The organism is Bacillus sp. FSL K6-0993 (genome assembly GCF_037977205.1).
In the GTDB taxonomy this organism is placed as follows: domain Bacteria; phylum Bacillota; class Bacilli; order Bacillales; family Bacillaceae; genus Bacillus; species Bacillus subtilis.
Window position 1 is genome coordinate 1,727,717 of record NZ_CP150275.1, and the last position, 230,686, is coordinate 1,958,402.

General features: G+C 43.0%; 171 protein-coding genes and 8 pseudogenes (2 of these 179 cut by a window edge). 125 read left to right on the forward strand and 54 right to left on the reverse strand.

Annotation, left to right across the window (positions count from 1 at the left end):
• The 25 genes and pseudogenes from MHH79_RS09025 to MHH79_RS09145 form a co-directional block, all read left to right on the forward strand.
• A protein-coding gene (locus tag MHH79_RS09025) for a GntR family transcriptional regulator (RefSeq protein WP_003245732.1) crosses the window boundary here: on the forward strand, positions 1-449 show its 3' portion. The gene continues 277 nt to the left of window position 1, outside the view; only the last 449 of its 726 coding nucleotides appear in the window; the start codon falls outside the window, past its left edge; its stop codon occupies positions 447-449.
• Positions 450-587: 138 nt separating this feature from the next.
• The gene (gene bcbE / locus MHH79_RS09030) at positions 588-1,799 is read left to right on the forward strand and encodes a bacillibactin exporter BcbE (RefSeq protein WP_031600514.1); all 1,212 of its coding nucleotides are present in this window, start codon (positions 588-590) and stop codon (positions 1,797-1,799) included.
• 179 nt (positions 1,800-1,978) lie between these two features.
• The gene (locus MHH79_RS09035) at positions 1,979-3,259 is read left to right on the forward strand and encodes a pitrilysin family protein (RefSeq protein WP_015383689.1); all 1,281 of its coding nucleotides are present in this window, start codon (positions 1,979-1,981) and stop codon (positions 3,257-3,259) included.
• Complete coding sequence (locus MHH79_RS09040; RefSeq protein WP_015383690.1) at positions 3,256-4,542, forward strand: pitrilysin family protein; 1,287 nt, start codon at positions 3,256-3,258, stop codon at positions 4,540-4,542. The genes MHH79_RS09035 and MHH79_RS09040 overlap by 4 nt, the downstream gene beginning before the upstream one ends.
• Positions 4,543-4,596: 54 nt before the next feature.
• A complete protein-coding gene (gene efpI / locus MHH79_RS09045) occupies positions 4,597-5,325 on the forward strand; it encodes an EF-P-5 aminopentanone reductase (RefSeq protein WP_063335369.1) in 729 nt (242 codons plus the stop codon).
• An 80-nt stretch (positions 5,326-5,405) separates the two neighbouring features.
• Positions 5,406-5,663: a DUF3243 domain-containing protein gene (locus tag MHH79_RS09050; RefSeq protein WP_003245199.1), complete on the forward strand. Its 258-nt coding sequence runs from the start codon at positions 5,406-5,408 to the stop codon at positions 5,661-5,663.
• 129 nt (positions 5,664-5,792) lie between these two features.
• Positions 5,793-6,584, forward strand: a complete 792-nt coding sequence (locus tag MHH79_RS09055) for a YmfK family protein (protein WP_003220998.1) — start codon at positions 5,793-5,795, stop codon at positions 6,582-6,584.
• Between the two features lie 66 nt (positions 6,585-6,650).
• On the forward strand, positions 6,651-7,517 hold the full coding sequence (gene rodZ, locus MHH79_RS09060; protein ID WP_010886511.1) for a cell shape determination protein RodZ: 867 nt from the start codon (positions 6,651-6,653) through the stop codon (positions 7,515-7,517).
• A gap of 50 nt (positions 7,518-7,567) precedes the next feature.
• Complete coding sequence (gene pgsA, locus MHH79_RS09065; protein WP_003244753.1) at positions 7,568-8,149, forward strand: CDP-diacylglycerol--glycerol-3-phosphate 3-phosphatidyltransferase; 582 nt, start codon at positions 7,568-7,570, stop codon at positions 8,147-8,149.
• A gap of 17 nt (positions 8,150-8,166) precedes the next feature.
• Positions 8,167-9,417 (forward strand): competence/damage-inducible protein A, encoded by a 1,251-nt coding sequence (locus MHH79_RS09070; RefSeq protein ID WP_003231847.1) that lies wholly within the window; start codon positions 8,167-8,169, stop codon positions 9,415-9,417.
• A 172-nt stretch (positions 9,418-9,589) separates the two neighbouring features.
• Positions 9,590-10,636, forward strand: coding sequence for a recombinase RecA (gene recA / locus MHH79_RS09075; RefSeq protein ID WP_003245789.1), 1,047 nt, complete (start codon positions 9,590-9,592; stop codon positions 10,634-10,636).
• Between the two features lie 167 nt (positions 10,637-10,803).
• Positions 10,804-11,979 (forward strand): serine hydrolase domain-containing protein, encoded by a 1,176-nt coding sequence (locus tag MHH79_RS09080; RefSeq protein ID WP_063335370.1) that lies wholly within the window; start codon positions 10,804-10,806, stop codon positions 11,977-11,979.
• A gap of 275 nt (positions 11,980-12,254) precedes the next feature.
• Positions 12,255-13,817, forward strand: coding sequence for a ribonuclease Y (gene rny / locus MHH79_RS09085; RefSeq protein ID WP_003221010.1), 1,563 nt, complete (start codon positions 12,255-12,257; stop codon positions 13,815-13,817).
• 68 nt (positions 13,818-13,885) lie between these two features.
• Entirely contained in the window at positions 13,886-14,680 is a 795-nt protein-coding gene (ymdB, locus tag MHH79_RS09090) for a 2',3'-cyclic-nucleotide 2'-phosphodiesterase (RefSeq protein WP_003245138.1), read from the forward strand.
• Positions 14,681-14,879: 199 nt separating this feature from the next.
• Complete coding sequence (gene spoVS / locus MHH79_RS09095) at positions 14,880-15,140, forward strand: stage V sporulation protein SpoVS (RefSeq protein WP_003154135.1); 261 nt, start codon at positions 14,880-14,882, stop codon at positions 15,138-15,140.
• A 265-nt stretch (positions 15,141-15,405) separates the two neighbouring features.
• Positions 15,406-16,449 carry an L-threonine 3-dehydrogenase gene (gene tdh, locus MHH79_RS09100; RefSeq protein ID WP_015483237.1) on the forward strand — a complete coding sequence of 348 codons (1,044 nt, stop codon included), beginning with the start codon at positions 15,406-15,408 and terminating at the stop codon, positions 16,447-16,449.
• Positions 16,450-16,461: 12 nt separating this feature from the next.
• Positions 16,462-17,640 (forward strand): glycine C-acetyltransferase, encoded by a 1,179-nt coding sequence (locus tag MHH79_RS09105; RefSeq protein WP_015383694.1) that lies wholly within the window; start codon positions 16,462-16,464, stop codon positions 17,638-17,640.
• Positions 17,641-17,787: 147 nt separating this feature from the next.
• Positions 17,788-19,317: a tRNA (N6-isopentenyl adenosine(37)-C2)-methylthiotransferase MiaB gene (gene miaB / locus MHH79_RS09110; RefSeq protein ID WP_015483238.1), complete on the forward strand. Its 1,530-nt coding sequence runs from the start codon at positions 17,788-17,790 to the stop codon at positions 19,315-19,317.
• A gap of 1 nt (position 19,318) precedes the next feature.
• Positions 19,319-19,750, forward strand: coding sequence for a regulatory iron-sulfur-containing complex subunit RicA (gene ricA / locus MHH79_RS09115; RefSeq protein ID WP_003231834.1), 432 nt, complete (start codon positions 19,319-19,321; stop codon positions 19,748-19,750).
• A 261-nt stretch (positions 19,751-20,011) separates the two neighbouring features.
• On the forward strand, positions 20,012-20,557 hold the full coding sequence (gene cotE, locus MHH79_RS09120) for an outer spore coat protein CotE (RefSeq protein ID WP_003231833.1): 546 nt from the start codon (positions 20,012-20,014) through the stop codon (positions 20,555-20,557).
• Positions 20,558-20,689: 132 nt separating this feature from the next.
• A complete protein-coding gene (mutS, locus tag MHH79_RS09125; protein WP_033883742.1) occupies positions 20,690-23,266 on the forward strand; it encodes a DNA mismatch repair protein MutS in 2,577 nt (858 codons plus the stop codon).
• A gap of 15 nt (positions 23,267-23,281) precedes the next feature.
• A complete protein-coding gene (gene mutL / locus MHH79_RS09130) occupies positions 23,282-25,165 on the forward strand; it encodes a DNA mismatch repair endonuclease MutL (protein ID WP_100506572.1) in 1,884 nt (627 codons plus the stop codon).
• 405 nt (positions 25,166-25,570) lie between these two features.
• A complete protein-coding gene (locus MHH79_RS09135; RefSeq protein ID WP_285840569.1) occupies positions 25,571-25,741 on the forward strand; it encodes an XtrA/YqaO family protein in 171 nt (56 codons plus the stop codon).
• A gap of 42 nt (positions 25,742-25,783) precedes the next feature.
• Positions 25,784-26,109 (forward strand): annotated as a pseudogene (locus tag MHH79_RS09140) (VWA domain-containing protein).
• A 183-nt stretch (positions 26,110-26,292) separates the two neighbouring features.
• Positions 26,293-26,580 (forward strand): YrzE family protein, encoded by a 288-nt coding sequence (locus MHH79_RS09145; protein ID WP_100506575.1) that lies wholly within the window; start codon positions 26,293-26,295, stop codon positions 26,578-26,580.
• Between the two features lie 43 nt (positions 26,581-26,623).
• Here the strand turns inward: MHH79_RS09145 and MHH79_RS09150 are convergent, their stop codons facing one another.
• Positions 26,624-26,986: an Ig-like domain-containing protein gene (locus tag MHH79_RS09150; protein WP_100506576.1), complete on the reverse strand. Its 363-nt coding sequence runs from the start codon at positions 26,984-26,986 to the stop codon at positions 26,624-26,626.
• 271 nt (positions 26,987-27,257) lie between these two features.
• On the opposite strand from MHH79_RS09150, the gene MHH79_RS09155 reads away from it, so the two are divergent.
• The 10 genes from MHH79_RS09155 (at position 27,258) to MHH79_RS09200 (ending at position 33,089) form a co-directional block, all read left to right on the forward strand.
• Complete coding sequence (locus MHH79_RS09155; protein WP_157799635.1) at positions 27,258-28,007, forward strand: hypothetical protein; 750 nt, start codon at positions 27,258-27,260, stop codon at positions 28,005-28,007.
• 301 nt (positions 28,008-28,308) lie between these two features.
• Entirely contained in the window at positions 28,309-28,689 is a 381-nt protein-coding gene (locus MHH79_RS09160) for an ArpU family phage packaging/lysis transcriptional regulator (RefSeq protein ID WP_340035091.1), read from the forward strand.
• A complete protein-coding gene (locus tag MHH79_RS09165) occupies positions 28,689-29,231 on the forward strand; it encodes a tyrosine-type recombinase/integrase (protein WP_340035092.1) in 543 nt (180 codons plus the stop codon). Before MHH79_RS09160 ends, MHH79_RS09165 begins: the two co-directional genes overlap by 1 nt.
• A 233-nt stretch (positions 29,232-29,464) precedes the next feature.
• A complete protein-coding gene (locus MHH79_RS09170) occupies positions 29,465-30,202 on the forward strand; it encodes a hypothetical protein (RefSeq protein WP_326205448.1) in 738 nt (245 codons plus the stop codon).
• Between the two features lie 235 nt (positions 30,203-30,437).
• Positions 30,438-31,142 carry a hypothetical protein gene (locus MHH79_RS09175; protein WP_340035093.1) on the forward strand — a complete coding sequence of 235 codons (705 nt, stop codon included), beginning with the start codon at positions 30,438-30,440 and terminating at the stop codon, positions 31,140-31,142.
• A 113-nt stretch (positions 31,143-31,255) separates the two neighbouring features.
• Entirely contained in the window at positions 31,256-31,636 is a 381-nt protein-coding gene (locus MHH79_RS09180) for a hypothetical protein (RefSeq protein ID WP_276735221.1), read from the forward strand.
• The gene (locus MHH79_RS09185) at positions 31,633-32,007 is read left to right on the forward strand and encodes an HNH endonuclease signature motif containing protein (protein WP_276735224.1); all 375 of its coding nucleotides are present in this window, start codon (positions 31,633-31,635) and stop codon (positions 32,005-32,007) included. The genes MHH79_RS09180 and MHH79_RS09185 overlap by 4 nt, the downstream gene beginning before the upstream one ends.
• The gene (locus tag MHH79_RS09190) at positions 31,967-32,317 is read left to right on the forward strand and encodes a transglycosylase (protein ID WP_268462900.1); all 351 of its coding nucleotides are present in this window, start codon (positions 31,967-31,969) and stop codon (positions 32,315-32,317) included. Before MHH79_RS09185 ends, MHH79_RS09190 begins: the two co-directional genes overlap by 41 nt.
• Positions 32,318-32,388: 71 nt before the next feature.
• The gene (locus tag MHH79_RS09195) at positions 32,389-32,922 is read left to right on the forward strand and encodes a phage terminase small subunit P27 family (protein WP_340035094.1); all 534 of its coding nucleotides are present in this window, start codon (positions 32,389-32,391) and stop codon (positions 32,920-32,922) included.
• Positions 32,922-33,089 carry a hypothetical protein gene (locus tag MHH79_RS09200; protein ID WP_340035095.1) on the forward strand — a complete coding sequence of 56 codons (168 nt, stop codon included), beginning with the start codon at positions 32,922-32,924 and terminating at the stop codon, positions 33,087-33,089. Before MHH79_RS09195 ends, MHH79_RS09200 begins: the two co-directional genes overlap by 1 nt.
• 37 nt (positions 33,090-33,126) lie before the next feature.
• Here MHH79_RS09200 and MHH79_RS09205 read toward each other — a convergent pair whose 3' ends face one another.
• The 3 genes from MHH79_RS09205 to MHH79_RS09215 all read right to left on the reverse strand — a co-directional run bounded on the left by MHH79_RS09205 (position 33,127) and on the right by MHH79_RS09215 (position 35,578).
• Positions 33,127-33,426 carry a contact-dependent growth inhibition system immunity protein gene (locus MHH79_RS09205; protein WP_100506584.1) on the reverse strand — a complete coding sequence of 100 codons (300 nt, stop codon included), beginning with the start codon at positions 33,424-33,426 and terminating at the stop codon, positions 33,127-33,129.
• A gap of 983 nt (positions 33,427-34,409) precedes the next feature.
• A complete protein-coding gene (locus MHH79_RS09210; RefSeq protein WP_100506585.1) occupies positions 34,410-34,865 on the reverse strand; it encodes a regulatory YrvL family protein in 456 nt (151 codons plus the stop codon).
• A 155-nt stretch (positions 34,866-35,020) separates the two neighbouring features.
• The gene (locus MHH79_RS09215; protein ID WP_014476847.1) at positions 35,021-35,578 is read right to left on the reverse strand and encodes a hypothetical protein; all 558 of its coding nucleotides are present in this window, start codon (positions 35,576-35,578) and stop codon (positions 35,021-35,023) included.
• A 120-nt stretch (positions 35,579-35,698) separates the two neighbouring features.
• Here MHH79_RS09215 and MHH79_RS09220 point away from each other — a divergent pair, with 120 nt between their 5' ends.
• From MHH79_RS09220 to MHH79_RS09295, 16 genes are all read left to right on the forward strand, one after another.
• Positions 35,699-36,316, forward strand: a complete 618-nt coding sequence (locus MHH79_RS09220) for a TetR/AcrR family transcriptional regulator (protein ID WP_063335375.1) — start codon at positions 35,699-35,701, stop codon at positions 36,314-36,316.
• A 189-nt stretch (positions 36,317-36,505) separates the two neighbouring features.
• Positions 36,506-37,183: an MBL fold metallo-hydrolase gene (locus MHH79_RS09225; RefSeq protein WP_003231824.1), complete on the forward strand. Its 678-nt coding sequence runs from the start codon at positions 36,506-36,508 to the stop codon at positions 37,181-37,183.
• Between the two features lie 109 nt (positions 37,184-37,292).
• Positions 37,293-37,559: a hypothetical protein gene (locus tag MHH79_RS09230; protein WP_120363368.1), complete on the forward strand. Its 267-nt coding sequence runs from the start codon at positions 37,293-37,295 to the stop codon at positions 37,557-37,559.
• The gene (gene fabD / locus MHH79_RS09235; RefSeq protein WP_047182629.1) at positions 37,556-38,422 is read left to right on the forward strand and encodes an ACP S-malonyltransferase; all 867 of its coding nucleotides are present in this window, start codon (positions 37,556-37,558) and stop codon (positions 38,420-38,422) included. Before MHH79_RS09230 ends, fabD (MHH79_RS09235) begins: the two co-directional genes overlap by 4 nt.
• A 503-nt stretch (positions 38,423-38,925) precedes the next feature.
• Positions 38,926-39,900 carry an acyltransferase domain-containing protein gene (locus MHH79_RS09240; protein ID WP_340035096.1) on the forward strand — a complete coding sequence of 325 codons (975 nt, stop codon included), beginning with the start codon at positions 38,926-38,928 and terminating at the stop codon, positions 39,898-39,900.
• On the forward strand, positions 39,897-42,200 hold the full coding sequence (gene fabD, locus MHH79_RS09245; RefSeq protein ID WP_340035097.1) for an ACP S-malonyltransferase: 2,304 nt from the start codon (positions 39,897-39,899) through the stop codon (positions 42,198-42,200). The genes MHH79_RS09240 and fabD (MHH79_RS09245) overlap by 4 nt, the downstream gene beginning before the upstream one ends.
• A 62-nt stretch (positions 42,201-42,262) precedes the next feature.
• A complete protein-coding gene (locus MHH79_RS09250) occupies positions 42,263-42,511 on the forward strand; it encodes an acyl carrier protein (RefSeq protein WP_003231809.1) in 249 nt (82 codons plus the stop codon).
• Entirely contained in the window at positions 42,489-43,736 is a 1,248-nt protein-coding gene (pksF, locus tag MHH79_RS09255) for a polyketide biosynthesis malonyl-ACP decarboxylase PksF (protein ID WP_100506588.1), read from the forward strand. Before MHH79_RS09250 ends, pksF begins: the two co-directional genes overlap by 23 nt.
• Positions 43,737-44,999, forward strand: a complete 1,263-nt coding sequence (gene pksG, locus MHH79_RS09260) for a polyketide biosynthesis 3-hydroxy-3-methylglutaryl-ACP synthase PksG (protein WP_015383707.1) — start codon at positions 43,737-43,739, stop codon at positions 44,997-44,999.
• A complete protein-coding gene (locus tag MHH79_RS09265; RefSeq protein WP_340035098.1) occupies positions 44,987-45,766 on the forward strand; it encodes an enoyl-CoA hydratase/isomerase in 780 nt (259 codons plus the stop codon). Before pksG ends, MHH79_RS09265 begins: the two co-directional genes overlap by 13 nt.
• Positions 45,767-45,805: 39 nt before the next feature.
• Entirely contained in the window at positions 45,806-46,555 is a 750-nt protein-coding gene (locus MHH79_RS09270) for a polyketide synthase (protein ID WP_340035099.1), read from the forward strand.
• Between the two features lie 44 nt (positions 46,556-46,599).
• On the forward strand, positions 46,600-61,731 hold the full coding sequence (pksJ, locus tag MHH79_RS09275; protein WP_340035100.1) for a polyketide synthase PksJ: 15,132 nt from the start codon (positions 46,600-46,602) through the stop codon (positions 61,729-61,731).
• The gene (gene pksL / locus MHH79_RS09280) at positions 61,715-75,349 is read left to right on the forward strand and encodes a polyketide synthase PksL (protein WP_340035101.1); all 13,635 of its coding nucleotides are present in this window, start codon (positions 61,715-61,717) and stop codon (positions 75,347-75,349) included. The genes pksJ and pksL overlap by 17 nt, the downstream gene beginning before the upstream one ends.
• A 15-nt stretch (positions 75,350-75,364) precedes the next feature.
• The gene (gene pksM / locus MHH79_RS09285; protein ID WP_340035102.1) at positions 75,365-88,165 is read left to right on the forward strand and encodes a polyketide synthase PksM; all 12,801 of its coding nucleotides are present in this window, start codon (positions 75,365-75,367) and stop codon (positions 88,163-88,165) included.
• 67 nt (positions 88,166-88,232) lie between these two features.
• Entirely contained in the window at positions 88,233-104,702 is a 16,470-nt protein-coding gene (locus MHH79_RS09290) for an amino acid adenylation domain-containing protein (RefSeq protein WP_340035154.1), read from the forward strand.
• Between the two features lie 14 nt (positions 104,703-104,716).
• Positions 104,717-112,351 (forward strand): beta-ketoacyl synthase N-terminal-like domain-containing protein, encoded by a 7,635-nt coding sequence (locus tag MHH79_RS09295; protein WP_340035103.1) that lies wholly within the window; start codon positions 104,717-104,719, stop codon positions 112,349-112,351.
• Positions 112,352-112,395: 44 nt separating this feature from the next.
• Here MHH79_RS09295 and MHH79_RS09300 read toward each other — a convergent pair whose 3' ends face one another.
• The 4 genes from MHH79_RS09300 to aprX form a co-directional block, all read right to left on the reverse strand.
• Positions 112,396-113,613, reverse strand: coding sequence for a cytochrome P450 (locus MHH79_RS09300; protein WP_063335385.1), 1,218 nt, complete (start codon positions 113,611-113,613; stop codon positions 112,396-112,398).
• Positions 113,614-113,844: 231 nt separating this feature from the next.
• On the reverse strand, positions 113,845-114,201 hold the full coding sequence (locus MHH79_RS09305) for a hypothetical protein (RefSeq protein WP_015383717.1): 357 nt from the start codon (positions 114,199-114,201) through the stop codon (positions 113,845-113,847).
• Between the two features lie 78 nt (positions 114,202-114,279).
• Positions 114,280-115,104, reverse strand: coding sequence for a hypothetical protein (locus tag MHH79_RS09310; protein ID WP_100506593.1), 825 nt, complete (start codon positions 115,102-115,104; stop codon positions 114,280-114,282).
• Positions 115,105-115,215: 111 nt separating this feature from the next.
• Positions 115,216-116,544: a serine protease AprX gene (gene aprX / locus MHH79_RS09315; protein WP_042975826.1), complete on the reverse strand. Its 1,329-nt coding sequence runs from the start codon at positions 116,542-116,544 to the stop codon at positions 115,216-115,218.
• Between the two features lie 224 nt (positions 116,545-116,768).
• Here aprX and MHH79_RS09320 point away from each other — a divergent pair, with 224 nt between their 5' ends.
• From MHH79_RS09320 to MHH79_RS09330, 3 genes are all read left to right on the forward strand, one after another.
• The gene (locus tag MHH79_RS09320; protein WP_014476869.1) at positions 116,769-117,002 is read left to right on the forward strand and encodes a hypothetical protein; all 234 of its coding nucleotides are present in this window, start codon (positions 116,769-116,771) and stop codon (positions 117,000-117,002) included.
• 279 nt (positions 117,003-117,281) lie between these two features.
• On the forward strand, positions 117,282-117,989 hold the full coding sequence (locus MHH79_RS09325) for a poly-gamma-glutamate hydrolase family protein (RefSeq protein WP_100506594.1): 708 nt from the start codon (positions 117,282-117,284) through the stop codon (positions 117,987-117,989).
• A 69-nt stretch (positions 117,990-118,058) separates the two neighbouring features.
• Positions 118,059-118,511, forward strand: a complete 453-nt coding sequence (locus MHH79_RS09330) for an OsmC family protein (protein WP_015383720.1) — start codon at positions 118,059-118,061, stop codon at positions 118,509-118,511.
• A 13-nt stretch (positions 118,512-118,524) separates the two neighbouring features.
• Here the strand turns inward: MHH79_RS09330 and ebrB are convergent, their stop codons facing one another.
• From ebrB to MHH79_RS09345, 3 genes are all read right to left on the reverse strand, one after another.
• Entirely contained in the window at positions 118,525-118,878 is a 354-nt protein-coding gene (gene ebrB, locus MHH79_RS09335; RefSeq protein WP_014476870.1) for a multidrug efflux SMR transporter subunit EbrB, read from the reverse strand.
• Positions 118,879-118,891: 13 nt separating this feature from the next.
• Positions 118,892-119,209: a multidrug efflux SMR transporter subunit EbrA gene (gene ebrA / locus MHH79_RS09340; RefSeq protein ID WP_015483253.1), complete on the reverse strand. Its 318-nt coding sequence runs from the start codon at positions 119,207-119,209 to the stop codon at positions 118,892-118,894.
• A 135-nt stretch (positions 119,210-119,344) separates the two neighbouring features.
• Positions 119,345-119,626, reverse strand: a complete 282-nt coding sequence (locus tag MHH79_RS09345) for a hypothetical protein (protein ID WP_014664059.1) — start codon at positions 119,624-119,626, stop codon at positions 119,345-119,347.
• Between the two features lie 88 nt (positions 119,627-119,714).
• On the opposite strand from MHH79_RS09345, the gene MHH79_RS09350 reads away from it, so the two are divergent.
• The 9 genes from MHH79_RS09350 to MHH79_RS09390 all read left to right on the forward strand — a co-directional run bounded on the left by MHH79_RS09350 (position 119,715) and on the right by MHH79_RS09390 (position 126,587).
• Entirely contained in the window at positions 119,715-120,128 is a 414-nt protein-coding gene (locus MHH79_RS09350) for a YmaF family protein (protein ID WP_100506595.1), read from the forward strand.
• A 99-nt stretch (positions 120,129-120,227) separates the two neighbouring features.
• Positions 120,228-121,172, forward strand: coding sequence for a tRNA (adenosine(37)-N6)-dimethylallyltransferase MiaA (gene miaA / locus MHH79_RS09355; RefSeq protein WP_021479248.1), 945 nt, complete (start codon positions 120,228-120,230; stop codon positions 121,170-121,172).
• A 39-nt stretch (positions 121,173-121,211) separates the two neighbouring features.
• A complete protein-coding gene (hfq, locus tag MHH79_RS09360) occupies positions 121,212-121,433 on the forward strand; it encodes an RNA chaperone Hfq (protein ID WP_003221097.1) in 222 nt (73 codons plus the stop codon).
• Between the two features lie 194 nt (positions 121,434-121,627).
• Complete coding sequence (locus MHH79_RS09365) at positions 121,628-121,900, forward strand: YmzC family protein (protein ID WP_014479841.1); 273 nt, start codon at positions 121,628-121,630, stop codon at positions 121,898-121,900.
• 81 nt (positions 121,901-121,981) lie between these two features.
• Positions 121,982-122,212, forward strand: coding sequence for a hypothetical protein (locus tag MHH79_RS09370; protein WP_003245262.1), 231 nt, complete (start codon positions 121,982-121,984; stop codon positions 122,210-122,212).
• Positions 122,213-122,455: 243 nt separating this feature from the next.
• On the forward strand, positions 122,456-122,848 hold the full coding sequence (gene nrdI / locus MHH79_RS09375) for a class Ib ribonucleoside-diphosphate reductase assembly flavoprotein NrdI (RefSeq protein WP_003231758.1): 393 nt from the start codon (positions 122,456-122,458) through the stop codon (positions 122,846-122,848).
• Positions 122,808-124,910: a class 1b ribonucleoside-diphosphate reductase subunit alpha gene (gene nrdE, locus MHH79_RS09380; protein ID WP_047182642.1), complete on the forward strand. Its 2,103-nt coding sequence runs from the start codon at positions 122,808-122,810 to the stop codon at positions 124,908-124,910. The genes nrdI and nrdE overlap by 41 nt, the downstream gene beginning before the upstream one ends.
• A gap of 17 nt (positions 124,911-124,927) precedes the next feature.
• Positions 124,928-125,917, forward strand: a complete 990-nt coding sequence (nrdF, locus tag MHH79_RS09385) for a class 1b ribonucleoside-diphosphate reductase subunit beta (protein WP_003231754.1) — start codon at positions 124,928-124,930, stop codon at positions 125,915-125,917.
• A 49-nt stretch (positions 125,918-125,966) separates the two neighbouring features.
• Positions 125,967-126,587 carry a hypothetical protein gene (locus MHH79_RS09390; RefSeq protein ID WP_063335387.1) on the forward strand — a complete coding sequence of 207 codons (621 nt, stop codon included), beginning with the start codon at positions 125,967-125,969 and terminating at the stop codon, positions 126,585-126,587.
• A 63-nt stretch (positions 126,588-126,650) separates the two neighbouring features.
• Here the strand turns inward: MHH79_RS09390 and cwlC are convergent, their stop codons facing one another.
• Complete coding sequence (cwlC, locus tag MHH79_RS09395) at positions 126,651-127,418, reverse strand: sporulation-specific N-acetylmuramoyl-L-alanine amidase (protein ID WP_327830118.1); 768 nt, start codon at positions 127,416-127,418, stop codon at positions 126,651-126,653.
• Positions 127,419-128,058: 640 nt separating this feature from the next.
• Here cwlC and spoVK point away from each other — a divergent pair.
• The 15 genes and pseudogenes from spoVK (at position 128,059) to xynB (ending at position 142,484) form a co-directional block, all read left to right on the forward strand.
• Positions 128,059-129,027 (forward strand): stage V sporulation protein K, encoded by a 969-nt coding sequence (gene spoVK / locus MHH79_RS09400; RefSeq protein WP_003231746.1) that lies wholly within the window; start codon positions 128,059-128,061, stop codon positions 129,025-129,027.
• Between the two features lie 132 nt (positions 129,028-129,159).
• Positions 129,160-130,422 carry a GTPase HflX gene (gene hflX, locus MHH79_RS09405; protein ID WP_015483254.1) on the forward strand — a complete coding sequence of 421 codons (1,263 nt, stop codon included), beginning with the start codon at positions 129,160-129,162 and terminating at the stop codon, positions 130,420-130,422.
• Between the two features lie 17 nt (positions 130,423-130,439).
• A complete protein-coding gene (locus MHH79_RS09410) occupies positions 130,440-131,705 on the forward strand; it encodes an aminotransferase class I/II-fold pyridoxal phosphate-dependent enzyme (RefSeq protein WP_003231742.1) in 1,266 nt (421 codons plus the stop codon).
• A gap of 109 nt (positions 131,706-131,814) precedes the next feature.
• Positions 131,815-132,222 (forward strand): transcriptional repressor GlnR, encoded by a 408-nt coding sequence (gene glnR / locus MHH79_RS09415; RefSeq protein WP_014476884.1) that lies wholly within the window; start codon positions 131,815-131,817, stop codon positions 132,220-132,222.
• Positions 132,223-132,280: 58 nt separating this feature from the next.
• Positions 132,281-133,615: a type I glutamate--ammonia ligase gene (gene glnA, locus MHH79_RS09420; RefSeq protein ID WP_003231737.1), complete on the forward strand. Its 1,335-nt coding sequence runs from the start codon at positions 132,281-132,283 to the stop codon at positions 133,613-133,615.
• A gap of 302 nt (positions 133,616-133,917) precedes the next feature.
• Entirely contained in the window at positions 133,918-134,211 is a 294-nt protein-coding gene (locus tag MHH79_RS09425; RefSeq protein WP_309529584.1) for a hypothetical protein, read from the forward strand.
• A gap of 369 nt (positions 134,212-134,580) precedes the next feature.
• Positions 134,581-134,829 carry a hypothetical protein gene (locus MHH79_RS09430; RefSeq protein ID WP_251247793.1) on the forward strand — a complete coding sequence of 83 codons (249 nt, stop codon included), beginning with the start codon at positions 134,581-134,583 and terminating at the stop codon, positions 134,827-134,829.
• A 689-nt stretch (positions 134,830-135,518) separates the two neighbouring features.
• Positions 135,519-136,055 carry a GNAT family protein gene (locus MHH79_RS09435; RefSeq protein WP_063335390.1) on the forward strand — a complete coding sequence of 179 codons (537 nt, stop codon included), beginning with the start codon at positions 135,519-135,521 and terminating at the stop codon, positions 136,053-136,055.
• Positions 136,056-136,133: 78 nt separating this feature from the next.
• Entirely contained in the window at positions 136,134-137,036 is a 903-nt protein-coding gene (locus MHH79_RS09440) for a CPBP family intramembrane glutamic endopeptidase (RefSeq protein WP_063335391.1), read from the forward strand.
• A 222-nt stretch (positions 137,037-137,258) separates the two neighbouring features.
• A pseudogene (locus MHH79_RS09445) lies at positions 137,259-137,589 on the forward strand (hypothetical protein).
• Between the two features lie 42 nt (positions 137,590-137,631).
• A pseudogene (locus MHH79_RS09450) lies at positions 137,632-137,857 on the forward strand (hypothetical protein).
• Between the two features lie 24 nt (positions 137,858-137,881).
• On the forward strand, positions 137,882-138,277 hold the full coding sequence (locus MHH79_RS09455) for a UPF0715 family protein (protein ID WP_340035155.1): 396 nt from the start codon (positions 137,882-137,884) through the stop codon (positions 138,275-138,277).
• Positions 138,278-138,628: 351 nt separating this feature from the next.
• Positions 138,629-138,940, forward strand: a complete 312-nt coding sequence (locus MHH79_RS09460) for a hypothetical protein (protein ID WP_015483267.1) — start codon at positions 138,629-138,631, stop codon at positions 138,938-138,940.
• A 520-nt stretch (positions 138,941-139,460) separates the two neighbouring features.
• Entirely contained in the window at positions 139,461-140,852 is a 1,392-nt protein-coding gene (locus MHH79_RS09465) for an MFS transporter (RefSeq protein ID WP_251217934.1), read from the forward strand.
• A 30-nt stretch (positions 140,853-140,882) separates the two neighbouring features.
• Positions 140,883-142,484, forward strand: coding sequence for a xylan 1,4-beta-xylosidase (gene xynB / locus MHH79_RS09470; RefSeq protein ID WP_063335394.1), 1,602 nt, complete (start codon positions 140,883-140,885; stop codon positions 142,482-142,484).
• 135 nt (positions 142,485-142,619) lie between these two features.
• Here the strand turns inward: xynB and MHH79_RS09475 are convergent, their stop codons facing one another.
• Complete coding sequence (locus MHH79_RS09475; RefSeq protein WP_089172556.1) at positions 142,620-143,774, reverse strand: xylose repressor; 1,155 nt, start codon at positions 143,772-143,774, stop codon at positions 142,620-142,622.
• A 248-nt stretch (positions 143,775-144,022) separates the two neighbouring features.
• Between MHH79_RS09475 and xylA the strand changes: the two genes are divergently transcribed.
• The 3 genes and pseudogenes from xylA to MHH79_RS09490 all read left to right on the forward strand — a co-directional run.
• On the forward strand, positions 144,023-145,360 hold the full coding sequence (xylA, locus tag MHH79_RS09480; RefSeq protein ID WP_015383743.1) for a xylose isomerase: 1,338 nt from the start codon (positions 144,023-144,025) through the stop codon (positions 145,358-145,360).
• A gap of 150 nt (positions 145,361-145,510) precedes the next feature.
• The gene (gene xylB / locus MHH79_RS09485) at positions 145,511-147,010 is read left to right on the forward strand and encodes a xylulokinase (RefSeq protein WP_015713985.1); all 1,500 of its coding nucleotides are present in this window, start codon (positions 145,511-145,513) and stop codon (positions 147,008-147,010) included.
• Positions 147,011-147,138: 128 nt separating this feature from the next.
• Positions 147,139-147,304, forward strand: a pseudogene (locus MHH79_RS09490) (glycoside hydrolase family 11 protein); the annotation flags it as partial.
• Positions 147,305-147,510: 206 nt separating this feature from the next.
• Here MHH79_RS09490 and yncB read toward each other — a convergent pair.
• On the reverse strand, positions 147,511-148,146 hold the full coding sequence (yncB, locus tag MHH79_RS09495; RefSeq protein WP_063335398.1) for an endonuclease YncB: 636 nt from the start codon (positions 148,144-148,146) through the stop codon (positions 147,511-147,513).
• A gap of 412 nt (positions 148,147-148,558) precedes the next feature.
• On the opposite strand from yncB, the gene MHH79_RS09500 reads away from it, so the two are divergent.
• Positions 148,559-149,974: a sugar porter family MFS transporter gene (locus MHH79_RS09500; RefSeq protein WP_063335399.1), complete on the forward strand. Its 1,416-nt coding sequence runs from the start codon at positions 148,559-148,561 to the stop codon at positions 149,972-149,974.
• Positions 149,975-150,075: 101 nt separating this feature from the next.
• Here the strand turns inward: MHH79_RS09500 and alr are convergent, their stop codons facing one another.
• Positions 150,076-151,260, reverse strand: coding sequence for an alanine racemase (gene alr / locus MHH79_RS09505; protein WP_309529582.1), 1,185 nt, complete (start codon positions 151,258-151,260; stop codon positions 150,076-150,078).
• 412 nt (positions 151,261-151,672) lie between these two features.
• Positions 151,673-152,101 (reverse strand): hypothetical protein, encoded by a 429-nt coding sequence (locus tag MHH79_RS09510; RefSeq protein ID WP_047182661.1) that lies wholly within the window; start codon positions 152,099-152,101, stop codon positions 151,673-151,675.
• Positions 152,102-152,540: 439 nt separating this feature from the next.
• Here MHH79_RS09510 and MHH79_RS09515 point away from each other — a divergent pair, with 439 nt between their 5' ends.
• Positions 152,541-153,002 carry a DUF2691 family protein gene (locus MHH79_RS09515; RefSeq protein ID WP_063335401.1) on the forward strand — a complete coding sequence of 154 codons (462 nt, stop codon included), beginning with the start codon at positions 152,541-152,543 and terminating at the stop codon, positions 153,000-153,002.
• 29 nt (positions 153,003-153,031) lie between these two features.
• Positions 153,032-153,466, forward strand: coding sequence for a dUTP diphosphatase DutA (gene dutA / locus MHH79_RS09520; RefSeq protein ID WP_003245820.1), 435 nt, complete (start codon positions 153,032-153,034; stop codon positions 153,464-153,466).
• A gap of 602 nt (positions 153,467-154,068) precedes the next feature.
• Here dutA and cotU read toward each other — a convergent pair.
• Positions 154,069-154,332: a spore coat protein CotU gene (cotU, locus tag MHH79_RS09525; RefSeq protein ID WP_340035104.1), complete on the reverse strand. Its 264-nt coding sequence runs from the start codon at positions 154,330-154,332 to the stop codon at positions 154,069-154,071.
• A gap of 404 nt (positions 154,333-154,736) precedes the next feature.
• On the opposite strand from cotU, the gene MHH79_RS09530 reads away from it, so the two are divergent.
• Together MHH79_RS09530 and MHH79_RS09535 are read left to right on the forward strand one after the other, a co-directional pair.
• Positions 154,737-154,901, forward strand: a complete 165-nt coding sequence (locus MHH79_RS09530; RefSeq protein WP_144052037.1) for a hypothetical protein — start codon at positions 154,737-154,739, stop codon at positions 154,899-154,901.
• A 275-nt stretch (positions 154,902-155,176) separates the two neighbouring features.
• On the forward strand, positions 155,177-156,016 hold the full coding sequence (locus tag MHH79_RS09535) for a thymidylate synthase (protein WP_340035105.1): 840 nt from the start codon (positions 155,177-155,179) through the stop codon (positions 156,014-156,016).
• Between the two features lie 122 nt (positions 156,017-156,138).
• Here MHH79_RS09535 and MHH79_RS09540 read toward each other — a convergent pair whose 3' ends face one another.
• From MHH79_RS09540 to tatAC, 5 genes are all read right to left on the reverse strand, one after another.
• The gene (locus tag MHH79_RS09540; protein ID WP_119123060.1) at positions 156,139-156,426 is read right to left on the reverse strand and encodes a hypothetical protein; all 288 of its coding nucleotides are present in this window, start codon (positions 156,424-156,426) and stop codon (positions 156,139-156,141) included.
• Positions 156,427-156,468: 42 nt separating this feature from the next.
• A complete protein-coding gene (locus tag MHH79_RS09545; protein ID WP_134157202.1) occupies positions 156,469-157,191 on the reverse strand; it encodes a YrpD family protein in 723 nt (240 codons plus the stop codon).
• A gap of 160 nt (positions 157,192-157,351) precedes the next feature.
• Complete coding sequence (locus MHH79_RS09550) at positions 157,352-157,708, reverse strand: YoqO family protein (RefSeq protein WP_070549048.1); 357 nt, start codon at positions 157,706-157,708, stop codon at positions 157,352-157,354.
• Positions 157,709-157,952: 244 nt separating this feature from the next.
• A complete protein-coding gene (locus MHH79_RS09555) occupies positions 157,953-158,177 on the reverse strand; it encodes a hypothetical protein (RefSeq protein WP_015483277.1) in 225 nt (74 codons plus the stop codon).
• Between the two features lie 175 nt (positions 158,178-158,352).
• A complete protein-coding gene (gene tatAC / locus MHH79_RS09560; RefSeq protein WP_003231634.1) occupies positions 158,353-158,541 on the reverse strand; it encodes a twin-arginine translocase TatAC in 189 nt (62 codons plus the stop codon).
• Between the two features lie 107 nt (positions 158,542-158,648).
• Between tatAC and MHH79_RS09565 the strand changes: the two are divergent.
• Together MHH79_RS09565 and MHH79_RS09570 are read left to right on the forward strand one after the other, a co-directional pair.
• Positions 158,649-158,778 (forward strand): annotated as a pseudogene (locus MHH79_RS09565) (hypothetical protein).
• 15 nt (positions 158,779-158,793) lie between these two features.
• Positions 158,794-159,192 carry a hypothetical protein gene (locus MHH79_RS09570; protein WP_100506857.1) on the forward strand — a complete coding sequence of 133 codons (399 nt, stop codon included), beginning with the start codon at positions 158,794-158,796 and terminating at the stop codon, positions 159,190-159,192.
• Between the two features lie 64 nt (positions 159,193-159,256).
• Here MHH79_RS09570 and MHH79_RS09575 read toward each other — a convergent pair whose 3' ends face one another.
• The gene (locus tag MHH79_RS09575) at positions 159,257-159,691 is read right to left on the reverse strand and encodes an SRPBCC domain-containing protein (protein ID WP_340035106.1); all 435 of its coding nucleotides are present in this window, start codon (positions 159,689-159,691) and stop codon (positions 159,257-159,259) included.
• A 149-nt stretch (positions 159,692-159,840) separates the two neighbouring features.
• On the opposite strand from MHH79_RS09575, the gene MHH79_RS09580 reads away from it, so the two are divergent.
• The 10 genes from MHH79_RS09580 to pghL all read left to right on the forward strand — a co-directional run bounded on the left by MHH79_RS09580 (position 159,841) and on the right by pghL (position 168,969).
• Positions 159,841-159,963, forward strand: a complete 123-nt coding sequence (locus MHH79_RS09580; RefSeq protein WP_284675463.1) for a hypothetical protein — start codon at positions 159,841-159,843, stop codon at positions 159,961-159,963.
• A gap of 37 nt (positions 159,964-160,000) precedes the next feature.
• Complete coding sequence (locus MHH79_RS09585; RefSeq protein WP_268749319.1) at positions 160,001-160,189, forward strand: hypothetical protein; 189 nt, start codon at positions 160,001-160,003, stop codon at positions 160,187-160,189.
• Positions 160,190-160,482: 293 nt separating this feature from the next.
• On the forward strand, positions 160,483-162,045 hold the full coding sequence (locus MHH79_RS09590; protein ID WP_340035107.1) for a spore germination protein: 1,563 nt from the start codon (positions 160,483-160,485) through the stop codon (positions 162,043-162,045).
• A 29-nt stretch (positions 162,046-162,074) separates the two neighbouring features.
• Entirely contained in the window at positions 162,075-163,166 is a 1,092-nt protein-coding gene (locus MHH79_RS09595) for a spore germination protein (RefSeq protein ID WP_340035108.1), read from the forward strand.
• Positions 163,156-164,370, forward strand: a complete 1,215-nt coding sequence (locus MHH79_RS09600) for a Ger(x)C family spore germination protein (protein ID WP_340035109.1) — start codon at positions 163,156-163,158, stop codon at positions 164,368-164,370. The genes MHH79_RS09595 and MHH79_RS09600 overlap by 11 nt, the downstream gene beginning before the upstream one ends.
• Before the next feature lie 145 nt (positions 164,371-164,515).
• Positions 164,516-165,322 (forward strand): hypothetical protein, encoded by an 807-nt coding sequence (locus MHH79_RS09605; protein ID WP_340035110.1) that lies wholly within the window; start codon positions 164,516-164,518, stop codon positions 165,320-165,322.
• 4 nt (positions 165,323-165,326) lie between these two features.
• Complete coding sequence (locus MHH79_RS09610) at positions 165,327-165,944, forward strand: DUF4166 domain-containing protein (RefSeq protein WP_340035111.1); 618 nt, start codon at positions 165,327-165,329, stop codon at positions 165,942-165,944.
• Positions 165,941-167,581 (forward strand): YndJ family protein, encoded by a 1,641-nt coding sequence (locus tag MHH79_RS09615; protein ID WP_340035112.1) that lies wholly within the window; start codon positions 165,941-165,943, stop codon positions 167,579-167,581. Before MHH79_RS09610 ends, MHH79_RS09615 begins: the two co-directional genes overlap by 4 nt.
• Before the next feature lie 89 nt (positions 167,582-167,670).
• Positions 167,671-167,985, forward strand: coding sequence for a hypothetical protein (locus MHH79_RS09620; RefSeq protein ID WP_340035113.1), 315 nt, complete (start codon positions 167,671-167,673; stop codon positions 167,983-167,985).
• 225 nt (positions 167,986-168,210) lie between these two features.
• Positions 168,211-168,969, forward strand: a complete 759-nt coding sequence (gene pghL / locus MHH79_RS09625; protein ID WP_340035114.1) for a gamma-polyglutamate hydrolase PghL — start codon at positions 168,211-168,213, stop codon at positions 168,967-168,969.
• 26 nt (positions 168,970-168,995) lie between these two features.
• Here pghL and MHH79_RS09630 read toward each other — a convergent pair whose 3' ends face one another.
• Entirely contained in the window at positions 168,996-169,445 is a 450-nt protein-coding gene (locus MHH79_RS09630; RefSeq protein ID WP_015483284.1) for a YndM family protein, read from the reverse strand.
• Positions 169,446-169,651: 206 nt separating this feature from the next.
• Between MHH79_RS09630 and fosM the strand changes: the two genes are divergently transcribed.
• Both fosM and MHH79_RS09640 read left to right on the forward strand, forming a co-directional pair.
• Positions 169,652-170,086: a FosM family fosfomycin resistance protein gene (gene fosM, locus MHH79_RS09635; RefSeq protein ID WP_024573196.1), complete on the forward strand. Its 435-nt coding sequence runs from the start codon at positions 169,652-169,654 to the stop codon at positions 170,084-170,086.
• Positions 169,995-170,271, forward strand: a pseudogene (locus tag MHH79_RS09640) (hypothetical protein). The gene fosM and the pseudogene MHH79_RS09640 overlap by 92 nt, the downstream one beginning before the upstream one ends.
• A 352-nt stretch (positions 170,272-170,623) precedes the next feature.
• Here MHH79_RS09640 and lexA read toward each other — a convergent pair.
• A complete protein-coding gene (lexA, locus tag MHH79_RS09645) occupies positions 170,624-171,241 on the reverse strand; it encodes a transcriptional repressor LexA (protein ID WP_003238209.1) in 618 nt (205 codons plus the stop codon).
• A gap of 149 nt (positions 171,242-171,390) precedes the next feature.
• Between lexA and yneA the strand changes: the two genes are divergently transcribed.
• The 6 genes from yneA to MHH79_RS09675 all read left to right on the forward strand — a co-directional run bounded on the left by yneA (position 171,391) and on the right by MHH79_RS09675 (position 175,752).
• Positions 171,391-171,708, forward strand: coding sequence for a cell division suppressor protein YneA (yneA, locus tag MHH79_RS09650; RefSeq protein ID WP_003231598.1), 318 nt, complete (start codon positions 171,391-171,393; stop codon positions 171,706-171,708).
• Between the two features lie 18 nt (positions 171,709-171,726).
• Entirely contained in the window at positions 171,727-172,380 is a 654-nt protein-coding gene (locus MHH79_RS09655; RefSeq protein ID WP_015383764.1) for a recombinase family protein, read from the forward strand.
• 63 nt (positions 172,381-172,443) lie between these two features.
• On the forward strand, positions 172,444-172,677 hold the full coding sequence (locus tag MHH79_RS09660; protein ID WP_003231595.1) for a DUF896 domain-containing protein: 234 nt from the start codon (positions 172,444-172,446) through the stop codon (positions 172,675-172,677).
• Between the two features lie 168 nt (positions 172,678-172,845).
• Entirely contained in the window at positions 172,846-174,849 is a 2,004-nt protein-coding gene (gene tkt / locus MHH79_RS09665; RefSeq protein ID WP_003231593.1) for a transketolase, read from the forward strand.
• 152 nt (positions 174,850-175,001) lie between these two features.
• Positions 175,002-175,448: a sporulation inhibitor of replication protein SirA gene (gene sirA, locus MHH79_RS09670; RefSeq protein WP_003231591.1), complete on the forward strand. Its 447-nt coding sequence runs from the start codon at positions 175,002-175,004 to the stop codon at positions 175,446-175,448.
• An 85-nt stretch (positions 175,449-175,533) separates the two neighbouring features.
• Positions 175,534-175,752 (forward strand): YneF family protein, encoded by a 219-nt coding sequence (locus MHH79_RS09675; protein ID WP_003221221.1) that lies wholly within the window; start codon positions 175,534-175,536, stop codon positions 175,750-175,752.
• 73 nt (positions 175,753-175,825) lie between these two features.
• On the opposite strand, the gene ynzD is transcribed toward MHH79_RS09675, so the two are convergent.
• The gene (gene ynzD, locus MHH79_RS09680) at positions 175,826-175,999 is read right to left on the reverse strand and encodes an aspartyl-phosphate phosphatase YnzD (protein WP_010886518.1); all 174 of its coding nucleotides are present in this window, start codon (positions 175,997-175,999) and stop codon (positions 175,826-175,828) included.
• 219 nt (positions 176,000-176,218) lie between these two features.
• Here ynzD and ccdA point away from each other — a divergent pair, with 219 nt between their 5' ends.
• From ccdA to MHH79_RS09695, 3 genes are all read left to right on the forward strand, one after another.
• Entirely contained in the window at positions 176,219-176,926 is a 708-nt protein-coding gene (gene ccdA, locus MHH79_RS09685) for a cytochrome c-type biogenesis protein CcdA (RefSeq protein WP_063335412.1), read from the forward strand.
• Between the two features lie 88 nt (positions 176,927-177,014).
• Positions 177,015-177,377 carry a response regulator gene (locus MHH79_RS09690; RefSeq protein WP_003245707.1) on the forward strand — a complete coding sequence of 121 codons (363 nt, stop codon included), beginning with the start codon at positions 177,015-177,017 and terminating at the stop codon, positions 177,375-177,377.
• A gap of 78 nt (positions 177,378-177,455) precedes the next feature.
• On the forward strand, positions 177,456-177,947 hold the full coding sequence (locus tag MHH79_RS09695; RefSeq protein WP_340035115.1) for a CcdC family protein: 492 nt from the start codon (positions 177,456-177,458) through the stop codon (positions 177,945-177,947).
• A 30-nt stretch (positions 177,948-177,977) separates the two neighbouring features.
• Here MHH79_RS09695 and yneK read toward each other — a convergent pair whose 3' ends face one another.
• The 4 genes from yneK to sspO form a co-directional block, all read right to left on the reverse strand.
• Positions 177,978-178,406 carry a DynA interaction protein YneK gene (yneK, locus tag MHH79_RS09700; protein ID WP_251217946.1) on the reverse strand — a complete coding sequence of 143 codons (429 nt, stop codon included), beginning with the start codon at positions 178,404-178,406 and terminating at the stop codon, positions 177,978-177,980.
• A gap of 232 nt (positions 178,407-178,638) precedes the next feature.
• Complete coding sequence (cotM, locus tag MHH79_RS09705; protein WP_015251997.1) at positions 178,639-179,031, reverse strand: outer spore coat protein CotM; 393 nt, start codon at positions 179,029-179,031, stop codon at positions 178,639-178,641.
• A gap of 80 nt (positions 179,032-179,111) precedes the next feature.
• Entirely contained in the window at positions 179,112-179,258 is a 147-nt protein-coding gene (locus MHH79_RS09710) for a small acid-soluble spore protein P (RefSeq protein ID WP_003221237.1), read from the reverse strand.
• 31 nt (positions 179,259-179,289) lie between these two features.
• Positions 179,290-179,436: an acid-soluble spore protein SspO gene (sspO, locus tag MHH79_RS09715; RefSeq protein WP_003244839.1), complete on the reverse strand. Its 147-nt coding sequence runs from the start codon at positions 179,434-179,436 to the stop codon at positions 179,290-179,292.
• Positions 179,437-179,663: 227 nt separating this feature from the next.
• On the opposite strand from sspO, the gene acnA reads away from it, so the two are divergent.
• From acnA to MHH79_RS09750, 7 genes are all read left to right on the forward strand, one after another.
• On the forward strand, positions 179,664-182,393 hold the full coding sequence (acnA, locus tag MHH79_RS09720; RefSeq protein WP_340035116.1) for an aconitate hydratase AcnA: 2,730 nt from the start codon (positions 179,664-179,666) through the stop codon (positions 182,391-182,393).
• Positions 182,394-182,464: 71 nt separating this feature from the next.
• Positions 182,465-182,977: a redoxin domain-containing protein gene (locus MHH79_RS09725; RefSeq protein WP_003231571.1), complete on the forward strand. Its 513-nt coding sequence runs from the start codon at positions 182,465-182,467 to the stop codon at positions 182,975-182,977.
• A gap of 79 nt (positions 182,978-183,056) precedes the next feature.
• A complete protein-coding gene (locus MHH79_RS09730) occupies positions 183,057-183,182 on the forward strand; it encodes an FbpB family small basic protein (RefSeq protein WP_003244964.1) in 126 nt (41 codons plus the stop codon).
• Positions 183,183-183,246: 64 nt separating this feature from the next.
• Positions 183,247-183,393, forward strand: a complete 147-nt coding sequence (sspN, locus tag MHH79_RS09735; protein WP_003231569.1) for an acid-soluble spore protein SspN — start codon at positions 183,247-183,249, stop codon at positions 183,391-183,393.
• 36 nt (positions 183,394-183,429) lie between these two features.
• Entirely contained in the window at positions 183,430-183,681 is a 252-nt protein-coding gene (gene tlp, locus MHH79_RS09740; RefSeq protein WP_003231568.1) for a small acid-soluble spore protein Tlp, read from the forward strand.
• Positions 183,682-183,765: 84 nt separating this feature from the next.
• Entirely contained in the window at positions 183,766-184,182 is a 417-nt protein-coding gene (locus tag MHH79_RS09745; protein ID WP_017696516.1) for a YbgC/FadM family acyl-CoA thioesterase, read from the forward strand.
• A 15-nt stretch (positions 184,183-184,197) separates the two neighbouring features.
• Positions 184,198-184,497 (forward strand): hypothetical protein, encoded by a 300-nt coding sequence (locus tag MHH79_RS09750; RefSeq protein WP_015383773.1) that lies wholly within the window; start codon positions 184,198-184,200, stop codon positions 184,495-184,497.
• 30 nt (positions 184,498-184,527) lie between these two features.
• Here the strand turns inward: MHH79_RS09750 and MHH79_RS09755 are convergent, their stop codons facing one another.
• Positions 184,528-184,815, reverse strand: a complete 288-nt coding sequence (locus tag MHH79_RS09755; RefSeq protein ID WP_003231562.1) for a HesB/YadR/YfhF family protein — start codon at positions 184,813-184,815, stop codon at positions 184,528-184,530.
• An 87-nt stretch (positions 184,816-184,902) separates the two neighbouring features.
• Positions 184,903-185,484 carry a glycerol-3-phosphate 1-O-acyltransferase PlsY gene (gene plsY / locus MHH79_RS09760; protein ID WP_003231560.1) on the reverse strand — a complete coding sequence of 194 codons (582 nt, stop codon included), beginning with the start codon at positions 185,482-185,484 and terminating at the stop codon, positions 184,903-184,905.
• A 169-nt stretch (positions 185,485-185,653) separates the two neighbouring features.
• Here plsY and MHH79_RS09765 point away from each other — a divergent pair, with 169 nt between their 5' ends.
• The 3 genes from MHH79_RS09765 (at position 185,654) to parC (ending at position 190,852) form a co-directional block, all read left to right on the forward strand.
• Positions 185,654-186,061: a CoA-binding protein gene (locus MHH79_RS09765; RefSeq protein WP_047182679.1), complete on the forward strand. Its 408-nt coding sequence runs from the start codon at positions 185,654-185,656 to the stop codon at positions 186,059-186,061.
• A gap of 399 nt (positions 186,062-186,460) precedes the next feature.
• Positions 186,461-188,428, forward strand: a complete 1,968-nt coding sequence (gene parE / locus MHH79_RS09770) for a DNA topoisomerase IV subunit B (protein WP_014479944.1) — start codon at positions 186,461-186,463, stop codon at positions 188,426-188,428.
• 3 nt (positions 188,429-188,431) lie between these two features.
• A complete protein-coding gene (gene parC / locus MHH79_RS09775; RefSeq protein ID WP_015383774.1) occupies positions 188,432-190,852 on the forward strand; it encodes a DNA topoisomerase IV subunit A in 2,421 nt (806 codons plus the stop codon).
• A gap of 46 nt (positions 190,853-190,898) precedes the next feature.
• Here parC and MHH79_RS09780 read toward each other — a convergent pair whose 3' ends face one another.
• Positions 190,899-191,024 (reverse strand): hypothetical protein, encoded by a 126-nt coding sequence (locus tag MHH79_RS09780; RefSeq protein ID WP_003231548.1) that lies wholly within the window; start codon positions 191,022-191,024, stop codon positions 190,899-190,901.
• 25 nt (positions 191,025-191,049) lie between these two features.
• Positions 191,050-191,403: a hypothetical protein gene (locus MHH79_RS09785; protein ID WP_003245190.1), complete on the reverse strand. Its 354-nt coding sequence runs from the start codon at positions 191,401-191,403 to the stop codon at positions 191,050-191,052.
• 510 nt (positions 191,404-191,913) lie between these two features.
• Between MHH79_RS09785 and MHH79_RS09790 the strand changes: the two genes are divergently transcribed.
• The 3 genes from MHH79_RS09790 to MHH79_RS09800 all read left to right on the forward strand — a co-directional run bounded on the left by MHH79_RS09790 (position 191,914) and on the right by MHH79_RS09800 (position 195,443).
• Positions 191,914-193,311, forward strand: a complete 1,398-nt coding sequence (locus MHH79_RS09790) for an alanine/glycine:cation symporter family protein (RefSeq protein WP_015383775.1) — start codon at positions 191,914-191,916, stop codon at positions 193,309-193,311.
• Positions 193,312-193,613: 302 nt separating this feature from the next.
• Positions 193,614-195,113, forward strand: a complete 1,500-nt coding sequence (gene eglS, locus MHH79_RS09795) for an endo-1,4-beta-glucanase EglS (RefSeq protein WP_181219271.1) — start codon at positions 193,614-193,616, stop codon at positions 195,111-195,113.
• Between the two features lie 66 nt (positions 195,114-195,179).
• Positions 195,180-195,443, forward strand: a complete 264-nt coding sequence (locus MHH79_RS09800) for a YnfE family protein (protein WP_003231535.1) — start codon at positions 195,180-195,182, stop codon at positions 195,441-195,443.
• A gap of 444 nt (positions 195,444-195,887) precedes the next feature.
• Here the strand turns inward: MHH79_RS09800 and MHH79_RS09805 are convergent, their stop codons facing one another.
• The 3 genes from MHH79_RS09805 to xynD form a co-directional block, all read right to left on the reverse strand.
• On the reverse strand, positions 195,888-197,024 hold the full coding sequence (locus tag MHH79_RS09805; protein WP_063335417.1) for a choline esterase: 1,137 nt from the start codon (positions 197,022-197,024) through the stop codon (positions 195,888-195,890).
• Positions 197,025-197,284: 260 nt separating this feature from the next.
• Complete coding sequence (xynC, locus tag MHH79_RS09810) at positions 197,285-198,553, reverse strand: glucuronoarabinoxylan endo-1,4-beta-xylanase XynC (protein ID WP_063335418.1); 1,269 nt, start codon at positions 198,551-198,553, stop codon at positions 197,285-197,287.
• A gap of 119 nt (positions 198,554-198,672) precedes the next feature.
• Positions 198,673-200,214, reverse strand: a complete 1,542-nt coding sequence (gene xynD, locus MHH79_RS09815; RefSeq protein WP_063335419.1) for an alpha-L-arabinofuranosidase — start codon at positions 200,212-200,214, stop codon at positions 198,673-198,675.
• Between the two features lie 592 nt (positions 200,215-200,806).
• Between xynD and MHH79_RS09820 the strand changes: the two genes are divergently transcribed.
• The 3 genes from MHH79_RS09820 (at position 200,807) to MHH79_RS09830 (ending at position 202,822) form a co-directional block, all read left to right on the forward strand.
• Positions 200,807-201,253, forward strand: a complete 447-nt coding sequence (locus MHH79_RS09820; RefSeq protein ID WP_015383780.1) for a GtrA family protein — start codon at positions 200,807-200,809, stop codon at positions 201,251-201,253.
• Positions 201,254-201,259: 6 nt separating this feature from the next.
• Positions 201,260-202,153, forward strand: a complete 894-nt coding sequence (gene galU, locus MHH79_RS09825) for a UTP--glucose-1-phosphate uridylyltransferase GalU (protein WP_063335420.1) — start codon at positions 201,260-201,262, stop codon at positions 202,151-202,153.
• Between the two features lie 72 nt (positions 202,154-202,225).
• Positions 202,226-202,822, forward strand: coding sequence for a DedA family protein (locus MHH79_RS09830; RefSeq protein ID WP_340035117.1), 597 nt, complete (start codon positions 202,226-202,228; stop codon positions 202,820-202,822).
• A 47-nt stretch (positions 202,823-202,869) separates the two neighbouring features.
• On the opposite strand, the gene nrnB is transcribed toward MHH79_RS09830, so the two are convergent.
• From nrnB to ppsC, 17 genes and pseudogenes are all read right to left on the reverse strand, one after another.
• A complete protein-coding gene (gene nrnB, locus MHH79_RS09835; protein ID WP_015383782.1) occupies positions 202,870-204,069 on the reverse strand; it encodes an oligoribonuclease NrnB in 1,200 nt (399 codons plus the stop codon).
• Positions 204,070-204,238: 169 nt separating this feature from the next.
• Positions 204,239-205,774 carry an acyl-CoA carboxylase subunit beta gene (locus tag MHH79_RS09840; RefSeq protein WP_100506869.1) on the reverse strand — a complete coding sequence of 512 codons (1,536 nt, stop codon included), beginning with the start codon at positions 205,772-205,774 and terminating at the stop codon, positions 204,239-204,241.
• 10 nt (positions 205,775-205,784) lie between these two features.
• Positions 205,785-206,567, reverse strand: coding sequence for an enoyl-CoA hydratase (locus tag MHH79_RS09845; protein WP_340035118.1), 783 nt, complete (start codon positions 206,565-206,567; stop codon positions 205,785-205,787).
• Positions 206,568-206,587: 20 nt separating this feature from the next.
• Complete coding sequence (gene ldeG, locus MHH79_RS09850) at positions 206,588-207,487, reverse strand: hydroxymethylglutaryl-CoA lyase (RefSeq protein WP_015383785.1); 900 nt, start codon at positions 207,485-207,487, stop codon at positions 206,588-206,590.
• A 14-nt stretch (positions 207,488-207,501) separates the two neighbouring features.
• Positions 207,502-207,723 (reverse strand): acetyl-CoA carboxylase biotin carboxyl carrier protein subunit, encoded by a 222-nt coding sequence (locus tag MHH79_RS09855; RefSeq protein WP_063335424.1) that lies wholly within the window; start codon positions 207,721-207,723, stop codon positions 207,502-207,504.
• 14 nt (positions 207,724-207,737) lie between these two features.
• Positions 207,738-209,072, reverse strand: coding sequence for an acetyl-CoA carboxylase biotin carboxylase subunit (locus MHH79_RS09860; RefSeq protein ID WP_340035119.1), 1,335 nt, complete (start codon positions 209,070-209,072; stop codon positions 207,738-207,740).
• Positions 209,073-209,081: 9 nt separating this feature from the next.
• Positions 209,082-210,731: an AMP-binding protein gene (locus MHH79_RS09865; RefSeq protein WP_047182686.1), complete on the reverse strand. Its 1,650-nt coding sequence runs from the start codon at positions 210,729-210,731 to the stop codon at positions 209,082-209,084.
• 44 nt (positions 210,732-210,775) lie between these two features.
• Positions 210,776-211,918, reverse strand: coding sequence for an acyl-CoA dehydrogenase (locus MHH79_RS09870; protein ID WP_015483292.1), 1,143 nt, complete (start codon positions 211,916-211,918; stop codon positions 210,776-210,778).
• Between the two features lie 51 nt (positions 211,919-211,969).
• A complete protein-coding gene (locus tag MHH79_RS09875) occupies positions 211,970-212,272 on the reverse strand; it encodes a DUF5367 family protein (RefSeq protein WP_046340239.1) in 303 nt (100 codons plus the stop codon).
• Positions 212,262-212,333 (reverse strand): annotated as a pseudogene (locus MHH79_RS09880) (hypothetical protein); the annotation flags it as partial. The pseudogene MHH79_RS09880 and the gene MHH79_RS09875, both read right to left, overlap by 11 nt.
• Positions 212,334-212,377: 44 nt before the next feature.
• A complete protein-coding gene (locus MHH79_RS09885; RefSeq protein ID WP_284675385.1) occupies positions 212,378-212,500 on the reverse strand; it encodes a hypothetical protein in 123 nt (40 codons plus the stop codon).
• A 341-nt stretch (positions 212,501-212,841) separates the two neighbouring features.
• Positions 212,842-212,946 (reverse strand): annotated as a pseudogene (locus tag MHH79_RS09890) (alanine acetyltransferase); the annotation flags it as partial.
• Between the two features lie 108 nt (positions 212,947-213,054).
• Positions 213,055-214,587 (reverse strand): glycoside hydrolase family 10 protein, encoded by a 1,533-nt coding sequence (locus MHH79_RS09895; protein ID WP_309529561.1) that lies wholly within the window; start codon positions 214,585-214,587, stop codon positions 213,055-213,057.
• Between the two features lie 135 nt (positions 214,588-214,722).
• Positions 214,723-215,115: a DUF1360 domain-containing protein gene (locus tag MHH79_RS09900; RefSeq protein WP_014479963.1), complete on the reverse strand. Its 393-nt coding sequence runs from the start codon at positions 215,113-215,115 to the stop codon at positions 214,723-214,725.
• Between the two features lie 107 nt (positions 215,116-215,222).
• Complete coding sequence (gene ppsE / locus MHH79_RS09905) at positions 215,223-219,062, reverse strand: plipastatin non-ribosomal peptide synthetase PpsE (RefSeq protein ID WP_340035120.1); 3,840 nt, start codon at positions 219,060-219,062, stop codon at positions 215,223-215,225.
• Positions 219,063-219,069: 7 nt separating this feature from the next.
• On the reverse strand, positions 219,070-229,881 hold the full coding sequence (ppsD, locus tag MHH79_RS09910; protein WP_340035121.1) for a plipastatin non-ribosomal peptide synthetase PpsD: 10,812 nt from the start codon (positions 229,879-229,881) through the stop codon (positions 219,070-219,072).
• Between the two features lie 25 nt (positions 229,882-229,906).
• On the reverse strand, positions 229,907-230,686 hold the end of the coding sequence (gene ppsC, locus MHH79_RS09915; RefSeq protein ID WP_340035122.1) for a plipastatin non-ribosomal peptide synthetase PpsC. Its footprint extends 6,888 nt past the window's final position; the window shows 780 of its 7,668 coding nt (coding positions 6,889-7,668); its start codon lies beyond the right edge, outside the window; it ends in the stop codon at positions 229,907-229,909.

Here is a 230,686-nt window from a genome sequence, read left to right on the forward strand (position 1 = left end):
TAGAACAGGCGAATATGACCCCTGGCACGATTTTTCTATCATCACAAGTGCTTATGCCGTCTGAAGATGATACAAAGAGATTTCATTTGGCAGAAGGGCAAGAACTTTTTTACCTTGAACGAGTCAGGACAGCTGACGGACAGCCGATTGTGTATTGTATAGACAAAATTCCTATGAATATTTTGCCGAATTCTTTTTCTCATCAGCAAGAATCTATGTTTGACCTGCTTGAGAAAAATTCAGGCTCCGTAATCAGCTATGCAGTAACTGATATAGAACCGATCGGCTATCACGATACCATTTCTCCAGTACTTGAATGCGATCCGGAAACAGCTCTTTTGCTGTTAAAACAAACCCATTACGATCAGCACGATAAACCGGTGCTTTATTCTTTAAATTATTTTAGAGCGGATAAATTCAGATTTCATGTTTTGCGTAAACGATTCTAAAAACGGACGCCTGTATGTGTCTGTTTTTTTATTTGCACTGATTCATGTTTCTTTGTACATACTTTCATTCCGGTTAACGCAATATATAAGGGATGACAAGAAAGTGAATGGGTGAAAATGTTGAGAGAGAAAAATGGAATGAAAAATATTATTGCATTGTCTTCCGTCCCGCTTGTGATGACACTCGGGAACTCCATGCTGATTCCTGTTCTTCCGATGATGGAGAAAAAGCTGTCGGTGACTTCATTTCAAGTATCTTTAATCATTACTGTATATTCAGTAGTAGCAATTATTTGCATTCCGATTGCCGGATATTTGTCGGATCGTTTCGGAAGAAAAAAAATATTGCTTCCATGCCTCCTCATTGCAGGATTGGGGGGAGCGGTAGCTGCTTTTGCCTCGACCTATATGAAAAATCCTTATGCTATGATCTTGGCGGGGCGGGTTCTTCAAGGCATTGGTTCTGCAGGTGCCGCTCCGATCGTCATGCCGTTTATCGGCGACCTGTTTAAAGGAGACGATGAAAAGGTCAGCGCTGGTCTTGGCGATATTGAAACCGCTAACACGTCAGGGAAGGTACTGAGTCCTATACTTGGAGCCTTACTGGCTTCTTGGTATTGGTTTGTACCGTTTTGGTTTATTCCGTTTTTCTGTTTGATCAGCTTTTTACTCGTATTGTTTTTGGTGGCTAAGCCTGAAGAAGATGAAGATGCGCCTGCTGTTTCTGAGTTTATTAAGAGTGTGAAGAAAATCTTTAAACAGGATGGTCGCTGGCTTTATACGGTCTTCATTATCGGGTGTGTCATTATGTTTTTGTTATTTGGCGTATTATTTTATTTATCAGATACGCTGGAGAACAAGTATGCCATTGACGGAGTAGCTAAAGGCGGATTATTGGCAATCCCACTTTTGTTTTTGTCAACCAGTTCTTTTATAGCTGGCAAAAAGATCGGTAAAGATAAAGGCCGGATGAAATTTTGCGTTGTTACAGGAATGATTCTGTTAACCCTTTCGTTTATTGCCTTGTGGTGGAACCACAGTTTTTATTTTTTATTTGTCTTTTTAAGCTTTGGCGGGATTGGGATTGGAATGGCTCTTCCTGCTTTAGATGCATTGATAACCGAAGGGATTGAAAGTGAACAATGCGGAACCATTTCCTCCTTCTACAATAGCATGCGCTTTATAGGAGTAGCTCTCGGTCCACCTGTTTTTGCTGCATTAATGTCTAATGCAAACTGGATTATTTTCATACTCTCGGCGTTTTGCAGCATCGTTTCTTTATTTTTAGTGCTCTTTACTGTAGATGCTAAAAAAAGTGAAGAAGAAGAAAAAAACTTAGGGACGGTCTAGCCAGCCGTCTTTTTTTGCGCTTCCTTGCACAGTTTACACCTGTACCTATACAGCATGCGGAGGTTATTGTTTCCTTATAAATCCTACAGTTGCTATAATTACATGAAAGAGTGTTTCTGCGAATGCTGAAAATTGGTCATAATACATACTAATTAAGAAATGAACGAAGGAGGTTCCATATGTCATATGTTAATGAACTCAAATCAAAGCACGGCGGTTTAACCGCACACATTGTAGAAACAGAAAAATTCAAAACCGTCTCGCTTATTTTTAAGATGCTTGCGCCGCTGACAAAGGATCAAGTCACCAAAAGAGCGCTGCTCCCGCATGTGCTTCTACGCGGAACGAAAAGCCATCCGAAAACCGCAGAATTGCGTTCATACCTGGATGAGCTGTACGGCACGTCAGTATCGGCTGATCTTACGAAAAAAGGAGAGCGGCACGTCATTACGTTCAGGCTTGAAATCCCGAATGAAAAATATTTAAAAGACCAAACGCCGCTACTTGAGAAAGGGCTCCAGCTTCTCGCAGAAATCGTCTTTTCACCTGCTTTAGAGGGAGACGCTTTTCAGTCACAATATGTGGCTCAAGAAAAACGGACGCTTAAGCAAAGAATCCAAGCTGTCTATGATGATAAAATGCGCTATTCGAATTTAAGGCTGATACAGGAAATGTGCAAAAATGAGCCTTACGCGCTTCATGTCAATGGTGAAATCGACGATGTCGATGACATTACGGCAGAGCAATTATACGAAACATACCAAAGCGCTATCCAAAAAGACCAGCTTGATCTATATGTTGTTGGTGATGTGGACAGTAACCAGGTACATTCGGCAATTGATAAGTATTTCAAAACAGAAGAGCGCACTCTTGGCACGATTGAAAACAATCACGCTGATGAAAAAGTGCAGCCAAAAGAAGTAATTGATGAAGAGGATGTTAAGCAAGGAAAGCTGAATATCGGCTACCGCACCAGCATCACTTATACAGATCAGGATTATCCTGCTTTACAAGTGTTTAACGGATTGTTCGGCGGATTCTCTCATTCTAAACTTTTCATTAATGTTCGGGAAAAAGCCAGTCTTGCTTACTACGCGGCTTCGCGTATAGAAAGTTTTAAAGGCTTGTTAATGGTGATGTCAGGCATTGAAGTGAAAAATTTTGAACAGGCTGTTTCGATTATTGCTGAGCAATTCCAGGCAATGAAAAACGGCGATTTCAGTGAGCAGGATATAGCACAGACAAAGGCCGTCATTCGAAATCAAGTGCTGGAAACGATTGATACAGCATACGGTTTATCTGAATTTTTATATCAGCAGGCCGCTGCTCAAGTCGAGATTCCTATCGAAGACTTTCTTGCCAATATTGAGAATGTCACAAAAGAGGATATCATTAAAGCCGGCGAAAAGATTCAGCTTGATACGACTTATTTCTTAAAAGGGACGGAGGGTGCATCTTGATCAAACCAATCGAATATGAACAGCTTCAGGAGACGCTGTATCATGAAAAAATGTCCAACGGCCTTGATGTTTACGTTTTGCCAAAAAAAGGCTTTAACAAGACATATGCGGTCTTTACAACAAAGTACGGCTCGATAGATAACCGGTTTGTCCCTTTAGGTAAAAACGAGATGGTTCACGTGCCGGACGGGATTGCTCACTTTCTTGAGCACAAGCTGTTTGAGAAAGCGGACGGAGACGTTTTTCAAGATTTCAGCAAACAGGGGGCTTCTGCCAATGCGTTTACGTCATTTACAAGAACAGCTTACCTTTTCTCAAGCACATCAAATGTTGAACGCAATTTAGAGACGCTTATCGATTTCGTACAGGACCCATATTTTACTGAAAAAACGGTTGAAAAGGAAAAAGGGATTATTGGGCAGGAGATTAATATGTACGACGATAACCCTGATTGGAGGCTTTACTTCGGGGTCATTGAAAACATGTACAAAGAGCATCCTGTCAGAATTGACATAGCGGGAACAGTGGAAAGCATTTCACATATTACAAAAGACCTTCTTTATGAATGCTATGAAACGTTTTATCACCCGAGTAACATGCTCCTTTTCATTGTCGGACCTGTAGATCCTGAAGCGATTATTTCTCAGGTAAGAGAAAACCAGGGGAAAAAGCCGTATACTGATCAGCCGGAGATCAAACGGGAAGAAGTGAAAGAGCAAGAAGCGGTTTTCAGAAAAGAAAAAGAGATCAAAATGAACGTGCAGGGACCGAAATGCCTTGTCGGGCTGAAATCCAAAAAGCCGTTTAAATTAGGCAAAGAGCTCTTAAAGCATGAACTTTCAATGAACTTATTGCTTGAAGCGCTTTTCGGCAAAAGCTCTGCCCAGTATGAATCACTTTATGAAAAAGGATATATTGACGAAACGTTCAGCTTTGATTTTACTGCTGAATATGGGTTTGGTTTTGCGGCGATCGGCGGAGATACGCCTGAGCCTGATCAATTGGCTGAAGACATTTCAAGCATGCTTTTGCGCGCCGGTGAACTGATTACTGCTGAAAAGATTGAACTTGCCAGAAAGAAAAAGATCGGCACATTCTTAAAAGCGCTGAATTCCCCTGAATACATCGCCAATCAATTTACCCGTTATGCGTTCTTGGATATGAGCCTGTTTGACGTTGTAACGGTGCTCGAGCAGATTACCCTCGAGGATGTCCAGAACGTAATACAAGAGGAAATTGCTGCAGACAGGCTGACTGTCTGCAAGGTTGTTCCTAAATCATAAACAAAACATCCCTCCAGTGTGAGGGGTGTTTTTCTGCGGAAAGAAGGAAAGAGGATGAACAAAACAGCACTAATCACCGGAGCAAGCGGCGGCATTGGCAAAAGCATCAGCGAAACCCTTGCAGCTAGAGGATACAATCTGCTGCTGCATTACAATACAAATCAAAACGCGGCAGCGGAGCTTGCTGAAAAACTAAGTGAGATGTTTGGCGTAAATGCGGAGATATTACAAGCTGATCTGTCCGCGCAAGATGGAGCAGATAAGCTGACAAGTTCAATTGTTCAGCCGATTGATGCGATTGTTTTAAACAGCGGAAGAAGCCATTTTGGGCTGATTACGGATGTAGATAACGCAACGGTCCAGGAAATGGTTCAGCTTCATGTGGCGAGTCCGTATATGCTGACGAGAAACCTTCTGTCAGGCATGATTCGGAATAAATCGGGAGCGATTGTGGCTGTCAGCTCGATTTGGGGAGAGACTGGAGCATCCTGTGAAGTGCTGTACAGCATGGCAAAAGGAGCTCAGCATTCGTTTGTAAAAGGATTGGCTAAGGAGCTGGCGCCAAGCGGAATCAGAGTAAACGCCGTAGCGCCGGGCGCAGTTGATACAAATATGATGAATCAATTTACCCCGGCTGAAAAAGAAGAGATCGCTGATGAGATTCCGATCGGCCGGCTGGCCCGGCCGCAAGAAATTGCGGATGCAACAGCTTTTCTCCTGTCTGAAAAAGCGTCATATATCACCGGCCAAATTCTGTCGGTGAATGGCGGCTGGCACTGTTGACACGAAAATATTCGGTGTATAGTTTCTTTTGCGATGGACACAATAATCTTGTAACTTCACATGAAATGGAGGAAACAAGCATGTCAGTATTAGAAAACTGGGATAGCTGGAAAAACTTCCTTGGCGACCGTCTGAACTATGCGCAAGATAAAGGTATGAGCCAGGATACGATTACAGATCTTGCGACAGAAATCGGCAGCTACTTGGCTAATGAAGTGGAATCTAAGAACGAGCAGGAAAAAGTGCTGGCAGATCTTTGGAGTGTAGCATCAAAAGATGAACAGCACGCCATTGCCAATATGATGGTTAAGCTTGTTGAAAATAACAGCACTCACTAGGAAGAGAGGGGATTTTTCCTCTCTTTTTTATGTTTTCCTCATCACAGCAACATTCTTCTTTCTAATTAGAGAAAAATGCTTTATGATAAAGGAAGGTAAAATTTTGCCACAATGAAGGGGGTATATCATTTGGCAAAGCTCGAATGGTATTTTGAATATGAAATTCAAGTGAACCGCCCCGGACTGCTCGGGGATATTTCATCTCTTCTTGGGATGCTTTCTATCAACATCGTAACGATAAACGGCGTCGATCTTTCCAGAAGGGGAATGCTCCTCAGGTGCCGCCATATAGATCAAATTAAACGATTAGAATCAATCTTAAAAACGATGGAAACAATTAAAGTAACGAAGCTTAGAGAACCGAGGCTTCGCGACCGTCTTGCCGTACGCCACGGCCGTTATATTCAACGGGATGCCGATGACAAGAAAACGTTCCGCTTTGAACGGGACGAGCTTGGCTTATTAGTCGATTTTATGGCCGAATTGTTCAAAAAAGAAGGCCATAAATTAATTGGAATCAGAGGTATGCCGCGTGTCGGGAAAACGGAATCGATTGTAGCCTCTAGTGTGTGTGCAAGCAAAAGGTGGCTGTTTGTGTCATCAACCTTGCTGAAGCAGACGATAAGAAGCCAGCTGATTGCCGATGAATACAGCACTGAAAATGTTTTTATCGTTGACGGAATTGTGTCAACACGAAGAGGATCGGAACGCCATCTCCAGCTGGTCCGTGAAATCATGCGGCTTCCGGCAACAAAAGTGGTGGAGCATCCGGACATATTCGTTCAAAATACAGAGTATACACTAGATGACTTTGATTATATTATTGAACTGAGAAATGACCCTGATGAGGTTATTACATATGAACATGCCGAGGAACCCCAAATGTTTGATCAATCCGGGTTTTCAAGCTTTGATTTTTAAAATTGGAAGGTGTTTGTTGTGACTGAACTAGGAATCCGGCTCAAAGAAGCCAGAGAGGAAAAAGCAATGTCATTGGATGATCTCCAAGCGGCAACAAAGATTCAAAAAAGGTATTTAACCGCCTTGGAGGAAGGGAACTATGACATTATTCCGGGGAAGTTTTATGTTCGGGCATTCATCAAGCAATATGCAGAAGCCGTTGGGCTTGATGCGGATCAGCTGTTTGAGGAGCATAAAAAAGATATCCCTAATACGTATCATGACGATGTGTCTGAAAAGATCTCCGGCATGAATCTTCAAAAGGAAATGCCAAAGCCAGCATCTAAGGCGCTGGAGCTGCTGCCAACGATACTTGTTATTCTCGGCGTGATTGTCGTGATTGCCATTGTGTACGCGATCATTCAATTTGCCAATCACAAAAACAGTGATGATCACAATGCGGCATCAGAAAAAGCAATTACGCAAAGTGAGAGCAAGTACGAAATCCCTAAAGATTCAACGCTGAAAGAGAATCAAAATAACAGCTCTGAAAAAGAGACAGACACTAAAAAAGAAACGAAAGAAAACGAAGATAAGAAAAAAGAAAATGACAGTGAGAAGCTGGAGATTAAAGCTGCTGGCACTGAAGGATCGTTAACGACTTATGAAGTGTCCGGCGCTGATAAAATCGAGCTGGAACTGAAGGCATCAGACAGCTCCTGGATTCGAGTGCGTGATGAAAACAGCAGCTCTTTAAAAGAAGGAACGCTGAAAAAAGACGAAACCTATAAAAAAGACATAACTGATCAGAAACAAGTTGATATCCGCACCGGATATGCACCTAATCTGAAAATAAAAATCAACGGTAAGGTTCTTTCATATGAACTTGATCCGAAAAAAGTGATGGCACAAACCATAAAGATTGTAAATAAAAAGGAAGAAAAGTCATCTTAAATTATCAGATGACTTTTCTTCACGTCCGAGTATGAAATTGGAGGGGCTTTATGTTTAACTTACCAAATAAAATCACACTAGCTAGAATCGCATTAATTCCAATCTTCATGATTATCATGCTGGCGCCGTTTGACTGGGGCAGGCTCGAAGTTGGAGACGAATCAATCCCGGTCGCACATTTGGCGGGGGCCATTCTATTTATTATTGCATCTACAACAGACTGGGTGGACGGGTATTATGCCCGAAAATTGAATCTCGTAACAAACTTCGGGAAATTTCTTGATCCGCTAGCGGACAAACTGCTCGTATCCGCAGCGTTAATTATCCTTGTTCAATTTGATCTCGCTCCAGCTTGGATGGTTATTGTGATTATCAGCAGGGAGTTTGCCGTGACAGGTTTAAGGCTTGTCTTAGCCGGAACAGGAGAAGTCGTAGCTGCTAACATGCTTGGTAAAATCAAAACCTGGGCACAGATTATTGCGGTATCCGCATTGCTTCTTCATAATCTTCCATTTGAACTTGTGTCATTCCCGTTTGCGGACTTGGCGCTGTGGGTAGCCGTCTTCTTTACTGTCGTTTCAGGCTGGGAATATTTCTCTAAAAACTGGGAAGCGTTAAAAACATCTAACTAAGAAAGAAGGACTTCGTCATGGAATTTCCAAAAAAAGCAGAAATAATTGCAGTCGGTTCAGAGCTGCTGCTTGGCCAAATCGCCAATACAAATGCTCAATTTATCAGCAAACAGCTCGCTGAAATCGGGGTCAACGTATTTTATCATACAGCGGTCGGAGATAACCCGGAGCGGCTGAAGCAGGTCATCCGCATTGCTGAAGAACGCTCTGACTTCATTATTTTTTCAGGAGGTCTTGGACCCACAAAAGATGATCTGACGAAAGAAACGATTGCAAATACGCTGGGACGTCCGCTTGTGTTAAATGATGAGGCATTCCAATCCATTGAGGACTATTTCAAACGAACAAAACGCACGATGTCACCTAATAACCGAAAACAGGCGCTTGTGATCGAAGGCTCTGACGTGCTGGCGAATCACTTTGGAATGGCCCCGGGAATGCTCACAGAGCATGAATCGCGCTATTATATGCTTCTTCCTGGACCGCCGAGCGAATTGCGTCCAATGTTTGAAAACGAGGCAAAACCTCTTCTGCTGAAAAAGATGGGTTCAAATGAAAAAATTGTGTCAACCGTTCTTCGCTTTTTCGGTATCGGTGAATCTCAGCTTGAAGCCGATTTGGAAGATATTATTGATGCGCAAACCAATCCGACAATTGCGCCTTTGGCGGCTGATGGAGAGGTGACGCTGCGTCTGACAGCCAAACACGCCGATGAAAAGGAAACAGAGCGTCTGTTAAAAGAAACAGAGGCCGTTATCTTAGAGCGTGTCGGTGAATTTTTCTATGGTTACGATGATACTTCTCTTGTAAAAGAGCTATCTATAGCGTGTAAGGAAAAAGGCATTACAATTTCTGCGGCAGAAAGCTTTACCGGAGGGCTGTTTTCTGAATGGCTGACGGATCATAGCGGTGCCTCAAAATTATTTGCCGGGGGCGTTGTTTGCTATACAAACGACGTGAAGCAGAATGTGCTTGGTGTCAAGAAGGAAACATTAGATCGTTTTGGGGCGGTCAGCAAGGAGTGCGCATCCGAACTGGCTAAGGGTGTTCAAAAACTCACTGGCAGCGATATCGGCATTAGCTTTACTGGTGTAGCAGGACCTGATGCTCAAGAAGGGCATGAGCCTGGGCATGTGTTTATCGGTATTTCCGCAAATGGTAAAGAAGAGGTTCACGAGTTTCACTTTGCGGGCTCCAGAACGGGGATCAGAAAACGCGGCGCTAAATACGGCTGCCATTTAATCTTAAAGCTTTTAGAGCAAAAATAATATTTTCAGCACATTATCCTCCTAAGAAAACATGATTTCTCTGATACATTATGATATTTTGATAGGAATCACGCCAAGAAAAAATCCGAATATGCGTTCGCTTTTTTCTTGGCAAATCCCTTCAAACAGGGTATAGTATATGTAGTGGTAACATAAAGGAGGAAAAAATAGAATGAGTGATCGTCAGGCAGCCTTAGATATGGCTCTTAAACAAATAGAAAAACAGTTCGGCAAAGGTTCCATTATGAAACTGGGAGAAAAGACAGATACAAGAATTTCTACTGTCCCAAGCGGCTCCCTCGCTCTTGATACAGCACTGGGAATTGGCGGATATCCTCGCGGACGGATTATTGAAGTATACGGTCCCGAAAGCTCAGGTAAAACAACTGTGGCGCTTCATGCGATTGCTGAAGTTCAGCAGCAGGGCGGACAAGCCGCGTTTATCGATGCGGAGCATGCGTTAGATCCGGTATACGCGCAAAAGCTCGGTGTTAACATCGAAGAGCTTTTACTGTCTCAGCCTGACACAGGCGAGCAGGCGCTTGAAATTGCGGAAGCATTGGTTCGAAGCGGGGCAGTTGACATTGTCGTTGTTGACTCTGTAGCCGCTCTCGTTCCGAAAGCGGAAATTGAAGGCGACATGGGAGATTCTCATGTCGGTTTACAAGCACGCTTAATGTCTCAAGCGCTTCGTAAGCTTTCAGGGGCCATTAACAAATCGAAGACAATCGCGATTTTCATTAACCAAATTCGTGAAAAAGTCGGTGTTATGTTCGGGAACCCGGAAACAACTCCTGGCGGCCGTGCGTTGAAATTCTATTCTTCCGTGCGTCTTGAAGTGCGCCGTGCTGAACAGCTGAAACAAGGCAACGACGTAATGGGGAACAAAACGAAAATCAAAGTCGTGAAAAACAAGGTAGCTCCGCCGTTCCGTACAGCCGAGGTTGACATTATGTACGGAGAAGGCATTTCAAAAGAAGGCGAAATCATTGATCTAGGAACTGAACTTGATATCGTGCAAAAAAGCGGTTCATGGTACTCTTATGAAGAAGAGCGTCTTGGCCAAGGCCGTGAAAATGCAAAACAATTCCTGAAAGAAAATAAAGATATCATGCTGATGATTCAGGAGCAAATTCGCGAACATTACGGCTTGGATAATAACGGAGTAGTGCAGCAGCAAGCTGAAGAGACACAAGAAGAACTCGAATTTGAAGAATAAAAATAAAATAAGTTTCAAATGATACAAAAGGCTGAGTGAAAAACTCAGCTTTTTTGTATTTTGCAAAAAAATGATAAAAATATTGCTTTTTTTGACAACTTTTTTAGGGCTTTATTCGTCTAACAAAACGTGTGCAAAATGGAATTTATTTTGGGAGGAAAAAATGAATGACAAGCCCAACCCGCAGAAGAACTGCGAAACGCAGACGGAGAAAACTAAATAAAAGAGGAAAACTGTTGCTTGGTCTTTTAGCAGTGATGGTTTGCATTACGATTTGGAATGCTCTTCATCGAAATAGTGAAGAAAACAAGCCATCTCAAGAAACTGCAGCGGTTTCAAATACCGATCAGAAAAAAGAGGTCAAAAAGAAAGCTGCCAAAAAATCAGAGGAACAAATCAAAACAGTGGATCGAAATCAAAAAATCAGCAATTATTTAGAAGAGATCGGTTTCAGCGGAACAGCCATGATTGTCAGAAATGGAGAAATCGTAACAAATAAAGGTTTTGGCTATGCTGACCGTAAACACTACATTCAAAATAATCCATTGACATCTTTTTATGTCGGTTCATCACAAAAAGCGCTGATTGCAACTGCTATTTTGCAGCTTGAGGAAAAGGGGAAACTTCAGACAAGTGATCCGGTAAGTACGTATTTACCTCATTTTCCTAACGGACAAACGATTACTTTGAAGAATCTGCTTACACATACATCGGGGATAAACGGACATATTGAAGGAAACGGCGCCATTACTCCGGACGATTTAATAAAAGACATAGAACTGCAGGGAATCAAACGTCAGCCGGGTGTATGGGACTACAAGGATTCCAACTATTCTGTTCTCGCTTATATTATTGCTGAAGTAAGCGGTGAGCCCTATGAACAGTACATAAAGAATCATATTTTTAAACCTGCGGGAATGACGCATGCAGGCTTTTACAAAACATATAAAAAAGAACCTTATCCTGCTGTCGGGTATAAGATGGAGGGCAGCAAAACAGTTACACCGTATATACCTGATCTATCCCAGCTGTATGGAGCGGGTGATATTTATATGAGCGCTATAGATATGTACAAATTCGACCAAGCGCTGATAGACGGAAAACTGTATTCGCAAAAAAGCTATGAAAAGATGTTTACGCCAGGGAGCAGCTCCACATACGGCATGGGATTTTATGTTGCTCCCGGAAGCTATTCAAACCATGGTGTTATGCCGGGCTTCAATATCTTGAACAGCTTTAGCAAATCTGGGCAAACCATTGTTATTTTGTTCTCAAACATTCAAAATAATGCTAAATTGGGCCAAGTGAACAATAAAATATACCAGCTTCTAAATCAAGAATGATTGGCGATCTTCTTTTGGATGAATTGCATTCGGCGCGTGAAAATACGACTGGCCTGCAAACGTTAAGATGGCAAGCTTGACAAGTATTTCCGACACATTTACAATGAAGTTGTAACATTTGTTTTTTTAACATGATTGTTAAACCATTTAAACTTGACAAGGGCGATGAACACACTCATTCCCTGTGAAGGTTCTGTATGTTGAGAAAACTAGACAATGTACATGCCGACACTTTTTAAGCAACAACCAAGTTCATAGCAAGAGGAGGTGAAAGTATGACCCCAATTATGATGGTTCTCATCTCCATTTTGCTGATTCTACTCGGTTTAGTTGTTGGCTACTTTGTTCGTAAAACCATTGCCGAAGCGAAAATTGCGGGCGCACGCGGTGCAGCCGAGCAAATTCTTGAAGATGCGAAGCGTGATGCTGAAGCACTGAAAAAAGAAGCTCTGCTTGAAGCAAAGGATGAAATCCACAAACTTCGAATAGATGCTGAACAGGAAGTTCGTGAAAGACGAAATGAGCTTCAAAAACAAGAAAACCGTTTACTCCAAAAGGAGGAAAACCTTGATCGCAAACATGAGGGAATTGATAAACGGGAAGCGATGTTGGAGAAGAAAGATCATTCTCTGAATGAACGACAACAACATATTGAAGAGATGGAAAGCAAAGTGGATGAGATGATTCGTATGCAGCAGTCTGAGTTGGAACGAATTTCGAGTCTGACTCGTGATGAAGCGAAACAAATCATTCTTGAGCGGGTTGAAAACGAGCTTTCACATGACATCGCCATCATGACAAAAGAAACTGAAAACCGTGCGAAAGAAGAGGCGGATAAGAAAGCGAAAAACATTCTTTCACTCGCCTTACAGCGCTGCGCAGCGGACCACGTTGCCGAAACAACGGTATCAGTTGTCAATCTTCCAAATGATGAGATGAAAGGACGTATCATCGGACGGGAAGGGCGTAACATTCGTACGCTTGAAACGCTGACAGGAATTGACCTGATTATTGATGATACGCCTGAAGCTGTCATTCTTTCCGGATTTGATCCGATCAGACGTGAGACAGCCAGAATTGCTCTTGATAAACTCGTTCAGGATGGCCGTATTCATCCGGCACGGATTGAAGAAATGGTTGAAAAATCTCGCCGCGAGGTCGATGACTATATTCGTGAGATGGGTGAGCAAACGACATTTGAGGTTGGTGTTCACGGCCTCCACCCAGATCTCATCAAGATCCTCGGCCGCTTAAAGTTCCGTACAAGCTACGGTCAAAATGTGCTTAAGCATTCCATGGAAGTCGCATTCTTGGCCGGTCTAATGGCATCGGAGCTTGGTGAAGACGCAAAGCTTGCTAAACGTGCGGGTCTTCTTCACGACATCGGGAAAGCAATTGACCATGAAGTAGAAGGAAGCCACGTTGAAATCGGGGTAGAGCTTGCGACCAAATATAAAGAGCACCCAGTCGTGATTAACAGTATTGCATCACACCACGGGGATGAGGAGCCGACTTCCATTATCGCTGTGCTGGTAGCTGCAGCAGATGCGCTTTCCGCTGCAAGACCTGGCGCAAGAAGTGAGACGCTCGAGAATTATATTCGAAGACTTGAAAAACTCGAAGAAATTTCTGAGTCCTACGAAGGTGTTGAAAAATCATTTGCCATTCAGGCTGGACGTGAAGTGCGTATTATGGTGAAGCCGGATTCAATTAATGATCTTGAGGCTCATCGACTGGCGCGAGATATCCGCAAGCGAATTGAGGACGAGCTCGATTATCCAGGTCATATTAAGGTGACAGTAATCAGAGAGACTCGAGCCGTAGAGTATGCAAAATAAAGTGATGCGCTAAGCATCACTTTATTTTTTTGATGGCAAGGAATTTTCAAGAAGAAAGGATTTACAAAATGAGAATTTTATTTATCGGAGATGTTGTCGGTTCACCGGGCCGTGACATGGTCAAAGAATATGTACCAAAGCTAAAAACAAAATATAAGCCTCACTTTACCATTATTAATGGTGAAAACGCCGCACATGGAAAAGGCCTGACGGAAAAAATTTATCACAGCTTAATCCAGTCCGGCGCAGATGCAATCACAATGGGGAACCACACATGGGACAAAAAAGAAATATTTGATTTTATAGATGACGTTCCGAACTTGGTTCGCCCGGCAAACTTTCCTGAAGGAACACCGGGGAAAGGGATCACATATGTGAAAGCAAACGGCAAAGAACTAGCAGTCATTAATTTGCAGGGACGTACGTTTTTGCCGCCGCTTGATGACCCGTTTTTAAAAGCGGATGAATTGATCGCAGAGGCTGCGAAAAGAACACCGTACATTTTTATCGACTTTCATGCCGAAGCGACAAGTGAAAAGCTCGCACTTGGCTGGTACACGGATGGGAGGGCGTCGGCTGTAGTAGGAACTCATACACACGTGCAAACAGCGGATAACCGCATTTTGCCGAAGGGAACGGCATATATTACTGATGTGGGAATGACTGGCCCGTATGACGGTATACTGGGGATGGACAGAGAGACGATTATTAAGCGATTCAAAACGAACCTTCCAGTCCGGTTTACTGTCGCTGAAGGAAAAACAACGCTCAGCGGAGTTGTGATTGACATTGACGATCAAACGAAAAAAGCCGTGAAAATTGAGCGTATTTTAATCAACGATGATCACATGTTCTTTGAATAGTTGAACATATGGTTATTTTATAAAAATATTAAAAAGAAAAGCAGGAATATAGCAACTCCTTAGTGAATATAGTAAAAATGGAAGGTAGCCCGCTATTTTTGAAAAGCATTGTGGGGATGGCTTTTTGGATAGCAACATCTAATAATGATTGTTCTAATGAACACTCACTTATCCATTGTAAAACTAAGGGGGAGCAGAAATGGAAATCTTAAAAGTTTCAGCAAAATCGAGTCCAAATTCAGTGGCAGGTGCGCTTGCAGGCGTGTTGAGAGAGCGAGGAGCCGCCGAGATTCAAGCGATCGGAGCGGGTGCATTAAACCAGGCTGTAAAAGCTGTGGCGATTGCCAGGGGATTTGTGGCGCCAAGCGGCGTTGATTTGATTTGTATTCCGGCTTTTACAGATATTCAAATCGATGGGGAAGAAAGAACAGCGATTAAATTAATCGTGGAGCCTCGCTAAAAACAAATAAAGCATTCTCAACCTGTTTGCGTAATGCAAACAGGTTGTTTTTCATTTATTGTGATATTTTCTCCCGATAGTATTTTTAGCACATAAATGAGCGAATATACAAAATCAGAAATGAGATAAAACGTTTCAAAAAAAAATTCCGCCCTTTTTTCAAGACAGATACTTTTGTCCTTCTGGAAAAGACAGTACTGTTTACGCTTATTCCATATCATGGTACAATCCGAATATAACAAGAATTTTTCAAGGAGGATTGTACATGCAGAGTGGAAAGATGAAAGCTCTAATGAAAAAGGACGGGGCGTTCGGTGCTGTGCTGACTGAAGTTCCCATTCCTGAGATTGATAAACATGAAGTCCTCATAAAAGTGAAAGCCGCTTCCATATGCGGCACGGATGTCCACATTTATAATTGGGATCAATGGGCACGTCAGAGAATTAAAACACCCTATGTTTTCGGCCATGAGTTCAGCGGCATCGTAGAGGGTGTGGGAGAGAATGTCAGCAGTGTAAAAGTGGGAGAGTATGTGTCTGCGGAAACACACATTGTCTGTGGTGAATGTGTCCCTTGCGTAACAGGAAAATCTCATGTGTGTACCAATACTGCTATAATCGGAGTGGACACGGCAGGCTGTTTTGCGGAGTATGTAAAAGTTCCAGCTGATAACATTTGGAGAAATCCCGCTGATATGGACCCGTCGATTGCTTCCATTCAAGAGCCTTTAGGAAATGCAGTTCATACCGTACTCGAGAGCCAGCCTGCAGGAGGAACGACTGCAGTCATTGGATGCGGACCGATTGGTCTTATGGCTGTTGCGGTTGCAAAAGCAGCAGGAGCTTCTCAGGTGATAGCGATTGATAAGAATGAATACAGGCTGAGGCTTGCAAAACAAATGGGAGCGACTTGTACTGTTTCTATTGAAAAAGAAGACCCGCTCAAAATTGTAAGCGCTTTAACAGGTGGGGAAGGAGCAGATCTTGTTTGTGAGATGTCGGGTCATCCCTCAGCGATTGCCCAAGGTCTTGCGATGGCTGCGAATGGCGGAAGATTTCATATTCTCAGCTTGCCGGAACATCCGGTGACAATTGATTTGACGAATAAAGTGGTATTTAAAGGGCTTACCATCCAAGGAATAACAGGAAGAAAAATGTTTTCAACATGGCGCCAGGTGTCTCAGTTGATCAGTTCAAACGTGATCGATCTTGCACCTGTTATTACCCATCAGTTTCCGTTAGAGGAGTTTGAAAAAGGTTTCGAACTGATGAGAAGCGGCCAGTGCGGAAAAGTAATTTTAATTCCATAAAGGGGGATAAACATGACGAAGGAATTTGAGTTTTTAAAAGCAGAGCTTGATAGAATGAAAGAAAACCATACTTGGCAAGACATAAAACAGCTTGAATCTATGCAGGGCCCATCTGTCACAGTGAATCACCAAAAAGTCATTCAGCTATCTTCTAATAATTACCTCGGTTTCACTTCACATCCTAGACTCATCAACGCCGCACAGGAGGCCGTTCAGCAGTATGGAGCCGGCACCGGATCAGTGAGAACGATTGCCGGTACATTTACAATACATCAAGAGCTTGAGAAAAAGCTGGCAGCCTTTAAAAAAACGGAGGCGGCACTTGTATTCCAATCAGGCTTCACAACAAACCAAGGCGTACTTTCAAGTATTCTATCAAAAGAGGATATTGTCATCTCCGATGAATTGAACCATGCCTCTATTATTGACGGAATTCGACTGACAAAGGCGGATAAAAAGGTGTATCAGCACGTCAATATGAGTGATTTAGAGCGGGTGCTGAGAAAGTCAATGAATTATCGGATGCGTCTGATTGTGACAGACGGCGTATTTTCCATGGATGGCAACATAGCTCCTCTGCCTGATATTGTAGAGCTCGCTGAGAAATATGACGCATTTGTGATGGTGGATGACGCCCATGCATCCGGAGTACTTGGCGAAAACGGCAGGGGAACGGTGAATCACTTCGGTCTTGACGGCAGAGTTCATATTCAGGTCGGGACATTAAGCAAGGCAATCGGAGTGCTCGGCGGCTACGCTGCAGGTTCAAAGGTGCTGATCGATTATTTGCGCCATAAAGGCCGTCCATTTTTATTCAGCACATCTCATCCGCCGGCTGTCACTGCAGCTTGTATGGAAGCGATTGATGTCTTGCTTGAAGAGCCGGAGCATATGGAGCGCTTGTGGGAGAATACTGCCTATTTTAAAGCAATGCTTATGAAAATGGGTTTGACTCTCACAGAGAGTCAAACGCCGATTCTTCCTATTTTAATAGGTGATGAAGGTGTGGCAAAGCAATTTTCAGATCAGCTCCTTTCTCACGGTGTTTTTGCCCAAAGTATCGTTTTCCCGACTGTAGCAAAGGGAAAAGCCAGAATTCGCACGATTATAACAGCAGAGCACACCAAAGATGAATTGGATCAGGCGCTTGATGTCATCGAAAAGACGGCAAAGGAGCTCCAGCTATTGTAACAAGAGGAAGAGTTTACTCTTCCTCTTTTGATTCCTTATTGATTATTATTCTCAATGAGTGTACAATGATAGGTTGCCAGTTGTGCAGAGCTTCAATAACCTTTATACTGAAGGGTGGAAGTTTGGTTTGAAAGGAGAAAATATGACATGAATGAAAAACAAAAATTAGAGAGCGGACAAGTTAATCCATCGGACAAAAAATCCGAGAAGGATTACAGCAAGTACTTTGAAGCTGTTTACATTCCGCCTTCTTTAAAAGACGCGAAAAAACGAGGCAAGGAAGCCGTTACTTATCATAATGACTTTAAAATTTCTGAACAATTTAAAGGATTGGGAGACGGAAGAAAGTTCTATATCCGTACGTACGGCTGCCAAATGAATGAACACGATACAGAGGTTATGGCAGGGATCTTTATGGCGCTCGGTTACGAAGCGACAAACTCTGTTGACGACGCCAATGTCATTTTGTTAAATACATGTGCAATCCGTGAAAATGCTGAAAACAAGGTGTTTGGTGAGCTCGGGCACTTAAAAGCACTGAAAAAAAACAATCCCGATCTGATTTTAGGCGTGTGCGGCTGTATGTCCCAAGAGGAATCAGTCGTGAACCGTATTTTGAAAAAACATCCGTTTGTCGATATGATTTTCGGAACGCATAACATTCATCGCCTGCCGGAGCTTTTGTCAGAAGCATACCTTTCAAAAGAAATGGTTGTAGAAGTTTGGTCTAAGGAAGGGGACGTTATTGAAAACCTTCCGAAAGTCCGAAATGGAAAAATTAAGGGCTGGGTCAATATCATGTACGGCTGTGACAAATTCTGTACGTATTGCATTGTGCCTTACACACGCGGAAAAGAAAGAAGCCGCCGCCCTGAGGATATCATTCAGGAAGTGAGAAGGCTCGCAAGTGAAGGCTATAAGGAAATTACACTGTTAGGCCAAAACGTAAACGCGTATGGAAAAGACTTTGAAGATATGACGTACGGACTTGGTGATTTGATGGATGAACTGAGAAAAATCGATATCCCGAGAATCCGTTTTACAACGAGTCATCCGCGCGACTTTGACGACCGCCTCATTGAAGTGCTGGCAAAAGGCGGAAATCTGCTTGATCACATTCATCTTCCGGTTCAATCAGGAAGCTCAGAAGTTCTGAAGCTGATGGCCCGCAAATATGACAGAGAGCGTTACATGGAGCTGGTGCGAAAAATTAAGGCAGCGATGCCAAACGCTTCTTTGACAACGGACATTATCGTCGGATTTCCGAACGAAACGGACGAGCAGTTTGAAGAAACGCTTTCTCTATATCGTGAGGTGGAGTTTGACAGCGCCTATACGTTCATTTACTCTCCGCGTGAAGGCACTCCGGCAGCTAAGATGAAAGATAATGTACCGATGCGTGTGAAAAAAGAACGCCTGCAGCGTCTGAACGCACTGGTGAATGAAATTTCTGCTAAAAAAATGAAGGAATACGAAGGCAAGGTTGTCGAAGTATTAGTTGAGGGTGAAAGCAAAAATAACCCTGATATTCTTGCCGGCTATACTGAAAAAAGCAAGCTTGTCAATTTTAAAGGGCCGAAGGAAGCCATCGGCAAAATCGTCCGCGTGAAAATCCAGCAAGCGAAAACATGGTCGCTTGACGGAGAAATGGTAGGAGAAGCAATCGAGGTGAAATAAGATGACGCTCTACTCAAAAAAAGACATTGTGCAGCAGGCACGAAACCTTGCAAAAATGATTTCTGAAACAGAAGAGGTTGATTTTTTCAAACGGGCTGAAGCGCAAATCAATGAGAATGACAAAGTGTCCACAATCGTTAATCAGATTAAAGCCCTGCAAAAGCAGGCTGTCAATCTGAAGCATTATGAAAAGCATGAAGCGCTCAAACAAGTAGAAGCAAAAATTGACGCGCTGCAAGAAGAGCTTGAAGAGATTCCTGTTATCCAGGAATTCAGAGACTCGCAGATGGAAGTAAATGACCTACTGCAGCTCGTTGCACACACCATTTCCAACCAAGTCACAAATGAAATCATCACATCAACCGGAGGCGACCTGCTGAAAGGGGAAACCGGTTCAAAGGTGAAGCATTCAAATAACAGCTGTTCTCTCTAAACACGGTGCCTTTACAGGCCCGTGTTTTTTTATCATTTATGCGGTTATAAATGAACTAAATAATCTATGTACCAAATGTTCAATTGGTTTTTCTGTGCTCAGCCGCGTGTAAACTTTATCGCACTTATAAGTAAAGTTTCTAGGCACACCTGCATACAATGGAACAGAAACTTTGTATTTTTATATTTTATTTATAAAAATGCACACTAGACAAATGCCCAGCATAAGATAACACGAAGAAGAACAAGGAGGCATGCCGGAATGTCTGAATACAGGGAAATTATTACGAAGGCAGTAGTAGCGAAAGGCCGAAAATTCACCCAATGCACCAACACCATCTCGCCTGAGAAAAAACCGAGCAGCATTTTGGGTGGTTGGATTATTAACCACAAGTATGACGCTGAAAAAATTGGAAAAACGGTAGAAATTGAAGGGTATTATGATATAAACGTATGGTACTCTTACGCGGACAACACAAAGACAGAGGTTGTCACAGAACGGGTAAAATACGTAGATGTCATTAAACTCAGATACAGAGACAATAATTACTTAGATGATGAGCATGAAGTGATTGCCAAAGTGCTTCAGCAGCCAAACTGCCTTGAAGTGACCATTTCGCCGAATGGAAATAAAATCGTTGTGCAGGCAGAAAGAGAATTTTTGGCGGAAGTTGTAGGGGAAACAAAGGTAGTTGTTGAGGTCAATCCTGACTGGGAAGAGGACGACGAGGAAGATTGGGAAGATGAGCTTGATGAAGAGCTTGAAGACATCAACCCGGAGTTTTTAGTGGGAGATCCTGAAGAATAAAAAAGGGACTAGGGGAGACAGTACCCCCAAGTCTCTTTTTTATATTGATATATCATTCTTTTATCACTTTTTGTTTATGTTATAATGAAGGTTGGAAAATAGAAACGTTGATACATAGTGAGGGATTAAACAATGGCCGGTTATACGCCTATGATACAGCAATATTTAAAAATAAAGGCAGAGCACCAGGATGCCTTTTTATTTTTTCGCCTGGGTGATTTTTATGAAATGTTTTTTGAGGACGCCAAAAAAGCGTCACAAGAGCTGGAAATTACGTTAACGAGCAGAGATGGCGGTGCGGCTGAAAAAATACCGATGTGCGGTGTGCCGTATCATTCTGCTTCCGCGTATATCGAACAGCTTATTAAAAAAGGATACAAAGTGGCGATCTGTGAACAGACGGAAGATCCGAAAGCCGCAAAGGGCGTTGTGAAAAGAGAAGTGGTTCAGCTGATTACGCCCGGAACTGTAATGGACGGCAAAGGCATCCATGAATCGGAAAATAACTTTATCGCATCTGTTTCAGCCTGCTCGAACGGATACGGGCTTGCGCTGTCTGATTTAACAACGGGAGAAAATTTGGCTGTTCTGATTGAACGGCTTGAAGACGTCATATCAGAAATTTATTCAGTCGGCGCACGGGAAATCGTGGTTTCAGGAAGCTTGGATGCCGATACAGTGGCACAGCTGAGAGAGCGGTGCGGTGCAACGATTTCAATTGAAGACGGAGAAACAGACGAACACGTAACGATCATTGAGCACTTAAATAATGAAGATATAACAAAAACATTTATGCGCTTATATACGTATTTGAAAAGAACCCAAAAGCGCAGCCTTGATCATCTTCAGCCCGTGCAGGTGTATGAGCTTGAGGAAGCGATGAAAATTGACTTATACTCAAAGCGTAATCTGGAGCTGACCGAAACGATCCGTTCGAAAAATAAAAAAGGCTCCCTTTTGTGGCTGCTGGATGAAACAAAAACGGCAATGGGAGGCCGGCTGCTTAAACAGTGGATTGACCGGCCGCTTATCAGAGTCAATCAAATCGAAGAGCGCCAAGAAATGGTGGAAACATTGATGTCCCATTTCTTTGAACGGGAAGATCTGCGTGAACGTTTAAAAGAAGTATATGACTTAGAACGCCTTGCCGGCCGCGTTGCATTCGGAAATGTCAATGCCAGGGATTTGATTCAGCTGAAGGAATCGTTAAAGCAAGTTCCTGGCATCAAACAGCTGGTTGCTTCACTAGCTCATGACAAGGCCAAGGAACGTGCAGAGCGCATTGACCCTTGCGGGGACGTACTTGAACTGCTGGAAGAAGCGCTGTACGAAAACCCTCCTTTATCGGTAAAAGAAGGGAACCTGATTAAAGATGGTTATAATCAAAAGCTTGATGAATATCGTGATGCAAGCAGAAACGGAAAAGACTGGATTGCCCGCCTGGAACAGCAGGAGCGGGAATACACAGGCATTCGTTCTTTAAAGGTCGGCTTTAATAAAGTTTTCGGTTATTACATTGAAGTGACAAAAGCAAATTTGCACTTGCTTGAGGAAGGGCGTTATGAGCGGAAGCAGACGTTAACCAATGCAGAGCGCTACATTACACCTGAATTAAAAGAAAAAGAAGCGCTCATTTTAGAGGCGGAAAATAACATCTGTGAGCTGGAGTACGAGCTGTTTACCGAGCTGCGCGAGAAAGTAAAGCAGTATATTCCGCGGCTACAGCAGCTTGCAAAACAGATGAGCGAGCTGGACGCACTGCAATGCTTTGCGACAATCAGTGAAAATCGTCACTACACGAAACCGGAGTTCTCTAAAGATGAAGTCGAAGTGATTGAAGGCAGACACCCGGTTGTTGAAAAAGTCATGGACAGCCAGGAATATGTCCCGAACAACTGTATGATGGGCGATAACAGACAAATGCTTCTCATTACAGGTCCAAACATGTCAGGGAAAAGCACGTATATGAGACAAATCGCGCTCATTTCCATTATGGCGCAAATCGGCTGCTTTGTACCCGCGAAAAAAGCGGTGCTTCCGATTTTTGATCAAATTTTTACACGAATCGGCGCTGCAGATGATTTGATTTCCGGACAAAGTACATTTATGGTAGAAATGCTTGAAGCGAAAAATGCGATTGTCAACGCGACGAAAAACAGCCTCATTCTGTTTGATGAAATCGGGCGGGGAACGTCCACTTATGACGGTATGGCGCTGGCACAGGCGATTATTGAATATGTTCACGATCATATCGGCGCCAAGACGCTGTTCAGCACACACTATCACGAGCTGACCGTTCTTGAGGACAAGCTGCCCCAGCTAAAAAACGTTCATGTTCGCGCTGAAGAATATAACGGAACGGTTGTCTTTCTTCATCAAATTAAAGAAGGTGCCGCTGATAAAAGCTATGGTATCCATGTAGCTCAGCTTGCCGAACTGCCGGGAGATCTGATTGCACGCGCTCAAGATATTTTAAAAGAGCTTGAGCATTCAGGAAACAAACCGGAAGTGCCGGTGCAGAAGCCTCAGGTGAAAGAAGAGCCGGCACAGCTGTCCTTTTTTGACGAAGCGGAAAAGCCGGCTGAAACACCAAAGCTTTCAAAAAAAGAAAAGCAAGTGATCGATGCTTTCAAATCACTTAATATACTGGATATGACACCGCTTGAAGCGATGAATGAAATGTACAAGCTGCAAAAGAAATTACATTAAAACGGGGTGATGAATGTGGCAAAAGTCATCCAGCTGTCAGATGAGCTTTCAAATAAAATAGCGGCGGGCGAGGTTGTGGAACGGCCCGCCTCAGTCGTCAAAGAATTGGTGGAAAATGCGATCGACGCTGACAGCACAGTCATTGAAATCGATATTGAGGAAGCAGGCCTTGCATCCATTCGGGTTTTGGATAACGGCGAAGGAATGGAGAATGAAGATTGCAAGCGTGCTTTCCGCCGCCACGCAACGAGTAAAATAAAAGATGAAAATGATTTATTCAGGGTGAGAACGCTCGGTTTCAGGGGAGAAGCCCTGCCGAGTATCGCGTCAGTCTCTCATCTGGAGATTACAACAAGCACTGGTGAAGGAGCTGGGACGAAGCTCGTCCTCCAAGGAGGAAACATCATTTCCGAATCGCGTTCCTCAAGCAGGAAGGGAACTGAAATTGTCGTTTCCAACCTGTTTTTTAACACACCGGCCCGTTTGAAATATATGAAAACCGTTCATACAGAGCTTGGAAACATTACAGATGTGGTGAACCGTATTGCTCTGGCGCATCCAGAGGTATCGATCCGCCTGCGCCATCATGGGAAAAACCTGCTTCAAACGAACGGAAACGGAGATGTGCGCCATGTACTGGCAGCGATTTACGGCACGGCTGTCGCCAAAAAAATGCTCCCGCTGCATGTGAGCTCCTTGGATTTTGAAGTAAAGGGATATATCGCCCTCCCAGAGATTACACGGGCGTCGAGAAACTATATGTCGTCTGTGGTCAATGGCCGTTACATTAAAAATTTCCCGCTCGTCAAAGCGGTTCATGAAGGCTATCATACGCTTCTGCCGATCGGACGCCATCCGATTACTTTTATAGAAATTACGATGGACCCGATTTTAGTCGATGTCAACGTGCATCCATCGAAGCTTGAGGTCCGGCTCAGCAAGGAAACAGAGCTTCATGACTTAATACGTGACGGAATTAAAGATGTGTTTAAACAGCAGCAGCTGATTCCGAGTGCCCAGCTCCCGAAAAAATCGGCACCTGTAATCAAAAATGAGCAGCAGTTCATAACCTTTGATGAAAAACCTGCGGAAAAAAAAGTTCCGGAAAAATCGACTGCGTCATCTTATTCACCAATGAAGCTCAGTTCAGTCGTGAAAGAGCCGGTTGATGCGGAGGAAGAATTGCCTCCTCTCCAATTTGATGCTCCTCCTATCGTTGATCAGGAACAAACCCTTGAGGTGTCCGATGTTTCAGCAGAAGAGCCTGAAACATTTGAGCAGGAATGCCATGAGGAACAGCAGCAGCCAGCGTCTGAGCGGGTTCCGATTATGTACCCGATCGGCCAGATGCACGGGACTTATATATTGGCACAAAACGAAAACGGCCTGTATATTATCGATCAGCACGCCGCCCAAGAACGTATTAAATATGAGTACTTTCGTGAAAAGGTGGGGGAGGTTGAGCCTGAGGTGCAGGATATGATTGTACCGCTGACGTTCCACTACTCCACAAATGAGGCTTTGATTATTGAACAGCACAAACAAGAGCTCGAAAGCGTCGGTGTCTTTTTAGAGTCATTCGGCTCTAACAGTTACATCGTCCGTTGCCACCCGGCCTGGTTTCCAAAGGGAGAAGAAGCAGAGCTTATAGAAGAAATCATTCAGCAGGTGCTCGACTCCAAAAATATAGATATTAAAAAACTCCGCGAGGAAGCGGCGATTATGATGAGCTGCAAAGGCTCCATCAAAGCAAATCGCCACCTCAGAAACGACGAAATCAAAGCGCTTCTGGACGACCTCCGAAGCACTTCAGACCCATTTACATGCCCGCACGGCCGCCCGATCATCATACACCATTCCACTTATGAGATGGAAAAGATGTTTAAACGCGTGATGTAGCGGGGTTTGGTGAAGGGCAATATAACCTTTTTCATATTTTTCCTATGCATTTCAAGCATTGAGATATTCTTCGGAATTGCTTAATGCTTTTTTTTATTGTGTTTTTTCAGTGATATGAATTTAAACATTTGAAGTCATCTTGACTGTAGAAAATAAAGACTTACGTCAGCATAGGGAAGTCATTACATGGATTATGACGAAAGAGGAGCGTTTGGACTATATAAAAAAACATCCAATCATCCCAACAGAAGAACCATAGACTAAGCTGCAAGTTTTCCCAATGAACGATTGGATGTGATAACAGTCATCTAGTAGACGTCACCCGTATGGAAAAATAGAAACTCAACACTTTTATTATACCTTTCGGGGGCGTTCACACTGAACTGTCCAAAACATATAGAAAATCTGGAACAGGTATTTAATCAAATTGAAAATGACAAAAATTACGTCATTGTGATTGACAGAAACAATAGATCATTCAAATTAATGGAAATGCCGGAGCACGGGAAAACCATAGTGCAAACGTCGAAAGGTGATCTTTCAAGAATTGATTTTGAAATCGGCTATAAAATGTGACGCAGAGAGGCCGGTCCTCTCTGCGAAATGGGAGGAACGGGTATGGATAAATTACAGGAAATTAAAGCACGTATTTCAAAACTAAAAGGCTATGAAAATGCTAAGCCGACAGATCAATATTGGATGGCTAAAAGGCATATTGACTTTCTGATTGATCGGACTGAACTGTCTGTTAAACAGCAAGAAATCATTGGGGAAAACAAGCGTCAGCAGGAAATACTGTACATCAATTCCGGCAGGCTCAAAAGGACATTCAGCATCTAAGCGGGGATAGGAAACGATACAAACAGGCATTAGAGAAGATCATAACAAATCTCAATTTCGCGATAACAGTTGCCCAAAATGAATTGGAGGGTGATGCGAAATGAATGAGTTATCAGATAAACAAACTTGCCCGTACTGCAATTACACAGAAGAAGATTCCTACTCTAATTGGGATTCAGACAGTGACGGAATTGTAACATGCACGAGTTGCCATAAGGAATACTTTTCATTGCCTCACTATCATTTTGAGGGGTGGCAAGTTGAAAGAATTTGCGAAGAGTGCGGACATGAAGAAAGCGAATGCCTTTGCGAGGTGGAATGATTCCTTACAAGTAGAACTTCAGCGGACAGTCAAAGCCACGAAGGACGAAGCGATGACAGTTGAGCAGGCGGCGGAATATTTGAAAGTACATCCAGATTACATACCGGTGCTCGTGGCAAAGTCAGACGATCTGAAAATGATCGGTGATGAAACAATTATTGTAAAAAGAGACAAAACAAATGGCTGGCTGGTCGGGGCATGCGTGGGGCTTTTCTTCTTCGCTGTTTGTGTCCTGCGGGGATTGGCGGGATGACGTGTTCAAAAATATGAGAGAGGGGAAGGTCCCCTCATAATTTTTACTCAACAGTAACGTAAACAGCACCTAATACAGAACCATTACTTTTAAAGAGAGTAATCGTAGCATTGCCCTTGTGGTTAGCGGTTATTATCCCTCTAGAAGATACAGATGCAACATACGAATTATCACTTGCAAAGCTTGTGGCTAGCGGTTCTCTAATTTCATGTTGATTTGGCCCTCCCTGAAGATAGAGGGTAACAGAATAGCTCTGAATAGAAATTTTATCTGAGACAGAAACATGCTTAGCTTCTTGAATTTGTGTCGGAGAGTTATTTACTTCCTTAGCAGATGCTACACCACTAACTGACAAAGCTAAAGCAGAAATCGATAAAGTGGAAACAACTGTTTTTTTGAAATTCATTTTAAACACTCCTTTTGAATTTTTGTGTTACACCATAAGGATTCAACGAAAGTAATTATTTCCCTTGTAAATAAATGTTAATTATTTGTGAATTGTTTTATGATCAAATACAGCTGCCTTGAATTTGGTCACAAAGAATTAGATATAAAAATCCGCCCAAATGCACGCTGCCCGAAATGCGGCTGCAGCTTGGGGCGTTGAGAAGGAAATTATAAGTTGATAAAATAGGATGAAGAGGAAAATATTGAAGTATGGAAGTGGGAAGATTGAAATGGAAAAAAAATTAAGTGAATTATTAAGTTATTTTGAAGTGCCTAGCTACGTTATTTTGCTAGTTGGTCTCGCTTTGTATCTGATTAGGATTTTAAACCCCATTACTCTTTTTTCTTCGAATGTTGTTGAACAGAGGTTGTTTTCAAAAGAACAAATGTTTAGTTTGAAAGTAATTAAACATATTTTGAATACGTTATTTTGGGTGATTGTTTTATATCCAACAACATTTTATCTCAGGGATTTTATACCTGGACCTAATGATTTTTATTCCTATGTGATTGTATTTGTTGGTGGAATTATATGGGGCGTAGTGAAAATAATAAATGAAGGAGCTTTTTCAAAAATCAAGTCTAGTAGACTATGTAAAGGTTTATTTGTTTTAGTTTTTATTATTTGTTTAATACTTTTCTATATGGAGTTTTATAGCTTCATTATAGATTTACCATTTTCGGAAAAGGATAAGTTTAACCTGAAAGTTTTTGGGTGGAGTATGCTTGTTTTATTCTTATTTACACTTCCAATTCCTTTTATTTTAAAACCTATTTCCAAAATTATTAAATGGTCAAGCGAACAAATCGTTTATATAGAAGATGAAAAAAAACAAAAATGGTATATTTTATATTCAATAAATAAAGAGACTGTCTTGTTAGGAAATAAAAATGACCATAGATTATGCACTAAAACTATGATCAAGAGGAAAGAAGAACTATATAACACACCTATCGAGATGGTTAAACCTGATAAATAAATCCAAGACGGAAAGTCTGCGGACACTGAACTTACAGCATTAGCGCTGTTTGTTTGGTGTCCGTTTTTTATTTGAACGGAGGGATGCCATGAAGAAGAGGAAGAAAAAGTCCAATAAAAACGCGCAGGAGCGCTTAGAATGGTTTTGGCGGAGAAAGATGGGTCAAGATAGGCAAACACTTAAAGAGGCAAAAGCGGAGCTTTAAGACGCAAATAAACGGGAGGGTAAAAATATGAATCAATTAACATTAAACATTCCTCAGATTGACGAAGAAACGACTAAATTAAAAGCAGAGTAGCTGATGGATCAATACCGGTTATATCTCTTACAGGTATCAGATGATTTTTTGCCAAAAGTTACACCTACTTACAGCATTGTTCCGCCAAGCATCACGAATGAGTTTCATTCCTCAACAGAAGAGGCAGCGTTAAAACGTCTTGATTGGGAGATTCAGCGTGATAAATTCCTAAAAAGGATTCAAAGAGCTGTTAACCGTCTTTCTCAAAGAGAACGGCAAATCATTGTCATGCTCTATATGCAGCCGGAAGAAATGTATGATTATGAAGTGTATGCAGAAATGGACCTGAGCCAGCGCAGCTATTATCGTGTGAAAGCAAAAGCTCTCTACCGGCTGGCATTTGCTCTGAGAGAAGAAGTATACAAGAAAGGGGCAGCTTCTTAATGAATTTTGTTCAGCCTATACGTGATCCGGAATGTATCTTCTACATCAAGAGGTTTTTAAAAGAGCAAAACATGAGGAATTACATGCTATTCGTGACCGGTATCAATTCAGGGCTCCGCATCTCAGATATTCTGCAGCTGAGAGTAAGAGACGCCAAACGTCCTTATTTCAATCTCATTGAGAAGAAAACGAAAAAGAAAAAGAGAATCGACATGACGCCAGCTCTTCAAAGAGAATTTAAGGTCTATGTCGAAGGGAAAGAGGATCATGAGTTTCTCTTTAAAAGCAGAGAAGGAATCAACAAACCGATATCCCGGTCGATGGCTTACAAGATTCTCAGGGCTGCTGCTGAGTATGTTGGTTTAGACGACATCGGCACGCATACATTGAGGAAAACATTTGGCTATCACTTTTACAAACAAACGAAGGACGTTGCTATGCTGCAGGAGATATTTAATCACTCAGACCAACGGACAACCCTTAGATACATCGGAATCAATCAAGACGCCATGAACAACGCTATGAAGAAATTCAAAATATAACCAGGCTCATCCAAAACAACAAGGATGGGCCTTTTTCTTTGCATTTTCCGTCAATTCCTCAAAAATAACAGGTGTGTAATTCATTTTAGGGATATTGGTTAAAAACAGAGAAGACAAGGGGTTGGCTCAGTTCGACGAGTTGCACAGTATAAAACATATGGGTAATTCAATATTGATAATATGCCGATAAGTAAGTACATTATAATATATGAATAATTTAGGAGATGTGATCTGTGCTTAACTTATTAAATCAGGGGTGGATTGGTTCATTAATAGGACTTTTCGGTATTTTATTTGCAATTTATTCTCATTATAAAAACAGAAAAGTAAATGAACTGACATATACATTCAAAAGTGAAAGAGTAGTTGGAAAAAACGATAAAGCTCCGGAAGATATAGAAATTATTTTTAAGGGAAAGTCTGTTGAAAGAGTAACCAACACTCAAATGACTGTTTGGAATAGTGGAAATGTTACTATTGAGGGGAAAAACATTGTAGAAAAAGATCCTGTTAGAATAGAAATTAGTGAGGGACAAGAAATTATTTCTGCAACCATATTGGAAAAAAGCAGTGATGCAAATGATTTTATAATTAAAATAGATGAAAATAACCCTAACATTCTAGAAGTGAAATTTGATTATTTAGATGCTTCGGATGGTGCTGTAATTGAAATATTACATACAGATGATAAAAATTTTTATAAATTAAAAGGGTCAATTAAGGGGTTAAAATCATTTTACTCTTTCTCAACACTTGAATCACCTTCTGTACGTTTATTACCTTTTTTCACTTTACTGGTAGTGAGTCTTTTGGGGTTAGCGTCAGCTTATGTAATAACCGACACTAATTCTTCCAATATCTTTTCTATTATTATGTTAATACTTAATATATTGGGATTGTTATTTGCAACTATTAATTTTGTTTTTTTAAGAAACAAGAGAAGGAAGAAACCGAAAAAACTTATAATTTAAAAAAATGGCATAATCTTGGCAGGATAACGGCACTCCATTTTCTTTAAAGTGAGTTATTATGGTAATAGGTAATAGATCAAGGGAGCGGCACTGCTGATAAGCGGGGTCGCTTTTTTTATTCTCTTCAAACTGCATCGGTTAACAGTTATCTGAATCACAGAAAACGTTCGACAAATTTTGCAAATTGTTCCTTTGTTCATTCCCTTCACCGATAATAAGGGGGAGGTGAAACAGTGTGGACGAACTTATAAAAACTTTCGGTGTACTACCCACCGCATTAACAGCTGCAGCAGCTATTATAGTACCATTTATTACTTTTATTTTAGGTAGAATCAATGAAGATCATAAAGTTAAGTTTGAATACAGAACTTTTATGGTGATGGATGAGATAACAGGAAAATACCATCTTAAAAATGCTCCTTTTGTAAAGAAGGGGTCCAAGTTATTATTGCCAAAGAGCTACGAGAGTTTAGAGAAATTTATAATAGGAAAAAGACTAGATCAAGATGAGAATTTCACTGATGTATCTAGATTTAACTATTTACAGGTAAGGACTGTTGGGAAAAGTATTATTACAGGTGGATACATTAAAATAAAATTAGGTAACGATGATGAGAGTATAATAGAAACATCTTTGCCATTTATGCTTCCCGATGATGAGGTTTATATCCCACTGGATATAACTCATGAGAATGTTACTAATCGCAAATATGGAATTAAAAGAATAGATGTTTGGTATCAATTGCAAACAGGACAACGGATGAAATATAAAAGTGTAAGATCATTTAAAGAGGAAGAAAACGAGACAATCATTAAAGATAGTCATAGTGTAAAAAAATTTCATTTATATTACTGGAGGATACAAAATTTAAGAGGAAAGAATATGGGATGGTATTATCTAAATTTAAATAAAGACGAACAAAAGAACCCTTCTAACTGAAGGGTTTTTATATTCTCTGTAAACTGCTTCCGGTAAATCTCAGGATAGACAATTGGCGGTTAACGGCTTGAGTACGGTGGCAGTTTAGAAAGAATATGATTGGAGGGAGTTAAGTGCAAAAGAATATATTGAGAAACAAAGTCTATGAGCAAGCGCGTCGCACTTTAGAAAAGGAGATACCATCTCTTGAAGAATCAATAAAAGGTATAGAGCAAAGGATGGAACACCTAAAAAAAGAAAAGGATCGCCTCTGTAAAATGTTAGACGAAGATAAAGAATTTGTAGAAGAGGCTAGTGAAAATTTCGGGTTTGTTAGACATTTCTTCTTGGGTTATGAGGGTTCTCAATGTGGGTGGTTATTGTTTTTAAATAAAGAATTTTTATCTGATACAGACGGTTTTTCATATGAAGCAATGATCAAAAAAAGAGATGCTGATAGAGAACATGGACTGCGTCCTCAAACATTGATCGATGCTGGAGTGTTTAAACTATGAAGAAAGCTTTGAAGCCCTGTAATGAAACTGGCTGTCCCAACCTGACGCGAGAGGGATACTGCGAACAACACAAGCGTATCAAGCCGGCCTATGATCAATACCGGGAGTCCGCTGCTAAGCGTGGATATAACAGCAAGTGGAGGCAGGCGCGTCTTGGCTATCTGTCAAAGCATCCGTTCTGTGTATCATGCATGATGGAAGGTAGACGGGTGCCGGCAACAGTAGTCGATCATATCAACCCGCACAAAGGAGACATGAAACTCTTTTGGGACTCTAGCAACTGGCAGCCACTATGTGCGCCGTGCCACAGCAGAAAGACAGCGAAGGAGGATGGAGGATTTGGGAACAGAACATCAAACGTGCATGTGTGATGAATGTGGAACAATGCTCTTAGTTAAAGGATGCTCGAAGGTTAGGAAGCATGACGAAGGAATCCGTGAGCATTATATCAAGTGTCCTCGGTGTCGGACTGAGTATACATCCTATTACACCAACGCTGACATAAGACGTATGCAACAGAAGGTAAAGAAACTGTTTGCTCTTCGTGCAACGATGAAAAAGGAAACAGCATTCGATCTGTATACAAAGAAATTAAAAGAAGCACAAAAGAAATTAGAAGCCGCAATGCTGCAGTTGAAAGAGGAAATGAGCACCCCCCACCCTAAAATCTCTGAGGGGTGAACGCCGGAGACCGCGCTCCCCTCCCCATTTTGAAAAATTCCCTAAATGAAAATTCGGAAGGAGGCGAGGGAATGGCTAGACCGCGGCAACCTGTTGACTTGCTACTGGTGAAAGGGAAGAAACACCTGACACAGCAAGAGATTGAGGAGCGTCGAGCACAGGAAATAAAAGCACCAAACGACAAAGTAAAAGCTCCATCATATTTGCCAAAAGACTTAAAAAGAGAGTTTAAAAAGATAGCGGACGAGCTGAAAAACATCGGGATTATGACCAATTTAGATGTTGATGCGCTTGCCCGTTTTTTGTTTGCCCGGAAATTATATTTGCAAGTAACAGAGCAATTAATTGAACGGGGTCCGATGAAAACAGTGATCGTTAGAAAATTTGATGATGACGGGAATGTAATAGGCGAAGAAGAAAAGGTTGTTCCGAATGATGACTATTCTGAACTATTGATAAACCAAGACAAGTTGTTTAAACAATGCCGGCAAGCTTCAAGCGATTTAGGACTGACCATTTCCTCTCGCTGTAAACTCGTCATCCCGAAAAAAGATGATGGGAAACCGAAGTCAAAAGAGGAAGAACGGTTCGGGGGCCGCATGTAATGCAAGAGGTTACTGCCGAAATTCTCATAGAACGGGTGTGGTCATACGCTGAGAAAATCCGTTCCGGTGAAATCAAGGCAAGCAAAAAGCACAGATGGGCAGTTGATCTTTTTTTCAAGGTGTTGACCGCTATGCAGAAGATGACTGAAGGTTTACTGAAACAATAAAAGAAGCCCCCTTCAATAAGAGGGGCTCCTTTTATATCTATAATGTTTTAAGGTGTTCTTTAATTTGTTCAATGACCTGCTTAAGCCATTCTAATGGAGTTGTATCATCTTCAGGAAAGTATATACCATCAGCTGCTTCTTCTATAAATTCAATCTTGTCTTCTTCTGAATAATCACTATTTACAAACTCAGTTAGTGCTATTAAATCTCTTTCTTTTAGTTTCTGTGATGCTTCATTTAGATATTCATTAAGAGCATCTTCAGGAGACTCTATATCTTGGTGGAAATGTCCACCGAGAAATCTAAATACAGGATCAGAAAGTTTGATTTCAATCACTATATATCACCTCGTTGGGTAGCCTGTAGTATAAAGTTACAATCTTTATTTTTCTTTAATACTATTCTAGCGTTATTCATATTTTTAACTTCATTTGAACATTTACGAACTCCTCTTCCTATAACTTCGGTTTCCTCTATAAGGAAACGGTAATGTATCGTCAATATCACTATTTAACCACTCTTCAATTTCCTATTTATGGTTTAGTTAATGTTTCATTAGCGACTCTTTCTGCAGTTGGCCTATCAGTGAAACTAGAAAAGCACGTATCTTCTTGTTTATCTGTAGCCTCTGTAATAACTCTTCATCAGTCTTACCGATTTATCTTCAATAATACTTTTTAGTAGAGGAGTGTTTTTTACGTTATACGTATTGTCGATGTCTTGAGCAATCCCGACAAGTGCAAGATCATTCTTACTTTTAATGAAAGATTTGATATAGGCTTTTCCTTTGTTTTATCCCTTTATTGATATGAGTTGCTACTGTTCCACCTTTAACCACTTTACTACTTTAGAAAGAAAGCTTGGTAGTGGTTTGCACTGCGGCACCTGCACCTTTTGGACCAACGATATTTCCTATCGTAGCGGGGGTGGTAAGCATTGATCCATTCTCTGAATGGATCAATGCTTTTTTTGTACTCCTTCGAGTGTCAGATTATAAGAAACGGTTGTAAACGTGTGAGCAGTGTTAACGCATTATACTTCATGGTTCCTCCGTATAACAAAATTTCCATTTACAGTCAATTGGGATTAATGTATATTTTGAGTGAGGAGGTGGAAACATATGGCATGTGGTCCGAAGATCATTATCTTTTTGGATGAACTTGATGATCCGAATGTAAGAATCATTTTAGAATGCAGAATTTAAATTACAACATTGTGTTTTGCTCCCTGTTCGTGTGAACAGGGAGTTTTTTTCGTTTATATAACTGGTGATGTCCAAATATAAGGTGTTATGAATTCTCCATATCTGCCATCGGCATTTTAAGCTGCTTCTCCATTAGGCTGGTCATCAAAAGCAAGTTCAGTGAAAGCCATCACTGCTGATATCACAACAAGCAAGATATCTGGAATATAAATAGACTGCATAAAGTAATCTGCAAAACAGATCGTTATAAGATTGCTGATAAAATACAGTATAAAAGCAAAAAGTGCAGTCTTTTTAAATGAAAGTGATTTTGCCAAAATGATAGAGATAATCTTTGTGAGTGGGTCTATGATTAAACCTACAGCAAAGCAGGCTAAAATAAATAAAGCTAATGTTTGATTGGAAGCGTATGTGATGCCCAGTATAGAGAATAAGCCTTTCATCCCGAAGAAAAAGCCGCCGAGAATGACTGCAAGCGCAATGGCCGCGATAAAAGTGATAGATACAATTCCGATTAATTTTGATCTCAGGTTAAAATCTTTAGAGTGCTCGTTCTGTTCTTTTTGGTTCAAGTATGACACTCCCTTCACCTGCTTACTCATACAAACAGTTACCCTTGAATCAGCCCAAAATATCTATAAGTCTGTTTTCTGACGAAAATAGTATAGCATATTTTAACAAAACCAAAAAAGGCTCCTTCCACTGGGGAAGGGCCTTTTTCATCATGTTAACTCCTGAGATTCGCCGAAGCTTTCTCTTTTTTTGGCCAAATAAAATAGCTGGCTGTAATGAGAAAGTCAATGCCTATAATGACAGTCCACAGTTTAAGAATGCCGCTCAATGCCTCGGTTCGGGCATAGTCATTGATAAAATAGATCATCCCTGCCAATAGTCCCGCACCAATTAAGTAGGCCAGCACATGTCTTAGCCAGCCTTTCGCACCGTGTTTGGCATGATCCATTCCAAAACGTTTCAGCGGTTTTGCGCCTTTTTTTGTCACATAATATTGAAATTTTTCATCTGCCCATTGAATCATTTGTTTCCCATAAGCGATCGATATACCGATGTAAACAGCTGCAATCCCATGGGCTGCGGTCGCTGAGGCTCCGCGGTAAAGGTCCACACCAGTTGCCGCTAACAAGATCAAATCGATAACTGGAGTTAAGGCAAGGAATAGCAGTCCTAATGTATGTCGTTTGAATACGTAGCGTACAGCAAGCCCCAAAACAATGACAACCCAAAACGCAATTTCACAGAAAACAATCATCCATGCGATACCGTTCAATCCATTCCCCTCTTTTCAATACAGTTGTATTATTTAAATAATATGTTATCATCTTTGTTTTTGTAACACAACTGTATTATAAAAATTGCTCTCTCATTTTTTTCTTGTTACAATAAAGCTATGCCAAAACAAATTGACCATGAGAAAAGAAGAAAACAAATTGCAGAAGCAACGTGGCGCGTCATTTTAGAACGAGGGATGGAAGGAGCATCAGCCAGGAACATTGCAAAGGAAGCAGGATTGTCATTAGGTGCGCTGCGCCATTATTTCTCTACACAGGATGAATTGCTTGCTTTTGCAATGAAACTTGTCCAAGAAAAGGTGACGGACCGAATTAAGGACATTGCAGTGAGGGATTTGCTCCCTAAGGAAAAAGTGTTGCAAATTTTGCTTGAAATGGTCCCAACGAATGAAGAAACGATTAGAGAGATGGAGGTTTGGTTTGCTTTTACTGCTTACGCCAGACATAAAAAGGATATGTTTGATGCGAATCATGACGGGATTTTCAGCGGCATGCGGAATCTGATTGCCTATTTAGATGAATCCGATTTACTGAAGAAGAATGCTGATAAAGACATTGAAGCTGAGAGACTTTACGCGCTTGTTGACGGCTTGGCTTTACATGCCATGCTTGACCCTGTGCGAGTGAATAAAGACCGAATTAAGCGGGTCATTATGCAGCATGTAGAGTCAATTTGCGTGGAAGATACACGTGAGACACAAAAACGACATCCTTAAGGCACTAGTGCGAAAAGCGATTCTTGTTGGGCATGCGTCCAAAAGAGTCGCTTTTTTATATTCAAAGAACAAGGATCTCTGAAAAAAATGGAAAACAATCATGCTGTTTGGTAAAGTGGAATGAAAGACGGACTGAGGGGTGAACACTGGTCCATCGTTTAAGAACTTTACATGATAGGGATGGTATAAATGAATCTTACTTACAAGGTGCATCCAATTAAAACAAGGTATCAGGGCTGGACGAATTATTGCTATATCATTGAAGATATTGTAAGCAGATCTGCAATTGTTGTTGATCCCTCATGGGAATTGAGTAAGATAACCACTACACTTTCTGAACTCGAAGCGGAATTAAAGGCAGTCGCATTGACACACTCTCATTATGATCATGTAAATCTGGTAGACCCGCTGACGAAGATGTTTAACGCTCAAGTTTATATGTCAAAAAAAGAAATTGATTATTATCAATTCCGATGCAGAAATTTAATTAGCCTAGATGATCATCAGACGATCAGCATAGGAAACACAAGAGCACAATGCCTTCTCACACCGGGGCATACAGCCGGCGGAATGTGTTATTTGTTTTCTGAGAGTATTTTTACCGGAGATACGGTGTTTACAGAAGGATGCGGCATATGTGAGGATGATGGCAGCTCTGCGGAAGAGATGTTTGATAGCATTCAAAGAATAAAGTCGGAGGTTTCACCCCATGTACGGGTGTATCCTGGTCACTCATTTGGCAAATCGCCCGGCCATTCGATAAAGGATCTTTATCAGCATAATATTTACTTTCAAATTGATAAGAAAGAATATTTTGTGAAATTTCGCACTCGTAAAAACCAAAAAGGTATTTTTGATTTTAAATAATCCTTCTGAATCTATTATCCTATTTTTCTTCGAATATCTAAATGATTTTTATTTTCGAAAATGATTACATAGAAGGTGTTATTTATTTTGAAAACTCATTTGAAAGAAAATGAAGCGCATTATCATGATATGGCGCCCTATACGTAATCCGGGTCTTTTTTCTTATGTTCTGTTATATCTCCTGATCCTTTATTCCTCAATGGAAAAAAGCAGAAAAACAATCGAGCAAACTGTAGGAAAAATTAACTTGACGGATAATATTTACAGAGGTTACCATCAACATGAACATGCTACTATTTATCCGGTCATCACTATTATTAAATCATACAGAAGTGAAACACATCTACTAATCGGAAGGGTGGCTTTGAGAGAATGATCACATATGTTTTTCCAGGTCAGGGTTCACAAAAACAGGGAATGGGCAGCGGCCTATTCGATGAATTTAAAGAACTGACGGATCAGGCAGATGAGATCTTAGGATATTCAATCAAACGTCTTTGCCTGGAAAATCCTTATTCCAATTTAAACAAAACGCAATTTACTCAGCCGGCGTTATACGTGGTAAACGCACTAAGCTATCTGAAAAAAATCAAGGATGAAGGAGTTAAACCTGACTTTGTCGCCGGGCACAGCTTGGGTGAATACAATGCATTATTTGCAGCTGAAGCCTTTGATTTTGAGACAGGTTTACAGCTTGTCAGAAAAAGAGGCGAACTGATGAGTCTGATAAGCAACGGCGGTATGGCAGCTGTTATGGGACTAAATGAAGAGCAGGTTGCAAAGGCTCTGAAAGAATATCATTTACATGATGTTGATATCGCTAATGTGAATGCCCCATATCAAATTGTAATTTCAGGAAAAAAAGATGAGATTGAAAAAGCCGCATCTCTTTTTGAAGCGATGACTGAAGTTACAATGGTACTCCCCTTAAACGTAAGCGGCGCGTTTCATTCCAGATACATGAATAAGGCAAAAGAAGAATTTGAGGAGTTCCTTCATGCCTTTTATTTTTCGCCTCCGTCTATCCCGGTTATTTCTAATGTGTATGCCAAACCGTATACATACGAATTCATGAAACAAACGCTGGCTGATCAAATTAATCATTCAGTGAAATGGACTGACAGCATAAGATACTTAATGAAAAAAGGCCATATGGAGTTTGAGGAGGTAGGGCCTGGAAATGTTTTAACTGGGTTAATTCATCGCATAAAGAAAGATGCGGAAGCAATGCCACGCTAAAGCATTTGCTCCTATGGCCATGTATCTCATCAATCAGGTCTAAACATAGATTTCCTTTCATTTAAGGTATAAAGTTTTAAAGATTCAATCGTTCGATTGACACTGTTTCTAATTGAATAACTTTATATACTGTTACATAAAGAGGCTGATAAATTAAGTTAGACATTTGAACTATGTCAGCCGGTCTGTCAAACCATCGCTCCCACATCTAGATGGTCCATTTTTTAACCGCACCCACCAATCATAGAGTCGATGTTCTTTGCTGATCCTGTTATCATGTTACATCAATTTTGAGATATCAACATACATCTACGATCACGTCATAAATGAACCGCATCCAGAGCACCAATAGCAATCCATCCAAGTTGAATCTCCTTTACTTTTTCACATATGTCTTTTCCATTTATTAATTTCATTTCAATCGCTGCTATGTGCTTTTACAACATACATGAAAATAAGAAATCCAATAGCCGTCATAAATATAAAAAAAGAAGGTTATACACATGAATGAACCGCTTGTTTTTATGTTTTCCGGGCAAGGTTCCCAATACTATCACATGGGGAAAGAACTATTTAAGGAAAATACCGTGTTTCGCCAATCAATGCTTGAAATGGATGCCATTGCAGCACGGCGAATCGGCACATCCATTGTTGAAGAAATCTACCATCAAGATAAACGTGTGTCAGATCCGTTTGACAGTATTCTTTTTTCCCACCCCGCCATTTTTATGATTGAGTATTCCTTATATAAGGTTTTGGAAGACAGGGGAATTTATCCTGATTACGTATTGGGATCAAGTCTGGGAGAATTCGCAGCAGCGGCAGTTTCTGGTGTGTCAGACGCAGAGGATATACTGGATTGCATACTAGAACAGGCTATTATCATCCAAAATTCCTGTGATAAAGGAAAAATGGTGGCCATTCTGGACAAACCGCAATTGCTGAATGATTATCCGCAACTGTTTGGAAATAGTGAACTCATTTCTATCAATTATGATTCGCACTTCGTCATTTCTGGTGAAGAAGATCATATAAGGAAGATTATGGAGGATTTAAAAGAGAAGCAGATTCTTTGCCAGCTGCTTCCTGTGTCCTATGCCTTTCATTCTTCGCTTATTGATCCGGCAGAGAGTGCCTATGCAGAATTTTTAAGATCAAAATCTTTTAAAAAACCGTCAATACCGATTGTATCGAGCTTAACGGGAAGCTGCCTTCACGTAATGGACGAGAATTTCTTTTGGAATGCGGTCAGAAAGCCAATGATGTTTCGTGAAGCGATTCGATATTTGGAAAGCCAGCATACATGCAAGTTTATCGATTTAGGGCCATCCGGCACCTTAGCTGCTTTTGTGAAACAGCTGATTCCGGGTGATTCAGCTGACCGTTGCTGCTCAATCATAACACCATTTCATCAGGAGCTGAAAAATCTGAATACGGTTGAGTATTTCCGTACACCAGAAAGGAAGTTTACAAGATGATTACATATGTCTTTCCAGGGCAAGGCTCCCAGCAAAAGGGGATGGGACAAGGCCTATTTGAACAATATCAGCATTTGACTGATCAAGCAGATCAAATATTGGGCTATTCAATAGAGAAGCTATGTACCGAAAAATCCTATTTGGATGTAAATCATACTGAATACACGCAGCCGGCTTTGTACGTTGTTAATGCACTCAGTTACTTGAAGAGAGTGGAGGAGACCGGCAGAAAACCTGATTTTGCGGCAGGACATAGCTTAGGAGAATACAATGCGCTGATGGCAGCCGGTGCATTTGATTTTGAAACCGGATTAAGGCTCGTCAAAAAAAGAGGAGAATTGATGGGACGAATTACAGGGGGCGGAATGGCTGCTGTGATCGGCCTGAGTAAGGAACAAGTTACAGCCGTTTTAGAAGAGCACCGTCTTCATGACATTGATGTGGCAAATGAAAATACGCCCCGGCAAATTGTGATTTCTGGCCCGAAAAAAGAGATTGAAAAAGCTCGGGCTATTTTTGAAAACACCAAGGATGTAAAGCTGTTTCATCCATTAAATGTGAGCGGAGCTTTTCATTCCAGATATATGAATGAAGCCAAACAGGTATTTAAGCAATATATTGACTCATTCCAGTTTGCACCTTTGGCGATCCCGGTTATCTCCAATGTCTACGCAGAGCCATACCATCAAGACAGATTAAAAGATACATTATCTGAACAAATGGACAACACAGTGAAATGGACGGACAGCATTCGTTTCCTGATGGGAAGAGGAAAAATGGAGTTTGAAGAGATTGGGCCTGGAGCTGTTTTAACCGGTCTCATTCATCGGATTAAAAATGAAGCTGAACCATTGACATATATACCGAAAAAGAACCCCGCGATCAGTGCGCATCTAAAGGAGCAACGCAATGTTCAAGCTGGGATTACGGCAGAATCTTTAGGAAGTGCTGAATTTAAACAAGATTATCATCTTACATATGCTTATCTTGCAGGAGGAATGTACCGCGGCATTGCTTCGAAAGAAATGGTAGTAAAGCTGTCAAGAGCGGGAATGATGGGGTTCTTTGGCACAGGAGGTCTGAGCCTGAAAGAGGTTGAAGATGCGATCCATGCTATACAAGGTGAATTAGGGAAAGGACAAGCCTACGGCATCAATCTGGTCCACAATATGAAACATACTGAATCAGAAGAAAAAATGATCGATCTTTTATTGAGGAATCAAGTGAGCATTGTGGAAGCTTCAGCATTTTTAAGTGTCACTCCCGCATTAGTAAGGTACCGCGCAAAAGGAGTGAAACGAAATCAAAATGGTGACGTTATATGCTCAAATCGTCTCATAGCAAAAATATCACGGCCGGAAGTTGCAGGATCATTTCTGAGTCCTGCGCCTGAGAATATGCTGCAAAAGCTTTTAGGAGAAAATAAAATCACTATGAACGAAGCTGAGTTGTTGCGGTGCATTCCGATGGCTGACGATATTTGTGTAGAAGCTGATTCAGGCGGTCATACAGATGGCGGTGTGGCATACAGCCTGATGCCGGCGATGACATCTTTAAGAGATGAAATGATGAAAAAATATCAATTTCGGAAAAAAATAAGAGTTGGTGCAGCTGGAGGGATTGGAACACCTGAGGCAGCGATGGCGGCTTTTATGCTAGGGGCTGATTTTATTCTAACAGGCTCAATCAATCAATGTACGGTTGAGGCGGCAACAAGTGATAAAGTAAAGGATTTGCTTCAGCAGATGAATGTACAAGATACAGCCTATGCGCCTGCAGGTGATATGTTTGAATCGGGCAGTAAAGTGCAGGTGCTAAAGAAAGGCGTGTTCTTTCCCGCACGGGCAAACAAGTTATATGAACTGTACCAGCGGTATGGGTCTATACGTGAGCTGGATGCAAAGATGCTGTCCCAGCTTGAGGAGAAATACTTTAAACGCAGTATAGAAGACATATATAAAGATATTGCATTGCATTATCCCGCGGCAGACATTGAGAAGGCTGAACAAAACCCGAAGCATAAAATGGCTTTGATTTTCCGATGGTACTTCAGATACAGCTCAAAATTGGCAATCAGCGGAAGCGAACATTCGAAGGTCGATTATCAAATTCACTGCGGTCCCGCGCTGGGAGCCTTTAATCAATGGGTTAAAGGATCGCAATTAGAAAATTGGCGAAACCGCCATGTGGATGAAATCGGGAAAAAATTAATGATAGAAACGGCAGTATTGCTTCATGAACGGATGCAATCGATGTATCAGCCGTCGCATGAAACAGACAACATAAAAATGAAAGTTTGAATATTATGAAAATATACCTATAAAAAATCATTAAAATAATCCCTTGAAGGAGAGAGCGTATTATGGATAAACAGAGAATCTTTGAAGTACTAATCACCAATATTTGCGAGGTGCTTCCTGAATTAGACGGACACAGATTCGAGCCTGAAGATCAGTTAGTTGAGTTAGGAGCTGACTCTGTAGACAGAGCTGAAATTATCACGATGGTGCTAGAGGATTTATCGTTAAAAATCCCTCGCATTGAGCTATCCGGGGTGAAAAACATCGGTGAATTAGCTGAGGTGCTTTATGACAAAGTGCAATCTGCCTGAGGTGGTGGTGACCGGTGTAGGCGTCACGGCCTCTATCGGTCAAGGGAAAGAGGACTTTGCTTCCTCGCTCTTGTCCGGCAGACATGCCTTTGATGTCATGAAGCGTTCAGGCAGACAAAAAGACAGCCGGTTTATCGGAGCCGAAATTGCGTCATTGTCTTATCCTGACCGACTCTCTAAAAAAATGTTGCGAAAAGCATCATTTTCCAGCCGCGCTGCATTGGTAACTCTCACAGAGGCTTGGGAGGAGGCTGAATTGGACGATTCAGATTCCTCACGTATCGGACTGGTTGTTGGCGGGTCAAATTTTCAGCAGAGAGAAACCTTTGAAGTTTATGAAAGGTATCAAGACCGCTCCGGTTTTATTTCTCCGGCGTATGGTCTGTCTTTCATGGACAGCGATCTTTGCGGGATATGTACAGATCAGTTTGGCATCACGGGATTAGCATATACGGTGGGAGGAGCCTCGGCCAGCGGCCAGTTAGCAGTCATTCATGCAATTCAGCAAGTCCTGTCAGGCGAAGTTGATACTTGCATAGCACTTGGTGCTTTAATGGATCTTTCTTATATGGAATGCGAGGCGCTAAGGGCTTTAGGCGCTATGGGGACGGACAAATATGCTGATGAACCTGAAAAAGCGTGCCGTCCCTTCGATCAAAACAGAGACGGGTTTATCTATGGAGAATCGTGCGGTGCATTGGTAATAGAACGAAAGGAGACGGCTTTACGAAGAGGTCTCAAACCTTATGCAGCATTGTCTGGCTGGTCAATCAAACTGGACGGAAACCGGAATCCTGATCCTTCATTAGAAGGAGAGATTCATGTCATCCAGAAGGCACTGGAGCGTGCCAGGCTTTTACCAGAAGATATTGATTATATTAACCCTCATGGAACAGGCTCTTTTATTGGAGATGAAATAGAATTAAAGGCGCTCCGTGCATGCCGGCTTTCCCATGCTTATATCAATGCAACAAAATCGATAACCGGACACGGGCTTAGTGCGGCGGGCATCGTAGAGATTATTTCTGTTTTGCTGCAAATGAAAAAGTCTGCCCTGCATCCGAGCCGGAATTTGGATCATCCAATCGATGATTCTTTTCATTGGGTAAATAAGAAATCGATTTCATACCGCATCAAAAATGCGCTGAGCTTAAGCATGGGGTTTGGCGGAATGAACACCGCGGTTTGTATACAAAACATTGAGAAATGTGGAGGCGAATCATAAATGGTTTCAGCCGGAATAGAAGCGATGAATGTCTTTGGCGGAACGGCATACCTTGATGTCATGGAGCTGGCCAAATACAGACACTTAGATACTGCGAGATTTGAAAATTTATTAATGAAAGAAAAAGCGGTAGCACTGCCTTATGAAGATCCCGTGACCTTCGGAGTCAATGCAGCTAAGCCGATTATTGATGCTTTATCTGAAGCAGAGAAAGACCGGATTGAATTGCTGATCACTTGCTCTGAATCCGGGATCGACTTTGGGAAATCGTTAAGTACATATATCCATGAATATTTAGGTCTCAACCGCAACTGCCGTTTGTTTGAGGTTAAACAGGCGTGTTATTCAGGGACAGCGGGATTTCAGATGGCGGTGAATTTTATATTATCCCAGACTTCTCCGGGTGCCAAAGCACTGGTTATCGCCAGTGATATTTCACGTTTTTTAATCGCTGAGGGCGGAGACGCTTTAAGCGAAGATTGGTCTTATGCGGAACCGAGCGCCGGAGCGGGAGCGGTGGCCGTTTTAGTTGGCGAAAATCCCGAGGTGTTTCAAATAGATCCCGGAGCAAATGGTTATTACGGCTATGAAGTGATGGACACGTGCCGCCCCATTCCCGACAGTGAAGCGGGAGATTCTGATCTGTCTTTAATGTCATATTTGGATTGCTGCGAACAGACTTTTCTGGAATATCAAAAGCGTGTACCGGGTGCCAATTATCAGGACACGTTTCAATATCTTGCTTACCATACGCCCTTTGGCGGGATGGTGAAAGGTGCGCACCGGACAATGATGCGTAAGGTGGCGAAGGTGAAAACATCCGGGATTGAGCCGGATTTTTTAACTCGTGTAAAACCAGGTTTAAACTACTGTCAACGGGTTGGAAATATTATGGGGGCAGCCTTGTTTCTGGCATTGGCCAGCACGATAGACCAAGGGAGATTTGATACGCCTAAACGAATTGGCTGTTTTTCCTACGGATCCGGCTGCTGTTCTGAATTTTACAGCGGAATTACAACTCCGCAAGGCCAGGAGCGTCAGCGAACATTTGGTATTGAGAAGCATTTGGACCGCCGCTATCAGCTCTCCATGGAAGAGTATGAGCTGCTGTTTAAGGGGAGCGGGATGGTGCGGTTTGGGACGCGCAATGTAAAGCTGGACTTTGAGATGATACCGGGCATCATGCAGTCCACTCAAGAGAAGCCGCGCTTGTTTTTAGAAGAAATTTCTGAGTTTCATCGGAAGTACAGGTGGATCTCGTGACCTATCAAACGATAAAGGTCCGCTTTCAAGCGTCGGTTTGCTATATTACCTTTCACCGTCCTGAAGCGAAAAATACGATTAATGACACGCTGATAGAAGAATGCTTGCAAGTGTTAAACCAATGTGAAACATCAACGGTGACGGTTGTCGTTTTAGAGGGGCTTCCCGAGGTGTTTTGTTTCGGAGCTGATTTTCAAGAAATCTATCAGGAAATGAAAAGGGGCAGAAAACAGGCAAGCTCCCAAGAGCCTCTCTATGATTTGTGGCTGAAATTGCAGACTGGCCCTTATGTCACGATTTCGCATGTCAGGGGAAAAGTGAATGCCGGCGGTCTTGGATTTGTATCTGCCACAGATATTGCCATTGCTGATCAGACGGCGTCATTCAGTCTCTCTGAGCTGCTATTCGGCCTGTACCCTGCTTGTGTTTTACCGTTTCTGATCCGCCGTATCGGCTGGCAGAAAGCGCATTATATGACGCTTATGACAAAGCCGATTTCCGTTCAGGAAGCCAGTGAATGGGGGTTAATAGATGCTTTTGATGCTGAAAGTGACGTGCTGCTGAGAAAGCATTTATTGCGTTTGCGGAGGCTGAATAAAAAAGGAATCGCACATTATAAACGGTTTATGAGCTCACTTGATCATCAAGTCAGTCGTGCGAAAGCCACCGCTTTAACTGCAAATCAAAACATGTTTTCTGATCCTCAAAACCAAATGGGAATCATCAGGTATGTTGAAACAGGGCAATTCCCATGGGAGGATCAGTAACCGTTTAAAAATGACAATCAGAACCGTTAGGAGGACATCATGACGCATTCTGTTGTAGAGCTTATCGAAATTGAATCCGCCATTATTCAGGTAAAGATGCAAGATCGCACTCATAAAAACGCGTTTTCACAAGAACTTACAGACGGTTTAATTCAAGCGTTTGAATACATACGGCAGAACCCCAAATACAAAGCGGTTATTTTGACAGGATATGATAATTATTTTGCTTCAGGAGGAACGCAAGAAGGACTGCTTCGAATTCAACAGGGATTGACCAAGTTCACTGATGACAATCTTTATTCTCTGGCGCTGGATTGTGAGATTCCAGTTATTGCGGCAATGCAGGGCCATGGAATTGGAGGCGGCTTTGTCATGGGGCTCTTTGCTGACATAGTCATTCTGAGCAGAGAAAGCGTGTATACGGCTAATTTTATGAAATACGGATTTACGCCTGGAATGGGCGCTACCTTTATCGTTCCTAAAAAACTGGGTTTCAGCCTGTCCCAGGAAATATTATTGAATGCGGGCAGCTACCGCGGAGCTGATCTTGAAAAAAGAGGGGTTCCTTTTAAGGTGCTGCCCCGTGCAGAAGTGTTAGATTATGCAGTGGAGCTGGCGCAAGAACTGGCGGAAAAGCCGAGAAACTCACTGGTTACACTGAAAGATCATTTGGTTGCCCCGCTTCGCGATCAGCTGCCGCGCGTCATTGAACAGGAATTGATGATGCATGAGAAAACATTTCATCATGAAGAAGTCAAAGGTAGAATCAAAGGTTTATATGGTAATTAACTGAAAATATATATAAATTTTGCAGGTGAAATGGAGGCAGCGTGATGAGAAATAATGATAATATCCGTATATTAGCTAATCCTTCTGTCAGTCATGGGGAGCCTTTACATATATCTGAAAAGCAGCCGGCAACAATACCTGAAGTTTTATACAGAACGGCGGCGGAGCTTGGGGATACAAAGGGAATCATTTATTTGCAGCCGGATGGGACTGAAGTTTACCAATCATACAGACGATTATGGGATGATGGACTGCGCATTGCGAAGGGGCTTCGCCAATCAGGCCTGAAAGCAAAACAAAACGTGATTTTGCAGCTTGGTGACAATTCACAGCTTCTCCCTGCGTTCTGGGGGTGTGTGTTAACAGGGGGTGTTCCGGCTCCATTAGCCGTTCCGCCAACGTATGCTGAATCGAGCAGCGGCACCCAAAAGCTGAAAGACGCATGGACGCTTCTTGACAAGCCGGCGGTGATTACGGACCGGGGGATGCACCAGGAAATGCTCGATTGGGCAAAAGAACAAGGGCTTGAAGGGTTCAGGGCAATTGCTGTAGAGGATCTGCTCAGCGCTGAAGCGGACACAGATTGGCATCAATCCAGTCCCGAAGACTTAGCGCTTTTATTGCTGACTTCAGGCAGTACGGGAACGCCCAAAGCAGTTATGCTTAATCATCGTAACATTATGAGCATGGTGAAAGGGATTATTCAAATGCAAGGCTTCACCAGAGAGGATATTACGTTTAACTGGATGCCGTTTGACCATGTCGGAGGGATCGGAATGCTGCATTTGCGGGATGTTTATCTTGGCTGTCAGGAAATTAACGTCTCAAGCGAAACAATCTTAATGGAGCCGTTGAAATGGCTGGATTGGATTGATCATTACCGAGCTTCTGTTACGTGGGCGCCGAATTTTGCGTTTGGTCTGGTCACTGATTTTGCAGAAGACATAAAAGATAGGAAATGGGATCTGTCTTCAATGCGATACATGCTCAACGGCGGTGAAGCAATGGTAGCCAAGGTAGGGCGCAGAATACTTGAGCTTTTAGAACCACATGGACTGCCTGCTGACGCCATCCGACCTGCATGGGGAATGTCCGAAACTTCATCGGGCGTTATTTTTTCTCATGAATTTACCCGGGCTGGAACAAGTGATGATGATCATTTTGTTGAAATAGGCTCTCCAATCCCCGGCTTCTCTATGAGAATTGTGAATGACCATAATGAATTGGTTGAAGAGGGCGAGATCGGCCGTTTTCAAGTCTCGGGTCTTTCTGTTACTAGCGGTTATTACCAGCGGCCTGATTTGAATGACAGTGTGTTTACAGAAGACGGCTGGTTTGAAACCGGAGATCTTGGCTTTTTGCGAAACGGGCGCTTAACCATAACAGGCCGTACGAAAGATGCAATTATCATTAACGGCATTAATTATTACAGTCATGCAATTGAGTCTGCAGTTGAAGAATTATCTGAAATTGAAACTTCTTATACTGCTGCTTGCGCTGTCCGTCTGGGCCAGAATTCAACAGATCAGCTGGCTATCTTCTTTGTTACTTCTGCAAAATTAAATGATGAGCAGATGTCTCAGCTTCTTAGAAACATACAATCCCATGTCTCACAGGTGATCGGAGTCACCCCGGAATATTTGCTGCCTGTACAAAAAGAAGAGATTCCAAAAACGGCTATCGGAAAGATCCAGCGCACCCAGCTAAAAACTTCATTTGAAAATGGAGAGTTCGACCACTTGCTACATAAACCCAATCGGATGAACGATGCGGTCCAGGATGAGGACATACAGCAAGCAGACCAGGTGAAAAGAGTAAGGGAAGAAATACAGAAGCATCTGCTCACCTGTTTGACTGAGGAGCTGCACGTTTCCCGCGATTGGGTGGAGCCAAATGCAAATATCCAAAGTCTTGGTGTGAATTCTATCAAGATGATGAAGCTCATTCGATCGATCGAGAAAAACTACCATATCAAACTAACAGCCAGAGAGATACATCAATATCCTACAATTGAACGCTTAGCCAGCTATCTATCAGAACATGAAGACCTCAGCAGCTCGTCTGCTGACAAAAAGGGCACGGACACATATAAAACCGGACCGGAAAGGAGTCAGGCAACTTTTCAGCCTCTTTCTGAGGTTCAAAAAGGATTATGGACATTGCAAAAAATGTCACCCGAAAAAAGTGCATATCACGTACCTCTCTGTTTTAAATTTTCGTCAGGGCTCCACCTTGAAACATTACAGCAGGCTTTCGGCCTTGTATTGAATCAGCACCCAATCTTAAAGCACGTCATCCAAGAGAAAGACGGAGTGCCATTTCTTAAAAATGAGTCAGCGCTTTCAATTGAAATCAAGACAGAAAACATCTCAAGTATGAAAGAGTCTGATATTCCTGCTTTTCTTAGAAAGAAAGTAAAGGAACCGTATGTAAAGGAAAACAGCCCGTTAGTGCGTGTCATGAGCTTTTCCAGATCTGAACAAGAGCATTTTTTATTAGTTGTCATTCACCATTTGATTTTTGACGGAGTTTCGTCTGTCACATTTATACGCAGTCTGTTTGATACCTATCAGCTTCTTTTAAAAGGACAGCATCCGGAAAAAGCTGTTTCTCCTGCCATTTATCATGATTTTGCGGCATGGGAGAAAAACATGCTTGCCGGCAAAGATGGTGTGAAGCATCGTACATATTGGCAAAAACAGCTATCGGGAACTTTGCCGAATCTTCAGCTGCCTAAGGTCAGCGCAAGTTCAGTCGATTCTGAGTTTAGTGAGGATACATACACCAGGCGGCTGTCCAGCGGCTTCATGAATCAGGTCAGAACGTTTGCGAAAGAGCATTCTGTAAATGTCACGACGGTATTCTTAAGCTGCTATATGATGCTGCTTGGCCGTTACACCGGCCAAAAGGAACAGATCGTCGGCATGCCGGCCATGGTGAGGCCGGAAGAAAGATTTGATGATGCCATTGGACATTTTCTCAATATGCTCCCGATTCGGAGTGAGCTGAACCCGGCAGACACTTTTTCTAGCTTTATTTCAAAATTGCAATTAACGATATTGGATGGGCTTGATCATGCAGCATATCCTTTTCCAAAAATGGTGAGGGATGTGAATATTCCTCGCAGTCAAGCAGGTTCACCGGTATTTCAAACCGCTTTTTTCTATCAGAATTTTCTTCAATCCGGAAGCTATCAAAGCTTGCTGAACCGCTATGCTGACTTCTTTTCTGTCGATTTCGTTGAGTGTATTCACCAAGAGGGCGAATACGAATTAGTATTTGAACTGTGGGAAACAGAAGAAAAAATGGAGCTGAACATCAAGTACAATACTGGGCTGTTTGATGCGGCTTCTATATCCGCCATGTTCGACCATTTTGTTTATGTAACAGAGCAGGCGATGTTGAATCCTTCTCAGCCTTTAAAAGAGTATTCTTTATTACCTGAGGCAGAGAAGCAGATGATTCTCAAAACATGGAACGCCACAGGAAAAACGTATCCATATATAACTTTTCATGAGTTGTTTGAGCAGCAGGCGAAAAAGACGCCTGATAGAGCGGCTGTCAGCTATGAAGGTCAAACATTGACGTATCGGGAGCTGGATGAAAAAAGCACACAACTGGCCATTTATTTGCAGGCGCATGGAGTGGGTCCTGACCGTCTGGCGGGGATCTATGTGGATCGATCGCTGGACATGCTAGTGGGTTTATTAGCGATCCTCAAGGCTGGGGGAGCGTATGTGCCGCTAGACCCGTCCTATCCGGCTGAACGATTGGAATACATGCTTGAGGACAGTGAAGTTTTCATTACACTGACGACATCGGAATTAGTAAATACGTTGAGTTGGAACGGTGTCACAACAGCTCTTTTAGATCAAGATTGGGATGATATTGCTCAAACAGCCTCTGATCGAAAAGTGCTTACACGCACTGTCACGCCGGAAAACTTGGCGTATGTCATTTATACATCCGGCAGCACAGGAAAGCCAAAAGGTGTCATGATACCGCATAAAGCTTTGACAAACTTTCTCGTTTCGATGGGGGAAACACCAGGTCTTACGGCAGAGGATAAAATGCTTGCTGTCACAACCTACTGTTTTGATATCGCAGCTCTGGAATTATTTTTGCCTTTAATAAAGGGCGCACACTGCTATATTTGTCAAACGGAGCATACAAAAGACGTTGAAAAACTGAAACGGGACATCCGCACGATCAAACCGACAGTGATGCAGGCAACCCCCGCTACGTGGAAGATGCTCTTTTATTCAGGCTGGGAAAATGAAGAGAACGTGAAAATTTTATGCGGAGGCGAAGCATTGCCTGAGACATTAAAACAATATTTTCTGCATACGGGCAGCGAAGCCTGGAATATGTTCGGGCCAACCGAAACAACTATCTGGTCAGCGGTTCAGCGCATTAACGATGAATGCTCTCATGCCACGATAGGAAGGCCAATCGCCAATACACAAATCTATATTACGGATTCTCAGCTCGTGCCAGTGCCGGCAGGAGTCCCGGGTGAGCTGTGCATTGCAGGAGACGGTGTGGCGAAGGGCTACTACAAAAAGGAAGAATTAACGGATTCGAGATTCATTGACAACCCTTTTGAGCCTGGGTCTAAGCTTTATAGAACGGGAGACATGGCCCGCTGGCTTCCGGGAGGGCGAATTGAATATATAGGCCGCATCGATAATCAAGTAAAAATCCGCGGATTCCGTATTGAACTTGGTGATATTGAAAGCAGGCTTAGTGAGCATCCCGGCATTCTGGAATGCGTTGTGGTCGCAGATATGGATAACCTAGCTGCCTATTATACAGCTAAACATGCAAATGCTTCTCTCACAGCGAGAGAGCTGCGTCATTTTATGAAAAACGCTTTGCCTGCCTATATGGTGCCTTCTTATTTTATTCAGCTTGATCATATGCCGTTAACTCCGAACGGAAAGATAGATAGAAACAGCCTTAAGAATATCGATTTATCAGGGGAGCAGCTAAAGCAAAGGCAGACCTCTCCTAAGAACATTCAGGATACTGTTTTTACCATTTGGCAGGAAGTGCTGAAAACGAGTGACATTGAATGGGATGACGGATTTTTCGATGTGGGCGGGGATTCGCTTCTCTCGGTCACTGTGGCTGATCGCATCAAACATGAACTATCCTGTGAGTTTTCTGTCACAGACCTGTTTGAGTATTCAACGATTAAAAATATCAGCCAGTACATCACTGAACAGCGAATGGGCGATGCAAGTGACCATGTGCCGATAGAACCGCCAGCTCATATAGAAGATCAGTCTACCGAGATGAGTGATCTCCCGGACTATTATGACGATAGTGTGGCGATTATTGGCATATCGTGTGAATTTCCAGGGGCAAAAAATCATGATGAATTTTGGGAGAACCTCAGAGACGGCAAGGAAAGCATTGCGTTTTTCAATAAAGAAGAGCTTCAGCGCTTTGGCATTTCAAAGGAGATAGCGGAGAATGCCGATTATGTCCCGGCTAAAGCTTCAATTGAGGGGAAAGACAGATTTGATCCAAGCTTCTTTCAAATCTCTCCTAAAGATGCTGAATTTATGGACCCTCAGCTTCGGATGCTGCTGACTCATTCATGGAAAGCAATAGAAGATGCCGGTTATGCTGCGAGACAGATTCCGAAAACCAGTGTTTTTATGTCGGCAAGCAATAATTCTTATCGCGCGCTGCTGCCGTCAGATACAACAGAGAGCCTGGAGACGCCGGACGGCTATGTTTCGTGGGTGCTTGCACAGAGCGGGACGATTCCGACAATGATTTCTCATAAGCTCGGGCTGAGAGGACCAAGCTATTTCGTCCATGCCAACTGCTCATCATCTCTGATTGGATTGCATTCTGCCTATAAAAGCCTCCTGTCGGGTGAATCTGATTATGCTTTAGTTGGCGGTGCAACGCTGCATACCGAGTCAAATATCGGATATGTGCATCAGCCGGGGCTGAACTTTTCGAGTGATGGACATATTAAAGCTTTTGACGCTTCAGCTGACGGAATGATAGGCGGTGAGGGCGTTGCTGTTGTATTGCTGAAAAAAGCAGCTGATGCAGTAAAGGACGGGGATCATATCTATGCCTTGCTGAGAGGCATTGGTGTAAATAACGACGGCGCTGACAAAGTCGGCTTTTATGCTCCAAGCGTTAAAGGCCAGGCTGACGTGGTCCAACAGGTCATGAATCAAACGAAGATACAGCCTGAATCCATCTGCTATGTAGAAGCACACGGAACCGGAACGAAGCTGGGGGACCCGATCGAGCTGGCGGCTTTAACAAACGTTTACAGGCAATATACAAATAAAACGCAATTTTGCGGCATTGGGTCGGTGAAAACCAATATCGGACATTTAGATACAGCCGCCGGTCTTGCGGGCTGCATTAAGGTCGTGATGAGTCTTTATCATCAAGAGCTTGCACCGAGTATCAATTATAAGGAGCCGAATCCAAATACAGACTTAGCCAGCTCTCCTTTTTACGTCGTCGATCAAAAGAAAACGTTAAGCCGTGAGATCAAAACGCACAGGGCTGCACTTAGCTCGTTCGGGCTTGGCGGGACAAATACCCATGCCATTTTTGAACAATTCAAAAGGGATTCAGATAAGGGAAAGATAGACGGAACCTGCATCGTCCCGATCTCGGCGAAAAATAAAGAGAGGCTGCAAGAGTATGCAGAAGACATTCTGGCCTATTTAGAAAGAAGAGGGCTTGAGAACAGCCAGCTGCCTGATTTTGCGTATACCCTTCAGGTGGGGCGCGAAGCGATGGAGCATCGCGTTGTCTTTATTGCCGATCATGTAAATGAGTTAAAACAGAGGCTCACAGATTTTATCAATGGAAATACAGCGATTGAAGGCTGTTTTCAAGGAAGTAAGCACAATGCCAGAGAGGTTTCATGGCTGACGGAGGATGAGGACAGCGCTGAACTCATACGTAAGTGGATGGCCAAAGGAAAAGTAAACAAGCTTGCAGAAATGTGGAGCAAGGGAGCGCATATAGATTGGATGCAGCTTTACAAGGGTGAGCGCCCAAACAGAATGAGTCTGCCGACTTATCCATTTGCAAAGGAACGATACTGGCCGTCGCAGGATGACCGCAAACCGGTGGCGCAGATATCCGGAAATCAGACAGGGATCGGCTCTATTCATCCATTGCTTCATCAGAATACATCTGATTTTTCTGAACAGAAATTCAGTTCAGTTTTCACTGGTGACGAATTTTTCCTGAGAGACCATGTGGTAAGAGGAAAGCCTGTGCTTCCTGGTGTTGCGTACCTTGAAATGGCGTACGCGGCTATAAACCAGGCGGCAGGAAGTGAAATTGGCCAAGATGTCAGAATCAGATTGAATCATACAGTCTGGGTTCAGCCTGTTGTGGTTGACAGACATTCAGCTCAAGTGGATATCAGTCTCTTTCCTGAGGAAGATGGAAAAATCACCTTTGACATTTACAGTACACAGGAAGACGGGGACGACCCTGTTATTCATAGTCAAGGCAGTGCGGAGCTGGCATCTGCCGCCGAAACGCCAGTCGCAGATCTCACTGAAATGTCACGCCGCTGCGGCAAAGGAAAGATGTCGCCTGATCAATTTTACGAAGAAGGCAGAAGCAGAGGAATGTTCCATGGTCCGGCCTTTCAAGGAATTAAGAATGTGAATATAGGAAACAGAGAGGTTTTGGCGCAGCTGCAGCTTCCAGAAATCGTTTCTGGAACGAATGAACAGTTTGTGCTGCACCCAAGTATCATGGACTCCGCCTTGCAGACAGCAACAATATGCATCATGCAGGAATTGATGGATCAAAAGCTGATTTTGCCATTTGCGCTTGAGGAGCTTGAGGTGATCAAAGGGTGTTCTTCTTCTATGTGGGCTTATGCTCGCTTAAGTGACAGCGATCACTCCGGAGGGGTTGTTCAGAAAGCGGATATTGATGTCATTGACGAGAGTGGAAGCGTATGTGTCAGGATCAAAGGATTCTCAACGAGAGTATTAGAAGGGGAGGTTCATACTTCAAAGCCTTCATCACGGCACGAACGCTTAATGCTTGAACCGGTGTGGGAAAAACAGAATGAAGAACGAGAGGACGAAGATTCTTCGTACACGGAGCATATCATTGTTCTCTTCGAAACTGAACGAAGTGTTACAGACAGCATTGCCTCCCACATGAAAGATGCCCGTGTGATTACTCTGAACGAAGCTGTAGGACATATTGCTGAACGTTATCAATGTTACACGCAGAACATTTTTGAACTCCTGCAAAGCAAGGTCCGTGAGCTTTCTGCAGGCCGTATCATCATTCAAGCGATTGTTCCGCTGGAAAAAGAGAAGCAATTGTTTGCCGGCGTTTCCGGTCTGCTTAAAACAGCAGAAATAGAGTTCAGCAAACTGACTGCTCAGGTCATCGAAATTGAGAAACCTGAAGAGATGATAGACCTTCACCTCAAGCTGAAAGACGACAGCCGGAGACCATTTGACAAACAGATTCGATATGAGGCTGGACACCGTTTTGTGAAAGGCTGGAGGGAAATGGTGCTTCCTTCAGCTGATACGCTTCACATGCCGTGGAGAGACGAGGGTGTTTATCTAATCACAGGCGGAGCAGGAAGCTTAGGCCTTCTGTTTGCAAAGGAAATTGCCAATCGAACTGGCCGGTCTACTATTGTGCTGACGGGACGATCTGTTTTAAGTGAGGATAAGGAAAACGAGCTGGAGGCTCTTCGAAGCATCGGAGCGGAGGTTGTCTATCGAGAGGCTGATGTAAGTGATCAGCATGCGGTTCGTCATCTTTTTGAGGAAATCAAAGAAAGATATGGCACTCTCAATGGAATTATTCACGGTGCAGGCAGCTTTAAAGATCACTTCATCATTCATAAAACGAATGAAGAGTTTCAAGAAGTGTTGCAGCCAAAAGTGAGCGGGTTGTTACATGTAGACGAATGCAGCAAGGATTTCCCATTGGACTTTTTCATTTTCTTCTCATCTGTTTCGGGATGTTTAGGAAACGCTGGACAAGCCGATTATGCGGCAGCCAATTCGTTTATGGATGCATTTGCTGAATACCGCCGTTCTCTTGCGGCATCAAAAAAGAGATTCGGCTCCACCATTTCCTTCAATTGGCCGTTATGGGAAGAAGGCGGTATGCAAGTCGGCGCTGAAGATGAAAAGAGAATGCTGAAAACGACGGGAATGGTCCCGATGCCGACAGATAGTGGCTTGAAAGCATTTTATCAAGGGATAGCATCTGATAGGCCGCAAGTTTTTGTGATGGAAGGACAGCTTCAGAAAATGAAACAAAAACTGCTTTCCGCAGGATCGAAAGCCAAGCGGAACGATCAGAGAAAGGCGGATCAGGATCAAGGACAAACTAGAAAATTGGAAGCAGCCTTAATCCAAATGGTTGGCGCAATTTTGAAAGTAAACACTGACGATATCGATGTCAACACAGAGCTGAATGAGTACGGATTCGACTCAGTTACATTCACTGTCTTTACAAACAAGATCAACGAAGAATTTCAGTTGGAGCTAACGCCGACCATTTTCTTTGAATATGGCAGCGTCCAAAGCCTAGCTGAATATGTAGTTGCTGCGTATCAGGGCGAATGGAATCAAGATGCTACTGCTAAAGGCATAGATGAAAGAAGAAACTTAGTGCACAGTTTAAGCAGCCTGGAGGCATCATTAAGCAATATGGTCAGTGCAATTTTAAAAGTAAATAGTGAAGATATTGATGTCAATACAGAGCTGAGTGAATACGGATTTGATTCCGTTACATTTACGGTCTTTACAAACAAGATCAACGAAGAATTTCAGTTGGAGCTAACGCCGACCATTTTCTTTGAATATGGAAGCATCCAAAGCCTGGCTGAATATTTGACCGCTGAACATGAGGACACCCTGGTTCAGGAGCGTGAAAAACCAGAGCGGCAGGAAGAGTTACAGACAATATCCCATGAAGCGCCGAAAATCACATCACGTAGAAAGCGCCGCTTTACACAGCCTGTTATTGCAAAAGCAGAAAGAAACAAAAAGCAGGCTGCCGATTTTGAGCCGGTTGCAATTGTCGGCATCAGCGGCCGATTCCCTGGCGCTATGGATATAGATGAATTTTGGAAAAACCTAGAAGGAGGAAAAGACAGCATCACAGAAGTTCCAAAAGATCGATGGGATTGGCGGGAGCATTATGGAAACCCAGACACTGACGTCAATAAAACCGACATCAAATGGGGCGGGTTTATTGATGGTGTCGCAGAGTTTGATCCGTTGTTTTTTGGTATTTCGCCGCGAGAAGCTGATTATGTAGACCCTCAGCAGCGCTTGTTAATGACATACGTGTGGAAGGCACTGGAAGATGCGGGTTGCTCGCCGCAACGCCTTTCGGGTACAGGGACCGGTATCTTTATCGGTACGGGAAACACCGGTTATAAAGATCTATTCCGTAGAGCGAATCTTCCAATTGAAGGCCATGCTGCTACAGGTCATATGATTCCTTCGGTAGGCCCGAATAGAATGAGTTATTTTTTAAATATTCATGGTCCGAGCGAGCCAGTAGAGACGGCTTGTTCCAGTTCTCTTGTAGCCATTCACCGTGCTGTGACTGCGATGCAAAACGGTGATTGTGAGATGGCGATCGCTGGAGGCGTGAATACGATCTTAACCGAGGAGGCGCATATTAGCTACAGCAAGGCTGGTATGCTCAGCAAAGACGGCAGGTGTAAAACCTTCTCCGCCGATGCGAATGGCTATGTCAGAGGCGAAGGGGTCGGAATGGTCATGTTGAAAAAGCTGGAAGATGCCGAGCGTGACGGAAATCATATTTACGGCGTTATTCGGGGGACAGCGGAAAATCACGGCGGAAGAGCCAATACCCTGACATCGCCTAATCCGAAAGCACAAGCTGATTTGTTGGTGCGTGCATATCGCCAAGCAGGCATAGATCCAAGCACTGTCACATATATCGAAGCACATGGAACAGGGACGGAATTGGGCGATCCGATTGAAATAAATGGGCTGAAAGCCGCGTTTAAGGAACTATCCAATATAAGAGGCGAGAGCCAGCCGGATGTTCCGGATCACCGTTGCGGCATCGGCTCAGTTAAAAGCAATATCGGTCATTTAGAGCTAGCAGCAGGTATTTCCGGTTTGATCAAAGTGCTTTTGCAAATGAAGCATAAAACGTTAGTGAAAAGCCTGCATTGCGAGACGCTTAATCCTTATCTTCAGCTGACTGACAGTCCGTTTTACATCGTTCAGGAAAAACAGGAATGGAAGTCTGTCACAGATCGTGACGGAAACGAGCTTCCGCGCCGTGCCGGAATCAGTTCGTTTGGGATTGGCGGAGTAAACGCGCATATTGTGGTTGAAGAATATATGCAAAAAAACAATTCAGAACACACGGCTACAGAACAGCCAAACGTGATTGTGCTGTCGGCTAAAAATAAAAGCAGGCTGATAGATCGTGCTTCGCAATTGCTTGAGGCGATTCGCAATAAAAAATATACAGATCAGGAGTTGCACCGCATCGCTTACACCCTGCAGGTCGGGCGCGAAGAAATGGATGAGCGTCTGGCGTGTGTTGCGGGGACGATGCAGGAGCTTGAAGAGAAACTGCAGGCGTTTGTTGACGGTAAGGAAGAAACAGACGAATTTTTCCGGGGACAGTCTCATCGAAATAAAGAGACCCAGACTATTTTTACAGCAGATGAAGATATGGCGTTGGCACTTGATGCTTGGATCAGAAAAAGAAAATACGCCAAACTTGCTGATTTATGGGTCAAAGGGGTCTCAATCCAGTGGAACACATTATACGGAGAGACCAAACCGCGCCTGATCAGCCTCCCTTCATATCCGTTTGCGAAGGATCACTATTGGGTGCCGGCAAAGGAACATTCAGAAAGAGACAAAAAAGAACTGGTTAATGCGATTGAAGATCGCGCCGCATGCTTTTTGACGAAACAATGGAGTTTGAGTCCAATTGGCTCAGCAGTGCCGGGGACAAGAACTGTTGCCATCCTGAGCAATCAAGAGACAGCAGATTTAGCAGCAGAAGTGTCTTCGTATTTTCCGAATCATCTCTTATTAGATGTGAGCCGGATAGAAAATGATCAGTCAGACATTGATTGGAAAGAGTTTGACGGCCTAGTGGATGTCATCGGATGCGGTAAGGATGATGAGGGCCGGCTGGATTGGATTGAATGGGTGCAAAGACTGGTTGAATTCGGGCATAAAGAGGGGCTCAGGCTGCTTTGTGTGACGAAGGGGCTCGAATCGTTTCAAAACACATCTGTCCGGATGGCTGGCGCCTCACGGGCTGGGTTGTATCGAATGCTCCAATGCGAGTACAGCCATCTTATATCAAGGCATATGGATGCTGAAGAGGTTACTGATCATCGCCGTCTCGCGAAGTTGATCGCTGATGAGTTTTATTCCGATTCTCATGATGCCGAGGTTTGCTACAGAGATGGTTTACGGTATCAAGCTTTTCTAAAAGCTCATCCGGAAACAGGTAAGGCCACGGAACAGAGCGCGGTCTTCCCGAAAGATCATGTGCTTCTCATTACAGGCGGCACACGCGGCATCGGACTATTATGCGCCCGTCATTTTGCAGATTGCTATGGAGTGAAAAATATGGTGCTGACCGGACGAGAACAGCTTCCTCCGCGAGAGGAGTGGGCTCGTTTTGACACCTCGAACACATCAGTTGCCCAGAAAATCCAGGCAGTGCGGGAGCTGGAAGCGAAGGGTGTACAGGTGGAGATGCTGTCGCTGACGTTATCTGATGATGCTCAGGTTGAGCAAACGCTGCAACATATCAAGCGAACATTAGGACCGATTGGCGGTGTCATTCATTGTGCAGGTCTGACGGATATGGATACGCTGGCATTTATCCGAAAAACTTCAGATGATATCCAGCGGGTGATGGAACCTAAGGTGTCAGGTCTTACAACGTTATATCGCCATGTGTGTAACGAGCCTTTACAGTTTTTTGTCTTATTTTCTTCTGTTTCAGCCATTATTCCGGAGCTTTCGGCGGGACAAGCTGACTATGCGATGGCCAATAGCTATATGGATTATTTTGCAGAAGCACATCAGAAACATGCGCCGATCATCAGTGTTCAGTGGCCGAACTGGAAAGAAACCGGTATGGGTGAAGTGACAAACCAAGCGTATCGGGAAAGCGGCTTGTTGAGCATTACGAATTCAGAAGGCTTACGTTTTCTAGATCAAATTGTATCGAAAATGTTTGGACCGGTTGTTCTCCCTGCAATGGCGAATCAAACAACCTGGGAGCCGGAACTGCTGATGAAGAGGAGGAAACCGCGTGAGGGCGGTTTGCAGGAAGCTGCTTTACAGAGCCCGCCAGCCAGAGACATTGAAGAGGCCGATGAAGTTTCCAAATGTGATGGATTATTATCTGAAACACAGTCCTGGCTTGTTGATCTGTTTACCGAAGAGCTGAGAATAGATCGTGAAGACTTCGAGATTGACGGGGTGTTTCAGGATTATGGCGTGGATTCGATCATTTTGGCACAGGTGCTCCAGCGTATAAACCGCAAATTAGAGGCAGCGCTCGATCCATCGATTCTATATGAATACCCGACAATTCAAAGGTTCGCAGATTGGCTGATCGGTTCTTATTCCAAAAGGCTGTCCGCTTTATTCGGAGGAAGGATATCGGATGCATCAGCACCTTTGGAGAACAAAATAGAGGCGGAGGCATCTGTTCCTGCGAAGGATCGAGCTCTTACACCTCAGATTCAGGCGCCAGCGATTTTGTCACCGGACTCTCATGCTGAAGGTATTGCCGTTGTCGGACTCTCTTGCCGATTCCCTGGGGCAGAGACATTGGAGTCATATTGGTCGTTACTATCCGAGGGGCGTTCGTCAATCGGCCCGATTCCGGCAGAGCGTTGGGGCTGTAAGACGCCATATTATGCCGGCGTGATTGATGGCGTCAGCTATTTTGATCCTGATTTCTTTTTGCTTCACGAAGAAGACGTAAGGGCGATGGATCCGCAAGCACTGCTCGTATTGGAAGAGTGTCTGAAACTCTTGTATCACGCCGGTTATACGCCTGAGGAAATAAAGGGCAAGCCTGTCGGTGTTTATATTGGAGGCAGAAGCCAGCACAAACCTGATGAAGAGAGCCTTGATCATGCCAAGAATCCGATCGTGACAGTCGGCCAAAATTATTTAGCGGCTAATCTTTCACAATTTTTTGATGTCCGCGGCCCGAGTGTTGTAGTTGACACTGCATGCTCGTCAGCTTTGGTCGGCATGAATATGGCCATTCAGGCGCTGCGTGGCGGAGATATTCAATCCGCCATAGTCGGCGGTGTCAGCTTGCTGAGCTCAGATGCCTCTCACAGGCTGTTTGACCGGCGCGGCATTTTAAGCAAGCATTCATCCTTCCATGTGTTTGATGAGCGTGCTGACGGAGTTGTGTTAGGTGAAGGCGTCGGAATGGTCATGCTAAAAACCGTAAAACAGGCACTGGAAGACGGAGATACCATATATGCTGTCGTGAAAGCGGCCTCGGTCAATAACGACGGAAGAACGGCGGGGCCTGCAACACCTAATCTTGAGGCGCAAAAGGAAGTCATGAAAGATGCGCTTTTCAAAAGCGGAAAAAAACCAGAGGACATCAGCTACCTTGAGGCAAACGGGTCAGGTTCAATCGTAACCGATCTCCTTGAGCTAAAAGCGATCCAATCAGTGTACCGTTCTGGGCACTCATCGCCTCTTTCTCTTGGCTCAATCAAGCCGAACATCGGGCATCCGCTATGTGCTGAAGGGATCGCCAGCTTCATTAAGGTTGTGCTGATGCTGAAAGAGCGCCGCTTTGTCCCATTTTTATCAGGTGAAAAAGAGATGGCGCATTTCGATCAACAGAAAGCGAACATCACGTTCAGCCGAGCCCTGGAAAAATGGACAGATTCGCAGCCTACTGCGGCTATTAACTGCTTTGCCGATGGGGGGACGAATGCCCATGTCATCGTAGAGGCGTGGGAAAAAGATGAAAAACACGCCATCAAGCGCAGTCCAATATCGCCTCCTCAATTAAAGAAACGAATGCTTTCGCCAGGCGAGCCTAAGCTGGAAGCGGAGACTTCGAAAATGACTGCGGCAAACATATGGGATACTTATGAGGTGGAGGTCTAACGTGAAAAAGATAACGAAACAACTCACATTATCGTTAAAAAATCCGTTTATTTATCACCATGTGGTTTACGGACAAAATGTCCTGCCGGGATTGGCTTATATCGATATAATCTACCAGATATTCAGAGAACACGGCTTCTCCTGCTCAGAGCTTCAGCTGCGGAATTTATCCATCTATCAGCCATTGACGGCGGAACAGGATGCAGTAATTGTTCTGAATATCCAATGTGAGGAGAAAAAAGAAGGACAGTGGCAAATCACAGCCAAGGGAATTGAAAAACGTGATGAGAAAGAAGCTTCAGAAGAAAAGCTCTATATGAAGGCTGATATGTACGCAGACTCCCCAGCCATATTTGAAGAAACACTGGATCTCAGTCAAATCAAAGCATCTGCACAGAACGTTGTTCAGCTTGATGATGTATATGAACAATGCAGACGTCAGGAATTGGTGCACAGCGAATATATGAAAGCAAAAGGCTGCATCTATGAAGAGGAAGACGGCGTCCTTCTTGAGCTTTCTCTCGGTTCGGAAGCCATGCTTCACGCAGAAGGCTTTATGTTTCACCCGACTCTCATAGACGGGAGCGGGGTGGGTGCCAATCATTTGCTCACATCTTTGCTTAAAGGAGAACAGAGGCTGTATTTGCCTCTGTTCTATGAATCCTTTTCCGCTTCTGCACTTTTGCAGTCGGATTGCATGACGAGAATTAAGCGCTCCTCCGTCCGGCGGGAAAAAGAGCTGATTTATGTAACACTTGAGTTTTTTAATGCGTTGGGAGAAAAAGTGGCTGAGTTGAAAAACTTTACAAGCAAATTGGTGCGAGAAGCGGAGCTGATTAGCGGAAAACATCAAGGTGCACAGGAGACACAGATGACAAGAGCGGACACTGCTGAGCGTGAGAAACCTGCTGACATGGTATCTTCTCCCGTTAATTCCTACAGCGGGGCTGAACAGTTCGTAAGCCAATTAATCGCAGAGAAAATCAATAAGCCGGTAGAACAAGTTGAAAAACAGGTCGGTTATTACCAAATGGGACTGAATTCATCGGGCTTGCTTGAGGTGGTAGAAACGATCAGTGATAAGATCGGTGAGAGCCTTTCGCCGACTCTTCTGTTTGAGCATACCACCATAGCGGAGCTGTCAGCGTTTCTTGCCGAGGAATATGCTGAGCATTTTAGTGCCGCTGGTTCCCTTGGCATTGGCCAGAATGAAAGAGAACGCGTTTCCGACACAATAAACGATCGTAAGACTGTTGAAGCTTCCCGTCCTGCACCTATTGAGGCAGCAGGCGACATTGCGATTATCGGCTTGGCGGGCAGGTATCCGAAGGCAGCCAATATTCATGAATTTTGGAACAATCTGAAAGAGGGGAAGGACTGCGTTAGCGAGATTCCTGAGTCGCGCTGGGATTGGCAGCGACTTGAAGGAATCACATCTCCTTCGGGTAAGGACATTTCCAAATGGGGAGGATTTATTGATGATCCCGACTGCTTCGATCCCCAATTTTTCAGAATCACGCCAAGAGAAGCGGAGACAATGGACCCTCAAGAGCGGCTGTTTTTAGAAACATGCTGGGAAACGATTGAGGATGCGGGCTATACGCCAAAGACGTTGGCCAAGCCTAAAGGACGAAATAAAAGGCAGCATGTAGGAGTTTTTGCCGGCGTCATGCACAAGGATTATACATTAGTCGGAGCTGAAGAAGCATCAGCAGAAAATGTGTTTCCTCTCTCGCTTAACTATGCGCAAATCGCCAACCGTGTTTCTTACTTTTGTAATTTCCATGGTCCGAGTATGGCTGTCGATACGGTATGTTCATCCTCTTTGACCGCAGTGCACTTGGCGTTGGAAAGCATACGTCACGGTGAGTGCGATGTTGCGTTAGCAGGCGGCGTGAACCTGTCTTTGCACCCGAATAAATATATGACATACGGGGTCTGGGATATGTTTTCCACTGACGGACACTGCCGTACGTTTGGAAAGGATGGAGACGGTTATGTGCCTGCCGAGGGTATAGGCGCGGTTTTATTAAAGCCTTTGCGCCAGGCAGAGGAAGACGGAGATCGCATTTATGCAGTTATTAAAGGAAGTGCTGTGAATCATGTGGGCACTGTAAGCGGCATTTCAGTGCCGAGCCCTGTTTCTCAAGCTGATCTGATTGAGACATGCTTGGAGAAAACGGGAATCGACCCGCGAACGATCAGTTATGTGGAAGCCCATGGAACCGGCACGTCCTTAGGAGATCCGATCGAAATACAGGGATTAGTGAAAGCGTTCCGCCAATATACGCAGGATCGGCAGTTCTGTTCAATCGGTTCTGTAAAGTCGAACATTGGGCACGCCGAATCCGCCGCGGGGATCAGCGGTTTAAGCAAGGTTGCCCTTCAGCTTCACCATCAAAAACTTGTGCCTTCTTTGCATTCGGAAGAACTGAATCCGTACGTTGATTTTGAAAAGTCTCCATTTTATGTACAGCACGAAACAGAAACGTGGAAGCAGCCTGTTATCAAGGAGAATGGGGAAGAGGTCCCTTATCCGCGGCGGGCGGGTATCAGTTCCTTCGGAGCAACTGGTTCAAACGCACATATTATCCTTGAGGAATATATTCCTCAAGCAGCGGAGCAGGACGTTTCTTTGTCCTCAGATTCTGACATATCCGCAGTTATTCCGCTTTCTGCCCGTAATCAAGAACGTCTCCGTGTATATGCAAAACGTCTCTTGGATTTTCTTCATGATGGGATTCAGATTAGAGATTTGGCGTATACATTGCAGGTAGGCCGTGAACCGATGGAAGAACGGGTTTCTTTCTTAGCATCCGGAATTCAAGAATTGAGTGACCAATTGAAGGCTTTTATAGAAGGACGAAAAGCCATTCAGCATTGCTGGAAGGGCCGCGTGTCAAGAGGAAGCGAACCATCGCGTCCCGCCGAATCGGTACATAAATTGCTGGAGCAAAGAAAACTCGATCAAATTGCGGAGCAGTGGGCGAACGGATCTGGTGTTGACTGGAAGCTGCTTTACGAGGGAAACAAACCAAAGCGGATCAGCCTGCCGACTTACCCATTTGAGAGGGTGCGTTATTGGGTGCCGAAAGCGGAGAAAAAGACTGATCGTTTAAAACAGGAGCGGCACATCCTGCATCCTCTTCTGCATCAAAATGTGTCTGACATATCAGGTGTCCGCTTCCGTTCAGTGTTTACAGGACGTGAATTTTTCTTGAAGGATCATGTCATAAAGGGCGAACACGTTTTACCTGGCGCAGCTTTATTGGAGATGGTTCGGGCAGCTGTGGAAAGGGCAGCTGCGGATCAGTTCCCGACAGGATTCCGACTCCGGAATATCGTCTGGGTCCGGCCGTTCGCCGTCACGGAACAGCAGAAAGATATAGATGTACGTCTATATCCTGAGGAGAATGGTGAGATTACATTTGAAATCTGCCGGGACCCTGAAAGCGCAGAGGAGTCGCCGATTATATATGGGCAAGGGAGTGCAGTGCTTTGTGAGGCTGGTGAAAATCCGGTTATCAACATTGAAGAAATGAAGGCAAGCTATAATGGCCGGACGCTGTCACCTTTTGATTGCTACGAGGCTTATACAGAAATGGGTATTCATTATGGTGACAGCCACAGAGCGATCGACAGCCTATATGCCGGCGAAAACGGAGTTCTAGTGAAATTGACGATGCCTCCTGTAATCTCTGATACAAAAGACTGTTATATTCTGCATCCGAGCATGATAGATTCGGCATTTCAAGCATCTATCGGTTTGAGGCTGGGAGGAGCTACGAGTTTAGAAGACAGAAAGGCAATGCTGCCTTTTGCCATACAGGATGTCCAAATCTTCAAAGGCTGCGAGGCATCTATGTGGGCGCGGATCACATATAGCGAGGGCAGTACAGCTGGGGATCGTATGCAGAAGCTTGATATCGATTTATGCAATGAAGAGGGGCAGGTTTGCGTGCGATTGACGGGCTATTCTGCAAGAGTGTTAGAAACAGATCAAGAAGGTCCTTCTGAAGCGACTGACACGCTATTGTTCGAACATATTTGGGAAGAACGTGCTGCAGAGAGGAAAGAGCTCATAGAGTACGACACACATAAAGTCGTTGTCTGTGATGTTGGAGAACAAATGGAAAGCCTCCAAAATCATCTTGACTGTACAGTTCTGCAGCATGATACAGAGACAATTGATGAACGGTTTGAAGGTTATGCCATACAGTTATTTGAAGAAATCAAACAGCTAATGCACTCAAAAACAGGGGGACATACATTCATTCAAGTGGCGGTGCCTGCGTTGGACGAGCCTCAGCTATTAAGCGGCTTAACTGGATTGCTCAAAACGGCTGAACTGGAAAATCCAAAACTGACAGGACAGTTGATCGAAATAGAGACCGGGATGTCAGCTGGTGACCTATTCGAAATATTGGAGGAAAACAGACGCTATCCGCGTGACACGCATATCCGCCACTGGCAAGGGAAGCGATTTGTAAGCAAGTGGAAAGAAGTGTCTGGTGAGCACCTAAGAGCTGACATGCCATGGAAGGATAAAGGCGTGTATCTGATCACAGGCGGTGCAGGCGGTCTTGGATTCATCTTTGCAACTGAAATTGCGAACCAAACGAATGACGCGGTTGTGATCCTGACAGGACGCTCTCCGCTTGATGAAAGGAAGAAGAAGAAGCTTAAAGCCTTACAGAAACTTGGCATCCAAGCGATTTACAGACAAGCTGATCTGGCTGACAAACAAACGGTTGATGCCTTATTAAAAGAAACCCAAAACGTTTACGGAGACTTAGATGGCATCATTCACAGCGCCGGTTTAATAAAAGATAATTTCATTATGAAGAAAAACAAAGAAGAGGTTCAAACCGTTCTTGCTCCAAAGGTAGCAGGACTGATTCACCTTGACGAAGCAACGAAAGATATTCCGCTCGATTTCTTTATCCTTTTTTCCTCAGGTGCCGGAGCAGTAGGAAGCGCGGGACAGGCTGATTACGCAATGGCCAATGCATTTATGAATGCATTCAGCGAATATCGAAATGGCCAAGCAGAGCTGCACAAGCGTTACGGAAAAACTCTTTCAGTGTGCTGGCCGCTGTGGAAAGACGGGGGCATGCAAATTGATGCGGAAACTGCAAGGATGCTGAAAAGAGAAACAGGCATGGTGGCCATGGAAACAGATCGTGGGATTCAGGCGCTATATCATGGCTGGACGTCAGGAAAGCCGCAAGTGTTAGTTGCTTCCGGTGTTACTGATCGGATTCGTGCATTTTTACATGAAACGGGACATGGCAAAGGCCAATCTCACAATATCAAAAAAAGCAGTCTCAATCAGGAGGCAGAAAAAGCAGACTTGATCGGGGAAATTGATGAAGAGATACTAAGAGAAAAAGCGGAGAACTATTTTAAACAGGTGCTTTCTTCGGTGATTAAGCTGCCAGCCGGCCAGATTGATGCTGAAGCTCCTCTCGAGGATTACGGGATCGATTCTATCATGATCATGCATGTAACGGGTCAATTAGAAAAAGTATTCGGTTCTTTGTCCAAGACGTTGTTCTTTGAATATCAGGATATTCGCTCATTAACACGGTATTTTATTGATTCCCGCAGAGAAAAACTGCTGGACATCTTGGGAATTGAAACAGGAAAACCTTCTGTTGAAAGAAAATCAGAGCCTGAAAAACAAGAAATCCCAGTTACCCCAAGAAAGTCTGGATTTCTTCCTTTGCAAGATAAAGAGCAGAAGCAGTTAAGAGAGAAGGAAACGGAAGAAATCGCGATCATCGGTATCTCAGGTCGCTATCCGCAGGCAGACAACATTGATGAATTGTGGGAAAACCTGAGAGACGGTCGAGACTGTATTACTGAAATTCCTGCAGACCGCTGGGATCACAGTCTCTATTATGATGAAGATAAAGACAAGCCTGGAAAAACCTACAGCAAGTGGGGAGGCTTCTTGAAGGATGTAGACAAGTTTGACCCGCAGTTTTTCCATATATCGCCGCGTGAGGCAAAATTAATGGACCCGCAAGAGCGTTTATTTTTGCAGTGCGTGTATGAAACGATGGAAGACGCAGGCTATACAAGAGAGCACCTCGGCCGTAAGCGTGATGCTGAGCTTGGCGGAAGCGTCGGTGTTTATGTGGGTGTCATGTACGAAGAATATCAGCTGTACGGGGCACAAGAGCAGGTGCGGGGAAGGTCTCTGGCTTTAACGGGAAATCCATCATCCATCGCGAACCGGGTATCTTATTATTTTGATTTTCATGGACCGAGTATTGCATTAGACACCATGTGTTCTTCTTCTTTAACGGCTATCCACTTGGCCTGCCAAAGCCTGCAGCGCGGAGAGTGTGAGGCGGCATTCGCGGGCGGCGTGAATGTGTCAATCCATCCAAATAAATATTTGATGCTCGGGCAGAACAAATTTATGTCCAGCAAAGGCCGGTGTGAAAGCTTCGGACAGGGCGGAGACGGCTATGTGCCAGGGGAAGGCGTTGGAGCAGTGCTTCTGAAGCCATTGTCTAAAGCAGTTGAAGATGGTGATCACATTTATGGAATCATTAAGGGGACAGCCATCAACCACGGGGGAAAAACAAACGGATACTCAGTGCCCAATCCGAATGCCCAAGCAGATGTCATCAAAAAGGCGTTTGTGGAAGCGAAGGTTGATCCGCGGACAGTCAGTTATATCGAAGCCCACGGCACGGGAACCTCTCTCGGTGATCCTATTGAAATCACAGGGCTGTCCAAAGTGTTTACGCAAGAAACCGATGACAAACAATTTTGTGCAATAGGATCAGCCAAATCAAATATCGGGCACTGTGAGAGTGCGGCAGGTATCGCAGGAGTAACGAAGGTATTGCTCCAAATGAAATACAGGCAGCTTGCGCCTTCCTTGCATTCAAACGTGCTGAACCCGAATATTGATTTCCTTAACTCGCCGTTTAAAGTACAGCAAGAGCTAGAAGAGTGGAAGAGGCCGATCATCAGTGTCAATGGCAAAGACATCGAATTACCGAGAATCGCAGGAGTCTCTTCATTTGGTGCCGGGGGTGTGAACGCCCATATTTTAATAGAAGAGTATGCTCCGGAACCTGTGGAGGAACGTTTACCAGCGAGGAAACAGCCGGCTGTCATTGTGCTCTCAGCAAAAAATGAGGAAAGACTTCAGAAACGCGCGGAGCGATTGCTGTATGCCATTCGTGACCAAACATATGTTGAAGCAGATTTACACCGAATTGCCTATACGCTTCAAGTCGGACGGGAAGCGATGAACGAACGGCTGGCGTTCGTTGCGGAATCGATGCGGGAGCTTGAAGAAAAGCTCAATGAATGTATCTCTGGAACAGAAAATCGTGAATATGTCTATCGCGGACAAGTAAAGCGCAACAAGGAAGCCATTGCTGCTTTTGCTGCTGATGAGGATATGTCAAAAACAATTGAGGCATGGCTGCAAAAAGGAAAATATGCGAAGGTTTTAGACCTGTGGGTAAGAGGTTTGCGAATCGACTGGAGCACGCTATATCAGGATCAAAAACCGCGGCGCATCAGTTTACCTGTCTATCCTTTCGCAAGAGATCGCTATTGGATAGACGTACATGCAAAGGCTGAGGAAAAAAGAACGGAGGAGCCATTCGCTCCAGTACAGCCCGTCATTCCAAAGCCGTCTGTAGCCAGAGAAGCCAGCGGCAAGCCTGCCAATATTACGTTACAGCCTTTAATGACCAATCAGGATCGTTTGGAGCGGACAGCACCTCTGGTTCCATCAGATACAGAAACAGAGACGATCACGGCGGAAGCCTTGTGCGATGAACTGACAGCGGGCTTAGCGGAAGTGCTGTACATGGACCAAAACGAGATTGATCCAGACGAAGCATTCATAGATATCGGTATGGACTCGATTACCGGGCTCGAATGGATAAAAGCAATAAATAAACAGTATGGCACATCACTAAATGTCACAAAGGTATATGATTATCCGACAACACGTGATTTCGCTGTTTACTTAGCACACGAGTTAAGCACACAAGCTGGGGAGAAAAAACAAACGGAGACGTACACGCCGATAAGACAAAGAACAGCGGTACCTGCTGCTAAACCGGCTAATATATTTCTGCAGCCGTTAGAACATCATCAGCCAGTGCAAGAGGAAGCTGAAGAAACGATTCAATATGCAGCGGCAGAAATATCTGCATCAAGACAATATACTGTAGCAATTGAAACGCTGCATGAAAAATTGAGGGAAAGCATAGCAGACGTGTTATACATGGAGCCATACGAGGTGGATATTGACGAAGCGTTCATAGATATCGGAATGGACTCGATTACCGGACTCGAATGGATAAAAGCGGTGAACAAGCAATACGGAACGTCTTTTACGGTAACCAGAGTATATGATTATCCAACGATACGTGATTTTGCCGAAATGCTAAAGTCCGAGCTTGGAACTCATCATGATAGAAAGATAGAGCATACTGACTCTTTCGAAGCAGCCCAGCAAAAGCCAGCAGCACCATCTAATACAAAGCCGGCAGAGCGACCGCTACAGTCTGTTCAACATCCTATAAAGAAAGAACATGAGAAGGAACAAGTCTCTGTTCGTCAAGACCGCCCGGAGGATGCGATAGCGATTGTCGGGATGTCGGGAAGATACCCGGGCGCTCGTAATGTAAGAGAGTACTGGGATAACCTGGTTCATGGGAGAAATGCCATTCGGGACATTCCAACATCACGGTGGGATGTAGACAAATACTATGATCCTGTCCTCAACAAAAAAGGGAAAGTCTACTGCAAATCAATGGGGATGCTTGATGATATTGAACATTTTGATCCGTTGTTTTTTAATATTCCGCCGTCAGAAGCTGAACTGATGGACCCGCAGCATCGAATCTTTTTGCAGGAAGGCTATAAAGCCTTTGAGGACGCTGGGTACAACGCCCGAACTTTAAATGAGAAAAAATGCGGTGTATATCTCGGCATTATGAGCAGTGAATACGGGGTCATGCTGAATCGGCAGGCAAGAGCAAATGCCACGGGGAACAGCTTTGCGATCGCTGCGGCGCGTATTCCGTATTTTCTTAATTTAAAAGGGCCTGCGATTCCTATTGACACCGCTTGTTCATCTTCATTGGTCGGCACACATTTAGCGCGGCAGGCACTTATAAACAAAGAAATTGATATGGCGCTGGTCGGCGGGGTCAGCTTATACCTGACGCCGGAATCTTACATCAGTATGTGTGAGGCCGGCATGCTTTCACCTGATGGACAATGTAAAGCATTTGACAATAGCGCGAATGGTTTTGTGCCCGGCGAGGGTGCGGGTGCGCTGGTTCTGAAAAGGCTGAAAGATGCAGAAGCGGACCGTGACCATATTTATGGCATTATCATTGGCTCGGGTATTAATCAGGACGGGAAAACAAACGGAATCACGGCACCGAGTGCGAAAAGCCAAATGGATCTGGAAAGAGACATATATGAAACATACGGCATACATCCTGAGAGTATCAGTTATGTCGAGATGCACGGCACAGGAACAAAACAAGGCGATCCAATTGAATTAGAAGCTCTGTCCACCGTATTTCAAGAAAAAACAGACAAAAAGCAGTTTTGCGCAATCGGTTCCGTCAAAAGCAATATTGGCCATACATCCGCGGCGGCAGGAGTAGCCGGGGTTCAAAAAGTGTTATTGTGCATGAATCATAAAACACTTGTGCCGACATTGAACTTCACGACACCGAATGAGCATTTTGAATTTGAGCATTCTCCTTTATACGTAAATACGGAGCTTAAGCCTTGGGAAACGGCTGATGGAAAACCGCGGAGAGCATGTGTGAGCTCCTTCGGATATAGCGGAACGAATGCTCATATTGTGATAGAGGAATATCAGCCTGACAAGAGGAACGATCCATTAACAAAGCAGCACCGCTCAGCATTATTTGTACTTTCAGCGAAAAAAGAGAAGCAATTGAAGGCCTATGCTGAAGCAATGAAAGATTTCGTAACTTCCAATGAAGATATCGATCTGGAGGATATGGCATACACACTTCAGACGGGCCGGGAAGCAATGGATTATCGCATGGCGTTTTTGGCGGATTCGAGAGAAATGCTGATCAAAACTTTAGATGATTATTTGGCTGAAATGCCGAACAGCAGCATATTTGCTGCTCACGTGAAAACGAAAAAGAGCGAAATCAAGCTGTTTGAAACGGATCAAGATGCCAAAGCGTTGCTGCAAACATGGATTGAGAAAAAAAGGCTGGAGAAAGTAGCGGAACTATGGGTGAAAGGGCTGCAGATAGATTGGAATGAGCTTTATCGGGATTACGCGCCTCACCGAATCAGCCTGCCTGCTTATCCGTTCGCGGAAGAGTATTACTGGCTGCCAACTCAAGAAGGTGAACCCAAAACCATTGCTACAGCTCTGCCTCATTCCGAACTGATGCCAAAGCGCTGCTTTCTGCGTAAACAGTGGCAGCCTTGTCCGATTGAACCGGCCAAAATGACGAATCAAACCGTCGCCATTTTGGCAAATGAGGAGACAATGGCATTAGCGGAAGAGCTTTCGACGTATTTCTCGACATACCGTATATTTGACAGCCAAGAGCTGGATCGGGTATCTGCTGCGGACTATGAACACGTTGCTGGAGCAATCGATCTGATCGGGTGCGGAACGAGCCATGAGCATTCTATGGGCTGGATAAACTGGCTCCAAAAGCTGATCGAGCAAGGACGTACAAGCAAGCACCAATTGACGATCTTGGGTGTAACAAAGGGGCTGGAGGCCTACGCAAATGAGGGTGTCCTTTTGTCTGGTGCTTCACGGGCCGGTTTATACCGCATGCTTCAAAGTGAGTACAGCCATCTTACTTCAAGACATGCAGATATGGAGTGCGAAGCCTCTTTTGAGGAGCTGGCCAGACTGATTGCAGTTGAATATTATGCCAAGAGCACAGAATCAGAAGTCTGTTATCGAAACGGACAGCGATATCGCGCATATTTGGCAGAGCAGCCAGCAGAAGCCGCTCTTAGTCATAAGCAAGTATCGTTTTCAACAGACAAAGTCCTGCTTATTACAGGCGGGACAAGAGGTCTCGGCTTGCTGTGTGCGCGGCATTTTGTGAAAACATACGGCGTTAAGCGGCTGGTCCTTATCGGCCGTGAAGAGCTTCCGCCGCGTGACCAGTGGAATTTGGTAAAAATCGCCTCGCTTGCCGAGAAAATAAAAGCCGTTCAAGAGCTAGAAGACATGGGTGCGCAAGTTCAGGTGCTGTCTCTGGATCTCACAGACAGGGTTGCTGTCGAACAGAGCCTGAAGACAATACACGAAACAATGGGGGCGATTGGCGGAGTCATCCATTGTGCCGGGATGGTGAACAAACAAAACCCGGCTTTTATCAGAAAATCACTAGAAGAGATCGGACAGGTGCTTGAACCGAAAGTCGAAGGTCTGCAAACGTTATTTGACCTGCTTCAGGATGAACCATTGGCGTTTTTCACCTTGTTTTCATCAGTATCAGCGGCCATCCCTGCACTAGCAGCAGGACAAGCTGATTACGCGATGGCAAATGCTTTTATGGATTATTTTGCGGAGGCTCATCAAGATAAATGTCCCATTGTAAGCATTCAGTGGCCTAACTGGAAGGAGACCGGTTTAGGCGAGGTTCGAAGCAAAGCTTTAGAACAAACTGGATTGATCAGTTTGACAAACGACGAGGGATTACAGCTGCTTGACCAGATTCTATCAGACAGACAGTATGCTGTCGTGCTGCCGGCAGTACCAGATACAAACGTTTGGAAGCCGGATAAGCTGATGCAGCCGTCACTGCCTGTCGAAGCTCTCTCGCATCCTGTTACGAAAGAGCAAACCGGCACTCGCAACCTGTTCCCTGAAACAGTCGACTGGCTCGTAACTCTTTTTTCAGATGAACTGAAAATAGCTGTAGAAGACTTTGAAACGGATGAACCTTTCCAAGAATACGGAATCGACTCGATTATATTGGCCCAGCTGGTACAGCAGATGAACCAACAATTAAATGGAGATATTGATCCGTCAATTTTGTTTGAATACCCGACAATAGAATCCTTTGCACACTGGCTCATTTCGAAATATGACATATCAGCTGTTTTACAGCCATCTGTTCCTGAGAAACAGATACCTTTCAAGCCGCAATCAGCAATGAAACAGAAGCCGGTGCCAGAACAGCGGCCGCAACAGATAAGCCATGAAAAAACGGCACTTCTTGCTGAGGACATCGCTATCATCGGTCTTAGTTGCAGGTTCCCAGGAGCGGAAACCCTAGAGGAATACTGGGAACTAATACGTGATGGACGGTCTGCGATTGCGCCTGTTCCGCCTGAACGATTCGGGAACTCCAGCTCAAATTACGCGGGCCTCATTGATGAAATGAACCGATTTGATCATGATTTCTTCATGATGTCCGAAAACGATGTCAGAGCGATGGACCCTCAAGCTTTGGCTGTATTGGAGGAAAGCTTGAAACTGTGGTATCACGCCGGTTATACGGAGAAAGAAGTGAAAGGCATGAGGGCTGGTGTTTATATAGGAGGCCGCAGCCAGCACAAGCCTGATCCGGCCAGTCTTTCAAAAGCAAGAAATCCGATAGTCGCTGGCGGACAAAACTATTTAGCAGCTAACATCTCACAATTTTTTGACTTGAAGGGACCGAGTATTGTCCTGGATACCGCTTGTTCCTCTGCGCTGGTGGGGCTGAATATGGCCATTCAGGCTCTGCGAAGCGGAGATATTGAGGCAGCGGTTGTAGGCGGCGTCAGTTTGCTTGATGCTGATGCGCATCGAATGTTTTATGAGCGCGGACTTTTATGTGACAAACCGTCATTCCATATTTTTGATAAGCGGGCAGACGGTGTCATTTTAGGAGAAGGCGTGGGCATGGTTCTCGTCAAAACCGTCAGCCAAGCGCTTGAAGACGGAGATTCCATATATGCAGTCATTAAGGCTGCTGCGATTAATAATGATGGAAGAACGGCTGGCCCATCATCTCCGAATCTCGAGGCACAAAAGGACGTCATGCTGTCAGCGCTTGAAAAAAGCGGCAAAAAGACTGAAGAGATCAGCTATCTCGAAGCGAACGGCTCGGGATCGGCAGTAACAGATTTACTTGAATTAAAGGCAATCCAGTCCATTTACCGTTCTGAATCAAAGGCTCCGTTAGGGCTGGGATCGGTGAAACCTAACATCGGCCATCCATTATGTGCAGAGGGGATTGCGAGCCTGATTAAAGTAGCTCTAATGCTGAAGCATAGACAATTGGTTCCGTTCCTGTCAGGTAATGAAAATATGCCGTATTTTGATATAGAAAAAACAGATTTGTATTTCAGCAGATCGCAAGCCGAGTGGAAGGAGACAACGCCGGCTGCGGCAATTAATTGTTTTGCCGATGGCGGAACGAACGCCCATCTCATTATAGAAGCCTGGAATGAATCGGTTGCTCGTCCAATTAGAAGAAAACCTCTGCCTTTGCCGGAATTAAATAGGCAGCCCGTTTTAATCAAACCATCAGCTCAAAACGTGCAGGAAAAAGTGCATTCAGACTCAGGGGCTTCTAAAGATATGTTTTGGAAAACTTTCAAATAAGAGAGGAGTGGGAAAATGATAACTGAACAACTGCACATTTCATTAAATAATCCAATCATGTCCAACCACAAGGTATATGGACAAGCGTTATTACCCGGCCTTGCTTATATAGATTTAATCTACCAAGTATTCCAGGAACATGGTTATGCATACCAAGAGCTTGAATTAAAAAACCTGACCATCTTTTACCCTTTGATCGCAGATGAGTCATATGACATTGCCCTGACCATTCACGTGTCTGAAAGAAAGGAAGGGACATGGTCCATCATCATCGACGGACAAAAACAGCATGGAGAATCACTATCTGACAAGAGACAATATGTGACTGCTGACATGCATCGTAAAGAGCAAACTTCTTTTGCCGAATCAATAGACCCTAATCAGTGGAAAAAAACAGCTGATAGGATTCTGAATTTAGATGAAATCTATGAACAATGCCGCTCTCAAGAGTTAGTGCATACCGGCATGATGAAGGCGGAAGGACAGATTTATGAAACCAAAGAGGGTGCTTTAATTGATTTAGCAGTTGGACAGGACGCCCTGCGCCATTCTGAAGCTTTTCTGTTTCATCCGACGCTTATTGACGGCAGCGGCATAGGGTCAAGCTGCCTGCTCTCAGATCAAACGATGTATCTGCCATTGTGTTATGAATCGTTTTCTGCTTCAGAACGATTGCAAAAAGGATGTACAGCACGGATCCTCTCCTCATCTGTGCGCCAAAAGAAAGAACTCACTTATATGACGATTGAATATTTTAATTCAGCAGGACAAAAAGTGGCCGAGCTGAAACAATTTGCAGGCAAGTCTGTACGGAATATGTCAGCCTTTCATTCTGCAAAAGAAATTCAAGAAGAAAGAGCTGCTGTCTCTCAGAACATCAGTCGGGACTATCCCGTATTTGAAATGTATTTGCGTCAGTTGCTTGCTAAGCAGCTTGAAAGGCCGGCAGAACAAATGGATATCCACGCTGGGTACTATGAGCTAGGCTTGGATTCTCCGTCATTGCTTACCGTGGTTCAGGAAATTGGAGATAAGGTTGGAGCGGATCTTGCTCCGACACTGCTGTTTGAATTTACAACAATTGCAGAACTAGCTGCTCATCTTGCTGATCACTATTCAATTGGAGAGGCGGACAGCATTGTCCGCCAATCTCCTTCACCAATGAAGGATTCTCCTGATGGTGTTATCTCTTCACCAGAGATCGGGGAGGACATTGCCATTATCGGAATGGCGGGACGCTATCCTAAGGCGAAAAACATACAGGAATTTTGGGAACAGCTTAAAGCAGGTACCGACTGCATCACAGAGATTCCAAACTCACGCTGGGAATGGAAAGAAAACAATGGGCTGGATTCACCTGCAGGCAAGCCGCTCTCGAAATGGGGAGGGTTTATCGAGGAGGCTGATTGCTTTGATCCTCAATTTTTCAGAATCTCTCCGCGTGAAGCGGAAATGATGGACCCTCAGGAACGGTTATTTTTAGAGACGTGCTGGGAAGCTATTGAAGATGCGGGTTATACACCAGAGACAATTGCTTCACCGCAGGGAGAAAATAAAAGACAGCATGTCGGTGTGTTTGCCGGTGTTATGCATAAGGACTATTCCCTTATAGGAGCTGAAGCTCTATCAGAACACAATCCATTTCCTTTATCGCTGAATTATGCGCAAATCGCCAACAGGGTCTCTTACTATTGTAATTTCCACGGCCCAAGCATGGCGGTGGACACGGTCTGCTCTTCCTCATTAACTGCGGTTCATCTGGCAATAGAGAGCATCCGGAATGGAGAATGCGAGGCCGCGCTTGCCGGAGGCGTCAATTTGTCACTGCATCCGGCTAAATATATCAGCTATGGCAGTGTAGGGATGCACTCAAGTGACGGCTATTGCCATACTTTCGGTAAAGGCGGGGATGGCTACGTATCTGGAGAAGGTGTCGGCACAGTATTGCTAAAACCGCTGCGAAAAGCTGAACAGGACGGTGACCGAATCTATGCTGTCATCAAAGGCAGTGCGATAAATCATGTAGGAAAAGTAAGCGGAATTACAGTACCGAGCCCGGTAGCTCAAGCTGATGTAATCGAAGCATGTCTAGAAAAAACAGGAATTGATCCGCGCACCATCAGCTATGTTGAAGCCCATGGCACTGGCACCTCATTGGGAGATCCGATTGAAATACAGGGGTTAGTAAAAGCTTTCAGCCGCAATACGCAGGACAAGCAATTCTGTTCAATCGGTTCTGTTAAATCGAATATTGGCCATGCTGAAGCTGCAGCCGGCATTAGCGGCTTAACGAAGACTGTCCTGCAGCTGCACCATAAAACCTTGGTGCCATCATTACATTCAGAAGAGCTGAATCCTTATTTGAAGCTTGATCAAACCCCATTTTTTGTCCAGCATGAAACAAAGGAATGGGAGCAGCCATCTTTTACAGAAAACGGGGTGGACGTCACATATCCCCGCCGCGCCGGTTTAAGTTCGTTTGGTGCTTCAGGATCAAATGCGCATCTTATTTTGGAAGAATATATTCCGGCAGAGAGCCATTCAGAGACGATTTTAACGAAAAATGAAGAAATAGTGATACCTTTGTCTGCGAGAAACAAAGATCGTCTGCAGGCTTACGCTCTTAAACTTCTTGATTTTCTTAGCGAGGACGTCAATCTTTTAGCGTTAGCTTATACCATGCAGGCAGGACGGGTTGAAATGGAGGAGCGTGCGGCCTTCATCGTAAATGACATAAAAGATTTAACGGCTAAACTTCGGGCGTTTGCCAATGGCGAAGAAGAGATAGAGGGCTGCTGGACCGGACAAGCCAAGGAGAATCAGGAGGCGGCTGGGCCAACTTCGGTAAATGCGCTGAATAACAATTTGATAAGAGACAGTGAAATGATGGAAATGGCGAAAGCATGGGTTCAAGGAAAGCGGGTCACCTGGGACGGCCTATACGGCGATCGCAAGCCGCTTAAAATCAGTGTTCCGACCTATCCGTTTGCAAGGGAGCGCTACTGGATCCCGGTTCCTGAAATGAAAACCAGCACTGTGAATCATATCTTACATCCGCTGGTGCACCGCAATACATCAGACTTTACTGAGCAGCGCTTTAGCTCTGTATTTACAGGCACGGAATTTTTCCTTTCTGATCATGTTGTACAGGGACAGAAGATTTTGCCGGGCGTTGCCTATTTAGAAATGGCAAGGGAAGCAGCGGAAAAAGCTGCAGGTGATCTGGACGGCGAACAAAGAGTGGTGTCGCTTAAAGACATTGTGTGGGTGCGTCCTATCACGATAGAAAGTGAACCAAAAGAAATACATATTGGCCTTTTTCCTGAGGATAACGGGGACATTTCCTTTGACATTTATAGCAGCTCTGAACATAAAGAAGAAGCCCTGACGATACACTGCCAAGGTCGCGCTGTCATTTCAGATGAAACGGGCACTTCCATTTTAAGCCTTTCATCAATACAGACAGAATGCAGTTTGGACACAGTGACGTCAGAACAATGCTATGCAGCGTTTCGAAAGATTGGGCTTGACTATGGAGAGGGCTATCAAGGGATTGAAAAAGTCTATGTCGGCAAAGATCAATTGCTTGCAAAAATCTCGTTACCCGCTTTTCTAAAAAACGACAGGCAGCATTTTGCGCTCCACCCAAGTTTGATGGATTCCGCGTTCCATGCCACAGTCGGTTTTATCGTTAGCTCAGTCAATGCCGCTGGACAAGCTCAGACACTGTCTCTTCCATTTGCGTTGCAGGAGGTTGATATTTTCAGCCCATGTCCAGAGAAGATATGGTCTTATATTCGATACAGTTCAGACAGTAAAGCGGAGGACAAAGTCAGAAAGTATGATATTGATTTATGTGATGAGAACGGACACGTTTGTGTGCGAATGAAGGGTGCCTCGATGCGGGCACTTGATGGAGAGCAGCATTCAATGCCGCAACTATTAACTGATTCTCAGATGACCGGGCATACGATGATGATCCCTGTCTGGGAACCAGTCTCTTCAGATACGGGGGATAATGCTTCGTTTGCTGGTACACGAGTTGTTTTATGCGGTGCTGCTGAAGCTGATCGAGCATTAATAAAGCATCATTATCCGCAAGTTTCCTTTATCGATATCCGGCCTGCAGATGACATTGAGGGAATAGCGGACAAACTGCAAGCGTACGGAAGCATTGACCATGTATTGTGGATTGCCCCGTCACACCGGGGAAGTCTAGGTAGTGATGGACAAGGAGAAGCTGTTCTTCACTTATTTAAGCTTGTGAAAGCATGCCTGCAATTAGGCTATGGCGAGAAACAACTTGAATGGTCTCTTGTGACCGTCCAAGCGCAGCCGGTTATGCAACATGAGGCAGTACAACCCGCCCATGCAAGCATTCATGGGCTTGCCGGCACAATGGCAAAGGAATATCCACACTGGAAAATCCGTCTTCTCGATCTTGAAAAAGGATGCACATGGCCGGTAAATCACATGTTTGCGCTCCCAGCTGACCGCCTTGGCCATGCTTGGGCCTATCGTAATCAGCAATGGCATCAGCAGCAATTGATCCCATATCGGCACTCACTGTCAGGCGACACGCTATATCGGAAAGGCGGAGTCTATGTGGTCATCGGAGGAGCCGGGTATATCGGAGAGGCGTGGAGTGAGTACATGATCCGCCGCTACCAAGCGCAAATCGTTTGGATTGGGCGAAGTCAACTTAATGCTGCCATCCAGTCAAAAATAGACCGACTTTCGGCGCTTGGCCCTGAGCCTTTCTACATTGCAGCCGATGCAGCCGATAAACATTCATTGCAGCAGGCTTATGATCAAGTGAAAAAACGCCATCCTCATATTCACGGGATTGTTCACTCTGCGATGGTTTTATTTGAGCAAAGCCTGGAAAAAATGAAGCCGGAAGAATTCACCGCTGGACTGGCGGCGAAGATCGATGTCAGTATTCGGATGGCCCAAGTGTTCCGCCAGGAGAATGTAGATTTTGTATTATTCTTCTCTTCGCTTGTAGCCCATATCAAAAATGTGAAGCAAAGCCATTATGCCTCTGGCTGTACATTTGCAGATGCTTTTGCCCACCAGCTTTCTCAGAGCTGGGCATGCCCTGTAAAAGTCATGAACTGGGGATATTGGGGGAATAGTGAAGCGGCTGAGGATGAACATTATGTACAGCTCATGAATCAAATCGGCTTAGGTTTAATTGAGCCTGCGGAGGCTATGAAGGCGCTGGAAGCACTGCTTTCTGGGCCAGTCAGCCAAACAGCTTTCATTCATACGACAAAGCCTGTAGCAGTCGAAGGCGTGAATCAGAATGAATTCATCACTCTTTATCCAGAGCAACCTTCAGCAGATGCAGAGAGCCTGATGGAGCGTCTGCCGACTACGGGACAATTCCAAAGAGTGACACATGAAGAGCTTGATGATCTTCTTTACAGGCTGTTGTTAGGACAGCTGCAAACGGCCGGGCTGTTTGATGGTTATACATTATCGGTTGAACGTCTTCAACAATATAAGACTCGTGAATTTTATGGAAAATGGATTCGGCAAAGCAGCGAATTTCTCTTGCAGCATGGCTATCTTAAGAAAGTTGGAGATTCATTGGTGAGGAAGGACCAAGCAGAGGATATCGAGCTGCTTTGGCAAGAATGGAATGCGAAAAAAGAAAAGTGGCTTAAAGACAGCGAGACAAAGGCGATGGTTGTATTAGCAGAGGCCATGCTGAAAGCATTACCGGATATTTTGACAGGGAAAGTCCCTGCAACAGATATCATGTTCCCGCATTCCTCGATGGAACTGGTGGAAGGCATTTATAAGCATAACCAAGTGGCAGACTATTTTAATAAAGTGCTTGCCGATACATTATTAGCTTATCTGGATGAACGTCTGAAGCACGACCCTGAGGCATCGATTCGCATTATGGAAATAGGCGCAGGCACAGGCGGCACGAGTGCCGGAATCTTTGAAAAACTGAAACCATATCAAAAGCACATCAATGAATATTGCTATACAGATCTGTCTAAAGCATTTTTGCTACATGCAGAAAAGGAATATGGGGCGGAAAATCCGTACCTGACATATCAGCTTTTTGATGTGGAAAAACCGATTGACCAGCAGGAATTTGAAGCGGGAGGCTATGATGTCGTCATTGCCGCTAATGTCCTTCACGCAACAAAAAATATCCGTCAAACACTGCGGCATACAAAAGCAGTAATGAAAAACAACGGAATGCTGCTGCTGAATGAAATGGCGGGAAACAGCCTGTTCCCTCACATCACCTTTGGTCTTTTGGAAGGCTGGTGGCTGTATGAAGATCCTGCAGTGCGGATTCCCGGCTGTCCAGGCTTACATCCTGACAGCTGGAAAGCGGCACTTGAAAGCGAAGGCTTTGAATCTGTCTTTTTCCCGGCCGAGGCGGCACATGATCTGAGTCACCAAATCGTCGCAGCCTCAAGCAACGGGCTGGTTCGACGTATGATGAAAAATGTGATCTTGCCGGAGAAGGTTGTTTCACAAGCGTCTAATCAGGAGCCAGCCTACATTCATACCATAGATTCAGAGGAAGCTGGACAATCAAAACATGCTCTCCTAAGAGAAAAAAGCACAGAATATATGAAAAAACTAATCGGGGAAACGTTGAAAATTCCTGCAGGAAAGATTGAGTCATCTGAACCGCTTGAAAAGTACGGTATTGATTCTATCGTTGTTGTCCAGCTGACGAATACATTGCGTAAAGAATTTGACCATGTAAGCAGCACTTTATTTTTCGAGTACCAGACCATTGACGCATTAGTGGAGCATTTCATCAAAACAAAAACAGAAGCGCTGATGAAATTAACAGGTCTTGACCGTCAAGTTCAACAACAGACCCCGGCCGAAAGCAGAACCCAATCTTCACAGAAACCTGATCAGGCCGCTAAAAGAACACGGCGCTATCGCAAGCTTGGCTTCAGCGGGGAGAAAGAAACTCCGACAAACACTCTTGCAAGCCGTGACGTTGCCATTATCGGCATTTCTGGACGCTATCCTCAGGCGGAAACAGCAGAAGACTTTTGGAACAACCTAAAAGAAGGAAGAAATTGTATTGAGGAAATTCCGAAAGATCGCTGGGATTGGAAAGCTTATTACGATAAAGAAAAAGGAAAAGAAGGATCAATTTATACGAAATGGGGCGGATTTATCAAGGATATGGACAAGTTTGACCCATTATTCTTTCAGATTTCTCCGCTTGAGGCAGAAAGAATGGACCCTCAGGAGCGATTATTTCTGCAAACCGCTTATGCAAGTATTGAAGACGCGGGATACACGCCTGACTCGCTCTGTTCAAGCAGAAAAATCGGCGTCTTTGCCGGAGTCATGAACAAAAATTATCCGACCGGCTACGGCTATTGGTCTATCGCCAACAGAATATCCTATTTACTGAATTTCCAAGGCCCGAGTCTTGCAGTCGATACAGCCTGCTCATCCTCCCTGACAGCGATTCATTTAGCGCTGGAAAGCATCTATAGCGGATCGAGTGATTGTGCCATTGCCGGCGGTGTCAATTTAGTTGTCGACCCGGTTCACTATCAGAATTTATCTGTCATGAATATGCTCTCTGCTAGTGATACATGTAAATCATTCGGCGATGATGCAGATGGTTTTGTCGACGGTGAAGGCGTAGGCGCCATTGTGTTAAAGCCGCTGCAGCAAGCAATAGCGGACGGTGACCATATTTACGGTGTGATAAAGGCAAGTGCCATTAATAGCGGAGGAAAAACAAATGGATACACGGTTCCAAATCCTCATGCACAGGCACAGGTAATTAAAGAAGCAATGGAGCGCGCCGACATTCCTGCCCGAACCATCAGTTATTTAGAGGCGCATGGAACAGGCACTGCATTAGGAGATCCGATTGAGATAGCGGGGTTAACAAAAGCATTCGAGAAAGATACGCAGGAGAAACAGTTTTGTGCGATCGGCTCCAGCAAATCAAATATCGGTCATTGTGAAAGTGCAGCCGGAATTGCAGGGCTGACAAAAATACTTTTTCAGTTTAAATATGGCCAAATTGCACCATCATTGCATGCTCAGCGGTTGAATCCGAACATCGAGTTCAGCCATACGCCATTTGTCGTTCAGCAGCAACTTGGTGAATGGAAACGCCCGGTGATTGGCGGGCAAGAGGTGCCTAGGCGCGCTGGCTTGAGCAGTTTTGGCGCCGGAGGGTCCAATGCCCATATCATCCTGGAAGAATATATTCCAAGAACGGGGGCGCAAACGCCGAAAGACCATCCTCCAGCGCTGATTGTGCTGTCGGCCAAAAACATGGAACGCTTGCAAGAAAAAGCGGAACAGCTGCTTACAGCCATCAAACAAAAAAGGTACCGCGAAACAGACCTGATCAGGATCGCCTATACCTTGCAAACGGGCCGTGAAGCAATGGAGGAACGGCTGGCCTTTATAGCGGAATCACTAGAGGATCTTGAGAGAAAGCTGAACGATTTTATCGAAAACAAAGCAGACAGCCTGTATCTGGATCGCATCGATGATAACAAAAAAGCGTTAGCAGTCTTATCAGCGGATGAGGATACGGAAAAAATCATAGAAGCATGGATGAGCAAAGGGAAATACACGAAACTGCTGGACCTTTGGGTGAAAGGCTTGTCTTTCGACTGGGGCATGCTGTACGGCACCCAAACGCCTGTCCGGATCAGTCTTCCGGCATATCCATTTGCAAAAGAACGTTACTGGGCACCAGGCGCGGCAAAGGCTCCGGCGTCTATAGAACAGGATCATGATCAGCAAACAGAAGAACCTTTCAAGGTTATGACGTTTCAAGAAGTGTGGAAAGAAGAGCCGGCGACTCTCACATCGAAACGTATCAAAACGCTCATCTGTTTTCTGACTGAAAGAGAAAAGCAAAACGCATTTGCTTCAGCCTTGAAAAACGTTGATCAAGACACTAAGGTCATTTTTATATCACAGGGCGAAGTGTACAGCAAACAGTCTGAATATAGTTACCAGATTGTGCGGCAAGAACCCGTTACTTTTGAAAAGGCCTTCCAGAGCATTAAAGAAGAACTTGGAGAACCAGATGCAATCCTCTATATGTGGCCTATGGAAGACAAGCGCTGTATAAAGGACCATTCCTGTATTGTTTACCTATTACAAGGTATGTCCGCAGCAAAGCTTCATCCTTCACGGCTGCTGCTGGCAGGATGTTTTGAAGATGGTCTTGACCGAAGCTATCTGGAATCATGGATTGGCTTCGAACGTTCACTCGGGCTTGTCCTTCCGCACACAAAAGTGACTGGAATCTTTCAGCCGGCGGAACAAGGATCGATGGATGATTGGACACGTAAAATATGGACAGAATTACAGGCTTCAGCTGAACAAACGGTTTTGTATCAGAATGCGAAACGATATGTAAATCACATTGAACAGACAACGATACAACCGGACGACAGCAAATTGAAGTCTGGCGGTACTTACCTGATTACAGGCGGTGTAGGAGGGCTTGGTTATTTATTTGCCAAGCATTTGGCCAAAAACTATGCCGCAAACCTGATTTTGACAGGGCGGTCGCCTTTTAATGATGAAAAGCAAAAGCAAATAAAAGAATTAAAGGATCTAGGCGGCGAAGCGATGTATGCAGAAGCAGATGTGTCTGATCCTATCGCAATGGGAGACTGCGTAAAAAGAGGGAAAGACCGATTCGGTGCCATCAACGGTGTCATTCATGCAGCCGGAATCGAAAGCGACTCTGCTATTTTTGACAAAAAGATCGAAAGCTTCCAGCGCATCATTGAACCGAAAATCAACGGCACGATAGCGCTTGATGAATGGCTTAAAAATGAAGTCCTTGATTTTATGTGTTATTTTTCTTCTTCTTCTGCAGTTTTAGGGGATTTTGGATGTTGTGATTATGCGATTGGCAACAGGTTTCAGATGGCTTACGCACAATACAGAAATGAGCTGCATAACGGTAAAACGTTTGCCATCAACTGGCCTGTATGGAAGGATGGCGGAATGAAGATCGGTGATGAGGAAACAACGGATATGTACCTGAAATCAAGCGGCCAATGCTTCCTAGAAGCCGAGGAAGGCATCCGTATGTTTGAGCACATCCTAGCTCAGCAGGATGCTCAGCATCTCGTCATAGCCGGTCAGCCCAGCCGTGTCAGCCGATTTTTAGGAATGGCTGAACCAGCTATTCCAGAACCGGCCACTCAAGCCCCTCTAGCACAAGAAAACAAGGATGAGGTAAAAACGTTAAGCGTTGAAAAGCGTTTAGAACACGACTTGAAAGAGCATATTCACACATTGCTTAAGATTTCAAAGGACAAGCTGAATTTGAACAAAAATTGGGCCGACTTCGGATTTGATTCAATCTACTTGGCTAAATTCTCGAATGTGTTATCAAAGCATTTCAACATTGAAGTGACACCGGCTTTATTTTTCGGCTATTCGACTTTACAAGAATTGATCGGCTTTTTCTTAACCGATCATAAAGAGCTGATTGAAGCATTTTACCGGGATGATGCATCAGAGGCGCAAAAGCCCCCTGAAGCTTATGCAGCAATTCCTGTAGCTCCAGAACCGGAAACCAGTAAAAAAAGCATTCGGCAGGTTCACGATGAGCCTATTGCCATTATCGGCATGAGCGGCAGGTTCCCTCAAGCTGATTCGGTCCATGAGCTGTGGAATAATCTGAAAAACGGTAAATCGTGTATCTCTGACATCCCGGGCGAACGCCGGGACTGGGGGAGAGCTAACAGAGATCCAGAAAAAGCAGTGCCAAGGTGGGGGGCATTTTTGAAGGACATAGACCGGTTTGATCCGCTGTTTTTTCAAATATCGCCTAAAGAAGCCGAAAGCATGGATCCGCGCCAGCGCATTTTTCTAGAGGAAGCATGGCACACGTTTGAAGACGCTGGCTATATGGGAGATCGGATAAAAGGAAAATCCTGCGGTGTTTATGTAGGTGTGGAAGAAGGGGAATATGCGCATCTAACCGGAGATACGGATTACATTAACGGAACACAAAACGCCACATTGTCTGCGAGAATCGCATACGCATTGGATTTAAAAGGGCCTAATATGGCTTTGACAGCAGCATGTTCATCTGGACTGGTGGCGATTCACCAGGCATGTTCAGCTCTGCGTCAGGGGGATTGTGAAATGGCTTTAGCGGGCGGCGTCAGCTTGAATATTTCTCACATGTCTTTTGAGGCGCTGACAAGGGCCGAAATGCTGTCTCCGAACGGACAATGCAAAGTGTTTGACCAGGATGCCAATGGTCTTGTGCCAGGTGAAGCGGTGGCTGCTGTTCTCTTGAAACCATTATCAAAGGCAATTGAAGATAAAGATCATATTTATGGCTGCATCAAGGCCAGCGGCGTGAATTACGATGGCAAAACCAACGGCATTACTGCGCCAAATCCTTTTAGCCAGGCAGAATTGATCGAAAACATTTATGAAAAAAATGAAATCAATCCGCTCGATATTCAATATGTGATGGCGCACAGTACCGGCTCGAATCTTGGTGATCCGCTTGAGGTCCAAGCGTTAACGAGCGTGTTCAGCAAATATACGAAGCAGAAGCAATTCTGTATGATCAGCTCAATTAAACCTTTAATCGGACACACATTTGCAGCGTCAGGAACAGTTGCTTTAATCAGTATGCTGATGGCTATGAAAAACCAGATCATTCCGGCCACTCATCACTGTGAATCGGAAAACCCGTATATTCCGTTTAAAGAAAGCCCATTTGTGCTTTGCAAAGAAAACCGTTCGTGGATCAGGAAAAATCAGAAGCCGAGGATGGGAACGATCAGCACGACTGGAATCAGCGGCACCAATGCACATGCAGTCATTGAAGAATACATTCCGAATGATCAGCCGTCCACACAGCGGCATCAAGGGTCACCGCAGGTCATCGTGCTTTCAGCCCAAAATGACGATCGGCTTCAGGATGCTGCCTGCCGCATGATTGCGTATCTGGAGCAGAATCATAACCTTTCTTTACCTGATGTGGCATATACGCTTCAGATTGGGAGAAAAGCCATGGAAGCAAGGCTCGCGATCGTTGCAAACAATCAGGAGCAATTGGTGCGAAAATTGAAGGAATATGTGGAAGCAATGAAGAATGGTGGGATATCGGGCCAACAGAGATCCCTTTATACAGGATATACAGAAGGGATATTAGAAGAACAAGATGAAGCAGTTCTGCAAGCTCTCGCAAAAGAAAGAAATTTGGAAAACATCGCGGAATGCTGGGTGAAAGGATATCAGATTCCTTGGGAACTCCTTCATGATGGCGATCACGTTCGGATGGTTTCTTTACCTGGTTACCCATTTGCCAGGGAGCGGTATTGGGTTTCGTCAGGCACTCAGCAATCAGAGGCCGTTAAACAGCATTCACAAGATATGAAAACAGAGATTGGCGAGCCGATTGGCAAAACCCATATTCAAAAGATCATTGTTCAATTTTTAGCACGAGAATTGGGCATATCTGAGGATCGAATCAATTTCAAAAGAAACTTTCTGGATTATGGGATGGATTCAATTCTTGGCCGTAAATTGATGCGGCATATCGAAAAAACCACGCAGCTGAAGATGGCCGGCCGGGAAATCCTTGAATGTCAGACAGTCCAAGCTCTATCTGACCATTTGGCCTTAAAAGCGGAAAAACAAAATCATAGCGCAGCAGCACATCAAATAAAGGGCACGTATACAGACGAGCACATCATCGGAATGATGCAAAAGGTGGCGCTAGGGAAATTGGATTTTAAGAGTGTGCAAAACATCATAGAAGGGAGTAAATCGTATGAATCATAAAGAAATTCTCGATGCCTTCAGATCAGGAGAATTAACCATTTCTGAGGTGGAAGAACATCTTAAAGGCATGAAGCGGCAGTTGAAAAGCCCGCTTTCAGAAGGGCAAAAAGGGCTGTGGATGCTTCAAAAAATGTCTCCTGGGATGAGTGCATATAATATTCCTTTATGCTTTCGCTTCAGCAAACCAATACATGCAGAGACGTTCAAAAAAGCCCTTCTGTTTGTACAGAGACAATATCCGGTCTTAGCCAGTGTGATTCAAGAAGAGAGTGGCATTCCATTTCAATCGGTTCAGTTATCAAAGGATCTTTGTTTTGTGGAAGAGGATATATCAGCAATAAAATCAGCAGATATTTTGCCTTTTCTAAAAGAAAAAGCAAAAGAACCTTTCCAGTTGGAAGCTGGTCCGTTATGGCGCACACATCTTTTTCAACGGTTAGAAGAAGAATGCATTGTTCTTATAACAATTCACCATATCATATTTGATGGTGTGTCGATGCTGACATTGATATCGACGCTATTCGAAGCGTATCAACAATTGCTGAATGGAATTGAGCCCTTGCAGCAGCCATTAACAGCTGATTATTACGATTTTGTCGATTGGGAAAAACGGATGCTGACTGGCAGAGAAGGGGAAGAGCATCTCGCTTACTGGAAAGAACAGTTGTCTGGGAGTCTGCCAGTTCTTGATTTGCCTGTTGACCGTCCGCGGTCTTCAGCACGAAAATTCAAGGGGCAAGCTTATAAAAGCTTGCTCCCCCATCACCTGAGAAATCAAATTAAATCGTTTGCCCGCACCAATCATGTGAATGAATCGGTTGTGTTTCTCTCCATTTACAAAGTACTGCTGCACCATTATACAAAACAAAAGGATATCATTGTCGGCGTTCCGACAATGGGTCGGCAAGAAGACAGATTTGAAACCCTAATCGGTTATTTTATCAATATGATGGCTGTTCGGAGCAAGAATATCGGAGCTCAGCCATTAACAGCATTTATTCGGGAACTGCAGCTGACAATGGCTGACGGTCTGGATCATGCGGCGTTTCCGTTCCCTGCATTGGTAAGAGAGCTGAATGTAGACCGCTCGGCCACGGATTCTCCGGTTTTTCAAACAGCCTTTCTGTACCAAAACTTTTTTCAGGCAACAGGCTTGCAAAAAGTGCTCGAACCGTATCAAACGCTTGGCATCGAATATATTGAAGACATTCGGCAAGAGGGTGAATTTGAGCTGGCACTCGAAATATATGAGCAACAAAATGAAACAGTGCTTCATCTTCTGTACAACCCTGATTTGTATGAACTGTCCTCCATTGAAAGCATGATGGAGAACTATATGAAGCTCGCGCAGCACATGATGGAGGACCCGTCTTTGCCGCTTGAAGCTTACTCTTTGCAATTAAATCAAGAACAAACTAGTTTGCTGGAACAATGGAATGCGACAGGGACAAACATCGCAAATGACAAGTGTATACATGAGGTGTTTGAGGAAAAAGCGAAACAAACCCCCAATGCTGTTGCTGTGATGTTTGAAGACAGATCACTTACATATAAAGAAGTAGATGAAAAAAGCACATCTGTGGCAGTCTACCTTCAACATCAGGGTGTTGGACCTGAACAGCCCGTTGGCATTTGTGCAGAGCGTTCGTTTGATATGATCATCGGAATTTTAGGAATACTGAAAGCTGGCGGAGCGTATATGCCGTTAGATCCAAGTTTTCCGCAAGAACGATTAGAGTACATGCTCAAAGACAGTCAGGCATCCATTGTCCTCACCCAACCTAACGTTCATGAGAGGATCAGCGGATTAACTGGCAGCCATGTAAAAGCGATCAATATCGAGTTAGCTTGCCGAAACGGTTATACAGACCAGCAAAGCAGCGGTTTAAAGCGGGAAGTAAAACCGGAACACCTCGCTTATATTATTTATACATCGGGAAGCACCGGAGAGCCTAAAGGGGTTATGGTAGAGCATCGGAGCATTATGAATACCCTGAATTTTCTTGAATCTCACTATCCTGTAACGGCTGAGGATGCATATTTATTGAAGACGAACTATGTGTTTGATGTATCGATCTCAGAATTATTCGGATGGTTTATTGGAGACGGCCGTCTAGTGATTCTTCCGCCTAATGGGGAGAAATCACCGCAGCTTTGCATGGATTATATTGAAACATATAAAGTGACTCACATTAATTTTGTGCCGGCCATGCTGCATGTTTTTTTAGAAATGGCGAAAGACAACAAGCGATTCACAGAGGACGGACCGCTGAAGTATATGATGGTTGCAGGTGAAGCCTTCCCTAAAGAATTAGTGAAAAAGGCGGTATCACTCTTTACAAACTGCCGTGTTGAAAATATATACGGACCGACGGAAGCCTCCATTTACGCTGCGTATTTCGGATGCGGAAAAGGAGATATCGCAAGTCACCATACACCGATTGGAAAGCCTGTCTCCAACACGAAAATTTATATTGTGGACCAGCATTTGAAGCCTGTCCCGATCGGAAAGCCTGGTGAGCTTTGCATCGCTGGAGCCGGTTTGGCAAGAGGCTACTTTAAAAAGCCGGAGCTTACGGCTGAAAAATTTATTGATAATCCCTTTGAACCAGGGACGAAGCTATATAAATCGGGTGATTCAGCAAGGTGGCTTCCTGACGGCAACATAGAATACTTGGGACGAATTGACAGCCAAGTCAAAATACGCGGTTTTCGCGTCGAGCTGGGCGCAATAGAAACAAAGCTGAGTGAATTTCCGGGCATTTTAGATCAGGCGGTAGTGGTGAAGCAGCTGGAGGGCCATCAACAGCTCGCTGCTTATTATACAGAGGAAAGCGGACATGCCTCTGCCAATCCAAAAGATTTGCGCCTTCATCTAAAATCGAGTCTGCCGGAATATATGATACCTTCACACTTTATCCGCTTAGATGAGCTTCCATTATCGCCCAGCGGAAAAGTGAACCGTAAAGAATTAGAAAAACGCAAGATCGTGTTCAACAGAAGGAAACCAAATCACTTGCAATTAACGGAAATAGAGGATCAGGTGCTGCGCATTTGGGAGGAAACGCTCAAGGTCAGCGGATTTGGGCCGGAAGACGGATTTTTCGATGCGGGCGGCGATTCGCTTCTGGCTGTAGCTGTGGCTGAACGAATCAAAAAAGAATTCGATTGTGAGTTTCATGTTACTGAGCTGTTTGAGTATTCCACGATCCGTGCAATCAGTGAATACATTTTGGAGATGAAAAACTCAGATCTAGCCGGGACACAAAATGAAGATCATCAGGATGTCAAAAAAGATAGAAAACACCTAGAACAGACGATTCCTCCTTATTTTGACGACAGTGTTGCGATTGTGGGGATATCTTGCCAGTTCCCGGGTGCGCAAAATCATCATGACTTCTGGAACAACATCAAAGAAGGCAAAGAAAGCATACGATTCTTTTCTGAAGAAGAGCTTCGCGCAAATGGAGTTCCCGAAGAATTGATACAGCATCCTGACTATGTGCCGGTGCAATCAGTGATCGAAGGGAAAGACTTATTCGATCCCAGTTTCTTTCAAATTTCGCCAAAAGATGCTGAGTATATGGACCCTCAGCTCCGCCTCTTATTGCTGCACTCCTGGAAAGCGATTGAAGATGCAGGATATGTGGCTAAGGAGATTCCGGCAACAAGTGTATATATGTCTGCAAGCAGCAATTCATATAGAACGTTATTGCCGAAGGAGACAACAGAAGAACATGAATCACCGGATGGCTATGTCTCATGGGTTTTAGCCCAAAGCGGAACCATTCCGACCATGATCTCACATAAGCTCGGATTAAAAGGGCCAAGCTATTTTGTTCATTCTAACTGCTCTTCATCACTAGTCGGTTTATATCAAGCATACAAAAGCCTGACATCGGGCGAATCACAATATGCGCTTGTCGGAGGCGCAACATTGCACGCACAATCAGCGATCGGCTACGTGCACCAAAACGGGTTGAATTTTTCAAGCGACGGGCATGTGAAGGCGTTCGATGCTTCGGCGGACGGAATGGCCGGAGGTGAAGGCGTAGCAGTCATCCTGCTGAAAAAAGCTGTGGATGCCGTAAAAGACGGTGACCATATTTATGCCATTATGCGCGGAATAGGCATCAATAATGATGGGGCAGAGAAGGCCGGCTTCTATGCGCCAAGTGTAAAAGGCCAAACAGAAGTGATACAGCATGTATTGGATACAACCAAGATCCATCCTGAAACGGTCAGTTATATTGAAGCACACGGGACGGGAACGAAATTAGGCGATCCTATTGAAATGTCTGCTCTAAATAAAGTGTACAAGCAATACACCGACAAAACACAATTTTGCGGAATCGGTTCAGTGAAAACGAATATTGGCCATTTGGATACAGCTGCGGGGTTAGCCGGATGCATTAAAGTTGCGATGAGTTTATACCATAATGAACTTGCACCGACTATCAACTGTACGGAGCCGAATCCGGATATAAAGTTTGAAAGCTCTCCTTTTTATGTTGTCCGTGAACGAAAATCGTTAGAGAAACACTCAGGTATCCATCGGGCGGCTCTGAGCTCATTCGGCCTTGGCGGAACTAACGCCCATGCTATATTTGAGCAATATGAAAACATTTCTGATGCAGATACCGAAAACGAAGGCAATCAGCCTTACATCATTCCTATATCAGCTAAAAATAGTGAACGGCTCCAAGTATACGCGAAGGAAATGCTGTCCTATATCAATCAAGACGAGCAAAGGTATTTCTCTTTAAGAGATATTGCATATACCTTCCAAGTCGGCCGTGAAGCAATGGATAACAGGATCGTTTTTATAGTGAACGATCTGGAAGAATGGAAACATCAGCTGGAAGCTTTTGTGACTGGAAAGCCGCTCACAGAAGGCTGTATTCAAGGAGAAAAAACGAGAATGACATCCGCTGAACAGCTGCTTGGAAATGCTGAAGCAGATGATATGGCTTCATCACGGATATCAAAAGAAGAATTGAGAAAGCTTGCCGAGATGTGGGCAAATGGCTTTCACGTTGAATGGCGCAGGCTCCATCCAAATACAAAGCCACGCCGCATCAGCTTGCCGACATACCCTTTTGCCGAAGAACGATACTGGCCTGAAAGCAGCATCGGCGCTATCACAACAATTGAACCATCTCGTTTGCATCCTTTGGTGCACCATAATACATCGGTTCTGTCAGAGCAGCGTTTCAGCTCCATTTTCACAGGACAAGAGTATTTTATTGCCGAGCATATCATTAAAGGCATGGCGATATTGCCGGCGGCGGTCACGCTTGAAATGGCAAGAGCCGCTATAGAACAAGGAATTGGCGGATTGGAAGATCATGAAACTGGAATCAGGCTGAAAAATGTCGTGTGGGTTCGCCCGGTTGTAGCAGAAAGTGAGCCGGTTCAGGTAAATATCGGACTTTACGATGAAGATGGCGGACACATTGCTTATCGGATGTATGGTAATCCGGAATCCGCTGATGCAGAACCAGTTGTATATAACCAAGGTATAGCGGAATTGATTCAGTTAAAGCATGAAAAAGCACTGGATCTTTCTAAGATCAAGAAACAATGTGATCAAAGCAGACTGGATGCTGCCTCGTTTTATGAAGGGATGATCGGCGCCGATTACGGTCCAGGTTACAAGAGTGTAGAGGCCGTATATAAAGGCGACGGCCAGCTGCTTGCCAAATTATCACTGCCGGAATCTGTTTCACATACGTTGGACGATTATGTTCTTCATCCAAGTGTAATGGACGGGGCGTTACAGGCGGCTGAATATTTGCAAAATGTCGTCAGAGCGGAACTTTCAGACACTGAAGATTTTAAGGCAGCACTGCCATTTGCCCTGGAGGAACTTGAGGTCTTTCGTCAGTGCGTTTCTGATATGTGGGTTTATGTTCAATTCAACTCGAAAAACAAACCAGGGGATTTGATACAGAAAGTCGATATTCACCTATGCGATGAGCATGGCATGATCTGCGTGCGGCTGAAAGGATTTTCGACGAGAGTGATGGAGGCAGATGTACAAACCGAACCATCAAAAGTCAACGCTGAAACTTTATTGCTTCAGCCCGTTTGGCAAGAACAAAAGGCTGCTGCCGGCTTAGCTGCAAAAAAATATGCAGAGCATCTCGTATTCCTATGTGAATATGATCATGAGACGAGAGAACAAATTGAAGCAGCCATCGAGGGAGTCCGTGTATACAGCCTGGAAGCAAGGCCTTCTTCAGTAGATGGGCGTTTCCATTCTTATACAGAACAAGTGTTTAAAAAGGTACAAGAGATCATTCGTACGAAACCGAAAGACGGCATTCTCGTTCAGATCGTAACCTCTGCAGAGGGAGAACAGCAATTGTTTTCAGGGTTGACAGGACTGCTGAAAACAGCTTGTCAGGAAAATGCCAAACTAACCGGCCAAATGATTGAAGTCAGCAGTGAAGAAAGTGGAGAAAGCATCGCTGGCAAACTGTTAGAAAATCAAATGAGCGGCGATTCATATGTCAAATATCAAAACGGGACACGGTATATTGCTGATTGGCGTGAAATCAAACAGGCAAAAGGCGTCGGCAGCAAACCGTGGAAAGACAATGGCGTTTATCTCATTACAGGAGGTGCCGGCGGACTAGGTCATATTTTTGCAAAGGAAATTGCGGAACAAACGAAAAATGCGACAGTCATTCTGGCAGGCCGCTCACCTCTTAGCGAAAGCAAAAGCAAAAAGCTGGAAGAGCTTCATAGCAAGGGGGCTGACATCACCTACCGGCAAACAGATGTTACCAATAAAATTGAAGTCTATCAGCTTATTGACGACATTCAAAAAAGATATGGCCGTCTGAACGGTATTCTTCATAGTGCCGGAATCATCAAGGACAGCTACCTGGTTAATAAACAGGCAAAAGATCTGCACGATGTACTGGCGCCTAAAGTAAAAGGGCTTGTTTATCTAGACGAAGCGAGCAAGGATTTGCCTTTAGACTTCTTTATTCTCTTTTCATCTCTTTCAGGAAGTTTAGGGAGCATTGGCCAGTCTGACTATGCGGCAGCCAATGTATTTATGGATATGTATGCAGGCTATCGAAATAGGCTTGCCGGCCTCAGCCAGCGGCATGGGAAGACGCTTTCTGTAAACTGGCCTTTATGGAGAGATGGAGGCATGCAGGTCGATCAAGAAATTGAGAAAAGGCTTGTGCAACTGGCCGGTATTGTTCCTATGAGGGCGGAAAAAGGAATTCAGGCATTATATCAAGCACTTCATTCAGAGGCAAACCAAGTAATGGTGATCGAAGGCGATGTGCAGAAAATAAAACAAAACATGCTGGCAAAAAACGCCTCAGCACCTATGGAAAAGAAGGAAGCAGAACACATGACTGAACAAATAAATAGCATTGATACAGACAGTTTGCTGGTTAAAGTAAAGGCGATGTTAAAGCGAGAGATCGCCAAGCAGTTAAAGGTCAAGCTTGAAACGATTGATGATCATGCCGAGATGACGGTGTATGGTTTTGATTCTATCTCCATGACTGAATTCACCAACCATATCAATCGCGCCTATCAGTTAGAGCTGACGCCAACCGTATTTTTTGACCACCCGACGATTCATGCGTTTGGCAAGCATTTGTCAGAAGAATATCAATCGGTATTTGCGAAGACATTTGCTGTGCGCGCTGCATCGGCTCAGCTTCAGCCTGCTGCGAAACAGGAACAAGCCGTGCGTGCCAAAGCTAAAAGACGCAGAAAGCAGCAAGTCGTGCTGCCAAACGCCATACAGAGTGATGCTGGGCCTGAGCCAATTGCCATTGTGGGCATAAGCGGGATTTTTCCTATGGCGAAAGATGTTGAGGCGTACTGGAACATCTTAAAAGAAGGCAAAGACTGCATGACGGAAATCCCGAAAGATCGCTGGGATTGGCGTGAATATGAAGGTGATCCGGCGAAGGAAGTCAATAAAACGAACGTGAAATGGGGCGGTTTTATTGACGGAATTGCAGATTTTGATCCATTATTCTTTGGCATTTCCCCGCGTGAAGCTGAACAAATGGAACCTCAGCAGCGCTTACTGCTGACTTACGCCTGGAAAGCGATCGAAGATGCAGGATATTCGGCGAAAAGGTTGTCAGGCACAAAGACCGGCGTCTTCATCGGAACGGGAAATACAGGATACAGCTCTCTTCTATCTAAAGCGAACTCGGCAATAGAAGGATCAGCGGCAGCCAATACGAGCCCATCGGTCGGTCCGAACCGGGTCAGTTATTTCCTTAATCTGCACGGGCCGAGCGAACCGATTGATACAGCGTGCTCAAGTTCACTAGTGGCGATCCACCATGCCATCTCTTCAATTGAGGAAGGCACTTGTGACATGGCATTAGCCGGCGGTGTAAATACGATTATCCTTCCTGAGGTGTATATCAGCTTTGATAAGGCGGGAGCACTGAGCAAAGAAGGAAAATGCAAGACGTTTTCAAATCAAGCCGATGGTTTTGCGCATGGGGAAGGTGCCGGCATACTGTTCCTGAAAAAATTAAAAGCGGCTGAAGAAGCGGGAGACCACATTTACGGAGTCATAAAAGGCAGTGCAATCAATCACGGCGGCCGTGCAGCCTCTTTAACGACTCCCAATCCGAAGGCGCAGGCAGATGTTATTCAGTCGGCATATCAAAAAGCGGGAATCGATCCGAAAACCGTGACCTACATTGAAGCCCACGGAACCGGGACGGAGCTTGGAGACCCGGTTGAAATTAACGGTTTGAAATCAGCTTTTAAAGCATTGGGTGTAAATGAAGAAGACACATCAGCCAATCCTTACTGCGGATTAGGGTCTGTAAAGACAAACATCGGCCACTTATCGCTGGCAGCCGGTGCAGCAGGAGTTATTAAAATATTATTGCAGCTTAAGCATAAAACCTTAGTGAAAAGTCTGCATTGCGAAAACGTGAATCCATACATTCAGCTGAAAAACAGTCCGTTCTATATCGTACGGGAAACGGAAGAATGGAAAGCGCTGAAAAATGAACGGGGAGAAGAGCTTCCTCGCCGGGCAGGTGTCAGTTCATTTGGAATCGGCGGGGTAAACGCCCACGTGATTATCGAGGAATATATTCCGGAATCATCCGATGAGAATATACCATCCATCACGCCGGAACATCCGGGTATCTTCGTTCTATCGGCTAAAAATGAAGCGCGGCTAAAAGAACATGCACAGCAGCTGGCAGATGCGCTTGATAAGCAAACATATAGTGACGTAAATCTCGCCCGAATCGCTTATACACTGCAAGCCGGACGGGATGCGATGGAAGAACGTCTCGGGATTATTTCCGGTTCCATTGAGGATGTACAGCAAAAGTTAAAAGACTTTGCAGCAGGCAAAAGCGGTGTGGAGGATGTATTTAAAGGCAGGATTGATAAAGGCACACTCCAAATGCTGACAGAGGACGAAGAGATTCAAGAAGCCGTCGAGAAATGGATGGAACGGGGAAAGTATGCAAAATTGCTTGAATTATGGGTAAAGGGGCTTGATGTAGACTGGACGAAATTGTATGGCGAGAATCTGCCAAAGCGCATCAGCTTGCCGACGTATCCTTTCGCAAAAGACCGTTATTGGATCTCTGATCATATTGAAAAAAGCGGCAGCATTGATGCAAATCAAGCAGCCTCCCGCCTTGGCGGAGCCATGCTGCATCCATTAATGCATCAAAACACATCGAATCTCTCGGAACAAAGGTTTAGCTCTATTTATACGGGAGAAGAGTTTTTCCTTGCTGATCATGTTGTGAAAGGCCAACGGATTTTGCCGGGAGTGGCTCATCTTGAATTGGCGCGGGTAGCTGTTGAGCAGGCCGCAGAGGTACAAGGTGTACCGCGCACCATAAAGCTAAAGAATGCGGTGTGGGTGCGGCCTATTGTTGTAGAGGATCAGCCGCAGCAAGTACACATTAGGCTTTTACCGGGAGAAAATGGTGAGATCTCTTATGAAATCTATGGTCATTCAGACGTTACTGGCGAACAGTCAATCGTCTACAGTCAAGGCAGCGCGGTATTGAATCCTGCTGAAAATCTGCCGGCGGTTGATTTGCAATCTCTGCGGGAGCAGTGTCAGGAAAGTCATTTCAGCGTAAACGAAGTATACGACACCTATCGAATGATTGGATTTGAATATGGTCCTGCTTATCGCGGAGTGAAAAAAATCTATACAGCTGAACAATTTGTTTTGGCAAAATTGTCATTGCATCCGTCAGCTGCAGATACGCTCAGCCAATACAACATGCACCCTGGGCTGATGGATTCTGCTTTGCAGGCGTCAAGCATTTTGACAGGCGCCGGGGATAACCAGCTGACACTGCCTTTTGCGGTCCAGGAGCTTGAAGTCTTCGGAGCATGTTCGTCAGAAATGTGGGTATACGCAAGATACAGCCAAGGCAGCAAGGCAACTGATAAGGTGCAAAAGCGCGATATTGATATTTTAGATGAGAGCGGCAATGTTTGCGTACGGATGAAAGGATTATCTTTCAGAGCAGCAGAAGGCGGCTCTGGATCGGCGGAATCTGATCAAACGCTGGAAACCCTGATGTTTGAAGAGAAATGGGTGCCTAAGGATTTTAAAAAAGAAAGTCCTGAGCCTCATTACGAACGGCACATTGTCATGCTTTGCGACATGAATGGCCTCTCAAAAGATCGCATTGAATCAAGAATGACAGGAGCGGAATGCATCGTTTTGGAGTCATTCCGCGAAGGACTTGCAGAGAGGTTCCAAGATTATGCCGAACAAGCGCTTGAGACGATCCAGGGTCTTCTCAAAAGCAGACCTCAGGGCAATGTTCTGATCCAGCTGCTTACCTCTGCACAAAGAAAGCAGTACTCATTCTCAGGGCTATCGGCGCTCCTTAAAACCGCCGGCCTGGAGAATAAAAAACTAATCGGCCAGACGATTGAAATCGATTCACATGAAAATATTGAAAGTGTAATAGAAAAACTGAAAGAGAATAAAAGGCACACAGAAGATCAGCACATCAAATATGAAAAAGGCAAACGGTACATCAATGATCTGGATGAAATGCAAATAGATGATCGGGAAATAAGCATGCCGTGGAGAGATAAAGGTGTATACCTCATCACGGGCGGCGCAGGAGGACTTGGGTTTATTTTTGCAAAAGAGATTGCTCGCCAAGCCGAACAGCCTGTGCTCATTCTGACAGGCAGATCCGCGTTGAATGCGGATCAGCAGGCGGAGCTTAACGAACTTCAGCAATTAGGGGCTCGCGCAGAATACAGGCAGGTTGACGTGACACAAACGGAAGCAGCCTCCGAGCTTATTACAAGCATTACGTCTGATTACGAAGACTTGAATGGTGTCATTCACAGCGCTGGGCTGATTAAAGATAACTATCTTATGAGCAAAACCAATGAAGAGCTGACACAAGTTCTCGCTCCTAAGGTGAAAGGGCTTGTGAATGTGGATGAGGTAACCGAGCATCTTGCGTTAGATTTCTTTATCCTCTTTTCTTCAATATCAAGTGTTGCCGGCAGCGCGGGACAGGCCGATTATGCAATGGCTAATGCATTTATGGACAGTTATGCTGCTTATCGAAATGCGCTTGTAACCGCCATGTACAGGCACGGACAAACGTTGTCAATCAATTGGCCGCTCTGGAAAGAAGGCGGCATGCGCGCGAATAAAGAAATTGAAAACATGACGTTGAAAAACACAGGTGTGACTCCAATGCGGACCGAGACCGGCATTCAAGCGCTGTATAAAGGTTTGGCATTTGGCAAAGATCAAGTCATCGTCATGGAAGGAATCAAAGACATGATGAGGGAAAAGCTGACTCAAAAGCCGTCTTCTGATGATGTACCAATGAAAACAGTTCAAGTACCGGTGACATCTGAAGCGAGAATGGATCAAGGGAATATGTTTGACCACATTCAAGAAGTTTTAAAGCAAACAATCTCTCAATTGCTCAAAATCAAACCTGAAGAGATTGACCCGGACATGGAGTTTAATCAATATGGATTTGATTCGATTACGTTAACTGAATTCGCAAATACACTGAATGAGAAGTACAAGCTGGATCTTACGCCTACGATCTTCTTTGAGCACGCAACTGTTTATGCATTTGCAGGGTATCTGTCAGAAGAATATCCAAATGCTTTTACAGCTCAAACGCCTGCCAAAGCTGGGGTGCTGATGCAGCCTGTCGAAAAGAATATAAAAAATATGACGTTTTCGACTGAAAACCGCTTTGTAAAACCTTCGGTAACACCAATGCAAAAGGAAGCTGATCACAAGCCTGATCCTATTGCGATTGTTGGGATGAGCGGCGTTTTCCCAAAGGCAAAAGACGTTGAGGAATATTGGGAGAACCTGTCATCGGGCACAGATTGTATTACAGAGGTTCCAAAAGACCGCTGGGATTGGCAGGAGTATTACGGAGACCCTCTGAAAGAAGCGAATAAAACAAACGTCAAATGGGGCGGTTTTATTGATGAAGTAGCTGACTTTGATCCATTGTTCTTCGGCATATCTCCGCTGGAGGCTGAGCAGATGGAGCCTCAGCAGCGCCTGTTAATGACCTATGCGTGGAAGGCGGTAGAAGAAGCGGGACACTCAGCGAGAAGCCTGGCAGGAACCAAAACGGGCATCTTCATCGGGACAGGAAACACAGGGTACAGTTCACTTCTGTCAAATGTAGACATCGAAGGCTCAGCGGCTGCGAATATGAGTCCTTCTGCAGGACCGAATAGAGTCAGTTATTTCCTGAACATTCATGGACCGAGTGAACCGATCGACACTGCGTGCTCAAGCTCTTTGGTCGCCATTCATCATGCGGTTTGCGCCATTGAAAATGGAAACTGTGAAATGGCGATTGCGGGAGGGGTCAACACGGTCGTAACTCCGCAAGGCCATATCGCCTATGATAAGGCCGGGGCGCTGAGCAAAGAAGGAAGATGCAAAACATTTTCTGACAAAGCCGATGGATTCGCAGTCAGTGAAGGTGCCGGCATTCTCTTTCTGAAAAAGCTGACAGCGGCTGAACGAGACGGTGATCATATTTACGGTGTCATTAAAGGAAGTGCGGTAAACCACGGTGGCCGCGCAAATTCTCTAACGACTCCTAATCCGAAAGCTCAGGCGGATGTCGTAAAAACAGCATATGAAAAAGCGGGAATTGATCCAAGAACCGTAACTTATATTGAAGCGCATGGGACTGGAACCGAGCTGGGCGATCCAGTAGAAATCAACGGCTTAAAAGCGGCATTTAAAGAGCTGTATGAAAAAACGGGGGACCCGGCTGTTCATGGCAGCCATTGCGGACTTGGGTCAGCGAAAACAAACATCGGTCACTTATCGCTGGCGGCCGGTGTGGCGGGTGTCATTAAAGTGTTATTGCAGCTCAAGCATAAAACGCTTGTCAAAAGTCTGTACAGTGAAACTGTAAATCCATATATCAGACTGGATGACAGCCCGTTTTATATTGTGCAGGAATCGAGAGAATGGCAGGCGCTTCGGGATGAAGCCGGCCGAGAGCTGCCGCGCCGCGCAGGTATCAGTTCGTTCGGGATAGGCGGCGTCAATGCCCACGTGGTCATTGAGGAATACATTCCGAAAGAAACAACCCATCCTGCAACAGCACCAGCTGTGACAGCACAGCACCCGGGCATCTTTATTTTGTCGGCAAAGGATGAAGATCGTCTGAAAGACCAAGCCCGGCAATTAGCAGACTTTATCAGCAAGCGATCTATCACTGCTCGTGACCTCACTGATATTGCTTATACACTCCAAGAGGGGCGTGATGCAATGGAGGAGAGATTAGGGATCATCGCTATCTCGACTGGGGACTTGCTGGAAAAACTGAACCTCTTTATAGAAGGGGGCACCAATGCGAAGTACATGTACAGAGGCAGAGCAGAAAAAGGTATCACACAAACATTGAGATCAAATGACGAAGTACAGAAAACGCTCAACAATAGCTGGGAGCCTCACATATATGAAAGACTGCTTGATTTATGGGTAAAAGGCATGGAAATAGGCTGGAGTAAACTGTATGACGGCAAACAGCCGAAACGCATCAGCCTCCCTACCTATCCATTTGCGAAAGAACGCTACTGGATAACGGATACGAAAGAGGAGGCAGCCGCCCATCAAACAGCTTTAAAAACAGTCGAATCAGCAGCTTTGCATCCATTGATACATGTCAACACATCTGATTTGTCAGAGCAGCGTTTCAGCTCGGCCTTTACAGGTGCTGAGTTCTTTTTCGCCGATCATAAGGTGAAGGGAAAACCGGTTATGCCGGGCGTGGCATATCTTGAGATGGTTCATGCTGCCGTTACAAGAGCAGTGAGAAGAACCGAAGATCAACAATCTGTTATTCACATCAAAAATGTTGTGTGGGTGCAGCCGATTGTGGCGGACGGCCAGCCTGTTCAAGTGGATATCAGTCTAAATCCCCAGCAGGACGGCGAGATTGCTTTTAACGTCTATACAGAGGCTGCACACAATGATCGAAAGATACATTGTCAAGGCAGTGCTTCAATCCGCGGGGCAGGAGACATTCCAGTCCAGGATATCAGCGTGCTTCAAGACCAATGCAGTTTAAGCACACTCTCACACGACCAATGTTATGAATTGTTTAAGGCGATCGGCATTGACTACGGACCTGGTTTTCAAGGGATAGATCGGCTTTACATCGGCCGCAATCAAGCCTTGGCAGAGCTTTCTCTGCCTGCTGGTGTAACTCACACACTGAATGAATTCGTTCTTCATCCAAGTATGGCCGATTCTGCTTTACAAGCGTCGATCGGGCTAAAGCTGAATTCCGGTGACGAGCAGCTTTCTCTGCCTTTTGCGCTGCAAGAGCTAGAAATATTCAGCCCGTGTACAAATAAAATGTGGGTGTCTGTGACATCTCGTCCTAATGAGGACAAAATACAGAGACTGGATATTGATTTGTGTGATGAACAAGGCCGAGTGTGTGTAAGAATCAAGGGGATTACCTCAAGGCTGCTGGAAGAAGGCATACAACCGCCAGACGGGCCGACATCACTAGGAAACTCCAAAGCAACTCTTAATGGAGCGCTTCTTATGGCGCCGATATGGGATCGAGTGCAGCTGGAGAAGAGGATCATTTCGCCTGCTGATGAGCGTGTTGTCATCCTCGGAGGGGATGACAACAGCAGAAAAGCTGTTCAAAGGCAGATCCCATTTGCCAAGGAGCTGTACATTGAGCCGAACGCATCAATTCATAGAATTGCAGGACAGCTTGAAGCACTCGGATCGTTTGACCACATCGTGTGGATGTCTCCTTCTCATGTGACAGAGTGCGAAGTCGGCGATGAAATGATTGAAGCCCAAGATCAAGGCGTCATTCAAATGTATAGGCTCATTAAGGCAATGCTTTCTTTAGGCTATGGACAGAAGGAGATAAGCTGGACGGTCGTGACGGTGAACACACAATATGTTGATCAGCATGATATTGTCGACCCGGTCGATGCCGGGGTGCACGGCCTGATCGGTTCAATGTCAAAAGAATATCCAAATTGGCAGACAAAGCTGATCGATGTTAAAAAATACGAAGACCTGCCGTTATCTCAACTCCTTTCCTTGCCTGCCGATCAAGAAGGGAATACGTGGGCCTATCGAGACAAGGTCTGGCATAAGCTTCGTTTGATTCCAGTACACAACAATCAACCGGTGCACACGAAGTATAAGCACGGAGGTGTTTATGTTGTCATAGGCGGAGCTGGCGGTATTGGTGAGGCGTGGAGTGAATATATGATCAGAACATATCAGGCGCAGATCGTTTGGATTGGCAGAAGGAAAAAGGATGCAGCCATTCAAAGCAAGCTGGACAGACTTGCACGTCTAGGGCCAGCCCCGTATTACATTCAAGCAGATGCGGCTAACCGAGAGGAATTAGAACGCGCGTATGAAACAATGAAACAAACGCATCGAGAAATCAACGGTGTCATTCATTCTGCGATTGTCTTACAAGACCGAAGCCTGATGAATATGAGTGAGGAATGTTTCAGAAACGTTCTTGCTGCAAAAGTTGATGTAAGCGTGCGAATGGCCCAAGTTTTCCGGCATGAACCACTGGATTTTGTTTTGTTTTTCTCTTCCGTACAATCGTTTGCAAGAGCTTCCGGACAAAGCAATTACGCTGCGGGCTGCAGTTTTAAGGATGCTTTTGCACAGCGGCTGTCTCACGTATGGCCTTGTACAGTGGCCGTGATGAATTGGAGTTATTGGGGAAGCATTGGTGTTGTTTCATCACCGGATTACCAGAAGAGAATGGCTCAGGCAGGCATAGGCTCAATTGAAGCCCCTGAAGCAATGGAAGCTTTGGAATTGCTGCTCGGGGGACCGCTGAAGCAGCTAGTAATGATGAAAATGGCAAACGAAACGAATGATGAAGCGGAACAGACAGAAGAAACGATTGAAGTGTACCCGGAAACTCACGGCTCCGCCATTCAAAAGCTGCGAAGCTATCACCCGGGTGACAGCACAAAGATTCAACAACTGTTATAGGAGGGGAAGCGCCAATGCTGAATACAGAAGACATTCTCTGTAAAATGCTTTTCGCACAATTACAGTCCATAGGGTTTTTCACAGAAAGTAAATCCCAGCCGGTATTGGAGAATTTCTATGGCAGATGGTTCGAAGAAAGCCAATCAATTTTAGAACGGCAGCAATTTTTGAAGCGAACGGAGAACGGACATGTTCCAACACGCTCAATAGGCACCATGAGCGAGCTGTGGAAAGAATGGAATGAACAAAAATCTGACCTGCTTCAAGACAATAATATGAAAGCCATGGTGACATTGGTGGAGACAGCACTTAAAGCCTTGCCGGAGATTCTGACCGGCAAGGCGTCAGCCACCGATATCTTGTTTCCGAATTCATCTATGGATTTAGTAGAAGGGATCTATAAAAACAATCAAGTCGCAGACTATTTTAATGATGTTCTTGCAGATACGTTAACAGCCTATCTGCAAGAACGTCTGAAGCAAGAGCCTGAGGCGAAGATTCGAATATTAGAAATCGGAGCCGGGACCGGCGGGACAAGCGCGGCTGTTTTTCAAAAATTGAAAGCATGGCAGCCACATATAAAAGAATATTGTTATACAGATCTGTCTAAAGCTTTTTTAATGCATGCAGAAAATAAGTATGGTCCTGACAATCCATATTTGACATATAAACGATTTAATGTCGAGGAGCCGGCGTCTGAACAGCATATTGATGCGGGAGGCTACGACGCGGTCATCGCGGCAAATGTGCTTCATGCCACAAAAAATATCCGGCAGACATTGCGAAATGCAAAAGCAGTTTTGAAAAAAAACGGGCTGCTCCTTTTAAATGAAATAAGTGATCATAATATATATTCGCATTTGACGTTCGGCCTTTTAGAGGGCTGGTGGCTGTATGAGGACCCTGATCTCCGCATATCGGGCTGTCCGGGCCTGTATCCAGACACTTGGAAAATGGTGCTTGAGAGTGAGGGATTTCGCTATGTTTCCTTTATGGCTGAACAATCGCATCAGCTCGGCCAGCAGATCATTGCCGCTGAAAGTAACGGAGTCGTCCGTCAAAAGAAGAGAACGGAGGCAGAAGAAGATCCAAGCCATATACAAATGAATGCTGAAATCGATCATTCACAGGGAAGCGATTCTCTCATCGAACAAACGGCACAATTTGTGAAGCATACGCTGGCAAAATCAATCAAACTATCACCAGAACGTATTCACGAAGATACGACATTTGAGAAGTATGGAATTGATTCGATTTTGCAGGTGAATTTCATTCGTGAATTAGAAAAAGTGACGGGAGAGCTTCCAAAAACCATTTTATTTGAACATAACAATACAAAAGAACTCGTCGAATATTTAGTAAAGGGGCATGAAAATAAGCTCCGGACAGCATTGTTAAAGGAAAAAACGAAGCCTGCAAAAAATGAAGCTCCACTTCAAACAGAGCGTACAGATCCTAATAAGCCATTTACTTTTCATACACGCCGCTTTGTTACAGAGCAGGAAGTCACTGAAACTCAGCTAGCAAATACCGAACCACCAAAAAAAGAAAAGACAAGTAATTTGCAAGGAATACATTTTAATGATTCTAGTACAGAAGATATCGCAATAATCGGGGTAAGCGGGCGCTATCCGATGTCTAACAGTTTAGAAGAGCTTTGGGGGCATTTAATCGCCGGAGACAATTGTATTACAGAGGCACCGGAATCCAGATGGCGCACATCTTTATTGAAAACATTATCAAAAGATCCAAAAAAGCCGGCAAATAAGAAACGCTATGGCGGATTTTTACAAGATATAGAGGCATTTGACCATCAGCTTTTTGAGGTGGAGCAAAACCGGGTGATGGAAATGACACCGGAACTCCGTTTATGTTTAGAAACCGTCTGGGAAACATTTGAGGACGGCGGCTATACGCGAACCCGGCTGGATAAATTGCGGGATGATGACGGAGTAGGTGTTTTTATAGGGAATATGTATAACCAGTATTTTTGGAATATCCCATCTTTAGAGCAGGCAGTCCTCAGCTCAAATGGGGGAGACTGGCACATTGCAAATCGCGTTTCCCACTTTTTTAACCTGACCGGACCGAGTATCGCTGTCAGCTCAGCATGCTCTAGTTCATTAAACGCCATACATCTTGCATGTGAAAGCCTGAAATTGAAAAACTGCTCAATGGCGATTGCTGGAGGTGTCAATTTAACACTCGATCTCTCTAAATATGATTCTTTGGAGCGTGCCAATCTGCTGGGAAGCGGCAATCAAAGCAAAAGTTTTGGCACAGGAAACGGGCTTATTCCCGGGGAAGGCATCGGAGCTGTCCTGTTAAAACCGCTTTCGAAGGCGATTAAAGATCGGGATCATATTTACGCTGTAATCAAAAGCAGTTTTGCCAACCATAGTGGCGGAAGACAGATGTATACAGCTCCGGATCCGAAGCAGCAAGCAAAGTTAATTGTCAAGTCGATTCAGCGGTCGGGCATTGATCCAGAGACTATCGGCTATATTGAATCGGCGGCAAATGGTTCGGCGCTGGGCGATCCTATTGAAGTAATTGCCTTAACAAACGCGTTTCAACAATATACAAACAAGAAACAGTTTTGTGCGATAGGCTCTGTCAAATCCAATCTGGGGCATTTAGAGGCGGCTTCCGGTATTTCTCAGCTGACAAAAGTGCTGCTGCAGATGAAGAAAGGGACGCTGGTGCCGACAATTAACGCGATGCCTGTCAACCCAAATATTAAGCTGGAGCACACGGCTTTCTATCTTCAGGAACAAACAGAGCCATGGCATCGCTTGAATGATCCTGAAACTGGAAAACAATTGCCTCGCAGAAGCATGATCAATTCCTTCGGAGCGGGGGGAGCCTATGCCAATCTTATTATAGAAGAATATATGGAGACGGCCCCTGAGAAAGAACATATCGCTCCCCGCCAGCAGGAATTCACTGCCGTTTTTTCAGCCAAAACAAAATGGAGCCTGCTTAGCTATCTAGAAAATATGCAATTGTTTTTAGAGAAGGAAGCTTCTCTGGATATTGAACCCGTTGTACAGGCTTTACACAGGAGAAACCATAATTTAGAGCATAGGGCTGCATTTACAGTGGCATCGACTCAAGAGCTGATCGAAAAACTAAAGGTGTTCCGAACATCAAGAGAAATCTCACTCCAGCAAGGCATCTATACATCATTCGATTTACAGCCATGTGCGGAATCAGCATCTAGGGATAGAGAAATAAACGCAGCAGAGCAATGGGCACAAGGGGCATCGATTGCTTTTAAAGAAGCTGGTATAGGGAACCGATCAGGCTGGGTTCATCTGCCTCACTATGCATTTGACCATAATACACCATTTCATTTCGATGTATCGTCTATCAATGAGAAATCGTCAGATGTTGAAGACAATATCAATCAGCCGGCCATTCAAGATCAATTCACTTATGATGAGCCTTACGTTCAAGGACACGTCTTCAACAATGAACGGGTGCTTGTCGGTGCCACATATGGCAGTCTGGCCATTGAAGCATTTTTTAACCTGTTCCCTGAGGAAAACAGCGGCCGTATCAGCAAATTAAGTTATATCAGTCCAATTGTCATCAAACAAGGCGAGACCGTTGAACTTCAGGCAAAGCCGCTGCAAAAAGATCAAGTCATAGAACTGCAAATCATGTATCGCGAGCCGTCCTCTGGTTTGTGGAAGCCTGCCGCAATCGGACAATGCGGAATCGGTTCTTTTGAGCCCAAAAAAGTCAATATCGAGAACGTTAAGCATTCATTAACTAAGCTTCATCACATCGATCAGATGTATAAAACCGGAAACGGTCCTGAATGGGGAGAGTTATTTAAGACAATTACTCATCTCTACAGAGATCACAAGTCTATACTGGCAAAAATTCGCCTGCCCCAAAGCGGGCTGGCAAACGGGCACCATTACACTGTAAGCCCATTGATGACAAACAGCGCGTACTTGGCTATCCTCGGTTTCTTAGAGCAGTTTGACATGACAGGCGGCTTCCTGCCGTTTGGAATCAATGATATCCAGTTTACAAAGCAAAAGATAAAAGGGGATTGCTGGCTTTTGATTACATTGGTTAAGAATACAGGTGACATGCTGCTGTTTGATGTAGATGTGATCAATGAGTCGTCAGAAACAGTGCTGCACTACTCGGGCTACTCGCTTAAACAGCTTCGTATTTCGAATCAAAGAGGAAATCAAAATAAGGCCATCAAAGCCAGCAATCTGAAAGATCGTATCAGAAGCTATGTAACAGATAAACTGGCAGTAAACATGGCCGATCCGTCAAAATTGACTCTTGCAAAAGCGCATATCATGGATTTTGGAATCGATTCTTCTCAATTGGTTGCACTGACAAGGGAGATGGAAGCAGAGACAAAGATCGAATTAAATCCGACTCTGTTTTTTGAATATCCGACTATTCAAGAGCTAATCGACTTTTTTGCGGACAAACATGAAGCATCTTTTGCTCAGCTGTTTGGTGAAGCTCATCAGCAGGAAGAACGCCCAGCTCAAATCGAAAACCAAATGAAACAGATTCCGGCATACGAGACGAACACGGATAAAACAATTGAACACGCGGCAGACGGCATAGCCATTATCGGTATGTCGGGACAGTTTCCGAAAGCAAACAGCGTAACAGAATTTTGGGATAACCTTATCCAAGGAAAGAACTGTGTCTCTGAAGTGCCGAAAGAACGCTGGGACTGGCGCAAACATGCCGCAGCTGATAAGGAAGGGCAATCAAGCCTTCAATGGGGCGGTTTTATAGAAGGAATAGGTGAGTTTGATCCCCTGTTTTTTGGCATATCGCCTAAAGAAGCGGCGAATATGGACCCACAGGAGTTTCTGCTCTTGATACATGCATGGAAGGCGATGGAAGATGCAGGCTTAACAGGGCAGAGTGTATCCAGCCGCCCGACAGGAGTATTTGTCGCAGCCGGCAATTCGGATACAGCTGTGGTTCCTTCCCTAATTCCAAACCGTATATCCTATGCACTTGATGTAAAAGGGCCAAGTGAATATTATGAAGCTGCCTGTTCCTCAGCTCTAGTGGCTTTGCACAGAGCTATACAATCCATTCGAAACGGCGAATGTGAGCAAGCCATTGTCGGGGCTGTGAATTTGCTGCTTTCACCAAAAGGCTTTATTGGCTTCGACTCAATGGGCTATTTGAGTGAGAAAGGACAGGCCAAATCCTTTCAAGCAGATGCAAATGGCTTTGTCAGAAGTGAAGGAGCAGGAGTTCTCATCATTAAACCATTGCAAAAAGCCATTGAAGATTCTGATCATATTTATTCGGTTATTAAAGGTTCAGGTGTATCGCATGGCGGCAGGGGAATGTCACTTCACGCGCCAAATCCGGCCGGCATGAAGGATGCAATGCTGAAGGCTTATCAAGGAGCGCAAATTGATCCCAAAACGGTGACCTATATAGAAGCGCATGGGATCGCCTCTCCATTGGCAGACGCGATAGAAATAGAGGCGTTAAAGTCAGGCTGCAGTCAGCTCGAATTGGAACTTCCACAGGAAGTACGGGAGGAAGCGCCATGTTATATCAGCAGCTTAAAGCCGAGCATCGGTCACGGTGAACTCGTCTCAGGCATGGCTGCTCTTATGAAGGTCAGCATGGCGATGAAGCATCAAACAATACCAGGCATATCCGGATTTTCGTCTTTGAATGACCAGGTGTCAATAAAGGGCACCCGTTTCCGAGTGACTGCCGAGAATCAGCAATGGAGGGATTTAAGTGACGATGCAGGCAAAAAAATTCCGCGCAGAGCGAGTATCAACAGCTATAGCTTTGGAGGCGTAAATGCGCACGTCATTTTAGAAGAATATATTCCTTTACCAAAACCAGCGGTTAGTATGAGTGAGAATGGTGCCCACATTGTAGTTCTTTCTGCAAAGAATCAAGACAGGCTAAAAGCAATTGTTCAACAGCAGCTTGACTATGTGAATAAACAACAAGCACTGTCATTACAAGATTATGCTTATACACTCCAAACCGGCCGAGAGGAAATGGAAGACCGCCTGGCGCTCGTCGTCCGCAGTAAAGAAGAACTGGTAATCGGCTTGCAAGACTGCTTAGCTACAGAAAAAGGCGATAAGCCGAAAAGTTCTGTACCTGTCTTTAGCGGAAATGCAGAAAATGGCTCGTCAGATCTCGAAGCCTTGCTGGATGGTCCATTAAGAGAAATGGTGATCGAGACTTTGTTGTCTGAAAACAACCTTGAAAAGATCGCGTTTTGCTGGACAAAAGGGGTGCAAATCCCATGGGAGAAGCTTTATCAAGGAAAAGGTGCCCGCAGAATACCGTTGCCAACCTATCCATTTGAAAAGAGAAGTTGCTGGAACGGCTTTCAAGCAGTAGAGAATACGCCTTCTGTTTCACAGGATGAGCGTATCAACAACAGCAGCGATCATCACATATTAGCAACTGTACTAGGGATGGCTCCGGATGAACTGCAGCCTCAGAAGCCATTGCAGCAGTATGGATTTGATTCAATTTCTTGCATACAGTTATTACAGCAATTGCAATCAAAGGTGGACCCTCTCATTGCCTTGACGGAGCTTCAAGCATGCCATACTGTTCAGGACATGATGGACTTGATCGCAAAGAAACAGGAGGATACATCCTTACAAAATGATCAAGCTCGCACGTTTCCGGAATTGATACCGTTAAATGACGGCAAGCGGGGGCGCCCTGTCTTTTGGTTCCATGGCGGAGTAGGAGGAGTTGAAATCTATCAGCAATTTGCCCAAAAGAGCCAGCGCCCTTTTTACGGCATTCAAGCCAGAGGATTCATGACTGATTCTGCGCCTTTGCACGGAATTGAACAAATGGCTTCCTATTATATAGAGATCATTCGATCCATACAGCCTGAAGGTCCTTATGATGTAGGCGGATATTCCTTAGGCGGGATGATTGCATATGAAGTCACTCGCCAGCTGCAAAGCCAAGGCCTTGCTGTCAAAAGCATGGTGATGGTTGACTCCCCATATCGTTCTGAGACAAAAGAGAATGAGGCATCTATGAAAACGTCAATGCTGCAAACAATTAATACGATGCTGGCATCGATTGCGAAACGGGAAAAGCTTACGGATGTTCTCATCAGCCGTGAAGAGGTGGACATAAGCTTAGAGGATGAAGAATTCCTGTCTGAGTTGATTGACTTGGCAAAAGAACGAGGGCTAAACAAACCAGATAAGCAAATACGTACGCAGGCTCAGCAAATGATGAAAACACAGCGCGCCTATGATTTGGAGTCGTACACTGTTAAGCCTCTCCCTGATCCTGAGACGGTAAAATGTTATTATTTCCGCAACAAAAGCAGGTCTTTCTTTGGTGATTTAGACACTTATTTCACTCTATCAAATGAAAAAGAACCGTTTGATCAAGCTACCTATTGGGAGGAATGGGAGCGGCAAATTCCCCATTTCCACCTGGTGGATGTCGATTCAAGCAACCACTTCATGATATTAACCGAACCGAAAGCGTCAACAGCCATGTTAGAATTTTGCGAAAAGCTCTATTCAAACAGGGGAGTAGTGAATGCGAATTTCCTTAAGGCTTTCCGGAAGAAACATGAAGCGAGGGAAGAAAAAGAAACAGATGAATTGGTGAAGCGCTGAGAAAACACAAACGCCCCCTCTTTTAAAAGGGGGCGTTTTGAATGTTATTTTGAAAGTGAAACAGGGAGACTTTCTAATCCTCTTAAAAAGACATTTTTTCTCCATTGAATGTCATCAGGTGCAACCGCAAGTTCAATATCAGGAAATCTCTTCAGAAGTGCGTTAAATGCAATGTGGCCTTCCAGCCTGGCAAGAGGCGCTCCTAAGCAGAAATGAATGCCAAAACCGAAAGAAATATGTCTGTTAGGCGACCGATTTATATTTAATATTTCGGGGTTCTCAAAAAAATTCGGGTCGCGATTGGCAGATCCGATCCCTATAAAAATCATGTCTCCTCTTTTGATCGAATGCCCCTTATATGTAAAGTCTTCGATGGCCCACCGATTTGCCATCATAACGACAGGTGAGGTGTATCGCAGCAATTCTTCAACCGCTGTAGCGATCATTTCAGGATGCTGCTTGAGCTTCTCACATTCCTTCTTGTGCTGCAGCAATGCGAGGGTGCCTGAGCCGAGTAAGTTAACAGTTGTTTCAAGGCCGGCTACAACGAGCAAGAACAGCATCGAATAGAGCTCTTTTTCGCTTAACTTGCTGCCGTTTTCCTCAGCATGCACAAGTTTGCTGATTAAATCGTCTTTTGGCTTTATCCTTCTGTCATGGATCAGCTTGGCGATATAATCTTTAAATTCACGAAGGGCCTGATTTGTCAGCTCTCTATTACCTTCAGAGGTATCAACCATCGCATTGGTCCAGATTTGAAACTGTGACCGATCTTCTTTTGGGATTCCCATCAATTCAGATATAACAATAAAAGGCAAAGGGGAAGCGAAGGATTTCATGATATCCGCTTTATTTTCTTTTTCCATTTCATCTAAAAGCTGTTCAGCAATTTGTTCAATGCTGCCGCGCAGATTTTCAATGGTTCGGGGAGTAAATGCTTGATGAACAAGTGATTTCAGGCGGGTATGGTCAGGTGTGTCTTTTGCCAGCATATGATCGGATACAAAATCGATATCTTCACTAACGTTGAGCATTTTGATTTGTTCTTGGTCCATCACATTTTTTACGTCTCTTGTAATTCGATTGTCTTTTAAAAAGGCCATACAATCATCGTATCGGGTAATTAACCAGGCCGGATATGTGGCTCCGAACCGTTTTAATTCAAATCGGTGAATGGGCTCTTCCTCTCTAAATCGTCCTAAAACTGAAAAAGGATTGTGATGAAACTCTTTACCATGCGGATGAAACATCAATTTTTCCATTTGCATTCTCCTCGCCTAATAGGGTAAATAGATGAATCAAATTGCTGAACTAGTTTACAAAAAACAGAATGATTTGAAATGTAATCCTGTCTCTAAAACTATATATCTATTTTAGGAGTCATTCAATAGGGTGAAGAACGAAAAAAGTGAAAAAACGGCTCGATATAAAGCAGCGCCTTTGAACGAAAGCTCAAAGGGCGCTACGCTGTATTATTTTGATGAAAGTGACTGTCAGCTGTGCTGGATATCAATTGTATATACTGCACGATCTGTTATGACCTTCAATCCTTCGTTTTCTTGGTGAATATGTATTTCACCTAATAAAGGAATCTCATAGGCATTTTGCGGAAGCGGTACGTTTCCGTCCTCAGTGAATGTTGTTCCTTCGCCTTCTAAAACCAGCTCTTCTTTCGCAACATAATCATCAGGATGATTCGTACTGCGTATAGCCACTTTTTGAAGGTGGAGAACAATCTGATCCAAGTCTGATATCTCTTCATCATGGGTCAATTCACCTTTTCTAATATCAAGCGTCTGGCCGACTTTTGATTCCAGCCATTGAGAAAGCTGTGTATTCGTGTGTGCCATCAATATTCCTCCTTTTGATCTACACGATACTATTCCCAATTGCTGCATCTTTTACACGGAAAAGAGCCGCCCCACTCTTTATGTATGAAACAATTCGCTGTTCAGAGCCTTGATATAGCGTACGGCAGAACGCTGGACCGCTTCGCCGGCATTTTCTTTGACAACTTTAGAAAAAGCATTGTAAAGCCGGTTGAATTGAAGCGGTTTTACTTTGGCTGCTATTTCTTCAACTTTGGAGGCGGGAAGGGGAATGAGGTTTGGGTAGCTGTACATAAAGCTGACCCAGTTTCGGTCCGCCGCAACCGTAATGATATCTCCGGTCAATAGACAGCCTTTCCCTTCATTGCCCTTGCTCCAATGCAAAACAGCACCGCCTTTAAAATGTCCGCCCAGTCGGTAAAGGTCCAGTCCCGGCTTCATATTGAGCGTTTCCCCTGACCAGAAGTGAATGTGATTGCTTGGCCTTGTCACCCATTCTTTATCATCCTCATGGATATAGATCGGGGCCTGAAATGCTTCAGCCCACTCAACCTGAGTAGAGTAATAATGTGGATGAGACAAGGCGATGGCTTGAATACCGCCTAATTCGTTGATTTGGTCAATTGTCTTTTGGTCAAGATATGTCATACAATCCCACAGCACATTGAAGCCCTTATGCTGGATAAGATGGGCTGTTTGTCCGATCGCAAACTCTGGTTCAGTTTTGATGCTGTAAAGATGCTCTTCTTCCTTTTGGAGGATGTTTTGAAGGTTTCCTTTCTCACGCATGTCTTCAAGGGTTGTCCAAGTTTGTCCATCGGGATGAATATACTGTCTTTCATCCTCGCAAATCAGACACGAGTTGGGCGGATCTACAGTCTGTGCATGTTGCACACCGCATGTATTGCAGATATAATATGGCACTTTCTTCACTTCCTTCATCTATTTTCCATTATTTTACCTTATTATTATGAATATTCAAACGAAAAAACCGGCAGTTCTGCTGAGAGAGAATTGCCGGCTTTTTGGTGCTTTTTATTGGCCGGGAACGGAATTTTCTGCGTTGACAGCGCCCGCTCCGTAGATATTCGGATCTTCATCTTTCCATTTGTCCGTGCCGTTTTTCAAAAGCTCTTTTACTTCATCAGGGGTAAGATCCGGGTTTTGCTGAAGAATTAAAGCTGCGATTCCTGCGCAAATCGGTGTTGCCATCGAGGTTCCTGACATTGTAAAGTACTGAGACCCTACACGGCTTGACTTTTGAAGCTTATCAATATAAGAATTCGGAGAGCGAAGGGAAATAATATTAACACCCGGCGCTAAAATATCGGGTTTTTCTTTCCCATATACTGTCGGGCCGCGGCTTGAGAAGGAAGCGACAGTATCATCATCGCTGCTTGCAGTATTGTTATCGTCAAGCGCACCTACTGTAATCACCTTTTCGCTCACGCCCGGGCTTGCAATGGTCTGCGAATCAGGGCCTGAGTTTCCGGCAGCGACACAGACGACAATCCCTGCGTTCCACGCTTCTTCAACCGCTCTGACTAACGGATCTTCCTGTTCATGATCATATCTAAGGGCATCGCCCCCGAGCGACATGCTAATAATATCAATCGGTTCATCGGGGTTGTCCTCATTGTATTGAATACACCACTCAACACCCTCTATAATATCTGCTAACGTTCCTGAACCCTGCTTGTTTAATACCTTTACGCCGATGAGATTGGCTTCCGGTGCAGGTCCGCGGTATTGACCGGAAGAGGATGCGCCGCTGCTTGCGACATCACCTGCACAGTGTGTGCCATGACCATTATCATCGTACGGCTCTGTTTTTTGATTGACCATGTCCGCGAATCCGATAATTCTGCCTTCTAGATCAGGATGCGGGTAGATTCCTGTATCGACAACAGCGACAGTAACGCCTTTTCCTGTCAGGGTTTGCCCGTTTCTGACGACTTCCTTCGCATGGCTTGCTTCGGTTGCCGTGTCTAAAAGCGCTTTGACTTCGCGGTTTAAATACACTTTACGGATATTGCTGCATTCAGAGAGAAGGGAATGTAATGCTGAAGGAGTAACCTCGGCGCTGCAGCAGTTGATTTTGTTGAAGCGGCTTTTTAGCTTGCTGCGTTTTTCTTTTTGCAGAACCTCTCCAGCCATTTGAAAGCCGGTCTCGTGACAGCCTTCCTCAAATTCGATAATGACTGACATTTTTTTTCTGTTTTGCAATTTGGTTTCGAAAAATTTATGCAAGAAGCAAGGAGTCCATTTGAAGGGCTTGTAAAGCTGCAATACGGTTTCCCGTAACGGCCAATCTAGCTTGTGAGCATTTGCTCTCACCATTTGTACCATAGAGTACCCAAACATGTATTTTCCTCCTATTATAAGGTTCTCTGTATACTCTATGAACAGATGATAGGTTTGGTAAGTTTGTTTGTCCTCTGTAAGAGACAGACAAGAGTTTGTTTTTCTGAATCTTTCGCATTAGATACGATAGATTCAGAAGTTGAGGAAATCATTGGGGATTGAAAAAGAACATTTGTTCGTATTATAATGTGATCATATCAAACTGGGAAGGGGAGAGCAACCGTATGAATTTCTACTTGCACCGATCATTGGAAAGCCAAATGCCAATCAGCATTATATATATGAAGAAAGACGGAACGATTAGTAAAAGAACGATTATTGTAAGACAGAAAAGCAAAACGAAAATCAAAGCATTTTGTTTTTCGAAACAACAGATCAGAACATTTTTATTGGACTCTATCCTCTCCTGTGACTTTGTGAGAACAAATAAGCAAAATCTCTATTCTGCAGGCCGTTAACAGCTGTCCGTCTCAGCAACCGGGCAGCCTGTTACTAAAACCCTCCTTAAACCTATATACATTTATTTGCCAAGTGAGGTTGTTCCTACCTTTTTTGTCTTTCCTCTCAACCTTTTTTCACTCTTATTTGAAATGAACCGCTAATAACCGTGACAATCAATTGATTTTTTGAAACCGGGAACTTTTTCACTGATGATATTGTGTATACAATGGTAAGATAAAACCTATTGGCTAAACCTCATATAATGAACCGCGCCATTCTTATGAAAGGAGTTAAACATGAGAAGATTTTTACTAAATGTCATATTAGTCTTAGCCATTGTCTTGTTCTTGAGATATGTTCATTACTCATTGGAACCTGAACCATCAAATCAGCCAGATACATATTCAAATTTCAGCAGCTTGGCAGAGAATGAGAGCCCAGCCGATTACGATATTTCATATAATGAGAAAATAGGAAGCAAAGTCTTAATTATGTCTCCGCATGGCGGAAGAATTGAAGGCGGAGTAAGTGAGCTTGTTCGTTATTTCAATAATGAATACTCTACATACCTGTTTGAAGGGTTGAAGTCCCACGATAACCAAACGCTGCACATTACAAGCACCAACTTTGATGAGCCATTGGCAAAAAAGAAAATCAAGGAGCATCAATATGTGGTGGCTTTTCACGGATATAAAGGAGAGAACAAGAATACGCTTGTAGGGGGAACAGACCGAAAGCGGGCGAAAATGATTGTGAGAGCCCTTGAGCGGAGAGGGTTTTCCGCTGAGTTAGCGTCGTCTAAAAGCGGTCTTGCTGGATTGAATGCCGAAAACATTAATAACCAAGGGGAAACGGGGCTAAGTATCCAGCTGGAAATCAGCCGTGAGCAGAGAGAAGCATTTTTTGATGATTTTTATTATAAAAATAGAAAATACACAAAGAATAGTGAATTTTATGCTTATGTCAGTGCGATCAAAGGTGTCCTGGAAAAAGAGTATTCGTAACAAGCAGATCAGAAGACAAAATAAGAGAAGATCAGTAGACTGAAATAGGATAAAAAAGGAGGCGAAACAATGGCAGATCATCATTTTTATTTAAAAGCGAATTGGCCGGGTAACCGCAATGATGTCGGTACGATTGAAAGCGGAAACCTGATCACATCGATTTCCATTCCTAAAGAAATGGATGGCCCGGGAGAAGGGACCAACCCAGATGAAATGCTTCTCGGGGCGGCAGCGACCTGTTACATTATTACACTTGCAGCGATGATGGAGAGAAGCGGGCTGGAAAAAGAAGACTTACAGATGGAGTCAGAAGGCATTGTCGACGTCACAAAAGGAGTCTTTACATACAAAAAGATCATTCACCGTCCCTCTGTCGTGCTTAAACATGATGCTTCACAAGATGACGTCGCATTGGCTCACAAGCTTTGTAAAAAAGCGGAGGCGTCATGCATGATTTCGCGTGCAATTCAAGGAAATGTCGAGCTGCAGCTTGAAGCCTCTGTGAAACTGGGTGGAGAATAAAGAAAACAGACGGTCACTCACAGACCGTCTGTTTTTTATCTTCAGCGTGGGCTTTCGATTGATTTAGCACGACCACGCCTGCAATGACAAGCGTGAGACCGAATACACCTTTTAAACTGATGGTTTCGCCAAAAAGCAAAAAACCGACAATTGCTGTAAGCGCGGTACCAACGCCCGACCATGTTGCATACGCGCTTGATAAGTCAATTGTTTTTAAAGAAAAGCTTAGAAACGTAAAAGCAGAAAGAAATCCGACTATGACTCCGGCAATGGGCCAGGCTTGTGTAAATCCTTCTGAAAGCTTCAGCATCGTGCTCCCAAACACTTCAGATACAATGGCGAGAGCCAAATAAAGCAATCCTCTCATCTTCATCACTCCTTTACTGCCAATTAAGTAACACGACCCCTGATAGTAATAAAAGAATCCCAATAAGCCCTTTGGCATTCAGATCTTCCTTGAACCATTTTACTCCGATCACTGTCGTCAGCACCGTGCCCGCCCCGCTCCAAGTCGCATAGGAGAGGCTCAGGGGAATATGGTTTAAAGTCAGGGACAGCATATAAAAGGCGAGGGAATAGCCAATAACGACCAAAGCACTTGGCTTCCACTTTTTGAAGCCATCAGATACTTTCAGCATGGCTGCTCCTATCGATTCTGAACATATGGCAATCGTGAGGAATATATATCCTATCAACATCATGAATTCTCCTCACTATATTTTTAGATTAGAAAAAAACTTCAGCTAGAAAAATATTAGTGTATGCCTATGTATGAGTCAAGAGATTCATTTTCACACACTTAAAAAGACCCCTTTTTAAGGGGTCTTTTGCGTTTAATAATAATAAGGGAACGGGGCATACGGATAATAGGGGTATCCGCCATACAAATAAGGATTAAATAAAGCGCTTCCTATAAGCCCGCCTGCAAGGCCGCCGATAAACGGTCCTCCAAAAAATCCGAATGGCCGGCCAAAACCAAATCCATAACCAAATCCGGGTCTTCCAAACCCGTAACCGAACCCGAACGGTCTTCCAAACCCAAATGGTCTCCCGAATCCGAACGGTCTTCCAAATATTCTTGTATCTTCAGGGCTGAAATTTTCTAACTCGTTCATGTTTTCTTTCCTCCTGTAATAAAGTGTAGATGATGCAGTGTATTCAGCCTGCCCGGATTTGATTGGGCGAATCGAGGAAAAGGAGGATGTGAACACATTGGGCCTGTATCAGTCTGACTGGTCAAAAGCACCGCCCCACGCACATGCTTATCATGTCAAAACAACGAGAGAACAGGGCCATTATCATCTCATTGAAGGGTTTACTCAGCCGGCAAACGGATCAAATACCGATCAGCATACACATTACTATACAGGGATCACTTCATTTGAAAACGGCCATTTTCATCGGTATTACGGAATCTCAGGGCCGGCGATTCCCTTAGCAGATGGCACACATTATCATGAAATCGAAGAAACGACGTATCTGGCCTATAACGAGCCGATTGAGATCCAGTACGGAGGGGTTGTGTACGATCCAGGAGATGACAGAAGAAAAACGCATCGTCATACCCTGAAAGGAAAGACAAGGGAAATTGTCGGCAATGAGCCGCTCTGCTGGTAGAAGGATGTTTACCGATGCAAAAAAAGGGCAAAATGGATAGGTGGTTGTCCATGTTGAATGCTATAATGGGGGGAGATTTATAAAAGAGAGTGATACATATTGAATAATACGAAGCAGCCCGTTGTCATTTTAGTCGGACCGACGGCAGTGGGGAAAACCAATTTAAGTATTCAGCTAGCCAAATCCTTAAACGCGGAAATTATCAGCGGAGATTCAATGCAGATTTATAAAGGGATGGATATTGGAACAGCTAAAATTACCGAACAGGAGATGGAGGGAGTGCCCCACCATTTGATTGACATTTTAGATCCCCAGGACTCTTTCTCTACTGCCGATTATCAAAGCTTAGTAAGAAATAAAATCAGCGAGATTGCAAATAGAGGAAAGCTTCCGATGATTGTCGGCGGTACAGGGCTTTATATACAATCTGTGCTTTACGATTATACATTTACGGAAGAGGCAAATGATCCCGTGTTTCGAGAGAGCATGCAAATGGCTGCTGAGCGGGAAGGCGCTGACTTTCTTCATGCCAAACTTGCTGCAGCAGATCCCGAGGCAGCAGCTGCGATTCATCCGAATAATACAAGAAGAGTCATTCGCGCACTGGAAATTTTACATACGTCCGGAAAAACGATGTCCCAGCATTTGAAGGAACAAAAACGAGAACTTCTGTATAATGCAGTGTTAATCGGCCTGACAATGGATAGAGACACACTTTACGAAAGAATTAATCAGCGGGTCGATATGATGATGCAGTCAGGCCTTCTTCCGGAAGTGAAACGCTTATACGACAAGAACGTGAGAGACTGTCAATCAATACAGGCGATAGGCTATAAAGAGCTGTATGCATATTTTGACGGTTTTGTGACACTTTCCGATGCTGTCGAACAGCTAAAGCAGAACTCGAGGCGGTATGCGAAACGCCAGTTGACGTGGTTTCGCAACAAAATGCAGGTCACATGGTTCGATATGACACCGCCTGTTGATATGGAGCTGAAAAAAAAGGAAATTTTCACACATATAGCAGGAAAACTCGAACTTTAATCGAAACTGTATGATATAGAGAATCAAGGAGGACGAAACATGAAACCGATTAATATTCAGGATCAGTTTTTGAATCAAATCCGGAAAGAAAATACGTATGTCACTGTTTTTTTGCTGAACGGCTTTCAGTTGCGGGGCCAGGTGAAAGGCTTTGATAACTTTACCGTATTGTTGGAATCGGAAGGTAAGCAGCAGCTTATATATAAACATGCGATCTCAACGTTTGCGCCGCAAAAAAACGTCCAGCTTGAACTCGAATAGATCAAAAAATGCCATGTCAAGACATGAAGAAAGGCTGCCGGGGTTCCTGGCGGCCATTTTTAACATGAATCCACTTTTGCTCCAAGCTTTTTGTGTAAGCTGACCATGCTAAGGCACGGTCTTTTTTTATGAGAACAACATACGGAAGTGAAAATGGTATATTATGTATAAAATGAATTTGGGAGTGATCGACCTTGTTTGAAAGTGAAGCAGAACTGAGACGAATCAGGATTGCACTTGTATGGATAGCTGTCTTTTTACTGTTCGGGGCGTGCGGGAATCAAGATACCATTATTGAAACAGACAGCGGCAATTCAGACTATGAAACGCCTCAGCCCACCTCGTTTCCGCTTGAACATAACCATTTTGGCGTTATGGAGGACGGCTATATCAAAATTTATGAGTATAATGAGTCCCGCAATGAGGTAAAGCTGAAGAAAGAATACGCGGATGATGAACTTGAATAAAATTCACAAGCATTCGAATTTACAAAGCGGATGCCAGCCGCTAAACTAAATACAGACACAGATCAAACAGAGGGTGAAAACATGAAGCATAAAGTGATCGTGAATCATTGGGAAGAAATTTGCGAAGATGATTCTTGCTATGAATACGGAACAAGTATCATTGTGAACGGAAAAGAATTAATCAGAGAAGCGTCAATTATCACTGCTTTGAAGGCGGTTTTAGAAGAGATCGGCGCGGATGTTGAAATAGAAGAAACAGTAGAGAGCGAAAAATGCTGTGATAGCTTAAGAAAAAAAAATCTAGACTACTAAGCAGTTTTTTTTCATGTTATGATATACATCGGCTAAAAAACGACACCCCGAGTAGGACGAGAGATGATTCTCGTTCTGCTCTCTTTTTTGGGCCCTAATGAGTCTGCCCATTTGCCTGATTTGATCAAAATATGAATTTTTCATAAAAACGAATCTATATATTGTGTTTTTGCTAGAGGGTAGTATACTATATATAGTGTTAGTGATGAGAGATTCATATTTTTTGATAGGTCGTGATAAAACGTGGTACAAATCATATTTGATTCGAAAACAGGGAATGTTCAGCGGTTTGTAAATAAAACAGGCTTTCAGCAGATACGCAAGGTGGACGAAATGGACCACGTGGACACTCCGTTTGTTTTGGTCACCTACACGACAAACTTCGGTCAGGTACCGGCATCAACACAATCATTTCTCGAAAAATACGCCCATCTCTTATTAGGTGTCGCTGCGAGCGGCAACAAAGTATGGGGCGATAACTTTGCAAAAAGCGCCGATACCATTTCAAGACAATATCAGGTGCCGATCTTGCACAAATTTGAACTCAGCGGCACATCTAAAGACGTTGAATTGTTTACTCAGGAGGTAGAAAGAGTTGTCACAAAATCAAGTGCCAAAATGGATCCAGTTAAATAACGAAATCATGATCCAAAAAGATGGAAAATTCCAGTTTGATAAGGATAAAGAGGCTGTACATAGCTATTTTGTAGACTATATCAATCAAAACACAGTGTACTTTCACGATTTAAAAGAGAAGCTGGATTATTTGATTGAAAACCAATACTACGAAGAGGAGTTCTTAAGCCTTTATTCTTTTGAAGACATTAAAGAAGTGTTTAAGACAGCTTACGCAAAGAAGTTTCGTTTTCCTTCCTTCATGAGTGCGTTTAAATTTTATAATGACTATGCTTTGAAAACGAATGACAAGAAAAGAATCCTCGAGCGTTATGAGGACCGGATCTCAATTGTTGCGCTGTTCTTCGCAAACGGCGACACTGAGAAAGCAAAGGAATATGTGCACCTGATGATCAATCAGGAATATCAGCCGAGCACACCGACATTTTTGAACGCCGGCAGAAAACGCCGCGGTGAACTTGTGAGCTGCTTCTTGCTCGAAGTTAATGATTCTTTAAACGACATTTCAAGAGCGATCGATATCTCCATGCAGCTTTCTAAACTGGGCGGAGGGGTTTCTCTTAACCTGTCCAAGCTTCGCGCGAAAGGTGAAGCCATTAAAGATGTTGAGAATGCGACAAAAGGCGTTGTAGGCGTCATGAAGCTTCTTGATAACGCGTTCCGTTATGCTGACCAAATGGGACAAAGACAAGGATCCGGCGCGGCGTATTTAAACATTTTCCACCGCGATATCAATGATTTTCTTGATACGAAAAAGATTTCTGCGGATGAAGATGTGCGTGTCAAAACGCTTTCGATCGGTGTTGTCATTCCGGATAAGTTCGTTGAGCTTGCACGCGAGGACAAAGCGGCTTATGTATTCTACCCGCACACGATTTATAAAGAGTACGGCCAGCACATGGATGAGATGGACATGAACGAAATGTACGACAAGTTTGTCGACAACCCTCGGGTGAAAAAGGAAAAAATCAACCCGCGGAAACTGCTTGAAAAATTGGCGATGCTTCGTTCTGAATCAGGCTATCCATACATCATGTTCCAAGATAACGTGAATAAAGTGCATGCGAATAACCATATTTCGAAGGTCAAATTTTCTAACCTTTGCTCTGAAGTGCTGCAGGCATCTCAAGTTTCTTCATACACAGACTATGATGAAGAAGATGAAATCGGTCTGGATATTTCCTGCAACCTGGGCTCGCTTAACATTCTCAATGTCATGGAGCATAAATCAATCGAAAAGACAGTCAAGCTTGCGACAGACTCTTTAACACACGTGTCTGAAACAACTGACATCCGTAATGCGCCTGCTGTAAGACGGGCAAACAAAGCGATGAAATCAATCGGCCTCGGTGCTATGAACCTTCACGGCTACCTTGCGCAAAACGGCATTGCGTATGAAAGCCCGGAAGCGCGTGACTTTGCAAACACGTTCTTTATGATGGTGAACTTCTACTCCATCCAGCGTTCTGCGGAAATCGCAAAAGAGAAGGGCGAAACGTTTGATCAATATGAAGGCTCAACCTATGCGACAGGTGAATACTTTGACAAATACGTTTCTACTGATTTCTCACCGAAATATGAAAAAATCGCTAATTTGTTTGAAGGTATGCATGTCCCGACGACAGAGGACTGGAAAAAGCTAAAAGCATTTGTGGCTGAACACGGTATGTATCACAGCTACAGATTATGCATTGCGCCAACAGGCTCTATCTCATACGTCCAATCAAGTACGGCGTCTGTTATGCCGATTATGGAACGCATTGAAGAACGAACATACGGCAACTCAAAAACGTACTACCCAATGCCTGGGCTTGCATCTAATAACTGGTTCTTCTATAAAGAAGCCTACGATATGGACATGTTCAAGGTTGTGGATATGATCGCCACTATCCAGCAGCACATTGATCAGGGAATCAGCTTTACATTGTTCTTAAAAGACACAATGACGACCCGTGATTTAAACCGAATCGATCTGTATGCACATCATAGAGGAATTAAAACCATTTACTATGCAAGAACGAAAGATACTGGGCAAGACAGCTGCCTTTCTTGTGTTGTTTGATTAAAGGAGAGTTTATAGTGACAAAAATTTATGACGCAGCAAACTGGTCAAAGCATGAAGACGATTTTACCCAAATGTTCTATAACCAAAACGTGAAACAGTTCTGGCTTCCGGAAGAGATTGCTTTAAACGGCGATCTCCTCACATGGAAGTACCTCGGGAAAAACGAGCAGGACACTTATATGAAGGTACTGGCCGGACTTACGCTTCTTGATACAGAGCAGGGGAATACGGGAATGCCGATCGTGGCTGAACACGTAGATGGCCATCAGCGGAAAGCGGTGCTGAACTTTATGGCGATGATGGAGAACGCTGTCCATGCGAAGTCGTACTCTAATATTTTCATGACCCTTGCACCGACTGAAACGATCAATGAAGTATTTGAATGGGTTAAACAAAATAAATATTTGCAGAAAAAAGCGCAAATGATTGTCGGGCTTTACAAAGCCATTCAAAAAGATGATGAAATTTCACTGTTCAAAGCGATGGTTGCTTCCGTCTATCTGGAAAGTTTCCTTTTCTACAGCGGTTTCTATTATCCGTTATATTTCTACGGACAAGGAAAACTGATGCAAAGCGGTGAGATCATTAACCTGATCCTTCGTGACGAAGCGATTCACGGCGTGTATGTCGGTCTCCTTGCTCAGGAAATTTATAATAAACAGACAGAAGAGAAAAAAGCAGAGCTTCGTGAATTTGCGATCGACCTTCTGAATCAGTTATATGAAAATGAGCTTGAATATACAGAGGACTTGTATGATCAAGTCGGACTCTCACACGATGTAAAGAAATTCATCCGCTATAATGCGAATAAAGCGCTGATGAACCTTGGATTTGATCCATACTTCGAAGAGGAAGACATTAATCCGATCGTTTTAAACGGATTAAACACAAAAACAAAATCACATGACTTCTTCTCTATGAAGGGGAATGGTTATAAAAAAGCGACAGTTGAGCCGCTTAAAGATGATGACTTTTATTTTGAAGATGAAAAAGAGCAGATATAATATCTGCTCTTTTCGGCTTGAAGGTTCAAATGAGGAGGACGCAGTACCCATGGGAAAAATGGACGAAATGATTTTAGTTGCCCCGCGCGATGATGTGTTTAAGAAAGAAAGCTTAACCTTCCAGGGCGTGTACAGTGAAGATAGCAGAGTAGCAGAAATCATGGCTCAGATTGAAGCGGCTTATCGTGAAATGAGAAGAGGGGACGCAGAAGAAGATCCGCGTTTCAAGCAGCCGATACCTTATGTCGTCATTAAGCGTGAAGATGAAGTTTTTCTTTACGAGCGGCTGGCTGGCGGCGGTGAATCACGACTGCACAACAAGCTTTCTCTCGGCTTTGGCGGCCATATGAACGCCATCGATGGGGCAGCTTCATTTGCTGAAGTCTTAAAGCTGAACACAGACCGTGAGCTTGAGGAAGAACTGCAAATAAATGAAGAAGATAAACAGGCGATAGTCACACTGGGATTAATCAATGATGATGAAAACAGTGTTGGCAAAGTGCATATCGGTATTCTTTCTGCGCTTCAATTAAAGCCTGGCGCACAAGTGGAAGTGAAGGAGAAAGAACAAATTGCGGGTAAATGGATGAAAGTTTCTGAATTAAAACAGGATGACATCTACAACCGTCTGGAAACATGGTCACAGTTTGTTGTTGATATTCTTGAATAAAAAAACCCGGTTTCTCGCGATGAGGAGCCGGGTTTTTTTATGAGACGCTCGTCCCCGTCTCGGCTATGATTCTAGGATCACAATAGCGTCAAAGCCGGCATTTTTCGCTTTGGCAGCGAGGGTGTCTGCATTGTCTTTGGATGAAAATGCGCCAATCTGCACTTTGTAAAATCCGTCCTTTAAAAGGACAATCGAGTCAAAACCTTTGGCTTCGGCTTTACTTGCGAGCGAGTCGGCATTCGCTTTGACTTTAAATGCGCCGATTTGAACCTTATATAACCCTGAGCTGGAAGTCTTTTTAAGGTTAAAGGCTTGCTCCAGGCCGTGTGCATGTCCTCTCGCTAAGCTTTGAATAAAACTGCTCGTTTTCAGCTTATTTGCATCGGCAACGGTATCAATGAAGCCGTTCTCGGTCAAGAGGGCAGGCATTGCCGACTCCCTTAGGACGTGGAAGTTCGCTGTTTTTTTGCCGCGATCGGCAAAGTCGACAGCTTGTATCACTTCAGAGTGAATTGTCGATTGATAAGTCGTCGTCGGGGCTCCTACACCTGGATAAATATAGCTTTCAAAACCTGTGCCTCCCCCGGAATTAACGTGAATGGACAAAAAGAAATCTGCTCCCCAGTTATTTGCGGCATTTGTCCGGTCGTTTAAGCTGACATATTGGTCGCTTGTCCGGCTCAGCAGCAAAGAAACGCCTTCATATTCATTAGTTAATATCGTACGTAAGGCTAAAGCGATTTGCAGGGTTAACGTTTTTTCCTGAAGGCCATTACCTGTTGCGCCTGGATCAGACCCGCCATGGCCAGGATCAATAAAAATTTTAACCATTTTTCATCACCTCATTACAGGATATGAAAAAACACGGCTTCTGCTTGTACGATTATCATTCATCTGAAAAATGAGGAAATAACCCTTTCACATCCGGAAATTATTTCTCGGGAAAGCGCACAATCCAACATGAAGCGACAACAGATACGGTCCGACATGAAATATGTGCATATGCCATATGTTTGTATGTACTATGGGTTCGGTTAATCTGCACTGAGTCCTGCTGGTTTTAAGCTTTGCGTTCATATTAAATCAAGCATTTGAAACGTAAATTGATGAGAAAAGCTCCTTTCATTAAAGACACCACTTTATAAATCGAAAAAAAGAAAAACACTTCAGGTATCTTAGGGCGGGTAATACGCTTCGTACAAAAAACAGCCCGTTGCATGAAAAAAGGATTGGCGAATGGAGAAAATAATGAGAAAGAAGTTCACCATAATACTCTGACAAAATGATTAAAAACAAAATCTCATGGTTTGTCCACCCCATGTCCGTGAATACAATAAGAAATAAAGTATTTCTCGGGAAAGCGCAGGATTCCTTATTGTTCCCGAAAAAAGCAATTGTTTCGACACATGATAGGCGTTTGTCACAATCGGCATCCGCTTGAATATCATATAGAGAGAACAGAGAGGTGAAGATGTTGGAGCGCGCTGTGACTTATAAAAACAACGGACAGATCAACATTATTCTGAACGGGCAAAAGCAGGTGCTGACGAATGCTGAGGCAGAGGCGGAATATCAGGCTGCATTGCAAAAAAACGAAGCAAAGCACGGCATTTTGAAGGAAATCGAAAAAGAGATGAGCGCATTAGTTGGGATGGAGGAAATGAAACGCAACATCAAGGAAATATACGCCTGGATTTTTGTGAATCAAAAACGCGCGGAGCAAGGCTTGAAGGTTGGAAAGCAAGCGCTGCACATGATGTTTAAAGGAAATCCGGGAACGGGAAAAACGACGGTTGCACGGCTCATCGGCAAGCTGTTCTTTGAAATGAATGTCCTGTCAAAAGGTCACTTAATAGAAGCGGAGCGGGCTGACCTGGTCGGGGAGTATATCGGACACACCGCCCAAAAGACGAGAGATTTAATCAAAAAGTCATTAGGTGGCATTTTGTTTATAGACGAAGCCTACTCGCTGGCAAGAGGCGGCGAAAAGGACTTTGGGAAAGAAGCGATCGACACACTTGTCAAGCATATGGAAGACAAACAGCATGAGTTTATTTTGATACTCGCCGGATATTCACGGGAAATGGATCATTTTCTCTCTTTAAATCCCGGACTCCAATCAAGATTTCCCATCTCCATTGATTTTCCGGATTATTCTGTGACCCAGCTCATGGAGATTGCGAAACGAATGATCGATGAAAGGGAATACCAGCTCAGTCAAGAAGCTGAATGGAAATTGAAAGATTACTTAATGACAGTGAAAAGCACGACAAGTCCCATTAAATTCAGCAATGGACGTTTTGTCAGAAATGTGATCGAAAAATCGATCAGAGCACAAGCCATGAGGCTTTTAATGGGAGACCAATACTTAAAAAGCGACTTGATGACCATCAAAAGCCAAGATCTTTCCATTAAAGAAGAAGCATCTGGATCTGCATAGACCTCTCAGTTTGTGAGAGGTCTGTTTTTTGCTCGTATTTCCGCTTTTCAAAGCAATCGATTTGTGGTATACACATGCAGGGTTTGGTATGATAATACTACTGCCCAATATGCAAAAGAAAGGAACATCCATTTGAACGAACAAGAAACGATTCAGGAGAAAGCCATTTTAGTCGGATGTCAGCTGCCGCATATCACGGATGAGCATTTTGAAAATTCTATGGAAGAGCTAGCATCTCTGACGAAAACAGCAGACGGAAAAGTACTGACCAGCGTCACACAAAAACGGAACAGGGCTGACGCCGCTACATATATAGGAAAAGGGAAGGTAGAAGAGCTGAAGGCACTGGTGGAAGAGCTTGAAGCTGATCTCCTCATCTTTAATGATGAACTGTCGCCAAGTCAGCTGAAGTCATTGGCAACAGCAATTGAAGTGAAGATGATTGACCGCACGCAATTGATATTAGATATTTTTGCAAAGCGGGCGAGAACGAGAGAAGGCAAACTTCAAATTGAGCTGGCTCAGCTGCAATATGCACTGCCGCGTCTGACGGGACAAGGGATCAACCTTTCCCGGCAAGGCGGTGGAATTGGGGCAAGAGGTCCCGGGGAAACGAAACTGGAAACCGACCGCCGCCATATCAGAAATCGCATTCATGAAATCAACACACAGCTTTCCACTGTCATTCGCCATAGAAGCCGATACCGTGAAAGAAGAAAGAAAAACGGTGTGCTTCAAATTGCGCTTGTCGGCTATACAAACGCAGGGAAATCAACATGGTTCAACCGCCTGACGAGTGCTGACAGCTATGAAGAAGACCTCCTGTTTGCCACGCTGGACCCGATGACCAGAAAAATGGTCCTGCCAAGCGGCTACAGTGTTCTTCTTTCAGATACAGTAGGATTTATTCAGGATCTTCCAACGACATTGATTGCTGCATTCCGCTCAACGCTTGAGGAAGTAAAAGAAGCGGATTTAATTCTGCATTTAATTGATTCTTCAAATGAGGATTATGCGGGACATGAAAAAACAGTGCTTCGGCTGCTTGAGGAGCTTGAAGCAGATGATATCCCGATGCTGACGGCTTACAATAAACGTGATCAAAAACTGCCTGATTTTATACCGTCCGCCGGAAGGGATCACATTATGGTCAGTGCGAAATTTGAGGACGACGCTGCAGCCTTTAAAGAAGCGATTCAGCGCTATTTGCGCCAAGAACTGTTAACGTCTTTTGAAGCACACGTGCCGGCAAGTGAAGGGAAGCTCCTTTCCAGAATCAAATCGGAAACGATGGTAGACCGCTTCTATTTTAATGAAGAAAATGAACAGTATGACATATCCGGCTATGTCCAAGAAGAGCAAAGTATCATCGGTGAATTAAAGAAGTATATGTAGGAAGGAAATATAAAGACATGTTTGACACATTAACACACGGAGAATTATTGAAGAAAACGGCAATGGAAGTGGAAGCGGACATTGCCGGCATTCATAAACAAATAGAAGAAATCAGCGAGCGAAATGAGTGGAGAGTGCTTCAAAGCTATAGAAAACACAAAGTAAGCGACACTCATTTCACGCCATCTACTGGATACGGCTATGATGATATCGGAAGAGACACGCTTGAAAGCATATATGCGGATGTGTTTGGCGGAGAAGCGGGGCTTGTAAGGCCGCAAATCATTTCAGGCACACATGCCATCTCAATTGCTTTGTTCGGTGTCCTCAGACCGGGGGACGAGCTCCTTTATATCACGGGCAAGCCGTATGATACGCTAGAGGAAATTGTGGGCGTCAGGGGTGGAGAAAACGCTGGATCGTTAAAGGATTTTCAAATCGGCTATAATGCGGTTGATCTGACGAAAGACGGAAAGATAGACTATGATGCAGTCGCAGCTGCGATCAATCCGAAGACCAAAGTAATCGGCATTCAGCGCTCAAAAGGATATGCGAATCGCCCTTCTTTCTTAATTAGTGAAATAAAAGAAATGATCCGTTTTGTAAAAGAAATCAATGAAAACCTGATCGTCTTTGTGGACAACTGTTACGGAGAATTTGTGGAAGAGCTTGAGCCTTGCCATGTCGGAGCCGATCTGATGGCGGGATCTCTCATAAAAAATCCGGGCGGCGGCCTTGCGAAAACAGGCGGCTACCTCGTCGGAAAAGCGAAATGGATTGAAGCTTGCTCATACCGTATGACGTCACCCGGTATCGGCAGAGAAGCAGGGGCATCTCTTTACTCGCTTCAAGAAATGTACCAAGGCTTCTTTTTGGCTCCTCACGTTGTGTCTCAAAGCTTAAAGGGAGCGGTATTTACAGCGAGATTCCTTGAAAAACTCGGCTTCACTTCAAACCCGAAATGGGATGCGAAAAGAACGGATTTAATACAATCCGTTGAGTTTTCAGACAGAGAAAAGATGATTGCTTTTTGCCAGGCTATTCAATATGCATCGCCAATCAATGCTCATGTGACGCCTTATCCAGCCTACATGCCGGGATACGAGGATGATGTCATTATGGCAGCAGGGACGTTTATTCAAGGAGCAAGCATCGAATTATCAGCTGATGGCCCTATCCGCCCGCCATATGTAGCGTATGTTCAGGGAGGATTAACCTATTCGCATGTGAAGAATGCCATATGCAGTGCAGTGGATTCATTGATGGAAAAGCAATTAATTTAAATTTTTTAAAAATTTCTCTGGATTTGATGTTAAGAATCCTTACATCGTATTGACACAAAATATAACATCACCTATAATGAAACTAAGTTAAGAAAAGGAGGAAATTGAGATGAGTGATAATATTCGCCGCTCAATGCCTTTATTTCCAATAGGAATTGTCATGCAGTTAACTGAGTTATCAGCAAGACAAATTCGATATTATGAGGAAAATGGACTGATATTTCCAGCCAGAAGTGAAGGGAATAGACGATTATTTTCATTTCATGATGTAGATAAACTGTTAGAAATCAAGCACCTGATAGAACAAGGTGTAAACATGGCAGGAATTAAACAGATTCTGGCGAAAGCCGAAGCCGAGCCAGAGCAAAAACAAAGCGAGAAGACGAAAAAACCAATGAAACATGATCTGTCCGATGACGAACTGAGACAGCTCCTGAAAAACGAGCTCATGCAAGCCGGCCGTTTTCAAAGAGGGAATACATTCCGTCAAGGCGACATGTCCCGCTTCTTTCATTAATCCGTTAGCAACTGTTTTGCTATATACATTTACCTTTTAAGAGGAGGAATTTTACCAAATGGCAAAGTACACTAGAGAAGATATCGAAAAATTAGTAAAAGAAGAAAACGTGAAGTATATCCGTCTTCAATTTACTGACATTCTTGGAACAATCAAGAATGTTGAGATTCCTGTAAGCCAGCTTGGAAAAGCGCTTGATAATAAAGTCATGTTTGACGGTTCTTCTATTGAGGGATTCGTTCGTATCGAAGAGTCAGACATGTACCTGTATCCAGATCTAAATACATTTGTTATCTTCCCATGGACAGCTGAAAAAGGTAAAGTAGCACGTTTCATCTGTGATATTTATAATCCGGATGGCACACCTTTCGAAGGTGACCCGCGAAACAACTTAAAACGGATTCTGAAAGAAATGGAAGACCTCGGCTTCAGTGATTTTAACCTTGGACCTGAGCCTGAATTCTTCTTATTCAAATTGGACGAAAAAGGCGAGCCAACGCTTGAACTAAACGACAAAGGCGGATATTTCGACTTAGCTCCAACTGATTTAGGAGAAAACTGCCGCCGCGATATCGTACTTGAGCTTGAAGAGATGGGCTTTGAAATCGAAGCGTCTCACCACGAAGTAGCACCTGGTCAGCACGAAATCGACTTTAAATATGCTGGAGCAGTCCGCTCTTGTGATGACATCCAAACATTTAAACTAGTTGTCAAAACAATTGCCCGCAAACACGGCCTGCATGCGACATTTATGCCAAAACCATTGTTCGGTGTGAACGGTTCAGGTATGCACTGCAATCTATCACTCTTCAAAAATGGTGTTAACGCATTCTTTGACGAAAACGCAGATCTTCAGTTAAGTGAAACAGCGAAACACTTCATTGCAGGTATCGTGAAACACGCAACAAGCTTTACAGCAGTAACAAACCCGACAGTAAACTCATACAAACGTCTTGTTCCTGGCTATGAAGCACCTTGCTATGTAGCATGGAGCGCGCAAAACAGAAGCCCGCTTATCCGTATCCCGGCTTCTCGCGGCATCAGCACACGTGTTGAAGTACGCAGCGTAGACCCAGCTGCAAACCCATACCTTGCACTTAGCGTATTGCTTGCTGCAGGATTAGACGGAATCAAAAACAAACTGGAAGCGCCGGCTCCAATCGACCGCAACATCTATGTGATGAGCAAAGAAGAGCGCATGGAAAACGGAATCGTTGACCTTCCAGCAACACTTGCGGAAGCACTAGAAGAATTCAAATCAAACGAAGTCATGGTCAAAGCGCTGGGCGAGCACCTATTCGAACACTTCATCGAAGCAAAAGAAATCGAATGGGATATGTTCCGCACGCAAGTACATCCTTGGGAACGCGAACAGTATATGTCTCAGTATTAATCTTTCAATCCCTTGTCACTATTAGTGTCAAGGGATTTTTTATGTTAATAGGTAATAAATCATGGAGCGGCACTGGTCACTTTTATCTATGTCACTAATAAGTCTATGTACTAAATTTTCAATTAGTTCTTAAGGAAAGTAATACGCATAAATAATTCGACAAACTCTATGATACTTCCATTGTTCAATACTTCTACCAGCAATAATAAGATGAGCAAGGTGGATGATTATCATTGACATAATAACCAAAAAAATCCACAATTACGTTGAAATCTAAATCAATTTTCAAAAAGGAGATTTCTATGAAAAAATTGACTATCTTTTCCGGGGGATTAGGAGCGGTTTTTTCTGTACTGGCTCAACTGTTTGCGGTTTTAGATGACTCTTACACTTTGGGGAACTTATGGTTTTTAGGTGCTTTGGCGGGAATTATAACCATGCTTGCTTCAATCCAGACAAATAATAAACCAGTCTTCAGCATATTATTAATTACTAGTTCAGTAATAGGTCTACTTGGAACTGGTCTTGTATACATCATACCAACACTGTTCAATATAATAATAATTTATAAATTTTCAAAAGTAAGCCAATGGTAAAATAAAGGTTCTTTTTTTATTTAGTATCCCTTTGACAAGGTCGGTAATGAATCGCAGAATGTTTATGCTTGCAACTGGTCCACACAGCTGGGGCTTCCGTGGGCATGATTATCGAACGCCATGTTTCTAGGATACTGGAATTGAAACATTTGCTGAGGCATTTCGTGAAGCTGATCACCAAATGACCATTTTCATAGAGGCACGCCTAAAGAAACTATCAAGGTCGATCAATATTTACTAACAGAGGGCTCAAAAAAGTTAGTTGATACGGCTACCGTTAGAATCTCTGAGGTAACCAGTGATGCTTCAGCTATGGCTTGCAGAGGAAAGCAGAGTGTGAGAGTTAAGGTTCCAATTGTACAGGTTAATATGAATTCATGTAAAATCAAAAGCTTTTTAAATATCATTGAAGATGCAGATGGAGCAGCCGGAGCCATTGCTGGTATCGCGGCATTGCTCAGAACGTTACCAGGAATCTCTGTGTACGCAGGTGCTCTTGCTGGAGCATTGTGGGCAAGTAAATGGGCGATAAAGAAGGTTTCCGATAATGGTAAGTACGGGATCTCTTATCATTGGTTAATTGGCACAACAGTTATTGTTCCATGGAGAAATGCATAAACGGGGTGTTAAATAATAAATGAATCGTATATTAGTTTCAATTGCTATAATCATATTCATAATTGAATATTTTATAGCTCCACTCACACATTTAGACACAGGGAAGTACGGTACGTTTATTGGTTTGGTCTTATTGAGCATTGTTGTTCTAAGATTAGATGATAATAATAAAAAATGAATCAAAAAGGACAGGATAAAACCTGTTTTTTTTTGTTTTGAATCATTAATCGCCGACAAAATCCCGACAAAACAGGGGACATTTTAGGGGACAAAAAGGGGGACTATTTATGTTTGAAATCCCGATAAACTTAACCTATCAACGAAATACGATAAATAAAACTTATCAAAATATACGGGAGAAGCGTATTTCTCTTATCAAGACGAATTCGGATACGGAACAAATTCGCTTTTCCCGATATAATTTTCGCTCCAAATCAGTCACATGCAATCAACTCCTGAAGTAAATAATATACGGGGGGGGGAGGCTGGACAATGTTTACGGACCTAAGACTAAAGCGAAAAAACAGGTGGATTATTTTGGAGAATCATATTCAATTGCGTCCTCACTATCAGAAATCAGTTGATTCAAGTAAGAGGCAATATTGATGAATAAGGATAGTGATTTAAAGAGGTTAATGTTGTCTTAATATCGAAATAAAGATCAAGTAAGCATGAGGGGAGTTGCTTTAATGCACATAACAACAAAAAGGTTATTAATACGTGAATTTGAATTCAAAGATTGGCAAGCTGTATATGAGTATACATCTGATATTAATGTAATGAAGTATATACCTGAAGGGGTTTTTACTGAAGAAGATGCAAAGGCATTTGTAAGTAAAAACAAAGGTGATAACGCTGAAAAATTCCCTGTCATACTAATAGATGAAGACTTTCTTATAGGCCATATTGTTTTTTATAAGTATTTTGGTGAACATACATATGAAATTGGGTGGGTGTTTAATCCGAATTATCAAAATAAAGGGTATGCTTCTGAGGCAGCCCAAGCTATCTTGGAATATGGATTTAAAGAAATGAACTTACATAGGATTATAGCTACGTGTCAACCTGAGAATATTCCTTCATACCGAGTTATGGAGAAGATCGGAATGAGAAGAGAAGGATTTTTTAAAAAATGTATTCCAAAAGGCAATGAATGGTGGGATGAATATTATTACGCTATTTTAGAGGAAGAGTGGAATTGTAAGAGGGGTAATGCAGGAATTTGAAACCATAACAGCTATAGAACGTATAGTGATAGTAGGGCTTATAGTGCTTAATATGAATGATGTGAGAGGGGTATCCAAATGCAAATTCATCTCACCAAAAGCGGAAAACAAGACAATCATCATAAATGGTTAGGAACTGTCTTGCTCAGTTGGGGAACATTCGTATTTGCTTTGTTTTTTGCTACTTTAGTTGGTTCAATGGCTAGCCAAGCAGGAGCTTCCAAGCTTTTGAAGCAAGGCATCCAAGCAGGTTTAGTCACATTAATAACTGTCCCGTTGCTCTACATTCTTCTTAAACGGATGTCTAGTAGACCCTTTTATTCTATAGGACTGTCTGGGTGGCGGCAAGCCATTCCGAAAGCCATAATAGGAGCAATATATGTGATTGTATTATCCGGGTCTGGTTTCGCTATCGCCCATTTATTAGGCTGGATCAAAGTTACACAATTTCACTTCTCTGTCCATTTAGTGACAGCATTGCTCCTAAATATGATTATCGCATTCTTTTATGAAGCTTTTCCAGAGGAATTAACTTTTCGTGGGACGGTGTACTATGCTCTAAATAAGCGTTGGAACTGTTTTATGGCCTTACTCCTACAACCAATCCTGTTTGTGCTTGCACCAATAATTGTAAGTGTTTTGCAATATATAGCTGGAATTGAATCACCTGCTATCACATTAGATTACATCGTTTTATTGTTGACTTTTGGATGCATCCTTCAACTCCTGCGTATTGTAACAGGAAGCTTATGGACGTCTATCGCTTTTCATCTGGTCTTTCTCGAAAATTCTCGGTTCTTCGTCCTGCAGGGGAAGGAGCGCTTTATTACCTATGAAGAAATTGTTCCGGGAACAGGTGCGCTGTTTGTGATCTTTTTTATGTTGCTTATTGTCGGTACTCTACTCTTAATACCTGTTGCGATAACTCGCCGAAATACTATTCAATGGCGGAAGAATGAGAAATGCGATCAAGATGTTTAATTTCTAAGTAGAGCAGTAGTTTTAAAGTGATTTTAAGGAGGATCTAGACAATGTTGAAGAAGCATTCATTAAGAAAGAGGTTATAAACATGCAAGTTTTAAGGATCATATTTGTTCATGTCTTGTCCGCGTTATCAGCTGCTGTTGTTTATGTTTTTGGCATTGGTTATGACGGCTACATACCATACTTCCTAATAAGTGTTCTTCTCTTTATCTTTTTCAGTTGGTATTATGTGATGATGAGAGATCTGCATTTTTATTAGTACTTGATGAAAGATTAGTGGATATTGATTCTCAAGGTGGAAACCATATTTGTGTTTATTTAGCTACTCTATAAAGATGTATTAAGCTTTAATGGTGATCTTTTAGGTATGAAGCATAATTGTTCGTATGCAATGGATATTCTAAGCGTTAAAGAAGAACTTGATTTCGATTTCCCATTTAATATGCTTGCAATAAAAAGCTACGTACAAGAATTAATAAAAATGTTAGGGATTGATATAACTCTGCCTGAAATGAAAGAAAGAGATTTTGACAAACTTTCTCAAGACTAAATAAAACTACGATTTTAAAGAGAACGGAGACTTGCTTTCAATATGAATGTTAAAAAAGCTGCAGCTATTTTTTCAATCACTATTCCAATTATCTCAGCTATCTTAATTGTTTTTTCCATTATTACTTTCTCCTATAGGAATCATTTTAGCGTTCGTTTCAATAAAGACAAATAAACGGTGTGCTGTATATGGGATTGTCTTAAATGCAGTTATGTTTCCATTTCCTTTTTTCTGGTTTATCGGAGGGGCTTTGTTTTTTGAAGTTTAAAATTTAAAGAATAGCGGAGGTACCATTTTGTGGTTATATAAACCGTTAGGCAGTTACGCCTATACATTGGTATTTTCAAGCTTATCATATGGTCTAATCTTTGGCTTGTATATGTTTGTTTATTCAGGTTTTATGGCGATCGCATTAATCACAATAGGAATCATAGCATTCTACTCATTTATCACTTACTTATTATTTGCTATTCCTTTGCAAAAATTACTAAGAAGAAGGCCCAGAAAATTCAGTTTGATCAATTTGTTAATTTATGCTGCAATAGCCTTTTTAGCTGTGTTTTTTTTCTGGTTTGTTGATTATTCGTCAAATGCTCTTACCGTATTCAGAAGCTTTGGGTATTACATTATGAGCATTATTGCTGCGTTAATTTATTGGTTCTGGGACTCAATATTTCTGCGAATTTAAATTTGATTTAAATAATGTGTTCACACCGTTCACGATAAGTAAAGGCTGCTGAAACAAGCAGAGTAAATATTCAGATTGTTTAATTAATCCGAGAGCATAAGAAGTGTTATTTTTAATTGGGGGATTTGACTTGAATTTTTTTATTTGGATTGTAATGTTATAGTTATTTTTGGCGGCCTCTATGCAGGTTACAAAAGGAATAGGAAGAGCTTAAAAATGATGAAAAGTTAAATACATAAATTTCTTTGTATATGACTGTCGGATACCAAAAGCAAAAAGAGCATTAAACTAAAAGCTCTTTTTCATTCCACAACATCGGCATTCACGCATCAAAAGGAGGGGAATACCACCATGAAAAAATTAGTTTTATTATCCAGCTTTTTCGGGATTGTGCTATCAATTATTGGACAATTATTTGGAGTCCTAACAGATTTCTTTATTTCAGGTATTGCACGACTTATAGGGGTTTTAGCCGGTATCCTAGTATTACTTAGCCTGAAGTCAAGAAACACAGAAATGCAGGCATTTATAGTGAGTTCAAGTACTGCCCTGGGAATAATGGGTGCAGGAATTTTATATTTTCCAGCAGCGATTGTCAATGTCTTAATTGGGTTTAAGCTAAACAAAAAGTTAAAAGAAGAAAACACTAAGGAGCAGATCTGAATAGACTGCTTTTGGTTGGAGAACCTGGGGAATGAAGTATATATGAATTTAAAATTCTATACCTTATATGAAAGAATTCTTTTAAAGTGGAGATTGTAAAAATGATCTTCAGGGCTTTTAGAATTTTTAAAATCCGACCTGTTTAAACTTTCTGAAAAAGATGTTGAAAAAGTCGAAAGGATTTTATAATATTAAATCAAGTTAGTTTGTTCGATCAACAAACTAATATAATGAACTTTCATTGTCCACAAGATAAGGTCTTACTGAATATGGATGGAAGGGGGATAAGAGGATCGATTTAATGGACCTAAACAATATAAGAAACGAAAGAATGAGGCTTTTATCCTTTTCCAGGTATATAAGGTATGACGAAAAAAGATGAATTTTCTGCTTGCTGATCACCATATTTTTTTGCACTGTTTTGAAAGCGCTTTTATAAACGTTTACTGACCGTAAATTCGAGAAATTGTTATACCGTTTCACACTGTTCCATATTAAAGGATCGAAAAGGGGAGAAATCATGCTCAGTGAAAATGTAAAGAAGATTAGCATGGTTGAAAAAGTTGGATATGCGTCTGGAGATTTTGCTTGTAATTTAATTTATGCAACAGTGTCTACGTATCTTTTGTTCTTCTATACAGATATTTTTGGTTTATCGGCAGCAGCAGCCGGTACTATGTTTTTAGTGGTTAGAATAATCGACGCTCTCGCTGATCCTTTTATCGGAACAATAGTTGACAGAACGAACAGCAGATTTGGACGCTTTAGACCGTATCTTTTATTCGGAGCTTTTCCATTTGTCATACTGGCAATACTCTGTTTTACAACCCCAGACTTTTCGGATATGGGGAAATTAATATATGCCTATATAACCTATGTTGGCTTGTCGCTTACATACACAACGATAAACGTTCCATATGGCGCGTTAACTTCTGCAATGACTAGAAATAATCAAGAAGTGGTTAGTATAACTTCTGTTCGCATGTTATTTGCGAATCTTGGGGGACTTGTCGTTGCATTTTTTGTTCCCTTACTGGCTGCTTATTTAAGCGATACTTCCGGCAACGAATCTCTTGGCTGGCAACTAACCATGGGTATTTTGGGAATGATAGGCGGGTGCCTTTTAATCTTTTGTTTTAAAAGCACAAAAGAGCGTGTCACTCTTCAAAAATCCGAAGAAAAAATTAAATTTACGGATATATTTGAGCAGTTTCGTGTTAATCGTCCACTTGTTGTATTAAGTATTTTCTTTATTATTATTTTTGGAGTGAATTCCATCAGTAATTCGGTTGGCATTTATTACGTAACGTATAACTTAGAAAGAGAGGATTTGGTGAAGTGGTACGGTTTGATAGGAAGTTTGCCGGCTTTGGTCATTTTACCGTTTATTCCAAGGCTTCATCAATTTTTGGGGAAGAAGAAATTACTAAACTATGCATTATTACTGAATATGATCGGCCTCTTAGCTTTACTGTTTGTTCCGCCAAGTAATGTTTACCTCATACTTTTCTGTCGATTAATCGCTGCTGCTGGAAGTCTCACTGCCGGGGGATATATGTGGGCGCTTATTCCTGAAACAATAGAATATGGAGAGTACAGGACTGGGAAAAGAATGGGTGGGCTCATTTACGCTATAATCGGATTTTTCTTTAAGTTTGGTATGGCCTTAGGAGGAGTTGTTCCGGGTCTGGTTCTTGATAAGTTTGGATATGTGGCAAATCAGGCACAAACCCCGGCGGCATTAATGGGGATTTTAATTACAACAACCATTATTCCCGTGTTCCTGCTGGTTCTAGCTTTAATTGATATTAATTTCTATAACTTAGATGAGAAAAAATATAAAAACATGGTTCGAGAATTAGAGAATAGAGACAAAGTTTATTTGGATCATATTGATGATTTCAAGGCTTAAAAAAGAAAATAAACTGAGGAGGAGTCCCAAATGAAGATTACCAATCCCGTACTTAAAGGATTCAATCCCGATCCAAGTATTTGTAGGGTAGGAGAGGATTATTATATCGCTGTATCTACATTTGAGTGGTTTCCGGGAGTCCAGATACACCACTCAAAAGATTTAGTAAATTGGCACTTAGTTGCACATCCATTACAGAAAGTTTCACAATTAGACATGAAAGGAAACCCAAATTCAGGTGGGGTTTGGGCACCATGTTTAAGCTATAGTGATGGGAAGTTTTGGCTGATCTATACGGATGTTAAGGTAGTAGATGGCGCATGGAAAGATTGTCGCAATTATTTAGTTACTTGTGAAACGATTAATGGTGATTGGGGGGAGCCGATTACATTAAATAGCTCGGGGTTTGATGCTTCTTTGTTCCATGATACGGATGGAAAAAAGTATTTATTAAATATGTTATGGGATCACCGTATTGATCGGCACTCATTTGGAGGAATTGTTATACAGGAATATTCTGATAAAGAGCAAAAATTAATCGGTAAACCAAAAGTAATATTTGAAGGAACTGATAGAAAACTGACAGAAGCTCCGCACCTTTATCATATTGGGAACTATTATTATTTATTAACTGCAGAAGGAGGAACACGGTTCGAACATGCTGCTACAATTGCCCGTTCTACAAATATTGAGGGACCATATGAAGTTCATCCTGATAATCCAATCTTAACGTCATGGCATGATCCAGGAAATCCATTGCAAAAATGTGGACATGCATCCATTGTTCAAACACATACAGATGAGTGGTATTTAGCTCATTTAACGGGACGTCCTATTCATCCTGACGATGATTCAATTTTTCAGCAGAGAGGATATTGTCCTTTGGGCAGAGAAACAGCTATTCAAAAACTTTACTGGAAAGATGAATGGCCCTATGTAGAAGGTGGAAAAGAAGGGAGCTTGGAGGTAGAAGCACCTTCTATACCCGAAACCAAGTTTGAAGCAACGTACCCGGAAGTAGATGAATTTGAGGAATCAACATTAAATATAAATTTTCAAACTTTAAGAATCCCATTCACGAATGAATTAGGTTCATTGACTCAAGCGCCAAATCATTTACGATTATTCGGTCATGAATCATTGACCTCGACATTTACCCAGGCATTTGTAGCCAGACGCTGGCAAAGTCTCCATTTTGAAGCGGAAACTGCTGTTGAGTTTTATCCGGAAAATTTTCAACAAGCCGCTGGATTGGTGAATTATTACAATACAGAGAACTGGACGGCTCTTCAAGTCACGCATGATGAAGAACTGGGCCGCATTCTTGAATTAACAATATGTGACAACTTTTCTTTTTCACAGCCATTACACAATAAAATTGTTATACCTCGTGAAGTAAAGTATGTATATTTAAAAGTAAATATTGAAAAGGACAAATATTATTATTTCTATTCTTTTAACAAAGAAGATTGGCACAAAATTGACATTGCACTGGAATCGAAAAAATTATCAGATGATTACATCCGTGGGGGAGGATTCTTCACAGGGGCCTTTGTAGGGATGCAATGCCAAGATACCAGTGGTAATCATATTCCGGCCGACTTTAGATATTTTCGTTATAAAGAAAAATAATTTGCACATGAAAAAGGAGATTTCTATTTTAGAACTCCTTTTTCATATGAGAAGGTGCCTATGTCAACATTACTTCAGAAATACTCCTAGAATAAAAAAACTGATCTTTAAAGATAGCTGTCCATTCCATAAAAATTACATTGTAACCATGTCCAGAAAATGATCAATCACAATGGAGGACATTCCTAATGCCGGTGCATTCTGTCCTAAGGAAGATGGCAATAATTCATAGCTATTGCCTAATTGGGAATAAACCCTTGACGACACTTCACTTCTCATTGAATTTAAAACCATAGGATGCGATTCAATTATGCTATTTCTTAAAATTACGGCCTGTGGGTTGAAAGTATTTAAAATATTGGTAAGGCCTATTCCTAAATAGAATCCAAAATTTTGTAATGCATTTAAGGTTCCGATATCATTCAGATGGGCGAGGTCTATGATATCTTGATAGGACAGTTTTTTCTCTTTGGTCTGAAGAGATTTTAATAAAGCCTTCTCTGAAGCATACAATTCCCAGCAGCCTCGGTTTCCGCAACTGCATTTAGGACCATTAAAGTCTATTGTCATATGTCCCATTTCTCCAGAGAAGCCGCTTACTCCTCTATATAAATGATTGTTGATAATAACACCGATCCCTATCCCTGTGCTGATACTTACGTAAATAATGTTATCGTGATTTTTTGCAGCTCCAAATACTTTCTCTCCATATGCGCCAGCATTTGCCTCATTTTCAATAAAAACAGGCACATTGTACTTCTCTTGTATCGAAGATTTTAAGTCAATATCTCTCCAATTGGAGTTCGGAGTGAAAACAATTTTTTGATCTTTATCAATGAGTCCAGGCACGCAAATACCTATACCAATAAGTCCGTACGGAGATTGGGGCATATGCGTAATAAAGTGATGAATCATATCAATCAAAATGTCTTTCGTTATTTCTGGAGAATTGGATTCCAAATGACGGTATTGATCAAGAACGATCGTTCCTTCAAGGTCTGTTAAAATGCCATTGATATAATCCACACCAACATCTATTCCTACGGAGTATCCTGCCTTTTTATTAAAAACAAGCATGACAGGTCTTCTTCCGCCACTTGATTGTCCTTGACCTATTTCAAATACCAGATTTTCTTTCATTAACGTGTTTACCTGTGATGAAACAGTTGATTTATTTAATCCAGTCATTTCAGATAATTTTGCTCTTGAAATAGGTGAATTTTTAAGAATTTCTTTTAATAATAACTTTTGATTTACTTTTTTGACAAAGGTTTGATCAGCGATATCCACTTCATCCACTCCATTTGTTTAATCTTTAAATTAAGTATGAACATAGTACATAGCGAATCTTCCCTTTATTATATCTAATGTGTTCATAAAAAACTAAAAAAAATATTGAAAATACTGATGAGGTTATATAAGATGAAAATAAGTTAGTTTGTTTAAACAACAAACTAATGGGTAACTTACAATATGAAATAAAATGCATTTGTATTTGAATGATCATGTTTTGAATTTATTTTTAAGGGGGAAATCACATGGCTCAATCTCATTCCAGTTCAATCAACTATTTTGGAAGCGCAAACAAAGTGGTTTACGAAGGGAAAGATTCGACTAATCCTTTAGCATTTAAATATTATAATCCTCAAGAAGTAATCGGCGGAAAAACGATGAAAGAGCATTTGCGATTTTCTATTGCCTATTGGCATACATTTACTGCTGATGGTACAGACGTTTTTGGAGCAGCTACGATGCAAAGACCATGGGATCACTATAAAGGCATGGATCTAGCGAAGATGAGAGTAGAAGCAGCATTTGAGATGTTTGAAAAACTAGATGCACCATTTTTTGCTTTTCATGACCGGGATATTGCACCAGAAGGCAGTACGCTAAAAGAGACAAACCAAAATTTAGATATGATCGTAGGCATGATTAAAGATTACATGAGAAATAGCGGCGTTAAGCTATTATGGAATACCGCAAACATGTTTACGAATCCCCGTTTCGTCCATGGTGCCGCGACTTCTTGCAATGCAGATGTGTTTGCGTATGCTGCAGCACAAGTGAAAAAAGGGTTAGAAACAGCAAAAGAGCTTGGCGCTGAGAACTATGTATTTTGGGGCGGCCGTGAAGGATATGAAACATTGTTAAATACCGATTTAAAATTTGAGCTTGATAATTTGGCTAGATTTATGCATATGGCAGTGGATTATGCGAAGGAAATCGGGTACACAGGGCAGTTTTTGATTGAGCCAAAACCAAAAGAGCCGACCACCCATCAATACGATACAGATGCAGCAACAACCATTGCCTTTTTGAAGCAATATGGCTTAGACAATCATTTTAAATTAAATCTTGAAGCCAATCATGCCACATTAGCTGGGCATACATTCGAACATGAATTGCGCATGGCAAGAGTACATGGTCTGCTTGGCTCTGTTGACGCAAACCAGGGTCATCCTCTTTTAGGCTGGGACACGGATGAATTTCCGACGGATTTATATTCTACGACATTAGCAATGTACGAAATCCTGCAAAATGGCGGCCTAGGAAGCGGCGGATTAAACTTTGACGCGAAGGTCAGAAGATCTTCTTTTGAGCCTGATGATCTAATATATGCCCATATTGCAGGGATGGATGCATTTGCAAGAGGATTGAAAGTTGCCCACAAATTAATCGAAGATCGTGTGTTTGAAGATGTGATTCAACATCGTTACCGCAGCTTTACTGAAGGGATTGGTCTTGAAATTATAGAAGGAAGAGCTAATTTCCACACACTTGAGCAATATGCGCTAAATCATAAATCAATTAAAAACGAATCTGGAAGACAGGAGAAATTAAAAGCGATATTGAACCAATACATTTTAGAAGTATAACAGGATAAGCTCCAGATCCTGCTATCAATACCAAGTCACTGAATTACCCGTCATGATTCCTTTCCTATTGCTTGTTGTTATGACGGGTAACTTCTATAATTAGGATTTATTTAGAGTGAATGGTTTTTTAAAAGGGCAAGGAGTGAAAAAATGAAGTATGTCATTGGAATAGATCTTGGAACGAGTGCTGTTAAAACCATTTTAGTTAATCAAAACGGCAAGGTTTGTGCAGAAACGTCCAAAAGGTATCCGCTTATCCAAGAGAAGGCGGGATATAGTGAGCAAAATCCTGAAGACTGGGTGCAGCAAACAATTGAAGCATTGGCTGAATTGGTTTCTATATCCAATGTTCAAGCCAAGGATATTGACGGGATAAGCTATTCGGGACAAATGCATGGATTAGTACTGCTTGATAAAGATTGTCAGGTGTTACGGAATGCAATTCTTTGGAATGATACCAGAACAACGCCTCAATGTATAAGGATGACCGAGAAATTTGGCGATCATCTTCTTGACATCACAAAAAACCGTGTTTTAGAAGGGTTTACATTACCTAAAATGTTATGGGTGAAGGAACATGAACCTGAACTTTTTAAAAAAACTGCTGTGTTTTTGCTTCCGAAAGACTATGTGAGATTCCGTATGACCGGTGCCATTCACACGGAATACTCCGATGCAGCAGGAACTTTACTTTTACATATTACTCGCAAGGAGTGGAGCAATGATATTTGCAATCAAATTGGTATTTCTGCAGATATTTGTCCTCCGCTTGTTGAATCTCATGATTGTGTAGGATCGCTGCTTCCGCACGTTGCCGCGAAGACCGGGCTATTAGAAAAAACAAAAGTGTACGCTGGGGGAGCAGATAATGCTTGCGGCGCTATTGGAGCAGGTATCCTTTCTTCCGGAAAAACTTTATGCAGTATTGGGACGTCAGGGGTCATACTTTCCTACGAAGAAGAAAAAGAAAGAGACTTTAAAGGGAAAGTCCACTTTTTTAATCATGGAAAAAAGGATTCTTTTTATACGATGGGCGTCACGCTCGCTGCAGGATACAGCTTGGACTGGTTTAAAAGAACGTTTGCACCCAACGAATCGTTTGAGCAATTATTGCAGGGGGTGGAAGCTATTCCGATAGGAGCCAATGGACTGCTATACACTCCTTATTTAGTTGGTGAAAGAACGCCGCATGCTGATTCTTCTATTCGGGGAAGCTTGATCGGAATGGATGGAGCCCACAATAGAAAGCACTTTTTGAGGGCAATAATGGAAGGTATCACATTCTCTTTACATGAATCAATTGAGCTATTCCGCGAAGCGGGAAAATCAGTTCATACTGTTGTTTCTATTGGTGGGGGAGCTAAAAATGATACGTGGCTGCAAATGCAAGCTGATATTTTCAATACGAGGGTAATTAAGTTAGAAAATGAACAAGGGCCAGCTATGGGGGCTGCAATGCTGGCTGCCTTTGGAAGCGGATGGTTTGAATCCCTTGAAGAATGTGCAGAGCAGTTCATTCGTGAGGCTGCTGCATTTTATCCAAAGGCGCAAAATGTTCAAAAATATAAAACACTATTTGATTTGTATAAGAACATTTACACTCACACAAAGGATCTCAATACAGCTTTGAAGAGCTTTCGAAAAAACTAATGATGTTATTGTCCGGAGATCAACCGAAAAACAATTAATGATTAATCATCATCAAAGGCCTTTGATGTCATTTTTCATCACAAAACACTAAGCTATTACAATAGTAACTAAACTCATGGTGAGAACAAGGTATCGCAACCTTTAAACAGTATTGGAGTGTCCAGCAGACAAAACGAACGAGCGGAATCGTATTCTGTCAGCGAACACTTCAAGAAGTGGGGAAGCTTAGGAATGCCAATGGGTAAGATGTATGAAACCGCGCTAACGACGGTAGAGGGATCTCTTGATTTATGATGAAATAGGAAGGATGTTTACAACCTCCTCACATTGACGTGAAGGGGTGTTTTTTATTGTTACTATACAGCGGAAATTTTACAGGCTAGTTGCATGATTTTAGCTTGATAAGCAGAATGGAAACTAGACACGCCATCATCTCTTTCTAATTCTTTGGAAACTGCATTCTGCTAGGTTTGCTGCTTTTTTTAACAGACAGTGTTTTTCTATTTCACACAGCCATTAAATCCTCTGTTCGTCACATAACCGCTCTTACTCCAAATTGACAGTTTTTCTGATTTTGCTTCTTGCTCATCTAGTCTGAATTGGTCTATGTATTTTGTGTTAGGCTCATATACATATGCTACTCTGGCCAATCCCTCTTTCAATAATGTCTCTTGAACAGATTTGCCGTCAACATAAACGTATGCTAACAGTCTTCCATACTTATCTCTGCGATCGCCTTTATCAAATTCCAGCTGTAGCTTACCGCTGTTGACCAATTCTTTATTTCGTTTCGACGCATCCTCACCGTATGGTTGAACACAAGAATTTGGTTTCTTCGTCTCAGGTGTATCAACGAGCAAGTAGCGAACTGTGTCTTTCTTTCCGTTGTAAATAACCTTAATCGTATCTCCATCTATTGCTCTATCTAATGTAACATTGACCAATTTCTTCTGCTTTTTTGAATGAGGCGTGCCGGCCTTTTGTTCTGTCTGATTATATTCATTAGATTGAGTATCTTGAGAGACTTGCTCCGTCCCATTAGAATCTGAATGGTTTTTGGCTGCGTGATTTGATCCGCAAGCTGCCAAAGTAATACTTAAAACGATTGCGATCATACTGATCAAAATCTTCTTCATATTGATTCCCTCTTTATCATTTTCTCTTTTCGCGATTAAACATCATCATTATAACGATATGGACATTTTTTGTGAATGGAAAACTTCAAGGGAACTTATAACACTCAAATTGCCAATAGTTAACTTCACAACGAGATGATCAAAACATCACCATCACATAGCGGAAATAAATAATCCCGAAAATAATATTGACTGAAAATGCTTTTGGAATTATGATAATATGAGAATTGACAATAATGTGACAAAAACATTACTACAACATAACAACTAATAGCTTAGGTTTATTCTATTGACTAAAAATGTAAACGGTTACAAATCCAGAGGCGAAAATCTAAGATAGAGATGACTTTAGTTTTGACTCAATATCCACACTGAAAGAGCTTATTAAGTATTCTTAATAAAGGCAGGGGAAATGGATATGAATGAACATCGAAATCGAAGGTTGAAATTAATAATGATTTCAGCAACTTTTGGAGGGCTTCTCTTTGGATATGACACCGGAGTTATAAATGGAGCTTTACCTTTTATGGCAAGGCCAGATCAGCTTGATTTAACACCGGTTACAGAAGGGGTTGTTACGAGTATTCTTTTATTAGGTGCCGCGTTTGGAGCGTTGTTATGCGGAAGATTGGCTGATCGATATGGCCGCCGTAAAATGATCCTTAATCTTTCCTTTTTATTTTTCCTGGCATCACTGGGAACAGCGTTAGCACCTAATGTTTTCATCATGGCGGCCTTTCGTTTTTTACTGGGGCTGGCTGTTGGAGGAGCCTCGGCGATGGTGCCGGCCTTTTTAGCAGAAATGGCACCGCATGAAAAGAGAGGGCGTATGGTAACCCAAAATGAACTAATGATTGTTGGCGGGCAATTTTTAGCATATGTTTTTAATGCGATCCTCGGTGTAACAATGGCAAATACGGGACATGTTTGGAGATACATGCTAGTCATTTGTGCTGTACCGGCTATCATGTTATTTGCCAGTATGCTTAAGGTACCAGAAAGCCCCCGATGGCTAATCTCCAAAGGCAAAAACAGTGAGGCGCTGCGAGTTCTTAAACAAATTCGAGAAGATAAACGTGCAGAAGCTGAATGTAGAGAAATTCAAGAAGCGGTAGAAAAAGATACAGCACTAGAAAAGGCATCACTCAAGGACTTTTCTACACCATGGCTGCGCCGTCTTTTATGGATTGGAATCGGTGTTGCCATCGTGAATCAAATTACAGGTGTGAACTCGATTATGTATTATGGCACACAAATCCTTAAAGAATCTGGTTTTGGTACAAAAGCGGCTTTAATCGCTAATATTGGAAATGGGCTGATATCAGTTATTGCAGTTATATTTGGGATTTGGCTGGTCGGAAAAGTGAGACGGCGTCCAATATTATTGATTGGTTTGGCGGGGACGACTACAGCTCTCCTATTGATTGCGATTTTCTCAATTGTGCTTGATGGATCTATGGCACTTCCTTATGTAGTGCTTTCTTTGACCGTTTTATTTCTTGCCTTTATGCAAGGGTGTGTAGGACCTGTGACTTGGCTTGTCATAGCGGAAATATTCCCTCAAAGGTTAAGAGGACTTGGTTCTGGGATAAGTGTTTTTTTCCTTTGGATATTAAACTTTGTGATCGGTTTTGCTTTCCCGATCTTGCTTAGCTCTGTAGGTTTGTCTTTTACATTCTTTATATTTGTGGCTTTAGGTGTATTGGCAATCGGTTTTGTATACAAATTCATGCCGGAAACAAAGGGGCGTACACTTGAAGAATTAGAAGAGCATTTTCGTTCTCGACACGATCATAATACTCCTGAACAATCAATTATTGAGGTATAAATATGTTGAAAATCTCTCTTCTTATAGGAGGGATTTTTTTAGTTTCAGAAAAAACAAAATCCCTCTGGTAGAGGGATTTTGATTCAGCATTTTAAGATGTTCTACACGTATAATACTGGAGTTGATACTTTAAAAATCTCGCCATCTCTTATATAAAAACGAGGGATGCGGCGGCATAATGTAGACACGACTTCATAGTTAATCGTATTGAGCATTTCAGCCACTTCATCAACGGAAATCTCGGCTCCTTTTTGCTTACCGTAAATCACGACTTCTTCTCCTTGTTTACCTTCACCGTTTTCTCCTAAACTGACCATGATCATATCCATTGTTACTCTTCCCGCCACTGGCACTCGTTTTCCGCGATGAAGAACAAACCCGCGATTGGAAAGGGCACGAGAATAGCCGTCAGCATAGCCAATCGGGAGTGTAGCAATGACTTCATTAGGTTCTGCGACGTATGTAGCACCATAGCTAACGGTTCGGGGTTCTGTCCGCATGGTTTTCACATAAGCGATGCGTGCCTTTAAACTTAACGCAGGTTCAAGCTTAACGAGATTTAGTTGTTTAATATAGGCTGAAGGATATAAACCATATAAGCCGATACCTAAACGGATCATATCAGCGCTAAATTCCGGAAATGCGATAGCTGCAGCCGTGTTGCACATATGCACGGTGGGCAGCTCAATCCCCTGTTTTTTTAAAAAGCTGAGAAAACTGATGAATTTTTCGTGCTGCAGCTTTGTGAGTGTTGTGTCCGGTTCATCAGCTGTCGAAAAATGTGTGAAAATTCCTGTCCATCTGAGGAATTTACTTGCCTTTAAGGCTTTCACTACTTCTAAAAGTTCTTCCTTTGTGCGTACACCTAATCGTCCCATGCCGGTATCCACGTTAATATGAATAGCCAGCCGGTTAGCACTCGCTTCTTTTTCCAATATCTTGTTTGCTTCTTTCATCCAATCAACCTGAAATGCTGATAATGTTATATTCCAAGCTGCTGACTTCTTTACACAACTAAGGGATGTAAAACCAAGCACAAGGATAGGTGCTGTAATCCCAGCTTTTCGTAAAACGATTCCTTCCTCCACACTGGCAACAGCGAGCTCACTCGCCCCGTGTTCCAGTGCATGGCGTGCCACTTCTATAGACCCGTGACCATAACCGTTCGCTTTTACGACAGCCATAATTTTGCTCTTATGTGGAATATGACGGCGGATCGCTCGCAAATTCTTTTTAACGGCATCAAGATTGACTTCGATCCAAACTTCTCGGCAAAGCTTTATCATCAACGCTTCCTTCCTTCTTATGGATTATAAATACCACCTATTGCCGCAAGTAAATGTTAATTGTTGGATGATTCGATCTTATTTTATTCAACTTTATTTGAAATCATTCAACAGCAAATCCATGTGATACGAGAAGGTGCCTATCAATGTTCGAATAATAGCAAGTACGGGATACATGAGGCTTGTAAGTGGGGTGTTAATGGGTACGGCGACCGAGGATTACAAAAATGATTATTTGTTTTGGGACATTTTTTTCTAAGGGTAGATGATAACGAGAAATCTAATCAGGAAAAACTTATCGTTCATCAATACAAAGGATACAGGTTAGAATCTGTTGTTTGATGTTTGCAGTATAAAGCACAGAAAAAAGCAAGGAAGTAACAACAATCTTCCTTGCTCCATTGGATTCCTATTAGAGAGCACGTACTTTTGCAAAAGCTTTTATCTTAGCTCCATCATCATTTTGACAGCGAATATAATATGTTCCGGTTTTATAGTGTGATACGTCAAGAGTTAGAGTTACACTTTTGCCAGGTTTAACTGTATAGCCGGAAGCGATTGTTCCACCACCTGGTTTTACAATTTTGAATTCAAATGGATTGCTTCCTGTATTCTCAACAAAAACTCTGATTTCGCCATCTTCACTTCCATAATAATCAAAATAAAATTTTCCGTCACCTCTAAACGTTTCTTCCTCTTCTAGTATAATATCGGATTGTGCTTTTGCAAACGCAGAGACTTTTTTAGGTGTGTGGTCAATTGATGCAGCTGAAGCATAAGTAGAGCTTAATCCTGTAATTGAACTAACTAAAATCGTACCTACCACAATTTTCTTAAACACTTTTCTTCATCTCCTATATAAGAAATAAATTACAAAATTATACATTCGATAAAGAGTTGGAAAGACCTTTGGGAAATCCTATAATTCACAAGAAATACAAAAAGTGTATGTTGATTTCTGGTGAATATTTATGACGGAGTAAACATGTCATAACATGAGGATGATTAAAGCGTAATCAAGTACGGTCTACAGAGATGAGACAAGCAGGACACTTCATATGAAGGCACTGGCTGGGCTAACTTTTCTCGACAAAGACAAGAGAACAAGAGGGCGTCTATTGTTATGAACATTGGAAGAACCTTTTAAATGAGAAGGGCTGAGGAAATTCTGTAAAAGATAATCGGTTGAAAAGGCAGTCGATTCCTTGTTCCATAAACCTAACGTCAGAGTATATAATTAAACTCGTATTCACAAAAATCGTTTAAAGTAAGGGGTATACATGAATAGGGGAGTTAGTTTTCAAATACCGAATGAATATGGAAATTTTCTATGGAGAATACTGCAGCCGGTAGAAATAGCTAATTATAGGTGGCAAACGAGTGGGGAATCTTATTTTGTTGTAGAAGGAGAACTCGTTGATGAGGAGCTTTTTCATGACTACGCAGTTGTTGAAGGGGCAGTTTTTGAGCAACAATTAAAACTGAATCAGTACTATACCATTTTCGTTGAACTGAAAGCATTTCCATATGGAAAAATGGTTAATCAAGTCAATACATATGAAGAGTTTGCTGACAGTGATTGCGAACTTGTCCTTTTGATAGCAGATAATAGCTACGTTTCGATTTACTGTAAAAACAAAAAATTCATTGAAAAACTTTACTTCAATGCTTTACAGAATGATTTTGAAGACGTTCAATTTATAACTGATGAAAATGACACAAGAACAAGCCTTAGTGTATGATAGTCAATAAAAATTAAAGGAGCTAATACATGACAATGCAAATTAAAATCAAGTATCTAGATGAAACACAAACAAGAATCAGCAAAATTGAGCAGGGAGACTGGATTGATCTTCGGGCAGCTGAAGATGTAACAATCAAAAAAGATGAATTTAAGCTTGTCCCATTAGGTGTTGCAATGGAGCTGCCTGAAGGTTACGAAGCACATGTCGTCCCTCGTTCAAGTACATATAAGAACTTTGGCGTTATTCAAACAAATTCAATGGGTGTTATCGATGAGTCATATAAGGGTGACAACGATTTCTGGTTCTTTCCTGCTTATGCATTGCGTGATACTGAAATTAAGAAGGGTGATCGTATTTGTCAGTTTAGAATCATGAAGAAAATGCCGGCGGTTGAATTGGTTGAAGTCGAGCATTTGGGAAACGAAGATAGAGGAGGACTCGGTTCAACAGGTACTAAGTAAACAAAATAAATCCTTGGCTGTCTTCATGCTGTGTGATTGATTAATGGAGGTTTCAGCCAAGGTACATATAAATATTATGTATAAAATGAATATTTTAATACGAAGCATTTAATTAAAAACAAATTTTAAAAAGGGAAGTTTTGAAAAAGTGAAATAGTAATAACTAAAGTCGATAAAGAACCTAAAGATGTCAAAGAAACAATTTTTCTGGTGTTTTGCTTTTTTGAAGGTTTACTTAGCTCGTGGATAACTGCCCCCCATAAAAGCATGGATGCTAAAATTATAATACTTATATACATATAGATGCTCCTTTTATTATATTTACAGTTTTTACATTTTTATCGATTTTACCACATTTAGGATTGAGATGTCGATGAAACAAGCATCTCTATAAAGAAATACTTTTATCTAAATTTTTATAAGTAGGGGAAGGCAACTAAAAACTAGTAATGTCACTAATAATAAGCCAAGTTAAATGACGTGTGTTCATTAATAATTGAATTTACAGCAGCCATGAGCACAAAAAAATCTGAGTATCGTCGATAAATATCATAAAAAAGCCCCCGGTATGTCGCCGGGGAATAAATAGACGTTTAAGAGATTTAGTGATGTTTTTTATATGATTCGACAAAATCATAATAATGATCATCGTCATCATGATACTTTTTTTCGTAATGATAATCGTGATCATCGTAATATTTTTTATCATGGTCATCATACTTTTTGTCGTAATCATAATGTTTTTTATCATGATCATAATACTTTTTGTCGCAATCATAATGCTTCTTATCATTGTCGTAATACTTTTTGTAATATGTTTTTTTCCAAGTGTAATACTCTTCTTTATATTTTTTATAATAACCCAATTAAATTCCTCCTTTATTTTATTCGAATTTAATTTATGAAGTTTAAATGATATGGTATGGTCAAATGAAATAAGAATAGTAAAAAGAGGCTGTTTAAAACACTTTCTGAAAAACAAAACGGATAGCTGTTTATGAAAATAAGAGCGAGAGAGAGCACTCAATCACTGTAAAATAATAGTAAAGTGTATAGAGAAGATTAATATACGTAAAAAGGGACTTTCTCATTGAAGAATATTTGAACGTTATGGTTAAGATTCTAGAGATCTATGATGTGATTTTTCATTTGCTTTTGGAAGGATTTAAAGTTAGACATCAAAAACAAGCAGCAAAACCGGTTAGAAACAGATCATATAAGGAATGAACCGCTGCCAAATATCATAAAAAAGTTGTTAATGATCAAATGAATGAAATTAGAGAGAATTTATTTTAAAGAAAGCCCAATTGCACATGGACAACTGACAATTGATATTGAGGTAAAATACAATGCATTAAATCAGAAAAAGCTATTGGAGGATTTAATGTGTTTAGACAATTTCCAATTTGGTATACACAAACACCTAACTATTTGAATTTTTATGTGCCGCAATATCAAACCATTTCTTATAATCCTCAACAATGTTATCAACGGTGTATGTACCAAACTGGCGGTAACTATGAGCTATGTGACAGACTATGTTATGGGGAAATACAGGTGTAAAAGAGGGGGGGATTAACTCCTCTTTAAACACACAGTGAGTGGAATAAGATCCTCACTTTATCTGCGAGTGCTTAGTATTTGCGATAATATTGCATTCGTAATAAATTATGCTTAGCAACTGAAAACGAAAGAAGGATATGAATAGTTATGACGCAATTCGATAAACAATACAATTCAATTATAAAGGATATTATCAATAATGGAATCTCAGACGAAGAGTTTGATGTGAGAACCAAGTGGGACTCAGATGGAACACCGGCACATACTCTAAGTGTAATCAGTAAGCAAATGAGATTCGACAACTCAGAGGTTCCGATTTTAACGACAAAAAAGGTTGCCTGGAAAACAGCCATTAAAGAGTTGCTCTGGATTTGGCAGCTGAAATCTAATGATGTTAATGATTTAAACAAGATGGGCGTACATATTTGGGATCAGTGGAAACAAGAAGACGGCACCATCGGACATGCATATGGATTTCAGCTGGGGAAGAAAAACAGAAGTCTAAATGGAGAAAAAGTGGATCAGGTTGATTATCTTCTTCATCAATTGAAGAACAACCCGTCTTCACGCAGACACATTACAATGCTGTGGAATCCTGATGATTTAGACGCAATGGCCTTAACGCCATGTGTATACGAAACTCAATGGTATGTTAAGCAAGGTAAGCTCCACCTTGAGGTAAGAGCACGGAGCAATGACATGGCGTTGGGGAATCCATTCAATGTATTCCAGTACAATGTGTTGCAGCGCATGATTGCTCAAGTGACTGGTTATGAGCTTGGTGATTATATCTTTAACATTGGGGATTGCCATGTGTACACACGTCATATAGACAATTTGAAAATTCAAATGGAAAGAGAACAGTTTGAAGCACCTGAACTATGGATCAATCCTGAAGTGAAAGATTTTTATAACTTTACCATTGATGATTTCAAGTTAATCAACTATAAACATGGGGACAAGCTTTTATTTGAGGTAGCGGTTTAATGCTGCCTTTTTATTGTGCAGTGAATGGATAGCAGGTATCCTAATTTCATTAAGCAATCTGGAAGATGAATAAAAATTGAAGGACAAACACGTATAATACATAAAAAAGATTAACTCTACAGTTAATCTTTTTTATTCAGAAGAAAATATCCTAACTTTGAAACTAAATACAAAGTAAAAGCAATCATTACAGTTCTAGATATTACAATTCCATGAATAGCTAGATCATATCCAGCAGGTATCAACGCATTTGTATTACACATAAAATATATAGATATTAGAAGTGCTACAATAACTAAAATCATTCCAAAAAGACTTGTTTTTTCATATTTCATACCAATTTCCACCCTTATTAAAGTTAGGTTTAAACAAAAGAGCTGAAGAAACGAACTATGACCAGTATGCTCCAAGGAAAACCGCCAGACAATGCTGGCGGCTTTTTGCTGCTTCGTTTATTTATTAACAGAGATCGTAACGTTATTTCCTGCAACAGAAACCTTTGCGAAATCCTGTGTATCTACCACAGGAGTGACGGCTTTATTGTCGATTGTGATGTTGTTAAAAGATGTCGAAAAGGTTGCTTTGATCGCATCACGCTGGCTTTCATACGAAACAGCCGCGGTAGCAAGGGTTTTCCATTTTGAAATCGTGCCGATGTTGGTTCCTTGAATTTCTGTGATAATCCTTCCGGTGTAGCCGTCATTGTTCGTTCCCCAAAGGGTCATGCGCGTATTGCCGCTTAAATTTTTATAGATTGTCATTTGGACTGTGCTTCCAGGGCGGAAGCCTTTATTGTATGTGAATTTATCTTTTCCTTCGATGTACGTTTCTTCATTTTTGGACCCAACCTTCATGAGGGGCTTCCAGACGTTGTATTGTTTGCTGTACTGAAGCCCGATATCGGCTTCAGTTCCGCTTGTTGCCCTAAAGCCAGAATAAATATAGGGAGTAGAGACCGAGTCGTTGTTTTTGACAGTTTCAGGAAGCGTGATTTTAGCTGTAAAAACGGCGCCCGTACTGTTCAGGTAGACACGGCCGCCGATTCCGTTAGGCAGCTGGGATGCTGCTTTTGCGACTTGAGCGTCTGCCGCTGGTAAGCCTGGTATACCTGATGAAAGGGTTCCGAAAAGAACTGCTGTTCCTACTGCACCTGCAATCAATACTTTTTTCACCAAAATTCCCCCTTTAGATAGTGGTTTCGCCATTTATTATACCTTATTTTGGAACTGGATTGATGTATATAAATAGACAAAATATTTCATTTTGAATGATGTTAGGGACGAAAAGCTTCTCCAATCTGAAAGCTATGTAACTTTATCAGAGGAAAGAACGAGATCACAATCGTTTTAACCGATTTGAAATTTTCCTCAAAATAAAAGTACAAATGCTTAAAGAAACGATCATTAAAAGAATGCCCGCTATCGTTTCCCAGCCTGTAAAAAAGAGGTGACGTTTCATCAATGTCTGTCCTTGTAAAATGATAAAAGCACAGATACCGACTAAGAAAAGAAAACAAATACTTAGGATTGCTAACGCTTTACGTGAGTATGTTTTCATGTCGTCTTTAAGGTACAGCAATACGAAAACAAAGCAGATAACATTGGCTATTGTGCTTATCACCTCAAAGCTTTTCATGACAACTGATATAAATAGACAAAGTAAAATGAGATAAAATACGATGTTTCTATACAAAAAACCTCTCCTTTTATGTATGATCCTCAAAGAGTTTATAAAAGTTTCTTTGTAACTGCAATAAACTGAATGCGCTCACTTATGAACTAACTAAACTATGTACTAAATATTCATTATTCGTTTTATACTCAGTCACCAAGGTTTTCATAGAAAGGGAAGCTTCAGAAATATACATATAGTGCATAAACAAAAAAGACCCGGCAATAGCCGGGGGAAAGTAAAAACGAGGAGATGTTAATGGCGTTTAGTAGTGTTTTTTATGCTTTTTATACTCTACAACATAATCATAGTCTTTTTTATCGTGATCATAATATTTTTTATCATAGTCATCATATTTTTTGTCGTAATCACAGTCATAATATTTTTTATCATGGTGGTCATAGTATTTTTTATCATATTCGTAATACTTCTTATAATACGTTTTTTTGACCGTATAATACTCTTCTTTGTATTTTTTGTAATAACCCATATATACTCCTCCTTTATTTTTACTACGCTTTATTATACGGTGAGTAGATTTTGCGGCTTGGACAGTTAAAATCATAGGAGGAAAAAAGGGCTGTCCAAATGATAAAAAAAAGACAGCTGACACAAAAACAAATCAAAATAAAGAGCCGATTTTTCATCGGCCCAAACGATTTATCCTACATTTGTTTGTCTTCTTTGTTTTCTGAGTCATTTTTTCTGATATCCTGAGTCAGTCCGCTTGTTGCTTGTTTAAATTCTGATAAGGCTTTTCCTGCTGCACGGCCAAGCGCCGGCAGTTTATCAGGCCCAAATACTAAAAAACCCACAAACAAAATAACGAGTATTTTTGTGAAGCTTAATTCCATATCCTTTTCCCCCTGATTGAAGTACAACCTTTTAAACAAATTATAAGAGATAGCAGTACAAATGGGAATGCTTTTATTTTGAACATTTAAAACCAAAACAAAGGCGGATTCATAAAACGGCTGCTGCTGAATATAATGTCCAATGCCACCTGCCTAAGAAGCGGGGAGGCAGACTGGATCAATTATGTAGCTCTGCCGGAAATGATACAAACGTATCTGCGGCTATCATTGAAATAGAGGAGTGGTGTAGCTATGAGATTCACTAAGGTAGTTGGATTTTTGTCTGTTTTAGGGTTTGCTGCGGTTTTTCCATTAACGGCACAAGCAGAAAAAGCCGGAACTGCGGGGGCTGGAGAGTGGGATAAGTTAGGGACTTACACATATACTTACTCAAGTCCGACGGTATACTCAACCGGAGGAGATTTTAGAGTGTGCCTTTCAGGAAGCACTCCTTTTTCTGTCTCACTGCACTTATATGAAGATGATCCCGGTGACAATCCTGATGATTATGTAGGGGCAAACTATTTTTCACCTGGAGAATGCCACACCTTTGGCAGTATTGGGAAATTTGTTGATGGGAGCAATAACAAAGCCGAGTTTTTTGTTACCGATTACTCTGGTAAATCTAAAACTGTTACGTTTTATGATTGATGGACTCAAATTGTGAAGTATGACCCTTGGGAAAAAACAAAAAAGAGAGATACCTCTCTCTTTTTTATGCTTCGACAGCCTTACGAAGCCGTTCATTTACAATGCCAGTCCAGCCGCCATCCATCTTACCGCGAACGACGGAGCTTTTCTCGTTTGCTTTGCCGATCACTTCATTCGGCTCTTTCCAGCCGCTGTGAATAAGGGTAAACCCTGTCTTTTCCCCAAAGTCTTCTAATTGAAAGGTAACGACCCATCCTTCTGTATCCCATTCAAAAGAAAGTTCAGTTGGAGCTTGAACAGCCAAAACTTTACAAGGGGACGGCCCAAACGGCGATTGTAAGTGAAATTCTTGTCCTTCTTTGAGCTGAAAGTCATTAGGCATAAACCACTTGGCAATGCCTTCTGAAGTAGAGACTGTCTCCCAGACTTTCTGAATGGGAGCCTCCAGGGTAATGCTTTTTGTAATATCCGGTAGTGCATTTTCGTTGTTTTGAGCCATTTCGTTTACCTCTTGACATATGATGTTTTTTTCAATTCAATCATATAATAACTAATAAGATCATGTCCATAGTGTGCATTATTTATGCTAGAGCTGCTGTTGAACAGCGTATCAGTCGCCAGTCTGATCTGTAAATGGGAGAATTCTGCATGCACGAGAAAGAGAGAGATGTGTATGTTGTCATTTCTTTCATGCTTGTTTGCTCAGCCGCAACTGTTATGTTTGAACTGGAATTCCTGTTCAGCCAATTTATTTTGCGATTTTTGTTTTAATAGTAAATGAGCCATTTTCTAAAACAGGAGGTTTTTTATGCTTGGAAAAATCAAAGCAGCCATTGATAACAGTCCAGGGAAGCCGGCCAGAATTATAGTTAGTGAAAAAGCGTTTCAGCAATTAGAGGAAGAAATGCGCTTTGTTTATGTTTCCAAACCGAAAACGATAATGGGGATTCCTGTGGAAGTTTCAGATCAGGCAGAAAGCTTCAAGCTGGAATTTTAGTTTTCCCAGACTGCTAAAAGGCTCATTTTGTGTTAATTATGCAAAATGGTCAGGTTGATTTCTTTAAAAGCATGATGAAATGTTCATCATGCTTTTTTTATTGAGAAAAAAGACGAACATAAAAAATAGGTATACGGGAAAAATAATCCTATTAGAGAGAGGGGAAATGACAGATGGATAACATGATATCAACACTTACTGATTGGAATGTGTGGTTTCAAGCGTTAGTAGTATTTCTCGTTCCATATGTAATCTATAAAGTGTTTACTTGGATTCATGTATAAGAAGGTGCAATGATGAGGTGGCGGAGCAATCAGTACAAAACACAGAAGCAGCATAAATCAGATTATTCGACAGCTGAAAAGCAGGATCAGGATGTGTTAACCGGTAACATCGGATACGATTTAGAACATGTAAAAAGAAAAATAGGACATAACGGGGACGTTCACTTCCGTGAGCTTGAAATCACTCATTTACATGTGAAAGCGGCATTGATCTTTGTTGAAGGACTGTCTGATCAGGATTTGATTAGTAAAGGACTATCACTGTTAGTCATGAATCAACCTAATCAGGTAAGCGATGAAATTTCTCAATCCGGCAAAGGCATTTTAACCACGAAACAGATAAAAAATCAAATCGTATCAATCGGTGATGTCATAGAATCAGAGAAAATCAGTGATATCGTGTTGAATGTTTTCATGGGCTCGACAGCGCTTCTCATCGATGGAATACCGCAGGCCTTTCTTCTGGGAACTGTAAAAAAACAAAATCGAAGTATCGAGGAGCCGCTTTCAGAAGCGCTTGTCAGAGGGCCGCGCACAGGCTTTACAGAAGAGTTGAGTACGAATACAGCTCTTTTGAGACAGCAAGGAAAAAATGATCAATTAACATTGCAAAGGTTTGAGGTAGGAACACGATTAAAAAAGGATTTAATTATCGCTTATATGAATGACATTGCAGATCCAAAAGTAGTCGAGGAAGTAAGAAAAAGAGTGAGAGGGATTGAGATCGATCATTTGCCGGAGTCAGGCTACGTTGAACAGTTAATTGAGGATAATTATTTGAGCCCGTTCCCGCAAGTACAGAGTACAGAACGTCCTGATCGCGTCATAAGCGGATTAATGGAAGGAAGAGTAGCCATTCTGCTTGACGGCACTCCGTTTGCTTTGATTGTTCCAGTCACTTTCAGCATGATGCTTCAATCGCCTGAAGATTATTATGAACGGTGGTTCCCGAGCTCGCTCATCAGATTGCTGAGGTTCATCGCAGCAATGATAACGTTATTCGCACCCGCTTTATATATATCATTTATTTCTTTTCATCCTGGGTTAATTCCGACCAAGCTGGCGATTTCAATTTCCGGGACGCGCCAGGGTGTTCCGTTCCCATCCCTCATTGAAGCCTTATTTATGGAAGTCGCGATCGAAATTTTAAGAGAAGCGGGGCTTCGTCTGCCAAAACCGATTGGACCCGCAATTGGCATAGTTGGCGGATTAATCATCGGGGAAGCAGCTGTGCAGGCGGGGATTGTCAGTCCAATCATGGTCATTGTTGTTGCGCTCACAGCAATTTCTTCATTTGCCATCCCGCATTATAGCACAGGTATAGCACTTCGGATGCTTCGGTTTGGCGCGATGTTTTGTGCGGCGGTGTTTGGATTGTTTGGAGTCATTATGTATTATCTGCTGCTAAGCAGCCATGTCGTAAAGCTAAAGAGCTTTGGTGTGCCATACGCAAGTCCGGCAGTGCCCTATCACTTAAAAGATTGGAAAGACTTTGTTATCAGAATGCCTCTTTTAGTCATGAAGCGCCGGCCTAAAATGATGAATACAGATAATACAAAACGGGTGAAGTGATGAACTCGACAGGATGGTGATAAAGTCTCATGTTCAGCCCAACCAGTAAAATCACAACCGCTCAGGCAACGATTATCATCATTAATTATATGCTTGCTGCCGGAGTTCTTACGCTCCCTCGGACAGTAACAGAACAAACACAATCTCCTGATGGATGGATTTCAGTTTTATTAGGCGGGGTCATAGCAGTTATAGCCGGGATGATTATAGTCAAATTAAGCCAGCAGTATCCTAAGGAGACCTTTTATGAATACTCCCGACATATTGTAGGAAAATGGCTCGGGCATTTGATCAGTATTGTTTTTATTACTTATTTTCTGGCACTCGGTGCATTTGAAGTCAGAGTCATGTCCGAAATCGTGGATTTTTTTCTCCTCGAAGGGACACCGTCTTGGGCCATCATTATGACAGTTCTTTGGATTGGGCTTTATTCAATTACACAAGGCCTAGATCCGATTGCACGGCTTTTTGAAATGATTTTTCCGATTACGGTCATCATCTTTTTAACGATAGCCCTCATGAGTTTAGGCATATTTGAGATCAACAATTTGCGCCCTGTATTAGGTGATGGAATCATGCCGGTTCTTAGAGGAGTAAAGACAACGAACCTTTCATTTACATGTTCAGAAATTATGTTCATTTTAGTAGCATTTATGAAAAAGCCGAAAAATGCGGTGAAAGCAGTTGTGATCGGGACAGGTGTTGTGACCAGTTTTTATATGATTACGATGATTATGGTCATCGGTGCACTATCAGTTGAGGGAGTTGTGACGAGAACATGGCCGGGGCTTGACCTGATGAGAAGTTTTGAAATACCTGGTTTAATATTTGAACGGTTTGAATCATTTCTGCTTGTGATTTGGATTATGCAGCTTTTTGCCACGTTTATTATCACTTTTTATGCAGCTTCCCTGGGAGTCTCACAAGTTTTTAAAAAGAAACCCCTTTCATGTATGTTTGGGCTGCTTCCTGTTATTTATATCCTCTCTTGCATGCCGAAAAATGAAAATGACGTCTTTATATTGGGCGATACGGTCAGTCATATCGCTTTGTATATATTTGGCGCTTTGCCAATTTTGCTGTTAGTCATTTCGAAATGGAGGAAAAGAGGTGAAAAGTAAACTAAAACGTCAATTGCCTGCTATGGTCATAGTATGTCTGCTGATGATTTGCGTAACAGGATGCTGGAGCAGTCGGGAAATAGAAGATCTGGGTCTCACATTCGCTATCGCAATTGATAAAGGAAAAGAAACGAACACTGAAAAAGAGTTAAAAGAAGAGGGCGGGAGCTATCCGAAAAAAGACAACATTACGCTGACCTATCAATTTGTTAATGAAAAAGCGGCAGGCGCGGGCACAAGCGGGGGAGGCGGTAGCGGACAAGGAGCGCAAAAAGCGTATATTAATATAAGTGAAACAGGGGATTCATTACAGCAGATCGGAAGTGAGGTTGCATTAAGACGGGACCGAGAAGTGTTTAGCCCGCATTTAAAAGTTGTTGTCATGAGTGAAGATGTGCTGCACACATTTCCTATCGACGAAATGCTGGATCAATTTTTTCGTGATAATGAAATCAGGCTGAGCTGTCTTGTTTTATCTGCTAAAGGGGAAGCAAGAGAAGCTCTCCAGCTGAAAGAGAACGGAGAAATTCCGGCATTTCGGCTGATTGGACTAGGTGAAAATGAACATAAAGTTTCCAGAATTCTCTCCCCTATGACACTCGCGAAACTAATTGGAAAACTGCATTCTGGCAGCAGCTTTTTACTGCAAAATGTGGTTGCGGCGAATGGAGCGGTCAAGTATTCCGGAGCAGCTGTAATCAACGGAAAATCGAAAAAAATGATAGGCACTTTAAATGAATATGAAACTGAGGGGATTACATGGATTAGAGGGGAAGGAAAAGGCGGGGTTGTCAAAAGTCATGATAAAAAGAGCCAACAGACGTTAGCGTACGATATCAATAAAATCAAAAGCAAAATTCAGCCAATCGTAAAAGGGACGGATATTTCATTCCATGTCGATATTGAATCAGAAGGCGATTTGGTTGAAAACTGGAACACAAAAGAGGCGTTGGACACCCAGTTTATAGATCGTCTCGAAACGACTATTGAAAACGAGGTAAAGAAAATAGTTGGTCAGGTATTAAAAAAAATTCAGCATGATTATAAAGCAGATGTTGCGGGTTTTGATGAATCTTTAAGACTTACATATCCTCACTTATGGAAAAGGGTGAAAAATAACTGGGATGACACTTTCAGTAAAGCCGACATCACATACAGTGTGAACGTCACAATTACTCATTACGGCACGGTTAAAACTCAGTAATGAATCCCAAGGAAGAGAAGGAAACCTCTCTTCTCTTTTTTATGCATTTTTTAGGATAACGATACTTTTTTGGAGAGATATATACTTTTCAAATGGACCAATATGCTAATATAGGAATTGCTTGAAATAGAAGGGAGGAGGGGCTGTGAGGCAGAAACCGATTTATGTAGAAATCGAAATGAAATCTGATCTGGATACACTCTGGGAATATACACAAAACCCATCACTGCATAAGGAATGGGATCTCCGGTTTTCAAATATTACGTATTTGAATAGACAACCATGCGAAAAACAGAAGTTTCTTTACGAAACAAAAATAGGCTTTGGATTAAAGGTGTCAGGTACTGGAGAAACCGTCGGTGTTTTCAACAAATGTTCATCTGAAAGGTCTTCTTCACTGGCTTTTGGCTCTGATCATCCATTATCTCTGATTCGGCATGGAAGCGGCTACTGGAAGTATATACAGAGAGAAAATGGGAAAATGACGTTTTTAACACAGTACCAATACAAAACAGCCTACGGACTGCCGGGAAGATGGATCGATCGTTTATTATTTCGGCCGCTGCTTGGCTGGGCGACTGCCTGGAGCTTTGATGCATTAAGGCTTTGGGTTGAGCAAAATAAACATCCGAAGCGCTTCATTCGATCCGCTATCATCTATGTGTTCATGTGTCTGTTTTTCAGCCTGTTTTGGTTCTATCAAGGCTTTGCAGGTGTTGAGACAAGCATATTGGCAGGAACAGCGGAGATAGGCTTAGCTATTTTGTGGCTGCTTCCTTTAAAAAGAAAATGGATCATTCATGGTGTCCAGGCTTGTATCCTTGCGGGGTTTGCTTGTCTAGGTTCCGAAATATTCATGTGGGTTCTGTTGAGTGTGCTTTCCGCAGCAAGCGGCGCTCTTAGCCTGCAGCTCCCCAGTGCCAAGCGCACAAAACGAAAGAGAAAGAAGTGACATTGTGAGTTCGATTTATGAAAAATCAATTATTAACTATCATTTGCTGCATCCCAAGCTGCAGAAACGGTACCAATTAGACGGGTCTCAAACATTCAGCGGGACGGGAACGATGTCAGAAATAAGCGGAGGCTCTTTTCTGGTTAGAATGCTGTTAAAGCTGGGTGTTTTTTTCAGATGCTTCTTTTCAGAAAGAGGCAAAGACATTCCATTTACAATACAAAATAGAACTTGTCTTTTGAAATCGCAACATACAGGAATAGAATGGAATCGTACATTTTTCTTTAAAGGCAAAAAACGTTTCTTTGACGCGATAATGATATATGACGAGAAAGAAAATAGAATACTTGATTTCTTCGGCAAACCTCATCTGCTGCTGTCTGTTTTGACGTTCGAGGCATCTCATGACGGCTCTCTTACGATCACATCGGGAAAGCAATGGCTATTGATATTTGGAAAAAGAATCCCGTTGCCGAAATGGCTGACCGGTACATCCGTAGTTTGCGAAACGTTTGATGAAAAAAAGAATTGTTTCACCATTGAAGTGCATGTGCAAAATACAATTCTTGGCACTCTTTTCTTTTATAAAGGAACGTTTCAGGAGGAAGAGAGAGAATTATGAAACGAAATGGCATAGTCAGTGCGCTTTGTTTTATTGGATTTCTTGCAGCGGAAGCACCGGATATTTCAGTGGCAGAGGCACTCGTTTTGTTATCCATTCTATTTTTCGTGCCGGGAATTTTTCCTTTTGTTTTTCGTCAATCTCCGGTTCGTGCTGCTCAGTTTATGGAATATGGGCTAATCCAGTGGTATCCGGCAGCCGCATTCTTTGCGGCGCTGGCTCTAGTGACGGAGGTTGGGGGTTTCGCACTTATCTGGTGGATGTACACAGTTTTTATTGCATTGTATGCGATCCTCCGCCTTTGGGAAACAAAGATACATAGAATCGAAGAGACATCAGCTTTGTTCGGTCTTATTTATTTGGCGGGAGGAGGATTTTGGTTTTTTGCTTATGCTGCCCATTTGCAGATCATGCAATTTGGCCCTCTCATCATTTTGCTTACTGCTGTCCACTTTCACTATTCTGCTTTTCTGATCCCGATCTTCAACGGATTACTCGGCAGAACCATTAGAAAACATCGGATGTTGTATAGTTGGATAACATGGGTGATTTTGCTTTCACCCCTTCTTATCGCACTGGGCATCACATATTCAAAAACACTTGATGTCATTGCGGTTAGCATTTATATGGCGGCGATTTATCTTCATGCATTTTTGGTGTTCACGGCAGCTTTTCGCACCAAGACGGGGACATTTCTTATTCGGCTTTCTTCCGCTGTTTTAATGATAACGATTGCTTTCTCGATGATTTATTCATTTGGTGTATTTCGGCAAGAAGTTACATTGACCATCAATCAGATGATTTGGATTCACGGTTTTGTCAACGCGTTTGGTGTTATCTTGCCCGCTCTCATAGGGTGGAGAATAGAGGATCCGAAGTCTTTTGATGCAGACAGTGTAAAGACATTCAGCCGTATCTACGGAAAAAGAAAGATTGGAGAAGAATTTTTAGCTAGCATTCAAGCTGAAAATAACGCTCGGTACAGCGGACTTGTGGATGATATGGGCAGCCTGCGTTCAAAAGATTTTTCACCAGAAAAACTGGCGCCGCTCATTCTTTCGTTTTATGAACAAACCATCGAATACAATATTAAAGCAAAAGTAACATGGAGCACGTGGTTTCGGCCGCTTGCAATTATTTACGAATGGTTCAGCAGAAGAATCGGCCAAATACATCTTTCGACGAACCCTGACTGGTATAGGATGTACAGCAAGATAAGAGGTGTTCATTCTAAAAAAGACGGAAGGGAAAGAGTACGTGCCTGGATTAGAACAAATGAAAAAAACGAAACCATTTTTACCGCTCTTTATTCAGTGTATCGTTCAAATGGAGAGGGGTATATGAATATTTCTTTACCACTTCCATTCAGCAGCATGACAGGTATTTTAAAACCATATCATCATCAGGAGAAGCTGGTTTTAACAAGCAGGCGGAGAAAAAGCAGAGCGGGGGATGAGGGAATTTATCTGCAAACAAGAGCGGGAACTTGTCCGCTTCCTTTATCTGAAACCTTTCTGATAGAAGCTGCACATGACAACAAATTAACCGCTGTTCATCATATGTGGCTGTTCGGAATAAAATTTCTAACTGTTCATTACAGCATTACACATATTAACCAGCCTATTGAAAGAACCTAACACAAAGAAGAAGCTTCGTCTGCCAGTTGTAATAGATGAACTGTTTTAAAAAAATTCTGCGCCGCATCAAGACAGGAAAGGAAGGGTTTATGGTGTTTTATATCAGTTTATTTCTGATTCTTTGGCTGGCTGTGGGGTTTGCAGTGGGAATGAAACAAGTGTATGTCGATCAGCTGTTTGATAAAACTGTGATCGAAAGGCTGGAAAAAGAAGCGAATGATCATGGACACGCTGACCGGATGATCAAACAGCGCGCCCTTTATATTGCAGCAGTGACAGTAAGCGGGTTTATTTCTGTTTATTATGAAATGAAAACAATCCCGCAAAGGCGAAACATAAGAAAAATTGAAAAAAACATCTTGAAATTAAATCAAGCAAAAAAACGAAGAATGAAGAGAAAATAAAAAATGCACAGGCCAAAGGGCAGGTGCATTTTTGTTTTGTATGGAAATGGGGGAGGTGGGTGCCAGCTTACTTTTCATAAATTCAAAAATGAGAAGAACAGCGCCCGGGCTAATGGTATATAATATTGTGAATTTAACAAAAATTTAACAAGGAGGACGAGAGAATTCGTGCTAAAGCCTCAAAGAGACCTACATCCTGTTGATTTGGATTTAGAGGCGGAGTAGATGAAACCGGCCAAAGTATCCCTGCTCCGCCGTTTGCTCCATTCCTTGAAGCATGTTGATTGTAACATAGCCAAACGTTTTCCATCAACTATTAAAATTGTAAAATTATTGTTTATTTTTATGGTGTTTACTCCGATTTCTTCAATTTATGCTGAAGATGTATATCAGAATTTTGAGGAATTAAAAAACAATGAAGATCCTTCTGATTACGACATTGTTACGAAAGAAACCGGAAGCCCTGTTCTTGTTTTAGCTATTCACGGAGGAGGTATTGAAGGCGGGACAAGTGAAGTAGCGAGAGAGCTCAGCAAAGAGTACTCGATGTATTTATTTGAAGGCTTAAAATCGACAGGAAACTCAGTCCTGCACATTACGAGCACGCACTTTGATGAACCTCGGGCCCTTAAAATGACGGGGAATCATGGATATGTCATTTCATTACACGGGTACGCAGAAGAAGATCAGCAGATCGAAGTCGGCGGTACAGATCGCGTAAGAGCGGCAGATTTAGTTGAGAAATTGCAGCATGCCGGTTTTCCTGCTGTATTGCTCAATACGGACCATCCGCATGCGGGCGTTAGTCCGAATAACATTGCAAATAAATCAAAAACAGGTTTAAGTATCCAGATAGAAATGAGCACTGGCTTTCGAAAGTCTTTGTTCGGCATCTTTTCTTTAAAAAGCAGAGCTGTTACTCAAAATGAGAGGTTTTATGAGTTTACAGAAGTAATGTTCCGTTTTCTCAAAAATAGCTACTGAAAAATAGGAGGCGATAAGACAGCCTCCTATTCTTTATGCTTCTCATTCGTTTCGGGAAACAGCTCGTCCGCGGCTTCCGTTTGATACTGCAACGTGTTATCTCTCGCTGACAGTTCATTTCGGAAATTTTCATCAAGCACATTTTTCAGTAAATACCGATGAAAAAAGTATTCAAAAACAGTAAGACAGGCAGCAGAAAGGAGAGCTGCTCCAAATGGTGAGAAATCGTTTCTTGTTTGGGTTAAAACAAATACCCAAAGAATAACGAATGAAAGGCCAAAGTCAGCCAATGAAGCTGTAATATTGTTTGTTCTGGGTAAGACGAGCATGTCACCAGAAAGATAGGAAACAAAACCTAAGAAAAGTGCAATAAACATCACACTTAAAAAGGATGCGTGATAGACTCTGTCCAAAATCACATATAAAAGGGCGAGAGTGAAAGCAATCTTTGAAGCAAGCGCAATGATATGTTTCATTTGACCACCTAAATTGTTATTTTTTGAAGAAAATTCTTGGGCGTAAACAAATGATAAATAATGCAATTCAAAACCATTCATAATGGTCATGTTACTATTTTAAACAGTCCGTTGTTGTTTACACTGGTATTTTTTTCAGCTGTATAAAACTTTCTTATGAAAAAGTCGTATATGTGGATGATCAGCTTTCAAGGGGGGAATGATTTGTGGAGATAAAAGGAATCAATCACTTGCTATTTTCAGTTTCGCATTTGGATACATCGATTGATTTTTATCAAAAAGTGTTTGGTGCAAAGCTATTGGTAAAGGGAAGAACAACTGCATATTTTGATATGAACGGCATCTGGCTAGCTCTTAATGAAGAACCAGACATCCCGAGAAATGACATTAAGCTTTCTTATACCCATATTGCTTTTACAATTGAAGATCATGAATTTGAGGAGGTGTCAGCTAAATTAAAAAGACTTCATGTCAATATTCTGCCTGGCAGAGAACGAGATGAACGCGATCGAAAATCAATTTATTTTACCGACCCTGACGGCCACAAATTTGAATTTCATACCGGGACCCTTCAAGACAGGCTTCGATATTACAAACAAGAAAAAACGCATATGCACTTTTATGATGAAACGGCCTTTTGATATCACAACAATATTTCATATAAGGTTTAATTGAAAGAAGGGTGTTGGTGGAGACTTTATGTTTGGGGAAGGTTTCTACCCGACTTGTTCAACGATGCCATATCTTTTGAACTGCACAAGTGATTGGGTGAAGGTGAAATTGAAATACACATTACATTTTATATGAAGAAAGCGAGCTGTTTTAACAGAAACATGAACTAATTAAACTGTGTACTAAATTTTCAGTATATTTCAATTGCCTCGCCCCTTAATAAATATGAAACCGCATCCTTCCACGACCTAAAAAATGAAACGTTTTTAAGAAGATAGCGTCTAATATTCTAAACGTTCATATTTTGATAAAAGTTTCCTGAAGGAAAGAAAATTTCTTGACTTCAACAATCTTTTGGTGGATAATTATGGTGTAAACATGATGTTCTTTTTCCTCCTATTCAGGCTCGCACCCAAAAGTCAGGGCGAGCCTGCTTTTTTTGAACAACAAACCCCCTCTCCGTAAAGGAAGAGGGGGTTATTTCATGCATCTGATAGATCAATAGATTAATGGACGGTTCTGAACACGCCAATCACTTTCCCTAGAATGCTGACATTCTGCAAAATGATAGGTTCCATCGTTGGGTTCTCAGGCTGCAAGCGAATGTGGGTATCCTCTTTATAGAATCGTTTTACAGTTGCTTCATCATCTTCTGTCATCGCAACTACAATTTCCCCATTGTTCGCTGTGTTTTGCTGTTTAACGATGACATAGTCCTTATCGAGAATACCGGCATCTATCATACTGTCTCCCATAATCTCCAGCATAAATACATGCTCGTCTGGAGGAACCATGCGGTCAGGGAGCGGAAAATATTCTTCAATATTTTCTACTGCTGTAATAGGAGATCCCGCCGTGACTTTCCCGATGACCGGTACATTAACGACCTGGCTTTGCGGAATGTCTACTTCTTCATCAAGAATTTCTATTGCTCTTGGTTTTGTCGGATCCCGTCTGATCAGTCCTTTTGTTTCCAAGCGGGCCAAATGGCCGTGGACAGTAGAGCTGGACGCAAGCCCGACAGCCTCTCCGATCTCTCTAACGGAAGGCGGATATCCTTTTGATTTAACCTCTGCTTTAATAAAACGGAGGATATCAAGTTGCCTTTTTGATAGCTTCGTCATTTTTCGCACCTCAAAACGTCGATTTTAAGAAGATTATAGCATGATTTTCCTTACAGTACAAACATAGGTTCGAAAAAACAATTGACAGAAACGTTTGTTCGTATATACTGAAATTATAAAAATGCGAACAAACATTCCTGTTGGAGGTTATGATCATGAGTAAAGAATCTATTATTTTTGTCGGTCTGTTCACAGTGATTTTGAGCGCGGTTATCCTTATGCTGTCATATACAAGCAGCGGCCAGGAGCTTAATCAGTATGTTAAAATAGAAGTCCAGCAAGGCGACACACTTTGGTCAATTGCTGATCAGGTAGCAGATACAAAAAAGATAAACAAAAATGATTTTATTGAATGGGTAGCTGATAAAAATCAACTACAGACATCTGATATCCAGCCGGGTGATGAGTTAGTGATCCCATTGAAAAAGAAGCATCAGGATGCATATGAATTGGCAACTGTAAGATAGAGAGGAAAGAGAGATAAAATGAAAGCACTCATTTATGCCCGTGTAAGCACAAATAAAGAACAGCAGGAAACGTCATTAAAGCGGCAGGAGGAGGAGCTTACGGCCATTGCAGCGGAGAACGGCATGGAAGTGGTCAAAGTGATTTCAGAAAAAGCCAGCGGATATGAAATGGATCGGGATGGTGTATTTGAGCTGCTTGATGAGATTAAGAACGCTGGAATTGATGTCATTTTGGTTCAAGACGAGACAAGGCTCGGGCGGGGAAACGCAAAAATCGCACTGCTTCATTGTATTTACAGAGAAGGTGTGAAAGTCTATACAACGGCTCACAGAGGTGAACTGGAGTTATCGGAGGCTGACTCAATGGTCTTGGAAATCGTCAGCATTGTGGAAGAGTATCAGCGAAAGATTCACAACATGAAAATCAGACGGGGAATGAAGCGTGCAGTAAAAAACGGTTTTAAACCGCAAAAAAACTTAAAAAACCAACATGAGAACAGTGGAAAAGAAAAAATAGAGGTGCCAATCTCTGAGATCGTCCGCCTAAGAGCGAATAAACTGACGTTTGCTGAAATCGCGGCTACCCTAAGAGGGTTTGGCTATGATGTCTCTAAAGCAACCGTTCACCGGCGTTTTCAGGAATACATAGAGAATGAAGAGACAGCAGAGTGAATCAGTTGTAAAACTTTTTTTGATCTAGTACTATATAGACAAAATGCAATAAAGGAGTTTAACATGATTTCAAACGCGAAAATTGCCAGAATTAATGAGCTTGCCGCCAAAGCTAAAGCTGGCGTTATTACAGAAGAAGAAAAAGCCGAACAGCAAAAGCTCCGTCAAGAGTACTTGAAAGGTTTTCGTTCTTCTATGAAGAACACGTTAAAAAGTGTGAAAATCATTGACCCAGAAGGCAATGATGTAACACCGGAAAAGCTAAAAAGAGAACAAAGAAATAACAAACTTCACTAATATAAGAGGAATACGGCAATATCGTATTCCTCTTTTGCATATACTATAATCAAAACTCTTATGTGACAAAATTCAACAAGTTTCTCTCAAATTTAAGCTGAAACAGTTGAGAAAAAGTCGTCAGACATTTATGATGTAAGGGTACAACACATAAGGAAGGGGATTTTTATGGATACAATTGAAAAGAAATCAGTTGCTACCATTCGCACACTGTCAATAGACGCTATTGAAAAAGCAAATTCTGGTCACCCAGGGATGCCGATGGGAGCCGCTCCAATGGCATACACGCTGTGGACAAAATTTATGAACGTAAGTCCGGCAAACCCTGGCTGGTTTAACCGTGACCGTTTTGTTTTATCTGCTGGACACGGGTCAGCACTATTATACAGCATGCTTCATTTAAGCGGGTTTGATCTTAGTATTGAAGATCTTAAGGGATTCCGCCAGTGGGGCAGCAAAACACCTGGACACCCGGAATTCGGACATACTGCCGGTGTTGATGCTACAACAGGACCGCTTGGCCAAGGAATTGCCATGGCAGTCGGTATGGCAATTGCTGAACGCCATTTAGCGGAAACATACAACCGCGATTCATTTAACGTAGTCGATCATTATACATACAGTATTTGCGGTGATGGTGATTTAATGGAAGGTATTTCTTCTGAAGCCGCTTCACTCGCAGGCCATCTTCAGCTTGGCCGTCTGATCGTTCTATACGATTCTAATGATATCTCTCTTGATGGAGACCTCGACCGTTCATTCTCTGAAAACGTGAAACAGCGTTTTGAAGCAATGAATTGGGAAGTTCTTTATGTTGAGGATGGAAACAATATTGAAGAATTAACAGCGGCTATCGAAAAAGCACGCCAAAATGAAAAGAAACCTACATTAATTGAAGTGAAAACGACAATCGGATTCGGTTCACCTAACCGTGCCGGTACATCCGGTGTTCACGGTGCGCCGCTTGGTAAAGAGGAAAGCAAATTAACAAAAGAAGCTTACGCGTGGACGTATGAAGAAGACTTCTACGTTCCGTCAGAAGTTTATGAGCATTTCGCTGCAGCTGTTAAAGAATCAGGTGAGAAAAAAGAACAAGAATGGAATGCTCAATTCGCTAAATATAAAGAAGTTTATCCTGAACTTGCTGAACAGCTTGAACTGGCAATCAAAGGAGAGCTTCCGAAGGACTGGGATCAAGAGGTTCCTGTGTATGAAAAAGGAAGCAGCCTGGCATCCCGTGCATCTTCCGGTGAAGTTCTCAACGGACTTGCGAAAAAAATTCCTTTCTTTGTCGGAGGTTCTGCTGACCTAGCGGGATCGAACAAAACGACTATTAAAAATGCCGGTGATTTTACAGCGGTTGATTACTCAGGCAAAAACTTCTGGTTTGGTGTACGTGAATTTGCGATGGGTGCAGCCTTAAACGGTATGGCGCTTCATGGCGGTCTTCGTGTATTCGGCGGAACTTTCTTTGTCTTCTCTGATTACCTGCGTCCTGCGATTCGCCTTGCAGCGTTAATGGGCCTACCTGTGACATATGTCTTCACACATGACAGTATTGCGGTAGGTGAAGACGGTCCGACGCACGAGCCTGTTGAACAGCTTGCTTCACTCCGTGCGATGCCTAACCTTTCTTTGATCCGTCCAGCAGACGGCAATGAGACAGCAGCAGCATGGAAGCTTGCAGTGCAAAGCACTGACCACCCAACAGCGCTAGTGCTTACACGTCAAAACCTTCCTACCATCGATCAAACATCTGAAGAAGCATTGGCAGGAGTAGAAAAAGGTGCATATGTCGTTTCTAAATCTAAAAACGAAACACCTGACGCTCTTCTCATCGCTTCCGGATCAGAGGTAGGTCTTGCAATTGAAGCGCAGGCTGAATTGGCAAAAGAAAATATCGATGTTTCTGTTGTCAGCATGCCTTCAATGGACCGTTTTGAGAAACAATCTGATGAATACAAAAACGAAGTCCTTCCTGCAGATGTGAAAAAACGTCTTGCAATTGAAATGGGCTCATCATTTGGATGGGGCAAATACACGGGGCTTGAAGGTGACGTTCTCGGCATAGACCGATTCGGTGCATCTGCTCCAGGTGAAACCATCATTAACGAATACGGCTTCTCAGTTCCGAACGTAGTGAATCGAGTTAAGGCATTAATCAATAAGTAAGCTTTTGAAAGAGGATGGGTCAAATCATCCTCTTTTTCTTGTTTATCCGACAAAAATAGTATTGGCTGTTTAACAGTAATAGACAATTCTTTCTTTTCTTCTTTTGTATAATAGAGAGCAAATGAAATGCTGCTGGAAAAGGGGATGAAAAGATGGAACGTCACTACTATACGTACCTGATCAAAGAGGAATTTGCCAATCACTATTTCGGCCGGGAATCGGTTATGTTTGAGCTGTTTCAAGACTATCATTGGACAAGCCTTGAAAAGCAGCAGTATGAAATGACAGAGAAACAGATTCAATATATTACACAACCAATCCCGATTTTACATATGCATCAGCGGTTAAAAATGAATTTAAACAAGACGGATTACAGGCAGCTGGATTATATTTATAGAATAGCTTTGCCGAAAGCAAAAGGCCACGCGACGTTTATGATGAAGGAGCACATGATAGAAATTGTAGCTTCGGGAGATTACGAGGCAGAAACGATATTCTTTGAAGTGTTAAGAAAAGTAAGCCCTTGCTTTTTAGCAATGGATTTCAATTCGAAGCGTTACGGATGGCTAAATCCGGTGAAAGAAAGAAATTTTGTCTAAAACCGAAGAAAAAGAGATGTAAATGTTGTATAATAGCTTTTGGTTTAGTACACTTTAAACTAGACAACATGAAGGAGGAAATAAAATGACTTTATGGGTTGGCATCCTAGTGGGCGTTGTTGCATTGCTCATAGGTGTTGCACTCGGGTTTTTTATTGCTCGTAAATATATGATGAGCTACCTGAAAAAGAATCCGCCTATTAATGAACAAATGTTACGCATGATGATGATGCAAATGGGAATGAAACCTTCTCAAAAGAAAATCAATCAAATGATGAAAGCCATGAATAATCAAACGAAATAATACGTAAAGATTATGATATAGAGAAACATGGTTATAAAATAAAAAACCCTTATACGGGTTTTTTATTTTGCAATCATTCATCACCCGCTACTGCTCGAAGGCGCTGCTTTTGATATTGTATGAGAAGATGGTCAAGCTCCTGACTGAGCTCTATCGTAATATGAGATGTCATTCCGTTCGCCATGACAATTTGCAGCAGCTCTGCTCTTTTTTTTTCAATTTCTTTTAATAGATGCTCTCTAATCACAGGGATGTATCCTTTCATACATTAGATCTTCAAAGTGAATGTTTATATTATATCCATATTTATACTAATTTTCAAATGAGAAGGAGTATAATGTCTCAATGTCAAATTAAATTATATAAGTTTTTTCTGAAAATAGAAATCCTTCAAGTGAAAGTGTTAAAAAAATGAAATGATTTTGTCATAACTTGAAGGAATGTCAAATCATGAAGGGATGATGACATGGGAGACGTGAATTATTTTTTGACATTCGGAGCGGGATTTTTATCCTTTATTTCGCCTTGCTGCCTGCCGCTTTACCCAGCTTTTTTGTCATATATTACAGGGGTCAGCATGGACGATGTAAAAACAGAAAAGCTGCTGCTGCAGAAAAGAAGCCTGTTTCATACTTTGTGTTTTTTGCTTGGCTTTTCAGTCATTTTTATTGCTTTAGGCTATGGAACATCTTTTATTGGCAGCCTGTTTAGGGATTATCACGATGCGATTCGGCAAATTGGCGCGTTGCTTATTATTTTGTTCGGTTTCATTACACTAGGTGTGTTCCGGCCTGAGGCTATGATGAAAGAGCGGAGAATCCATTTTAAGCATAAACCAAGCGGGTTTTTAGGGTCGGTCTTAATCGGAATGGCATTTGCAGCGGGATGGACACCATGTACCGGTCCAATATTAGGTGCTGTTATCACACTTGCAGGCACCAATCCGGGCTCAGCGGTGCCATACATGATGTTATATGTACTCGGTTTTGCGGTACCGTTTCTTTTATTGTCTTTTTTTATCACAAAGCTGAAGTGGATAAGGAAGAACCAGCTTTTAATTATGAAAGCTGGCGGCGTTTTGATGATTGTGATTGGTGTGCTGTTATTCTTTAATTGGATGAGCCTGATCATTATTTTGCTGTCAGATCTTTTTGGAGGCTTTACTGGTTTTTGACGGTAAATTACTTTCGTACTACTACTAATCCTTTTGTTTTTGGTACAATAAGACTATTATCTGTGGAAATCGATTGTTGGAGGGGAATATGACAAGAGTTTTAGTTGTAGACGACGCCAAGTTCATGAGAGTGAAAATCAGAGAGATCTTGGAAGAGGCAAATTACATAATCGCAGGCGAAGCGGCGGACGGTGAACAAGCAGCGGACCTGTATAAAAAACTGCGCCCGGACCTTGTGACAATGGATATTACAATGCCGGTGAAAAACGGCATTAAAGCGCTTCGTGATATCTTAACCTTTGATCCTAAAGCGAAGGTCATCATGTGCACTGCCATGCGCCAGCAAAGAATTGTAACGGAAGCAATTGAACTGGGGGCAAAGGATTTTATTGTTAAGCCGTTTGAGGAAACAAAAGTGCTGGAAGCTGTAAGCCGCGTTATGGGACATTAAAGTCATTTCTTTTCAAAATGGTTTTTTTTATTGTTTTGGAGTATAGTATATAGTATCAACACTCCGAGAAACAAAGGAATGATAAGTATGATGATTATAGTTTCATCGATTATTGCTGTGTTAATGGCTGTAGTTGTGATGGTGGTCAGAATAAAGTCCTCTGACAAGCCCGTTTCACCAAAAAAAATCATTCTTCCGCCGATTTTTATGAGTACGGGAGCGTTAATGTTTTTATTTCCGGTATTTTGGGTAACTGGTGCAGAGTTTTTGGAAGCATTCACTTTAGGTGTGATTTTCTCTATTTTTCTAATCAAAACTTCTAAGTTCGAAATTAAAAATAATGAAATTTACATGAAACGCTCTAAAGCATTTGTTTTTATATTAGTCGGTCTTTTGGTGATCAGAATCGTGATGAAATCGATCTTGAGCACATCAATCGATTATGGTGCACTGAGCGGAATGTTTTGGATTCTGGCTTTCGGTATGATTGTGCCTTGGAGAATCGCCATGTATTTATCATATCGCAAACTTCATAACGAGCTGCAGTCAGCTAATATTCAAATGAATTAAAAAACCTTTCCTGACAAGAGGAAAGGTTTTTTATTTGAGAAGGGTCTGATAAGGTTCCAAATCGATTTTTTTGTCCCGCAGATGCCTTTTTAAGAAGGTATGGTCTCTTTTAGGAGTTGCGAGAATATAGCCTTTGATCATAAGTTGCTGATCAATCTTTGCTACCTTTTCTTTTAATGCAAGCTCACCGATTTTGCCTGCGATTTTGGCTTTTGCTACATCTCTGAATAGTTCTGGCACCGGCGCAGTCAATTCATCTAGAAACTGTTTGTTTTCATCGTTCCATAAATGTCTGCTGTTTTCAATATAGTAATCCTGCCAATCAAGCTCTGATCTGCCGTCCTCTTTTGGTAAACGTTTTAAAAACTTTCGAAACATGAAAAAACCGCCGATTGATAATAAGACTACCATCATGATCACCCAAAACAGAATAAACAACAAAAACCATCCTTCCAGCATCAATCATTCCCCCTTATTCTAACCATATTGTATACGAAGAGAGATTAGAAGAACACAGTAAAAAAGAATAGAAAAAAGTGATAGACGTCTAGTCAAAAGAGATAGTAGATCATATTCTATTGTATAGTGAATCTGCTATTTGGCCATGGGAGAGTCACTAGAGGGTATTTGACGATAAATGGACGGAAAAAAAGTCACTTTCATAATAGGGGATGAAAGTGACTTTTTATGTTTAGCTGAGAGGAAATTGAAGAGAAAAAGAAGAGCCATCTTCTGTTTCTTTATTGACGGCGACTGTGAGTATTTGATTTTCGCATTCGGCTTGAATGGTTTTGTCATTAAAATAAAAAGGAAGCATCATTTGTTTTTCAAAAGTCTGTCCTGACGATTTGACAGTTAAGATGAACTCGCATCCAGAAAGGGTAACTGTTACTTGTGTAGGCTGTAAAAAAGTCAGATCCGCTTCTATAATATACTGCTGACTTGTTTCATATAAATCAATAGGCAATGTTTCGTCGTACCAGGCGAAGGGGTCTTCAAAAAATTGCCGAAGCCATTCATCCATACTATCGAAATCATTCGCATCGTTGCGTTTTGAATGGTTCATGGAAGCATTCCTCCACATATCAACCTTGCTTAACATCATATGCGGTGGATTATTAATGGGTGAACGCATAAAAAAACAGACACTAAGGTCTGCTTTTCTTACATATCATGGCTTGAGTTGTGCTTTTGTCTTGTATGGTTTCGGTTCTTTACTTTTTTGCTTCCGCTTAGAGGCTCGGGTTGTCCGGGATTGTGTCCTTTAGGGGCGTTTTTATGCATATCTTTACTTGTATTCTTATTGGTCATAAATTGAGAACCTCCTTAAAAGAGTTCGGTGTTATTGATTGGTTTTTCTTTTTTTGTTATTTTGGCGTTCTGCTTCAGTCAGTACAAGCTGGTCGTTTTCAATATAGCCGGCGCCTTTGCCTTGGCTTTTTGCGTCATTCATTCCGTTAATGACGTGATTCGCTTTTCTTTTGACCATCATTATCACCTCAATCATAATATGGCTCCTTTTATTGTGTTATATGAGAGAGCGTAAACAGTAAAAATTACCGGTACATTTTTCTCATAAGTCGAACTTATTGTATTTAATAAAAACATTGATATTTACTTATGTATGATTTTGTTTTAATATGAAATTGTGAGAAAATTGTGATGGAATGTAATGTTCATCTGAGAATGATCTGATCTGAAGGGGGATTTTGGAGAATGGCAAACGAGCAAAAAACTGCAGCAAAAGACGTTTTCCAAGCGAGAAAAACGTTTACTACAAATGGGAAAACATATCATTACTACTCTTTAAAAGCGTTAGAAGATTCAGGTATAGGAAAGGTTTCGAAGCTTCCTTATTCCATCAAAGTTCTTTTAGAATCAGTATTGCGTCAAGTTGACGGCTTCGTTATCAAAAAAGAACACGTGGAAAATTTGGCAAAATGGGGAACTGCCGAATTAAAGGATATCGACGTTCCGTTCAAACCGTCTCGTGTTATTTTACAAGACTTCACAGGGGTTCCGGCAGTAGTAGATCTGGCTTCACTGCGTAAAGCAATGGCAGCTGTCGGCGGAGATCCTGATAAAATCAACCCTGAAATTCCTGTTGATCTCGTTATCGACCACTCTGTACAGGTAGATAAAGCGGGTACAGAAGATGCATTAGCAGTAAATATGGACTTGGAATTCAAAAGAAATGCAGAGCGCTACAAATTTTTAAGCTGGGCAAAGAAAGCGTTTAACAATTATCAGGCAGTGCCGCCTGCAACAGGTATTGTGCACCAGGTTAACCTTGAGTTCTTGGCAAGTGTTGTCCATGCCATTGAAGAAGACGGCGAGCTTGTAACGTATCCTGATACGCTTGTCGGAACAGACTCACACACAACAATGATTAACGGTATCGGTGTTCTCGGCTGGGGTGTCGGTGGAATTGAAGCTGAAGCGGGAATGCTTGGACAGCCTTCTTACTTCCCAGTTCCAGAGGTAATCGGCGCGAAACTTATTGGCAAGCTTCCAAACGGAACAACAGCTACTGACTTGGCGTTAAAAGTAACACAAGTGCTACGTGAAAAAGGCGTTGTCGGTAAATTTGTTGAATTCTTCGGACCGGGAATTGCTGAACTGCCGCTTGCAGATCGCGCAACAATTGCGAATATGGCTCCGGAATACGGTGCTACATGCGGATTCTTCCCAGTAGATGAAGAAGCGCTTAACTACCTGCGCCTGACTGGCCGTGATCCTGAACATATTGATGTTGTTGAAGCATACTGCAGAAGCAATGGCTTGTTCTACACTCCAGATGCGGAAGACCCTCAATTTACTGATGTGGTTGAAATTGACCTGTCTCAAATTGAAGCAAACTTATCGGGTCCAAAGCGTCCTCAGGATTTGATCCCGCTATCTGCTATGCAGGAAACGTTTAAAAAGCAATTAGTCAGCCCTGCAGGTAACCAAGGATTCGGTTTAAATGCTGAGGAAGAAAATAAAGAAATTAAGTTTAAACTCCTTAACGGCGAAGAAACAGTTATGAAAACGGGTGCGATCGCCATTGCTGCGATTACAAGCTGTACAAATACATCAAACCCATACGTTCTGATCGGCGCCGGACTGGTAGCGAAAAAAGCGGTTGAGTTAGGGCTTAAGGTGCCTAATTACGTGAAAACGTCACTTGCACCGGGTTCTAAAGTTGTTACAGGATATCTTGTGAATTCAGGCCTTCTTCCATACATGAAAGAGCTTGGCTTTAACCTAGTTGGGTACGGCTGTACAACATGTATCGGAAACTCAGGTCCGCTTTCACCGGAAATCGAAGAAGCGGTTGCGAAAAATGATCTTCTGATTACGTCTGTCCTTTCCGGAAACCGTAACTTTGAAGGACGTATTCACCCGCTTGTTAAAGGCAACTATCTTGCTTCACCGCCGCTTGTTGTGGCATATGCGCTGGCTGGAACGGTAAACATTAACTTGAAAACCGATCCAATCGGTGTGGGCAAGGATGGTCAAAACGTATACTTTAATGATATTTGGCCGTCAATGGACGAAATCAATGCACTTGTTAAGCAAACTGTTACGCCAGAGCTATTCCGCAAAGAGTATGAAACAGTATTTGATGACAACAAGCGCTGGAACGAAATTGAAACAACAGACGAAGCGTTATATAAATGGGATAGCGAGTCAACTTACATTCAAAACCCGCCATTCTTCGAAGAAATGTCTGTTGAGCCAGGCAAGGTTGAACCATTAAAAGGTTTGCGTGTTGTCGGTAAATTCGGCGATTCAGTCACAACTGACCATATTTCTCCTGCGGGGGCAATCGGAAAAGATACGCCTGCCGGAAAGTACTTGCAAGAAAAAGGTGTTTCTCCTCGTGACTTTAACTCCTACGGTTCCCGCCGCGGAAACCATGAAGTCATGATGAGAGGAACATTTGCAAACATTCGCATCAAAAACCAAATTGCACCGGGTACAGAAGGCGGATTTACGACGTACTGGCCGACTGGTGAAGTAACATCCATCTATGATGCGTGCATGAAATACAAAGAAGATAAAACTGGTCTTGTCGTATTAGCAGGAAAAGACTATGGTATGGGATCTTCACGTGACTGGGCTGCCAAAGGAACAAACCTTCTCGGCATCAGAACGGTCATTGCAGAGAGCTTCGAAAGAATTCACAGAAGCAACCTTGTATTCATGGGTGTGCTGCCGCTTCAGTTTAAACAAGGTGAAAATGCGGATACACTCGGCTTAACGGGTAAAGAAGTCATTGAAGTAGATGTTGATGAAACAGTTCGTCCTCGTGACCTTGTGACTGTAAGAGCAATCAATGAAGATGGCAATGTAACAACTTTTGAAGCAGTCGTCCGCTTTGATAGTGAAGTTGAAATTGATTACTACCGCCATGGCGGCATCCTTCAAATGGTGCTTCGTGAAAAAATGAAGCAGTCCTGATGAATCAATAGGAAGAGAAGGCATTTCGCTTTCTCTTCTTTTTATGACACAATGTGCTGCGGAGGTGGCATATGCTGAAAAAATGGCTCGCAGGGATCCTGCTTATCATGCTTGCCGGTTATACGGGATGGAATTTATATCAAACATACAGCAAAAAAGAAGTCGGAATTCAAGAGGGGAAACAAGCACCTGATTTTTCTTTGAAAACGCTGTCAGGAGAGAAAAGCTCTTTACAGGATGCAAAAGGCAAAAAAGTGCTGCTCAATTTTTGGGCAACTTGGTGTAAGCCGTGCCGTCAGGAAATGCCTGCAATGGAAAAGTTACAAAAAGAGTACGCCGACAAACTTGCGGTTGTTGCGGTAAATTTCACTTCAGCTGAGAAAAGTGAGAAACAGGTCCGAGCGTTTGCTGATACGTATGATTTAACGTTCCCCATTCTGATTGATAAAAAAGGGATCAATGCTGACTATAACGTGATGTCATATCCAACGACATATATCTTAGATGAAAAAGGTGTTATCCAAGACATACACGTTGGCACCATGACAAAAAAAGAAATGGAACAAAAACTGGATCTTGATTAGATTCAGTTTTTTTATGCTCAGATATGCTTACAAGTTTTCAGAATTGGAAAAAATAAAAGAATATGCGGAGGTGAGAAGCGTGAAGAAGATGAGAAAACGTTCTTTTCATGAGCTCGTCATGGAAAACAAAAAAGAGCTGATGACCAATACAGAGTATTTAAATCAGCTTGAGGAAAAGCTTGAACAGCGATTTAAGCAAAAATAACCTTTAATTTGTATTCATGTTTACCCCTCCTTTTGAGAAACCTATATGTTGAGGAGGGATAAACATGGGAAACAACAAGAAAAACGGTCAGCCTCAATATGCTCCAAGCCACTTGGGTACAAAGCCTGTAAAATATAAAGCCAATAAAGGGGAAAAAATGCATGATACTTCAGGACAGCGGCCGATTATCATGCAGACAAAAGGCGAGTAGCGAAAATTCGAGTTTATTTCTAGGAGGTACATCCGAATGACAAAGAACCAAAATCAATATCAGCAGCCTAATCCTGATGATCGTTCTGACAATGTGGAAAAATTGCAGGATATGGTTCAAAATACAATTGAAAATATAGAAGAAGCAGAAGCATCAATGGAGTTTGCTTCAGGAGAAGATAAACAGCGTATCAAAGAAAAAAATGCAAGGCGCGAACAGAGCATTGAAGCGTTTCGTAATGAAATACAGGACGAATCTGCAGCGAGACAAAACGGATACCGTTCTTAAAAAACCAGGGAAACCTGGTTTTTTTCTTTCTGATTTGATTATGGTAAAATGGGGCTAAATTGACGTTAAGGGAGCAGAGTAATCTTGCATGTATCAAAAAAAGAAATAGAAGTGCGTTATGCAGAAACAGATCAAATGGGAATTGTCTATCACGCAAATTATCTTGTGTGGATGGAGGTCGGCAGAACGGCCTTGATTAAGGACTTAGGCTTTTTATATAGTGATATGGAAAAAAGAGGCGTTCTATCCCCAGTCGTTGATATCAACATTTCCTATAAAAAGCCGCTTCATTACGGAGAAACCGCGGTTGTACATACATGGATAGAGGAATATAACGGCTTTAAAACCGTCTATGGTTATCACATTTATAATCCGGCCGGTGAGCTTTCCATCAAAGCCACCTCATCTCATATTTGTGTGGATAAAGAAAGCTTTAAGCCAATTCAATTCCGCAAAGCTTTTCCTGATTGGCACACAGCATATGAAAAGGCCAAAAAATAGGGAAGTGAACGGGATATGGCGTTTGGTGTGAAACGGGAGGAACTTAACCGGTGGAAACAAGCAGTGAAAAGAGGAGAAATCGCATTTTTAACACATTACTGGCTGGATGACCGATTTCCAGAAGCAAGGACTGTGACAAAAGCCGGCTGTGCAGACATTGATAAGCTGGTTCAGTGGGGAGCGGCGTACGGGTTAAAAAAAGAATGGCTCCATAAGAAAAGTGAATTTCCTCACTTTGATCTATTGGGTGAGACCCAAAAATATATTTTGGAACAAGAAAACCTAACCGATCATCTTATACGATTTCATTTGTAAAAAAAGAACGCACATGATGTGCGTTCTTTTTTATTGGTATTCAAAAACCGGTTCATCAGCGTCTTCTGAATAGCTGACGAGAAGGTCGTGGTTATCAAAGTACCATAAATCACTTTCTTCAATAAAGAAGGTAATGCCATCAGCTTCTGCAGTGACTCCAGCCTCTTGTGGCGCATCTTTCGCTACACCGAGAGAAAAACCCTTTTGAACATTGCTGCAGCCTCCATAGCGGACGAAAAAGCGAACCTGGTCTCCGCTTTCCAAATCGAGTTCTTCTTTATACCAGTTCAATGCGTCTTCGTTAATTGTCATATTCATAACAGAACACCCCTTTGTTCTTCATTTGAATTTTCTCTATTATAAACGTATTAGGCTATTCTGTGTCAAAAGAGAAGTTTTTTAAGCTTATAGCCATTTTACTTTAGGTTCTGTTTTATTGATAATTCGTTTAATGTTCGCCCGGTGTCTGTATATCACAAAAATAGTGAGCAGGGTAACGACAATCAATAAATACGTATCATGGACAAAGAAACTATATATAACAGTATAGATCCCTGTTAACATCGATGAGAGAGAAACAAATTTAGTCAAGTATAAAAAGATGAAGAATACCGCAACCATCGTGATAAATAACAGGGGTGCGTAAAATAGCAAAACGCCTCCTGATGTCGCCACGGCTTTACCGCCTTTAAATTTGGCGAAGATGGGAAACACGTGGCCTAAAACCGCAAAGACTCCTGCAAGAAGCGGGTGAATATCAACATGCATGAGAAAAGGCAATGCAGTTGCCAGTGTCCCTTTCAAAATATCTCCGGCTATGACGACCGAACCAGCTTTTACACCCAATGTACGGAATGCATTGGTAGCGCCTAAGTTGCCGCTTCCGTGCTCCCGAATATCAATTCCCTTGGCAAGCTTGCCCACAATTAAGCCAGATGGAATGCTGCCTATCAAGTAGGCCAAAATAATCAATAAAGCAATTAACATCTACATTTCTCCTTTTTCAAATTCCCTTCTTTTTATTTTAACATGAGATGTCATGATCTGATGATAAGTTTTTTTGTAAAGTTTGCTTACAAATCCAATCAAACATGCATCATATTTTGATTTCTCCTGTTTTGATCGTGTAAAATAAGTGGAAAAGGAGTGACACACGATGCAAAACCCTTCTAAAGCGGAAATTAAAGAGATTCTTCAAAGAAGCAAACGTATAGCGGTAGTAGGGCTTTCAGACCGTCCGGATAGAACGTCACATATGGTTTCAAAAGCAATGCAGGACGCGGGTTATGAAATTATCCCTGTGAACCCGACAATTGATGAGGCGCTAGGTGTCAAAGCCGTTTCATCTTTAAAAGAGATAGACGGTCCGATTGACATCGTAAATGTATTCCGGCGCTCAGAACAGCTTCCTGGAGTGGCGGAAGAGTTTTTAGAGACAGGTGCGCCAGTCTTTTGGGCACAGCAAGGGCTAGTTAATGAGGAAGCATACCAGATGCTAAAAGAAAAAGGCAGAACGGTTATCATGGATCTGTGCATAAAAGTGGCACACGCTGTAACAAAATAGGTGCAGAACTGCAAAAATCCTTGTAAATTCAAGGATTTTTGCTTTTTAATTTTAAGATATTGTTTGCGTATTACGGTGAAACAGATACAATAAAGCTTGAACAGCTTTTTTTGAATACCTTGTCCAGCTGGGTTTCGGCCGTTCGATTTGCGAAGGTCTGCTGCTTTATATATAATAAACAAACATACGTTCTCATGGTGTAAAAACAGCACTAGCCGATGTTTTGAGAAGAACTGATTCGTTAGCTCTATGTTGCGATTGCAAACATATTGGTTATAATGAGGAGTCCAAGGCAGTACTGGCTCGAGGCGAGGTTTATAAAAAATATCTTATATACAAATGATGTGTAACACTGAAAAAGAGAAAGACAATGTTAGTTTTTGAAAGGGGTTTGTACGTTTGGCTAGAAAACAGCAATTTGATTACAACGAAGATGCCATACAGGTGCTCGAAGGCCTTGAGGCTGTCAGGAAAAGGCCGGGTATGTATATTGGCTCTACTGACGCGCGGGGTTTGCACCACTTGGTTTATGAAATTGTAGATAACTCTGTCGACGAGGTGCTTGCCGGCCATGGAGATCACATAATCGTCAAAATACATAAAGACAATAGTATTTCTGTACAGGATAGAGGTCGCGGCATGCCGACCGGAATGCATAAGCTCGGCAAACCAACCCCTGAAGTGATTTTAACGGTGCTTCATGCCGGAGGAAAATTCGGCCAAGGCGGCTATAAGACAAGCGGCGGGCTCCACGGAGTTGGTGCATCAGTCGTGAATGCTTTATCTGAATGGCTGACGGTTACCATTGAGCGGGACGGTTTTGTCTATCAGCAGCGATTTGAAAATGGAGGAAAACCGGTTACATCTCTCGAAAAGATCGGCAAAACAAAAAAGACGGGAACTCTTACACACTTTAAGCCAGATCCAACGATGTTCAGCACAACCACTTATAATTTTGAAACGCTCTCTGAGCGCTTAAGAGAGTCTGCGTTTTTGTTAAAAGGACTGAAAATTGAGCTGATTGATGAACGCAATGACCAGCATGAGGTCTTTTATTATGAAAACGGTATAGAAGCGTTTGTTGCTTACTTAAATGAAGAAAAAGACGTCTTGTCTGAAGTGGTCTCGTTTGAGGGTGAGCATCATTCTATAGAAGTGGACTTTGCGTTCCAGTTTAACGATGGTTATTCTGAAAATATTTTGTCGTTTGTCAACAATGTCAGAACAAAAGACGGCGGGACGCATGAGTCAGGTGCAAAAACTGCGATGACGCGTGCTTTTAATGAATATGCGCGAAAAGTGGCTTTGCTGAAAGAAAAGGATAAGAACCTTGAAGGCACCGATATAAGGGAAGGGCTTTCAGCCATTATTTCTGTCCGCATTCCTGAGGAGCTTCTTCAATTTGAGGGACAAACAAAAGGAAAGCTCGGTACCAGTGAAGCAAGATCAGCGGTTGATGCGATTGTTTCAGAGCAGCTTGCTTACTTTTTAGAGGAAAATCGGGACACCGCAACGCTTCTTGTCAAAAAAGCAATCAAGGCGAGCCAGGCGCGCGAAGCGGCACGCAAAGCCCGTGAAGAAGCAAGAAGTGGCAAAAAACGAAAAAAATCAGAAGCGACTTTAAGCGGAAAACTGACGCCTGCGGGTTCAAGAAACCCGGCAAAAAATGAATTGTATCTCGTTGAGGGAGATTCAGCAGGCGGGTCAGCCAAGCAGGGAAGAGACCGCAGATTCCAAGCGGTTCTGCCTTTACGCGGTAAAGTCATTAATACAGAAAAAGCTAAGCTTGCTGATATCTTTAAAAATGAAGAGATCAATACGATCATTCATGCGATTGGCGGGGGAGTCGGAGCAGATTTCTCAATCGATGACATCAACTACGACAAAATCATCATTATGACCGATGCCGATACTGACGGCGCCCATATTCAAGTGCTGCTTCTTACCTTTTTCTATCGCTATATGAAACCGCTCATTGAGCATGGCAAGGTGTTCATTGCATTGCCACCTTTATATAAGGTCAGTAAAGGAAGCGGGAAGAAGGAAATCATTGAATATGCATGGTCTGATGAAGAGATGGGTGATGTCCTGAAAAAAGTCGGCAAAGGCTATACCATTCAACGATATAAGGGTCTTGGAGAGATGAACGCAGACCAGCTGTGGGAAACGACGATGAATCCGGAGTCCCGCACACTTGTTAGGGTCAAAATTGACGATGCAGCACGTGTAGAGAGACGTGTGACGACGTTAATGGGAGACAAAGTAGAGCCGCGCAGAAAGTGGATTGAGAAAAACGTCGCTTTCGGCTTAGATGAAGAAAGCAATATTTTAGAAAATGAAAACTTATCGGTCGCTGAGGAGGTTTAATGATTGTCACAGCCAGAATTATTTCATGATTTACCATTAGAAGAGGTGATCGGCGACCGTTTTGGACGCTACAGTAAATATATTATTCAAGACAGGGCGCTGCCCGATGCGAGAGACGGATTAAAGCCGGTACAGCGCAGAATTCTGTATGCGATGCATACAGATGGAAACACGTTTGATAAAAACTTCAGAAAAGCGGCCAAAACGGTCGGTAATGTCATCGGTAACTATCATCCGCACGGTGACAGCTCGGTTTATGAAGCAATGGTGCGGATGAGCCAGGATTGGAAAGTTCGTAATGTGTTAATCGAAATGCATGGAAACAACGGAAGCATCGACGGAGATCCCCCGGCAGCCATGCGTTATACAGAGGCACGATTATCTCCGATAGCATCTGAGCTTCTTCGGGATATTGACAAAAACACGGTTGAATTCGTGCCGAACTTTGATGATACAAGCAAAGAGCCTGTCGTACTCCCGGCGATGTTTCCTAACCTATTGGTCAACGGATCTACCGGGATTTCAGCAGGATACGCGACCGACATTCCCCCTCATCATCTGGGAGAAGTTATTGATGCTGTCATTAAGCGTATTCAAATGCCATCTTGCTCTGTTGATGAACTCATGGAAGTCATTAAAGGGCCTGATTTTCCGACAGGCGGTATTATTCAGGGCGTTGACGGGATAAGAAAAGCTTACGAAACCGGAAAAGGAAAAATCATTATCCGCGGAAAGGCTGAAATTGAAACAATTAGAGGCGGACGAGAACAAATTGTCATTACTGAAATTCCATTTGAAGTAAATAAAGCAAACCTTGTAAAAAAAATGGACGAGTTCCGTATTGATAAAAAGGTTGAAGGCATCTCAGAGGTTCGTGATGAAACGGATCGAACAGGGCTGAGAGTGGTCATTGAACTGAAAAAAGAAGCTGATGCCAAAGGCATTTTGAATTTCTTATACAAAAACACTGATTTGCAGATCACATATAACTTCAATATGGTGGCTATCCATAACCGCCGTCCGATGCTGATGAGCCTGCCGTCTATTTTGGATGCATATATCGGACACCAAAAGGAAGTTGTCACAAACCGGTCCGTTTACGAGCTTCAAAAAGCAAAAGACAGACATCATATCGTAGAAGGGCTCATGAAAGCTTTGTCTATTTTGGATGAAGTGATTGCAACAATCCGTTCTTCTAGCGATAAACGTGACGCTAAAAACAATTTGATCGCCAAATATGAATTTACAGAGCCTCAGGCTGAAGCCATCGTGTCATTGCAGCTATATCGTTTAACCAATACAGATATCACAGCGCTTAAGGAAGAGGCAGAAGAGCTCGGTAAAAAAATTGAAGAGCTCGAATCTATTCTGAGCAATGATAAAAAACTGCTAAAAGTGATTACAAACAGCTTAAAAGCACTGAAAAAGAAATATGCAGATACAAGACGCTCCGTGATTGAAGAAAAAATTGAAGAAATTAAAATCAATCTCGAAGTCATGGTTGCATCTGAGGATGTATATGTAACCGTTACGAAGGATGGTTACCTAAAACGGACGAGCCAGCGCTCATTTGCCGCTTCCAACGGTCAGGACTTCGGAATGAAAGATACGGACAGGATGCTGCATCAGTTTGAAATGAATACGACGGACGTGCTGCTACTCTTTACGAACAAAGGAAGCTACATCTATTGTCCTGTTCACCAGCTGCCTGATATCAGATGGAAGGACATGGGCCAGCATTTTTCAAACCTGATCACTATTGACCGTGATGAAACGATTGTAAAGGCCATACCGATAAAAGAATTTGATCCGTCGGCATATCTTCTATTCTTTACGAAAAACGGCATGGTGAAAAAGACAGAGCTCACCCATTATAAAGCACAGCGTTATTCTAAGGCGCTTGTGGCCTTAAATCTGAAGGGTGAAGATGAACTGATTGATGTACATGTAACAAATGGGGAAAGCCAGATCTTTATGGCCACTCACTTAGGGTACGGTCTATGGTTTGGAGAAGACGAAGTGAATGTAGTTGGCGCGCGTGCGGCAGGTGTCAAAGGGATTAACTTAAAAGAGGATGACTTTGTTGTCTCCGGTGAGATTCTTCAGCAATCTGATTCAATTGTCTTGTTCACACAGCGGGGAGCGGTAAAACGCATGAGTCTTTCTGAGTTCGAGAAGACATCCCGCGCAAAACGCGGTGTCGTAATGCTAAGGGAACTGAAAAAGAATCCTCACCGTGTTGTAGCACTGTTCGCTTGCGATCTTGAACAGCGACTAATGGCAGAAACAGAAAAAGGCGACAGAAGAGAACTGCAGGCAAAAGAGTTGCGGACAAACGACAGATACAGCAATGGCTCTTTCTTTTTTGATGAAGAGGAATCAGGTAAGGTTACAGCTGTTTGGCGCCTTCATACAGAACAATAATAAAAAACCCGCTCATACTATATGAGCGGGTTTCGTTTGTTTTTTATCAGCTTTCATGGTTGGTGAATAGATCTGTTACAGCATGAATGACTTCAATCCCCTGCCATACAAATAAATTCAGCGCTGTGAAAGAAAATAAGCCTAAAATCACCATTCTTAAGATAAACAACATGTTAAACAGCCTCCTCATATTTTCGTTACATAATCGGGTGATGTTGAACATGAAGTTTGCCGAAATAAGACGATTGATAAAATTTGGCCAGTATAAAGCTTTTTTTCCGCTGACGTCTGCGGGAGTATCCCGTACTTTTGCTTTCAGCGGTCAGCAGCAGAACAGCCATTGCCCATAAAGCGGTCAGCGTAAATGCCCCTGTGATGGATTTCTTCTCATCATCAGCATTTTGGCCGGCTTTCATTTCATGCATTTCCTGCTGGTCGGCTACGGCTTTATAATGATGGCCGATATCAAAGGCGTGGGGAATTGAGAACAAATGAAAACTGGCAATCGCCAAGAATAAGATGGATGCTTTCAATATCGTTACTTTTTTCAAATGATCTCCCCCTCCTTTAATATTACTGAATATTTTTATAATAATACCCCAATCCATCCTAAAAGTAAACCTGATTTATTAAATTTAAAAATAAATTTAACCTTGTTAAGTATATATCTTTTTGCTTATTTTTGAAAGAGAAAACTTCTTTTATTAGCGTATGTATACCCGGTTTATGGTGTGAATAAAAACATATTTTAAATGATATGTTTGTTGTTTAGGGTTTATTACTTTATTTATGTGCTAAATCAAAGAGAAAGGCAAGAGAATGGGAAGAAATGATTACATTGTTAATAGGGTACTCTTTTTTAAAAGCCAGCTTGCAAGGAATGTTTTTATTCGTAGGAAAATAATAGAGAAGGGGTCGACAGAGTAACATCTGGCTATGACAATATTCTTCTCGAAAAAACTTCCTAATTCGTCATATTGTGATATAATAAAACTCGTTATGTTAAAAAATCTAACATCAAAATCGAATTCGTGTTGAATTGATGAAAACGGGAGGTAAATATGGAGTCTTTTTTCAATAGTTTAATTAATATTCCAAGTGATTTCATCTGGAATTACCTATTTTATATTTTAATAGGGCTTGGATTATTTTTTACCATACGTTTTGGTTTTATCCAATTCCGTTATTTTATTGAAATGTTCAGAATAGTAGGGGAGAAGCCGGAAGGAAATAAAGGTGTTTCATCTATGCAGGCATTCTTTATTTCGGCCGCATCCCGAGTCGGCACAGGGAATTTGACTGGTGTAGCCTTAGCAATTGCGACAGGCGGACCAGGCGCTGTATTTTGGATGTGGGTAGTGGCTGCAGTAGGCATGGCTTCAAGCTTTGTCGAAAGTACATTAGCGCAGCTTTATAAGGTAAGAGACGGGGAGGATTTCCGCGGAGGGCCGGCCTACTATATTCAAAAGGGTCTTGGTGCCAGATGGCTTGGTATCGTTTTTGCAATCTTAATTACCGTCTCATTCGGCTTGATTTTTAACGCTGTTCAAACAAATACAATTGCTGGAGCATTGGATGGCGCATTCCATGTGAATAAAATAGTTGTAGCCATAGTTCTGGCGGTTTTAACTGCGTTTATCATTTTCGGCGGTTTAAAACGTGTTGTCGCTGTTTCACAGCTAATTGTGCCGGTTATGGCAGGCATTTATATCCTTATCGCTTTATTTGTTGTCATCACGAATATTACAGCTTTCCCTGGCGTTATCGCTACAATTGTTAAAAATGCTTTAGGTTTTGAACAAGTCGTCGGCGGCGGAATAGGCGGCATCATCGTTATCGGTGCGCAGCGCGGTCTTTTTTCAAACGAAGCAGGAATGGGGAGCGCACCAAACGCGGCTGCGACGGCTCATGTATCCCATCCGGCAAAGCAAGGCTTTATTCAAACATTAGGTGTATTTTTCGATACATTTATCATATGTACGTCCACAGCATTTATTATTTTGCTGTACAGTGTAACTCCAAAAGGCGACGGCATCCAAGTAACACAGGCTGCTCTTAACCATCACATTGGAGGCTGGGCGCCGACTTTCATCGCAGTCGCAATGTTCTTGTTTGCATTCAGTTCAGTTGTCGGCAACTATTATTATGGCGAGACAAACATTGAATTTATTAAAACAAGCAAAACATGGCTGAACATTTACCGTATCGCTGTAATTGCTATGGTTGTGTATGGATCTTTATCAGGCTTCCAAATCGTTTGGGATATGGCGGACCTCTTTATGGGTATCATGGCGCTGATCAACTTAATTGTGATTACGCTGCTGTCAAACGTTGCTTACAAAGTGTATAAAGATTACGCGAAACAGCGTAAGCAAGGACTTGATCCTGTGTTTAAAGCGAAAAACATCCCAGGGCTGAAAAACGCTGAAACATGGGAAGATGAGAAACAAGAAGCATAATATAAATATAAAACAAAGCTGCATTCAATAGTTGAATGCAGCTTTTTCATTATTGGAAATAAATTTAATTTTTCGACTCGAATGAAAAATGACGTGTAAAGTCCCTATTCAGTCCAGTTTTCTTTGTTCTATATGTGTCATGTGTGTCTTATTCAATGGAGATAGAGCAAATTGACAGGCTTTTAAACCTCCCAAAAACAAGAAATTAGGTTGATAGACAATCATGAGAAAGATTTTTACAATGAGTTCGTGCTCATAAGAAGTGAAGAGCCAAAATGATGCGAAGGAGGAAAAGATCAGATATGAAACGGTCAATCTCTATTTTTATTACGTGTTTATTGATTACGTTATTGACAATGGGCGGCATGATGGCTTCGCCGGCATCAGCAGCAGGGACAAAAACGCCAGTAGCCAAGAATGGCCAGCTTAGCATAAAAGGTACACAGCTCGTTAACCGAGACGGTAAAGCGGTACAGCTGAAGGGGATCAGTTCACACGGATTGCAATGGTATGGAGAATATGTCAATAAAGACAGCTTAAAATGGCTGAGGGACGATTGGGGTATCACCGTTTTCCGTGCAGCGATGTATACGGCAGATGGCGGTTATATTGACAACCCGTCCGTGAAAAATAAAGTAAAAGAAGCGGTTGAAGCGGCAAAAGAGCTTGGGATATACGTCATCATTGACTGGCATATTTTAAATGACGGTAATCCAAACCAAAATAAAGAGAAGGCAAAAGAATTCTTCAAGGAAATGTCAAGTCTTTACGGAAACACGCCAAACGTCATTTATGAAATTGCAAACGAACCAAACGGTGATGTGAACTGGAAGCGTGATATTAAACCGTATGCGGAAGAAGTAATTTCCGTTATCCGCAAAAATGATCCAGACAACATCATCATTGTCGGAACCGGTACATGGAGCCAGGATGTGAATGATGCTGCCGATGACCAGCTAAAAGATGCAAACGTTATGTACGCACTTCATTTTTATGCCGGCACACACGGCCAATTTTTACGGGATAAAGCAAACTATGCACTCAGCAAAGGAGCACCTATTTTTGTGACAGAATGGGGAACAAGCGACGCGTCTGGAAATGGCGGTGTATTCCTTGATCAATCGAGGGAATGGCTGAAATATCTCGACAGCAAGACCATCAGCTGGGTGAACTGGAATCTTTCTGATAAGCAGGAATCATCCTCAGCTTTAAAGCCGGGAGCATCTAAAACAGGCGGCTGGCGGTTGTCAGATTTATCTGCTTCAGGAACATTCGTTAGAGAAAACATTCTCGGCACCAAAGATTCTACGAGGGACATTCCTGAAACGCCAGCAAAAGATAAACCCACACAGGAAAACGGTATTTCTGTACAATACAGAGCAGGGGATGGGAGTATGAACAGCAACCAAATCCGTCCGCAGCTTCAAATAAAAAATAACGGCAATACCACGGTTGATTTAAAAGATGTCACTGCCCGTTACTGGTATAAAGCGAAAAACAAAGGCCAAAACGTTGACTGTGACTACGCGCAGATTGGATGCGGCAATGTGACATACAAGTTTGTGACGTTGCATAAACCAAAGCAAGGTGCAGATACCTATCTGGAACTTGGATTTAAAAACGGAACGTTGGCACCGGGAGCAAGCACAGGGAATATTCAGCTTCGTCTTCACAATGATGACTGGAGCAATTATGCACAAAGCGGCGATTATTCCTTTTTCAAATCAAATACGTTTAAAACAACGAAAAAAATCACATTATATGATCAAGGAAAACTGATTTGGGGAACAGAACCAAATTAGTTAAGCTTTTTTTGGCGGACATCAGTAACGATGTCCGTTTTTATCATCTAATAGGAGGTTTGCGTTGTGGATGAAATACTGAAACAGTATATGGTGCTGTACAAAAAAATGAGTAATATGATAAATGGTCCGGACTATCCAGGTAAGGAAAAAGACATCCAGCATCAAAAAGATCAGATCGAAGTTTACGAAAAACAGCTGCAGCAAGGATTTTCTACAGATTATGACTATGATGTGTTTGCTGATTCTGTTATCAAATGCGCATATGGCGATATGACGCTGGAAGATTTAGAAGCCGTTTATTATGGATTGACAACACCATTTTTTTGATTTGTCATTCAGCAGTAAAAATTTCAAAATTTCAATTTCTGTCTCACTAACTTAAGTATACTTTTATATTGAGACAGAAATTTATTTATTTCATTTACTTCCTAGAATATATATTATGTAAACTAAAAAGCGGATTCTTTTGATAGTTATTAACTCTTGGCCTTCCACCTATTCTTCCTCTAGCTCTAGCTGATTTAAGCCCAGACAATGTTCGTTCACGAATGACCCGTTCAAACTCGATTGCTTTACCAGCTGCCGTACTTGTATCTAAAATATCTTGTATACTAATAAATTCGCCACAAATAGACAAGAGCTTGTATCACTTAGATACAAGCTCTTTTTGTACTAAAGCCCTCCTTAATTGAATTAACCGCGTGTTCTTATGTGACGTTGGATTCAACGGCTAACTCTTTGATATGCGTTTATCACAGCCTCTCGGTTATGTCACTTGTTGCTGGTCTTCTTGATCAAGTCCACGCCATCGTATGCAAGACTTTCCACACTTGCAGCCTTCTGCAGTAAGTAATGATCAAAAAAGCTTTTCGTATAGTCTGTAACAAGATTTCGCATTTCCATAGCATCACGTTCGCCTCTGAGTTCCTCCTTAACATTGGTAAACACGATGTCACAGTAATCTAAATGCGCAGCACGATCAACAGAGAAATAATAGGTTTCCATGCTATTGTTAGCGCCAATTATCGCATTCATATTATAGTTAGGTTCACAAAACAGTAGCAAGAAGGGTTTCTTAAGGTTGCTGCCGAGAAGACCGAACGCACCGCTATCCAAGCCAATCCCGCAGGCGAACCGTTCGTCGTCCCGGCAAACTATCGCCGTCGTAGGCCCTCCATAAGAATGTCCGACTATGCCCATGCCGATGTCAAGCAACAATCTGCCCTTAAAGATGGAATTCAGCTCTCCAGAGTCCAGTTTGTAAAGATAATCGGCTACATACCTTACATCTTCTGCCTGTAATTCGCTATACTCTGTTAACTTGGCAAGTATCGGCAGTGTAAGCACGTTTTGACACATCTCAATGGCCGTTTCATCGTCAGGACGCAGCTCCATCCTACCAGCCAACTCCACCATCTCCGGATCTTCAGAAAACGCCATAATGGCATCCGAAAAATCCTTTGATACATTAAACAGGCGCCCATCTTTACGCTTATACATCGTGCTATTCTGATGGCCGATGCTTACCACTACATATCCCATGCTTGCCAAATCTGTACAGATCACAGTACCCCATTCTGGAGAACCTCCTCCGCCGCAAACATAGAATAATACCGGATAGCGCTTTTCCTTCCCGGAGAGAGCAAGGTCGTCGTAACACTGGGTCTTGATATCGATAGAGTAAGCATCCTTCAACGCTGTGAGAAGCGGCTGCTCATTCAACATCTCGTAGACTTCAGGAAACATGTACGTTGATATAGTCTTACCTTCGCTACTGTCGGACGGATAGTACACAAACGCCGTCAGTTCTCTTTTTGAGTGATCTGATGCCGTATACTCAAAGTCCATCTGGGTTCGACCGACAGTATAGCAGCCAATTGGTTCTGGAAATGCGTCATAAGTTTTCATTTTCTTGTTCCCCCTTAATTAATAAAAGTGGCGAATGTGAAGTATATACATTGCGCTATGAGTGCTAAAAATTTCAAAAAATTTATAATCTTCAAGCAGAAAATGACGAAAAAAAGCGATTTTCTGATCGGAGAATCGCTTTTTTCAGACTTCGACTTTTTTATTTCCGTGCAGGTTTATTTGATGCACCCTTGGCGGTTATGACTACGGGCGTTTAGATCCGTATCCGCTCCAATGCGGTACCGCTTGCCTTGGTGTCCTTAACGATTTACAACAAATGTTGTCACGCTTTGAGCTGGAAGATGGGCCCAAAAATGATTGCCCGATACAGTGAGATTCGTTCCAGGTTGTAGATTACTGCTGCTGCTCGTGATCCATCTAGATACGTTTGAAGCAGATCCATTCTGCAAAACAAAGTTTTGGTTGACTCCTGTGTTGCTTTTATTGATGGCAACAATAACGACCTTGTTGTCACCTTTATAGGCTGATACGTAAACGTTCGCATTAGGGTTTTTCGTTGCATCAATCCTTACATAGCCGGGACGCACAAACTTTGAGAAATGAGCCATATTGTAGCCGCGTTTGCTGATCGTACCGTCTTCTTTCATAGGACCATATGATCTTCGGATGTACCACCATACATAAGCTTGAAAGTCCCCCTCTACCATCGCATTGTGAATATGTTGTGAAACATCCAATGCCTCGGGCCATCGATCCGCCGAGTTGTTATCACTGTTCGGATAGTATACTTCCGTCATCCAAAGATCCTTCCCCGCTCCTTTTTGTTTGAAAAGAGGATAAGGGAATTGGCTGACCTGAGTGCCGTACAGGTGGGTTCCGAGAATATCCATATTGGCAAGAGCCTGCGGATCGTTCAAAATCGGGTCCGACAAGTTCTTCAAGTATTGAAATGACTCAGGCGCAATGACGCGGGCATTGATCGATCCGGCGTTTTCTCTCATAAAGCGAAGTATTTCTTGCGGCGTCCACCACGTCCACTCGTGAGCGTAATCAGGCTCGTTTTGTACCGAAATCGCGTAAAGATTCACACCATTATTCTTCATGAAGGTAACAAAATCGTTAAGATGCTGTGCGTATGCTGCGTACTTGTTGTATTTCAGCCGTTTAGCCGATGTGTCACCATTACGATTAAAGGTCTCAACCATATCACTTGGAGGATTCCAAGGAGAAGCAAAAACGATTGCTCCATGTTTGACCGCACTCTTTGCAGTCTCCACCTCTTTATACCAATTATTTCGATTTTCATTTACATGAATTCTTAAGATTGAAAATCCTAACTGGTTCTGTCCATTGCCAAAAGCAGTTTCTCTTTGAGCTGCTGTAAGATCCCCAGCCCAAGCCGGATGATTCATCCCTCCAAAACCGCGAATCACTTGTTTCTCTGCAGATACATTAACTGTTACATCACTTGCTGCCAAAACTTCAGTAGCGCCTGGCCCTAACATGACTGACAGCATAGTGAAACATACTAATAGTACACAAATTGTTTTTTTTATGCGTGGAATCATTTATTTCTCTCCTTCGTAATGTGTCTTTTACGGTATTAAAAAATCTGCATGGCATATCCATAATGGCGGGCTGTTCCGGACTTCACCCGCCTCGTTTTTAAGCGGTCCCATTACGAGTACTATCTTTGCGTAAACTGCCAGTAATCAAAATTAAACAAGTTTCCTGTACCTGTTCCGGTAAATACAAAGAATACTTTGTGCACGCCGGTTGCCCCGCTTATCGCAGTTTCTATTTCTCTCCACGTTTGCGCTCCACCTGTGGAAGGTACATTTAGGGTTCCTACAAGTTGACCGTCTGCACTGTCGAGGCGCACTTCTATTTTCCCGCCTATAGTGGATGCTACATTTGCTTTAAATGTCCTGGCACCGCCCGCTCCGAAGTCTGCATTTCCTACAGTAATCCAGTCTCCATTTTGAATGCTTGTTACATGCTGATTATTTACTGGCCCGCCGGGTGCTGTCGATTTCTCTGTCAAAATGCGTCCATTCCAGGCAAACGTTTCAGCTTCTACCCGGTTATAAGGATTCAAATTGGAAAGCTGTGTTACACCTGCATAATTTGCTGCTACCTCTTGGATGGATCCATCTGGGTTATGCACCAGCTTATTAATATGGGGAGAACGGTATCCTTTGCCGGCCCCGAACAGAGCGGAACTGACAGTTTGCGCATGGTACACCACATACCACTCGTTTTTAAAATTGAAAACAGCATGATGGTTGTTTCCGCCGCCTCCGAAAAATGCACCCGGATTTTTCAGGAAATGCCCTCTATATGTAAAGGGACCCATAGGATTTGAACTGGTCATGTAGCCGATCTCACCCGGGGGTTTATCGGCCGGGTGCGTGCCGCCGAAATTGATGCAATAGGAGTAATAATATGTTCCGTTATACTTGTGCAATCCCGAATCTTCAAACATGAAAGGCGCATCAATTGTAGATGCACTTCCCTCAACACTCGTCATATCAGGCCCTAATTTTATGACCCTTGCCGTTTTAGGATTGGCCCATTGTGCCTGCGTTGGATTTGAACCGCCAGGAACGCCTCCCCCGGCATACAGGTAACCGGTGCCGTCATCATCTACAAATACTGCCGGATCAAAAAGCCATACAACACCAGACATTCCTGGCGTACTTGGCGTTACGAGCGGTTTTCCGATTGGGTCGGTCCATGGACCAATCGGGCTGTCTGCGGTGAGAACCCCGATACCTCCGCCGCTGTTTGCGAAATAAAGGAAGAATTTATCCTTGCCATTAATTTTTTTAACTGCGATTGACGGTGCCCATGACGCACCTGCCCATTTTGCAATTCCGCGGCCTCCATTAGCTCCATTGGCACCTGCTACCGGAATGGCTCCGTGGTCTGTCCAGTTCACCATATCCGCTGAAGATATGACGAATACTCTATTCAAATTGGCAAATGAATTATCTTTAATTTTTCCGTTGCTATTATATTCATAGTCATCACTTGACATATAGATGTAGACTCTTCCGTTATAGGTCAGCGCAACCGGATCCGCTCCCAAATGATGGTCGATAAGCGGGTTTGAATTCCCTATATGTTTTGCAATTGTAGTACCTGTGGCAGCATACGCAGACTTCCCAGATAAGCAGCTCAATAATAAAACTAGAATCCATAAACATACGCTACACTTTTTCCTCATCACTTCACATCCTCCTTTTCCCTTAAAATGGGGGATTTTCTTTTGGAATTTGATGACAACAGGTCATGAAGATCGCACGCATAAGGTAGCCGGAAGCTGTTTAGCAATGTTCCCAGTTCTTGTTCTGAAAGCTCATCTTCATGTGTCTCCATTCTTCGAGGAGATCGCACCACTCCTTCAAAATTGTTCAAAAAAATTTCCCCATTCCTAGCGACCATTGTCCAGAAAATAAAAAGACAGGATTGTTCATGGCCTCCCACTAATCACATTGAACGGAGATTACATCTTTATCCAATATATCCCTTTATCTAACATCCTACATCATTAAAAAAATTGTGTATAGAAACTTTTGGAGGAGTTAGTTTTTCGATTCTACAAAGGAACTGGATACATTTATTCATTGATAAGATGGGGCTAACACTCCGTTTATATTTGTATGTTTTCAGACACAAAAAAACAGCCGTTCAATGCGGCTGTTTTTTTTCAAGACTATAAGAACTATTGAGCGGTATACCCGCTTTTTCATGTTTTGTTCATATTTTATTAATTGTTTATTCAACACTGTCCGCTATAGTAATCCATATCAACAAATATGACTGCCACTCGCATCTTTTATGAAGGGAGGTTCGTTACGCTGAAAGAAAAAATAAAGACATTAGGCCGTTTTTGCACCGTAGGCGTCGGCAATACGCTGATAGATTTTGGTGTCTTCTTTCTTCTTACCGCTTGTCATGTCTCTTATCTGCCGGCGCAGATCTGCTCCTATACTGCAGGTATCGTCAACAGCTATGTGTGGAACCGGAATTGGACGTTTTGTGTGAAACGTAAGGCTGACGGGAAAGAGATCGTGCGTTTTCTCATGATTAATATTGCCGCGTCAGGGATCACCTTTTTGCTGCTTTATTTGTTTCAAAACTGCGGCTGTTCGCTATTGGTAAGCAAGCTCGCCGCCACTATCGGCGGAATGATGATGAATTTTATCGGAAACCGAATCTGGGTATTTGGAGATTCAATGAAAAACATACAGGATCAGGAGTGAGGATGCATGAGAAAAAAAGTGAGAAAAGCGGTTATTCCCGCAGCGGGTTTAGGAACGAGATTTCTGCCGGCAACAAAGGCGCAGCCTAAAGAAATGCTCCCAATCGTCGACAAACCGACAATCCAATATATTGTAGAAGAGGCCGCAGAGTCAGGAATTGAAGATATACTGATTATTACAGGGAGAAACAAACGCTCGATTGAAGATCATTTTGATCGGTCGGCGGAATTGGAATTCAATCTCCGGGAAAAAGGCAAGACGGAGACACTTAAGGAAATGCAGCAGATTGCCGATTTGGCCAACATACATTACATCCGCCAGAAAGAACCGCTCGGATTAGGCCATGCGGTGCTGTGTGCGGAGCATTTTATCGGAGATGAGCCTTTTGCCGTTCTCTTAGGTGATGATATTATGGTGTCTGAAACACCGGCTCTTCGGCAATTAATGGATGTATATGCCGTTTATGGCACAGAGGTTGTCGGTGTACAGTCAGTTCTCCCTGAGGATGTCAGCAAATATGGTATTATAAATACATCAGGGTCTCAAGGGCATGTATACGAAGTGAACGATTTAGTGGAAAAGCCTTCTCCTGAAGAAGCACCTTCGGAAATCGCAGTAATGGGACGTTATGTGCTGAATTCTTCGATCTTCTCCGTTTTGAAGACAATTGGCAGAGGCGCGGGCAACGAAATTCAGCTGACAGATGCGCTTCGTGAGGTTTGCCGTAAGGAGCCGATCCACGCCCGGCTGCTGGAAGGAAATCGATATGACATTGGCGATAAGCTAGGCTGTTTTAAAGCGAGCACCGAAATCGGCTTAATGCGTTCCGAAATGAGATCTCAGCTTTTGGCCTATTTAGAAGATGTGATCAAACGGGAATCGAAAGAAATGCTGCGGTAAAAAAATTGTAACCATCTTGCTCGTCAATCAGTCATATAATAGTGAAAAAGATTAGGACAGGTTGTGAAGAATGTGGGCAGTTTGATAAGCGAAATTTTAATATGGCTGACAAACATGGGATATGCGGGTATTGCGATTGGGTTAATGATTGAAATCATTCCGAGTGAGATTGTATTAGCTTATGGCGGCTATATGGTATCGGAAGGCACGATTGGATTTATTGGCGCAATTATTGCGGGTGTTATCGGGGGCACCATTGCCCAGATCTTTATTTACTGGATCGGCCGCTATGGCGGCAGGCCATTTCTGGACAAATACGGGAAGTATTTATTGATTAAAAAGCATCATATCGACATGTCGGAGAACTGGTTTCAGAAATACGGCGCCGGAGTTGTCTTCTCGGCTCGTTTTATACCGGTTGTCAGACATGCCATATCCATTCCGGCAGGTATTGCCAGAATGCCTTTTCTCAAATTTGTGGTACTGACTGTGCTTGCTATCATTCCATGGTCTATTCTGTTTGTTTATTTAGGCATACAGCTAGGAAGCCAGTGGGATGATGTTGAGAATATAGCGGGCACTTATACAACACCGATTATGATATTGGCTGTTGTCGTGATAGCCCTTTATTTTGTGATTAAGAAACGTACAGCCATATTTAAACGATAGCTAGGGGATATGCATAGGGTGACTGACGCTCCCCTATGCATATTTTTTTACTTGCGATGTTGATTTGCCAGCTTCAGATTCTCCGCTAAAAATGCGACAAACACTTCATCCCGCACGAGCGATGCGGCATAATTTCTCTTAATAAACCATTCTGCCTCTTCAAACGCTGCGAATGTTTCGTCTTGGGTTTCTCCGTTAATTTGAATATTCCATTCGTTGTCTAAAGGGAAAAGAAAAAATCTCATTTGTGCGCGATTTTCATATAATGATCCATTCGCAGATCCCTTTAGATTATAGATGTTACGGAAGGCATCCGGCCGTACAGGGTCAATACGGAAAGCTTCAGCTACAAACAACTCGTATACTTCATCGGTTATTGAACAGCCGGACGCTTTTGCATGCCCTCCGCCGCCATATCGGCCGGCGATTTCTGACACATCGATATAATCATGAATGGTGCGGAGACTGACTCGTTTTGACCCCATGCTCAAAATCGCAATGTAATCGAGGTGCGGGTTATCTTTCCCTAGCCTGTTCCCCAGCTCTGAATGGTACGATTCAGCGTGAACGATGCCTACACAGTGCTCATGAACAAAGGTTTGTACCATTTCCCTTTTCTTTCTGCGGAGGTAGCGCTCGATTTTTTCGTCTTCTAAATCAAGCAGTTTTTCTTCAAAATCATCGAAGAAAAATTCGTCATGCGTGGAAAGGCGCTGGATCATTTTTGCTTCAAATTCATCGATTGACAGCAAAAAGAAAAGATCATTAAGCCGCTTCGCCTGTTTTTGATCGTACCGCTCCCACTCCCATGTATCGTATTGGCGGACGAGCTCTGTGAATTGATCTAAGGCATTTGTCGGTTTCATGAAGCCATTTTCAACGAGATAGCCATATAACAGCGATGTCGCGGATGTGAGCCTTCCATCATCGTATTCCACCTGGACAAATCCCCATTCATGCTCATTCAAATGAAGGGCTGTTTTATGATGGTCTATGAGCTTCACTTTGCCCCCTGTATGAACGTACTCATTCAATCTCTCTTCGTTTTCTTCATTGACGGCGAGATCGGTGATGAATAACGTGTCCTGTCTGTTGCTCTCCTTCGCTTTTTCTAAAAAGTACTGCACCTGTGCGTTTAAGCCGTTGACAGAGTTATACCGGACCTCTACGTCTTTTCCGAATGCCAATTTTGCTACGATTCCGCACCCTACTCCGTCCAAGTCGTTATGTGAATATAAATGATACATAATGTAGGCCCCTTTTTATGATAAACTGACAATTGCCGCTAGAGGTGCGGCAGCCTTTATTTACTATTCTAAAAAACCAAGCGTTTTATGCAAAGGTAATTAGTTGACATAATGTTGTTATTGTAAATATATAAAGGAGCGCTATTTTTGCGCTCCTAAGTTCTTGCTTTTACACCGGATAAACCGGATGTTTTCGATTGGTAAATGTCATTTCTTTTGTCATGTATGCCTTGAGCCGTTTGGCCAGCTCATCACGCAGCGAATTGGCTGGGATAACAGCATCAATGATCATTTCTGAAGCCAGACGGTAGATATTGATGTCCTCTTTGTATTCCTCCCGTTTGCTGCTGATAAATGCGGCTCTCTCTTCTTCTGGCAGCTGGGCGATTTTTTTAGCGTAGACAGCGTTTACAGCGGCCTCAGGGCCCATGACGGCGATTTGGGCGGTCGGGAGCGCTAGACAGCAATCCGGTTCAAATGCCGGCCCTGCCATTGCATACAACCCCGCCCCGTAAGCTTTTCGGACAATGACAGAGAGTTTTGGAACAGTTGCCTCCGACATCGCAGAAATCATTTTCGCTCCGTGTCTGATAATCCCAGCCTGTTCTACTTTTGTGCCAATCATAAAACCGGGGATATCGGCTAAGAACAGCAATGGGATATGAAAAGCGTCACATAAGGTAATAAACTTAGCCGCTTTGTCTGCTGAATCGTGGAATAAGACGCCTCCTTTTACCTTCGGCTGGTTTGCAACAATGCCGACAGGCTGTCCGTGGATTCGTGCGAGGCCCGTCAATAATTCCGGTGCAAATAAGGCTTTGATCTCAAAAAATGAGTCTTCATCTATGACCCGCTCAATCAGCTCATGCATATCAAAAGGTGCGTTTTGATTTTGCGGAATGACGTCGGCAAGCGGAGTGTCGAAGTGTTTTGGCGGGCGTTTCTCATGAATGGGCGCTTTTTCTTGAAAATTTGCCGGAAAGTAAGACAAATAAGCCCGCGCCAGCTGTATGGCTTCTTCTTCAGTTTCTGCAAGAATATCTCCGCAGCCGGAGATTGAGCAATGCATACGGGCGCCACCCATTTCTTCGAGAGACACTTTTTCGCCAATAACCATTTCCGCCATCCTTGGCGAGCCTAAATACATGGAGGCGTTACCGTCTACCATAACGACGATATCACAGAAGGCCGGAATATAAGCGCCACCTGCTGCAGATGGTCCGAAAAGCAGACAGATTTGCGGAATGCGTCCTGATAATTTGACTTGATTGTAAAAAATTCTTCCTGCACCGCGTCTCCCTGGAAAGACATTGATTTGGTCGGTAATTCGGGCGCCTGCCGAATCGACTAAATAAATGAGCGGACAGTTTAATTTTTCGGCGGTTTCTTGAATTCTGATGATTTTTTCAACTGTTTTTGCTCCCCATGACCCCGCTTTCACTGTTGAATCATTCGCCATGATGCAAACGGTTTGGCCGCCGATTTTGCCGATAGCGGTTACAACTCCATCAGCGGGAAGCCCGTCTGACATACATTCCGCAAAAAAAGCGTCTTCTAGCTCAATGTCATCGTCAAAGAGAAGGGAAAGCCGCTCTCTGACAAAGAGCTTGCCTTTTTCCCGATTGCTTTGATGATACTTTTCCGCTCCGCCTTTTCGAATCCGTTCAGCCCGTTCTGTTCGTTCCTTTTCATAATCCATGAGCATTGCCTCCCTTTTATATTCCCTTGTATACGGCCCGTCTTTTTTCTTGAAAGGCCTGAAGCCCTTCTCTCCTGTCTTTTGTCGGGATGGTTTGTTCATACGCTTTGTGTTCAATCACAAGGCCTGTAGCGAGATCTGTCTCCAATCCTTTATTGATTGCAAATTTAGCCTGACGGACAGCGACCGGCCCGTTGGCAGAAATGGCTGCGGCCAGTTCCTCTGCTTTTGGCATAAGGTCACAAGGAGCCGTGACATGCTCTACAAGGCCTATTTCTTTTGCTTCGTGTGCGGTCACGCGTCTGCCTGTATAAATTAATTCTTTTGCTTTTCCTCTGCCAATCAGCCGGGGCAGCCTTTGGGTCCCTCCAGCGCCCGGGATAATAGCTAATCCTGTTTCCGGAAGTCCCAGCACAGCTGATTCAGCTGCGATTCGAAGGTCGCATGCCAATGTCAATTCTAGTCCGCCGCCTAATGCGCTTCCATTTATCGCAGCTATGACCGGCTGCGGCAAGGCATCAAGTAAAGCCGCCGTTCTTTGAATGAGAGATACACTTTCCAGAACCTGATCTTCTTTCAGTTTTATCCGTTCCTTCAGGTCTGCCCCTGCACAAAACGCTTTTTCACCGGTGCCTGTGAGGATGACGCAGCGGATGTTTGAGTTGAATTCAATTTCCTGAAGAATCATTTGCAGGTTTCTAAGCATTTCCGCTGAAAGAGCATTTGCTGCCTGAGGCCTGTTTAAGGTGATCAACGCAATATGTTCATTTTTAACAGTAAAAAGAATAGAGTCTCCCATTGTATGCGTCCTCCCTTTTATCAAGATGATTTAAAAACCTGTAAATTTCTGCTCGGCAGCGGTTTGCCCATTTTTTCTTCAATCCATTTGGCCGCAGATAGCAGTTTTTCGAGCTTTACATTTGTTTTGATATCCATCTGTTCAAGCATGTACACGATATCCTCAGTTGCGGCGTTTCCTGATGAACCTGGCGCATATGGGCATCCCCCAAGCCCGCCTGCCGAGCCGTCGAACACCGTGATGCCCATTTGGAGTGCTGTGACCATGTTGGCCAGAGCTGTTCCTCTCGTATCATGAAAATGCAGGGCAATTTGATTAGCCGGGAATCGTGCCAAAAGAGCTTCAAGTACAGTTTCCACTTGGGCGGGATTAGCCGCTCCAATCGTATCTCCAAGCGACAGTTCAGAAATTCCAAATTCAAATAGAGCTTCTGAAAGGCGAATGACTTGTTCAATGGGGACATCTTTTTCGTACGGACAGCCGAAAACAGTCGAGAGGTAGGCTCTTGTTGTGAGGTTTGCTTTTTGTGCGTCGTTGTTTACCTGTTTGAGTATATGAAGGGATTCAGAAGTGGATTTATTGATGTTTTTTCTGTTGTGCGTCTCGCTGGCGGACATAAAAACGCAAGCCTCGTTAATGCCTCCTTCAAGCGCATTCTCCAGTCCTCTTTGATTCGGGACAAGTGCCGCGTACGTTACCCCTTTTTCACGGTTGATGCCTTTTGCTACGTCGATAGCATCTCGAAGCGCCGGAATCCATTTCGGGTGAACGAAGGATGTGATTTCAATATACGACAGCCCTGTCCGGGAAAGCTGGTTGATCCAGGTTATTTTATCCTCTGTTGCGATCCATACGGGCTCGTTTTGTAAGCCGTCACGCGGGCCGACTTCTTTGATTGTCACTTTTTTAGGATATGACATGGTCTTCCTCCAAATTATTGAGTGGAATCGCTCAGTTCGAGCAGTACGTCTCCTTCATTTACAAAGTCGCCTTCATTTTTTTTGACTTCTTTTACGATTCCGCTTCTATCTGCAATGATCGGGATTTCCATTTTCATCGATTCCAAAATGGCTACCTCCTGGCCCTTTTCGATTTGGTCGCCGGCTTTGACGTGGACTTTCCACAGGTTTCCTGCCATTTGTATGCTAACCGTCATGACAACTGCCTCCTTTATAGGTGTTGTTTCAAAAAGTCAGTCGTGACATCCCCTTCTTTAAATGCCTTTGTTGCCGCAGCCTGTATGAGAAGCGGAAGATTTGTTTTGATTCCCTCTACACGATAGTCGCGGAGCGCTGTCTCTAGTTTTTCAATTGCTTCTGTTCTGTTTTGGCCTTTGACAATCATCTTAGCAATCATCGGGTCATAAAAAGGGGTAACGGTGCTGTCTTTTGCTACCGCACATTCGTGTCTGACTCCTTTTTGGTCAGGAAGTGAAAACGCAGTGATCGTACCTGGTGACGGGAAGAAGGTCTTGGGATCTTCCGCGTATATTCGAACCTCTATCGCATGCCCGTTCCGTTGGATGTCTTTTTGGGAGAATGTGAGTGTATGGCCCGCAGCAATCCGCAGCTGCTGCTCCACTAAGTCCAGGCCTGTTATTTCTTCAGTCACGGGGTGTTCAACTTGCAGTCTCGTATTCATTTCGAGGAAATAAAAATTTTGCTTCTGGTCAACTATAAATTCGATGGTGCCTGCGTTCGTATAGCCGATTGCCTTCGCTGCTTTTACCGCTGTTTGCCCGATCTTCATTCTTAGTTCATCGTCTACAAATGGAGACGGTGCTTCTTCAATGACTTTTTGGTGGCGCCTCTGAACAGAGCAATCACGTTCAAACAGATGTACTGTATGGCCGTGTTGATCGGCCAAAAGCTGAACCTCGATGTGACGCGCATGTTCAATAACTTTTTCTATATACATCGACCCGTCACCGAAAAAATCTGCTGCGCGCTTTTTGTTTCCCTCGTACGCTTTTTTTAATGCTTCTTCATTTTCAACACGCTGCATTCCGATGCCGCCTCCGCCCGCTGAAGCTTTCAGCATGACAGGATAGCCGATTTGACTTGCGGTGCGGAAGGCTGCCTCTATATCTCCGAGGGATTTAGAAACGCCCGGCACCACAGGGACACCTGCAGTCTCCATTGCTTTTCGTGCTTCAATTTTGCTGCCCATCTTTGCGATGATATCAGGGGAAGGTCCGATAAACACGATGTTTTCTTGCTTGCAGCGTTCAGCGAATCGGCTGTTTTCTGATAACAATCCATATCCAGGGTGGATCGCGTCGGCATTTGCTTTTTTCGCCGTCTTTATGATTCTCTCTATATTTAAATAACTTTCACTGACTCTCGATTCCCCGATCAAATAAGCTTCTGTAGCAGCTTTTGTATGGGGCGCGTCCTTGTCTGCTTCTGAATAAACCGCGACCGTTTTAATGCCGAGACGGCTGCATGTTCGGATAATTCTCATTGCAATTTCTCCGCGGTTGGCGATCAGTACTTTTGTAAACATGATTTCACCTCATTGACTTGATGATAGGTTGAACATTTCAATCGTTTTTTCTCGCAGTTTATATTTTTGAATTTTGCCTGAGGCCGTCATCGGATAGTCATCCGTAAAAATAACATAACGCGGAATTTTGTGGCGGGCGATTTTCCCTTTGCAATAGGCTTTAAGCTCATCAGGTGAAACGCTTTTACCGTCTTTCAGTTTAATCCAGGCTGCAGCTTCCTCCCCGAATTTGGCGTCAGGCACACCAACGACCTGTACATCTAAAACAGCGGGATGCCGGTATAAAAATTCTTCAATTTCCCGCGGATAAATGTTCTCGCCGCCTCTGATGAGCATATCTTTTAATCTTCCAGTGATGCGGCAGTACCCGTCTTCATCCATGACAGCAAGATCTCCGGTAAACAGCCATCCGTCATGATTGATTGCTTTTCTGGTCGCTTCTTTGTCTTTATAATAGCCTTTCATGACGTGATAGCCGCGGGTGCACAGTTCTCCCTGCGCGCCTCTTTGAACTTCTTGACATGTCCCGGGTTCTACAATTTTCACTTCAGTATGTGGCAGGGCGCGGCCGGTTGTTTCGACTCTTCTTATGAAGGAATCATTTGCTCTCGTTTGTGTAATGACTGGCGAGGCTTCGGTTTGTCCATAGGCGATCGTAATGTCTTTCATGCCCACCCTTTCAATCACAGCTTTCATCACTTCACTTGGACAAGGAGAGCCGGCCATGATTCCTGTTCGGAGCGTCGATAGATCATATGCATCAAAATCCGGATGATGCAGCTCGGCGATAAACATGGTAGGCACACCATGGAGGGCTGTGCATTTCTCTTTTTCTACCGTTTTAAGGACGGTAACAGGATCAAATTCTTGCACGGGTATCATGGCTGCCCCGACGGATACACATGCCAAAACCCCAAGCACGCATCCAAAGCAGTGAAAAAACGGAACCGGGATGCACATGCGGTCTTGAGAAGTTAAAACCATACATTCAGCGATATTGGCAGCGTTATTGATGACATTAAAATGGGTCAGCATCACGCCTTTTGGAAACCCTGTCGTTCCTGATGTGTATTGCATATTAATCACATCGTCTTTATCCAGGCTGTTCATTCTCTCTTCAAGCTCAGCATCTGTCACTGTTTTCGCCAATATCTCTGTATCGTCCCAATGATACATGCCAGGCAACCGTTTATTGCCAATATAGATCAGCGTTTTTAAAAAGGGATAGCGTTCTGATTTCAGTTGGCCGGGCTTTGCTTCTTGCAGTTCTGGAATTAAACTGCTCACGATGTCTGGATAAGAAGTGCCCCTGTATGAATCCATGATAATAAGCGCGGAGGCATCCGATTGCTTTAACAAGTAGTCCAGCTCGTGTGCTTGATAATTGGTATTGACGGTCACGAGCACGGCTCCGATCTTCGCAGTTGCGAACTGGACGGCAAGCCATTCAGGGATATTAGAAGCCCATATGGCGACGTGGTCTCCTTTTCCAATCCCCATTCGCATGAGCCCTTTAGCGGTTTGACGGCACAGACTGTCAAATTCGGCGTACGTATAGCGGATATTTCGGTCTGGATACACAACAGCGTCTCGATCGGGATACGTATCAGCTGTTTGTTCCAGCAGCCTGCCGATTGTGGAATGGATGAGTTCAGCCATTCATTGCTCCTCCTTTCTTAATGATCGGAAAGCGTTTACATTTTTTATTTTAAAAGCTGTCTGGCGATCACGAGACGCTGAATTTCAGATGTGCCTTCACCGATTTCCATTAATTTTGCGTCCCGCAGCATCCGTTCCACCCCATACTCTTTCATATAACCTGAACCTCCATGGATTTGAATGGCTTGATTGCAAGCTCTTGTCGCCATTTCAGATGCGAATAGCTTGGCGTACGCCGCTTCTTTGGTGAACGGGTGGTTATGGTCTTTCAGCCAGGCGGCTTTTAACACCATTTGCCGTGCCAGATCAATTTCCATCGCCATGTCAGCAAGCTTAAATTGAATCGCTTGAAAGGAAGAAATCGGCTGTCCAAACTGCTTTCGTTCTTTCGCATATGCCAATGATGCGTCAAGGGCCGCTTGGGCAATGCCGACTGCAAGAGCAGCGATGGAGATTCGCCCTCCGTCCAGCGTATATAGAAACTGTTTAAACCCTTTTGTTGGATCGCCAAGTAAGTTGGCCGCAGGCACTCTTACATCCTCAAGCAAAATTTCCGCTGTATTCGAACCGCGGACGCCCATTTTATCGTACGGGCTCGTAATCGTAAGTCCTGGTGTGTCAGTTGGCACGATTAATGCGGAGATGATGTTTTTTCCGTCTTTGTTTTTGCCTGTTACGGCGGTTACAATAACTGTGCGTGCGTAGCTTGCATTAGTGATCCAGCACTTTTCGCCGTTGATTACATACTCGTCACCATTTGAAATCGCTTTTGTTTGAGTGCCTCCTGCATCTGAGCCGGCATTTGGTTCCGTCAGGCCGAATGATCCGAGTGCTGTGCCTGAAGCCAGCGGCGTCAAATGCATCCGTTTTTGTTCTTCTGTTCCGAAGTAGTAAAGAGGGCTTGCGCCTAGCGAGACCGCTGCAGCATAGCTTAATCCAGTACTGCCGCAGGCCTTGCCGACTTCTTCAACCGCTAAGGCATATGAAATCGTATCACCGCCAGATCCGCCGTATTCTTCTGGAAATGGAATACCCATCAGACCGAGTTCACCCATTTTTTCAAATGTTTGCATCGGGAACTCGCCTGTTTGATCTACATGTTCAGCGTGAGGAGCAATTTCTTTTTTCGCAAAATCTTTTACCATTTCACGCACCATTTGTTGTTCTTTTGTCAGCTCAAAATTCACATCGTTTCCTCCTTCACATCTTTGTAACATCCTATTAGGCGAGTTCTATAATCATTCCCTGACAAGAAAAGTCTGAAAATTAAAACTGAATCCGTAGGCGCATACCATCCATATCGCAAACACAATAACTTGGCCCTTTGATAAAGCCGGGAGGATGAGGGGATGATTCCAAAGGGAAATCGTATCCATCAATAAACCGACCGCTGATCCCCATATACCTAGCTTGATCACCGCGAACTGTGATTGATCGAGTTTTTGATAGAGAAAGAACACAAGGCATAAAACAAGAGCGGTGCCCGCTCCCAAGAGAAGAAAGTTCGGCAAAAAGGCTTCTTCAGCCGGATCAGTCAACACAGCATCTCCAAACAGCACAAAAAATAATGTGGCAACTAACCAGACTAGAAATGAAAACGTAAGGACAAGTCTTAATTGAGTAAACATGTTCGATCTCCTTTCGTGTTACATCATGTTTTCAGTCAGCTTCACCAGCAACCATTCAAGCTCCTGATAAACATCTTCCGTTGAAAAATCATCAGAGACGAGAGACTGGATGGCAAGCCCGTCAATTAAAGCATTCAGCATGATCCCCCATGTTGTTAAGGAAATACCGCCAATTGGAGATGTTGCCCCACAATTGAGTGAGTTCTTCTGTCAGATATTGATTTTCGGATTGTAACAGATGACTTAGCTGCTCTTTGATCCGTTCATTTTGAAATCCTGTAACGGTCAGCTTCTAAATTAGTTAGTTCAATAACTAACTCTTGCAATTACAATAATATGGAATGGTCAAGAATGCCGTAGATTCCTAAATCGACAACGCCTTTGCCAGACCAATATTGCCCGATGGCGCCAATCATTTTATGTACTATCTTTATGTTATGTTTTGGGATGATCCCGCAGTAATCGAATACTTTGCGATTATCATATATCGAAAACACGTCCTGTACGTGTTTCTCTTCGATTTTATTTAGTACTAGTTTCTCAGATTCCAATAATGGAAAATGTCCAAACACCGCCTCCATATTCATGTGAATCTCACCTTTGTTTTTTAAAAAATTCAGCGGTTTACCATCGTTTCCTGTCTCCAAAATCACTTTTTAAAAAAAGACGACTTAGAAAGCCGTCCTTCTCATTTCTTATTTTGTTGTTCGTTTGGAAGCCTTGCTTTCGTTATGAAGCCGGTCTGCTGAAGTGACATAATACGTATATTTCTTGTTAGGATCTGCCGTGTTATCTAAGAAGGTTTGCTGCTCATGTGTTTTTCTTTGTGTTGCCAGCAATGTTTTCTGCTTTTTCCCTTCGGCTCTGTATATCGCATAATAGGCTGTTTCTTTCGTTTTTTGATTTGATGGGTGATCTTTAATCTGCAGAAGATTGCCGTTTTTGTCTTCGGTGACTTTCGTAAGCTTCGGTTTTTTTGGGGCGGTATTGTCAAGCCAAGGCATTTGCGGAACCAGTGCCGGCTTGCTGTAAAGATCGGTGCTGAGCCTGTCTTTGATGCCAAGCGGATTTTTGTTGAGGTCCTTGAGGCTGAAATGCATGCTTCCTTTCACCAGTTCAAGCTGGCGGTTCAAAGTGATTTGCCGCACATATTCCTCAGGGTCAGACCAAGGCGGATCAAAATTGTTATTGATTTTATATGCTGCCTGGCCAATATATAAGTGAACAGGCCTATTTTTGACTTCATTGCTCCACCAATCAGCCAGCACGTCGTAAGCCGCTGCGTTAAAGCCGATACTCCAATAAATTTGCGGAGCAATATAATCGATGTCGCCTTCTTGGATCCAATGTCTTGTGTCTGCATATAGATCGTCATAATTTCTGACGCCTGCTTTTGTATTCGATCCGGTCGGGTCATCTTCGGCGTTTCTCCATACTCCAAAGGGACTGATGCCGAATTTGACATACGGTTTTGCAGCTTTAATTGTTTGGTTGATTTGTTTGACAAGCTGGTTCACATTGTCCCGCCGCCAGTCATCGATATTAGAAAAAGCGTCTTTTCCGTATTGATCGTACTGTGCTTGATCAGGAAATTCCTGTCCTGCTATTTTATAAGGGTAAAAATAATCATCCATATGAACAGCATCGATATCATAATGTTTTACGACTTCTTCAATGCCTTTGACGATAAAATCTCTCGTTTCTGGAATGCCTGGATGATAATACAGCTGGTTTCCATAGGCGGCAACCCAATCTGGATGTTTTCTTGCCGGGTGATCCTCAGACAATTTATTAAGATCTGTATGATTCATTGTAATACGGTAAGGATTAAACCACGCGTGAAATTCCAAATTTCGTTTATGGGTTTCTTCAATCATAAATGCAAGAGGATCATAGCCCGGGTCCTTCCCTTGGACACCGGTTAAGTATTCCGACCAAGGCCCGTAGGCTGACGGATAAAAGGCATCAGCCGTCGGTTTAATCTGAACGATAACGGCATTCATTCCCATTTTTTGCACATCGTTCAGCAGTTTGATATACTCCTGTTTTTGCTCTTTCACAGATAACCCTTTTTTGGACGGCCAATCAATATTTAATACGGAAGCAATCCATACGGCTCTCAGCTCCCTGTCAGACTGCGCATTGGCCATAAACGGAACGGAAATGACAAACGTTCCGATGATCAAGCTGACAAGGAAACGGACAATCGACTTTTGGCAAACCTTCATTCTGTTTCTTCTCCCCCATTACATCACTTTCACTATTCGCTATTACGGTATTCCCGGGCTATAAAAGGGTGATTAACAGAATGTCTATCTCACTAAATAAACGAAAAAAGTCCTAAAGCATGTTGTGAACCGCTTTTAGGACTTTTTATCATTAATCATGGTTTGCAGACTTTTTAACACGTCAATAAGTTTTACGCCGACACCGACAGCCGTTTCAAGGATCGCTTGTGCTCCGGCAATAGCTAAAATAAAGATCAGCGGTATTGCAATACGAGGCAAAAAAAGATAGCCAAGTCCGATCAAGATGGCACACCAAACACCGGCACACCAGTAGCAATTGAGCATGTATCCAAAGTTAGAAGCCGGCACGCTTTTTTCATCTACATGCCCGTTTTGATCAACAATCCTTTTCTTTTTCATAAAAGGTTTTCGGATAAATTCTGTGATTTTGTCGAATACAATCAAATGTGTCAGCCTGTAACTGGCTAGAATCAGCATGATAAACGTAAGAAAAGATAGATGATCCATGACAAGCCTCCAAGAAAAAGGATGATGTTATCATTCCCTAGTGTCATCGATCCATTCTTTGATACAAAAAGAAGCGGACAGAGAATGCCTCTGTCCGCGAATCTGTTCTATTGTTTGTGCGGGATTGCTTTATTTGAAGTGATCTTTTCTAAAATGTCAAGGATGATGTCAGCATTCTTTTCAGCATATGTTCCTTCCAGCATGTCTTTATGAGCGCCAAAACCCGTGTACTCGCTGTAGTTTCCACAGGCGCCTTCCCATTTCGTTAAGCCTGTATTCTCGCTGGTTTCGGGGTGGATTCCAGCTTCGATGAAATGAATGCTTGCTTTGATGTGCCCTTCATTCAGCAATTGTGCCCAATATGCCTGATAGTTTCTTTTTTTCTTCATCACCTTTTCTCTGACTGCTTCAGGCAGATATGCTGCAGATTCGTCATTACCGGTATCGATAGGCAAAGACTGTTCCTTTAGATAAGCGTCCACGATAATGAAGTCGCTGACTTCCAATCCTTTGCGCTCCATAGCCTGTGCCACTTCAAAAGCCAGGTTTCCGCCTGCAGAGTAGCCTAATAAAACGTATGGGCCCTCAGGCTGTATGTCCGTCATGCAATTAACATATTGTTCAATGCGGGTGTTTTGTTCAATAAAGTGAAACCCGTATACGGCTGCCTTCTCATTCAGTAATAAAGCAAGGTCTTTAAAATAAATGCCAAATCCTGATATCGGCGGGAAGCAGAAAAGATTTTGCGCGCCGTGCTGGTTCAGTTTGATCACATGCTGTTCATCTGCCACTGTCAGCTGTTTAGAATAAAGTTTTTCGGCAAGCTGAGCGATTGTCGGATGTTCGAACAAGAAATCAATCGGTATGTCAATGTTCTGCTGATGTTTTAGTGTATGTATGACTTGCAGTGCTTTTAGTGAATGTCCGCCAATAGCAAAGAAGTCATCATCAATACTGATTGTGTTAACACCGAGGACTTGCTTCCAAATGTTCGCCAATTCTTCTTCAACCAAGTTTCTTGGCAATATGATGTTCTGTCGTTTGGCAGGCTTATTTTCTGGAATAGGCAGCGCGCTGCGGTCTATTTTTCCGTTTCCGGTAAGCGGCATCCGCTCCACACGCACCCAGTGCTGCGGGATCATATAGTCTGGAAGCACACGCGCCAAATCGGCGCGAAAATCCGTATCTGTTTTTTTGTGATCACCGACGTAATGAGTGTACAGCTGCGCCTCTCCATCTTTTTCTCTCAATGTCACTGCTGCTTCCTGCACGCCTTCCATTTCTAACAGGCGCGCTTCTATTTCGGCAGGCTCAATTCGTTTTCCGCGGATTTTCATTTGCCTGTCAATTCTGCTGATGTATTCTAAGTTTCCATCAGGCAGCCAGCGTGCCAAATCACCGGTACGGTATATTCTTTCTCCAGACAAGAAAGGATGAGGAGAAAAAACAGCATTTGTCAGGTCATCTCTGTTCAAATAGCCTTTAGCGACCCCATCACCGCCAACACAAAGCTCGCCGGGAACGCCTATTGGCAAAAGACGTCCTTTTGTACCTAAGATGTAAGCGGTGCTATTGCTGATTGGTTTTCCAATCGGAATCGGCCCCGCATAGTCTCTCTTCATTTCAAAAAAGGTTGAAAAAGTCGTGTTTTCCGTAGGCCCGTAAATATTATGAAGCGCGAGATCTGGACAGGCGTGTCTGACGGCATTCATCAGGGCAGGAGAGAGTGCTTCTCCTCCGACATATAACGTATGGAGTCCGCGAAACATGTCAGCTCGTACCTGTGCCAGCTGATTAAAAAGAGCTGTAGTTAAAAATAGCACTGTGATGTCATTTTCAAACAAATACGCTCCAAACCGATCAGGTGTCAGCATTGTCGATTTATCAATGATATGAAGGCTTGCGCCATTTAAAAGTGACCCGAACATTTCAAAGGTGACGGCGTCAAAGCTGATAGATCCAGTAAGAATAAACCGGTCATCACCGGACGCAGACGTGTAATTGCTGTTTCTGACAAGGGACACGACATTGCGATTCGTGATCATGACCCCTTTCGGCCGGCCTGTTGATCCTGAGGTATACATGATGTATGCAAGATCGTCCGGGCTGGAGGTGATATTGATTGGGATATCGTTCTCTTCTGTCAATGCCTGCGCATCTGAAATGATACATGTCCCTGAGAACACAGCATTTTGCTCCAGCCCCTTTTGAACAATCAACATTTTTGCTTGCGTTTCCTCAAGCATAAAGCTGACTCGTTCAGGAGGAAGCTCCGCATCAAGCGGGAGGTATGCTCCCCCTGCTTTTAAAACGGCAAGCACACTGATCATGAATTCGGGAGAATGTGCAGCCAATATTCCGGCTGTCTCGTTTTGCCGAAATCCCTTTTGAATTAACTCTCTGGCGAGCGCATTAGAGCGTTTATCAAGCTCTTTATACGAAATAGACATATTGCCATACACAAGTGCGGTATGGTCTGGCGTCTTTTCTGCTTGTTCGCGAAATAAATCGATAATTGTATGATTCTTTGGATACTCCGTTTTTGTATTGTTGAACTGTGTGACAATCTGCACTTTTTCTGTTGCATCAAGAAAAGAAAAATCAGCAATTGGCATATGAGGGTGCTGTGCCGCTGTGCTAAGCGCTTGCGTAAATTGCCTCTTGATACAGCTGATCCAGGCAGCATCGTAAACGAACGCATTATAGCTGAACTTGACGACAAGCTCTTCGCCGGGAGCAACGACAAGATTAAAGTTATATCCTGATTGCTCGGATACTTGAACTTGATCGATTTGCAGCGGTGAATCGGTTTGATCAGCGGAATCGGCGATTTTCTGCTGTAACGGATAGTTTTCAAAGACGATAATGTGATCAATCAGTTCCTGTTTTAATGCGGTGTTTGCCTGAATATCAAATAAAGGCTGGCAGGTAAACGGCTCAGCTTCCAGCATTTCTTTCTGGCATCGTATGAGCAGTTCTTGAAACGTTTCGTCTTGATGTGTTTTAATTCGAATCGGTATGGTATTGATAAACAACCCTATCATTTGCTCCACGCCCGGGATTTCTGACGGTCTTCCTGATACAACTGCGCCAAACACAACGTCGTTAGTGCGGTTATATTGCTGCAGCATCACACCCCAGACCGCCTGAATAAGGGTAGCGAGCGTGACGCCGTGTTGTTTGGCAGTCTCTTTCAGCTTGTCTGTCAGTGGTTTATTTAATGAAAATATCAAATCTTCACGGTGATAACCTTCTTTTGTTTCTTTATCAGACACACGAGGCAGAGGTGATGGAGTGCTGTAGTTTTTTAAATAGGTATCCCAGTAGGCCGCTGCTTTTTCTTTGTCTCGGTTTGTCAGCCAGGAAATATAGGTGCTGTACGGACGGACAGGGTCTAATGAAAGCGGTTTTCCTGCATGAATCGATTGATAAATTTGCATAAATTCCTGCATAACAATACCTAGGCACCATCCGTCCATTAAAATATGATGGTGACTCCAGATACAGACATGCTCCTCTTCAGCTGTTTTGAATAGAGAAATCCGCATCAGCATGTCTTTTTGCAGATCAAAGCCTTTTTGCTTGTCCTTCTCCTTAAAGCGTTCAATATACTCATTCTGGTCGTTTGTTGGCAGATGAGAAATGTCTTCGCTGTACAAATGGAATTCACGTTCTGTCATCACGACTTGCCGAGGTCCCGACAAATGCGGGACGTGCGGCAAAAACACGGTTCTGAAAATATCATGGCGGTCGATAATGGCTTGAATGCTGCGCTGGAACCAGTCATAGCTGAGGCTTCCTTTAATGGTGAAGAGCGACTGCTCAACATACGCCCCCTCCTCTTTACGGAGGAAGGAATGAAACAGCATCCCCTCCTGCATGTGACTCAGAGGATAAATGTTCTTGATTTTTTTAATGTTATCCATAGTGTCTGCACCTTTCTTCACGGATTCATTAGTGAAAACTGAGCATATCAGCGATCTCTTGCAGCGCGTCCTCGGTCAGTTCTTGATCATCATAATCGCTGATCGTCTTTTCTGTTTCGCTTTTGTTCTGGCAGTGTTCGATCAGCTGTAATAAAAATTGACGGCATGTTTCGCTAAGCTGTTCGATGGTTTTGCGCTGAAAGCGGGCATTGTCATAAGTCATATTGACAGTCAATTTTCCTTCTGCAGCGATTGCGCTGATATCCAGCGACTGTTCACGGTTCCATGTTGTGCTGATATCACCTCCGGAACCCAACGGAGAGAATGAGAAGGCGTCCTCCTCAGGTACTTCAGCTGTGCGGCCGCTTTCAAATTGACCAAGATAATTGAAGCTGATTTCTGGTACCCCTATGAAATCGATGTCTTTTTTGCCAGGCGGCGTCAAATATTTAATGACACCGTAGCCGAATCCTTTGTCAGGTACACGTCTCAGTGTATCTTTTGTTGTTTTTAGCACATGAACCATGTATTCTTCCGAGTCTGGCAAGTCTGCGTTCAGTTTAATCAATAACGGATAAATGGCGGTAAACCATCCAACCGTCCGGCTCACATCTATTCCTTCTAATACATCCTCTCGCCCGTGGCCCTCTAATGATAGTTTGAAGGCGGATTGATTGGTCCAATGGCGCAGCGCAAGAATGACAGAAGCGAGCAGCATGTCCTGCGTATCAGTGTTATATGCACTGTTGGCGTCTTTTAAGAGTGCTGCTGTCTCTATATCGTTTAAGGTAAACGAAATTGTGGACCGTTGTCCCTCGTGTGCTCTAGTTCCATCGATTTGATCAAAAGGCAATGCCTCTGTTTGATACTCTTCGGCTTCGCGCCAATACTTGAGCTGTTTCATTAGCTGCTGGCTTTCAGCGTAGTCAGAGAGCTTTTTCGCGTACGCTTTAAACGAGCTTGTTTTAGGCGGCAGTTTGATATCCTCCCCGCCAGCAGCTTGGCGATACCCTAAAGCCAAATCTTCAAGCAGAACCCGCCATGAGATGCCGTCAACGACGAGGTGATGAGCCGATAAAAATAAGAAATCACCGTCAATTGTGTGGAAAAGACCGGCTTGCAGCAGCGGACCATTCTTCAAATCCATTTTCTGCTGAATATCAAGTACATGGCGTTTGATAATAGGCTCATACGCTCTATTGCCATCATTGCCGTCCGGAGCTGATAAATCAATCATCTGAAGGCCGTACAACGCGTCGTCCGAATGACTGAGCGGCCGATTATATTGATCCCACTTTCCTTGTTCATTCTGTGTAAACACCATTCGCAGCGCATCATGATGACACGTTATTGCTTTTAACGTTTTTCGCAGTGCGTCTTCTTGTACAGAGGTGCTTCGATGCAGCATTACGGACTGATTAAAATGGTGTTTTTCTTTTATATCTTGAGAAAGAAACCATTTTTGAACAGGCGACCATTGTACATCTCCCTCAACCGCAGCTTGGCTGGAACTTGTATCTGAATCACGGATATAAGCTGCCAATTCTTGAATGGTCGGATGGCTAAACAAATCTTTCACTGCCATTTGCTTGCCTATCCGGTGAAGCCGCGCAGATACCTGTAACGCTTTGATCGAATCTCCGCCAAGCTCAAAGAACGAATCAGCTGTTCCGATCTTTTCTGTCCCCAGTACTTCTTTCCATATATCTGCCAGTATTTGTTCCATTTTGCTGGCTGGCGGGAGGAATGGACGTTCACCTTCGTGGTTGTATACAGGTTTTGGAAGTGCTCCGCGATCCAGCTTGCCATTTGGTGACAATGGAAGTGAGTCCAGTTTTTCAATAAACGCAGGGTGCATAAACACCGGCAGCTTGTTTTGTAATTCTGAGCGTACAGCACTTGTGCTCAACTCTGGTTTTGTCACCACATAAGCACTTAATTCGGTTTGTCCTGACGCTGTTACATGAGCAACTACTGCGGCGTCTTTTACACCATTTATACACCGGATGACCGATTCAATTTCTTTCGTTTCTACACGGTATCCTCTGATTTTGACTTGATCATCGATTCTTCCGAGATATTCGAGTGTTCCGTCGGCCATCCATCTGGCGGCGTCTCCTGTTCGGTACATTCGTGTTTCGGGTTTAAATGGATTCTGCGTGAATGCTCTCTCTGTCAGTTCTGGAAGATTGACGTACCCTCTTGCAAGCCCTGTTCCTGCTATACAAAGCTCTCCCGCAACACCGATTGGCTGAAGCTGATGATTGCTATTTAAAATCAGCACTTGAGTCCCGTCAATCGGCTGGCCGATGCTTACGTATGCCTGCTTTTCCATATGTCTCATGACGGTAGTCGCCACGCTGTTTTCTGTCGGTCCATATTCGTTGGCGAGTTCGGTATGCGGACATATAGCTAAGCTGCGGTCGATCAATTCGCGGTCAGCCGCTTCTCCCGCCAGTGTGACGACTCTAAGTGTCTTTACATCTTCCGGCTGCACTACGTCCAAAAGCGCTCGATATAAAACAGGCACAATAATCATATGTGTAATCCGTTGACGAGACAGCTGAGCCTTAATGGCCAGAATATCCTTCGCTTCCTCTTCATGAAGCAAAACAGCTTTTGCACCTGACAAAAGCGGTGTAAACATACTAGTTAAAAAGCCGTCAAATGAGAAAGAAAAGAGCTGCAGGATGGTATCTGTCTCGTTGAATGCATAAGCGTTTCGCCGCCACTGAAGAGTGTTGGCAATACCTTTATGCTCGACCATTACCCCTTTTGGACGGCCCGTCGTTCCAGAGGTATAAATGATATAAGCCAAATGATGGGCAGACGACATTTGCGGCAGCGGCGATTTGTCGTCTGCCTCTACGCTTTCTATCGTCAAGATCTCTCCTTCAAAGTCAGCAAGTACTCCCCGATCCGCTTCATTTATTGTCATCAGCAGTTTCGTTCCGCTGTCGCTGAGGATATAGCGTTTCCGTTCTGTCGGGTATTCAGGATCAATTGGAACGTAACAGCCTCCGGCTTTCCACACACCAAGTATGGATGCTATCATACTGAACGAACGATGCATCATGATGCCTACTGGTGTGTCCGGCTTAACACCCCGGCTGCGCAATGCACGTGCGATTCCATTGGACCACTCGTCCAACTCTTGATACGTCAGTGTTTTGTCTCCGCTGACAAGTGCAGAAGCTTTTGGTGTTCGTGCGGCTTGCTGCTCAAACAATTGACTGATTGTTTGAACTCCGTATTGATTCGCTTGCCCGGTATTAAACTCATTAAGCAGCTGGTGCCGCTCTTCTTGGGTCAGGATGTCGATATGGTTGAGTGTCACCTCCGGGTTTTTACCGATGATGCTAAGTACATTTGTTAAATGCGATGCCCAGCGTTCAATGGTGGTTTTCTCGAACAATGCGGTTGAATATTCAAAAAGGAAATGAATGTTTCCGTCGCCCTCAGATGCCTGTAGTGTCAAATCGAATTTAGAAACGAGATGAGAAACTTGTGCTGGCTTCATTTGCAAATCATGAAGATGCAATGGCTCGTAATCATTATTTTGAACAACTAACATCGCATCAAACACTGGGTTCCGGCTCATATCCCGTGTCAATTCAAGCTTATCGACAAGCTCTTCGAACGGGTAATCCTGGTGCTCAAAGGCTTCCAATGCTGTCTCACGCACTTCCTGCAAATACTGTACGAATGGCTTCCCGCCCTCCGGGCGCGTCCGAAGCCCCAGCGTGTTCACAAACATGCCGAGTATCGGCTCAAGATCCTTGTGCGGCCGGCCGGCAATTGGCGAGCCAACGATGATATCTTCCTGTCCGCTTAAGCGTGACAAGAACGCGATGTAAGCCGCAAGGAGCACCATGTACAGTGTGCTTCCGTTTTCTCGTGCCAGCTTGTGAAGGCCTGATGTAACCTCTTGATCCAGCGTAAATGAGACCTTGTCACCCGCGAAGCTTCGCACCGGCGGGCGGGCATGATCAGCGGGAAGATCCAGCACAGGCAGCTCGCCCTCGAGCTGCTTTAGCCAGTACGCCTCCTGCGTTTTGTACGCGTCTCCTGTTTTGAATCCTTCTTGCCATACGGCATAATCTTTATATTGAATGCGCAGCGCCGGAAGATTCCGGTTGTTGTACAGCTCGCCGAATTCCCGAATCAGAATGTTGACGGAAACACCGTCTGAAATGATGTGATGCATATCAACCAGCAACAGGTGCCGCTCATCTGATACCTTTACGATTTGGGCACGGAACAGCGGCGCTTGGCTGAGGTCAAACGGTTTGATAAATGCGGCTGCGGCCTCCTGTTCGGTTCGTTCGCCGAGAACTGTAGTCTGTAACGTAAACGGCACCTCGTCATGGATGCGCTGCACCGGATCGCCTCCTGCGTCCTGTTCGAAGGCGGTCCGAAGCGACTCGTGGCGCTTGATCAGCTCTTTGAAAGCTCTGTCCATCCTTTCAGGGTTGAGCTTCCCTTCGAGCTCTAACACAGCCGGCATATTGTAGCCTGTCCCTCCGTCCTCCAGCTGCTGAAGGACATAAATCCGCTTTTGGGCAGAGGAAACCGGATAGGTTTCCTGTTTTTCAGCGGGCTTAATCGCTTCATATGGACTGTCCGTTCCTTCACGGATAACGGTAGCCAGTCCTTCTACTGTCGGATGGGCAAACACATCTTTTAGCGGCACCTGTACATCGAATTCTTTGGCAATCCGTGAGACAAGCGCCGTTGCTTTTAAGGAATGTCCCCCGCGGTCAAAAAAGTTGTCGTGAATCCCGACAGGGCCATTTTTCAGCACGTCCTCCCACAGCTGAGAAAGCTTCATCTCAGTCACGTTTCTCGGCGCCGTGTAGGTCTCCGCATCTGCCGCTCCGTCAGGAGCTGGCAGGGCGTTTCGGTCGAGCTTTCCGCTTGGTGTAACCGGCCACTGTTCCATTTCTATCATATAGGCTGGGACCATGTAGCCCGGCAACAGTCTCTCAAGCTGCGCTCGGACTTCGTTTCTTTGGAGCCCTTCTACATAAGCGCATAATTCCGGCTCCCCGCTGTCTGTCCGTACGGTAACGGCCGCCTCTCTTACACCTTCTATACTTCTTAGTGCCGCTTCAATTTCTCCCGGCTCAATCCGGTAGCCGCGGATTTTCACCTGATCATCCGTGCGGCCAAGGAATTCAACATTCCCGTCAGGGAGCCAGCGCGCCACGTCTCCTGTTTTGTACATGCGTTCCCCCGGATAAAACGGATCTTCAAGAAAACGCTCCTCCGTTAATGCCGGCCGATTCAAATAACCTCTGGCAACACCCGCTCCGGCAATGTACAGTTCGCCGATACATCCAGCAGGCAGCATCTGCTGATTCTGATTCAGGATATATAATCTGACATGATGAACAGGTTTTCCAATTGGAATCCGTTCAAGTTTTTCATGCGGCGGACAATCAAAGAATGCAACTTCAACGGTTGCTTCCGTTGGCCCATAGGAATTGGTTATTGAAACATTTGGAAGCAACTCGTAAAATCGGGAGACAAGATGGGTCCCCAGCTGTTCTCCCCCAGAAAACACTCGCTTGAGCCTGTTTGTCTTAATCGGTACAGAGCGATATTTTATATGTTCTAAAAATGCATGGAGCATTGAAGGCACAAAATGCATAGCTGTGATCTTTTGTTCTTCTATGGCCTTCACGATCACTTCAGGTTCTTTTTCGCCTCCCTGAGGAAGCAGATAAACAGAAGCTCCGGCATAAGGCCACCAAAACAGCTCCCATATTGAAGCATCGAATGAATAGGATGTTTTGTGCATAATCATATCTGAATGCTTTAGCTGATAGCGGGACTGTAGGGAATTCAAAAAATTCACCGCTGATCGATGTTCAATTTCAACACCCTTAGGCATCCCGGTAGAGCCGGATGTATAGATGACATAGGCTAAAGATTGCGGAAGAACGTTCACATTCGGATTGGACAAACGATATGCCAGTCCGCTATTTGTCTGATTGAGATAGACAATCTCTCCTGTAAATGCCGGAATATGAAGGCTGGCAGACTGAAGGAGGAGAATGTTTGTACCGCTGTCCTCCAGCAGAAAGCTGATTCGTTCTTCCGGATAATCCGGGTCAATGGGCAGATAAGCGCCGCCAGCTTTAAGAATGCCATAAATGCCGATCAGCATTTCAGGCGAACGCCGGCCTATAATGGCAACAGTCGTTTCAGATTTTACTCCTCGTCCGATCAGCTCCCAGGCGATACGGTTAGCCTGTTCGTTCAATTCTTTATAGGTCATCGCTCCATCTTCAAAGATAACGGCCGTCTGATCAGGCGTTTTTGCTGCCTGCTGTTCGAATGCATAGTAGAGAGTTTGATTCATTGAATAGCCCGTCTCCTCAAACGGATGGCATGATTCAATGAAATCTCTCTCTTCTTCTTTTGTTAAGATTGGAATATCGTCCAATTCTGTTTCAGGGCTGGCAGCTGTATGTTCCATAAGCGTGGTGAAAAGGCTGGCCCACCTTTGGATGGTTTCTTTCTCAAACAAAGCTGTACTGTATTCAAACTGACAGAAAAGCTCGGAATCATGCTCTGTAACGTATAGGGAAATATCAAATTTTGATATTGGGTGCTCCAAGTCGTTCCACTGAAGCTGTACATCATTCATTTTTAGCTTTTGCTGTTCCATATTCTGAAGGACTAGCGTTGTGTCAAACAAAGGATTCCGGCTCATTTCCCGCTGCACACCGAGTTTGTCCACAAGCTCTTCAAACGGGTAATCCTGATGCTCATACGCTTCTAGTGCCGTCTGTCTGACTTCTTTCAGAAATTCCTCAAATGTCTTATTACCCGCCGGGCGTGTGCGGAGAGCCAATGTATTGACGAACATCCCAAGAACAGCTTCAAGGTCGGCATGGGGCCGTCCGGCGATAGGTGAACCAATCACGATATCATCCTGACCGCTTAACCGAGACAAAAAGGCTGAATACAAAGCGAGAAGCGTCATATAAAGCGTGCTTCTGTTTTTATGGGCGAGCCGCTTTATGCGGGCCGTGATCTCTTTGTCCAATTGAAAGGTTACTTTTCCGCCTATGAATTGCCGTTCTGCCGGACGTCGTTTATCTGTTGGAAGCTCTAGTATAGGAAGGTCCCCGCTAAACTGCTGCTGCCAGTAAGTCTCCTGCTTTTGGTACGAGTCTCCCTTTTTAAATTTCTGCTGCCATACGGCGTAATCTTTATATTGGATCCGCAATGGCTTAAGCTGCCGGTTTGCATAAAGATCGGTAAATTCTCGGATTAGGAGCTGAACGGATACGCCATCTGAAATGATATGGTGCATATCCACCAGCAATACATGCTTCTCGTTTGACACTTCTATAAGGCCTGCTCTAAATAATGGCGCCTGGCTAAGATCAAAGGGACGGACAAATCCCTCGATAGTGGTCTCTTTACTTAACGTAAACGGCACTTCGGTGTGGATACGCTGAACCGGCTCGTCATCAGCTCCGGATACAAAGGAAGTTCGAAGCGGCTCATGCCGATTGATCAGTTCTTTACATACAGCAGACAGTTTGGCGACATCCAGTGCACCTTCCAGTTCTAAGACCGCAGGCATGTTATAGGCGACACCCTCATCAAGCTGTTGAAGCACATAGATTCGTTTTTGGGCCGAAGATACAGGATATGTATCCCTTTTTTCTGCTGGTTCAATTGCTGCATACGGATTTTGTTCTGCCTCTCGAATGATTGAAGCTAATCCTTCAACAGTTGGATGGGCAAAGATGTCCTTAAGCGAAACTTGCACATGGAATTCCTTTGCGATCCGTGACATAAGCACTGTTGCTTTTAACGAGTGGCCGCCATTGTCAAAAAAGTTGTCTTGGATGCCTATATGTCCATTCTTTAGCACATCTTCAAATAGTTGCGAAAGCTTTGCCTCTAACAGATTTCGAGGGGCAGTATATGGGTTTCCGCTGATTGAAGCATCTGGCCCCGGAAGTGCTGCGCGATCTACTTTTCCGTTTGGGGTAAGAGGTATGCTGTCAACCCATATCCATTTCGCCGGAATCATGTATTCTGGGAGCTCACTAGCCATATAACTGCGTAAATCTATTGCATTCAGCTTTTGTACACTGCAATAGTAAGCGCATAATTCATGTTCACCGTTTTGATCTTGCCAGATGAGAATGGCAGCCTCACTAATGTCCGGATGATTCATTAACGTGACTTCGATTTCTTGCGGCTCGATTCGATAACCTCTGATTTTCACTTGATTGTCTGCCCGTCCGATATATTCGATGTTGCCGTCTTCAAGCCGTTTGGCCAAATCACCTGTACGGTACATGATCACACCAGGCCTGAATGGGTCGGATGAAAATTTGTCGCTTGTCAGTTTATCGTGATTGACATATCCTCTGGCAACACTTGCGCCGGAAATATAGAGTTCGCCTGGTACGCCGCATGGCTGAAGCTGTTTTTGATGATTCAAAATATATAGATCAGTACAGCCTATCGGTTTACCGATTGGCGGAAGCTCAGGAATAGGGTCTCCAGGATGAATGGTATACGTAGATACCACATGAGTTTCTGAAGGTCCGTAATGATTGTGCAGGTGTATGCCGCGTTCACGCAATACATCTTGGAAAAGGTCTGAAATCATTAATTGTTCCCCGGCTGCGATCAGGTGTTTGACGCCATCAGGAAACGAGTTCGCTAGTTCACGCTCGCTGAAAATCATTTTGATAAAAGCAGTTGGGAGAAACACAATATTCGTCTGATGCTTGTTTATAAATGCAAACAGCTGAGGCACATCTCTTTTTATGGCTTCTGGCACGATGTGGAGTGTGCCGCCTTTCAGAAGCGCAGAAAATATTTCTTGATAGCAGACGTCAAAGGCAGGTGTCGCAAATTGCAGAACATCTGCTTCAAAGTCAATTCCAGAGTGAGTATATTCGAACTTCAGCAAGTTAGCCATGTTTCGATGCTCAAATTGAACACCCTTTGGTTTACCTGTTGTGCCTGATGTATAAATCATATACAGCAGATCGTCAGCATTGTTGACTGACTTTATGTTACTACCGTCTACTTTGCTTTCGATATCTTCTGGATGAGTGATAATGTAATTGTCTTCTAACGATGAGGAAAGATGCGCTTGTGAAACAACATGCGAACAGCCGCAATCATGCAGAATATAACGGATTCTGTCAGCCGGGTAATGCGGATCAACCGGAACAATGGCGCCGCCTGCCTTTAAGATTCCAAGAACGCCGGTGATAAACGCCGCAGAGCGATCCATCATAATCGCAACGGGTTCCTGTCTCACAACGCCTTTCATTCGTAAATGCCGTGCCAATCTGTTAGCCGATTTATTCAGTTCTTTGTATGTTAACGAGCAGAATTGATCCTTTACAGCATGAGCATCTGGTGTCTTTTCCACCTGTTTTTCAAACATGGCATGGATGGTTTCGTAAACTGGTGTTCGATCTGTGATTTCTCCAATCAGCTGCCGCTTTTCAGTATCTGTCGTGATATCGATTTCTTCAGGTGGAAGATTCGGATTATTTAAGATTTGTGATACAGCATTCAGAAGATGCTCTTTGACAGAAAGCACAAAAGACCGATCGTGCTGCTCCGCATCATAGTTCATTTTGATATGAATTTCTTCCCCTGGCGCCACCATAAGATAAAAGCTGTAGTTGGTTTCATCTGCGACAGTGAAATTATGAATCTGAAAAAGATCAGAAGCATGTTCCTGTTTGTTCAGCATTTGAATCTCTTGCTGCACCGGATAGTTTTCAAATACGAGAATATGATCAATCAGCCCTTGCTTAACAGCTGAGCGGGATTGAATCTCATATAAAGGGTGGTAGCTGTACGCTTCAGCGGCAAGACGGTCTTTTTGCATATCTTTTAGAAGTTGAAGAAATGGCGTTTTTGCTCCCTGCACCCGAACCGGCATCGTATTAATGAAAAGACCTACCATATGTTCAATGCCTTCGATTTCCGCAGGCCTTCCTGAAATGACAGAACCGAATACAGCGTCATCGTTATTATTATATTTTTGTAGCAGAATGCCCCAAATGGTATGAAAAATCGTACTGAGTGTCACTTCTTCTCTAGCAGCAAGCTCTGAAAGCCTGCTGCTTTCTTCCTTAGAGAATGAAAATGTAACGTGTTCCTGCCTGCTTTTTCCCTTTGTTTTTTTCTGCTTCGGGAGCACGGTTTGCTGTTCGTGGCCGGAAAGATAATGGTCCCAATAAGAAACTGCCTGCTCTTTGTCTTGCTCCATCAGCCATTTGATATACTTTCCGTATGGCTGGACCGGCTCCAATGTTATAGGGGATGCATTTACATAAGATGCGTAAATATGCAGAAACTCCTTTAGCACAATGCTGAGGCACCAACCGTCCATCATGATATGATGAAAGGTCCAAATGCAAGAGTACTGGCTCTCTCCTGTTTGAATCAGAGCGATGCGCATGAGTACATCCTTTTGCAAATGAAACCCCCGGTCCCGGTCCTTTTCTTTCCATTGCTCGATAAACTGTGATTGCTCCGCCTCGTTTAAATGAGTAATGTCTTCTTCCAGTACGATGACATTTCGTTCTTTCAGAACAACCTGCTGGGGGGAGGAAACATTTTGGCTGATAAAAATCGTTCTGAAAATATCATGTCTTTCTACAAGAGCGTTGATGCTGTTTTGAAAAAACTGCAGGTTGACTTTCCCTTCTATTGTAAAAGAAGCTTGCTCAACATACGCCTGTGAATCTTTTTGCAGGAGGGAATGGAAAAGCATCCCTTCCTGCATGTAAGACAGCGGATAAATATCCTGAATTGAATTCGCTTTTGTCATGTTCATGTCTCCCTGTCACGATTTTCTACAATTCTTCCACCAAGCTGGATATGCTGTCCAGATCCTCTGCCGTTAATGATTGACTGCTGAAATCGCTCAGTGTCTTTTCAGCTTTCTGTTGACCGGCGCAGTGTTTCATAATGTCCAGCAAAAAGTGTTCAATCCTGTTAATAAGCTGCTCTATTGTGTTTCTATGAAAGCGGGCTGGCGGATAACTAAGATTGAAATGGAGCTTTTTGTCTGCTGCCATTGCACTCATCTCGATGATTTGCTCACGCTTCCATGTATGAGTGATATCCTTTCCGCTCCCAAGGCTTGATGGGCGGAAGGTGTCCTGTCTTTCGATGTCGTTGAACTGGCCCAAATAGTTAAAGCTGATTTCAGGTGTTTTTGAAAACGTAATGCTTTTATTTTCAGGGTGTGTAAGGTATTTCAGCATACCGTAACCTACCCCTTTGTTTGGTATCCGGCCCAGTGTATCTTTAACGGTTTTTACTGAGGTTCCGAGCTCATCCCTATGATTTTCAAAGCTTATGAGGGCCGGGTACATGGATGTAAACCAGCCGACCGTCCTGCTGATATCTAACTCTGGCAGAATGTGTTCTCTCCCGTGTCCTTCCATAGCGATACGGAGCTTGCTTCCTCCTGTCCATTCACAAATCGCCAAGGATGCTGCGGTTAACAGAATATCTTGTGTATCTGTGCCATAGGCGTGATTGACGTTTTGCAGCAAGACGGCGGTGTCTGCTTCAGTCAGTGAAAAGCTTAATGAGTCCCTTTTGCTGAAGTCGATGTTCACATGATG

What these genes read in the sequence shown, in the direction of transcription:
- MHH79_RS09820 (WP_015383780.1), top strand. Translation starts at nt 200,807, where the DNA reads ATGACTGCCACTCGCATCTTTTATGAAGGGAGGTTCGTTACGCTGAAA.
- MHH79_RS09080 (WP_063335370.1), top strand. Translation starts at nt 10,804, where the DNA reads ATGACAAGCCCAACCCGCAGAAGAACTGCGAAACGCAGACGGAGAAAA.
- aprX (WP_042975826.1), bottom strand. Translation starts at nt 116,544, where the DNA reads ATGTTTGGGTACTCTATGGTACAAATGGTGAGAGCAAATGCTCACAAG.
- MHH79_RS09150 (WP_100506576.1), bottom strand. Translation starts at nt 26,986, where the DNA reads ATGAATTTCAAAAAAACAGTTGTTTCCACTTTATCGATTTCTGCTTTA.
- MHH79_RS09780 (WP_003231548.1), bottom strand. Translation starts at nt 191,024, where the DNA reads ATGTTGTTTATCTTAAGAATGGTGATTTTAGGCTTATTTTCTTTCACA.
- rny (WP_003221010.1), top strand. Translation starts at nt 12,255, where the DNA reads ATGACCCCAATTATGATGGTTCTCATCTCCATTTTGCTGATTCTACTC.
- MHH79_RS09805 (WP_063335417.1), bottom strand. Translation starts at nt 197,024, where the DNA reads ATGAAAACTTATGACGCATTTCCAGAACCAATTGGCTGCTATACTGTC.
- sirA (WP_003231591.1), top strand. Translation starts at nt 175,002, where the DNA reads ATGGAACGTCACTACTATACGTACCTGATCAAAGAGGAATTTGCCAAT.
- MHH79_RS09200 (WP_340035095.1), top strand. Translation starts at nt 32,922, where the DNA reads ATGCAAGAGGTTACTGCCGAAATTCTCATAGAACGGGTGTGGTCATAC.
- MHH79_RS09190 (WP_268462900.1), top strand. Translation starts at nt 31,967, where the DNA reads ATGGAGGATTTGGGAACAGAACATCAAACGTGCATGTGTGATGAATGT.
- acnA (WP_340035116.1), top strand. Translation starts at nt 179,664, where the DNA reads ATGGCAAACGAGCAAAAAACTGCAGCAAAAGACGTTTTCCAAGCGAGA.
- MHH79_RS09035 (WP_015383689.1), top strand. Translation starts at nt 1,979, where the DNA reads ATGTCATATGTTAATGAACTCAAATCAAAGCACGGCGGTTTAACCGCA.
- MHH79_RS09690 (WP_003245707.1), top strand. Translation starts at nt 177,015, where the DNA reads ATGACAAGAGTTTTAGTTGTAGACGACGCCAAGTTCATGAGAGTGAAA.
- MHH79_RS09225 (WP_003231824.1), top strand. Translation starts at nt 36,506, where the DNA reads ATGAATCTTACTTACAAGGTGCATCCAATTAAAACAAGGTATCAGGGC.
- cwlC (WP_327830118.1), bottom strand. Translation starts at nt 127,418, where the DNA reads ATGGTTAAAATTTTTATTGATCCTGGCCATGGCGGGTCTGATCCAGGC.
- pksF (WP_100506588.1), top strand. Translation starts at nt 42,489, where the DNA reads ATGACAAAGTGCAATCTGCCTGAGGTGGTGGTGACCGGTGTAGGCGTC.
- fabD (WP_340035097.1), top strand. Translation starts at nt 39,897, where the DNA reads ATGATTACATATGTCTTTCCAGGGCAAGGCTCCCAGCAAAAGGGGATG.
- MHH79_RS09155 (WP_157799635.1), top strand. Translation starts at nt 27,258, where the DNA reads ATGGAAAAAAAATTAAGTGAATTATTAAGTTATTTTGAAGTGCCTAGC.
- MHH79_RS09695 (WP_340035115.1), top strand. Translation starts at nt 177,456, where the DNA reads ATGATAAGTATGATGATTATAGTTTCATCGATTATTGCTGTGTTAATG.
- MHH79_RS09270 (WP_340035099.1), top strand. Translation starts at nt 45,806, where the DNA reads ATGACGCATTCTGTTGTAGAGCTTATCGAAATTGAATCCGCCATTATT.
- MHH79_RS09220 (WP_063335375.1), top strand. Translation starts at nt 35,699, where the DNA reads ATGCCAAAACAAATTGACCATGAGAAAAGAAGAAAACAAATTGCAGAA.
- lexA (WP_003238209.1), bottom strand. Translation starts at nt 171,241, where the DNA reads ATGACGAAGCTATCAAAAAGGCAACTTGATATCCTCCGTTTTATTAAA.
- glnA (WP_003231737.1), top strand. Translation starts at nt 132,281, where the DNA reads ATGGCAAAGTACACTAGAGAAGATATCGAAAAATTAGTAAAAGAAGAA.
- xylA (WP_015383743.1), top strand. Translation starts at nt 144,023, where the DNA reads ATGGCTCAATCTCATTCCAGTTCAATCAACTATTTTGGAAGCGCAAAC.
- MHH79_RS09750 (WP_015383773.1), top strand. Translation starts at nt 184,198, where the DNA reads ATGGCGTTTGGTGTGAAACGGGAGGAACTTAACCGGTGGAAACAAGCA.
- MHH79_RS09585 (WP_268749319.1), top strand. Translation starts at nt 160,001, where the DNA reads ATGCTTGGAAAAATCAAAGCAGCCATTGATAACAGTCCAGGGAAGCCG.
- MHH79_RS09145 (WP_100506575.1), top strand. Translation starts at nt 26,293, where the DNA reads ATGAAGAAAGCGAATGCCTTTGCGAGGTGGAATGATTCCTTACAAGTA.
- MHH79_RS09050 (WP_003245199.1), top strand. Translation starts at nt 5,406, where the DNA reads ATGTCAGTATTAGAAAACTGGGATAGCTGGAAAAACTTCCTTGGCGAC.
- MHH79_RS09845 (WP_340035118.1), bottom strand. Translation starts at nt 206,567, where the DNA reads ATGGGAGACTCTATTCTTTTTACTGTTAAAAATGAACATATTGCGTTG.
- MHH79_RS09755 (WP_003231562.1), bottom strand. Translation starts at nt 184,815, where the DNA reads ATGAATATGACAATTAACGAAGACGCATTGAACTGGTATAAAGAAGAA.
- MHH79_RS09465 (WP_251217934.1), top strand. Translation starts at nt 139,461, where the DNA reads ATGCTCAGTGAAAATGTAAAGAAGATTAGCATGGTTGAAAAAGTTGGA.
- MHH79_RS09345 (WP_014664059.1), bottom strand. Translation starts at nt 119,626, where the DNA reads ATGAACGAGTTAGAAAATTTCAGCCCTGAAGATACAAGAATATTTGGA.
- MHH79_RS09765 (WP_047182679.1), top strand. Translation starts at nt 185,654, where the DNA reads ATGCAAAACCCTTCTAAAGCGGAAATTAAAGAGATTCTTCAAAGAAGC.
- pghL (WP_340035114.1), top strand. Translation starts at nt 168,211, where the DNA reads ATGAAACCGGCCAAAGTATCCCTGCTCCGCCGTTTGCTCCATTCCTTG.
- MHH79_RS09460 (WP_015483267.1), top strand. Translation starts at nt 138,629, where the DNA reads ATGAAAAAATTAGTTTTATTATCCAGCTTTTTCGGGATTGTGCTATCA.
- MHH79_RS09895 (WP_309529561.1), bottom strand. Translation starts at nt 214,587, where the DNA reads ATGAAGGTTTGCCAAAAGTCGATTGTCCGTTTCCTTGTCAGCTTGATC.
- MHH79_RS09675 (WP_003221221.1), top strand. Translation starts at nt 175,534, where the DNA reads ATGACTTTATGGGTTGGCATCCTAGTGGGCGTTGTTGCATTGCTCATA.
- MHH79_RS09325 (WP_100506594.1), top strand. Translation starts at nt 117,282, where the DNA reads ATGAGAAGATTTTTACTAAATGTCATATTAGTCTTAGCCATTGTCTTG.
- MHH79_RS09660 (WP_003231595.1), top strand. Translation starts at nt 172,444, where the DNA reads ATGATTTCAAACGCGAAAATTGCCAGAATTAATGAGCTTGCCGCCAAA.
- MHH79_RS09575 (WP_340035106.1), bottom strand. Translation starts at nt 159,691, where the DNA reads ATGGCTCAAAACAACGAAAATGCACTACCGGATATTACAAAAAGCATT.
- MHH79_RS09530 (WP_144052037.1), top strand. Translation starts at nt 154,737, where the DNA reads ATGAAATTAGAGAGAATTTATTTTAAAGAAAGCCCAATTGCACATGGA.
- cotE (WP_003231833.1), top strand. Translation starts at nt 20,012, where the DNA reads ATGTCTGAATACAGGGAAATTATTACGAAGGCAGTAGTAGCGAAAGGC.
- MHH79_RS09500 (WP_063335399.1), top strand. Translation starts at nt 148,559, where the DNA reads ATGGATATGAATGAACATCGAAATCGAAGGTTGAAATTAATAATGATT.
- MHH79_RS09630 (WP_015483284.1), bottom strand. Translation starts at nt 169,445, where the DNA reads ATGAAACATATCATTGCGCTTGCTTCAAAGATTGCTTTCACTCTCGCC.
- MHH79_RS09390 (WP_063335387.1), top strand. Translation starts at nt 125,967, where the DNA reads ATGGGAAAAATGGACGAAATGATTTTAGTTGCCCCGCGCGATGATGTG.
- MHH79_RS09305 (WP_015383717.1), bottom strand. Translation starts at nt 114,201, where the DNA reads ATGGCACACACGAATACACAGCTTTCTCAATGGCTGGAATCAAAAGTC.
- spoVK (WP_003231746.1), top strand. Translation starts at nt 128,059, where the DNA reads ATGTTGGAGCGCGCTGTGACTTATAAAAACAACGGACAGATCAACATT.
- pksM (WP_340035102.1), top strand. Translation starts at nt 75,365, where the DNA reads ATGATAACTGAACAACTGCACATTTCATTAAATAATCCAATCATGTCC.
- tdh (WP_015483237.1), top strand. Translation starts at nt 15,406, where the DNA reads ATGCAGAGTGGAAAGATGAAAGCTCTAATGAAAAAGGACGGGGCGTTC.
- MHH79_RS09195 (WP_340035094.1), top strand. Translation starts at nt 32,389, where the DNA reads ATGGCTAGACCGCGGCAACCTGTTGACTTGCTACTGGTGAAAGGGAAG.
- yneK (WP_251217946.1), bottom strand. Translation starts at nt 178,406, where the DNA reads ATGCTGGAAGGATGGTTTTTGTTGTTTATTCTGTTTTGGGTGATCATG.
- MHH79_RS09320 (WP_014476869.1), top strand. Translation starts at nt 116,769, where the DNA reads ATGAATTTCTACTTGCACCGATCATTGGAAAGCCAAATGCCAATCAGC.
- MHH79_RS09710 (WP_003221237.1), bottom strand. Translation starts at nt 179,258, where the DNA reads ATGACCAATAAGAATACAAGTAAAGATATGCATAAAAACGCCCCTAAA.
- spoVS (WP_003154135.1), top strand. Translation starts at nt 14,880, where the DNA reads ATGGAAATCTTAAAAGTTTCAGCAAAATCGAGTCCAAATTCAGTGGCA.
- MHH79_RS09440 (WP_063335391.1), top strand. Translation starts at nt 136,134, where the DNA reads ATGCAAATTCATCTCACCAAAAGCGGAAAACAAGACAATCATCATAAA.
- pksL (WP_340035101.1), top strand. Translation starts at nt 61,715, where the DNA reads ATGAGGTGGAGGTCTAACGTGAAAAAGATAACGAAACAACTCACATTA.
- MHH79_RS09165 (WP_340035092.1), top strand. Translation starts at nt 28,689, where the DNA reads ATGAATTTTGTTCAGCCTATACGTGATCCGGAATGTATCTTCTACATC.
- sspO (WP_003244839.1), bottom strand. Translation starts at nt 179,436, where the DNA reads ATGGTCAAAAGAAAAGCGAATCACGTCATTAACGGAATGAATGACGCA.
- MHH79_RS09595 (WP_340035108.1), top strand. Translation starts at nt 162,075, where the DNA reads ATGTTCAGCCCAACCAGTAAAATCACAACCGCTCAGGCAACGATTATC.
- MHH79_RS09070 (WP_003231847.1), top strand. Translation starts at nt 8,167, where the DNA reads ATGGAATTTCCAAAAAAAGCAGAAATAATTGCAGTCGGTTCAGAGCTG.
- galU (WP_063335420.1), top strand. Translation starts at nt 201,260, where the DNA reads ATGAGAAAAAAAGTGAGAAAAGCGGTTATTCCCGCAGCGGGTTTAGGA.
- MHH79_RS09160 (WP_340035091.1), top strand. Translation starts at nt 28,309, where the DNA reads ATGGATCAATACCGGTTATATCTCTTACAGGTATCAGATGATTTTTTG.
- ccdA (WP_063335412.1), top strand. Translation starts at nt 176,219, where the DNA reads ATGGGAGACGTGAATTATTTTTTGACATTCGGAGCGGGATTTTTATCC.
- MHH79_RS09615 (WP_340035112.1), top strand. Translation starts at nt 165,941, where the DNA reads ATGAAACGAAATGGCATAGTCAGTGCGCTTTGTTTTATTGGATTTCTT.
- fabD (WP_047182629.1), top strand. Translation starts at nt 37,556, where the DNA reads ATGATCACATATGTTTTTCCAGGTCAGGGTTCACAAAAACAGGGAATG.
- pksG (WP_015383707.1), top strand. Translation starts at nt 43,737, where the DNA reads ATGGTTTCAGCCGGAATAGAAGCGATGAATGTCTTTGGCGGAACGGCA.
- MHH79_RS09865 (WP_047182686.1), bottom strand. Translation starts at nt 210,731, where the DNA reads ATGGCTGAACTCATCCATTCCACAATCGGCAGGCTGCTGGAACAAACA.
- MHH79_RS09790 (WP_015383775.1), top strand. Translation starts at nt 191,914, where the DNA reads ATGGAGTCTTTTTTCAATAGTTTAATTAATATTCCAAGTGATTTCATC.
- tlp (WP_003231568.1), top strand. Translation starts at nt 183,430, where the DNA reads ATGACAAAGAACCAAAATCAATATCAGCAGCCTAATCCTGATGATCGT.
- ebrB (WP_014476870.1), bottom strand. Translation starts at nt 118,878, where the DNA reads ATGAGAGGATTGCTTTATTTGGCTCTCGCCATTGTATCTGAAGTGTTT.
- xynD (WP_063335419.1), bottom strand. Translation starts at nt 200,214, where the DNA reads ATGAGGAAAAAGTGTAGCGTATGTTTATGGATTCTAGTTTTATTATTG.
- MHH79_RS09535 (WP_340035105.1), top strand. Translation starts at nt 155,177, where the DNA reads ATGACGCAATTCGATAAACAATACAATTCAATTATAAAGGATATTATC.
- MHH79_RS09330 (WP_015383720.1), top strand. Translation starts at nt 118,059, where the DNA reads ATGGCAGATCATCATTTTTATTTAAAAGCGAATTGGCCGGGTAACCGC.
- dutA (WP_003245820.1), top strand. Translation starts at nt 153,032, where the DNA reads ATGACAATGCAAATTAAAATCAAGTATCTAGATGAAACACAAACAAGA.
- MHH79_RS09655 (WP_015383764.1), top strand. Translation starts at nt 171,727, where the DNA reads ATGAAAGCACTCATTTATGCCCGTGTAAGCACAAATAAAGAACAGCAG.
- efpI (WP_063335369.1), top strand. Translation starts at nt 4,597, where the DNA reads ATGAACAAAACAGCACTAATCACCGGAGCAAGCGGCGGCATTGGCAAA.
- MHH79_RS09430 (WP_251247793.1), top strand. Translation starts at nt 134,581, where the DNA reads ATGAATTCATGTAAAATCAAAAGCTTTTTAAATATCATTGAAGATGCA.
- recA (WP_003245789.1), top strand. Translation starts at nt 9,590, where the DNA reads ATGAGTGATCGTCAGGCAGCCTTAGATATGGCTCTTAAACAAATAGAA.
- rodZ (WP_010886511.1), top strand. Translation starts at nt 6,651, where the DNA reads ATGTCATTGGATGATCTCCAAGCGGCAACAAAGATTCAAAAAAGGTAT.
- hfq (WP_003221097.1), top strand. Translation starts at nt 121,212, where the DNA reads ATGAAACCGATTAATATTCAGGATCAGTTTTTGAATCAAATCCGGAAA.
- ricA (WP_003231834.1), top strand. Translation starts at nt 19,319, where the DNA reads ATGACGCTCTACTCAAAAAAAGACATTGTGCAGCAGGCACGAAACCTT.
- MHH79_RS09855 (WP_063335424.1), bottom strand. Translation starts at nt 207,723, where the DNA reads ATGACGGTTAGCATACAAATGGCAGGAAACCTGTGGAAAGTCCACGTC.
- MHH79_RS09425 (WP_309529584.1), top strand. Translation starts at nt 133,918, where the DNA reads ATGAAAAAATTGACTATCTTTTCCGGGGGATTAGGAGCGGTTTTTTCT.
- yncB (WP_063335398.1), bottom strand. Translation starts at nt 148,146, where the DNA reads ATGAAGAAGATTTTGATCAGTATGATCGCAATCGTTTTAAGTATTACT.
- eglS (WP_181219271.1), top strand. Translation starts at nt 193,614, where the DNA reads ATGAAACGGTCAATCTCTATTTTTATTACGTGTTTATTGATTACGTTA.
- pksJ (WP_340035100.1), top strand. Translation starts at nt 46,600, where the DNA reads ATGAGAAATAATGATAATATCCGTATATTAGCTAATCCTTCTGTCAGT.
- glnR (WP_014476884.1), top strand. Translation starts at nt 131,815, where the DNA reads ATGAGTGATAATATTCGCCGCTCAATGCCTTTATTTCCAATAGGAATT.
- MHH79_RS09300 (WP_063335385.1), bottom strand. Translation starts at nt 113,613, where the DNA reads ATGGAAAAATTGATGTTTCATCCGCATGGTAAAGAGTTTCATCACAAT.
- xynC (WP_063335418.1), bottom strand. Translation starts at nt 198,553, where the DNA reads ATGATTCCACGCATAAAAAAAACAATTTGTGTACTATTAGTATGTTTC.
- MHH79_RS09240 (WP_340035096.1), top strand. Translation starts at nt 38,926, where the DNA reads ATGAATGAACCGCTTGTTTTTATGTTTTCCGGGCAAGGTTCCCAATAC.
- sspN (WP_003231569.1), top strand. Translation starts at nt 183,247, where the DNA reads ATGGGAAACAACAAGAAAAACGGTCAGCCTCAATATGCTCCAAGCCAC.
- miaB (WP_015483238.1), top strand. Translation starts at nt 17,788, where the DNA reads ATGAATGAAAAACAAAAATTAGAGAGCGGACAAGTTAATCCATCGGAC.
- ppsD (WP_340035121.1), bottom strand. Translation starts at nt 229,881, where the DNA reads ATGACAAAAGCGAATTCAATTCAGGATATTTATCCGCTGTCTTACATG.
- MHH79_RS09250 (WP_003231809.1), top strand. Translation starts at nt 42,263, where the DNA reads ATGGATAAACAGAGAATCTTTGAAGTACTAATCACCAATATTTGCGAG.
- MHH79_RS09290 (WP_340035154.1), top strand. Translation starts at nt 88,233, where the DNA reads ATGAAGCGGCAGTTGAAAAGCCCGCTTTCAGAAGGGCAAAAAGGGCTG.
- tkt (WP_003231593.1), top strand. Translation starts at nt 172,846, where the DNA reads ATGGATACAATTGAAAAGAAATCAGTTGCTACCATTCGCACACTGTCA.
- MHH79_RS09590 (WP_340035107.1), top strand. Translation starts at nt 160,483, where the DNA reads ATGATGAGGTGGCGGAGCAATCAGTACAAAACACAGAAGCAGCATAAA.
- MHH79_RS09435 (WP_063335390.1), top strand. Translation starts at nt 135,519, where the DNA reads ATGCACATAACAACAAAAAGGTTATTAATACGTGAATTTGAATTCAAA.
- MHH79_RS09370 (WP_003245262.1), top strand. Translation starts at nt 121,982, where the DNA reads ATGAAGCATAAAGTGATCGTGAATCATTGGGAAGAAATTTGCGAAGAT.
- MHH79_RS09580 (WP_284675463.1), top strand. Translation starts at nt 159,841, where the DNA reads ATGCACGAGAAAGAGAGAGATGTGTATGTTGTCATTTCTTTCATGCTT.
- xylB (WP_015713985.1), top strand. Translation starts at nt 145,511, where the DNA reads ATGAAGTATGTCATTGGAATAGATCTTGGAACGAGTGCTGTTAAAACC.
- pgsA (WP_003244753.1), top strand. Translation starts at nt 7,568, where the DNA reads ATGTTTAACTTACCAAATAAAATCACACTAGCTAGAATCGCATTAATT.
- MHH79_RS09900 (WP_014479963.1), bottom strand. Translation starts at nt 215,115, where the DNA reads ATGGATCATCTATCTTTTCTTACGTTTATCATGCTGATTCTAGCCAGT.
- MHH79_RS09105 (WP_015383694.1), top strand. Translation starts at nt 16,462, where the DNA reads ATGACGAAGGAATTTGAGTTTTTAAAAGCAGAGCTTGATAGAATGAAA.
- MHH79_RS09885 (WP_284675385.1), bottom strand. Translation starts at nt 212,500, where the DNA reads ATGCTGAATGCTTTAATTGACGGGCTTGCCATCCAGTCTCTCGTCTCT.
- MHH79_RS09295 (WP_340035103.1), top strand. Translation starts at nt 104,717, where the DNA reads ATGCTGAATACAGAAGACATTCTCTGTAAAATGCTTTTCGCACAATTA.
- cotM (WP_015251997.1), bottom strand. Translation starts at nt 179,031, where the DNA reads ATGTGGAGGAATGCTTCCATGAACCATTCAAAACGCAACGATGCGAAT.
- ebrA (WP_015483253.1), bottom strand. Translation starts at nt 119,209, where the DNA reads ATGTTGATAGGATATATATTCCTCACGATTGCCATATGTTCAGAATCG.
- MHH79_RS09410 (WP_003231742.1), top strand. Translation starts at nt 130,440, where the DNA reads ATGTTTGACACATTAACACACGGAGAATTATTGAAGAAAACGGCAATG.
- ldeG (WP_015383785.1), bottom strand. Translation starts at nt 207,487, where the DNA reads ATGTCATATCCTAAAAAAGTGACAATCAAAGAAGTCGGCCCGCGTGAC.
- MHH79_RS09725 (WP_003231571.1), top strand. Translation starts at nt 182,465, where the DNA reads ATGCTGAAAAAATGGCTCGCAGGGATCCTGCTTATCATGCTTGCCGGT.
- tatAC (WP_003231634.1), bottom strand. Translation starts at nt 158,541, where the DNA reads ATGGAATTAAGCTTCACAAAAATACTCGTTATTTTGTTTGTGGGTTTT.
- MHH79_RS09840 (WP_100506869.1), bottom strand. Translation starts at nt 205,774, where the DNA reads ATGCTCATGGATTATGAAAAGGAACGAACAGAACGGGCTGAACGGATT.
- plsY (WP_003231560.1), bottom strand. Translation starts at nt 185,484, where the DNA reads ATGTTAATTGCTTTATTGATTATTTTGGCCTACTTGATAGGCAGCATT.
- yneA (WP_003231598.1), top strand. Translation starts at nt 171,391, where the DNA reads ATGATCATGAGTAAAGAATCTATTATTTTTGTCGGTCTGTTCACAGTG.
- bcbE (WP_031600514.1), top strand. Translation starts at nt 588, where the DNA reads ATGAAAAATATTATTGCATTGTCTTCCGTCCCGCTTGTGATGACACTC.
- MHH79_RS09555 (WP_015483277.1), bottom strand. Translation starts at nt 158,177, where the DNA reads ATGGGTTATTACAAAAAATACAAAGAAGAGTATTATACGGTCAAAAAA.
- nrnB (WP_015383782.1), bottom strand. Translation starts at nt 204,069, where the DNA reads ATGTATCATTTATATTCACATAACGACTTGGACGGAGTAGGGTGCGGA.
- mutS (WP_033883742.1), top strand. Translation starts at nt 20,690, where the DNA reads ATGGCCGGTTATACGCCTATGATACAGCAATATTTAAAAATAAAGGCA.
- xynB (WP_063335394.1), top strand. Translation starts at nt 140,883, where the DNA reads ATGAAGATTACCAATCCCGTACTTAAAGGATTCAATCCCGATCCAAGT.
- MHH79_RS09620 (WP_340035113.1), top strand. Translation starts at nt 167,671, where the DNA reads ATGGTGTTTTATATCAGTTTATTTCTGATTCTTTGGCTGGCTGTGGGG.
- ymdB (WP_003245138.1), top strand. Translation starts at nt 13,886, where the DNA reads ATGAGAATTTTATTTATCGGAGATGTTGTCGGTTCACCGGGCCGTGAC.
- MHH79_RS09570 (WP_100506857.1), top strand. Translation starts at nt 158,794, where the DNA reads ATGAGATTCACTAAGGTAGTTGGATTTTTGTCTGTTTTAGGGTTTGCT.
- MHH79_RS09230 (WP_120363368.1), top strand. Translation starts at nt 37,293, where the DNA reads ATGAAGCGCATTATCATGATATGGCGCCCTATACGTAATCCGGGTCTT.
- MHH79_RS09860 (WP_340035119.1), bottom strand. Translation starts at nt 209,072, where the DNA reads ATGTTTACAAAAGTACTGATCGCCAACCGCGGAGAAATTGCAATGAGA.
- MHH79_RS09185 (WP_276735224.1), top strand. Translation starts at nt 31,633, where the DNA reads ATGAAGAAAGCTTTGAAGCCCTGTAATGAAACTGGCTGTCCCAACCTG.
- alr (WP_309529582.1), bottom strand. Translation starts at nt 151,260, where the DNA reads ATGATAAAGCTTTGCCGAGAAGTTTGGATCGAAGTCAATCTTGATGCC.
- MHH79_RS09515 (WP_063335401.1), top strand. Translation starts at nt 152,541, where the DNA reads ATGAATAGGGGAGTTAGTTTTCAAATACCGAATGAATATGGAAATTTT.